Genomic DNA, 230686 nt, shown 5'->3' with positions numbered 1-230686 from the left:
AATTTATCCAGTGTAATAAAAAATTGAGTCATTTCAAAGAGATAATAAAAAAAATCCATTAAGAATCAATAAATTAACAAAGAATCTCTTGCGTCATGCGTTTGAGTCTGATTCATTAGGAAAAACGCTAGATTATTGATTCGCAAGGATAAATCTTGGTATTTTCCGTATATGGTGTCTATGGTTTCTATGTTGTCTATATATAGTGTACCAAGGAGGATAAGTTGTTATGAGAGATAAGCATATAGCTGTATTAATGGGGGGGGTCTCTTCTGAACGGTCTGTAAGTTTATCTTCAGGTACGGTTTGTGCTGATATTCTTGAAGCGCAGGGGTATCGTGTAAGCCGCGTGGATGTTGATAGTCATATTGCTTCTGTTCTTGAACAATTGCAGCCTGATATCGCTTTCAATGCATTGCATGGAGCATTTGGTGAGGACGGTCGTATACAGGGTGTTCTTGAATATTTAAAAATTCCTTATACCCATTCTGGGGTGATGGCATCAGCGCTGGCAATGGATAAGGGGCGTGCAAAAATTGTTGTTGCAAGTGTTGGTGTTTCTGTTGCTCCTTCTTATGTGATGAATCGTTTTGCTGTGGGGCGAAAACATCCTATGGAACCTCCTTATGTGATTAAGCCTGTGCGCGAAGGGTCGAGTTTTGGTGTTATGATTGTAAATGGAGATAAATCTGCACCGCCGCGTAGTGTTGTGGGAGCTGAGTGGGTTTATGCAGATGAGGTTATTGTTGAAAAATATATTCCTGGTCGCGAACTTACTTGTGCTGTTTTTGGAAATGAGGTGCTGGATGTCTGTGAAATTCTTCCCGATCAGCACTTTCAATTCTATGATTATGACTCGAAATATAAAGCTGGTGGCTCTCTTCACATTTGTCCTGCGCAACTTTCATCAAATATTTACCAAAAGGTGCAAAGAATGTCTTTAGCAGCACATCAGGCGATAGGTTGTCGAGGTGTTAGTCGTTCTGATTTTCGTTTTGATGAGGAAACTGGAGAATTGGTTTGGCTTGAAATTAATACACAGCCCGGTATGACATCAACGTCTCTTTTCCCTGATATTGCAAAAGCGAGTGGTCATACTTATGGCGATATCATTCAGTGGATGGTGGAGGACGCGTCGTGTATGCGTTGAATGTTAATAAAGCAAATGTTCCGATGGAGGTGCTGTTAGTGCCAGTTTTACCACGTCTTTATCGTCGCGTTCTTCGGTTTATGTTTGAGTTTATCTTTGTCAGTGTTCATGTTCCGCGCCATTTTGGTTCTTTTGCGGTTTTCTTGTTTTTCTTTATTACGATTCTTTATGGGCTTTTATCAAGTAATCATACGGGAATGATTATGAAGACTGTGGTATCAGATATTGGTTTTGAGGTCACCAATGTCGAAATAAGTGGTAATAAGCGCTTAGTAAAACAGGAGGTTTTGAAAGTTTTAGGGCTTGATGCTGCTCCATCCATATTCACTTTTGATGTTGATAGGGCACGTTCTCTTTTAGAGCAGCAGGCTTGGGTTCAATCGGCTAATATTCAGAAGATTTATCCCAATCTTGTACGTATTTCAGTTGTAGAGCGTAAACCGTATGCAATTTGGCAACATGATGGCATTATGGATATTATTGATGATACAGGGCGCATCATTGTGCCTCTTAAAGGAGGGATTGTTCGGGATTTGCCTCTTGTTGTTGGTCAGGGTGCTCAAACTGCTGCTAAAGTGTTTATTCAAGCGCTTTCGGCGTATCCACAGTTGTGCAGTTATGTTCGTGCTTATGTCCGTGTAGGTAATCGGCGTTGGGATCTTGTCTTGGATAATGGGGTGCGCGTTATGTTACCTGAAAATGACGCGCTTGAAAGACTTTCTTCTCTCATTAAGACAGGTACGGCGCAGGATCTTTTTTCTCGCGATATTTTAAGTGTTGATTTACGTCTTCCTGATCGAATTACAGTTTCCTTGTCAGATGAGGCGTTGGAACGTCGTAATGCTGCTGTAGCGGAAGAAGAACGCATTTTAAAAGCGCGAAAGGCAGGGAACCTATGATGTTATTAGGATCACATCATGTGGGGAGTCGTAAAACACGTTTTTTGACGGTTCTTGATGTCGGCTCAAGTAAGACTGTTTGTCTTATTGCTTGTTTGCGTCCTTTGAAGCATACACACTATTTACATGGTCGTACACATTCTATAGAAATTCTAGGCTTTGGAGTGCAACGCTCGCGCGGTATCAAATCCGGTATTGTGATGGATATGTTCTCAGCAGAGCAATCAATACGGTTGGCTGTTGATGCGGCAGAAAAAATGGCTGGTTTGGTGGTGGATTCGGTGATTGTGAACTTTTCCTCAAGCCGATTACAAAGTGCTCTTATCAATGGCATGGTACGTTTGAATGGTCGTGAAGTAACTAGGCGTGATGTGCGTATGGCATTTGCAGATATTTCGCGCAAAGTTTTTGATACTGAGCGTCATGTTGTGCATTCAGTTCCAGTTTCCTATGTATTGGACGGTGATAAAGGAATTTTTGATCCTGTCGGAATGACAGGGGAGTTATTTGGTGTGGATGTGCATGTTGTAACAGCGGAAATAGCGTCTTTGCGCAATTTAGAAACTTGCATTAATCGTGCGCATTTAAGTGTCGAAGCAATGGTTGTAACCCCCTTTGCTAGTGGTCTTGCTGTTTTGATGAATGATGAGGCGCATTTAGGAGCAGCATGTATTGATTTTGGTGGTGGAACAACGACGTTTTCGGTGTTTTTTGAGGGGAAGTTTGTTCATGCGGATGCACTTGCTGTTGGTGGACATCATGTAACTCTTGATGTTGCGCGTGGATTCTCTATGTCTATTACAGAGGCGGAACGTCTAAAGGTTGTCTATGGTTCAGCACTTCTAACAAGTGCTGATGAGCGGCATATGATTAATGTGGCTGAGATTGGGAGTGAGCATCGTGAAATCCAATATCCTCGTGCTGTTCTTGGTCGTATCATTCGTGCACGTGTTGAAGAAATTTTAGAGATGGTACGTGATTGTTTAAATCGTTCTGGTTTTGGTCACATTATTGGTAAACGTGTTATTTTGACTGGGGGAGCAAGCCAGTTAACAGGATTGCCAGAAATGGCACGTACTATATTGGGAAGAAATGTTCGTATAGGGCGGCCTTTAGGTATTTCGAGGCTTCCTTCTCTTGCAAAAGGGGCGGCGTTTACATCTGCTGTTGGGTTGTTAATTTATCCGCAATTAGTGGGTTTTGAAGAAAAAACAATGCAGACTGCAGTGAATCATTTATCGATGGGCACGCGTGGGTATTTTCAGCGTGTTGGTCAGTGGTTGCGTGAGAGTTTTTAAGTAAGTTTATATAGGAAGTTAAATTTCATCGCTTTGGCTTGCGATGTCTTATGAGAAGGAAAAGGAAATGACGATTAATCTGCATCGGCCAGATATCGCGGAACTGAAGCCACGCATTACCGTTTTTGGTGTTGGCGGTGGTGGTGGGAATGCCGTGAATAATATGATTAATGCTGGTCTTCAGGGAGTTGATTTTGTTGTTGCTAATACGGATGCACAGGCTTTGGCTATGTCAAAGGCTGAACGTGTCATCCAGCTTGGTACAGCAGTTACGGAAGGTTTAGGTGCTGGCGCTTTGCCAGAAGTTGGACAAGCGGCTGCTGATGAATGCATTGATGAAATTATCGATCATCTGGCAGATTCCCATATGGTTTTCATTACTGCCGGTATGGGTGGGGGTACCGGAACTGGAGCAGCGCCCGTTGTGGCTCGTGCAGCACGTGAAAAGGGTATTTTGACCGTTGGTGTTGTGACAAAGCCATTTCAGTTTGAAGGAGCTCGCCGTATGAAGACGGCAGAGGCTGGTATTGAAGAATTACAAAAGTCTGTTGATACATTGATTGTTATCCCCAATCAGAATCTTTTCCGTATTGCAGATGAAAAGACAACGTTTGCTGATGCTTTTGCTATGGCTGATCAAGTGCTTTATTCTGGTGTTGCTTCTATTACGGATTTGATGATTAAAGAGGGGTTGATTAACCTTGATTTTGCTGATGTTCGTTCTGTTATGCACGAAATGGGTCGAGCGATGATGGGAACTGGTGAGGCATCTGGTGATGGTCGTGCCTTGGCCGCTGCCGAAGCCGCGATTGCAAATCCATTGTTGGATGATACTTCTATGCGCGGTGCTCGTGGCTTGCTCATTTCTATTACTGGGGGTCGGGATATGACTTTATTTGAAGTAGACGAAGCTGCTAACCGTATTCGCGAAGAGGTTGATGCTGATGCGAATGTTATCTTTGGAGCCATTGATGATGAGTCTCTAGAAGGTGTCATTCGTGTTTCCGTGGTTGCAACAGGTATTGATCGTGAGGTTAGTGATGTGGTTCAGCCCTCTCATTCTCAACTTCAGAGATCTGCACCTTCAATTCGTAAGAGTGATCCTGGAATGCCGCAAACTTCTTTTCATGTTCAGCCATCTCCCTTGCGTTCTGAGTCGATGGTAGAAGTGATAGAAGCACTTGAAATAGAAAAAGGAAAGTCGGCTGGGGAACAGTTTCGTCCTAAAAGTCAAATCTTTGCACAGCCTGCAGATACAGTTAGTACACGAAGTGCAAATACTGTTCCTTATGGATCAAGTGCTGTACATGGGCAGATGTTAAATGCGCCACGTATGCAGGCTAGCCGTGGTTCTCAGCATTCTATGACTGCGCCAGTGAGCATGGAAGCGACGGCGCATGTTCTTGATGAGATGACAGGGATTATGAAGCAAAAAGAGAAGCAAGTACAACAAAAGCAAGTGCAACAGATGCAAGCGCGTTCACCTATGCGCATGCCTGAGTTAAAGGATTTTCCCTCTGTTGCTCATGCTCAACGTGAGAGGTTACCTATAGCTACAACCAACCAAGGGCCTCGTAATCTTTGGCAGCGTTTGAAACAAAGTTTGACACATCGTGAAGAAGTTCAGCCAGAAGCTCGCTTGGAGCCTGCTGTGAGATCTTCTCAACAGCAAGAAGCTCATGTTTATAATAAAAGTTCTCATGGGCTTTCTCAAGATGCTTCTGTTTATGTTCCGCGTCGTTCTGGTGAGTTACACCCCCATGTACCACAAGATCAGCGTAATTTTATAAGCGAAGAAGATCAGTTGGAAATACCAGCGTTTTTGCGTCGTCAGGCAAATTAATTAGCATAAAACGAGGAAGGAGAAAAATTTTAGCACCTCTTCTATGATAGGTAAACGATTTATACAGTGAAATATATTGTGCTTTTTGGGGAAAGTACTCTGTTTTTTATAAACCCGCTTATTATAAGCGGGTTTATTATTTAGTATTGATGTGATTTTATGGTTTTGTTGATATTTCTAAAATACGTAAAACAATCTATGAAGTGATGTTATGAAATTGATGCCAAAATATCAGTCTACTCTTAAAAAGGCAGTGACGTTTAAGGGCTATGGTGTTCATACTGGTTGTTTGTCTGTGGTAAAGGTTTGTCCAGCTGATGTTGGCTGTGGCATTATTTTTAAGCGTTGTGGATTAGACGGAACAGAGAAAATACTTCAAGCGCATGCATCGCAAACAGGAGCGACTGAATTATCAACAGTGCTTGGACATGGAGAAATGAGGGTTGAAACGATTGAACATTTAATGGCTGCGATCGCCGCCTATAATTTGGATAATCTTGTTATTGAAGTGTCGAGTAATGAGATACCTATTTTGGATGGTTCTTCATGGCAGTATTGTCAAGCTTTTGAAGAAGTTGGCATTGTACAACAGAACGCATTGCGTTCCTATTTCATTATAAAAAAGCCTCTGCGGATTGAAGTAGCCAGCGGCGTTGCGGAGTTTTTGCCGTTTGATGGACGTCGTTTTGATATAACGATATCTTTTCCTTCTTCTGCTATTGGCAAACAACACTTAAGTTTTGACCTTACCACAAAGCGGTTTCAAGATGATTTGTCACGTGCACGCACTTTTGGTTTTGTCAAAGACGTGGAAAAGTTATGGGTTTCTGGAAAGGGGATAGGTGCTTCTTTGGAAAATTCTCTCATTATCGGTTTTGATGACAAAATCATGAATCCGGATGGCCCTTATTGGAAGAATGAATGTGTTCGACACAAAATGCTTGATGCAATTGGTGATACCGCTTTGCTTGGAGCGCCTTTTATTGGATTATTTCGTTCTTATCGTAGTGGGCATAGAATTAATTCGCAATTGGTGAAAGCTGTTTTGGCAGACAAATCATGTTATGAAGAAGCTTATTTATAGATAGAGTGAAAGAAAATTGAAAAGATTTTCTTGTAGTTTGCTTGATTTTAAGGGGATGATTGGTCTAGGCTACTAAATTGGTTGGTGGATTTTAAAGCGATATGATATAAAAATTTTCAATAAATAGTTTTTGCTACAGTATGACATTCTCTGGAGACCGGAAAATATGACAAAATCCCGTGTATGTATTAGAAATATGGTATATAGGAAATCTAACGTTGTATGTAAGGTATTGGGTATGGTGCTTTTGGGGAGCACTTGTATGTTAGCGGGTTGTTTATTTAAAGAGAAAAATACCCTTGATCCATCTGCATATGTTTTAAAAATGGATCCGCCAGATGTTTTATATAATCAGGCACTTGCTAGCCTTAATAGTGGGCGACTCGGAGAAGCATCGAAAAAGTTTTTCGCGCTTGAAAGGCAGTATGCTTATACCGAGTGGGGTCGTAAATCTTTAGTGATGGGTGCTTTTACAAATTATCGACTCGCAAAATATGATGAAGCAATTAGCATGGCTCAGCACTACATTACTCTTTATCCAGAGGCAAATGATGCGGCTTATGCTTATTATATTATTGGTCTTTCTTCTTTCCATCGGATTCCTGATGTTACACGTGATCAACGCGATACGAAACGTGCTATTGCTGCTATGCAGCTTCTCATAGAACGTTATCCAAACTCTAAGTATGTTAAGGATGCTAAAGCTAAAATACATTTTGCGCGAGAGCAGTTAGCTGGTAAAGAAATGCAGGTTGGTCGTTATTATGAAGAAGGTCGGCGGTATCTTGCTGCGAGTAGAAGGTTTCGTACGGTGGTTGAAGAGTACTCTGATACAAATCAAATTGAAGAAGCACTTTTCCGCTTAACAGAGGTTAATCTTGCTCTTGGTTTAACTATGGAAGCGCAGACAGCAGCAGCTGTTTTAGGACTTCATTATCCCAAAAGCGAGTGGTATAAATTTTCTTACAACTTATTGCAAAAGCATGGCATATTGCCCCAAGAGCATAAATCTTCTTGGATTTCACATGCCTTAAGTGGTGGTAAGAATAATGTGCGTTGATTCTATATGCTGATACAGCTTTCGATTCATAATATTGTTCTGATCGAAACGCTCGATATTCATTTTACAGCAGGATTGTCGGTTTTGACTGGTGAAACGGGCGCCGGGAAATCTATTTTACTTGACGCTTTGTCGCTAGCTCTTGGTGGGCGTGGAGATGCTTCGCTTGTACGTCATGGTGCAATGCAAGGACAAGTGATAGCTGTTTTTGATGTGCCTATTTCACATCCTGCACGTCAAATTATCCGTGAAAGTGGCTTTGATGATACAGGCGATATTATTTTACGACGTGTGCAATCAAGCGATGGTCGCAGTCGCGTTTTTATCAACGATCATGCGGCTAGTGTTGCATTGATGCGCAACATTGGTCGTACGTTGGTTGAAATCCACGGACAACATGATGATCGTGCGCTTGTTGATGTTGCTACGCATCGTCAATTATTAGATGCTTTTGGTGAGCTTGAAGGTGAAACGGAAAATTTGCGTCGATGCTATCAGATATGGCGTGCTCTTGAAGAGCGTTTGCGACAACAGCGTATCAAAGCAGAAGATGCAATACGTGAAGCTGATTATCTTCGTGCGTGTGTGGAAGAGCTTGATAAGCATAATTTTCAGGTTGGTGAAGAAGAATCATTATCTCTTCGTCGTGTAGATATGCTGAAGTTAGAAAAGATAGCGACGGATATTAAGGAGGCTGATGGTCTTTTAAATGGTCCCAAATCTCCAATACCTGTTCTTTCCAATCTAGTGAGACGTTTGGAGCGGAAAGTTTCTGAGGCGCAAACACTGATTATGCCTGTGGTAAAATCAATTGATGAGGCATTGCATGCACTTGCCACAGCACAAGATGGTATCGAAGCTGCAATGCAGGCGTTAGATTTTGATACTGGTGAATTGGAGCAGGTAGAAGGGCGTCTTTTTACTCTTCGGGGAATTGCTCGTAAATACAATGTCTCTGCGGATGAATTAGCTCAGCTACGTGATAAAATGGACGCTAAACTTGCTGATTTTGAGGAGGCTCAGGTTACATTAACGCATTTTGAAGAAGAGACGCGGGCAGCCAAAAAAAACTATGATACATTGGCGCAATTGTTGTCAATAAAGCGTCGAGAAACAGCCAATCGTTTGTCTGAAAGCGTTATGGCTGAGCTACCTGCGTTGAAATTAGAAAAGGCAGAGTTTATCGTTGAAATGCAAAGTGATACTGAAAAGCGTACTGCAGAAGGAATAGATCGTATTGAATACTGGGTTCGAACAAATCCTGGAACACGTGCTGGACCAATGCTAAGCGTTGCTTCTGGTGGTGAACTGTCTCGTTTTTTATTGGCATTAAAGGTTGTTTTGTCTGATCGAGGATCAGCTCCTACATTGATCTTTGATGAAATTGATACGGGGGTTGGTGGAGCTGTTGCTGCGGCCATTGGGCAAAGATTGCAGCATTTATCAGAAAGTGTTCAGGTTTTTGCTATTACACATGCGCCACAGGTAGCATCGAAAGCGCACAGTCATTTTCTTATTTCAAAGGTTGAAAGTGATGATAAAGGCCGCTTCGTTACGGGTATTCATAAAATGGAAGAGCATGAGCGTGCAGAAGAAATTGCTCGCATGTTGGCAGGAGAACAGATTACTGAAGAGGCGCGTGCAGCTGCCCAAAAGCTTCTCGCATAAAGATAATTTGTAAGCAATAAAAATACTGGAAAGAATGTGTTCAGCGGATTCTATTCGTGACACAAGAGTTGAGATTTTTATGCTCATAGTCCATAATTTGGAATAGATTTTATGAACAAGGATGGAATTAAAAATTTAACTGCCCTTGAAGCAGAAAGTGAATTAGAGTGGTTGGCAAAAGAAATTGCACGTCATAATGTGCTTTATAATAATAACGATCAGCCTGAAATTTCTGATGCGGAATATGATGCTCTTTGTCGTCGTAATGCAGAGATTGAGGCTTTATTTCCAGAGTTAATTCGTTCAGATTCTCCTTCACATAAAATTGGAGCACCGGTTTCTGAAAAATTTGAAAAAGTTGTTTATGCTCAGCCAATGCTTTCGCTCGATAATGCATTTAGTGCCGAAGATATCAGTGACTTTGTTGAGCGTATTCGTCGTTTTTTACGTCTTTCAGAAACACAAGTTTTAGAAATAACAGCTGAGCCAAAAATCGATGGTTTATCTTTATCTTTACGCTATGAAAAAGGAAAGCTTGTGCGCGCTGCAACGCGTGGTGATGGACATGTGGGTGAAGATGTAACTGCGAATGCACGAACAATTTCTGATATTCCGCAAATTTTGCAAGGTAATTTTCCCAATATTATTGAGGTTCGCGGTGAAGTTTATATGAGGCGGGAAGACTTCCAAGCGCTTAATGTAGGTCAACAGGAGAAGGGGAAATTAGCTTTTGCTAATCCTAGAAATGCGGCAGCTGGTTCTTTACGTCAGCTTGATTCACGTATAACGGCTAACAGAAAGCTTCAGTTTTTTGCTTATGCTTGTGGTGAGGTGAGTGAAACACTTGCAGAAAGTCAAATGGGGATGATGCAAAAGTTTCAAAAATATGGATTCATTATTAATCCATTAACAAAAGTTTTTAAGACAGTAGAAGAGATTATTTCCTATTATCATGATATTGAAGAGCGCCGTCATTCCTTAAGCTATGATATTGATGGGATTGTTTATAAAGTTAATGATTTGATGTTACAAACGCGTTTGGGATCTGCATCTCGCTCGCCGCGTTGGGCAATTGCGCATAAATTTCCAGCAGAAAAAGCGACGACTCTTTTGGAAGATATTGATATTCAAGTTGGTAGAACTGGGGCATTAACTCCTGTTGCGCGTCTTGCACCTGTTACTGTTGGTGGTGTGGTGATTACGAATGCGAGTTTGCATAATGAAGATTATATTAAAGGAATTGGTCATAAAGGTGAGCCAATTCGTGAAGGGCGTGATATCCGTGTAGGAGATACAGTGATTGTGCAGCGCGCTGGCGATGTTATTCCTCAAGTTGTTGATATTATTGCTGAAAAGCGTCCAAAAGACACTACTGCTTTTGTTTTTCCTCATCTTTGTCCTGCTTGTGGAAGCCATGCTGTTCGTGACAAGGGAGAAGCTGTACGTCGGTGCACAGGCGGACTTATTTGTCCAGCACAAGCGATTGAGCGTATTCGTCATTTTGTCTCACGCAATGCTTTTGATATTGAGGGTCTTGGTAAGAAGCAAGTGGAATTCTTCTTTCATGTTCAAGATGAGACGCTTTGTATTCATACACCAGCCGATATCTTCACTTTACAACAACGCCAAGAAAACTCTCTGACACGTTTAGAAAATATGGAAGGTTTTGGTACTGTTTCAGTACGTAAACTTTATGATGCCATTAACGCTTGCCGAAAAATTTCTTTAAGCCGTTTTTTATTTGCACTGGGCATTCGCCATGTTGGAGAAGTTAATGCACGGCGTCTTGCACGTGCTTATCAAAATTATACGGCTTTTGAGACTGCGGCTATGGCAGCCACTATGCCATGCGATAAGATGGGCGAAGAGGGCAATGAGGCCTGGAGAGATCTCACTAATATCGAAGGGATTGGACAACATGTAGGTACAGCAATTGTTGACTTTTATCAAGAAACGCATAACCGTGAGGTTTTATCTGCTTTGCTTGAGGAAGTAACACCTCTTGATGAAGAATCGTTGATGACATTTTCTTCGCCAATAGCAGGAAAAATAATTGTTTTTACAGGAACTTTAGAACACATGTCACGCGATGAAGCAAAAGCATTTGCGGAGCGATTAGGCGCTAAGACATCAGGTTCTATTTCTAAAAAAACGGATCTTCTTGTTGCAGGATTGGGAGCAGGATCAAAATTGGTTAAGGCACAAGAGTTAGGTGTTGAGGTTATGAATGAAAAAATGTGGTTACAATTAATTAAGGGACATTATGTTTAGGCTTTTCTTCTTCAAGAGGGATGAAGGATAGGCTAAAAACTGTTGTTCATACCATATGAAGCTTAGGTATAATTTTTGCCGTGTGTTGTAAATAAAATATCGGTAAACTCTTTTTTAGATTATTATAATCTGACTTTTAAGTTTTTAAATGCAATTTGATTTCTCGATAAGGAATGTCTTTGTATTCTTTGATCGTTCAAATGCACATTTTTCTTTTTAAAGGAGGAGATAGTGTTTTGTAAAAAGATGCTGCACGCTAATTTATTTAAATCGGCATTGTCGCTTCTTTTATCCATTTTTTATCTTCTTCATTTAAATAAGGTGCGTTAACGCGATAAACGTGAGTGTGGTAGTCATTGAGCCATTGCCGTTCTTGCAGTGTCAAAAGCTCTGGTAGGATTAATCGTCGATCAATGGGACAATTTGTGAGTGTTTCAAACGATAGCATTTCTATATCGCCACCGTTAATTTTTTGTGCTGGTTTTACAACCATCAAATTTTCAATACGAATACCAAAAGCACCTTCACGGTAATACCCAGGTTCATTAGAAACAATCATTCCAGGGATTAGTTCTTGGCTTCCACGACTTGAAAGATTTTGCGGTCCTTCATGAACAGAAAGATAAGATCCAACGCCATGACCAGTGCCATGAGCATAATTAAAACCAGCTTTCCACAATGCAATGCGTGCTAGAACATCAATATCTTGTCCGCGTGTGCCTCTTGGAAATCGTGCAGTTGAAAGAGTAATCATGCCTTTGAGAACAAGAGTAAAACAGCGCTTTTCTTCTTCTCTAATGTTTCCAATTGCCACTGTGCGCGTAACATCTGTGGTGCCATCACGATATTGTCCACCTGAATCAACGAGATAAAGTTCACCAGCATTTAGTTGTTTATTTGTTTTGGTTGTTACGCGGTAATGAATAATGGCACCATTTGCACCGGCTCCTGAGATTGTATCAAATGATAGATCTTCAAGTTTTTCACCCATTTCATTTGCTGTCATTATACGAAATTCTTCTAACTTTTTGGCAGAAGAAATTTCATCCTGTGTGCCTGGTGTTTGTTTATCTAGCCACGAAAAGAAACGAGTCAGTGCTACACCATCGCGCAGATGAGCTTTGCGTGCACCGTCTAATTCTGTGGCATTTTTAATGGCACGTGGCAGGGAAGCGGGATCAGAGAGCGAGATGAAAGAGCGGCCTTCTTCTTCAATAACCATGCGTAATTTTTCGCATGTTAGCTGTGGATCTAAGGCAAAAGTTGTTCCTTTTTGAGCATAATCTTTGACTTTTGAAATTAGTTGCTTTGGTTCATGCAACTTTACATAATTTTCCAGATATTGTTTCTGTTCTACACCAAGTTTTTTGCTATCAATGAATAAGGCTGGTGTTTCTTTGACGGGAATGAGAGCAAAACAAAGGGAAAAAGGTGTATTGGAGACGTCATTGCCACGTATATTGAATGTCCATGCAATGGAGGAGGGATCTGTAAAAATAAAAACATCTACGTTGGCTTGTTGTATATTTTTTCGGATTAACGTGAGCTTTTCATCAGCATTGCATCCCGCATATTTGAGAGGATGAATTAATAAGGAAGATTGTGGCAATTGTGGTTGATCATGCCAGATAAGATCAATGAGATTGGATCGAGTTGCGACAAGTTTCCCACCTGCTTCAAATTCTAATGCTTTTTTTAATGCATCTGTGGCAGTAATGGTGTGAAGCCATGGATCAAAGCCAATAGAAAGTTTTTGCTTATTTTGTGCCAACCATTGTGGTAGTGGACAAGATACTAAATCTTCATAATCAAAAATACGAGGATCGGTTTGTTGGCGAACTTGGAGTTTATAGCGTCCATCTGTAAATATGATGGCTTTATTCTTTAAAATGAGTGCGATACCAGATGATCCAGTAAAGCCAGTAAGCCAGCTAAGACGTTGAGCATGTGGAGGAACATATTCTCCTTGATGTTCATCTGCACGTGGGACAAGAAAGCCATCTAACCCAAGACGATCAAGTTCTTTACGAAGAGAGGAAATGCGTTCTGCAGCACAGGCCGGATTTGTTGTCGCTTCAAACGATTGATACATAACAATGCCTTTTTTGTTATTTTAAATGTATAGTAACCCATCCTTGACGATGGTATGTTTCAATATGTTTTAAGCCCTGTTTTACATAAGTTTCTAAAACATGGGTATGCTGTTCTTCAAGAATGCCAGATAATATAAGTGATCCACTTTTTTGAAGTGCCTGTACCATTTCTTGCGCAAGCTCAATTAGAGGATTGGCAAGGATATTTGCAACGATGAGATCAAAGGGCGCACGTGATGCAATTTTATCATGGCTGAAACCCGTTGCTGTGACAGCTGTAATATATTCCTTTACGCCATTGAGTGCAATATTGTGTTGTGCAACTTGAATAGCAACTGGATCAATATCGGACGCGAGTACAGAAACAGGTTTGAGCATTGCGATGCCAATGGCTAATACTCCGGTTCCTGTACCAAGATCAAGGACATTTTGTGGATTTCCATTTTGCATTACTTTGGAAATCATTTCTAAACAACCGGCTGTTGTTCCGTGATGTCCGGTACCAAAAGCTTGATTAGCTTCAATTTCAATAGGAAGAACATTAGGTGGAATATCGTTTCGGTTGTGGCTCCCATGTAAAAAAAAGGGACCAGCACGCACAGGTGTTAGTCCTTCAAGGCTTTGTTTTACCCAATCAATATTGGGTAAAATTTCATGGTTAATTTTTTCAGGATCTATAGAAAGGATGCGTGCAAAACATTTGGAAGCATTCTTTTGGTTTTCTTTATCTACATAAAGTGAAAGCTCATATACGGCATTTTTTTCATCTATCTCTACAAGGGCAAGAGGATACCCTTCTTCATCAAAGGCTGTTTCCATAAGAGTATAAAGCCGTTCTGCTTCGCTTTTGAAAGCAGCGTAATACAGACGAATTTGCTGCGGCATTTTGTTCTTTCTTTTATCGGCTTTTAATTTATTTCGAGACGAGTTTTTTTAGTCGTTTAATGGCGATCTCATCTTTTAATTCACTGTTGCTTTCTGTCGTGTCATAAGGAATAATGCCAGCTAGCTTTCCACCTTTTTTTAGTAAAAAAACTGCTGCTGTGTGGTTATAAGTGTAGTTTTCACCTGTTCCAGGCACTTTTTCAGCAACGATGTTAAAAGAATCTACCATTTTATGAACTTTTTCAGGATCTCCGCTGATACCAATAATTTTATGAGTAAAATTGCTCAGATATTCATGGAGCACTTCTGGTGTATCACGTTCAGGATCAACAGTAACAAACCACACCCCTAATTTATCAGCCTTTGGGCCAAGCGCTGTCAGCCATCGATCAAGATTGATTAATGTAGTAGGGCACGTCTCAGGACACATGGTGAAGCCAAAGAAAAGCACTGAAGGCTTGCTTCGAATATCAGCTTCTGTAATGGTTTCTCCATTGGAATCAGTGAGTGTAAAATCACCCCCTAAAGGCTTATTTATTAACGCATCGTAAATAAAAATGCCCGCAAGAAATATGATTGTTAGTCCTAAGATGCGTATCACATTTTTCATAGTTTAACTCTTTTAAATATACAGAAAAATTATAACACTGGCCGGTTAACTTTGCAATCTCTGTTTCATGATTGATTTTGTTTACCTGTTGGTATGTTTTTTCACGTTATTTATGGAAAAACAATTGGTGAAAGATGAATGGATACTGAAAAAGATCTTAGATTCCATGAGGGTGAACCTCGTATTAATACGACAGCACGGTTGCATGGTTGTAAATTAGGACGCTATGTGGAAATCAATGAGCGGGTGGTTTTGCGTGATGTAACAATTGGGGATTTTTCTTATTTTGAGCGTAACAGTGAAGCTATTTATAGCGATATTGGTCGTTTTTGTTCTATTGCATCTCATGTATGTGTGAATGCACTAGAGCATCCTATGGAACGCATTTCGACGCATAAAATAACTTATCGCCCTAACGAATATTTTCGTTATATGCCGTTAGATAGTTCTTTTCGCGAAAAGCGTTGTGCAAAACGTGTTGTTGTTGGACATGATGTATGGATTGGACATGGTGCTATTATTATGCCTGGGGTGACAATTGGGCATGGTGCTATCATTGGTGCTAATGCTGTTATAACGAAAGATGTTTTACCTTATACGGTTGTTGCTGGTGTTCCTGCAAAGCAGTTGCGGATGCGCTTTTCTGATAATGTAATCCAGATACTTTTGGATATGGCTTGGTGGAATTGGCCGCTTGATAAAATTTATAACGCATTGCCTGATATGCAAAACCTTCCAATTGAGATTTTTATTCACAAATGGAAATAATATTCAAAATAAAATGAAAAAATGACTTCTCGTTTGGAAAGATGATTTCGTTATGCTTATGTTAAGCTTTTCTTACAAAGTTGTCGAGTACACGCTTTTCTCCAGCTTTTTCAAACACAATGGTTAATTTATGGTCGTCTATTGCTGTGATATGGCCATAACCGAACTTTATATGAAAAACTTGATCATTGATTGAAAAGTCTGAGAGTGCTTCAGAGACTGATTTGGCGATAACTTTTCCTTCAATGTTCTTTTGTGTATGCTTCTGTCTTGGTGTTGCATAGTCATTATAAAAGGGATTGTGATGTTGAAAGGGAGATTTTCCATAACCACCATAAGATGTTCCCATTTCTACAAGTTCTATGTGTTCTTCTGGTAATTCATCCAAAAAACGGGAAGGAAGTGCAGTTTGCCAAAGCCCATGAACTTTTCGATTGGATACAAACCATATATGCAAATGCTTTTTTGCTCTTGTTAGCCCTACATAAGCTAGTCTGCGTTCTTCTTCCAATCCTAAATGGCCGCCTTCATCCAATGAGCGCTGATGGGGGAAAAGTCCTTCTTCCCAACCAGGAAGAAAAACTGTTTCAAATTCAAGCCCTTTGGCGGAATGAAGAGTCATAATGTTGACTGCATCAGTATTATCATTGTTTTCAGCATCCATAACCAATGCAACATGCTCTAAAAAGCTGTGCAGACTTTCAAACTGTTCCATAGAGCGGATCATTTCTTTGAGATTTTCTAGCCGTGTTGGTGCTTCTGGTGAGCGATCTTCTAGCCACATAGCTGTATAACCTGATTCATCAAGGATTATTTCGGCAAGTTCTCTATGGGGTGTGCATTGCAGCATATTTTGCCAGCGACGAAAGTTTTCAATAGTATTTCGCAAAGCACTGCGTGCTTTGGGTTTTAGTTCGTCCGTTTCAATTATTGCCGCTGCAGCAGAAAAGAGAGAAATAGAACGTGCACGTGCACTCTCATAAAGGATGCGTAAGCTTACATTCCCCAAGCCGCGTTTAGGTGTATTGATAATGCGTTCAAAGGCTAAGTCATCTGCTGGTTGAACAACAACGCGCAGATAAGCCATGGCATCACGTATTTCCATTCGTTCATAAAAGCGTGGACCACCAATAACACGGTAGTTTAAGCCAAGGGTTACAAAGCGATCTTCAAATTCACGCATCTGAAATGATGCACGCACCAATATAGCCATATGATTTAATGAATGACCAGCTTGTTGTGCGCGTTCAATTTCTTCTCCAATTGCACGAGCCTCTTCTTGCGAATCCCATATTGCATGAACTTTTACTTTTTCTTCTTCGGTATTTATTTGATCAGAAAAAAGTGCTTTTCCAAGTCTTCCTTGGTTATGGGAAATAAGATGAGAAGCGGTTTTGAGAATGTGTGATGTTGAGCGATAATTACGTTCTAAACGAATAATCTTTGCAGGAGGAAAATCTTTTTCAAAACGCAGTATATTATCGACTTTAGCGCCACGCCACCCGTAAATAGATTGGTCATCATCACCAACACAACAAAGATTGACGTGTTGTCCTTTAGATTGTTGTGCCAAAAGGCGAAGCCAAAGATACTGTGCGGTATTTGTATCTTGATATTCATCCACAAGAATATAGCGGAATTTAAAATGATATTCGCAAAGAATATCTGGATTATGTTGAAAGATAGAGATAGGATGAAGCAGAAGATCGCCGAAATCACAAGCATTAAGGCTTTTTAATCTATCCTGATAGTTGCGGTAAAGTTTGCGTCCCCTACCGTTACCAAAGGAATGGGCATCACTTTCTGAAATGTGTTCTGGTGAAAGTCCTTGATTTTTCCAAGAATCAATCATCATCGCAAGATGACGTGCTGACCAACGTTTATCGTCTAATCCTTCAATTTGAATAAGTTGTTTTAAAAGGGTAATAACATCATCGCTATCAAGAATTGTGAAGTTACTTTTTAAATCAACAAGTTCTGCGTGGCGGCGCAAAATCTTCGCTCCGGTGGAATGAAAAGTTCCAAGCCAAGGCATGCCTTCAATAATTGTACCAATGAGCTCACCAATACGCATTTTCATTTCGCGCGCTGCTTTATTGGTAAAAGTTACAGCGAGTATCTGCTTAGGAGAGGCGAGCCCAGAGTGCAAAATATGAGAAATGCGGGTAGTCAGAACGCGCGTTTTTCCAGTACCAGCGCCCGCAAGAACTAAGAGAGGTCCTTCCGTATTCATTACAGCTTGTTGTTGTTCTGGATTGAGATTTTCTAAATAATCGGCATCATTTGAAATCATATCGCATTTTTCTTTTGTTATTATAATGCAGGTGTTTATTGTCACGCTTATGAGAATGGAGCATCTTCTTTGAAGAATATTATGTGATTGGAAAAATTACTCATTGTACCTTTTGGTAGTCTTTTTTTCATTTTAGCGCTAGGTTTAAAAAACTTTTCTTAAAATATCACAAACGCTCAGTTGAACAAAGAGATAGAGATAGTAAAAATAAAAACGATATTAAAGGCGTTTGGTGAGAACGCTCTGAAGTGCATAAACGCGTAATGAAGCCGAAAGATTCACTTGTTGTGGCCTTTTGCTATCAATATCAGTGATAATAAAGGCTAAAGATTGTCCTTTTTTGCGTGCTATGGCTTTAAGAATATCTAGAAATGGTTGTTCTAAAGATACGCTTGTTGCATGTCCATCAATTCGAACGGATATTTTTCGCGGAATTACTTTTGACCAATCGATAAAATTATTTTCGTGCATTTTCTCTACTCTTATTCGTCGTACCATAAACGGTTTTGATCAAGAAATTTTTGCGCTTTTAAAGATTTTTTTTTCTCAAAAAGTTTTTCAGCTTTTGTTCGTCCAAAACGATGGCGATTCTCCATTGCATGAACAGCTTTTTCTGTGCGCTTTTTTTGTTTTCGAAATTGGCGAAGGTTAATCGGTTCAGTCATGAGAAAATTTATTTATTTTTTTCGAAAAGAATCTAATGAGACAACATCAGCACTTTGTTTGCTATCACTGTTTGAAGGTTCCTCATTTCCATGTGTATTGAGATTTTGTTCTTTTGTGAGCCTATTTTCTTCTTTTTGTTTTTCCGATAGAATAATAGGTGTGGATGAAATATTTTCTGAACTTTTACTTTCTCCAGAGGTAAGGTTTGAGGGCAGATCAAATGCCGCTTCAAATGCTGCTACAGGGTCATAAAATACTTGGATAGAAGTGAACGGAATTACTAATTTTTCGGTAATTTCTCTGAAAGAGAGTGTTACTTCAAAGGCGGTTTCTGAGACACTTAAATCTCTGAACTGATGTTGTAGTACGATTGTCATTTGCTCCGGATAACGACTTTTGAGCCGAGGAGATATTTTCACGCCTAGAGCATTTGTCAAAAAAGTGATAAAAAAATGGTGGTTTCCTGGAAGACCTGCTTTAGCAACTTCCGATAAAACTTTACGGATAACCCCACGAAGCGCATCTTGAACGAGAATATCGTAACGGATTTGATCTTGAAGCATTGAAGTTTATTCCTTTTATTTCACGTGGCAGATGAGCATGAGTAATATTGTGCAATGGAATGCATTTTTAAGCTAGCAATATTTTGTCTACTATGCACCTAATAACCGAAAAAGAATATAAAATTTTATGACAAATAATGTCTGAAAGATCAATCAATAACATTTATAAAAGTGAAGGCTTCTGTTGCCAGGTGCCTTCGAACCCCGCTTAAACCTGCGACGGCTTAAGGCTTAATTTGAAACATTCACACTACATTAAGCAGCGAGACGTGCTTCCGCATAGTTGTCATTTGCAACTACTCATTTAGCCCGATAACGGTGGTACAATGCCGAGTAAAAGAGCAATCTTTACACTCTTGTCGATCCTATTTCGCCCCCACCAAAATATAATCTTTTATTATATTTTGGTGGAGGCGCCGGGTACCGCCCCCGGGTCCAATAAGCTTATTTCATTGTCCATTTATTACCATAGCTGGCAAGCCAGCACTTTAAATATAGATGAAGAACAGTCTTTAGAAAAGGGGGGGGTTGTTAATATTTTAAATCCTCTAGTTATTTATGAAACTATATGATGCGATTGTAAAGTACAGTCGCTAATTCTTGGAGAGGAAATGGTGCAAAATGACAAATTATCTAGCAGATATTAAATTATATGACCCAAATCCCGATGAAGCTGCAATAGAGCGGCTTAGCCATCGTTTAGCTTTGGTGATGAAGAAGCAGGATGCATCGCTTGTTGCTACATCTGATCCAGAAGAGTTAGAACGCGTTGAAAAATGGATTCAAGATGTGTTAGGAGCTGATGAGAAGAGTGCTAAAATAGCTGTTTCAAATGTCGCAGATATAATGTCTGGAGATCGCAGAAAAAGTCGTATAACTTTTTATTATTTGGTAGCTAAAGAATTAAATGCACTTCAGAAAATTTAAACGATATTAAAATTAAATTTTTATGCAAGAATGATATAAAAGCCCAATAAATTGGGCTTTTTCGTTTTGTGTAGGAAGTTAATGGATTTCATCGTCTTGGAGATATCCTCCTTTATTCATATTCGGTACAAAGAGGAGCGCAATGAATGCGATAATCGTTACACCAGTTATGTAAAAGTAAAAGATAGATTCATGTCCAATTTTTTTTAATCCAAGTGCTACGTATTCAGCAGAGCCACCAAATAATGCATTGCCGATGGCGTGAGAGAGACCAACTCCCAGTGCCCGTACTGATGCAGGGAACATTGCTGATTTTACGATACCAGAGATGGATGTATACATACTCATAATACAAAGCATTCCAATAATGGTTGATAGGGCAACCCATGCACTTTGTGTGTTTCCAATTATGATAAGCCCAGGCAATGTAAAGATAGAAGAGAGTATACTCCAAATGATGAGTAAAGTTTTTGTCCCAATTTTATCAGCTAGGATACCACATACGGGTTGGAGCAGTATAAAAATAAAAAGTGCAACAGTCATTATCGTTGTAGCAGTGTGTTTATCAAATCCAGTTGTTGTGACCAGATATTTTTGCATATAAGTTGTACAGGTGTAAAATGTGAGAGATCCTCCAGATGCAAAGCAAGCAATCACAAAAAAGGCCTTTATGTGTTTGGTGAGAAGTTCTTTAAGACTACCATTATCCTGTTTAGAACGGCTTTCTTTAGTAGTTGTTTCATGGAGTGAGCGACGGAGATAAATCGTAACCACTGCTCCGAAGCCACCAATTACAAAAGGGATACGCCATCCCCATGACTTTAACTGATCTTCTGTGAGATAAGATGCCAGAATAAATATAATAAAACTGGCTAAAAGTTGACCTGTAATAAGTGTAGCAGATTGGAAAGAAGCAGAGAGCCCACGATAATTTTTAAGGGAAACTTCGCTCATATAAGTTGCTGCTGTACCATATTCACCGCCTGCTGAAAGTCCTTGCATTATTCGAACTAAAAGTAGAAGAAATGCTGCTGTTATGCCCAAAGTTTTATAGGTGGGAAGTATGGCGATGAGAAAAGAGCCACCACACATCATAAAAATAGAAATAAGCATTGAACGTTTACGCCCATAACGGTCAGCAATAAATCCGAAAAGCCATGCTCCAATAGGGCGCATAAGAAAGCCAATAAAAAAGATTCCTGCAGTTTTTAATAGTTGAGTAACAACATCATCATCTTCGGGAAAGAATTGTGATGCAAAATAAATTGACGTAAAGGAGTAGACATAAAAATCATACCATTCTACTAGATTTCCAGATGCACTGTATATGATAGAAAAAATACGTTTTCTTGTATCATTTGGTGCTAAAGTTGTTTTGCTTTTCATTAAGTGCCTCCTTTTACATTTATAGTTTATTTTTTGATTAAAGTTGTTTATAATTTGTGTCATAAAAATTCAATTGTATATGTAAATTTTTATGAACTCTATTAAGACGGTTTAATTTGATTATATATTTGCACCTGTTGAGGCATTTATTCTTGTAGTAAGCTAGAAAATCGTAATATTCATAGGAACGTTATTTTAATTTTCATTGTTGATAATAAGGAAGCTATATTTTTCTTAATTATATTGTGCTTTTGTGTTTTTCTTAAAGAGAGAAAGTTTAGTAGTTAAGAAAACCTTTGCTTTTTGTTATTGCATTATAATTTTAGCTAAACATCAAGATATATAAAATATAATACTTTCCAGTTTATGTAATTTTTTGTTTTGTAAAAAGAAGTAATTTCCAATATAGGTTGTTCATTATTGATAAAACTTCTTTTTTCGACTTTGGTAAAAACTGGATGCTTGTTACAATAAATCAAATGTTTTTTTTGATCTGTAAGTGTGCTGCATTCAGTGGAAGAAGAAAATAACATATTTTTAATGATACGAAGCGATTTACTTTTCATAGCTAATCTTACAGAAGCAAATATTGCTTCTTTACGGTGTTGGGAATAGGGCATGAAAGTTTGTAAATGTTAAATTCCCATATAACAAAAAGTTAATGAATATCATCTCTTTGAAGATATCCTACTTTTTGAACGTTTGGCATCAGGACAATTGCGATGAATGCAATGATCATCATGCCAACTATGTAAAAATGGAATACAGATTCATATCCCATTTTTTTAAATTGAAGGGCTACAGATTCAGCAGAACCACCAAATAATGCATTGGCAATAGCATGAGCTAGTCCAATTGCTGTTGCTCGTATTGAAGCAGGGAAGAGTTCTGCCTTTACGATACCAGAGACGGATGTATAAAAACTCATAACACAAAGCATTCCAATAATGACTGATAGAGCAACCCATGTATTATTGGTGCTGCCAATTACTGTAAGTGCAGGAATTGTACAGATGATGGATAAGGCACTCCAAATAAGCATTGAATTTTTTATTCCAATTTTATCAGCTAGAGAACCAAATATGGGTTGGAATAATACGAAAATAAAAAGAGCAGCAGTCATCATAGTTGTCGCAGTATGTTTATCAAGTCCGGTTGTCGTGATCAGATATTTTTGCATATAAGTGGTATATGTATAAAATGTGAGTGACCCTCCAGCTGTAAAGGCCATAACTAAAAGGAAAATTTTTCTGTGGTTACATAAAAGTTCTTTAAGAATTCCAGTTTTTTGCTTAGAGCGGGCTTCTTGGGTAGTTGTTTCATGAAGTGAGCGACGGAGATAGATTGCAACAATTGCTCCTAGCCCACCAATTGCAAAAGGGATACGCCATCCCCATGCCTTTAATTGGTCTTCTGTCAGATATAATGCTAGGATGAAAATAACAAGACTGGCAAGAAGTTGACCACCAATGATTGTAGCATATTGAAAAGAGCTAAAGAAGCCACGACGATTTTTGAGAGCAACTTCACTCATATAGGTTGCTGTTGTACCATATTCACCACCGACTGAAAGCCCTTGAAGCATACGGAGCAAAAGTAGCAAAACTGCTGCTGTCATTCCAATGGTTTCGTAGGTAGGGAGTATAGCAATTAAGAAGGAACCACTGCACATCATAATAACAGAAATAAGCAGGGAGCGTTTTCGTCCGTAACGATCAGCAATAAATCCAAAGAGCCAACCACCGATTGGACGCATGAGAAAACCGATAAAAAAAACAGCGGAAGATTTTAAAAGCTCTAAAACAACGTCTCCATCTGAAGGGAAGAACTGTGATGAAAAATAGATAGATGTAAAAGCGTATGTGTAAAAATCATACCATTCTATCAGATTACCTGATGCACTTGATATGATAGAGAAAATACGTTTTTTTGTATCATGCGGCGCTAAAGGTGCTGAAGCTGCTTGATTTCCCATGAAAATATTCCTTCCCCTTTTTGTATATTTATTCCCTTGACGCTGTTTACAGTACTTTATTTATGCTAAAGGTTTGACTGTATTATGTGTGTTCTGAGATGTGTTTATAGTATTTTATCTTTCGCGTCAAAAGTCTAATTCTATAATGATAATTTTTGCGCAAGTTGTTTAAAGGAGAGAGTTTTAAATTGTATTTTATAAGTTTCTCAGTTTCACTTTATCTGTAGTCAATCAAGTTAGTTGTAGTGCTTATATGGCGACTAATATTGATTTTTGATCTTATAGTTTAATAATGATGTTGATTGTACAAATTGAGTTGATGTGAGGATACGATCTATTTTGGATATCGGATATGGTTTGAATTATAGCTGTTTTCTTTTCTTACAGTGAAAATATTGCAAATTCTTTGATAAATACTAGAACAGTACATTAAACTGTTAGCATATTTTGTTCATTATTTTTTCAAGCTTGTATTATTATCAAATTTTAAATCAGATACTTTTTTTGATATTAAGTACGCTGAATTTATTAAAATAGAGCGTAATGCTTTATTAAATGAGATGAACAGCTCATTTTTTATAGCTGATATTGCGAGAGAGAATGACGTTATTTTATAATATTAAGAGTTTTGATATAAAATTTTGTAAATACTGTATTTATATAAATAATACAAAAAAGCTCAGTATTTTGAGCTTTTTTGTTAACTAAAAAGTTAATGAATATCGTCTCCTTGAAGATATCCCCCTTTTCGAGCATCTGGCATCAGGAAAATTGCGATGAATGCAATGATCATCATGCCAACTATATAAAAATGGAATACAGATTCATGTCCTATTTTTTTTAATTCGAGTGCTACAGATTCAGCAGAACCACCAAATAATGCATTGGCAATAGCATAAGATAATCCGACTCCCATTGCTCTTATTGAAGCAGGGAACATTTCTGCCTTTACGATACCAGAGACGGATGTATAAAAGCTCATAACACAAAGCATTCCAATAATGACCAATAGTGCAACCCATGTATTGTTAGTGCTGCCAATTACTTTAAGTGCAGGAATTGTGCAGATGATGGATAAGACACTCCAAATAAGCAATGAAGCTTTTGTTCCAATTTTATCAGCTAAAGAACCAAATATAGGTTGGACTAGCATGAAAACAAAGAGTGCAGCGGTCATTACAGTTGTGGCAGTGTGTTTGTCAAATCCAGTTGTCGTGATCAGATATTTTTGCATATAAGTGGTATATGTATAAAATGTGAGTGACCCTCCAGCTGTAAAGCCAATCACCAGAAGAAAAGTTTTTCCGTGATTGCATAAAAGTTCTTTAAGACTTCCAGCTTGTTTTTTAGAACGGCTTTCTTTGGTAGTTGTTTCATGAAGTGAGCGACGGAGATAGATTGCAACAATTGCTCCTAGCCCACCAATTGCAAAAGGGATACGCCATCCCCATGCCTTTAATTGGTCTTCTGTCAGATATAATGCTAACACGAACATAACGAGACTGGCGAGAAGCTGACCACCAATGAGTGTAGCATATTGAAAAGAGCTAAAGAAGCCACGACGATTTTTGAGAGCAACTTCACTCATATAGGTTGCTGTTGTACCGTATTCACCACCGACTGAAAGCCCTTGAAGCATACGGAGCAAAAGTAGCAAAACTGCTGCTGTCATTCCAATAGTTTCGTAGGTAGGGAGTATGGCAATTAAGAAGGAACCACTGCACATCATAACAATAGAAATAAGCAGGGAGCGCTTTCGTCCGTAACGATCAGCAATAAATCCAAAGAGCCAACCACCGATTGGACGCATGAGAAAACCGATAAAAAAAACAGCGGAAGATTTTAAAAGCTCTAAAACAACATCTCCATCTGAAGGGAAGAACTGTGATGCAAAATAGATGGATGTAAAAGCATATGCGTAAAAATCATACCATTCTACCAAATTACCTGATGCACTTGATATGATAGAGAAAACACGTTTTTTTGTATCATGCGGCGCTAAAGGTGCTGAAGCTGCTTCATTCTCCATAAATCTATCCCTTTGATTTTATGTTTGCATTTGTACATTGTTCTTGTATTTATTCCCCCAGAGGTTGTCTACAGTATTTTATCTTTTGCGTCAAAAATTTAACAAGATCATGATAATTTCTTGTGCAGGATGCTTAAGGGGAGAGATTTGAATCGTATTTTTATGAACTTTACAATTTCTATTTTCTATAATCAGTAGAATCGGACATAATGCTTATATGAAAACCTACCTTGATCTTTTGTCTCATGTTTTAAATCAGGGGATTGATCGTGCAGATCGAACCGGTGTTGGAACGCGATCGGTTTTTGGGTATCAGATGCGATTTGATTTACAGGTTGGATTTCCATTGTTAACAACAAAGAAACTGCATTTACGTTCGATTATTTATGAGCTTTTATGGTTCCTTAAAGGTGATACAAATATCGCATGGTTGAAGGAACACGGTGTGTCAATTTGGGATGAGTGGGCTGATGAAAAAGGGAATCTTGGTCCTATTTACGGTTATCAATGGCGTTCTTGGCCAGCTCCTGATGGACGACGTATTGATCAAATTGGTGATCTTTTGACTATGATTAAGAAAACACCTGATTCTCGTCGCTTGATTGTATCAGCGTGGAATCCTGCATTGATAGAGGAAATGGCTCTACCACCTTGTCATTGTCTTTTTCAATTTTACGTTGCTGATGATAAATTATCTTGCCAACTTTATCAACGTTCAGCGGATATTTTTTTAGGTGTTCCGTTTAATATTGCTTCCTATGCGTTATTAACAATGATGATTGCACAAGTGAGCGGTCTTAAAGTAGGTGATTTTATTCACACTCTCGGTGATGCTCATCTTTATTCTAATCATTTTGAACAGGCTAAACATCAGCTGTCTCGTATACCAAATGCTTTGCCGTTTATGCGTATAAATCCAGCGGTAACAGATCTTTTTTCTTTTAAATTTGAGGATTTCGAATTGCTTAATTATGAAGCGCAGCCACATATCAAGGCACCAGTAGCAATATGAGTTTTCCGGTTTATTTAATTGCAGCTGTTGCAAAAAATGGTGTTATCGGTCGTGAAGGTACCATGCCGTGGCATTTGTCGACGGATTTGCAACGCTTTAAGGCTTTGACTTTCGGTAATCCCATTATTATGGGGCGGAAGACTTGGGATTCTCTCGGACGTCCTTTACCAGGGCGCACGAATATTGTCATTACCCGCAATCGTGCTTTCACAGCTGAAGGCGCTGTTATTACTCATTCTTTATCTCAGGCTTGTTCTATTGCAAAAAAGGTGGCTTCTCAAAATGATGCAGAGGCAGTTTTTATTATTGGTGGTGGTGAAATTTTTCAACAAGGATTCAATATTGCTGATAAAATATTCCTTACAGAAGTCTTAGCTTCCATTGAAGGTGACAGTTTTTTCCCTGTTTTTGATAAAGAAAAGTGGACTATTGTGCAAACACAATATATTCCAGAAGGAGATAAAGACAGTCATCCAACATGTTTTGTGGTTTATGAGCGGAAATAATCGTTCGTAATTAAGTAGAAAGAGCCTGTCAGTTACATTGTAATCAGATGAGAGGCGTCCTATAAAGTCAAGTGAATGGTTGGTATTTGATTAATGGTAATCAGTTAAAGAGGTGATAATGCCCTGGACGAATCAAAATGGTGGTGGCCCGTGGAGTGGCGATAAAAATAAACTCGGTGGTGACAAAAAAACACCAGCTAAGAACTTCTTTGGTTCTGGTGGCAATAATGGTGGTGACAATGGTCCAAATCTTGATGATATTTTGCGTAAAGGGCAGGATCAGTTTAAACAATTTGGTAGAGGTGGACTTTTTGTTTTGTTGCTTCTGTTTGCTGTGTTTTTTTGGCTGTATCAGTCTATTTATATTGTTCAGCAAAATGAACAAGCTGTGGAGTTGCGTTTTGGTGTGCCTAAGGCAGGAACTATCGGTGATGGCTTGCATTTTCACTTTTGGCCAATTGAGACCTATATGAAGGTTCCTTTGACGGAAAAAACAATCGCGATTGGTGGTCAGCCCGGACAGAGACAACAAAGTGAAGGTTTGATGCTTTCAAGTGATCAGAATATTGTTAATGTCAATTTTTCTGTTTACTATCGAATTTCATATCCAAGTCAATTTTTATTCAATGTGAATGATCAAGAAGGGACAGTTCGTCAGGTTGCTGAGAGTGCAATGCGTGAAGTTATTGGCTCAAGGCCAGTTGATGATGTTTTACGCGATAAGAAAGAAGAAGTTGCTAATGACGTTAGAAAAATTATCCAGTTGACTGTAGATAAATATCAACTTGGTGTTGGAATAAGCCGTGTGTCTATCAGTGAAGCTGCTCCTCCTACAAAGGTTGCTGCTGCGTTTAATTCTGTTCAGCAGGCAGAGCAGGAACGTGGGCGAATGATTGAAGAGGGGAATCGTGTGCGCTTTACTAAGATTGGTTTAGCGAATGGTGAGGCTTCACGCACACGGGAAATCGCAAAGGGTGAGAAGGCACAAATGGTTGAAGAGGCAAGAGGGCGTGCTGAGCGTTTTCAGGCTATAGCTCGTGAGGCTGCAATTTCACCAGAGGCTACTCGTTACCGTCTTTATATGGAGACGATGGGGTATGTTCTCTCTTCACCAAATAAGTTGGTTCTTGATCAAATAAATTCTCCGGCGGTGCCCTATTTACCTTTGAATGAATTGCTACGCAGCAATTCATTAGAAAACACGAAAAAGACATCGGTACGCTCTACATCGCTATTGGATTCTCGTATTTCTGGAGGGCGCTAATTATGCAGCAGTCTCGTTTCTTGTTTATATTTAGTACTATAGTGCTTATTTTGATGGCTTTGTGGATGTCTATTTTTATTGTCTATCCTCGCCAACAAGTGGCAATTAAGCGTTTTGGGCAAATTGTTAAAGTAGAGTCTAGTCCTGGGATCTATTTGAAAGTACCCTTTATGGATAAAATGATTGTTGTTGATAACCGGTTATTGCGTTACGATGTTCCTACACAGTCTGTACAGGTTCGTGGTGGTGCTTATTATGAAGTGGATGCGTTCTTTATTTATCGTATTACGGATCCTAAGTTGTTTTTGCAGCGCATTGCTTCTGGGCGTCCGCAAGTTGCTGCGCGTGAAAATCTTGCACCGCGTTTTATTGATGCTTTGCGTGCCGTTTATGGTAAGCGAGAATTTAAGGCAGCTTTATCAGATGAACGGGGGGCCATGATGGCTGAAGTACAGCGGCAGTTTTCTGTAGATGCAGGTTCGCTGGGTATTACCATTGTTGATGTGCGTATTCGCAAAACCGATTTAACTGATGCTGTTTCAGAAGATGTATATCGGCAAATGGCAGCTGAGCGTGAGGCAGCCGCGGAAAATATTCGTGCTCGTGGTCAGCAGGAGCGAGATCGTATTGTGGCGGAAGCTAATCGTGAATACGAAGAGATTGTCGCAGTCGCAAAGCGTGATGCTGAAATTACCCGTGGTGAAGGTCAGGCTGAAAGTATTCGCCTTTTATTGAATGCGAGAGAGATTAATCCATCCTTTTACGATTTTTGGTTAGCGATGGAACAGTATAAAAATTTGAAACGTGTTCCGATGGTAATTTCACCAAAAGAGGATTTCTTTTTCTATTTCCGCAATCCATTACAAGAGAAGAGGAAACTTTCGTCAACTTCGTCAACAATGAATCCCAACCTCAGTAAAATTGATCCAAAAGTTGGGAGAGAGTAGATGAAAAAGTGGATTGAGGATACGAGCTTTTGCATGAGAAGTATGGTTCGTGGTCGCTTTCTTTTACAGTGGAGGTGGTAGAATGTTGAGCCATACTGATTTGCATAGATAAATTTAGTGAGGTTACTTTGCAGCATTTTGTTAAAGGCATGTCATGGGTAGAAGTGTCATAAGTAAAAATACGTCTTTGAAGATCTTTGCTACAAGAGTTGTTGTCTGTGTGGTTTTGTTTTTATCAGGATCAATCAGTTTGTCTTGGGGGGAGGGGACAAAAAATACGCTGCTTTCTGTTCCTGATTTAGCTGCTGAACTTTTGGAGACGGTTGTGAATATTTCTACAGCGCAGACTGTCGATGGAACCGAACAGGATGAATATACTTCGGTGCCCGTTATCCCAAAAGATTCATTGTTGCAAGAATATTTTAGTGATTTTTTTACACCCAAAGATGGTCAAAAAGGTAGTCAGTTTCAAAAGGTACGTTCTTTGGGATCTGGTTTTGTCATTGATGCACAAAGAGGGCTTATTGTTACAAATTACCATGTTATCGTTGACGCTGACGATATTGAAGTTAATTTTACCGATGGTACAAAACTAAAAGCAAAGCTACTTGGAAAGGATAGCAAAACTGATTTGGCACTGCTCCAAGTGGATGCAGGAAGTAAAAAATTAAAAGCTGTACGTTTTGGTGATTCAGAAAAAGCACGTATTGGCGATTGGGTCATGGCTATCGGGAATCCTTATGGTTTTGGTGGAAGTGTAACGGTTGGTATTATTTCTGCACGAAATCGTGATCTTAATGCCGGTCCTTATGATAATTTTATTCAGACAGATGCAGCGATTAATCGAGGCAACTCTGGCGGCCCGTTATTTGATAGAAATGGTGAGGTGATTGGGATTAATACAGCAATTATTTCGCCTTCTGGAGGGTCTATTGGTATTGGTTTTGCTATACCGTCGGACATGGCTCTTTCTGTTATTAATCAGTTGCGTGACTTTGGAGAAATAAGGCGCGGTTGGTTGGCTATTCGTATTCAACCAGTGACAGAAGATATTGCAGAAAGTTTGAAACTAGATAACGCTGTAGGGGCATTGGTTGCTGGTAAAATAGAACATGCTGATGTAGATAATAGCCAATTGCAGGATGGAGATGTTATTCTTTTCTTTGGAAATACCAAAATTAAGCATGCGCGCGATTTGCCGCGTTTAGTAGCGGAAAGTTCAGAAGGAAAAGTGGTGGATGTTACTGTTCTGCGGAATGGACAGAAAAAAACAGTAAAAGTTAAACTTGGACGTTTGATTGAGACAGATGCAAATGAAAATACAGAAAAAGAATCCAATGACGAAAAAAGCAGTGCTGTATCAAAAAGCGTGACGATGCAATTTATGGGAATGACATTATCTGAGCTTACAGAGGATTTGCGTCATCGTTATTCAATTACAGATAAACTTCGAGGGCTGGTGGTGACATCTGTTGCACAAAATAGTGCGGCGGATAAAAAACGTATTCGCATTGGTGAAGTAATTGTTGATATAAATCAAAGTTCTGTCACAACAATTGATGAGGCTAAAAAACGTATTCATAAATTGCGTGAAGCTGGACGCAAAAATGCTCTATTCATTGTTGCTCGACCAGATGGAGAGATACGGCTGGTCACAATCCTAATTGATTGATGCTTTTGAATGTGTGTTTAATCATTTATATTTTGTTATCGCTATAAAACTATGCGATAGGTGGCTGTTTGCTCTCTTCAGTTTTCAAAATAGCGATTATATAAAAAGATTAATATCAGAGTTAGTGGTTTTGGGCAGTGCTGTGTCTTTCTTTATGATTGATGAAAAAAATAATTGTAAGAAAATGAGAGCTTGAAGAAAGTAATTTACTGGGCGCTTTATAAAACAGAATATCATCTATTTTATATAAAAAGATAAAGCTGTTTGAATATATGCGTTAAGCTAATTTTTTAAAGGATGAGAATTATCATAAGTACTTTCTCTGTGTTAAGTATAGAGGTTCTGCTTGTGTTTTCGTTTGAAGAGCTTACTCTACGATAATGTAGATGAAATACAGAGTTTTTGGGGTTGGTCATGCGTGTTGCAATAAGTTGTTGATTGATGAACATAGGAGATTGCTATTCATGACACAGAGAACGATTACCTTAATAGCGGGGCCAACTGCAAGTGGAAAGTCAGCGCTTGCCTTACAAATGGCTCAAGAAAGAAATGCTCTCATCATTAACGCTGATTCAATGCAGGTTTATGATGTTTTAAGTATTTTAACGGCACGGCCGACAAAAACGGATACTATAATTGTTCCACACTATCTCTATGGTTATGTGAGTCCTACTCTGAATTATTCAGTAGGGCAATGGTTACGGGATGTTGAGAAGCTGTTGACTACATTTACGTCGAAATCACTTATTTTTGTTGGTGGAACAGGGCTTTATTTTCGTGCTCTTTTAGGGGGGATTTCAAAAATCCCTCATATTCCAGATGCCGTGCGACAGAAATGGAGACTTCGATTTGATAAAGAGGGAGCTGAAATTCTTTATCGTCAGTTGTTGCAGGTTGATGCTGTTCTCGCTGAGAAAATTTCTCCGCAAGATGGCCAGCGTATTATACGTGCTTTAGAAGTTTATGATGCAACTGATAAGAAACTAAGTTGGTGGCAGAAGCAAAAAACACCCTCCTTAATTGCGTCGAATTGTTTAGAAAAAGTTCTTCTCATTCCACCACGTCAATTGCTTTATGAACGTATTCATAAGCGTTTGGACTCTATGATTGAAAGAGGGGCTTTAGAAGAGGTAATTGCCATGAAAAAGCTTATGCTTTCCCCTTTGTTACCAGCGATGAAGGCTATTGGTATACCTGAATTGATAGCTTATTTGGATGGATATAGAAGTTTTGAAAATGCTCTTGAAACGGTGAAAATACAAACGAGAAGGTATGCAAAAAGGCAAATGACATGGTTTCGTAATCAATTTGATGGAGAATGGATGGTTATTTCTTGATACAAGAGCCAAAAGATTTGCAAAGTAATTTAAGAAAGAGAGTTGTGAATGTAAATTTTTAGGGAGTATAATTTTTTATTGACGAATGATGGCAATGGAATTAGAAGCCCTTTTAGGAAATGTTACTCCTGTATATTTCGTGCATTGGAATAAGGGGAATAATCATACAATATATGCTTTTGTGTGTAATGGGCTCCTTCTGGGAGCTTTTTTGTTGTGCTGTCAAGTAGGTGAGTGGGAAAAATGACAAATCATCCAAAAATGCAAGAGAGTACGGACGAAAAAATAATGTTAGGCGCTGAAATAGTGATTCAAGCTCTTATTGACCAAGGGGTTAAACATCTCTTTGGTTATCCTGGTGGGGCTGTTCTTCCTATTTTTGATGCTATTTATCAACAAGATTCAATTCAGCATATTTTAGTGCGGCACGAACAAGCAGCTGGTCATGCTGCTGAAGGCTATGCACGGAGTACAGGAAAGGTAGGCGTTATGCTTGTGACTTCTGGTCCAGGTGCAACTAATGCTGTGACACCTTTGCAAGATGCATTAATGGATTCTATCCCTATTGTTTGTTTTTCCGGTCAGGTACCGACAACAGTGATCGGAAAAAGCGGTTTTCAAGAGGCTGATACGACTGGTATTACAAAACCCTGTACTAAATATAATTGTTTGGTTAAAAATGTAAATGATCTTGCGGCAATTATTCATGAAGCCTTCTATATTGCTCAATCAGGACGTCCAGGGCCAGTTTTGGTTGATATTCCTAAGGATATTCAATTTGCTTCAGGTATTTATAGAGCGCCTCAAGTTCCGACACTTCAGCGTTCTTTTCCGCAGTTAAAAGATAATACTAAGGATATCGAAAGCGCTGTCTCTCTTTTAACAGAAGCAAAACGTCCTATTATTTATTCTGGTGGTGGTGTTATTTCATCGGGTTTTAAAGCTGTACAGCTTTTGCGTGATTTGGTTCAATTGGGAGATTTCCCGATCACTTCAACATTAATGGGACTTGGTGCTTATCCTGCTTCTGGAAAAAATTGGCTTGGAATGCTTGGAATGCATGGAACCTATGAAGCTAATATGGCCATGCATGATTGTGATGTTATGTTAGCTGTTGGTGCACGGTTTGATGATCGTATCACTGGGAGGGTTGATGCATTTGCTCCTTATGCGCGCATTATCCATATTGATATTGATCCTTCTTCTATCAATAAGATCGTAAAAGTGGAGGTTCCACTTATTGGCGATGTGGTTGATGTTTTAGAAAATATAAATCGACGTTTGCATATGCAGAAACCAATGTTTAAGAGCGAAAGTCGTGAGGCGTGGTGGAGACAAATTAATCGCTGGAAAGCTCGTAATTCACTAGCATATGCTGAGAGAAAAGATGTCATTATGCCACAATATGCTCTTGAACAGCTTTATGCTCTTACCAAAGACGCAAATGCTTATATCACAACCGATGTTGGACAGCATCAGATGTGGACTGCACAGTATTATCGCTTTGATGAGCCAAAACATTGGATGACTTCTGGTGGTCTTGGAACTATGGGGTATGGTCTTCCTGCTGCTATCGGTGTTCAAATAGCTCATCCTGGTGCTCTTGTTTTATGTATTTCTGGTGATGCTTCAATTCAGATGAGTATTCAAGAGCTCGCAACAGCAGTTCAGCATAACACACCAGTGAAAGTTTTTATTTTAAATAATCAATATATGGGTATGGTTCGGCAGTGGCAGAAATTGCTGCATGGCAATCGTCTTTCTCATTCTTATACGGAATCAATGCCTGACTTTGTAAAATTGGCACAAGCGTATGGAGCGATTGGTATACGCTGTTCAAAACCAGATGAACTTGATGATAAAATTCAGCAAATGATTGACTGTGATAAGCCAGTTCTCTTTGATTGTCGTGTTAATAATTTAGAAAACTGTTTTCCCATGATCCTATCTGGGTGTGCGCATAATGATATGCTGTTGCCTGATGAGGCTAATGATGAAGTAGTTGCAAATGCTATTTCTTCTGATGGACGGATTTTGGTATAAAATTAATTATGTTAACCAAATAATTAATGGATTTTATGGTTGTTTGATTCTTTGGAGTTTTTTGCTTCTATCCTTAATTTTTTTATGATTTGTGCTCTTTGTATAAAGAGATTGTATATTGCCATCTGTCTAGCTAAAAGGTTTTTTTGGGGTTGTGATACTTTTGTATCTGAATTAGCAGAACGAGTAGCTGCTAATTTTCTTAATTCATGTGATTGATTACTTTAAAATTCCAGCCGTATTATAAGCCCTTCTAACAGATTGCCAGCTTGCCTTGGCTTAGTTTTTTACCTTCTTTAGCATAAGTGAATATTTTATTGCTGATGGCATCAATTTTAAGGGATTCTGTTAGTTCAAGGCAAAGAAAATGGGAAGAAAGATATCTGTTTGTCATTTGCTTTTTCTATCTTAAGAATGAATGGTATTATCTTTTACATCTTTCCAATCAATTCGTACCGCATCACTACGATGCAAGCTTGTATACAGAAGTGCGTCAATTCAGATATGTTTATAAGTAGCGATAAACCATCGTTGATAATATTTTTCTATGCTTTTTTGTCCAATCTGGAAATTCATCTTTATTTTAAGAGATAGTTTTTTAATTCCTAATGCTGGATTATTTTCTAGAAGTTCTTGTTCAATTACTCAATTAAAAAGACTATTGGGTGTTTTTAAAAAATTTTGAGCAGTTGTTGGCGTTTTTTTGTATCGTTCAACTCCCGCTGTGATATGTGATTTTTGTTTCTTTGTATAATGTTATGGTGTAGGAAATTTTTATTGGAATGAGTTTTCTATACCTTTAGCAAAGCTATGCTCATTGGTTCTATTAAAATACTGTTTTAGTAGCCATGCAAATAAATTTTCAATAAGTTTTCTTAGCTTAGATTTTAGTGGGGATGAGCTCTTGTAATTCAGCAAGCGCGCTTCTTTGTAGTTATTAACAAACTTTTACGTTCTGTAGGTTCTATGCGCTCTATGTCGTGGTTTAGACATGGCAACTTCATATCTTAGAGAGTAAAGCTTCGTAATATTCATCCTTTTGTTTTTTGGCTTCATTTAAAATGCGTGCAATATTATTGATTGCGTTATGGTAGGGGGTGATACATTATGTCTTTTTTCCTTAATGTAGAGGCAATCTCCTTGTAGCGTGAATCATCACGCATTTTTGGGAAGATGTTATGAGAGGGTAGATGTGCCTAGGAGGTATAGGTGCCCCATAGTGTTAAGCGGTTTTTATCAAGATCTTTTTTGTTTTTTGTTCTACTTTCTCCACAAAAACTTCGATAGCTTTATTGATGATGTTTAATTTATTCCTCATCATAGTAGATGTATTTTACTTTAATAATTTTTTATCTCTCAACATGACGCAGTAAAAGCGTATATGTGAGTTGTTTTAATTTTACTGTATGTATTTTTGTGCGTTTTTTGCTGTAGAATAAAGAGGATATTTTGCTCAACAAGTATGAAATCTTATCAAGAAGGTTGATACAAATTTTGCATGGATGAAAAATTTAGATTATTGAAATATTTTGTACGAAAATGATTGCTAAAATGGTTGATAATTGCGCTGTGAAAGTGGTTAGATGGCTACATATCAGAAATTCTTAACGACAAAAATTTCGTGATAGTGGTTTTGTTTTCAAAACGCTTGCTCTTTTTATACGAATCTTATTTTGATAAACTATGCAGTTTTCGCCGGAACAGGATAATGCATTGAAGGCTGTTTCCGCGTGGTTGAGGGATGGGCGTTCTCCTATTTTTCGTCTCTTTGGCTATGCAGGAACAGGAAAGACGACGCTTGCGCGTTATTTTGCGGAAACAGTTGATGGCTCTGTCCAATTTGCTGCGTTTACGGGTAAAGCGGCACAAGTTTTGCGTTCTAAAGGTGCGAGTAACGCTTGTACTATTCATTCGCTGATTTATTGTCCACGTGGAGAAGAAGAAGTTTCCGATGAAGTAACGGGAAAAAAATCTATTGCACCGACATTCGCATTGAATCGGAAGAGTTTGGCTGCGCAAGCTAAGCTTATAATTGTTGATGAGTGTTCGATGGTAGATGAACAATTGGCACGTGATTTAATGAGCTTTCGGACGCCAATTCTTGTTCTTGGTGATCCAGGTCAGTTGCCTCCTATATCAGGAGGTGGCTTTTTTTCTAATGGTGCACCGGATTTTCTTCTTTCAGAAATTCATCGGCAAGCGCGTGATAATCCGATTGTTCGTTTAGCTATGGATGTGCGTGAGGGACGAGATATTGCTTATGGTGATTATGGGGCAGCCTGCGTTGTTACACGTAAAGAGGTGGATCAACAATTAGTTTTGGATGCTGATCAAGTTTTGGTAGGGGTTAATCGAACACGCCATCTTTATAATAAACGTTTGCGTGAACTGAAGGGGTTTACAGCAGATTATCCACAAGCGGGAGATAAACTTGTGTGTTTGCGCAACGATCCCGCTAAAGGTTTGTTGAATGGCTCTTTATGGAAAGTGATGACTTCACAGAAGGAAACTGTTAAACCGGGAATTAATCTTCTCGTTAAACCAGAAGAAAGCGAGCGTGGAGTGGCGAAGATTAAGCTTTTAAAAGCAGTGTTTGAGAACCCTCATAATGAGATTTCATGGCAATTAAAAAAAAGATATGATGATTTTGATTATGGATATGCATTAACTGTTCATAAAGCGCAAGGATCTCAATGGAACAATGTAGTTTTATTTGATGAAAGCTTTGCATTTCGTGACATGTATGCGCGTTGGCTTTATACGGGGATTACGCGTGCAGCAGAGCATCTAACAATCGTTAGATAGAGAAAATTTATTCTCTTGGATTATCTTAGTGAATGTACCTTTTTTCTGTCTTTGGAACTATACACGAAAATAGGAGAGTGCATGGCAGTAAAACTTTCGGTGAATCTTAATGCTGTTGCCGTTTTGCGCAATCGGCGTAACCTTCCGTGGCCCAATATTAAGAGTATCGGGCATATAGCGCTTACAGCTGGTGCTGCGGGTTTGACGGTTCATCCGCGACCTGATGAAAGACATATTCGTTTTACTGATTTGCCAGACATACATTCTTTAATCAATAGCACATTTCCTACTGCTGAATTTAATATCGAAGGTTATCCAAGTGGTACATTTTTGGATATAGCAGAAAACTATGCAGATCAGATTACTCTTGTTCCTGATGATCCCGCTCAGTCCACTTCTGATCATGGTTGGAATTTTGCTCACAATGCAGAATTCTTAGCACCTATCATTCAGCGTTTGAAAGAAAAAAAAATTCGTGTATCATTATTCGCTGATCCCACTGTAGACGGTCTTGATATTGCTAAAGCGATTGGAGCTGATCGTGTGGAGTTTTATACTGGACCCTACGGTGGCGCGTTTAAAGATAAGATAAAACAGGATCAAGAATTAAATAAACTTGTTTTAGCAGCAAAAAGAGCTAAAGAGCTGAAGTTAGGTATTAATGCAGGACATGATCTGACAATTACAAATCTTCCTGCTCTTGTCAGTCGTGTTCCTTGGCTTGATGAAGTTTCCATTGGTCATGGGCTTATTGCTGATGCGTTAGAATATGGAATGCATAACACTGTTCAGCGCTTTATCCGCTCTATACAATTGGGAAGATAAACTTTTATAAAGCTTTGTCAGTTTAAAACAATTGATAACAAGTTTCACCATATTAGTCTGCGGAGGGAAAGGGGCTATGGCTAATGCTTTGTAGCTTTTGTGAAACCTACTTTAAAGAAACAGAAAATTAGCGGTCGACTTAATTAGGAATATAAGATTTGTATAAGCTTTCTAGAATATTTAAAAAAACTTTTAGATTTGTGGTTGCAATGATTAATAAGGATAATTATGAAGAAGGTGCAAATTTTTATGGTTTTTAAGAAGCGATTGCTTGGGAGCTTTTTAAAAAGAAGAATGCTTGAAAAACTGCACTATATTGATCTTTATGGATACTTTTCTGTGACTTTTTAAATACAAATTTGTTACAACAAAAATACTAGACCTCACGTATAACGGGATTGCTAGAGTTGAGGGTCATACGAAAATCTTTTTTATCATGTAAGAAGTAAAATTGAATTTTTGTTCTCAAGTATAAAAACTACTACTCTTATTTTATAATTTTTCTTGCTATCTATTTTGATTTGGTTCATGTTGAAAAAATTGCACAGTATATCTTAAATTTAAGAATACGATGGTTTGTTATGCAGAAAAAACAGAATATTAGTAGTTGTGTTTTTTTAGAAGTATTTTTTGTACAATATATCGTTTTGTAGAGCAGAAGCTAAAGTTTACTTGGAAATCTGGATATGTTTTGGGAAGGTTTTGGGGCCATAGCTTTCTGTATGCAATATATAAATTTTAAAAGATTATTTAATTGCTGTGTTATTATGAGAGATATTTTTGTTATTTATGGTGTGTGATGCACTTCAGGTAGCTTTTTACTTTCCATTAAATAAAAATAATCTGAAATTCAGTTTAAATGTAGAGAGAAGGAAGTATTTTTATGCGTGTTTATTATGATCGTGATGCGGATGTTAATTTGATTAAAGGGAAAAAAGTGGCCATTGTTGGTTATGGTTCACAAGGGCGTGCGCATGCTTTAAATTTGAAAGATTTCGGTGTTCAAAATGTGCAAATTGCTTTACGTCCAGGGTCGGAAACAGCTAAAAAGGCTACTGTAGATGGTTTTAAGGTTGTTAGTGTTTCTGAAGCAGCAAAATGGGCAGATCTCATCATGATGGCAACACCAGATGAATTGCAAGCTGACATTTACAAAGAGCATATTCATAATCATTTACGTGATGGGGCAGTAATTGCTTTTGCACATGGTTTGAGTATTCATTTTGGCTTAATTGAACCTAAAAAAACAGTTGATGTCGTGATGATTGCTCCTAAAGGTCCAGGTCATATAGTTCGCAATGAATATCAACGTGGTTGTGGCGTTCCTTGCTTAATTGCGGTTGCACAAGATGCCTCAGGGCATGCCAATGATGTAGCATTATCATATGCTTGTGGTCTTGGTGGTGGACGTGCTGGGGTGATTGAAACAACATTTAAAGAAGAGTGTGAAACTGATCTTTTTGGTGAACAAGCTGTTCTTTGTGGTGGTCTTGTTGAGTTGATTAGAGCAGGTTATGAAACATTAACGCAAGCGGGCTATGCACCGGAAATGGCTTATTTTGAGTGTTTACATGAGGTTAAAATGGTTGTTGATCTCATGTATGAAGGTGGCATTGCAAATATGAATTATTCGATTTCTAATACAGCTGAATGGGGCGAATACACGTCTGGTCCACGTGTGATTACGGATCAAACAAGAGCAGAAATGAAACGCATTTTGAAGGATATTCAGACGGGTAAATTTACATCAGATTGGATTCAAGAATATAAAGCTGGTGCTGCTCATTTTAAAAGTATGCGGCGTTTAAATGATAGCCACCCTATTGAAGAAGTTGGCAAAAAACTCCGTTCTATGATGCCTTGGATAAAATCTAATGCTTTGGTTGATAAAGAGCGTAATTGAAGTTTATATAAGATATGATGTAAATAGTTTTTATGTTTTATATGTAAACATAAAAAAAGGGTAACTAAAGTTACCCTTTTTTATAAGCTTTATTTTTCAGTTTTTTGCTTTTGCAAATTCTTTTTTCCAAAAAGAAAATATACGATTCCTAAAAATACAAACCACGTTGGAGTGTATTCTAAAGCCACTGCAGTATCGGCTTCTAATGACAGTAAATAAATAATGAATGCAAAAAAGATTAGAAGAATCCAACACATAAAAACACCTCCCGGCATTTTGTAAGTAGATACAGCATGTTGAAGAGGATAGTTGCGACGATAGACAATATAGCTGATCAAAATGACAGACCATACAAATATAAACAAAATTGCAGCGATAGTGGTAACGATTGTAAAGGCACCTATGATTGTTGGAGATAACGATAAAACTGCATAACCTAACAAGATACATAAACACGAGAAGAGTAATGCATTGGCCGGAACGCGGTTGCTGGAAAGTTTTCCTAAAAATTTAGGAGCACCTTTTTGCGTTGCGAGTCCGTATATCATACGACTGGTAGAAAAAATGCCACTATTTGCGGAAGATGCGGCAGCTGTGAGAACGACAAAGTTCATCAAACCAGCAGCAGTTGGAATACCAACAAGTGCATACATCGTTACAAATGGGCTTTTTTCTGGAATGATTTGATTCCAAGGGGTGACTGACATAATCACAATAAGAGAGAAAATATAAAAGAATACAATGCGGATTGGTATTGAGTTGACTGCTTTTGGCAAGGCTTGTTGAGGTTCTTTTACCTCAGCAGCAGCTGTTCCAGCGAGTTCGATACCAACAAAGGCAAAAATAACAATTTGAAATCCGGCAAAAAATCCTGTAATTCCCCGTGGAAAAATATTGCCACCGTTCCATACGTTGCTAAGGGAGGCAATCGTGCCATTTGGAGAGCTAAAACCGGTAAAGATCATGTAAAATCCCACAATAATTAATACTAAAATTGCTACGATTTTGATAAGACCAAACCAAAATTCAAGTTCGCCAAATAATTTTACAGCTACAAGATTCAATATTAAAAAGGACGCAAGACTGATTAGAACAGGAATCCACGAATTGAGTTCAGGCCACCAAAAGTGTGTATAACTGACAATAGCAATAACTTCGGCAGTCCCAGTTACAACCCAACATAACCAATATGTCCAGCCGATGAAGAATCCGACACTTGGCCCTAGCAAATCGGTTGAGAAATCAATAAAAGATCGATACTGTGTATTAGAAAGTAATAATTCTCCCATCGCTCGCATTACAAAGTATAGAGCAGAACCGATGATAGCATAAACTAGTAAGATTGAAGGGCCTGCAACGCTAATTGTTTTCCCTGACCCCATGAAGAGGCCTGTTCCAATCGCTCCACCGAGGGCTATAAGTTGTACATGACGGTTATCTAGTCCACGTTGTAATTTCTTCTTAGGACTTTTTTTAAAATTTTGTTCGTTCATTTTTGGGAAGTTCCCCTTAATTATTTAAGATAAAAATTACGCTAAAAAAAGGTAATCCCTTGTATCAGAACATGATATGGATAAGGAGTAAAGAATTTTTTTTATGTCTTCATGTGAACAAAGAAAAAGTATATGAATCAATAAGAGTATACTACTTCTTCGCGCTGAAATAATGTAATAGAGATTTGAGCATGGAGTTTTAAGCCTTGGATGACTGATGAATTGTGTATGGGAAAATACACAGTGATTAGATAATCACTCTTGAGTTTCAAATGGCTGTAAGGATCTGTGGGAGCTGTCTGTAAGTTATGACAAAATGAGACAAAATTGAATTACATTGTTTATTTATATAAATAAGTGAAACAATTGTTTCAGACGTTATAGTAGGGGAGGAATTTTGATTTTTTGTCAGATGGAGTGCAGATATTGTTTTCTTTAAAAAATTCTAATGGCAGAAATTTCGAAATGATTTCTTTACGGATAGCTATCATTACAATAAAAAATTTTTATTTAATTTCCAGAAGGATAGCGTTAATTGGTGTTGAGAATTGGTCTGTAATTAAATTTGTATTACTTTACTGAAGCGTCATTGTGATGAACGCTTCAGTAAAGTAATGTTATAATGTTCAAAATATCTCATTTATGTTTATTTTGTGTAAATGGAAGATAGTTACTTTTTGCATAAAGGAAGTGAGAGACATTGCGTTTTTTATCCCAAAGTTGTGAATAAGAATTCTATTCAGATGCTTACATAATTTGGTAAAATCTTATGAGAGATTTGTATTGAACATAGAAAATATCTTTAAGCTATAGCAGAGTAATGCAGTGTAACTGCAGCACTTTTTTTCTATAGAGATTATAAAAAATTTGTTTCCATTAGTATGGAAAAAATAATAAAGCAATATGATTTAGATCAAGAGATAGAGGCTCTTTTAAGAAGAGAGACGGATGTTTATTGCAAAAGTTTCAAAATAATTTTTTTGAAACTTTTAATTATAACACTATTAGTATATTTGTTAAAAAGTAATATTACCTACAAAGTCATTGTATATGCAAGGGAAAAGCTTTTATTATTGTAGTTTCATAGTGGGTTTTGTGCTCAGTGTGAAAAGGTAAAATTAGATAGAAGTACGTGATAACTCATTGTTTTTACGTATATTTTTTTACATTTAACTGCCTTGTTTGTCAAATTGGACTTTGACAGAAAAAAGCCTAAAAAGAGCATAAAATCCCCAAAAACCAATATTTTATGACAAAAAACACAGCAGATTTTAAAAATTCTTTGAAGATTTTTAAAAAGCTTTGAAATTCCAGAAAGACGCCTTTGAAAGGTCTTAAAAAAATAAACAAAGAATAAAGCTGACCTCTAGCATCAATCTTCTGCAAGAAAAAAGATTTTCCTATCAGTTTTTTATTGTAGATTACTTTTAGGTCATATTTTGCGTGGTTATCATATGTGCTGTTACAGCTTTGGGAAGAGGTTTGGTAAAAACTTTGTCTTTATGACGCTTTAGATAAAATTTAATACCTTTGGTTAATAAAAAGCGTGATTGAAGTTTGCAGGGAACTCTCCATAAAAAGCTGATTCTTTAATATATAAAAGGGGTAAGTTTTCCCCCTTTTATAATATGCTTTTCATGTACAGACTTTATTGATTATCTTTAGTTATTTTTTTCCTGACAAATATAAAATATGTTATTCCTAAGAAAATAAACCATAATATACCACATTTTAAAGCTATTAAAGTATCAGGTTCTAATGTCAACAAAAAGATCATGAAAGCAAAGAAAGCTAAAATAATCCAACACGTGATAACGCCTCCTGGCATTTTATAGGTGGATTCAGCATGTTGCATAGGGCGATTGCGACGATACACAATATAACTAACCGAAATTACAGAGCATACGAATATAAATGAGATTGCTGAAATGCTGCTCACAATTGTAAAAGCACTCATGATGCTTGGAGATAGCGATGTAATTGCGTATCCTAATAAAATACATAAGCAAGAAAAGATTAAGGCATTTGCTGGAACATGGTTGTTAGAAAGTTTTCCTAACAATTTAGGAGCACCTTTTTGCGTTGCAAGCCCATATATCATACGGCTGGTAGAAAAAATACCACTATTTGCCGAAGATGCAGCCGATGTGAGAACAACAAAATTCACCAAACCAGCAGCTATCGGAATGCCAGCAAGCCAAAACATCGCGACAAAAGGACTTTTATCTGGAATCACTTGATTCCAAGGTGTAACTGACATAATCACAACGAGAGAAAAGATATAAAAGAGTACAATACGAATAGGTATTGAGTTAATTGCTTTTGGTAGAACTTTTTTAGGTTCTTTGACTTCAGCAGCAGTCGTTCCAGCAATTTCTATACCAACAAAAGAAAAAATGGCAATTTGAAATCCAGCAAAGAAACCTGTAATTCCCCGAGGGAAAATATTCCCGCCGTTCCATACGTGAGCGAGAGATGCAACAGTCCCATTTGGAGAGGTAAAGCCAGTCATGATCATATAAAATCCAACAACGATTAATGCCAGAATTGCTATGACTTTTATGAGACCAAACCAAAATTCGAGCTCACCGAATAGCTTTACGGCTACGAGGTTCAAGGCTAAAAAGAAGATAATGCAAGAAAAAACAATAGCCCATGGATTAAGTGTTGGCCACCAAAAGTGTATATAAGTAATGATTGCAATGATATCTGCGGCCCCAGTTACAACCCAGCTCAACCAATAGCTCCAGCCGATAAAAAAAGCAATTCCTGGTCCTAGAAGATCGGTGGAAAAATCAACAAGAGATCGGTATTGTGGGTTAGAAAGTAGTAATTCTCCCATAGAGCGCATTACAAGGTATAGAACACAACCGATAATGGCGTAAACTAGTATGATTGAAGGGCCTGCTACGCTGATTGTTTTTCCTGATCCCATGAAGAGTCCTGTTCCAATAGCACCACCAATGGCTATAAGCTGTACATGGCGGTTAGCTAGTCCACGTTGCAGTTTCTGCCGAGGGTTACCTTCTAAATTTTGTTTAAAGTTCATCTTTTTGCGTTTTCCTTTAATTATTTAGGATTAAAATACACTGGAGAAGACAATGCCTCTCTATCGAAGCATGATATGAGTGAGGAGTAAAGAAGGAAAACGTTTTTTATGATTTTATGTGGATAAAGAAAAAGAATATGAAACTGATAAGGATTTAGTATTTCATTTTTAAATTAACGTAACAGATATTTGAATACAGAGTTTAGGTTATCGCTGAGATGACTGATAAATGGCTGATAAAAAGACTTAGTATTATTATAATAATCACTCTTAAGTTGTCTTAAACAGTCAAGAAACTGCTTATAACGGCAAATTCTACCCGTATTAACAAGTACTGTATTTGTTTTAGATGCGATAGTGGAGAGGGATTTTGATTGAATATAGTAAAAAGTAATAACTTTACTTAAGAAAAAATCTCCAATAGCAAAAAAATTAAAGATATTCATAAAAATACTCTGGTTTTGCAAGTTAAAGTGCATACACAAAATGTACTTTACTGTACTTTTTATTAATTAATTTATTATGAAATAACCTATATATGTACAGTTTTCGGTGTTCTTGAAAACATTTCTTCGTCAAATCTTAAGTGGTGTCCTATTTAGAAATTTTCCGCCTATATGGAATACTCCCCTTTAATACATACGATTTTCTCCTAAAATTTTTGTGATAGTACCGTTTTGAAATTGTTCTTGGTGCGGGAATATTCACAAGGGTAATCTGTTGGTATTGTTAGTGACCATGGCATTTATTTCATTCGCTGTGGTTTTTCTCTACTTCGCTTTCGAATGAAAGATCTTGGACTATAGAAAAATCATCAAATGTAAGATGTTACATAACAAATAAATTTTATTTGCTATGCTGTTGAAAAAGCTAGTGGCACGATTTGTGAGGGAGCAGAAGTCACCGTAGAGATGGTTGTTATGAAAGGATGATACGGTAAGAACGGTTCTAAGTGGAAGATAATGCTTGACTAGATAGGTCGTCACTGTACCACAGCATTCTTGGTGCATTTCTATGGGCCACATCTCTTGAATGGAATATATACCAAAGATGAAGTGTTAGATTTTCCAGCTGATAAACATAAAGTTATTATAGTGAAAATGGAGGAAAAAGGAAGCGAAACTAGTCAATAAAAATCAAATGTCCTAAAGATATATAGAGTGCTTTAAAAAAGAAAACTGTCCTCAAAATACGCAGCCTGTCCAAGAAAGTGTTGTAGAGGCGATAGAGGATAGAGTTCGCCCTGTTCAAGAATACATTGCGTCTGAGGTATCTGTTATAGTTTTGAAAGGTATCACTGCAAATCAAAATGATGCTTTATCTGATCTCATTATTGATGACTCTCAGCTCCATAGTGTTGATACTCTTTTTGAAGATCTTGATGTTGATGATAACAAATAACTTGATAACTTGTAGAGGCTCAGCGTTTTGTTAAAAAAGGAGCAAGAGAGAAGAAATAATCGCGCCGTTACTGGTTTTTTGTGGGCTTAACAGTATAGAAATACTGGAACTTTTGTAAGGGAAGAGTGCACATTGAGTGTATTCTATCCGAAAAAACTTCAAGTATAAATAAGTTCATTTGCCGAAGCGTGCAAGTATGGGGCCAAGGTTCGGGCACATTAAGAAGAATTCTAGATCGTATATTTAATCCCCTGAAGGATGATGTTAATTTAATGGAGCAACATTTGTCTAATTCCATAAAAAGTGAAAAGAGCCTTAAATCATTATCAATAAAATTAGCTCCATCAGCACCACTCTTAAATATGAAAGAAATTAAATTTATTGATTATCTTTAAGTTATGAATGCTATTATACAGGTGCGCATCGAGAAGAGAATGATGCTTATGGATGTTTCGTAGATTTCAGGTGTATTGTGGGATGCAGTGCACAATTACAACATAAACGTTGAGAAAAAAATGGGATATCTCGCTGCAGTTGAGGAAACTCTGGGATTAGAAATTTTCTTGTGCAAAAAGCAGGAAGCAAAAAACTTTTTAAGATGACCAATCAATTATTACAAATTGGTACCATCAATAACCTATCTCTGTATTACTGTCTAAATTTGGGATTGTAGTTTGACGTTAGGTTTTGTATTGGGTGGGAAAAGGTTATATTAGCTAGGAGTAAGTGCTAATTCATTGTTTTATAGATATTTTTACTATCAAATGCGCGTGAGTTTTTATGAAAAATTTGTTATTATCGAAAGATAAGTTTATCCAAAGAAAATGAAAAATAAAACATAGTTAAAACTGTTCCTGTCGCTATATTAATACCTCTTTTTGTTCTTTGTTTTTTAAGTAGCGCTAGAAAATGATATAAAAGTGGTCATCAAAGTAAACCACGCAAATATGTTGAAGGAATGTGTTATGACAAATTAAAATCCTTTTTTAACGCTATCGCCAGAAGGCAAAAATTCTGGGAAGGACACTATATAGAATATTGAGACTTTTGAGTTTAGTATTTATGTCATAAAACTATCTATGTAGCTGGTGAAAAGGTTTGCTTCACCCGTGGTAGTATCTTCATTCTTTAATATTGCTTTTTTGAATTTAAGCTTTTCATTCCAGATTTAAGCGATTTAACTCCCATGTATAATAAATAGAAGCCATCCATTAGTTTTACAAAAAAATAACGTTCTGTTGTTGAGAATGATCGCTGATACACCTAATATGGAAAATGCTCCATGCAATATATGTTACTGTGTACAATCCTGTAGCGATAGCAAATGAATTTTTTTCCCAGTCTAGCTACATTATCAATTATAAATGCCATGTTCGGCTCAGGTGATATGACTAAAAAAATGAAACTATGAAAAAGGCTAGTATTTGATGATTCATTTTACTTTTATTTTTGAAATTAAGCTATCTTCGATATATAAGTCTATTTCATCAAACTTAGAAAGTTTACCCACTCCCTGCGGAGTGCCTGTATATATTATGTCACCACTCCTTAGCTGAATGTAGCTACTCAGAAATGATATTATTTTTCCAAAGCTAAATATCATATTTTTAGTATTACCAAGTTGCCGAGTTTTACCATTTAGTTTCATTTCAAAGGTTATTGGGTCGTTTATTTTTTCCTTGCTTATGAAGTCAGAGACGTATGCGGCTCCTTTAAATCCTTTAGACAAAAGCCAAGGAAGCTTTTTTTCTTTCAGTTTCGTTTGCAAATCCCTAGCAGTTAGATCAAGGCCTACCGCTACAGCATCGTAGCAATCTTCAGCTTCTATCTCATTAACCATAAAAGTATCTTTTGAGATTTTAAGCACAATTTCAGTTTCGAAATGTATTTCTTTAGAAAAATCAGGGAGATGAATTTGATTTCCTAAGACTAGTGCACTATTCGGTTTGCTAAATATAATTGGTTCATCTTCAATAGCATTGCCCAGTTCACGAATATGTTCAACGTAATTGCGTCCAACGCAGTAAATATTATTAATCATAAGAAACTACCAAATTTTTCATTTTCTTTTTGTACAAACAAGATATAATTGTAGAAACAACATCTTTTCTCATATCGATATGTGAGTTTTCTAAAAAATACGCATTGTGTGGGTTAATCACCAACCGTGACGACAACCAATCAGCATTGTCTCTCCAAGTTTTAATTAGAGGGTAATCACTTGGTGGCTCCGTAGGTAAAACGTCAATTAGAGCCTGGAATTCAAAATTCTTCCTTAGATGTTTTTCTAAACAATGAAAATCGCTAAGAATTTTTACTTTTGCTGTGTTCACTAAGACACTATTTTTCTTCATTTTTTTTAGAAATTCTGAATTAACCATTCCCATTGTTTTTTGTAAGAGGGCAGTGCAGTGATATTATATCAGATTCTTCTAAAAGATAATTAATATCTTTTAGAAGCTTGAAGTTAGGTGATTTAGCTAGACCTTCATCAATGTGTGGATCATAGACAATTACTGTGAACCCAAAAGGTCTTAATCGCTCTAGCGTTACTTTTCCTATTTTACCTACGCCAATTAATCCAATGGTTTTATGCTTTGGACGGAATGTTTTAAGATTGTTTTCTTGCCATGTTTCATCATATTTTTTGCCTCGTGGATTAAGCGTTGTCCTTCTTGAATTTATCCTGCTTGAGAAGAAAAGTACGGTGAAGCGCTTATGGGATTAAGACATGCACGCCCTTTCATTATGGTAAAAGTAGGGGACAAGCCTGTTCATGAGGTTTTTTACCAACGTCTTTTAACAGCAACCATTATCGATCATGCAGGGAATGAATCCGATAATTTTGAAGCAGAGTTTGATGATAGCGGCAATGATTTAGAGGTTCCGGCTAGCAACAGTGCGCTGCAGGTGACTTTTGGCTATGAGAATAGCATCAGCGCTTTTATGGGGCGTTTTGTTGTCGAATCGGTCATGAGTATCGGCGGTCATGATGGAGAAATCTTGCGTATCTGTGGCAAAAGCGCTTCCATGCGTCAAGAAATCAAAGCACAAAGCAGTGAACATTTTGACAATCAAACGGTTGGGCATATTGTTGAAACATTAGCCAAGCGTCATGGTTATCAAGCAAAAGTTAGCCCAAAGTTTTACCAATAGCCTTTGTCTTATGTTGTTTGCACGGATCAATCGGCACTCGATTTTTTGACACGCCTTGCTGATCGAATGCAGGCACGTTTCTTAATCAAAGATCATAAGTTCTTGTTTTTAAGCGATGACAATTTACCGTTGCTCGAAATCCATAAGCATCACTGTTCTCACTGGGAGTTTAGGGTAGAACCACGGACACAATATGGTGTGGTTGAAGCTAGTTATTTTGATCGAGCCAAAGGGCAACAGTTACAGATCCAACATCAGACAAGTTACAAAGGTCCCACGCGGCGTTTACGCGGTTGTTATAGCTGTAAGGAAGAGGCTCTAGCAGCAGCGGCCTCAGAAGGAGAGAGGCTTTGTCGTGCTGTGGGAAGTGGTTCGTTACTGTTAGAGGGTCAACCAGAAATCATGGCCAATCAACCTCTTTTGCTCCGTGGGTTTCGTGGGGAAATGAACGGACAATGGAAAGCCTCTACGGTGACCCATCGCTATGAAAAAGCCAGCGGCTATACCACAGAAATTATCTTAGAAGCACTAGAAAAGGAAAGGGGAAATAGCAAGCAATAGAGGCTGGGCTGGTTATCCAGCCAACGGGGATAAGTTTAGCGACAAACCCGTCCGATGCCAAAAGACATAACATCGCAGCCACTTCTTATCACTCAAAGCAATGAGAAGGTGACTATTATGGATGGAAGAAGTTAAGAAAGTATGGACACAATTTATTCTGAAACATTAAAATCTGTTGCTCCTGTGACACCAGCAGCTGCTTATATTGGTGGCAAAAGAAGGTTAGCCAAAACTGTTGTCAAAATCATTGAAGAGATTCCGCACAATGTTTATGCCGAACCTTTTATTGGAATGGGTGGGATTTTCTTTAGGAGAAAATTGATACCAGCTGCGAAAATCGTCAATGATCGCTCAGGCGATGTAGTGAATTTTTTCCGCGTGTTGCAACGCCATTATCAGCCCTTTATAGATCTGTTAAAGTTCCAGATCAGCAGCCGTCAGGAGTTTCAACGTCTTTCACGACAAGATCCAAAGGATTTAACCGATTTAGAGCGTTCTGTTCGGTTTTTATATCTACAGAAGTTAGGCTTTAACGGTCAAGTTGTGAATCGCACGTTTTGCGTTGGAAATGACCGCAGCGCACGGTTTAATTATTTTAAGGTTGAAGTGTTATTAGAGCCTCTTTACCGTCGCTTAGCAGATGTGACCATTGAACATTTAGACTGGTCTGATTTTATCAGGCGCTATGATAGGCCAAATACCTTGTTTTATCTTGATCCGCCTTATTTTGGTGTTGAGCACTATTATGGAAAGGATTTGTTTAAGCGGGAGGATTACCAGACGATGTCTGCGCTCCTTGCGCAATTAAAGGGGAAGTTTCTTCTTTCACTTAATGATGTGCCAGAAATACGAAAAACCTTTAGTCAATTTCAGATAAAAGAGGTCACTACATCTTATTCATGTGGCAGTTCAAATAATGCTATTGCCAAAGAACTGATCATCACAAATTGCGATTTTTAACAGAAAAAAAAGACTCTTTGAGGGGCTTTAAAAGTCCCTTTAAAGACCCCTTGAAAACCCTGTGAAAAAAAATCAATTGGTGCAAAACGAGGTGGCAAATAGTGCAAAACGAGGTGGTAAGCTACAGCTAACTTATTGATTTACTGGTGGGTGATGAGGGGATCGAACCCACGACCCGCTGATTAAGAGTCAGCTGCTCTACCGACTGAGCTAATCACCCACGGTTTCTCAGAAAGTAAGAATGAGCGGTTCTATAACGCTCCCGAGGGAGGATGTCCAGATGATTTTGTTGTTTTTTATATGAAAATGGTAAAATCTATAGCTAAATTGACTGTACGATTAAAAATATGATACTACTACTTGATCTTATATAAAAGTAGACCCATTATAGAGAACTTTATAAATAAATGTTTTGATTATTATGCGGAACTATAGTTGGAGGATTGTCGAGCGTAATGCCCGAGAAAAATTCAGAGGAACCTTCTTGTGATTGCAACCGGTGTGGGCTATCGTTCTGTTTTATAAATTTTATCAATAACCATGTGCGTTTATGCAATATCTTTCCGTTGCTTGCTTTGAACGCAATCTATTTGTGTTCAATATTCTTGATCAATTATGAGAATGAAAGCTCATGAATTTGTTTTGTCAATCGCGCGCTTTTAAGTTTTTAAAGGGTGAACTATGATAGAGTGGATCACTGATCCTCATGCGTGGTTTGGCTTGGTCACGTTGATTTTTCTCGAAATTGTTTTAGGAATAGATAACCTTGTCTTTATCGCAATTTTAGCTGAAAAATTGCCGCTGTATTTGCGAGATCGTGCGCGCTTGGTAGGTCTAACTTTAGCATTAGCTATGCGCCTTTTTCTTCTTACGGTTATTGGATGGGTAATGAATCTCGATACGATAATTTTTTCATTCTCATCCTTTGTGTTTAGTTGGCACAGCCTCATCTTGATTGGTGGTGGAGCTTTTTTGCTGGCAAAGGGAACTCTAGAGTTACATGAAAGATTAGAAGGTGCTTCGCATGAAAGAAAAACAGGCGTTGCTTATGTCGTTTTTTGGCAGGTAATTGTTCAAATTGTAGTGCTGGATGCTGTGTTTTCCCTAGATAGTATTATTACTGCAACGGGTATGATTGCAAAAGAGCAGGCAGCGGTTATGTATATAGCCGTCATTGTTGCTATGGGGGTGATGATGTGTGGATCTGGCGCTCTTATGCGTTTTATTAATCGTCATTCCACCATTGTAATCCTTTGTCTTGGCTTTTTAATGATGATTGGCTTTACGCTTATTGTTGAAGGATTTGGCTTTCATATTCCAAAAGGATATTTGTATGCTGCCATTGGTTTTTCTGTCCTCATTGAGGCTTTTAATCAAATTGGACGCCGTAATCGTGAAAAGATGATTACAACAAATGATTTACGTGGTCGAACAGCTGATGCGGTTTTGAGGCTCTTAGGGGGTGGGAACAAAGATGGTAATCTTGGTGAGACTGTAGATGTTATTGCTGAACAAGCAGCAGCTTCTGAGCTTTTTCGTCCGGAAGAAAAAGAAATGATTCGCGGCGTTCTCGATTTGGCTGATCGTCCTGTCCGTTCTATCATGTCGCCGCGTAATGAGATTGAATGGTTGGATTTAAATGGTAACGAGAATGAAATGCGTGAGGAGTTACAACAGGTTAAACATAGCCGTTTAATTCTTGCACGTGAAAAAGTGGATGAATTTGTTGGGGTTGCTTTGACAAAGGATCTTCTTTTAAATTTGGCCGAGGGTAAAAAGATCAATTGGAAAAAAGCCATGCGAGAACCACTCGTCGTTCATGAAAATACAAGTGTTTTACGATTGATGGAGCAATTACGCCATTCTTCGGTTCAGCTTGCAATTATTGTTGATGAGCATGGTTCTTTTGAAGGAATTGCAACACCGACTGATATTCTTGAAGCTATTGCAGGTGATTTTCCTGACGATGATGAAGAACCCATGATGGCAGAACAACTTGAAAATGGAAGCCTTCTTGTTGAGGGATATGCTGATATCCGCCGTTTAAGTGGTTATCTTGGGCGTAACCTTGTTGATGAGGCAGACCGTTATACTACTCTAGCAGGGTTTATGCTTTGGCGGTTTGGCCATTTGCCAAATGAGGGGGAAAGCTTTGAAACCGACGGTTTACGTTTTAAAGTTGTTGAAATGGATCGCAGAAATATTTCTAAAATCCTTATTTCTCCACTTGCGTTACCAGAAAAAAGCTAATTATTTTTTTACAGGTTTTGAAGTGTAAAGTAATATATATGCAAAAGTTGAGCTGTTAATGAATTTTTATGCCCAATATTCAATGTTGAAAGTTGATTGAATCTTATAAAAGAAATTTTTTCTATACAGAATTCACTGGTGGATTTATGAAGTGGCTTTCTGAAGAAAAACTGAAATTCAAATATTCTACGTCTTTTGTACATTGAGAGTGGTGTAGAAAGAGAGGTACTTCAGGGATCAATATAAAAAATAAATAAAATAACGATTGTGTTTACGTACATATGAAGACAAATTCGGCACGGTACATTGTATTTACATGTGCACAAAAAGAGGAGGGTCGTAATTTCCCTTTATTTATTCAGGTGGTATTTTTGGAATACGCTTCCAATATTGTCGAGCTTCAAAAATTGCTACAATAAATAATGAAATGATGAGCGGTATAATCAAATAAAGCATTCTAAATACAATAAGTGCTGCAACAACATCGGTTGGATTTATATTCGGCATGCCTGTTATGAATAAAGCTTCCAGAACACCAAGTCCTCCGGCTGGGGCGTTGGAGAGAAGGGTTATAGTGAAAGATGCTAGAAAAACACCGAGTACAGAAATAAAATGAATATCTGTGTTGTATGGGAGAACAGCGTATATAATTCCTGCTGCTCCTAAAAGTTCCAAGGGACTAATGAGAAGCTGCTGAATAACAATTTTTAGTTGTGGGTAGGAAAGTTGAATTTTTTTTCCTAAGCGTAAAGGTTTCAACTGAAGCCAACTGCCAAAGGTATAGAGTCCTACACAGCTGAGTAGAATTGCACCGATTGTTGTTCCAAGCCATTCAGGAAGATCATTATGAACGAAAGTGATAATTTCTGGTTTCAAAATTAAAACGATCCCCAAAAGTAATATTGTACCTATCACAAAAGTAAAAGAGCAAAAACCTACCAATATCGCGATTTCTGTTCCATTTAATCCTTTCATTTTATAGGCACGGTAGCGCACGACTGCACCAGAAAAAACCGAAGCGCCGATATTGTGTGAGAGGGCATAGGTAGTAAATGAGCATAGCGCAATAAAAACCCAAGAAATCTTATGGCCAAGATGTTGTAAAGCAATTCGGTCATATCCAGCGAGGGCAGCATAAGCTAAGAGAGAGCATAAACATGCTAAAAGCCAGTGATGTGTGCTTAAATTGCTCAGTCGCTCTAGTACATCACCAAAAGAAATAGCGGAGAGCTTGATGTAAAGAATGCGGATAGATATCAGCATTGCTAAGATACCGATAAATGGCCATATAAATTGCTTTATTTTCACGCTTCTTTATCCATTTTTCATGTTTTCTGTAAATTTAATTCGTAATTGTGCATATTCTCTACAGATCTTTGTCCAGTGATATGTTCAATAATACCATTGGAGATCTCTTCATCATCAGTTACTACGACATCTGCACCTAAATCAATGAGATAAGCTGTTTCTACATCGGATAATGCATGCGTGATTATTTGGATATCCTTCTTCATATCACGTATATTCACTATACATTCTCCTACTTCAATAGTGCTTCGCATTGTAATAACAACTTTGTATGCATTGATAATATTTGCAGCATTCATAATATCTTGTTTAATGATATTGCCACAGATTACCTCACAGCCATCTGCAATCGCTTTATCAGTAAGACGCTTTGATTCTTCCACTATAACTACAGATTCACCTTGGTTTATTAAAGATAATGCAACACATTTACCAATACGGCTGTAACCAATAACAACGATATGGTTTTTTTTTGAGGTCATCGGTAAAAATTCTTGGTCAGGATCTTGCTGATCAATTTCAATGATTGTTTGTGTATTTTGTAAATTTGCAGAAAAATCTTCTAAATATTTTCTAATTTTTTTACAGGCAATAAAAACAAGGGGATTGAGAAAAATAGAAAGAATTGCACCTCCAAGAATTAAATCATGTGCGTCGTTATTTAAAAGTCCTAAGCTCAAACTTAAGCCTGTAAGGATAAAAGAAAACTCTCCGATTTGGGCAAGGCTTGCAGCGATGGTTAAAGCTGTTGCATTAGAATAGTGAAAAGCTTTGATGATGAAAAAGGCAACAGCAGATTTTCCTAGTATAATAATTAATAATGTTGCTAAGAGAGGGAAAAAATGAGTCAATAGTTTTCCTGGGTCAAATAGCATGCCTACAGAAACAAAAAAGAGAACAGAAAATGCATCTCGCAGTGGTAAGGATTCTTCCGCTGCATGATGGCTCAATTCTGATTCACTCATAACCATACCTGCAAAAAAGGCACCAAGAGAAAGAGAAACACCAAATAATTGAGCCGCTCCAAAAGCTACTCCCAGTGCAGTAGCAAAGACACTAAGACGAAATAATTCACGTGATCCTGAGTGTGCGCTCACTTTTAGCAACCATGGGATAACGCGTCGCCCAATCACGAGCATGAGGATGATAAATACAAGAACTTTTAAGATGGTGAGACCAAAAATTCCCCAAATGTCTAAATTGAGCCATTGAACAAGAGGATCAATTGCTTCTTTTTTCGTGTTGCCAAGAATGCTTGCCAGTGATGGTATGAGAACAAGTATAAGAACCATCGCTAAATCTTCAATAATCAACCAACCAACGGCAATGCGACCTTTTTCTGTTTCAATAAGATGGCGTTCTTGCAAAGCACGCAGTAGAATAACAGTACTTGCTGTTGATAACGCTAAACCGAAGATTACACTACTACTGACTTCCCATCCCATGAATAATCCGAGACACAAGCCCAGAAAAGTAGTAAATGCTATCTGTACAATGGCAGCAGGGATAGCAATAGCTTTGACAGATAAAAGATCTTTTAACGAAAAATGCAATCCAACACCAAACATTAGCAAAATAACACCAATTTCAGCGAGCTGATTGATAATAACGGAATCTATTTTGAATCCACCTGTATTGGGCCCTACAATAACACCAGCTAATAGGTATCCTACAAGTGGTGAGATACGCAAATGATTCGCAATCATTCCCAAAAGAAAGGCTAAACATAAACCCGCAACAATAGTTGTAATAAGTGGTGTATCGTGCAGCATGGAATTGTTTACGACTCTTTATCAAAAAATAAGTTAGGTGAAGCGACTATAATTTTTTTATGATAAAAAAAGGGTGATACATTATATGAATTAACATGATATTTTCATTTTGGTTTAGTGTTTGTACGGTTACTTCGTCCACGCCACCAATTCCCTAGCAGTAGTAAAATAGGAGCGGCAATAAAGATAGAGGACGATGTTGCAATAATAACTCCAAAGACCATAGGTAATGCAAAATTATGGACAGCACTTCCACCCCATATTGCCATAGGTAACATAGCAAGAACTGTGGTAGTTGACGTAAAGAGACAACGTATAAGAACTTGATTGATTGAGAGGTCAATTACTTCGCGCAACGGCATTTTCTTATAAAGACGTATATTTTCGCGCATTCTATCATAGACAACAACCTTATCGTTTATGGAATAACCAACAATCGTTAAGAGGGCGGCGATGGCTGTTAAATTAAAATCAAATTGAAATAAGGCAAAAAAACCAATCATTTTTGTACTATCGAGGACGAGTGTGACAATTGCTCCAATCGCAAAAAACCATTCAAAGCGCAACCATATATAGAGAGACATGGCAATTGCAGCTAAAATAAGAGCAGTAAAAGCAGCTGTGGCAAGCTCGCCTGAAATTTTTGGGCCAACAACCTCTATTTGATCGAACGTAGCATCTGGATAGATATTTTGTACTGCTATTTTGACCTTATCAAGGGCGATGGTTTGTTGTGCTTCGTTACCACTTTGTTTCTGCATACGAAGTAGCACAGTGTTTTCATTATTAATATTTTGCAGTGTAATTTCACCAACGTTAAGAGTAGAAAGCTTAGAACGCAAGGTTGCCAAGTTTGCCGGTGCTTTTGTGGTAATACTCATTTGGCTGCCACCAACAAAATCAATTCCTAAATTCAAACCAGGCTTAAAAAACAGAAAAACTGAAGTAAGTGACAAAACAATTGAGACACCAATACCAATGAAGCGTGCGTTCATAAAGCGGAAAGTTGTATTTTGTGGGATAATGTTGAAAATAGAGTGAAGATGCAACGTTTTAATTTTCCATTTACGGATAACCCAAATCATGATGATGCGCGCAATGGTAATATTCGTGAACATGGAGATGATAATACCAAGCAACATTGTTACAGCAAAACCGCGAACGGGGCCGGTGCCAAACCAAAACAGCAAAACAGTTGCAATAATTGCAGTAACATTGGCATCAACAATGGTCGCGAAAGCGTGGTTGAATCCACGATCCAAGGCTGCAAAGGCGCTGACACCTTTTCGGCTTTCTTCACGAATACGCTCGTTGATCAAAATATTGGCATCAACGGCGATACCGATGCCTAAAATAATACCAGCAATACCCGGTAGTGTGAGTGTAGCACCGAGGAGACTTAGTGCGGCAAATGTTAAAATAGTGTGTAGTGCTAGTGCTATATTCGCAATGATCCCCCAAATTCTGTATAAAAGGAAAATAAAAACTGTAACGAGAACAAAGCCAATAATACCTGTGTAAAGTCCCATTTGGATAGCGTCAGCACCAAGATTTGGACCTACTGTTCTCTCTTCAATCACGGTTAGTGGTGCAGGTAAGGAACCAGCACGGAGAAGGGCAGCCAGAGTTGATGCTTCTTTGGGGTCAAAGTCTCCTGTAATTTGGCCTTGTCCATTGGGAATAACGCTGTTGATGACAGGAGCGGTCAAAACTTTGTTGTCAAGAACAATTGCAAAAGGACGGTTAATATTTTGTCGTGTTATATCCGCAAATATTTTTGCACCAGCGGAGTTCATGGTGAATGAAATAATAGAGCGCCCTGGTATTTGCGGGTCAAAACCTGCACGAGCATCTTTTAGGACATTTCCATCTAAGGCGACTTGATCATAAATTGCATAGCTTTGTGTTTCATCAGTATATCCAGGAAGGATTGAAACACCTGCAGGTGGGTTATGCATATCCACATTAGGAGGCACTAGATGAAAGCTCATCTTAGCGGTCGTTCCTAAAAGGTTACGCAGCTGCTTTGGATCTTGTAAGCCCGGCAACTGAACCATAATACGATCGGTTCCTACCTTTTGGATGGCCGGCTCAGTAACACCAACTTGATCTATACGGCGACGGATGATTTCTAAGCTTTGTTCAATAGCATTGTTAATACGATTCTTAATACCAGCTTCAGTTAATATTATACGGATAGTATTATTTTGAGCACTTATAGTGATGTCATCTGTGGCGCCAAAGGCACTGTATATGGGAGTTATCAATGTTTTCAAAGTAGAGAGCGCTTTTTCGGTTTGTAATGGATCATAAATAACAGCAACAACACTGTTTCCTATAATACGAACACTCGATGTACGGATTTTCTTTTCACGTAGTGTGTTCCGCACATTTCCTAAAACCATATGTAATTGATCGCGCTTTAACGTTTTGCTATCAAGCTCGAGTAGGAGAGAAGAGCCTCCTTGAAGGTCAAGTCCAAGTGTTACGCGGGTGTTAGGTAAAAATTTTGAGTTTTCAACTTGTTCTTGCGAAAATAAATTGGGCAAGGCAACGTAAATGCTGCTTAAAAGGATAAAACAATAAAGAGTAGTCAACCAACCGGGTGTACGCATGATATATTCCGCTAATAGGCAATCTAATAGTTATTAAAAGTTAAAGGCAGAGGTAAGATAAGATGATAGTTTCATAATTTAAGCAAGAGGGGGAGCGTGTTTGTTCAAAAAATATTGCGTTTGAAGGCTCCCAAATCGTGTGTAAATAATTATGGCAGTCATTAAAAGGAAATTCAATGTTAGGGTGCTTTGAAAAACACTGACAGGTAAAATATGATTTATATAGGTGATTACAAACTTTTTATTTGCGGCTGTTGTAATCTTTAATTGATCAAGCTTGTTTTCTGGATAAAGTGTATTAATTTTTACTGTATTATTGGTATATGGTTGTTGGATCCCATAAGTCCGCGCTCCTAGACTATTAGTCAACAACATGCCAAAGCTAGACACAGACAGAAAAAGCCACGTCGTAAAAGGAAGAAAATTTTCTTTTTTGCAATAGCAATAGAGATGCAAAAAAAACATGCTAGAGCGCTTTCTTTAATTGTATTGAGTTCACAGCTTACTGTTATTCTTATCTCTTATTATCAGTATTATAGGATAAGGGGAAGCTTTTATAAGACCATTCTACAAAGGTTGAAAATATTTGCCTCATGCGATATTTTTAAGAGGGGGTAGAATCCTCTATTATACATCTAAGGCAGATATGTATTTATTTTTTAGAAAAAAATTACGTACACTTTTCATTATTTTTGGGATTATTGTTGTATTTAGCTCTTTTGTGTGGGGGAATCGGGAATCACAAAGTGCAATCATCGAACAATCGATAACTTCTTACTCAGTTGATGAAATTATTCAACAACAACAGCTAATTATTAAGACTCTTGAACAAAATACAGAAACTTTAAAAAAAGACTTTGAAAATAAATCGGAAGATGAACGTGCTTTGGCAGAACTACGGTTGCGTGCACGCGATATCAGTAAACGCGCTATAGAAGCAGCATTTGTTTTGCGTGCTCCTCTTAATGATATTAATGCAGTCCTTGATCAATTAACAGAACTCCATGATGATCTGGAAAACTTGAAAAACCTAGCTAAGGAGCGCTCTATATGGATAGAGAGAAAAGCTAAGATTAATAGTATAGTGCTTCAGTTTGAAGCAATTTTTTTGACAGCAAATAGAATCGCCGAACTTTCTATTTCTCAATCTCAAGAGCTTTTAAAGCACATGCTTACATACAGGGTTGAGTTTTCGATTCCGACGGTTAAACATCTTGTTGAGAAAACCAAAGAAGCTTCATCTGACTTTCTTTTGTTGTTGAGTTCTTGGTGGAATTTCATATTTTATTTCAAGTTGTTACAACTATTTCTTTCTTTTTTAATTCCGCTTTTTATCGTTTTGGGGCTTTCTTATTTTTCTCGTAAAGTTCTTGCACATGTGCACTGCCATTTTACCAAGGGCGATGAAGAAATATCTTATTTACAACGCTTATCGGTCGCTTTTATTTCAGTTTTTCTCCCTTCGCTTGTATGCGCTGTTTGCGTTTATCTTGTATTGTTTTTGTTCCGTAGTTTTAGCTTGGATCTGGGGAAGCTCGTAACAGTATTTGATATGGTAGGATATCAAATTTGCTTAGTCTTTTTTATAAATCGTTTAGCAGTTGTTCTTTTATCATCGAATGTGACTCATGTGCATCTTTTCAATATTGCACCGTCGGTGACATATCAATTGGTAATTTTGTTCACTTCTTTAGGTGGAATTTTAGCATTTGATGCTGTTCTCGATAGTATCTATCAAATAGTTTCAGCTTCTCTTTCTTTGACAATTGCCAAAAGTTTTATTGCTGTTTTTTTGGTAGCGATATTGCTGTTTGTTATTTCATTTGTTCCTTTGCGGTTTAGACGTAGATCTTCTCAAGGTGAAGAGGGAGAACCGCTATTTTGGCCACTTTATATACGCATTCCTCTTATTGTATTGGGATTATTGCTGATTGTGATGGATTTTTTAGGTTATATTGGTCTGGCACGCTTTATTATGCAGCAAATTATCTTTGGTGGAGCGTTTTTATTTTTAATGTATTTGGGTATGAAAAGCGCTCAAGCTATTGGAACTAAAGGCCAATTTATGAAAACAAGTGTTGGCCACGCTTTGATGCAATGGTTGCATTTAGAAGAGAAAACAATGAATCAATTTGGGGGGATTCTGAGCATTGTTCTCAATTTGGTTGTGGTTGTATTTTGTGCAATGCCAATTGCCGTACAATGTGGATTTTCGTATTCTGATTTGCGAGCAGTGTTGTGGCAGTTAATGACCGGTTTTCAAATTGGAAATGTGTTCATTTCTTTTATTTCTATTGTAACTGGGATTGTTGCTTTCTTTATTTTCCGATTTCTTGTCAGCCGATTTATCGGTTGGCTAGATGAAACGGTGTTGGTGCATGGGAAATTTGATTCTGGTGTACGGAATTCTATCAAAACAGTTATAAGTTATGGCGGTATTGTCGTTTCGGCTTTGGTAGGGCTGTCAATGGCAGGTTTGGATCTCAAAAATTTTGCGCTTATTGCTGGTGGACTTTCGCTTGGTATAGGTTTTGGATTGCAAAATATTGTTCAAAATTTTGTATCTGGGCTTATTATTTTAATTGGTAGACCGTTTAAGCTTGGGGATTATGTGGAATCTGGATCAGTAGGTGGTATTGTCAAACGTATCAGTGTGCGTGCAACTGAACTTGAAACATTTCAGCGTAAAACAGTTATTATTCCTAATTCAAGCCTCATCAATAGCAATGTCAGTAATTGGACTCGACGTAGTAAAATGGGGCGGATTGATATCCCTGTTACTGTTTCCTCTAATATTGCTCCAGAGTGTGTTGTTGAAATTTTGCTAGAGATTGCTTGTGCAACAGAGGGAGTTTTAAAACATCCGGCACCACAGGTAAGTTTTACTGCATTTGATAGTAAAAAATTTTCATTTAATTTGGCTATTTATGTACCTAATATTACCTCACCTTCTGAGGTGAGCAATGCTCTTCGCTTCGTGTTATATAAACGTTTTGTTGAAGAAGGAATCCTAGAGTGCTAAAATGTGTTTGCGTTTTTATAGCGGTCGTGCTGTTGGATATTTTTACCATAGCAACTTTTGCAGCAACTGTAAAAAATACTGATTTAAAGGTACAATCTCTCATCATCGTAGAAGGGAGCATACCTTTAAATATCTCGTTGAATACTAATCAAACAGTTATAATTTGTATGAAGGGGTGTTTTATCACTTTTCCTAATAAAGACCGTTTTGCAATAAAGGCAGAAGACAATATAGAAATCAGTAAGGGTAGAGCAGTTTTTAAATAAAGTAGTTTAAGATTTTTGTTATTAGGTAAGTTTTGGAAGGACAATCATATCATTTTTATGCTCTTTAATAATATCATGTTTAAAGAATTAGGAATATATGATTATCTTGTGAAATTTAACTTTTGATAATAAATATATATAATATTTCTAATATATGTTGTATGTGTTTTTAGTATAGTAAATCTTATATACTTCTGTTATACTTTAGTATTTTATATACAAAATAACTAAAATAAAATTTGTTATTTTTTCTGTAAGTTTCATTAAAATATTTTTTTATTAAATATAATATAATTTATTTTTTAATGTGTTCTTAAAATAGATAATTTTAATTACAAAAATTATCATAACTTAATTAATATATTTTCATTTATAATTTTTATAAATCTTTCAATATCAATAATACAACTCTCATTAAGAGTAATAGTGTATGGGTTTTATTAATTTTTCAGCATATATTATTTTATTATTATTTTATATTATAATAAAATTTAATAAATAGTTGTTTTCTAAAAATCACCTGTATTGCTGTAGATAATGATTTATGAAAACAGGCTACTGAATGATCAGTTTTTATGATTTCGATGCAATATTTTTGATAAAAATAGTATCTAAGTTTATTCTTTCAAAAGAAAATATGACAGATAGTTTGGGTGAATTTTTATATTTTTTAGTTATTGCTATTATTAATAATTTAAAAGATGTTAAAATTTATTTGCTAAACTTAATTTTTGGTGTAATTATTAATTTTGATGTAATTATATAAGGAGTATATATGGTTTTATAGCATAAGATTTTATAACGCTTTATTTTTCTAAATGTAACTTTTGATTATATTTGAATAATAGTAATGGGGTATAAATTTATGAACACAAAATTTATAATAACATCCGTTTTTGCTTTTATTTCAGCTTCTGTGGTACAGGCAGCAGATGTGGTAGTTCCTAAACAACCAGCAAATGTTGTTTCATCAGTTATCGTTTCTCCGTCTTTTTCTTGGGCAGGTGTTTATTTGGGAGGTCAAGTTGGTGGTTTTTCGAGTGAAACTTCTGCAATGATACCTGATGCTGATATTCCTCTTTTTCCTGATAGGGGTAATAAGAATAAAAAATGGGTGCCAGTCGAGAAAAAGTATATGCCTAAACTTTCTGGTGCTATAGGTGGTTTTTATGCTGGTGCTAATATTGCACTCGGTAAGAGTTTTATTTTGGGGGTTGATACGGATATACTTTTTCTTGAACGAAAGGATACAAAAACTATCGTGAATACTAACCCTGAAGAATCTGATGAAGCCGGAAGTGTAAGGGTAGTGGAAGTAGGAGGTCGGATATCGGAAAGACAGGTTAGAGGGAAGCCTGTAATCGGTGGAGTTGGTAAGGTTTTACGGCCAGCTATACTAAAGGAAAAAGAGGCGGAAGCAGAAGAAGATAGTATAACTTTTATTCATATGTTAAAACAAAAGTGGACTGGTGCTACACGGATGCGTATTGGTTTTTCTGCTGATCGTATTATGCCTTATATCTCTGGTGGTATCGCTTATGGACAGTTTCAAGATGTTTTGTCAATATCAGTTACGGGAGAAGATGGCTTTAAGGCTACATCAGATGCTAAAGAAACGATGGTCGGGTATACTCTCGGTGGTGGTGTTGACTTTGCAATGACAGATAATATCATTGTGCGTGCGGAATATCGTTACTCAGATTTTGGTAAAAAGAAATTCAAGGACGAAATTGAAATTAACTATAAGACGAATGACTTTCGTGCTGGAATAGCTTACAAATTCTGATTTTTGCGAGACTAAAGTGGCTTAAGAGGCCCTATTTAAATAGGGCCTTTATTTTTTGCATTAAATACTATTTTACAGCGGCGCAGACGTTATTGACTTTAAATGATTGTGGTGAGGCGAGAAATAGTTGTTCAGATTTCTGTTGTTTAGAATGAAGTTCCTTTAGATCATAAAGCGCTGCTAAAGCACTGATCTCAAAAGAAGATATGATTCGTTGTTCACATAGTCACAATTCTATCTGATAACACTGTAATAGTGTCGCAAAAGTGACCTTAAAAGTCGTTTTTCGTTAATAGAAAATAAAAGAAAATTTACATATAATGGTGCGGACGGCGGGACTTGAACCCGCAAGGTCTTAGACCGGCAGATTTTAAGTCTGCTATGTTTACCGTTTTCATCACGTCCGCGATAAGAACTCTCTCATAAGCTATATTTTTTATTGAATCAAGGATTAATGGTAAGAGAGAAGCTTTATCATTCTGCAGTAAAATTTTAACTGACAATGGTTGGTTTTATAGCTAGAAAGAACCTATCAGTATTTACGAGGCATAAAATGGCGGGTGTTATGAGTAAATTTATTCAAGACGTAACTGAGGCTATGACGGATTTGCATAATGTTTTTGCTGAAACACCTCTTCAAAGGAATCACTTTCTTAGTCAAAAATATGATGCAGAAATTTATTTGAAACGCGAAGATTTAACACCGGTACGTTCATATAAAATTCGCGGTGCTTTTAATTTTGTTTCAGAAATGCTTGGTAAGGTATCTCAAGATGCAGTATTCGTTTGTGCATCAGCGGGGAATCACGCGCAAGGGGTTTCTTTTGTTTGTCGCTATTTTAAACGTAAAGGCATGATTTTTATGCCTGTGACAACTCCGCAACAAAAAATTGATAAGACACGCATTTTTGGTGAAGAGTTTATTGATATTCGTTTAATTGGTGATACATTTGACCAATGCTATGCGGCTGCACAATCTTTTGCTGCTGAGAGGGGTGGTGTAATGGCGCCGCCTTTTGATGATGTTCGTATTATTATGGGGCAAGCGACAGTTCTATGCGAGGCCGTGTTACAATGGAAAAAACTCAATGGAGAGGAGAGTGAGCCAGATTTGATGATTGTGCCTGTCGGGGGAGGCGGTTTGGCTAGTGGTGTGAGCAAATTTTTACGCGAGTATGGTTGGAAAACGGAGCTCCGTTTTGTTGAGCCACAAGGAGCTGCAAGTTTGCTTGCCTGTTTGAAGGGTGGAAAACGTGTTAAACTTGAGAATATTGATACATTTGTCGATGGTGCTGCTGTGGCTGAAATCGGTGCGTTAAATTACACAATGCTGAAGCAATTTTCACCAGATTCTGTCATTACGGTTCCTGAGAATCGTGTTTGTTCTACAATGGTTGAAATGCTTAATGTTGAAGGTGTTGTTCTTGAACCAGCTGGTGCTTTATCGATCGATGCTCTTAACAGCATTCCCTCTCAAAAGTTGAAAGGCAAAAAAATTCTTCTCGTTATTTCAGGTGGTAATTTTGATTTTGAGCGTTTGCCAGATATTAAAGAGCGTTCTTTACGGTTTCAGGGGTTAAGGAAATATTTTATTTTTAGTTTTCCACAACGCCCTGGTGCACTGCGTAGTTTTCTTGCTCAATTATCTCCGGATGATGATATCGTGCGCTTTGAATATCTTAAAAAATCAGCTAGAAACTTTGGTTCTGTACTGATTGCAATTGAAACAAAGAAATATGATAATTTTCGTCTCTTAGAAAAAAAATTCCAGGCGTTAGGTTGGTGCTATCGTGATATTACTGACGATCAAGCATTGTTTGATTTTGTCATCTGAGAAGCCGAAATTTTTTCTGAAAAAAGAAGTGTAAAAATGAGATATGTTTTTTATTTTGTGCTGATTCTGTTTTTGTCTGTAAGTATTGGTAAACAGAGTTTAGCATCTGAGTCAGAGCCAATACAAAAAGCTGAGCTTTTAAGGTTAATTGTTGATGTCAATCATGCTGTAAAAAATAAGAACTATGCCCTTATTTCTACTTATATGCCCGAACGGCTTTATAAAGAAATGGCGCGTCGATTGAATATCACAGAGGATAATTTACGTGATAGTTTTATTAAACAGCTACGTGCTCAATTTAAGAATTTACCTCTTGATGCTTATCATTTAGATGAAACAAATATAGATTATCTGCAAACTGATAACGGTATTTTTTATGCTTTGATTCCGACTACGCTTGAGACAAAAGATCGCGTCATCCGATATAAAACTTTAGCGGTTTTTGATAAAACCCAATGGTATTTAATCTATGGTGGTCAGAAAGCCGTACAAAATCCAATTTTTCTGGAAATTTATCCTGATTTTAATAAGATACATTTACCGAAGGAAATAGTAATAAAGAAATAAATAATTAAAATATTGTGTTTCTTATTCATGATAAATACATTTTTCAAAGTGCTTGCTTTTTTTCCATAATCCAACAATAATACAGGTGAAGGTGTTTAAGCTAATTTACTGGCTTTTTGTAAAGTGAAATTTATGCGCCTTTACTTTGTTCTAGAGTCTCATGGGTTGCGCAAATCGCTATTTCAAGCGTTGCTTTACAAATTTTAAATATCAAGATCTCTTTTGCGCAGATTCTTGAGTAATAGAATTCAGCTTATTACTTGTTCAGAGTTGTTGAGCTGAGGAAAGATTTTATTTTGAATATAAATAGAGAAAATGTTTTCACACAGTTGGGGTTGTCTACTCTTCTGGTTAAGAACTTGCTCATTGCTGGTATGAGTAAACCCAAACCTATTCAGGAACAAGCTATTCCAGTAATACTGAAGGGGCATGATGTATTGGGTATTGCGCAGACAGGTTCTGGAAAAACCTTAGCGTTTGGTTTACCTATTTTAAATCAGATTTTGGCTTTTGGCGATAAACGTTTTCCTAAAACTGCGCGCGCTTTGATTTTGGTTCCTACGCGTGAACTCGCTGTACAGATTGATGAAACAATTCGTGCTGCTGCAAAAGGAATGCATCTTTCGACATGTCTTGTTTTTGGCGGGGTATCACGTTTAAAACAAATTAAACGCATGGCATCAGGCGTGGATGTTTTGATAGCAACGCCAGGGCGTTTAAAAGACCTTGTTCGTGAAAAGTGTATTGATCTTTCTCAATCTCGTTTTTTAGTTCTGGATGAGGCAGATCGTATGTTAGATATGGGCTTTATTAATGATGTACGGCAAATCGCAAAGCTTTTGCATAAAGAGCGTCAGACAGCGCTTTTTTCTGCGACGATGCCGAAAGAAATTACGATACTTGCGAAGTATCTTCTCAATGATCCAGTAAAAATAGAGGTTGCTCCTCAAGGGACGACTGCTGCCGAAATTACTCAAAAGTTATATTGTGTCCCCATCAGTGAAAAAAAGAATGTTTTAGGTAAAATTTTGACAAATTCAGCTCTCGTTTCTGTTCTTGTCTTTACCCGAACTAAACACGGTGCTGATGCTGTCACACGTAGTTTAGCAAAGATAGGGTATTCTGTTGCGACGATTCATGGAAATAAATCACAAAGTGCTCGGCAGTATGCATTGAAAGCTTTTCGTGAAAAAGCAGTACGAATTCTTGTTGCGACAGATATTGCGGCACGCGGCATTGATATACCAAAAATAAGCCACGTTATTAATTACGATTTGCCAGATGAAGCTGAGAGTTATGTGCATCGTATTGGTCGTACAGGACGCAATGGCGCATTGGGTGAAGCGATCACACTTTTTGATGAAGGAGTGGAGAACGCACGTTTGCGAGCTGTAGAGCGCTTGATTTGTATGAAATTAATACGTGAATCTGTCCCAGAACAATTTGCTGTATTTCCAGAGAAGCGAATTATAGCAGAAGGTGGAGAAAAAGAAAACGATAAAGAATTTCGTTTTAGAAAATCTAAACGTCAGAAGAAATTTTTGGGTTTTAAAGAGAAAGCTGAGCAGTCGCAGGATAAAGTTTCTTCGCCTCCAAATGAAAGACACAAAAAAGAAAAAGCAGCAGCAAAGCGTGCAAAATCCATTCGTTTTCGCAAGTCTGTGAAGAAGGCAGCTTGAGTAAAATATTTAGAAAAGATCGTGCGCTAGGAATATTTTCTCTTTTCGATTTCTTCTCAGTTTGGACGAAAGCAAGAAAAATACAAAACAGCGCTCTTACCAAAATAAAGAAAGGTTTTGAAAGGTTCTAATTTTTTAGAAGCAAAAACACTTTGGATGTTTTGTATAATTAAAAAATATCTTGCAAAGAAATCATCATTCAGAATACGCTGTAGAAGTGAAAGCGACTTTGAAAACTTTATTTTCTTATATTTATTGATGCATCCTTCGTCTTTAAAAGTATGAATAAAAACAGATATTATTTATAATAAAAGATACGTTTTATTTTCATATGCTGATTTATAATGGGAAAAATCTGATGGTTTATGAGAGTTTTCTCAGTGTTTTTCTTATTTAGCTACATTCATATTTTGAGGAATTTGAAGATAATATCGATGGATTTTTCCCTTTATTGGATATCCATTTAAAAAATAGAACGCAGTGTATGGCTTGTGTATTGAGGATGGTATCGAGCTCAGGAGAAGATTTATGCTTAAAGATTTATTTCATCCCATCATAGTTTTGAACTGCAGGAATTTTTTGTTATGTTTGTCGTATGGAAATAATATCTGAAAATACGGCTTTAATTCTTATCTTTTAATTGATTCGTTTATCCGTAAAATTATTGGCATATTTGTTAGAGCATTGAATAGTCATTTCACAATATGGCTTAGCGGAATTTAAAGTATTAACAGAAAAAAATCTACAAAAAGAGCACACTTTGCAGGGGCACGTTTGAAAACCTTATCCTCTCACTGTAGTTTGATATCAGATTTTGCACTAAGTGGGAAGAGATGGGATTAGCTAGGAATAGGTGGTAATTTTTTATTTTTGTGTATATTTTTTCACCATTAAATGCGTGTTTTATCAAATTGGATTTTGACACCAGAAAATCGACAAAAGTGCGAGAAATTACCAAAATTACAATTTTTCAGTAAAAAGGATAGGAAGCTTTGAAAAGTCTTTGAAAATTCATAAAACCGGTTTTGAAAACCCTTTGAAAAAAATAAGTTGGTGCAAAACTAAAGTGGCAAGCCACATTCCTCGTATTTAAAAAGGCTAATAAAAATAACAAGCTTTGCGCAATAAAACTAACTGGCTCCCCGGGCCGGATTCGAACCAGCGACCAACCGGTTAACAGCCGGTTGCTCTACCACTGAGCTACCGGGGAACAGTGCACAATTATTCAACTGCAAGGGCTATAGCAAAGCAATACTGATTTGCAAAGGGCAAAATTAATTTTTTTTAAAAAAATGTCATAAATTGCAGAAAAAGAGGAAAAAACAACAGAGAAGATTTCTATACCTTGACGGATGCGTTGCCTTCCCTTATTGACATTTTCACGTTTGTTTACGAGGCCTCGTGGCGGAATGGTTACGCAGAGGACTGCAAATCCTTGTATCCCGGTTCGATTCCGGGCGAGGCCTCCAGTTGATTTGAACAAAATGGCCTTTAGGAATGATATGCGTAAGTGAACAGTTTCCTTTCATGGTAGAACGCTTTTGCATGAAAAGCAGTGCTGTTGGAATCTAGGTGTTGACTGTAGTATACTTTTTTGCAACTCTGTTTTGGTTCTTGTTGTATGTAGGAGAAAAGGGTCGTTATGGTTGCAGATTTTGCAGAACTTCGTCGCAAAATGGTTGACAATCAAATTCGTACAGCAGATGTAACGGATTTATCGGTTCTTAAAGCGTTTTTAACGGTGCCGCGTGAAGATTTTGTGCCGGAAGATATGAGAGCTTTAAGTTATCTTGATACCGATATTATTGTATGTCCAGCGCAAGATGGTTCTCCTGCGTGCTATTTGATGAAGCCTGCCTCTTTAGCAAAATTGCTACAGCTTGCGGCTGTAAAATCATCGGATATTGTTTTAGATATTGGTGCAAATAGTGGTTATTGTGCCGCGTTGCTTTCAAAGTTTGCGAGCTCTGTAATTGCGTTAGAAAGTAATAAAGCTCTTTCGGAACGAGCTGCCGAGACTTTAGAACGTAATCAGTGTGACAATGTGCATGTAGTTCATGGGCCTTTGGAGCAGGGGTATGCCGTTGAGGGGCCTTATGATTTGATTTTTATCGAGGGTTCTGTTGATTTTATTCCGGAGGGTATCTTTAATCAAATGAAAGATGGTGGGCGTCTTGTTGTGGTTGAAGGACACGGCAATTCCGGTGTTGCACGAATCTATGTAAAAGAAGATGTGATCATTGCGGTGCGTCGTGCTTTTAATCTTGCTGTGAAATGTCTTCCTGGTTTTTTAAAAACGCCTGATTTTGTATTTTAGTGCTTGCTTTGTTTGTGGATAAAAGATACTTTTACTGATTAATTGGGGGTTTGATTGTGTGTATTGTGTTCAAAATAAACAAAAAAAATCAGGCGTGTTTGTTGCTGGTTTTGAGCATTTTTATATCAAGATCGGTTTGTGCTGAAACATTGATGGATGCTTTTGCTAAAGCTTATGTGCACAACTCTAAATTGAATAGTGAGCGTGCAGCTGTACGTATATCAAGTGATGATGTGGTTGTTGCGCGGTCGGGGTTGTTGCCACAAGTTGAAGGGATTGGAAGCTATGGGCGGAATAAATCCATCGCAGGTCCTTATACCAATGCTGGATCTATAGGGATAAAATTAAGTCAAAGATTATTTGACGGCTTTGCCACGCAAAATATGTTTTCTTCAGCTCAGGTTAAACTGCAGGCGCAACGTGAATATCTTCGCAATGCTGAGCAAAATACGTTTCTCGACACTGTAACAGCGTATGCTGATGTCTATCAAGCACGTCGTATTGCTGATCTTCGTAAAGAAAATTTGGCTGCTCTTGAAGAGCAAGTTCGCTCGAATAAAGCAAAATTTGATGTGGGAGAGAGAGGGCGTATTGATCTTTCTCAAGCGCAAGCTGCTCGTTCCGTGGCTGTTTCAGAACTTAGTCTTGCACGTGCTGATGTAAAAGCAGCAGAGGCACTTTATAGACAGGTTATTGGCTCTGATCCTGAAAAACTAAACCGTCCACCAGCTGCAGAAGGGTTGCCGGTAAATCTTGATGCTGCTTACCAAATTAGCGTTGTTATGCATCCAGCAATTCTTTATGCAAAATATTTGGTTGATGCTGGTTCTTATAATGTAAGGGCGAAAGAAGGGGCTTTGCTCCCTAAAGTTGATTTTTCCGCAGCAGCGTCTTATAATCGAATTTATAGTGGTGCTGGGGAGGATGGAGTTTCTAAATCAATAGGATTGTCAGTTAGTGTTCCAATTTTTGAAGGTGGCCGTACGTCTGCTCAGATTCGCCAATCCAAGGAGCAGCTTGGGCAGGCTCGTCTTCAGCTTGATTTGGCTTATAGCCGTACAAGACAGGCACTTACTTCTGCGTGGTTTCAGTTAGAAGGTGCACGCGCATCTGTAGTTGCTTATCGTGAGAGTGTTCGTGCTGCTAAAATTGCTCTTGAAGGCCGTATTCAAGAAAATCGTGTGGGGCAGGCGACGATATTAGACGTTTTAAATTCTCGAACTCAGTTGATTAATGCTCAAATTGCGCTTGCGGTGGCAGAACGTAATGCTGTTGTTGCGAGTTATAGTGTTCAATCTTCCATTGGTAAATTGACTGCAGATTATTTAGGTTTTAAAGCAATTAAATATACTCGATAATGTATAAAATTAGCTTTTTAAGTTGCAAATAATTTTTATCTTTAAAAGATCAGTAAATCGACAGTTGAGCGTGTTGAAAAATATAGTAGTTAAATGTGTTGTTTTATAAATAAAGAAAGTTGTGTGTAGTGCCCTCTTCGTGACAAAGAGGCATGTTGATCTTATAATTCTTTTGCTTACACTAAGAATGTGATTCTGTTTGTCGTTGCGTCTTTGAAAGGTTTTTAAGTATGGTACAGAGTTCAAGCGTGTTACGTGAACCAAGTATGGATGAGATTTTGATGTCTATTCGTGAGATAATCGAAGAGAATGCGGTTCAATCTGGTCACTTTTTAAATGAAGGTGTTGTAGAGAATGCTTCTGAAGATCGTTCAGCAGTAGCATCGGAAGGTGTTTACGACACAACCTTATCGGTTGATGATGCAATGAAGGCTTTGGCTGATCGTATTGGTCTTCCTTCTGAAGATAAAAGTTTTTCTTTAACGCAAGAAGATGCAGAGGCAGAAAATAATACGGTTGGTGTGGATATGCAGAAAATGAAGCTTTCTTCTGGAGAACAGTGCTCTGTTCATAAAACAAAAGAATATAGTGATGAGACGTGTGTATCGCAGTCAGAAAATACGACTGCTGATCGTGTAGAGTTGTCTGAGTATTGTATTTCTTCTGCGGAGAAGATTGCGAAGGATGTGTTGCGTCCAGCTGTAGCAGAATGGTTACAGTGTAAATTGCCTGTTTTGCTTGAGAATATTTTGCGTGAAGAGATTGTTAAGGCAATTAAGAAGTAATCCTAACTACTTGTTTTTTCATTTTATTTTATGAGAGTTTTGTCTGCAATTTTGTAGGCTCAATGTGAGTAAGTGAGGTTTGCAGATAGTGTGATCGGATTTTAGATCATATATTGCGTTTTTTAGCGGCGTTATGAATGGACAGAATGTTAGAAAAAAACTACGATGCTGCTTCCATAGAGCAACGAGTTGCAAAGAGGTGGGAGGCTCGTGGTGCTTTTGAAGCGGGCGTGGGTTCAAAAGGTGATGCAGAACCTTTTTGCGTTATGCTTCCACCTCCCAATGTTACGGGCTCACTTCATATGGGGCACGCACTCAATACGACAATTCAAGATATTATGGTCAGATTTCAGCGGATGCGTGGCAAGAATGTGTTATGGCAGCCTGGTATGGATCATGCAGGGATTGCCACGCAAATGGTTGTTGAGCGTCAACTTGCAGAGCGCAAAGAGCTAACACGTCAAGAAATGGGTAGAGAAAAATTTGTTGAGCATGTTTGGAATTGGCGTCACGAGACCGGAGGAGTTATTGCAAACCAGCTGCGCCGTCTTGGTGTTTCGTGTGATTGGTCGCGTGAGCGGTTTACAATGGATGAAGGTTTATCCCAAGCTGTTCGTGAAGTTTTTGTCACGCTTTATAAGCAGGGATTGATATATAGAGATAAGCGCCTGGTTAATTGGGATCCTAAATTGTTAACGGCTATTTCGGATCTTGAAGTTGAGCAAAAAGAGGTAAAAGGCCATTTGTGGCACTTTAGATATCCTCTTGAAGGTAAAGTTTTTGACCCGCATGATGCCACAACTTTTATAACAGTGGCGACAACACGGCCAGAAACAATGCTTGGTGATACGGGCATCGCGGTTAATCCTGATGACGATCGTTATAAAAATCTTATAGGTAAAAATGCTATTTTGCCGATTGTGGGTCGTAGATTATTAATTGTTGGTGATGCTTATGCAGATCCAAGCGAGGGCAGTGGTGCTGTAAAAATCACACCGGCGCATGATTTTAATGATTTTGAAGTAGGAAAGCGCAATGATCTACGTTTGATCAATATTTTTACAAAAAAGGCTAAGATTTTTCTACGTGAGAATGAAGCATTTTTTGATGGTTTGATTTTATCGGAGGAATTAAAAGCATTAGTGGAATACTTAGATCAATCTGATCGTTTTCTTGCACGTAATCGGATTGTTTCTTTGATGGAAGAGAGAGGATATTTGGTAACTGTCGATGATCATCCACATACTGTTCCTCATGGGGATCGTAGTGGGGTGCCTATTGAACCATTTTTGACAGATCAATGGTATGTCCATGCTGCAGAATTGGCTAAGCCAGCGATAGAGGCTGTTCGTCAAGGAAAAACACAATTTGTTCCTGATAGTTGGAAGAAGACATATTTTAATTGGATGCAAAATATTCAACCTTGGTGCATTTCACGCCAATTATGGTGGGGTCACCAGATACCGGCTTGGTACGGTCCTGATGGTACGGTTTTTGTTGAAAAAAGTGAAGAAGAAGCTTTAGATTCAGCTCTTTCTCATTATGGTGAAGTGGTTGTGTTAACCCGTGATCAAGATGTTTTAGACACTTGGTTTTCATCAGCTCTTTGGCCTTTTTCAACGCTAGGCTGGCCAAATAAGACGCCTGAATTAACAACCTTTTATCCAACATCTTTATCGGTTACGGGATTTGACATTATTTTTTTCTGGGTTGCGCGTATGATGATGATGGGGCTGCACTTTATGGGTGATGTTCCTTTCCCAACGGTTTATGTGCACGCTCTCGTACGGGATCAGAAGGGGACAAAGATGTCAAAGTCGAAGGGAAATATTATTAATCCATTGGAGCTTATTGATCAATATAGTGCAGATGCGCTCCGTTTTACTTTGGCTATTATGGCGGCACAAGGCCGTGATGTAAAACTTGATCCTTCCCGTATTGCAGGTTATCGCAATTTTGCTACGAAATTATGGAACGCCACCCGATTTGCAAAGATGAACGGTGTTAAGCATGATCCGACTTTTAAGCCAGAAAAAGCAAAACTTGCGCTTAATCGTTGGATTTTAACAGAGTTATCTAAAACTATTTCGGCAGTGACTGCTGGTATTGAAAGTTATAAGTTTAACGAGTCTGCTAGCGCACTTTACCGTTTCATTTGGAATACATTATGTGATTGGTATCTAGAACTTCTCAAGCCTATATTTCAAGGTTCAAATGAGGATGCTAAAAGTGAAGTTCAGGCGTGTACTGCTTGGGTTTTGGATGAGGTTTATAAGCTTCTGCATCCTTTTATGCCTCATATGACGGAAGAGTTGTGGTCTCTTACAGAAACGTCAAGCATGAAGCGTGAGGATATGTTGGCATTGATACAATGGCCGGAGGGAATGTTTACAGATGAAGAGGCTGCTTCTGATATTAATTGGCTTATTGATGTCGTCAGTGGGATTCGGTCTGTGCGTTTTGAAATGAATATTCCGGCGGGTACACTAGCGCCTCTTGTTATTGTAGAGGGAGGAGAAGTAACGCGAGAGCGTGTACACCGTTATGATACTCTTCTTAAAAAGTTAGCGCGTATTGAAACAATTCATTTTTCTGATAAAGTTCCGGATGTATCGGCGCAAATAATTTTGGGAGAGGCGACTTTTTGTTTACCATTGGGGCAATTGATTGATTTGGAAGCTGAACGTGCTCGTTTGATGAAAGATGCCAGTAAAATTGAACAGGATATCGAAAAAATATCGGTTAAATTAAACAATCCTAAATTTATAGAAAATGCAAAATCGGAGATTGTTGAGCTCGAACGCAACAGAATTGTAGAGTTGCGTGCTGCGCAAAAGAAAATATCTGTTGCCTTAGAGCGGTTAGTATAATTAGACTTTCTATTTTTTCCGTGGATAACTCTATGCTATTGCAGTGCTGGTGCATAGGTTTTCTTTAATCTTATCTTTTAGCATTTTAACGATGTTATAATGAAAAGTCGACTGATTTCTACCGTTTTTACATTTAAACAGTTTACTAATTACGTTTTATCCATCCTAAAATTTAGTGTATACGTTTCTTTATTGAGTGGTTTTTACTGTTTCGGAGTAAGAGTGTTAAAATAATGAAGTATTGTGCACTAAGGGATTTGATACAAAATACAGAATGATGAGTTATAATTAAAAATGAATTTTTTGCACATAAAAGTGAAAGCTTCTTTTTTTCTGACATTTAGACGACTGCCATTTATTGACCTTTTTGTTAAAATCTCGATATTTAAAATGTCTTTTTTATCTTACTAAGAAGATTCCGAAGTTGCACAAAGAAATTTATAGAAGGTGTGACGATTAAATGAGGATAAGTGGGGAAGTTTTAGACGGTAGACGGGCTAAAACATAGGGAAAAAGCTGCGACTATTGTCCTTTTAGAATAATTCTTTCTACTTTTTATGCAATAGATGTAAATAGCGCTAATAGAGCTATTGATAATTTTTTTTAATTTTTGCAAATGTGGTATGCTTGCTTATAAAAGTGGGCAGATAAACCGGGCTATTTCAGCATTACGTTGTGCAGCCAATATGGGATACGCTTTGGAGCAAATGGTGAGGGTGTCTCTAAAAATGATTATAAGGCATATAATTTTTGCATATGTCGTTGAAAAAAGGTGCTGATCTTGGTTTAGAGGATGAAAGCTACGTTTCTGATGCATTGGCTAAATTTGCGGATTATATAGAAAAGATATCCTTTAATCGCTTATAAAATCTGATCCTACTTATGCTTTTAATCTTTATATTGCAGGCTGCGGTAAATTATGGAAGCCTTAAAGCTCAGTATTACCTAGGAAAAATATTTTTAAAAGTGAAGGAAGAGAGAAAAATTCTGTGCAGGCTGCACAATGATTTCAGTTTTCAGTAAGAAAAGGAAACTGTAACCCGTGCGATGCTTGGAAATATGCTGCTTCAGGTAGGAAAAACAGTTCGTGGTACAGCGATATTATGTAGCCTATGAAAGCTAATATCAAAGATTGAGATTAGATTTTCCCTATGAAAGAGTACACTTTTACTATTTGTGATGGATTTTGAAAGACGCATATTAATATTTCTTGTTGGTGATATTTAAAAAATAACAGTTTTTGAACATGTTACTTTGTTGTAACATTCCAAGCCTCTTTTACATTAGATCTTGGTCTCTTGTGTTTTAGTTTATAACAGAGATGGCTTTTTGTCATAATATAATGGTTAATGGCTAAGAATTTTAGATAAAAACTCCTGCGCACGTGGTGTTCTAGCTTGTGGATTAGAAAAGAAATCTTTAGATGAGCAGTCTTCGAGAATTTTTCCTTGATCCATGAAAATAACACGTTCAGAAACTTTTTGCGCAAATCCCATTTCATGCGTTACACAAATCATCGTCATACCTTCCTCCGCTAAGCTGATCATGACATCTAGTACTTCACCTACCATTTCAGGATCTAGAGCAGATGTTGGTTCATCAAAAAGCATAACGAGCGGATCCATGGTTAAGGCACGTGCAATAGCAACACGTTGTTGTTGACCTCCAGAAAGTTGACCAGGGTATTTATTTTTATGTTCGATGAGTCCAACACGTTCAAGATACATCAGACCGCGTTCGAGTGCTTCTTTTTTGCTGCGCTTTAGGACTTTTGTTTGTGCAATTGTCAAATTTTCTGTGACAGATAAATGTGGAAAAAGCTCGAAGTGCTGAAATACCATCCCTACCTGACTACGCAATTTAGGTAAATTCGTTTTTTTGGAATGAACGGGTATTCCATTAATCCAAATTTCGCCCTTTTGAAAGGAGACAAGAGCGTTAATGGTTTTAATGAGTGTTGATTTACCTGAACCTGACGGCCCACAAACTACAACAACTTCCCCTTTATTGATATTAGTTGTACAGTTTCTAAGAACGTTAACTTCGCCATACCAGTTGGAAACATTTTTTATTTCGATCATATGAGTAGACATTTTTTTTCCTATTAGCGAATAATGGATATTTTTTTCTGTATATATAAAACTAGCTGCGACAGTGTAAAACAGATAACAAAATAGAAAATAGCTGCCAAGATATAAGCCTCTTGCTTCACACCAAAATTGTTAGCAACAATATCGAAACCGTTTAAAAGGCTATTCCCGCTGATTGCATAAACAAGAGTTGTGTCCTGAAATAGGATAATGATTTGGGTTAAAAAAACTGGCAGCATGTCTCTAAAAGCTTGAGGAAGAATTACAATGTACATATTTTGCCGATATGTCATTCCGAGTGCTTGCCCCGCATGTTTCTGTCCTTGCGAAACGGCATTTATGCCGGCACGTATAATTTCAGCAAAATAAGCGGTTTCAAATGCAGTAAAGGTAATGAGTGCTGATTTATTTGCACCGATTGATGTACCTGTTAAGAAAGGTAAAAGTACAAAAAACCATAAGATAACCATGACAAGCGGTATTGAGCGCATGGCAGTTATATAAATTACTGCAAGTGAAGAGAGCAGTTTCATAGAAGAAAGCCGCATCATTGCTAAGAGCGTGCCGAAAATAAGTCCCAATATTGTCGCGAAAATGGTTAGAAAAACGCTAAAGAGTAGACCTGCCAGAATGTAGGAACAAAATATATCAAAAGTAAAAAATGAAAAATCAAAGTCTGAAAAGTTAAAAGGAGAAGAAAATCCAAACTGGGATTTTATGAAATTTATCATATTCAGTTTCCCTCTGTTTGAAAATTAGGAATTTTGAGCATTTTCTCAATTATTGTCATAATGATGAATACGAACAAAGCAATCAAAATATAAAGAACTGTGACGATTAGGTAGTTTTCATAAACATGACTTACTTCTTCGATAGTTTGGTATTGAAATTGCATCAGTTCATTTATTGAAACTGCGAATGCTATAGATGAATTTTTCACGATGCCCATCGCTTCTGAAGTGAGTGGTGGCATGATTGTGCGTACAGCACGCGGTAATATGATATAGCGATAAATTTGACAGGTAGTAAACCCCATTGCCATAGCTGCGTAGCGTTGCCCAGAAGGAATCGCCTCAATCCCTGAGCGAACCTGTTCTGCGATGCGGGCAGATGTAAAAAATCCCAAGGCACATGTTATTAATAGAATAGGTGAAAAGTTTATCGCTGGTGGATAAACTTTAGGCACAACAAAATACCATAAAAACACTTGTACAAGCAAAGGAATGTTGCGCATAATCTCCACCCAGATACCTCCAATAGCACGCAATAAGCGATGGATTATGGAGGTGTTCGGTAGAGTACGCATTGTTCCTATAATGATACCAAATAATACAGCTAATATCAGTGAAAAGGCAGATAGTATAACTGTATTTTTAAAGCCATCAAGTAGTGTATCTAAATAGGTATGGCTCACGCCAGGGGTTCCAAGGCACCCAGCCACGAGTGTTTGGTTAAGATCATCTGTACAAAGGAAAGAAAAGTCCATTAATTGATATTTCCTAAATTTAGTCATCTGCAAAACAGAATAATAAACTAGCCGTATTTGTATATGCTGAATTTATTAAAAAATGAACTAAAACATAACCACACTCAATTTTCCAAGAGTGTGGTTCTTCTTTTTTAATTCTATAAGTTATTTTCTGTGTAGTCTTCGCGAGGCTTATTGTTTGGATGTTCCCAAGCATATTGTGTTGCTTTAGATAAAGGAAGGTTTATAACAGTATTTGTAGGGGGAGTTGGTTTCATAAACCATTTATTATAAAGATTTTCCAGTGATTCGTCCTTGATTTGGCGCACGATGCTGTCATTGATTGCTTGTTTGAAGTTCTTGTCATTTAACCGGAGCATACAAGCGATAGGTTCGACTGAAAGCACTGTATCAAGGATGACATAATCAGATGGATTTTTCGATCTAGCAATATGTCCAGCAAGAATTGAAGCATCCATAACAAATGCGTCTGCACGGCCAGATTCTAATAATAAGAAGCTATCTCCGTGGTCTTTTCCCTTTACAACATTAAAGCGAATGTTCTTTGCACGTTTATTTTTGCGGATAAGCCGAACAGACGTTGTACCGGTGGTGGTGGAGACTGTTTTTCCATTTAAATCGGCAAGAGATTTGATGCCAGAGTTTTTCTTTACAGCAATTCGAACTTCTTCGACATAAGTGGTGTAAGCAAATGCTGCTTCTTTACTCCGGGCAATATCATTTGTTGTTGAGCCACATTCAAAATCATAAGTGCTATTTTTTAAGAGAGGAATTCTATTTTGTGACGTGATGGGGAGATAATGAATTTCGATTGGCTTACCAATTTTTTTTGAAATATCGTCAATGATATGCTCTGCCATTTCTGTATGGAAACCCACATACTTACCATTACCAAGGGCATAGGCTAGTCCAGATGATTCACGAACACCTAGCGTGATTTTTCCTGTTCTTTTTATTTTTTCAAGTGTATCACTTTCAGCATGTACGACACTTGTCGATCCAACGGCAATTGCTGCAATAAACATTAACAGTAATTTTTTCATTATGTCCTCCATTCATTTATGATTTTCTGTTCTTTTTTATTTTTTAATATGCATTGTTACGCACGGTGTAGCACATTTTTATTCTAGATGGGATATTTTTTGTTATCTCAATAAAATCAGGTATTATACTCTGTTAACTGAAATTAAAGTGAGCCCAAACGGGAGTATGATCCGAGGGTTTTTGGTATCCTCTTACTTCTGTTTGGCTGTAAGCGCAGACAAGTTTATCGATAGCTTCTGGTGATAATAGCAAGTGATCAATGCGAATCCCGTTATTTTTGAGCCATGCACTAGCTTGAAAATCCCAGAAGCTGAATGAGGGGGCATCTGTGACATTACGAATAGCGTCATAAAAACCTAAATGAATAATACGTTGAAATACTTGTCTCGTTTGTGGAAGAAATAAGGCGTCATGACTCCACTCTTGAGGATTCTTTGCATCTAATGGAGTTGGGATGATATTATAATCACCAGCTAGAATAAGCGGCTCTTCATACGTAAGCAATGATTTTGCATGCGCATACAATCTCTCCATCCATTCTATTTTATAAGGATATTTTTCGCTTTTGACAGGATTTCCATTCGGTAGATAGAGAGATGCAACACGGATAACGCCTTTATTTGTTGAATAAACGGCTTCAATGTAACGTGTTTGTTCATCGTTATCATTGCCTGGTAGTCGGCGGATAACTTCATCAGGTGTTTTTTTAGAGAGAATCGCGACGCCATTAAAACTTTTTTGTCCGTGTGTTTCTATATGATAATCTAAGCTTTCAATTGCATCGCGTGGAAAATTTTCATCGGTACTTTTAGTTTCTTGTAGACAGACTATATCGGGCTGATTTTGCTGTAGCCATTGATATAATGTTTCATGCCGTGCTTTTATTCCAGCAATATTCCACGTTGCTATTTTCATGGTACATACCTTAAATATCATCTGCGTAATTTATTAAATTGCTACATCAAAGTGTTTTATAAATGTCCTCAATGTATTGCGACCTTTTTTTGTTTTGTAAGGGATATACTATGGGAATCTGATTTATCAAGGACATCTGTAAAAGCGAAATTAAAGTATTAAGACTCAATTTATTTTCATTTTTAAAAACTTTCTGATGTTTAGTTCTTGACGAATGTATGTGTTCTCGCTATTAGAGGTTACTACGACCGATGTAAAAGTGATTAATGTTTTATGGCCTTTGTCTGAAATAGTCATTTGAATAGGTTTATTGAAAAAATAAAAGCAAATGCCAGTGCAAGAGGCTATTGCCTTCTCTGCGTATGATCGGGTAAGCTGTTTATAGCAGACGTGCCCGATTTTGTGTGTGAGCTTAGCTTTACTCCGATCCTATCGGAATAGATGAAATAGAAAAGCCCAAGTGGGTGAGACGAACGTAGATCGAAAAAAGGAAGGTTGCATGCCTACCGTAAACCAGTTGATTCGCAAGCCGCGTGTGGCGTCAGTTAGGCGCAACAAGGTTCCTGCTCTTCAGTCGAATCCGCAGAAACGCGGGGTTTGTACTCGTGTCTATACAACGACACCGAAGAAACCGAATTCTGCTCTTCGTAAAGTTGCTAAAGTCCGTTTGACAAATGGATTTGAGGTGATTGGTTATATTCCTGGAGAGGGGCATAATCTTCAAGAGCACTCTGTTGTAATGATTCGGGGAGGTCGTGTGAAGGATTTGCCAGGAGTTCGTTATCACATTATTCGTGGGTTGCTTGATACGCAGGGTGTCAAGAATCGTAAACAGCGTCGTTCAAAGTATGGCGCGAAGCGTCCGAAATAATATTGAGAGACAGAGCCGATGTCCCGTCGCCATAGAGCAGAAAAGCGTGAAATTAATCCGGATCCAAAGTTTGGTGATTTGGTTATTACAAAATTTATGAATGCCATTATGTTTGATGGTAAAAAGTCAGTTGCTGAGCGTATTGTTTATGGTGCGCTTGATGTTGTAGAGAGTAAGGTGAAGTTAGATCCTGTGGTTCTGTTTCATCAGGCGTTAGAGAATGTTGCTCCTCATATTGAGGTTCGCTCTCGCCGTGTTGGTGGTGCTACTTATCAAGTTCCGATTGATGTTCGTCCTGACCGTCGTCAAGCTCTTGCTATTCGTTGGTTGATTGCAGCAGCGCGTGGGCGTAATGAAGGTACGATGATTGATCGTCTTTCTGGTGAATTGATGGATGCCGCTAATAATCGTGGTTCTGCAGTAAAGAAACGCGAGGATGTTCATCGTATGGCTGAGGCTAATCGTGCGTTTTCGCACTATCGCTGGTAGGTGTGTTTAAGACTAAGGCAAGTACAATGGCTCGCGAATATAAAATTGAAGATTATCGTAACTTTGGGATTATGGCGCATATTGATGCTGGTAAAACCACCATGACTGAGCGTATTTTGTTTTATACCGGCAAAAATCATAAGATCGGTGAGACCCACGATGGTGCTTCTACGATGGATTGGATGGAACAGGAGCAGGAGCGCGGTATTACGATTACATCTGCTGCGACAACGACTTTTTGGGAGGGTCGGGATGGTCGAAAGCGGCGCTTTAATATTATTGATACACCGGGGCATGTTGATTTTACGATTGAGGTTGAGCGTTCTTTGCGCGTTCTTGATGGTGCGATTGCATTATTGGATGCAAATGCTGGTGTGGAGCCTCAGACAGAGACTGTTTGGCGGCAGGCTGAGAAATATCGTGTGCCACGTATGGTTTTTGTGAATAAAATGGATAAAATAGGTGCTGATTTTTATCGTAGTGTGGAAATGGTTGGTTCGCGCTTGGGTGGTAAAGCACTTGTTTTACAGTTGCCGATTGGTGCTGAGAATGATTTTGAAGGTGTTGTTGACCTCATTGAGATGAAGGCGTTGAAGTGGGATGGATCTATCGGTGCTTCAGCAGTGGTAAGCGAAATTCCATCCGATTTGAGAAAGAAAGCAGAAGAATATCGCGAAAAATTAATTGAGATGGCGGTTGAGGTTGATGAGACTGCGACAGAAGCTTATCTGGAAGGTGTTATGCCAACTAATGAACAGCTTGTTTCTCTCATTCGTAAGGGGACGATAGAAGTTCAATTTCATCCAGTTCTTTGTGGTACGGCTTTTAAAAATAAGGGTGTTCAACCACTTTTGGATGCTGTTGTTTCCTATCTTCCTTCTCCAGTTGATGTTCCTGCAATTGGTGGTATTGATGTGAAGACAGAGGCTGAAACGATACGCGAATCTTCGGATGAAGCTCCTCTTTCTATGCTTGCTTTTAAGATTATGAATGATCCTTTTGTTGGGTCTTTGACTTTTTGTCGTATTTACTCTGGTAAAGTTCAGAAAGGTATTTCTCTTGAGAATACTGTAAAGAGAAAAAGAGAGCGTTTGGGGCGTATGCTTCAAATGCATTCAAATTCTCGTGAAGATATTGAAGAGGCATTTGCGGGTGATATTGTTGCTCTTGCGGGTCTTAAGGAGACGACAACAGGTGATACTCTTTGTGATCCTTTGAAGCCTGTTATTTTAGAGCGTATGGAGTTCCCTGAACCTGTTATTGAAATTGCAATTGAGCCAAAAACAAAAGCGGATCAGGAAAAAATGGGTATTGCACTCAATCGTTTGGCGGCTGAGGATCCTTCGTTTCGCGTTAAATCAGATGAGGAATCAGGGCAGACAATTATAGCAGGGATGGGTGAGCTTCATCTTGATATTATTGTTGATCGAATGCGGCGTGAATTTAAAGTTGAGGCTAATGTTGGGCAGCCTCAGGTTGCTTACCGTGAGTCGATTACAAAAATTGCGGAAATTGATTATACCCATAAAAAACAATCTGGTGGTGCTGGACAGTTTGCTCGCGTAAAAATTGTTTTTGAACCTCATGATGGTGATGATTTTATTTTTGAGTCGAAGATTGTTGGTGGTGCTGTTCCTAAAGAGTATATCCCTGGTGTTCAGAAGGGGATTGAAAGCGTTATGGGATCAGGGCCTCTTGCAGGTTTCCCTATGCTTGGTGTTAAAGCTACTCTAATTGATGGGGGATACCATGATGTTGACTCTTCCGTTTTAGCTTTTGAAATTGCTGCTCGTGCGGCTTTTCGAGATGGTGCAAAAAAAGCTGGTGCACAGCTTCTTGAGCCAATTATGAAGGTAGAGGTTGTGACGCCAGAAGATTATGTGGGTGATGTCATTGGTGATTTGAATTCTCGTCGAGGTCAGATTTCAGGAACTGAGGCACGTGGTATTGCGACCGTTGTGAATGCAATGGTTCCTTTGGCAAATATGTTCGGTTATGTGAATACTCTTCGTTCGATGAGTCAGGGACGTGCGCAGTATACAATGCAGTTTGATCATTATGAGCCTGTTCCTTCGGCTGTTGCTTTAGAGATTCAGAAGAAATATGCGTAATTTGGGGTCGCGTAATTAATTTTTTAACTTAGTCCTTAGTTTGGACAGAAATAATGGAGAGCTCAAATGGCAAAGAGCAAATTTGAACGTACGAAGCCGCATGTTAATATTGGTACGATTGGTCACGTTGATCATGGGAAGACTTCGTTAACAGCGGCGATTACGAAATATTTTGGTGAATTTAAAGCGTATGACCAAATTGATGCGGCACCGGAAGAGCGTGCACGTGGAATTACTATTTCTACAGCGCATGTTGAGTATGAAACAGAAAATCGGCACTATGCGCATGTTGATTGCCCTGGTCACGCGGATTATGTCAAGAACATGATTACGGGTGCGGCGCAGATGGATGGAGCGATTTTGGTTGTTTCTGCTGCTGATGGTCCGATGCCTCAGACACGTGAGCATATTTTGCTGGCGCGTCAGGTGGGTGTTCCAGCGATTGTTGTTTTTCTCAATAAGGTTGATCAGGTTGATGATGCTGAGCTTTTGGAGCTTGTTGAGCTTGAAGTGCGGGAGCTTTTATCAAAATATGATTTTCCTGGAGATGATATACCAATAATTAAGGGTTCTGCGTTGGCGGCGCTTGAGGACAAAGATAAAAGCATTGGTGAAGATGCGGTTCGTCTTTTGATGAGTGAGGTTGATAATTATATACCAACACCTGAGCGTCCTGTTGACCAGCCGTTTTTGATGCCGATTGAGGATGTTTTTTCTATTTCAGGACGTGGAACTGTTGTTACAGGTCGTGTTGAACGTGGTGTCATTAAAGTTGGTGAAGAGATTGAGATTATCGGTATCCGTCCGACTTCTAAGACGACAGTTACAGGGGTTGAAATGTTTCGCAAGCTCTTGGATCAAGGTCAAGCAGGCGATAATATTGGTGCACTGCTTCGTGGGGTTGATCGTGAAGGGATTGAACGTGGTCAAGTATTGGCAAAGCCTGGTTCAGTTACTCCTCATACCCGATTTAAAGCAGAGGCTTATATTTTGACGAAAGATGAAGGTGGTCGTCATACTCCATTTTTCACGAATTACCGTCCTCAATTTTATTTCCGTACTACGGATGTGACGGGTATTGTTACTCTTCCAGAAGGTACCGAGATGGTTATGCCTGGTGATAATGTTGCTATGGATGTTTCTTTGATTGTTCCGATTGCGATGGAAGAGAAACTTCGTTTTGCTATTCGTGAAGGTGGTCGTACTGTTGGTGCAGGTATCGTCTCTAAGATCATTGAGTAAATAATGCTTGTTGAGGAGTGTCTTTATTGTTAAAGGCTTTTTGCATGACAGGGAAATAAAGAGCATGAACAGTCAAAATATCCGCATTCGCTTGAAGGCATTTGATCATCGGATCCTTGATTCGTCGACGCGTGAAATTGTGTCGACTGCTAAGCGTACTGGTGCCGATGTCCGTGGTCCTATTCCGCTTCCAACGCGAATTGAGAAATTTACGGTCAATCGTGGCCCACACATCGATAAGAAGAGCCGTGAGCAGTTTGAGATGCGCACACATAAGCGTCTTCTTGATATTGTTGATCCAACACCGCAAACAGTAGATGCGCTTATGAAGCTGGATCTTTCTGCTGGTGTGGATGTTGAGATTAAACTCTAAGGTTTGAGGACAGAAGGAACAGACCCGATGCGTTCAGGTGTTATCGCACAGAAGCTGGGCATGACCCGTGTTTATAATGATGCTGGTGAGCATGTACCAGTAACAGTGCTTCGTTTGGAAAATTGTCAAGTTATTGCTCAACGTACAGTTGAAAAGAATGGTTATACTGCTGTTCAATTAGGTGTAGGCTTTGCTAAGATTAAAAATACTTCGCAAGCTCTTCGTGGGCATTTTGCTAAGGCTTCTGTTGAGCCGAAAGCTAAAATAGCGGAATTCCGCGTTAGTTCCGATAATCTTCTTGATATTGGTACTGAGATTACAGCGGAGCACTTTGTTCCAGGGCAGAGAGTTGATGTGACGAGTACGAGTATCGGTAAAGGTTTTGCTGGTGTTATGAAGCGGCATAATTTTGGTGGACATCGTGCTTCACATGGTAACTCAATCACGCATCGTGCTCATGGTTCAACAGGACAGAATCAAGATCCAGGCAAGGTGTTTAAAGGTAAAAAAATGGCTGGGCATATGGGGCAGGTTCGTGTAACAACACAGAATATTGAGGTTGTTTTCACAGATATTGAACGTGGTTTGATTTTAGTTCGTGGCGCTGTTTCTGGTCCCAAAGGTGCTTGGATTTTGGTGCGAGATGCCGTTAAAAAACGTCTTCCTGATAATGCGCCAAAGCCTGCAGGTATTCGCCGTCTTGGAAAGGAGAAAACGGAAATGGTTGCTCCGGTGATGGAATCCTTTGAAGCTGAGAGGGTCGAGTAATGGATCTTGTAATTAAAACCCTTGATGGTAATGAAGCTGGTAAGTTAAAGGTTTCTGAGGGTATTTTTTGTCTTGTTCCCCGTGAAGATATTTTGCAACGCGTTGTTCGTTGGCAGCTTGCACGTCGTCAACAGGGAGCACATCAATCTCAGGGACGATCTGATGTGTCTCGAACAGGAGCAAAGATGTTTAAACAAAAAGGAACTGGGCGTGCTCGGCATTCATCTGCTCGCGCACCACAGTTTCGAGGTGGTGGTAAAGCGCATGGTCCGGTGGTTCGTAGTCATGCGCATGATCTTCCGAAAAAAATTCGTGCACTTGGGGTGCGTCTTGCTTTGTCAGCAAAATTAAAGGCAAATGATTTAATTGTTGTTGATGATCTTAATGTTAAGGATGCTAAAACAAAAGTGCTTGTTTCCAGTTTTTCTAAGCTTGGGTTAGATAATGCCCTCTTAATTGGTGGTAAGGAAATTGCTATGAGCTTTTCTCGTGCAGCATCTAATATACCTAATATTGATGTTTTGCCAATTCAAGGGATTAATGTTTATGATATTTTGCGTCACAGCAAACTTGTTTTATCAAAAGCAGCTGTTGAAGCTCTTGAGGAGCGTTTTAAATGACAAACCTTTGCCATTATGATATAATTGTTAGTCCAATTGTTACTGAAAAGTCGACTATGATTTCTGAATATAATCAAGTTGCTTTTAATGTTGCGTCGAAAGCGACGAAGCCTGAGATTAAAGCTGCTGTTGAAACGCTTTTTGGGGTTAAAGTTAAAGCAGTTAACACGGTAATCCGTAAGGGTAAAGTGAAGCGTTTCAAAGGCATTGTTGGTCGGCAGAGTGATGTCAAGAAAGCGATCATAACGCTGGCTAATGGTCAGTCTATCGACGTTTCGACAGGTCTTTAAAGAGGCTCGGAGATAAGAATAATGGCACTTAAGCATTTTAATCCAACTACGTCCGGGCAGCGTCAGCTTGTTATTGTAGATCGTTCTTGTCTTTATAAGGGTAAGTCTGAAAAAAGGTTGACTGAAGGTTTATCATCAAAAGGTGGGCGTAATAACCGTGGTCGAATTACTGCTCGTTTTCAGGGTGGTGGTCATAAACGTAGTTATCGGTTTGTTGATTTTAAGCGTCTTAGACGTGACGTTTCTGCAAAAGTTGAGCGTTTGGAGTATGATCCAAATCGCACTGCTTTTATTGCGCTAATTCGCTATGAGGATGGGGAGTTAGGTTATATTCTTGCACCACAGCGTCTTGCTATTGGTGATTCTGTTATAGCTGGTTCAAATGTTGATGTTAAACCAGGTAACGCTATGCCGGTTGGTAATATGCCGGTAGGCACAATTATTCATAATGTTGAAATGAAGCCGGGAAAAGGTGGTCAGATTGCGCGTTCAGCTGGCACTTATGCACAGTTGGTTGGGCGAGATCAGGGAATGGCTATTCTTCGTCTTAATTCTGGAGAACAGCGTTTGGTGTCTAGTAGCTGTTTTGCGACTGTTGGTGCTGTTTCAAATCCTGATCATGGGAATATTAATGATGGTAAGGCAGGTCGTTCACGTTGGCGTGGTAAGCGTCCGCATGTTCGTGGTGTTGCTATGAATCCAGTTGATCATCCGCACGGTGGTGGTGAAGGTCGTACGTCAGGGGGGCGTCATCCAGTGTCTCCTTGGGGTAAGCCTACAAAAGGTAAGCGTACGCGCTCTAATAAAGCTACTGATAAGTTTATCATGCGTACGCGTCATCAGCATAAGAAATGAGAAAGGTAGTCTGAAGTGGTTCGTTCGGTTTGGAAGGGTCCGTTTGTTGACGGCTATCTTCTTGGAAAAGCAGAAAAGGTACGTGCAAGTGGGCGTAATGAAGTTATAAAAATATGGAGTCGTCGCTCTACTATTTTACCACAGTTTGTTGGTTTAACTTTTGGTGTTTACAACGGCAATACGCATATTCCTGTTTCTGTTTCTGAAGAGATGGTTGGACATAAGTTTGGTGAGTTTGCTCCCACTCGGACTTATTATGGGCATGGTGCAGATAAGAAAGCGAAGAGGAAGTAGGGATGGGAAAAGCTAAGATTCCGCGCCAGCTTAAGGATAATGAGGCGAGAGCTGTCGCCAGGACGATTCGTGTTAGTCCGCAAAAACTTAATTTAGTTGCTGCGATGATTCGTGGTAAAAGAGTTGATGTTGCATTAGCTGATTTGACATTTTCGCGTAAACGTATTGCTGGGACTGTGAAAAAAACTCTTGAATCAGCGATTGCAAATGCGGAGAATAACCACGATCTTGATATTGATTCGCTTATTGTTGCAGAAGCCTATGTTGGTAAGTCTATAGTGATGAAGCGTTTTCATGTTCGTGGTCGTGGACGTACCAGTCGGATCGAGCGTCCGTTTTCGCATCTTACTGTTGTTGTTCGTGAAGTTACCGAAAAAGTGGAGGCTGCATAATGGGTCAGAAGATCAATCCAATAGGGCTTCGTCTTGGAGTTAATCGGACTTGGGATTCCCGTTGGTATGCTGATAGTGGTGAGTATGGGCGTCTTCTTCATGAAGATTTTAAAATTCGTTTATATGTTCTTGAAGAACTGAAGCAGGCAGCTATCTCTAAGGTCGTTATTGAGCGTCCTCATAAAAAGTGTCGTGTAACAATTCATTCAGCACGTCCTGGCTTGATTATTGGTAAAAAAGGTGCTGATATTGAAAAGCTTCGTCGTAAGCTTTCGGAAATGACAAGTGCTGAGACTTCATTGAATATTGTAGAAATTCGTAAACCGGAAATTGATGCTGCGATTATCGCACAATCAATTGCTCAGCAGTTAGAACGTCGTGTTGCTTTTCGGCGTGCTATGAAGCGTGCAGTTCAATCAGCTATGCGTCTTGGAGCAGAAGGAATTCGTATTAACTGTTCTGGTCGTCTTGGTGGTGCCGAAATTGCTCGTATGGAGTGGTATCGTGAAGGTCGTGTTCCACTTCACACCTTGCGTTCTGATGTTGATTACGGTACAGCAGAAGCTAAGACTGCTTATGGTATTTGTGGCGTCAAGGTTTGGGTCTTTAAGGGCGAGATTCTTGAGCATGATCCAATGGCTTCAGAGCGTCGTGCTACAGAAGTTGATCATTCTGGTTCTTCTTCAAGTCGTCGCCGTGAAAATGTTTAGTTTTTGTGATTGAACTAAAATTTGGAGTAGAGAGCAATGTTGCAGCCAAAGCGCACAAAGTTCCGTAAACAGTTCAAGGGCCGTATTCGCGGTGTTTCGAAGGGTGGTACGGGTTTGAATTTCGGTGCTTACGGTTTGAAGGCTGTTGAGCCGGAACGTATTACTGCCCGTCAAATTGAGGCAGCGCGTCGTGCGATTACACGTTACATGAAGCGTTCTGGTCGTGTGTGGATTCGTATTTTTCCGGATCTTCCGGTTACATCTAAGCCGACTGAAGTCCGTATGGGGAAGGGGAAGGGAAGTGTAGACTATTGGGCGACTCGTGTTGCGCCTGGGCGTGTCATGTTTGAACTTGATGGAGTCCCTGAAGATGTGGCGCGTGAAGCACTGAGGTTGGGTGCTGCAAAGTTGCCTATTAAAACGCGTTTCATCCAGCGTATTGCTGAATAAAGGGGTTAAGCGATGAGAGCCATAGAATTACGGGTGCAAACGCTCGATCAAATGAAGGATGAATTGGGCAAGTTGAAGAAAGAGCAGTTTAATTTGCGCTTTCAAAAAGCGACGGGTCAATTGGAAAAGACTGCACGTATTAGGCAAGTTCGTCGTGATATTGCGCGTGTTAAAACTTTTCTTCGTCAGAAGATAAACGAAAGTAAGGTTTAAGGAAATAAGAGATGCCTAAACGCATTTTGCAGGGTGTTGTCGTTAGTGACAAGAGCGATAAGACTGTAGTTGTTAAAGTGGAGCGCCGTTATTCTCATCCACTTCTCAAAAAGACCGTTCGACAGTCTAAGAAATATAAGGCGCATGACGAGAACAATCAATTCAAGATTGGTGATCGAGTTTCTATCCAGGAATCTAGACCAGTTTCGAAGGATAAGCGTTGGGCTGTTGTTCAAGACGGTGTAGTGTAGTTAATTAGGTTTGTTGTTTTAAAATTTAACAGTGTTTTTATTTTCATTGGTAGACTTTAGGGCAATAGTTTTATTGTTATTTGGCAGGCAAGTCCGGGTATGTTAGAGATATATTCGGATGTAAATATTGAGAGAAGGTGGCCAGTCATGATTCAGATGCAAACAAACCTCGACGTTGCTGATAATTCTGGTGCTCGTCGTGTCATGTGCATCAAGGTGTTGGGCGGTTCAAAGCGAAGATATGCTTCGGTCGGCGACATTATTGTTGTTTCGGTTAAGGATGCTATTCCTCGTGGACGTGTTAAAAAAGGTGATGTGATGAAAGCTGTAGTGGTTCGTGCTGCTAAGGATATTCGTCGCGCAGACGGTAGTATTATCCGTTTTGATAGTAATGCTGCTGTTTTGGTGGATAATAAGAAAGAGCCGATCGGTACACGTATCTTTGGACCAGTTCCTCGCGAACTTCGTGCTAGGAATCATATGAAGATCATTTCGCTTGCTCCTGAAGTATTGTAAGGAGTGCTTCGTTATGCAGAAGATTCGAAAAGGTGATAAAGTCGTTGTTTTGTCCGGTAAGGATAAAGGATGTAGTGGTGAAGTAATTAAGGTGAATCCGAAGGAGAATAATGCTTTTGTTCGTGGGGTTAATATGATTAAACGTCATCAACGTCAAACGCAAAAGCAAGAGGCTGGAATTATTTCTAAGGAGGCTCCGATTCATTTGTCTAATTTGGCGATTGCTGATCCTAAAGATGGTAAGCCTACGCGTGTAGGTTTTCGTATGAATGCAGATGGCAATAAGGTTCGTTTTGCCAAGCGTTCGGGAGAGTTGATTAATGGCTGAAGAAAAACAAATGCCGCGTATGAAGACGTATTACTTTGAAGTGGTTCGTAAGGCGCTTCAAGAGAAGTTTAATTATAAAAATGTGATGCAAATTCCGCGTGTTGATAAAATTGTGGTTAACATGGGAATTGGTGAAGCAACTGCTGATTCCAAGAAGCCGTCTGTTGCTGCTGAGGATTTGGGGTTAATAACAGGTCAGAAGGCTGTTGTTACTCGTGCGCGTAATTCCATCGCGACCTTCAAAGTTCGTGAAGGAATACCTCTTGGGGCTAAAGTTACATTGCGCAAAGATCGTATGTTTGAGTTTTTGGATCGTCTTATTACAATTGCGCTTCCACGAGTTCGTGATTTTCGTGGTCTGAATCCGAAAAGCTTTGATGGTCGTGGTAATTTTGCTATGGGTATTAAAGAGCATATTGTGTTTCCAGAAATCAACTATGATAAAGTTGATCAAATTTGGGGTATGGATATTATCGTTTGTACGACAGCAAAAACGGATGATGAAGCACGTGAATTGTTACGTGCTTTTAATTTTCCTTTTCGCTCGTAACGGCAAATGTAGCGAGGTAAGATTATGGCCAAAGTAAGTGCCGTTGAAAAAAATAAGCGTCGTGAGATGATGGTAAAGCGTTATGCTGCGCGTCGGGCACGCTTGAAAGCAATAGTTATGGATCAAAAGATTTCTCTTGAAGAGCGTTTTAAAGCTTCTGTTCAATTGGCAGGATTACCGCGTAATTCTGCAAAAGTTCGTGTCCGTAATCGTTGTGAGGTTTCTGGGCGTCCGCGAGCTTATTATCGTAAATTAAAAATGTCGCGGATTGCATTGCGTGAATTTGGTTCTGTTGGCCATATTCCAGGCATTGTTAAGTCTAGTTGGTGAGAGGAGATTGCTTAATGTCTATGTCAGATCCTCTTGGTGATATGTTAACGCGTATTCGTAATGCACTTGGTCGTAAAAAAAACAAAGTGGTTACGCCTGCTTCGAAGCTTCGTGCGCGTGTTCTTGATGTTCTTCAGTATGAAGGTTATATTCGCGGATATAATCAAGTCAATTTGGGTGATGGAAAATCTGAGATTGAAATCGAGTTGAAATATGTTGAAGGATTAGCCGCTATTCGTGAGATTTCACGTGTTTCAAAGCCTGGTCGTCGTGTATATGTTTCTTCTAAATCACTTCCTCAAGTGGCGAATGGCCTTGGTATTTCGATTTTATCGACTCCTAAAGGAGTGATGGCGGATCATGAGGCACGTGAACAGAATGTTGGTGGAGAGCTTCTTTGTCGTGTTTTCTGAGTGATTGTAAGAAAACAGAAGAAAAATAGGTTAGAACAATGTCTCGTATTGGAAAAAAGCCCATTTTAGTTCCTTCGGGGGTTATTGCGACTGTTGAAGGTCAGCTGGTTAAGGCAAAAGGCCCAAAAGGTGAACTAAGTTACGTTGTTAATGACGAAGTCTTGGTCGAGTTTGAGGAGAATGTTATATCGGTTTCTCCGCGGGATCAATCAAAAGGTGCACGCTCTAAATGGGGCATGTCACGCTCAATGATTGAAAATATTTTTTGTGGTGTGAAGGATGGTTTTGAGAAGAAGCTAGAAATCAATGGAGTTGGTTATCGTGCTGCTTTGCAGGGTAGGGATGTCCAGTTGTCATTAGGTTTTTCGCACGATGTGATTTATAAAGTGCCATCAGGTGTTACTGTAACGGTTCCTAAGCCTACGGAAGTTGTTGTTTCTGGAATTGATAAGCAGCAAGTTGGGCAAGTCGCAGCAGAAATTCGCGAATATCGTAAACCTGAGCCATACAAAGGCAAAGGCGTTAAGCATGCAGATGAGCGTATCTTTCGTAAAGAAGGTAAAAAGAAATAAGGATTTTGCATTATGGTTTCATCTAAGGACATTATCCGGCGTCGTGCACGGCGTGTTCGCCGTAGGATCAGAATGGCTACTAGTGATCGTCCGCGCCTTAGTGTTTATCGTTCAAATCAGAACATTTATGCACAGATTATCGATGATTTGCATGGATGCACACTTGTTTCAGCATCTACTCTTGAAGGTGATTTAAAAAAATCGCTAAAAAGTGGTTCTGATAAAGAAGCGGCTTTTGCTGTTGGTAAATTAATTGCTGAACGTGCAAAGGAAGCTGGTGTTAATAAGGTGGTTTTTGATCGTGGAGCATATGTTTACCATGGTAGAGTAAAGGCTTTGGCTGAAGCTGCTCGTGAAGGTGGCTTGAACTTCTGAGATACTTTGTTCAAAAATTTAAGTGAGAGAATTTTTGGGTATTTCGTGTAAGTTTCTCTGGTTTTATGATGGGACTTTTTTACCGTGCTTCCGGAAAAGAAAAAGGAATGAGGAATGGCACAAAAAGAACGTAGTGAGCGTGATGAGCGTGATAGTGAATTTGTCGATAGGCTTGTTCATATCAATCGTGTTGCTAAAGTTGTAAAGGGTGGTAGGCGTTTTGGTTTTGCTGCTCTTGTTGTTGTTGGAGATCAGAAAGGGCGTGTGGGCTTTGGTCATGGTAAAGCGCGTGAAGTACCAGAGGCAGTTCGTAAGGCTACAGAATCTGCAAAGCGTGGAATGGTTTATGTCCCGCTTCGGTCTGGGCGTACATTGCATCATGATCTTGAAGGTCGTCATGGAGCTGGTCGTGTTTTGTTACGTTCAGCTTCTGCTGGTACCGGTATTATCGCTGGTGGACCGATGCGTGCTATTTTTGAAACTCTTGGTGTGCAGGATGTTGTTGCAAAATCACTAGGGTCATCCAATCCTTATAACATGGTGCGTGCGACATTTGATGCGTTAAAACGTCAGATGCATCCTAGAGATATTGCGGCTCAACGTGGTATTAAATATTCAACTTTGCAGGCGCGTCGTAGGCATTTAGTTGATGCGGAAGGGTAGTTTCTGAGATTATCAGAAAAGGAATTAGGAAATGGTTCAGAAAAAATCTCAGAGTAAGAAAACTGTGACGATAGAACAAATTGGAAGTCCGATTCGGAATTCACAAATTCAGCGTTCGATCTTGAAGGGTCTCGGATTAAATAAAATGCGGCGGCGGCGTGTTTTAGAAGATACGCTTTGTGTACGAGGTATGATTACTAAAGTTCAGCATCTTGTTCGTGTTGTAGATGAAAATTAAATGTTGCGGGAGTATAAAATATGAAACTCAATGAACTGCGTGATCGCGAAGGCGCAACAAGAAATCGTAAACGTGTTGGGCGTGGTATTGGTTCTGGTACTGGTAAAACTGCTGGTCGTGGTGTAAAAGGGCAAAAATCACGTTCTGGTGTTTCGCTTAATGGTTTTGAAGGTGGGCAAATGCCTATCTATCGTCGTTTGCCAAAACGTGGATTTAGAAATTTTTTCGCAAAGACCTATAATGAAGTTTCTTTGGGACGTGTTCAGTTTGCGGTTGATGCGGGCAAGTTGAATATTGAGAAGCCTGTTGATATTATTGCACTGAAAGAGGCCGGTATTATTCGTCGTGTGAAGAGTGGGGTACGTCTTCTTTCTGATGGAGATTTGAAAGAAAAGATTATATTTCATGTTTCTGGTGCTTCTAAGGCCGCTCGTATTAAAATTGAAAAAGCCGGCGGTCAGGTTATGTTTCCTGAGGTTATTCGGTGAGCTTGTTTTGATATGAATGATGTTCTAAGGAGGATTGTATGCTTCGTTTTGGAATGTCTTTTATGGAGAATTGTTTAAGTTGTGCATTTATATATGTATGACGATATGGGTTTTAAAAGTTATACTTCTGTGATTTAAAGAGCTGAAGTGTGGATTGGAGACATTTTATGGCATCAGCGGCAGAGCAATTTGCTTCCAATATAAACTTTGGTACTTTTTCACGTGCAACCGAATTGAAAAAACGTATTTGGTTTACCCTAGCTGCGCTTCTTGTGTATCGCTTTGGCACTTATGTTTCTCTTCCTGGTATTGATATCGATTCTTTACGGCAGACATTTGAACATCATGCATCTGGTGTTTTGGGACTGTTTAATATGTTTGCTGGAGGCGCTGTTGGACGCATGGCAATTTTTGCACTTGGCATTATGCCATATATATCGGCGTCAATTATTGTGCAGTTGCTTACCTCAATTATTCCTTCGTTAGAAACTCTCAAAAAAGAAGGTGAATTAGGGGGGCGTAAGATTATTAATCAGTATACCCGCTACGTAACAGTAGTATTGGCAATTCTGCAAGCGTTTGGCATCGCGATTGCGCTTGAAACTGGTATAGGGACAGGGCTTCAAATTGTTGTGGAACCGGGTATTATGTTCCGTATTTCTTCTGTTATCACACTTGTTGGTGGAACGATGTTTTTAATGTGGCTTGGTGAGCAAATTACGTCACGCGGTGTTGGTAATGGGGTTTCTCTTATTATTTTCACAGGTATTGTGGCTAATCTTCCTTCCACTTTTGCTCAACTTTTGACTGCTCATAGTCAGGCTGATTTATCAACTTTTTTATTAATAGGAATCGTTTTTATTGCAATTTTTGTTATAGGAGTTATTGTTTTTGTCGAGCGTGCGCAACGGCGAATTCTTATTCAATATCCGAAACGTCAGGTTGGTAATCAAATGTTTCAGGGAGATATGTCACATCTTCCTTTAAAGCTGAATACTGCCGGTGTTATTCCTCCGATTTTTGCTTCATCTTTGTTGTTGTTGCCTGCAACTGTTAATAATTTTTCTGACAAAATGCCGCAATGGATTCAGGCTATTTCTTATTCTCTTGATCATGGACAACCACTCTATATGATTGTCTATGCCATTTTGATAGCATTTTTTTGTTTTTTTTATACAGCTATTGTGTTTAATCCAAGCGATACAGCAGAGCAGTTGAAAAAGCATTCTGGTTTTATTCCAGGGATTCGTCCGGGTGAGCGTACAGCTGAATATATTGATTATGTTTTGACACGCATTACTGTTGTTGGGGCGATTTATATTGTTTTGGTTTGTTTGTTACCTGAATTTATGATTTCTGCACTACAGGTTCCTTTTTATCTTGGGGGGACGTCCTTGTTGATTGTTGTTAGTGTTACACTTGATACAGTTGCTCAAATTCAAGGTCATCTTATTGCGCACCAATATGAAGGATTGATTAAAAAGTCAAAACTTCGTGGAGGTAAGAGGAATCGATGAGAGTTATTATTTTAGGGCCTCCTGGAGCTGGAAAAGGTACACAAGCTAAAATGTTGACTGAGGAGTATAGTATCCCTCAGTTATCGACAGGTGATATGTTGCGTGAAGTTATTTCCAGAGAAACGGAAGTTGGGAAAAAAGCTAAAGCTATTATGAGCTCTGGGGCTTTGGTTCCTGATAGTATTGTTAATCAAATTGTGTCGAATCGGATTGATGAGAGTGATTGTGTAAATGGTTTTGTTTTGGATGGATATCCGCGGACTGTGGGACAGGCAGAAGCATTGCAACAGATTCTGCAGTCAAAAAATATGCGGCTTGACGCTGTTATTGAGCTGAGCGTTGATGAAGGCGCGTTGATTGAGCGAATAAAAAGACGTGTTGAGGAAACAATAGCTTCTGGTGTGCAGGCTCGTTCAGATGATAATCCTATTTCTTTTGCAAAGCGATTAGTGGAATATCGTGAGAAAACAGCCCCCCTATCGGAATTTTATTCAGAGAGGGGATTATTGAAGGTAGTTGATGGAATGATTAATATTACTGAAGTCTCACGCATGATTAGAGAGTTTCTTCAATAAGGAATTTTTTTTAGAAATAAATGAAAAGTGTTGACTTTTTTGGTGAGATCTATCAAAAACATCTTTAATTTATTTCGGTAAAATAATGGGATTCGGAATGTTTTTATACCGGATCATTTTTTCTGTAGGGTACATCAAGTATTTTATGGTTAATTATTAACATAACCAAGGAGAGTAGGCGTGGCTCGTATTGCTGGCGTCAATATCCCGACAAATAAGCGTGTCGTTATTGCGCTTCAGTATATCCACGGGATTGGACAAAAATTTGCTCAAGAAATTACTAAAAAGGTTGGCATTCCTGCGGAGCGTCGTGTGCATGAGCTTTCGGACGCAGATGTATTACAGATCCGTGAAGCGATAGATCAGGGTTATCAAGTTGAAGGTGATCTTCGACGCGAGGTGGCTATGAATGTTAAACGTTTAATGGATCTTGGTTGTTATCGTGGGTTGCGTCATCGCCGTTCTTTACCTGTTCGTGGGCAGCGTACACATACAAATGCACGCACACGTAAGGGTCCAGCTAGGGCAATTGCTGGTAAGAAAAAATAACAGTATTTTTTTAAAAAAAAGGATTTTGTTTTTTAATTGTTCTGTTTTTTTTGTTAAAGTTTTTTTAACAAAAAGAAAGAGGGTGGAGCTGCTGGTGTTACGGTAGTGTAGAGATCATTGAAAGGAAGAACATGGCCAAAGAAGCCACACGTGTTCGTCGTCGCGAACGCAAAAATATTTCATCAGGTGTTGTGCATATCAATTCAACATTTAACAATACAATGATTACTATTGCTGATGCTCAGGGAAATACAATTGCGTGGTCGTCTGCTGGTGCTCAGGGGTTTAAGGGTTCGCGTAAATCTACGCCTTTTGCTGCTCAGGTTGCAGCAGAAGATTGCGCTAAGAAAGCGCAGGAGCACGGTATGCGTTCATTAGAAGTTGAGGTTTGTGGTCCCGGGGCGGGTCGTGAATCTGCTCTGCGTGCATTGCAGTCTGTTGGTTTTGTTATTACTTCTATTCGTGATGTAACACCGATTCCTCATAATGGATGTCGTCCGCGGAAAAGGCGGCGTGTTTAAGTTGGGTATTGTTTTTTGTTGTCAGAGGCTTCTCTGATGTTCACATTAGCCGTTACGATTGGATGGTAGCGGAACTAGAGAACGGGAATGAAAATATGATCCAGAAAAACTGGCAGGAACTGATTAAACCCAATAAGGTTGAGTTTTGTACGCATGATAATCCGAATGTTTTGAGCGTGATTGCGGAGCCTCTTGAGCGTGGTTTTGGCTTGACGTTAGGGAATGCGCTTCGTCGCGTATTACTGTCATCGCTTCGTGGTGCTGCAATTACCGCTGTGCAGATTGATGGTGTACTGCATGAGTTTTCATCAATTCCAGGTGTTCGTGAGGATGTTACAGATATTATTCTTAATATCAAAGAAATTGCGCTTCGTATGGAAGAAGAAGGCCCTAAGCGTGTCGTTATTTGTAAAGAGGGTCCTGGTGTTGTGAAAGCTGGAGATATCAATACTGTTGGAGATATGGAAATTTTGAATCCAGAGCACGTTATCTGTACTCTTGATGAAGGTGCTGAGATTCGTATGGAGTTTATTGTCAGTACAGGGAAAGGTTATGTTCCATCTGATCGTAATTGTGTTGATGATGCGCGAATAGGTCAGATTCCAGTTGACAGTCTTTATTCACCAATTCGTAAAGTATCTTATAAAGTAGAAAATACGCGTGAAGGTCAAGTTCTGGATTATGATAAATTAACGCTTACGATTGAAACGAATGGTGCTGTTAATGGAGAAGATGCTGTTGCTTTTGCAGCGCGTATTCTTCAGGATCAATTATCGTTATTTGTTAATTTTGAGGAGCCGCAGAAAGAAGTTGTTGAAGAGTCTGATTCGGAGCTTTCTTTTAATCCTGCGCTTCTCAAAAAGGTGGATGAGCTAGAACTTTCAGTTCGTTCGGCTAATTGTCTGAAGAATGATAATATTGTCTATATTGGTGATCTTATCCAAAAAACAGAATCTGAAATGCTTCGGACACCAAACTTTGGACGGAAGTCGTTAAATGAGATTAAAGAAGTTTTGGCATGTATGGGGTTGCATCTTGGTATGGAGATTTCTGCGTGGCCGCCTGAAAACATTGATGATCTTGCCAAACGTTATGAAGATCAGTATTAGAATTTAGAATTTAAGGAGAAGGCTCATGCGTCATAGTAAGTCAGGCCGCAAGTTGAACCGGACTGCCAGTCACCGTAAAGCAATGTTTGCTAATATGGCGGTTTCGCTGATCGAGCATGAGCAGATTGTGACAACGCTTCCAAAGGCTAAAGAAATTCGTCCTATTGTTGAAAAATTAGTTACGCTCGGTAAGCGTGGAGGTTTGCATGCGCGTCGACAAGCAATTGCGGCTATTCGTGATGTGGGAAAAGTTGCAAAATTATTTGATACGCTTGCACCGCGTTATGCATCGCGCAGTGGTGGGTATTTGCGTATTATAAAAGCGGGATTTCGTACCGGTGATAATGCCCCCATGGCTGTTATAGAGTTTGTTGATCGTGATGTTGATGCGAAGGGTGCTGTAGATCGTGTACGCAGAGAAGGTTTTGCAAATGAAAAAGAAGCTTCTTCATGAAGATAAAGCGTTTTTTTCTATTAGGTTTTAGAGAACCGCCTTTCTAAGGCGGTTTTTTTTGGAGCATTTCGGAGTTGGTTTTGTTCAAAAGATAAACACTGATAGAAGGTTATAAGATATTGAGTTATTTGATTTTTATAATATTTATTATTCAAATGGTTGTTTTTCTTCTTCATTATAAATATTAATGAAAATTCTTAGCTTATGAGGATAAAAGGGTTTCTTATCCTATTAATATAAAGAGTAGATTGGTTTTCTGAGGAGTGAGTGATGAAGCATTTTTTTTGGGTGTGGCTTTTTTTTGCTGTTATGGCACAGATATCCTTTCATTGCGCGTATGCTCAAACTCCGAAAACACAAAAAGAAATTACCCTTTCATTTGCTCCTTTAGTAAAAAAAACTATTCCGTCTGTCGTAAATATTTATGCAGCGCGGCAAATTAGAACGCGTTCGCCTTTTGAAGGCGATCCATTTTTTGAGCAATTTTTTGGTCGTTATCAAAATAATCGCCCCTTGCGTAGACAATCTTCGTTGGGGTCAGGGGTAATTGTTGATGCACGTGGTTTGATCGTTACTAATTATCATGTCATTAAGGATGCAGACGAAATTAAAGTTGCTCTTTCTGATGGACGAGAGTTTGAAAGTAAGGTTATGTTAAGAGATGAAGAAACGGATATTGCCGTTCTTGAAATTGATACAAAGGGAGCGCAGTTTCCTATTCTTCCTTTAGGAGATTCTGATGCAGTTGAAGTTGGTGATCTTGTTTTAGCAATTGGTAATCCTTTTGGTGTTGGACAAACGGTTACAAGTGGTATTGTTTCAGCGCAAGCGCGTACACGTGTTGGTATTTCTGATTTTGATTTTTTTATTCAAACAGATGCTGCCATTAATCCAGGAAATTCTGGTGGAGCTTTGATTGATATGAAAGGACAGTTAATCGGGATTAATACGGCCATTTATTCTCGCTCAGGTGGTTCTGTAGGGATTGGTTTTGCCATTCCAGCAAATCTTGTAAAAGTGATGCTTGATACTGTTAAACGCGGTAGGAAGTATTTTGTACCACCTTATATTGGTGCGTCTTTTCAAAATGTTACGCCCGATATTGCAAGTGGTTTAGGTTTAGAACGCCCTTATGGTGCTCTTGTCATTGAAATTATCAAAGACAGTCCTGCTGCAAAAGCAGGCTTGAAAGTAGGTGATGTTATTTTGAGTGTACAAGGGATGCGCGTTGATAGTCCAGATGTTCTTGGATATCGTTTGATGACAGCTGATATTGGGCATAGCCTTGTTTTAGAATATTTACGAAGTGGTAAAATTTTCAAGACAGAAATAACTGTTGTATCAATACCGGAATCTGCACTTTTAAAATCTGAAAAGATTATTGATGAAAGTCCTTTTTCTGGTGCTGAAGTATTAGATTTAACACCGCAAAACAGTCGACGTTTCCATCTTCCTGTATCTGCAAGAGGTGTTGTGATTACCAGTCTTGATGAAATGAGCAACGCTGCTGGAATTTTTCGTCCCGGAGATATTTTGCGTGTTGTTAATGGTCATAAAATTCAAACAGTCAGTCAGTTAAAAAAGGTTCTTATGCGAGATCGTCCACGTATTTGGCAATTGGAATATGAACGTGACGGTGTGTATATTCGCCAATTTATTCGCTGAGGTTTTTTTTGAATAAAGATTTTTTTACTTCTTCGTTTGATATTCAAGTTAATAAAAATCAACCGCTTGCGGAAAGAATGCGTCCTCGTTCTCTCAATGATGTAACGGGACAAAATCATCTGGTTGGAGAAAAGGGTCTTCTTTCACGTATGGTGACAGCTGATTCGTTTGGTTCGATGATTTTCTGGGGACCTCCAGGGACAGGCAAAACAACGATTGCACGTTTGTTAGCACTTGAAACAAATTTCGCTTTTGAACAAGTCTCTGCTATTTTTACTGGAGTTTCTGAGCTTAAGAAGATTTTTGAAGGTGCGCAGATTCGGTCTATGTCTGGATCTCAAACGCTTTTGTTTGTAGATGAAATTCATCGGTTTAATCGTGCTCAGCAGGACAGCTTTCTTCCCGTTATGGAAGATGGCACTGTGATTCTTATAGGTGCAACAACTGAGAATCCTTCATTTGCACTTAACGCTGCCCTTCTTTCTCGTGCACGTGTTTTGACATTTTTTCCACATGATAATGAAAGTTTAGATATACTTTTGAAACGGGCTGAAGAAGTGGAAGGGAAGCCTCTTCCCTTGGATGATTATGCCAGAGACCTTTTGATAAGAATGTCTGATGGTGACGCACGGGCAGTGTTAACATTAGCAGAGGAAATTTGGTCTGCTGCACAACCGGGGGAGATATTCGATGCTGTCGCTTTGCAGAAAATCACTCAGCGTCGTGCTCCAATTTATGATAAGGGGAGAGATGGTCATTATAATCTTATTTCAGCATTACATAAATCTGTTCGTGGATCTGATCCTGATGCTGCCCTTTACTATTTGGCACGTATGCTTGATGCAGGTGAAGATCCTTTATACATTGGTCGAAGATTAGTGCGTATGGCTGTTGAAGATGTTGGTTTGGCAGATCCACAAGCTCTTGTCATTTGTAATGCTGCGAAGGATGCTTATGATTATTTAGGATCGCCAGAAGGAGAGTTGGCTTTAGCGCAAGCATGCCTTTATGTTGCGACTGCACCAAAATCAAATGCAACATATCTTGCGTATAAAGCAGCTATGCATTGTGCACGTAAAAACGGTTCTTTGTCTCCCCCTAAGCATATCCTTAATGCTCCTACAGAATTTATGAAGGAAGAAGGGTATGGACATGGTTATCGTTATGACCATGATGAACCCGATGCTTTTTCAGGACAGGAATATTTTCCTGAAAAGCTTGGACGTCAGATCTATTATCAACCACAAGAACGTGGTTTTGAACGTGAGATTGCAAAACGTCTTGAGTGGTGGAAGAAATTGCGACAAAGGCGAGGCAATTAATAAAAATGTCATTTTATTTGAGAGAAGATTTGTTATTATTTTTGGACTGATTTTGTTTGTGTTGTATGATGGCAGTTATCATTGATAATTTAGATCATAACTGAAACACTTATTATTCTTATAAAGTAAAAAGTTTTTCTTTTTGACAGCTGGGATGTTCATACAGGTTTTAATGAGTGTTTTGCATCTGTAATTTGTGGATCTGCTCTGTATTTTATAATTTAAGTTGAGTGCAGAGGTATGGATTTTACTTGTAATGAATCTTCTGGGTATCAATAGCTGGGTGAAGACTTAAGTGTGCGTACAAAAGAAATTGGGAGGGGTGGGTACAAAACATTGTGTTGAAATTTGAATTGTTTCTTTTCTGGAGGAAAGCTATAAATGTATCGAGCTTCTTTATCTTTACATTGAGGTATTTTATTGAAGTATATTGTATCGTAAGATAAAGAAGCGGTTTCTAATTTCATGTGCTGTTGTGGACACAATAAGGGGATAGGAATAAAAATAGTCTGTGAAAATCTAAACTCAGGGGTTTAGTTAGATTAGAAGAACAGTGTACACTGAAATTTGGGTTATTATGAATCGGTCAAGGATATAATCGTGGATAAAACAAAAGCTCTTGATGCTGCTCTATCACAAATTGAACGTTCTTTCGGTAAAGGCTCAATTATGCGTCTTGGGCAAAAAGAGCAGGTTGTTGAAATTGAAACAATTCCTACTGGTTCGTTATCTTTGGATATTGCTTTGGGTATAGGTGGATTGCCAAAGGGGCGTATTATTGAGATTTATGGACCAGAAAGTTCTGGAAAAACGACATTGGCTCTTCATGCTATTGCTGAAGCACAGAAAGTTGGTGGGGTTTGCGCTTTTATAGATGCAGAGCACGCTCTTGATCCTATTTATGCACGTAAACTTGGTGTTGACTTAGAAAACTTGTTCATTTCTCAACCAGATACTGGTGAACAGGCATTGGAAATTACTGAGACACTCGTTCGTTCTGGGGCGGTTGATGTGCTCGTTGTTGATTCAGTTGCAGCTTTGACACCGCGCGCAGAAATTGATGGTGAAATGGGTGATGCTTTACCTGGGTTGCAAGCACGGTTAATGAGTAAAGCTTTGCGAAAATTAACAGCATCAATTTTTCGCTCTAACTGTATGGTGATCTTTATTAATCAAATTCGCATGAAAATTGGTGTGATGTTTGGTTCTCCTGAAACGACAACAGGTGGAAATGCCTTGAAGTTTTATGCTTCTGTTCGTTTAGATATTCGTCGCATTGGATCCATTAAAGATCGTGATATGATCGTTGGAAATCAGACACGTGTTAAAGTGGTGAAGAATAAATTGGCTCCTCCATTCAAGCAAGTTGAGTTTGACATTATTTATGGTGAAGGTATTTCCAAATTAGGCGAGTTGATTGACTTGGGAGTCAAAGTTGGCATTGTGGAGAAATCTGGTGCATGGTTTTCTTACAATTCTCAACGTTTAGGGCAGGGACGTGAAAATGCGAAGCAGTTTTTACGCGAGCATGCAGAAGTAGCGGCAGAGATCGAGACAGCTTTGCGCCAAAATGCGGGTTTAATTGCGATTGAATTGTTAGAAAATGTAGGGTCAGGAAATACAGAAAGTGATGAAACAATTTGATGAAAAGTTTGTTTGAGTACTATTTCTTCAGTTAAAAGACTTTCTGTTTTTTTATTTATTAGAGTTTTTAAATATAAGATCGTTTATATTTCAATTTTTTTGAAAAAAGTTTCACTCTTTGATTAAATTGACTTTGCGCGTGGCAAAGAGAATATTTAATGAAGGGGGGGCTTTTATGGTTTTGTGCTGTACTCTGCAGGTGTCAATATGAATAGTGTTAATAGTATACGGTCAACTTTTTTGGATTATTTTCACCTTAATGGGCATAAAGTTCTTTCTTCTAGCCCACTTGTTCCGCGTAATGATCCGACACTCATGTTTACAAATGCAGGAATGGTGCAGTTTAAAAATGTTTTTACTGGACTTGAGCAGCGTCCTTATAAACAGGCAACAACTGCACAAAAATGTGTCCGTGCGGGTGGAAAGCATAATGATCTTGATAATGTTGGCTATACGGCGCGCCATCATACATTTTTTGAAATGCTGGGTAATTTTTCTTTCGGTGATTATTTTAAAGAAGAAGCTATTTTTTTATCATGGAATCTTTTAACGAGGGAATTTTGTTTTCCAAAAGATAAATTGTTGGTGACAGTTTATCACAGTGATGATGTTGCTGCTGGATTGTGGCGTAAAATTTCAGGTCTTCCAGACGAAAAAATTGTCCGTATTGCGACGGCTGATAATTTTTGGGCGATGGGGGATATAGGTCCCTGTGGTCCTTGTTCGGAAATTTTTTATGATCATGGTGATAAAATCCAGGGCGGACCACCAGGAAGTACTGATGAAGATGGTGATCGCTTTGTTGAAATTTGGAATCTTGTCTTTATGCAATATGAGCAAGTGAGCAAGGAAGAGCGTGTTGAGTTGCCTCATCCTTCTATTGATACGGGTATGGGATTAGAGCGTATCGCTGCTGTTTTGCAGGGGGTTCATGATAATTATGATATTGATCTTTTTCGCGCATTAATTAGTGCGTCAGAAGAGATAACGGAGGTTAAGGCAACTGGTGATTTTGTTGCGAGCCACCGTGTGATTGCTGATCATCTTCGCTCATCCGCGTTTTTGATTGCTGATGGTGTTCTTCCTTCCAATGAAGGTCGGGGATATGTTTTACGTCGTATTATGCGTCGTGCTATGCGTCACGCTCATCTTCTTGGTGTTAAAGAACCATTGATGTGGCGTCTTTTGCCTTCTTTAATCCGCGAAATGGGACAAGTCTATCCTGAATTGGTGCGCGCTGAATCTTTGATTTCAGAAATTTTAAAGTTAGAAGAAATGCGTTTTCGTAAAACTCTTGAACGGGGGCTTGGTTTGTTGAACAAAGCGAGTACCAATCTTAAAGAAGGGGATCATTTTAATGGTGAAATCGCTTTCAAACTTTATGATACGTATGGTTTTCCGCTTGATTTAACGCAAGATGTTCTTCGACATCGTGGAATATCTGTTGATGTTAATGCGTTTGATAAAGTGATGGAACGTCAGAAAGAGGAGGCGCGGGCAAATTGGTCTGGATCCGGTGAGATTATAACAGAGACGATTTGGTTTTCTGTTTTTGACAAAGTGGGGGCGACAGAATTTTTAGGTTATGAAACAGAAAAAGCTGAAGGCGTTATTGCGGCTCTTGTATGCGATGGTAAAATTGTTAATCATATTTCTTCAGGGCAGAAAGCTATTCTTGTTGTTAATCAAACACCTTTTTATGGCGAATCTGGCGGGCAGATTGGTGATAGCGGTATCATTTCTGGTGAAAGTTTTATTTTTGATGTGCATGATACTCAGAAAAAGGGTGATGGTATTTTTATCCATATTGGAGAAGTGAAGTCTGGTCAGGCAAAGGTATCTGATTGTGTAGAATTAACCGTTGATATTGTTCGCCGTAAGAAAATTCGTATGAACCATTCTGCTACCCATTTATTACACGAAGCTTTACGTCAAATATTGGGACCCCATGTTACTCAGAAGGGCTCTCTTGTATCATCGGATCGGTTGCGTTTTGACTTTTCTCATCCAAAATCAGTTACTTCAGAAGAGTTGAAAAAAATAGAAGATTTAGCAAATGATATTGTTTTGCAAAATAGTGAAGTAACAACACGGTACATGGCGGTGGATGATGCAATTTCTGAAGGAGCGATGGCATTATTTGGTGAAAAATATGGTGATGAAGTTCGTGTTATTTCTATGGGGGACAAGTTTGAAGAGGGAGGATTGAAAAAGCATTGGTCAATAGAGCTTTGTGGGGGGACTCATGTGCAGAGAACAGGAGATATAGGTCTGATTCATATTGTTTCTGAAAGTTCTGTAGCAGCTGGAGTTCGCCGTATTGAAGCTTTAACAGGTACAGCTGCACGCCTTTATCTCAGTCGTCAAAATGAGAGGATTTGTGAAATTGCTGATCTTTTAAAAACTTCTTCTGCTGACGTAGAAGAACGTGTTCGGATTTTTCTTGATGATCGTCGTAAACTTGAAAAAGAATTGAATGATGTACGCAAGAAAATTATTTTAAGTGATGGAGCTATAAAGAGTGCTCAAGAAGATATCAGCATCATCAATGGTATCTCTTTTATGGGGCGTGTGGTTAGAAATATTTCACCACGGGATCTTAAGACGTTAGTGGATTCTGGAAAGAAGAAGATTGGATCTGGAATAATTGCTTTCATTGGTATTTCAGAGGATAACAAGGGGACTGCTGTGGTTGGTGTTACTGATGATTTAGTTGATCAGTGGAATGCTGTTGATTTAGTGCGTATTCTTTCAGTTGCTCTTGGTGGTCAAGGTGGTGGTGGTCGCCCTGATATGGCACAGGCTGGCGGTCCTGAAGGGGATAAAGCTGATGATGCACTTACGGCGTTGAAAGCCTCTCTTGAAAGATAATGTTTATTATGTAGATTTTAGATCTCTTAAAGAGAGGGGGCTATCATTTAGATACGGTTTTTCTTTAAAGATGAAGAGTTGATTTTATGGATGCCATGGCTTCATGCTAAGGGATTACGTTTTCATCTTCTCTTTCTATTGTTGGTAATTGATTGTCAAACCTTCAGCTTTTAATAGTTTATAGAAGCGGCTGTCTTTATCGATCAATTCTTGAAAGTTTCCTTTTTCAGTTAAGTGACCATATTCTAAAAATAGCACAACATTAGCATTGCATATTGTTAAAAAACGAGGTGCTATAATAAAAATGGTGCGGTTGTGATTTATGTTTTCGAGAGCATCTTTAACCCTCAACATCAAGAATACCTGTTGCTTCTTTTAGAATGAGAATGGGTACATTTTAAAAAACAATGCGCGCGATTGTTAGCCGTTGCCTTTTCTCACATGACAATTGAGAGCCTTGCTCGCCAACCATTGTGTTTGTTATAATAAATATTTTTTTTAGAATAAAATCGTGGGTAGCTACTATCTTTGTTGCTTCATAAAGTTTCTTATTCGTTGTGGTCGCTCTTTCTATCAAGATGTTATCGTGAAATACTTTGGTTGAAAAGGCTAACGTCTTGAAACACTATTGCTATATTTTCCTAAGGGTTTGCGATTAACAGAGCGTGTATTTATTCTGTGAATGGAGATATGTATCTAAATGTAGGACTGTACACACGCTGCAACAAAACAAATTGATTAATGTTGTTTGCTAGCACTTGTTAGTTCTATAATCATAACAGTCTGCTCTGTTTTAACCTCAAATGAAATGTTAAAAAAATCTTGAGAAGAATTTGGGAGTTTATAGGTAATGTGGTGGAATTGTATTGTGTCTGAATATGTTGGATGGAAGTAGATTTTCAGGTTCACTAATATGAAAGGTTGAGTCTTTCATTACAAAGAATTCCTGTAGTCTTGCTTGTGAGTATACGCTTAAGTTAATAAAACTGTTCATTTAATCCAAACGGCTAATTATTAATTGTGCAAATCTGACGAAAGCAATTACTTCACTTACATGTAATTGGTCTTTTTCTACAAAAAGCCCTAAAAAATGATATAACCTATTGAAATAGTTTATGAATTTCGTTTAAATTACTCGCAAGAGCTTACCAATAACAGGGTTTTGCGCTGTAAGAAGATTGTTTATATGCTGATAAAGTGCTGAAGTTTCTTCTTTTATTCGATTATATCTTTGTACGATGAAAACGTTAGAGATTGAATCAGTGCTATGTTTAAGAAGGTTATGATGATAGCGTTCTACAGCAGCTTGTCCGTTTTTTGTTTTTCACATCACCAAATGTGCAGTCAATGCAGATGATGGCGAGCACAACTAATGCTATTGAAAAACGCCAATTCATGTTAAAGGTTAAGGATAAAAATGAATAGGGCGACAAGAGTTAAGAGATGTTGATACATAAAATAAAGCTATATGATTGACATGGAGTCTACGGCGCAAGAGTATAATGAAGAGCTTTAGAAGTTCTCTACTGTTGATGCCAAATTAAAGGCATAGCAATGATACATCCAAAAAATTTAGTTAAAAAAGCTAACCGATATCTATGTGCCAAGCGGTCAGCATCGCGAGCAACAAGGACATAAGCAATAGTATGTGAAATACAAAATATACCAAAACCGTGAGATTCAAGATAATAGCTGATTTTTCTTCAATGAAGTCAATGACTCATTCGAATAAAATAGGTGCTGCGATGGTGATAATAGCTAATATAATATTTAGCAATACAGATTAAAACAGATATTTTTTCTTTGTTATTTTTAGTAAGTGAAGATACGTGCACGGAAGGATACAGGTGATTATTTCCACTAGCGATTATTACAAGCGTAAAGGTTATCAGTTTTTATAATTTCTAGGTTTTTAGCTAATAAAATTTGAACAGTAGGAAAATGCAATTTTGGATACTGATGTAATATGGCGTGATAAAGCCAACTTTATAGGATGTGAGTTTTTGTATTTATAAAGATAGGATGCAAAAATGGATCAATAAAATTATCTGGTAAGGGGATTTTCATGGCAGGCGTAGAAATAAAAGAGGTTGAGGCAGACGAAAATGGAATGCGCTTAGATCGCTGGTTTAAAGTGCATTATTCAGGACTTGGATTTGGATATTTACAAAAACTACTGCGTTCTGGCCAGATACGGGTTGACGGTAGGCGTGTTAAAGCCGCTTCACGTCTTTTTATAGGGCAATCTGTTCGTGTGCCGCCTTTACCTGTTGATAATAATGAAAGCCTTCCTGTAACAAATAAAATACTTCGGGGACAAGATGATGCAACCGTTTTGAAAAAAATGCTGCTCTATGAAGATCCAAAAGTTTTTGTTTTTAATAAACCTGCGGGTTTAGCTGTACAAGGTGGCTCTGGCTTAACGCGCCATATGGACAGTATGCTTGAGGTATGGCGTAATAAAAAAGGTGAAAAACCGCGTTTGGTTCATCGTCTTGATCGTGAAACATCAGGTGTGCTCATTGTTGCGCGATCAAGGGGTGCTGCGCAGAGTTTAACGGCTGCTTTTAGAACACGGGAAACGAAAAAGACTTATTGGGCATTGGTTCGTGGGGTGCCTAAAAAAAAACAGGACAAAATTTCAACATGGATTGTTAAGAAAACTACTGCAGAAGGTGATAAAATGCATGTTTGTGAACATGGGGAGCCAGATTCTAACCATGCAGTTTCCTACTATCGCATTTTAGATACCCGAGGACGTGCTCTTTCGTGGCTTGAAATGGAACCTTATACGGGTAGAACACATCAGCTACGTGTGCACGCCGCTCATATGGATCATCCTATCATCGGAGATTCGAAATATTTTTTTGCTGATAGTAATTGGATATTGCCGGGAGGAATTCAAAACCGACTTCACCTTCATGCACGTCGTATTCGTATACCTCATCCTTCAGGAGGTCTATTGGATATTGTTGCACCTTTACCACCTCATATGGTACAAAGTTTTAATCTTTTGGCTTTTAATGAAAATGATGGTGAGAAAGAATAATAGAAAAAATTTTGTAGTTTGTTCTTTTTGACCTGTGCAAATTTTATATAAGATCTGGTGAGAGATGTATACGCGCATAACTTGTTGTAAAATATCGTCTTTGAGGGTGGTGATATAAGGCACATTTAAAATTTCACGCATTAGGTATTTTTTCTTGTCGGATATATTGACGGGTAATGTTAAATGGTATACCCTTGCAGCTTCTAGAAAAATAGAATGATAACAAAGTTTATTTCTCCATAGTTTTTGGTAAACTCGTTCAAAATCTGATATCATTTCCTTTTTTATACGGAAATTCATATCCGTTATTAAGGTTACGCTGCTTTTTATAATACAAGGGGAATCTCTCGTCATTGCGTTCCTTTTTTAAAATAAAAGAAATAGCTTCAACAAAATGACCAAAAAGATTGCCAATTGTTCACGCGAATTCTAGAAGTTTTCCTCAATAAAGCGGAAATCCTTTATCAATTCCTACTATTGATGTAAGACTTTTCCTAGTTAACGTTTTTGTTCTTTACTAAAGTAATGTTACTGCCTCTCCACTTTTTATTCTAAATCTTATTAAGGTGTACAGAACTTAGAAAAACTATAAATTTATTTAAAATGTAAGAGGTAAAACAATATGCACGAAATTTTGGATTATTTTGATATGCCATTGAATGAAAATAGCTCTGTCCAGAAGACTCAAAATCTTTCATACCAGCCGTTACCAAAAAGATTTTATAGGGAAGTGAAGATTTCCAGTGAGGAGGGGGGATTTTCTGTATTATTGGATGGGTGCCCAGTTAAAACGCCGGCAAAGCGCCATTTTCTTGTGCCAACAGAAGTGTTTGCTGCATTAGTAGCGCAGGAATTTGAGAGCCAAAAAGAGGTTATTGATCCAGCAAAAATGCCGATTATGCGCCTTGTTAACACCGTTATTGACGGCATAGCTGATAATGTGCAGGTTATTTTTGAAGATTTATTGCGTTTTGTGGCATGCGATATGATCTTTTATCGTGCACAAAGACCAAAAGAGTTGGTACAGCGACAATGTGAACTGTGGGATCCTTTATTGGATTGGGCAGAGGAAAAACTTGGCGCACGATTTCATTTAACAGAAGGGCTTATGTATGTTGAACAATCAGGGGAAGCTATTCAAGCGGTAAGCAATTATTTACGTAAAGTTGAATCTCCTTATATGCTTGCTGCACTTCATACAATGACAACCTTAACAGGATCAGCTCTTATCGCCCTCGCTGTTGCTGCAGGGAAATTTGATGCAGATCATGCTTGGGATATTGCTCATTTAGATGAAGATTGGATAATAGAACAATGGGGGGCTGATGAAGAAGCAACGGAACACCGTGCTCGTAAGAAAGCTGAATTTAATGCTGCTGCTATAATCACTACAATTTTTTTGTAAAGCCAAATTTTCTTTTATTCAACGCGCCCTTTTTCCAAATTATGATATTTTTTTGATTTTCTGGGGATTGATTTTTATTTTTTCAAGTCCAGGAAATGCTTCATTGCTTATGTGTAAGATTGCTTCGTCATTACCATGGATAAAATACCATTGGTTATTGTAAAGAAGAGCAATAACCTCAGTTTGAATAGAGCACTTTTCCCCAGTATTGGTTGTGGTTATAAACTCTACAGGCATAACAAAATAAGGGACACCATTATCAAATTTGCCTTCACGTTTTTGTTTTTGGTCTATGTGGATACTCTCAATTTTATAACTTTCCGTCAACCGCTCTATTTGGCTTTTCATGATTTGTTGGAATTGTGATTTACTGAGATTTTTTTTGGCAGTTAAGTTGTTAATAATTTGGGGAGGGATAGCATTTAAGATGGCATTTACATCGGCATTTTTAATCGCTTTGCTGTAGGCAAATGCTGCTTTTTCAAGTGCTATAAGTTTTTGATTTGTAACTGTATGAGCTTGAGCTATTGATATAATAAAGGCAATGCATAAAAGAATGGGGAAGAAGGGATGAATTCGCAGCATTGGAAACCTTGATAATTGATTTGAATGGATTGAAAGAGACTTATACAGGAAAAGTACATTGGCAAAAAGTCATTTGTACTCTTTTGTGGGAAAAATACCTAAAAAAATGGAGGTTTTAACCTCCATTTTTAAATAAAAAAGAATGGCTTATTATTCTTTAAACAGAATAGTACATATCAAATTCTACAGGATGGGGAGTTGTTTCATAGCGTAAAACTTCTTGCATTTTTACTTGAATGAAAGAGTTAATCTGATCATCATCAAAAACATCGCCAGCTTTAAGAAAGCTACGATCTTTATCAAGCGCTTCAAGCGCTTCGCGCAGACTTCCTGAAACTGTGGGGATTTCTTTGAGCTCTTTTAAGGGAAGATCATAAAGGTCTTTATCCATAGCATGTCCAGGGTGAATTTTATTTTTGATGCCATCAAGACCAGCCATTAAGAGTGCTGCAAATGCCAAATAGGGGTTTGCTGTTGGGTCTGGGAAACGCACTTCTACGCGTTTTGAATTTGGCGAAGAACTCATTGGAATACGGCAAGATGCAGAACGATTGCGTGCAGAATAAGCAAGAAGAACAGGAGCTTCATAACCAGGTACTAAACGCTTATAAGAGTTTGTGGATGGATTGGTAAAGGCGTTGATTGCTTTTGCGTGCTTAATGACACCACCAATAAAGAATAAGCAGGTTTCTGATAGTCCAGCATATTCATTTCCCGCAAAAATTGGTTTCCCATCTTTCCAAATGGATATGTGAACATGCATGCCTGAGCCATTATCACCAAAAATCGGTTTTGGCATAAAAGTTGCTGTTTTTCCATAGCTGTTTGCTATTTGATGTACGACATATTTAAAAATTTGCATTTTATCAGCTTCGCGAACGAGAGTATCAAAGCGAATACCCAATTCATGCTGGCTTGCAGCCACTTCGTGGTGATGCTTCTCAACTTGGACGCCCATATCTTTAAGTGCTGTGAGCATTTCAGAGCGCATATCTTGGCAGGAATCAATAGGAGGAACAGGAAGGTATCCTCCCTTCATTCGTGGGCGATGACCGAGATTACCCATCTCATATTCTGTATCATCATTGGATGGAAGTTCACTTGAATCGAGTTTGAATCCTGTGTTGTAAGGATCAGTTTTATAGCGTACATCATCAAAGATAAAAAATTCCGCTTCTGGACCTACATTGATTGTATCTCCGATTCCTAAAGATTTCATATAAACTTCAGCTCTCTTGGCGATAGAACGAGGATCTCTACGATAAAACTCTCCAGAAACAGGGTCGAGTACATCACAAAATATGACCAAAGTAGATTGAGCAAAAAAAGGATCGATATGTGCTGTTTCTGGATCTGGCATTAAAACCATGTCAGATTCATTAATTGTTTTCCATCCAGAAATTGAAGAACCATCAAACATCACACCATCACTAAATATATTTTCGCTGATTTCTGCGATATCCATTGTGATGTGATGCAACTTTCCTCGCGGATCGGTAAAACGTAAATCGACAAAACGGATTTCGTTATCTGCAATCTGTTTGATAATATCTGATGCGGTTGTCATATTCAATTTCCTTATTGGGACTGAGATAGATAAAAGGTGAAAAGTTTTGTCATTATCTGTTAAAGAGCATCGCTTCCGGATTCGCCAGTGCCGATATGAATGGCATCATCAATGGAAAAAACAAATATTTTCCCATCTCCAATATGTTTTGTGTGAGCTGCTTTACGTATTGCGTCAACGGTTTGTTTCAGCTTTTCATCAGCAACAACAATTTCAATCTTTACTTTAGGTAGAAAATCAACAACATATTTAGCGCCTCGATAAAGTTCTGTATGTTCTTTTTGACGACCAAAACCTTTCGCTTCTGTTACTGTAATAGCATGTAAACCAATTTTTTGAAGCGCTTCTTTCACTTCATCAAGTTTGAAAGGTTTTATAATGGCTTCAATCTTTTTCATGCTGAGATTATCTCCAACGTTATTTTGTCTTTTTAGACTGCATCACGTTATATTGACAACTGTGAGATGTCCAACAGGCAGTTTGTGCACAAAAAATCAAAAATTATGTAACTAGATATTATTTTTAGAAAGTTTATCTTGTCGTATAAAGTGAGGTGCTGTTGTTCTTTGAGAAAAGTCTAAAAGGCTTATAAAGAATAAAAATGATATAATAAGAGATATTTGAGTCTCTTTTTCCCTATTGTATCACATTGTATTTTATAATAAAAGCTGCTTTAAAAATTGGAATTATACAAAAGTTAACGCAGCAGAATTTCTTTAAGAAATTTTCCCGTATAGGAAGTGGAAACATTAATAATATCTTCAGGACGCCCAACTGCAACGACCTCACCGCCACGTTCTCCACCTTCAGGCCCTAAGTCAATAATCCAGTCAGCTGTTTTTATCACTTCAAGATTATGCTCAATAACTGCGACTGTATTACCTTGCTCGACAAGTTCATGCAGCACTTCAAGGAGTTTAGAAATATCATGGAAATGCAGACCTGTTGTTGGTTCGTCCAAAATGTAGAGTGTACGACCCGTTGTTTTGCGTGAAAGTTCTTTAGCAAGTTTCACACGCTGGGCTTCACCACCAGAAAGCGTTGTGGCTTGCTGTCCTACTTTAATATAGCCGAGACCAACTTTAATGAGGGTTTTCATTTTGTTATGAATAGTGGGAACAGCTTGAAAAAAATCCTCAGCTTTTTCAATTGTCATATCTAAAATATCGGCGATGGACTTGTCTTTGAATTTTACTTCTAAGGTTTCACGATTATAGCGCTTTCCTTGGCAGATATCGCAAGTAACATAAACATCAGGTAAAAAGTGCATTTCAATTTTGATAACCCCATCGCCTTGACATGCTTCGCAGCGTCCTCCTTTTACATTAAATGAAAAACGTCCTGCTTGATAACCACGAGCCCTTGACTCTGGGAGTTCGGCAAACCACTCACGGATTGGGGTAAACGCGCCTGTATAGGTTGCTGGATTAGAGCGTGGAGTGCGTCCAATAGGTGATTGATTGATATCAATAACCTTATCGAGAAGTTCTAATCCTTCAATTTTGTCGTAGAGTGCGGGACTGTGATGACTCCCCATGATATGATGTGATGCAGCTTTGAAAAGAGTTTCAATAAGAAATGTTGATTTTCCTCCACCTGAAACGCCAGTTATGCACGTGAAAGTTCCAAGAGGAATATTAGCACTGATATTTTTAAGGTTATTTCCACGAGCTCCAATGACTTTAAGTATTTTCGATTTTGATATTTTGCGTCGTTGAGTAGGCACTCTAACAGCCATTTTTCCTGAAAGGTATTGGCCTGTGAGAGAGGATGGATTTTCCATAATTTCCTGCGGTGTGCCTTGCGCTATTATTTTTCCACCATGAACGCCTGCGGCAGGACCCATATCAACCACATGGTCTGCAGTAAGAATGGCATCTTCATCATGTTCAACAACAATAACTGTATTGCCAAGATCACGCAGATGGCGCAGCATTTCAAGAAGACGTTCATTATCGCGTTGGTGTAAACCGATGGATGGTTCATCTAAAATATAAAGGACACCTGTAAGGCCAGAACCAATCTGGGATGCTAATCGAATGCGTTGACTTTCTCCACCTGAAAGAGTGCCTGAGCTTCGCGATAAGGTAAGATATTCGAGCCCTACATGATTTAAAAAAGCTAAGCGGTCACGAATTTCTTTTAAAATACGTACTGCAATATTACGTTGTTTTTCAGTGAGGTATTTATGAATATTAGCAAACCACTCATCTGCTTTTAGGATAGAAAGTTCTGATATTTGTCCAATATGCATTCCGTGGATTTTAACCGCAAGTGCTTCTGGTTTTAAACGATAACCGTGACAAGCTGGACAGGGGAAAGAAGACATATAACGCTCGATTTCTTCACGTGACCATGTAGAATCTGTCTCTTTCCATCGTCGTTCCATATTGGGGATGATTCCTTCAAAGTGTTGAGTCGTTTTATGCAAACTTGAATCATTTTTATAAATAAAAGAGATTTCTTTTCTTTTTGTACCATAAAGAATAGCATGTTGTGCTTCATCTGAGAGTGCACACCATTTATCCGTAAGTTTAAATCCGTAAGTTTTGCCTAATGCTTCTAAGGTTTGGCTATAGTAGGATGAAGATGATCTAGACCAAGGCTCAATTGCTCCATCCTCTAAGGTCAGATTTTTATTTGGCACAATTTTCATCGGATCCATTGTCTTTTTGATGCCAAGCCCGTCACAAAGAGGACAGGCGCCAAAAGGATTATTGAATGAAAATAGCCGTGGCTCAATTTCAGGAATAGAAAATCCAGATATGGGGCAAGAAAACTTTTCTGAAAAGATAAGCTGTTTGTGCGTTTCATTTTTTGATTTATTGATGAATTTCCCTGTGGTTTCTTTTTGTGCCAAAGGTTGCTCTGCTATTTCAGCAACTGCAATTCCATTTGCTAGCTGTAAACAGGTTTCTATACTGTCCGCTAAGCGAGAGGCAATGTCATTCCGTATAACAATGCGATCCACCACTACATCTATGTCATGTTTATATTTTTTATCAAGAGGAGGGATATCAGGGATTTCATAGAATTTGCCATCAACTTTAGCGCGCTGAAATCCTTTTTTTAAAAGCTCTGTTAGCTCTTTTTTATATTCTCCCTTTCGGCCTCGTACCAAGGGAGCCATAATAAAAATTCGCGTACCTTCTGGTAAGGCCATAATTTGATCAACCATTTGGCTTACCGTCTGACTTTCAATAGGAAGTCCTGTCACAGGGGAATGAGGAACACCAATACGCGCAAAGAGAAGGCGCATATAGTCGTGGATTTCTGTGATAGTGCCTACCGTTGAGCGAGGGTTACGGCTTGTTGTTTTTTGTTCAATGGAGATGGCTGGAGAAAGACCATCTATGCGGTCGACGTTTGGTTTCTGCATCACTTCCAGAAATTGGCGTGCATAGGCAGAAAGACTTTCAACATAGCGGCGTTGGCCTTCGGCATAAATTGTATCAAAAGCTAGGGATGATTTACCTGATCCAGAAAGACCCGTGATAACGATCAGTTTGTCACGAGGGAGATTGAGATCAATATTTTTAAGGTTATGCTCACGTGCACCGCGAATGGAGATGTATTTTTGATGAGTCATATTTTATCCTTAGCCATATGTGACAAAAATTGAGCATCTAAAATAGAGTAAAATGGTTTTTTAGAATTACAACGTATTTAATTGCTTTAACGGGGTAAAAAAATGTAAGTTCTGTGGAAAAAAATATAGAGAGCAGCTTTTTATTCTGTGAGCATGGAATAAACTATGCGTTGTTATCATCTTTTGTTATAATTACACAATACGATATTTTAGAAAGGATAGAAAAATCTACATTGAAGGGCAATTGTAGATGTGAAAGTAGTAATGGCCGCTATACAACAAGGATTGTTTCACAAATTAAGATTTTGGAGTTTATGTGATGGCTGGTAGCCTTAATAAAGTTATTTTGATTGGTAATCTTGGTGCGGATCCTGAAATCCGCCGTTTGAATTCTGGTGATCAAGTAGCAAATCTGCGTATTGCTACTTCAGAAAGTTGGCGTGATCGTAATACAAATGAGCGGAAAGAGCGCACGGAGTGGCATAATATCGTTATTTTTAACGAAAACCTTGTCAAAATTGTAGAGCAGTATTTAAAAAAAGGCAGCAAAATCTACATTGAAGGTCAGTTACAGACGCGAAAATGGCAAGATCAAAATGGTAATGACCGTTATACAACAGAGGTTGTTTTGCAAAAATACCGTGGTGAATTACAAATGCTTGATGGACGTGGAGTAGCTGGCGGGGAACAAATGCAAGGAGTAAATCAGGCGGGCGGCGGATATGTCAGCAGTGGTTTTGGTGATAGCTCAAATAAGAGAAATGCTTTTGGTCAAAATAACAGCCAATCGGAAGAAAGCTTTTCACACAAATTAGATGATGATGTACCTTTTTAACAGTTTTCAAGGTGCAGTATTATTATTACTTTTAGGGTTATTTGTTTCAGTTTTTTTAAAGTTTAGCAAAGTGGATCCTGTTCATTTTATATGTGATTTCTAATGTAAATAAATAACATGTTGAAAATTATTGTTAAATTTCTTTTCTGTCGTGGGAGAGAAGTTGGCATTTTTTTGTATTTTTCGATATAACAAAATGAAGTGATTCTTTTTTGAAAGTCTTGAAGCTGTGACCGATCTTACTCCACTACCAGAACGTGATGTGCTGACCGGTATTGAACCAATCAGTATTATTGATGAAATGCAACGTTCATATCTCGATTATGCGATGAGCGTGATTGTTTCGCGTGCACTTCCAGATGTACGTGATGGTCTTAAACCGGTTCATCGGCGTATTCTTCATGCTATGAATGAAATGGGACTTTCTTTTAATAAGTCTTATCGTAAATCTGCAGGCGTTGTTGGTGAGGTTATGGGAAAATTCCATCCCCATGGTGATGCTTCAATTTACGATGCGTTGGTGCGTATGGCGCAGGATTTTTCTTTGAGAAATCCGTTGATTGATGGTCAAGGAAATTTTGGTTCTGTTGATGGTGATCCGCCTGCGGCAATGCGCTATACAGAATGTCGTTTAGAAAAAGTTTCGGAAGAGCTTTTAGCCGATATTGATAAAGATACTGTTGATTTTCAGGATAATTATGATGGGCGTGAGCGTGAGCCGGTAGTTTTACCAGCACGTTTTCCTAATCTTTTGGTCAACGGGTCAGGTGGTATTGCTGTGGGAATGGCAACTAATATTCCTCCTCATAATCTTGGTGAAGTTGTTGATGGTTGTATCGCTTTGATTGATAATCCCGATATAACGCTTGATAAGATAATTGAAATCATTCCTGGCCCTGATTTCCCCACCGGTGGTATTATTCTTGGCCATTCCGGTGTTCGTTCGGCTTATGAAACAGGGCGTGGTTCAATTACTATGCGTGCTAAGGTTGATATTGAAGAAATTCGCAGTGGTCGACAGGCAATCATTGTGAGTGAAATACCTTATCAAGTTAATAAAGCAACGATGATTGAGAAAATGGCCGAATTGGTACGCGATAAACGTATCGAAGGAATATCTGATTTGCGTGACGAATCTGATCGTGATGGATATCGCGTCGTTATTGAGCTTAAGAAAGATGTTGTCGCGGAAGTCGTTCTGAATCAATTGTATCGTTATACGCCGCTGCAAACTTCCTTTGGTTGTAATATGGTTGCTTTGACCGGGGGAAAACCTGAACAGATGACGTTGCTTGATATGCTGCGTGCATTTATTTCTTTTCGAGAAGAGGTTGTAAGTCGGCGAACAAAATATCTTTTGCGTAAAGCGCGTGAGCGTGCACACGTTTTAGTTGGTCTTGCTATTGCTGTTGCCAATATTGATGAAATTATAGCGCTCATTCGCAAAGCTCCTGATCCACAGACAGCACGTGCACAATTAATGGGACGGTGTTGGCCGGCTGCTGATGTGGCACCTTTGATTAAACTTATTGATGATCCCCGTCATATTATTCATGAGGATAGTACTTATAATTTATCTGAAGAACAGGCGCGCGCTATTTTGGAATTGCGTTTACAAAGGTTGACGGCGCTTGGGCGTGATGAAATTGCTGATGAATTGAATAAAATTGGGGTGGATATTACCGATTATCTTCGTATTTTGGCATCGCGTTCACGTATCATGGGTATCGTTAAGGATGAGTTAAAAGCCCTTCGTGAGGAGTTTTCGAGCCCCCGACGTACCGTATTTGGTTTTGGTAGCGCTGATATGGAGAGCGAAGATCTGATTGCGCCGGAAGATATGGTGGTAACGGTTAGTCATAGCGGCTATATTAAACGCGTACCTCTCAAGACATACCGTGCGCAGCGCCGCGGTGGTAAGGGGCGTTCTGGTATGTCCACGAAGGATGAGGATTTCGTAACTCGATTATTTGTGGTTAATACGCACACGCCGGTTCTTTTCTTTTCGTCGCGTGGGATTGTTTACAAGGAAAAAGTTTGGCGTTTGCCTATCGGTACGCCGCAATCGCGAGGGCGAGCTTTGATCAATATGCTGCCCTTGCAGCAAGGTGAGCGTATAACAACTATTATGCCCTTACCAGGGGATGAAGCGAGTTGGAGTGCATTGGATCTTATGTTCGTGACGACTCGCGGAACTGTACGTCGTAATAAATTATCAGATTTTGTTCAGGTTAATCGTAGCGGCAAGATTGCAATGAAACTTGATGAAGAAGGAGATGAAATTCTTTCTGTTGAAACTTGCACAGAGCATGATGATGTTGTTCTAACAACAGCTAATGGGCAATGTATTCGGTTTCCAGTTGTTGAAGTTCGTGTTTTTGCAGGGCGTAATTCGGTGGGGGTACGTGGTATCAATTTGGCTAACGGTGATAAGGTCATTTCGATGACTATCTTAGAGCATGTGGAAGCTACGTCAGTTGAACGTTCTGCTTACGTCAAACGTATGATTAATGAACGGCGTACAGTTGGTTCAGATACTGAAGATATTGTAACTCTTGATGAAGAAGATGGGGGAGCTGAAACAGAGTTAACAGATGAGCGCTATGCAGAACTTAATGCTCGCGAACAAATGCTTTTAACAGTTAGTGAGTTTGGTTATGGAAAACGATCTTCCTCATATGAATTCCGGATTTCGGGACGTGGTGGGAAAGGGATTCGCGCAACAGATCCGTCTAAGACAACTGAAATTGGTAAATTAGTGGCAGCTTTTCCGGTGAAGGCACAAGATCAGATTATGTTGGTGTCAGATGGAGGGCAGCTTATTCGCGTTCCTGTTGATGGTATTCGTATAGCCGGTCGTTCGACTAAGGGGGTGACAATTTTCAATACAGCTGAAGGTGAAAAAGTCGTATCGGTTGAGCGTATTTCTGAATCTGAAGATGATGATGGCCAAAACGATGAAGGTGAAGAACATTCTGATACGGTTGATTTTAGTGAAGAGAAGTAATTCTAGTGGTAGCGCGATAAAATGGTAAAAGTTGCTCTTTATGCGGGTTCTTTTGATCCTCTTACAAACGGTCATCTTGATGTTTTAAAGGGTAGTTTAATGTTGGCCGACAAACTGGTTGTGGCTATAGGTATACACGCTGGAAAAAAAACACTCTTTAGTTTTGAAGAGCGTGTTAATTTAATTACAAACGTGGGAAAAAATTTGTTAAGCATAGGCTCTGATCGATTGCAGGTTATTTCATTTGATACCCTTTTGATTGATAAGGCTCGTGAAATTGGTGCTTCATTTCTTATTCGTGGATTACGTGACGGTACAGATCTGGATTATGAGATGCAGATGGCAGGGATGAATAGAATTATGGCACCTGAATTGCAAACTGTCTTTTTGCCAGCGAGCGTTTCTGGGCGTGCAATAACTTCCACATTGGTGCGTCAGATTGCTTCTATGGGAGGTGATGTTGCACCCTTCGTGCCTCCGAATGTTGCTCGAGCTTTGCGCTTGAAATTTCAGTCTTCAGGAGAGAACGGTTGTGTGTCTTAGAATTTTTTCCCTTTTGCTATGTGTGTTTTTCTTTTTTTCATTTAGCGCTTTAGCAAGTGATTCTAACATTCTTGTTTTATCTCTAAAAAATGGTGATGTGATTATTCGTTTACGTCCTGATTTAGCTCCCAAACATGTTGCTCAAATTAAAAAATTAGCAGAGGAAGGTGCTTATAAAAATGTTGTATTTCACCGCGTTATTCCTGGCTTTATGGCACAGACTGGTGATGTAAAGTTTGGAAGAAAGGGGAGTGTAGATTTTGATCTTAAACGCGTTGGTACAGGTGGTTCTCATTATCCCAATATACCTGCGGAATTTTCAAAGCAGCCATTTAAGCGTGGCACTGTTGGGATGGCACGTTCACAAGATCCAAATTCCGCTAATTCTCAATTTTTTATTTGTTTTGATGATGCTGCTTTTTTAAACGGCCAGTATACTGTTGTCGGAGAGGTCATAAAGGGAATGGATATTGTTGATAAAATTAAAAAAGGCACTGCAAGTAACAATGGATCTGTAACGGATCCTGATATTATTAATGCTGTCACTTTACAAGATAATAGATGAGATAAAGGAGTTAGCAATATGGCTGAGATTAAAGATTTAGAGAATACATTAATTCTTGAGACATCAAAGGGCAGAGTTGTTATTAAGCTTCTTGCTGATTTAGCCCCTAGTCATGTTGCGCGTGTTAAAGAGCTTGTGCGTGAAGGCGCTTATGATAATGTTGTTTTTCATCGTGTTATTGATGGCTTTATGGCTCAAACTGGTGATGTTCAATTTGGAAAAAAGGATGGCGAAAAATTCAATTTATCACGTGCTGGCATGGGAGGGTCAAATAAACCTGATTTGACAGCAGAATTTTCGAATCTTTCTCATAAACGTGGTACAGTTTCTATGGCACGCAGTCAGAACCCAAATTCCGCTAATTCGCAGTTTTTTATCTGTTTTGCAGATGCTCCTTGGCTTAACCGTCAATATTCCATATGGGGGCAGGTCATTGAAGGTATGGAAAACGTTGATCAAATTAAGCGCGGTGAGCCTGTTTTAGATCCTGATGTAATTACTAAGGCTACAATTGCTGCAGATATAAAATAGTATAAAACATTAAAGGGTAATTGCTTGTTACAGCTGTTTTAAGTTTTATTAAAGCTGGTCTGGATTTTATATTTTGTGCAAATAAAATTTTTGTATTTTAGTTATTAAGTGCATAGATCAGATTAAGGCCAGCTTGTTTAAATAAAAATGTCATAAGATTTTTTCGTCATATTCCATTTTAAAAGTTTGGCGATCAAGACCACGTGTTAATTTGAAAACTATAGAGATTATTTGGGTATCGTAATCAGGCCTTTCATTGGTGTTAGTTTTTTCTATTATGTGCGATTTTGTATATATTTTGCCGCATATTTTTCCGATGTGTGATCAAAGTTTAAAATAAAAATTACAAAGCTCTTTTTGCTTGTGAAAAAATGTAACAAAGACGTCAGATTAGCAATCTTTATTTGATTAAGAAATTATTAGACAACTTTTAAAACTGTATACTTTATGTACAAATGTAAAAGTCTTCTATCTGTAAAATGAAGTATGTCTGTGACTGTAATATATTCAGGAATTTCTTTTATCAATATCACATTTGCTTAGGTACTTTTTATAATAAAAGCATGCGAAAATAAAATCATTGTTGTTGAAATACCAGCCCTTACAGTTATCTAACACTGTGGTAAATGGGCGCGGGTATTTTAAGGTATTGTGTTGTCAGATACCGCTGATATTTTTATGAACTTAGAATATTGGTTTTATTGTAATAATTGCTTGATAATAAACATTCATTTACCTCATTTCATTTTTATTGGTCATACAGTGTTTAGCAAAGCGAGGGTCAAATTCATAAAGCTTATGATGATGCTATAAAGAAAGGTGTAGTACCTATTCTCTTTATGGCAATATGAATTTATGAAACCAAAAAGATGAGAGTGATGATAAAAACATTTCACTATAGAAAAATTTCTCAAGATGGATATGCGCGGCGGGGCGAAATTATAACGGGACGTGGGTGCATTCGCACACCTGCATTTATGCCAGTTGGGACGGCAGGTACCGTTAAAGCTATGTATATGGATCAGCTACGCGCTCTTGGGACAGATATCATTTTGGGGAATACTTATCATTTAATGTTGCGACCAGGAGCTGAGCGTGTTGCGCGCCTAGGAGGCTTACATAAATTTGTACGTTGGTCCGGTCCTATTTTAACGGATTCTGGTGGATTTCAAGTTATGTCTCTTGCGAGGATTCGTAAAATTACGGAGCAAGGCGTGCTTTTTCGCTCCTACATTAATGGAGCGTACTATGAAATGAGTCCAGAGCGTTCTATCGAAATTCAAGGGCTTCTTAATGCGGATATCCAGATGCAGTTGGATCAATGTATTGCATTACCTGCAAGTGAAAAAGAAATAGAAGCTGCTATGGAACTTTCATTGCGGTGGGCGCAGCGTTGTAAAGAAACTTTTGGTGATCAGCCAGACAAAGCACTGTTTGGTATTGTTCAAGGCGGTGATAATATGAAACTGCGTGAACGTTCTGCTCAAGCATTAAAAGAGATGGACTTGAAAGGCTATGCTATTGGAGGTCTTGCTGTTGGTGAACCACAGAGTGTTATGGAAGCTGTATTGGATGCTACTTGTCTGATTTTGCCAGAGGATAAGCCACGCTATCTCATGGGGGTGGGAACACCTGATGATATTTTACAAAGTGTTTCTCGTGGTATTGATATGTTTGACTGTGTTATGCCGACACGTGCGGGACGTCATGGTTTAGCTTTCACACGCTTTGGTAAAATTAATTTGCGCAATGCGCGTTATGCAGAGGATCCATATCCTCTTGATTCGCAGTCTCTTTGTCCTGCTGCATATGATTATAGTTGTGCATATTTGCATCATTTGATTAAATCCGGTGAAACTCTTGGTGCTATGTTGTTGACTTGGAATAATCTTTTTTATTATCAGAATCTTATGCAAGAAATTCGTGATGCGATTGAAGAAGGACGTTATGCTGATTTTTGTGCTGAAACACGTGCTTTATGGATGAAAGGACGCTAAGTGTGGATCGTAATTATGGCACCTGCCTTTTTCATGCTGCTCAATTTATTTTACATCAAGAGTTTTTTCTAAAAATGAAGTTAGAAGTGCTTTTCAAATCTAAAAGCTGAATGCACAGTTTTATCAGTATATATTTTTTCTTCTATTAATAGCAGACAGAAACTATTACTCCGGTACGCACTACCTGATCCGGAGAAAAACAGTTTGTTTCTGTTTCTGATGACTGTTTAGATCAACAATATTAATGAGGAGTTAGCGAACCCTTAAAGAAGTATGAAAATTGCATTTTTATAAAGTGCTTTATATTTTTTACCGTTAAATAATGCAGTCTTAACAAAAGATGTCTCATTTAGGAGTAGATGTGAAGGTGACTTTGTCTGAATTGAAGATTTGAAAAATGCAAATGGTTAATATTTTGAAGAGCTGAATTTATTTTCGTTGGCAACAATATCTTGATAACTGAAGTTCCATTTGAGTAACACAATACCATAGCTGCAATGCAGTTTAAAAAAACAAATTCTATTGATATATTGAACATTCTATTATGTCACTGCAAAAGCAGAGTAAATGTATTGTTTTTTCGTTGTTGAGAATGTTTTTAATGTTTTACTGGGAAGTATTAAGCATAGATATAAACGGATTCTGAGTTCATTTATGCCATATTGCAGATATTTATGATTAAAGTGTCACTATATAGAAATGATGATAATAAGGAATTCTCATAAAAAAAATGTTTTTGCATCAAAAGTTGATTTTAGAACACGACGTTTGGCAATTTTAGCTCTTGCAGTGGGAAGTTTTTCTATTGGTACGGCAGAGTTTGTTGCAATGGGTTTACAACCGGAGATGGCACGAAGCTCATATGTTGATATTCCTAAAGCTGGTCAATATATTTCTGCTTATGCGTTAGGCGTTGTGATTGGAGCACCTCTTTTAGCTGTTGCAACAGCTAAGTTTTCACGTAAAACTGTCCTGATAGGATTGATGTTTTTTTATGCAGTGGCAAATATTGCTAGTGCCCTTTTTTCTGATTTTAGTATATTAGTAGCGTTGCGGTTTATCAGTGGTTTTCCACATGGCATCTATTTCGGACTTGCCACTATAGTTGCAGCTTCAATGGTGGAGATGAATGAACGTTCCAAGGCTGTTGGATATGTTATGCTTGGTTTAACAATTGCAACTGTTTTGGGAGCACCAAGTGCAACCTGGGTTGGTCAGCTTGTTGGTTGGCAGATTGCTTTTATTCTTGTAGGTGCTATTGCTTTATTGTGTTGTTTTCTTATTTGGAAGTTTTTTCCTTCTGGATTAAATACTCCCAAAACAAGTCCTCTACGCGAACTGAGTGCATTAAAGCAAAAGAAGGTGTGGTTTCTCTTGGCGATGGTTTCTGTTGGGGCGTCAGGATTATTTTCTGTTTTCACTTATATTAAGTCAACATTAATGCATATTTCTGGTGTTTCGCTTGATTGGGTGCCATTTATTATGCCATTAGTTGGATTGGGGATGGTAGCAGGTAATCTTTTGGGTCCTAAATTTGCAGTTAAAGTTGGTAGTTCGCCAATGATATTTTTCTCTATGCTTTGGAGTACATTTGTTTTTTTTCTTTTTTTCTTTTTATCCCATGCTCCGTTAACAGCGGCATTGGGGTGCTTTTTTGTTGGTACTTCTTTTGCAGCTATGCCTTCTATACAAACAAAAATCATGGATGTGGTTCTACATGGACAGATTTTGGCGGGAGCGTTAATGCAATCTGCTTTTAATATCGCCAACGCTCTTGGAGCAGAATCTGGAGCGTGGGTTTTGAACTTGGGCTATAGTTATGAATATACTGCTATTCTTGGGGGTGTTTTAACTTTGTGTGGATTACTGCTTTTTTGCTTCTTATGGTATGCGGAAAAGCATGATTAACATCTCTTTTCACTATTGAGAGAAAAAATATTTTTTCGTTTATTTAGTATTTGATTGTCCTGTTGGGTTTTTAAATATGCTGTAGGAAACGCGTAGAGCAAATGGAATACCAAGAAAAAACAACAGACTGATGAGTGCTGCAAGAAGAGTTTTGGCTGCTAAAATTATTCCTGCTGTTCCTCCAGGATTAAAGAGGCCAGCAAAATTGGTGATTATTCCTGCAAGTGTTGCGCTTAACGCGGCTGAAAATAGCTGTACAGAGGTAAGAGATTCGCTAGCACGTAGAGCATCTTCATTGTTTGCACATTGTAAGATTCGTGTTAACAAATGCGGCCATGCTATGCCAGCACTAACCCCGATAGAAAATAATGCGAAGCAAATGATAAAAATGTGTCCAGATGTGGAAACTTCTGTTGGAATAAACCGTAAAAGGATGCCTATGCCTAACAGATTTAATATGGGAGAATACACGATGATACTGCGAATTTTTTTTGTGGGTACACCGGCACTTGATAGGGCACCACATGTCCAACCGAGGCTCATGAGCGCCGCCATATAGCCAGCAATAAGTGGGGCTTGTCCATGAATCTCTTGAAGGAAAAGTGGAAAATAAAGCTCTATACTATACACTACTATAGTCATAATGAGTATCAATGCGTAAATAGGAAAAAGCTCAGAAGAGAAGGAAAAGGAGTTGCGCGGTAACATAGGATGGGGTGTAGACGATTCAATCTTTGCTAGAACAAGGAAAAGGCTTAATCCGATAAATAATCCGCAGATTTTTGCAACAGTAGTATCCATAGCTCCCCCAGCAGAAATGATAAAAATCAATAAGATGAGTGTGAGGAGTTGTGTGAGGGGGAGTGGGGATGTTGGAATATAATTTTCATTTTCTTTTGGTAAAACTTTAAGGGCTGTAAGTAAAAAGATTATTGCTAATGTACCAATTACCCAAAAGGATGCTCTCCATACGCCATATTGCACAGAGATACCGCCGATAGCTGGCCCCAACAGGGTTGATATTCCCCACATTCCAGAGATAATACTTAATGCACGTGACCATAAAGGTGGACTGAAAATAATACGTACCATAGAATAGGATAGGGATAGCAAAGAACCACTTCCAAATCCTTGAATAAAGCGTCCTGTTAAAAATAACGGCATAGTTGAAGCAATGCTGCACATAAAGGTTCCAACGGTAAAGATGAATCCAGAAACAACATAAGCTTTTCGAGGACCGATTCTTCCTAATATTTTTGTTGCAAGTGACGTGCCAAGGAGTGATGCTATAATGAAAATAGTAGCTACCCAAGAGTAATATAGTTCACTGCCAATATCATTTATAAGAGAGGGCAAAATAGTAACAACAATATAAACGTTGGTGGCGTGTAACATAACACCGCCTGTAAACGTTAAAAAACGAATACCATTTTTACCCAATAAAAGCGCAGAAAAGCTTTGTTTTTCCACTGTTTTGCTATTTAGAAAGAGTTGATCCCTTTTATTTATAAGGCAGTTATTTGAATTTGCCAAGAGAAGATTCAAAGCTCTCCTTTCGCAGAGCTTTGGAATTTAATTAAGTTATGGCTTAATTCCCCATTGCTTTTTTGAGATTTTCATCAATTTTATCGAGAAAACCTGTTGTAGAAAGCCATCTTTGTTTAGGTCCAATCAAAAGAGCGAGGTCTTTGGTCATAAAACCTTCTTCAACGGTTTTAATACAAACCTCTTCTAACGTTGTGGCAAAGTTTTTTAATTTTTCATTTTTATCCAGTTTGGCACGATGTGCAAGTCCACGTGTCCATGCGAAGATAGATGCAATAGAATTTGTTGATGTTTCTTCATTTCTTTGATGTTGACGGTAATGGCGCGTTACTGTACCATGCGCAGCTTCTGCCTCAACAATTTTACCGTCTGGTGTCATGAGAACAGAAGTCATGAGACCAAGGGAACCAAAGCCTTGAGCAACGATATCAGATTGAACATCACCATCATAGTTTTTACAGGCCCACACGTAACCACCTGACCATTTAAGTGCAGAAGCAACCATATCATCGATTAAGCGATGTTCGTAATATAATTTGCGGTTTTCAAATTCAGCTTTAAATTCTGCGTCAAATATTTCTTGAAAGATGTCTTTAAAACGGCCATCGTAAACTTTTAGAATGGTATTTTTTGTTGAAAGATAGACTGGAACATTTCGTTGTAGTCCATAATTAAAAGATGCTCGGGCGAAATCACGAATTGATTCATCAAGGTTATACATAGCCATGGCAACCCCTGCGCTTGGGGCATCAAAAACATCATGTTCGATAACTTGATTATCATCGCCAACAAATTTAATACTTAATTTGCCTTTGCTAGGAAATGTAAAGTCAGTAGCCTTATATTGGTCACCAAAAGCATGGCGTCCGATAATAATTGGCTTTGTCCAATTAGGAACGAGACGTGGAACATTTTTGCAGATAATAGGTTCACGAAAAATGACGCCCCCTAAAATATTGCGGATTGTACCATTAGGTGATTTCCACATTTTTTTGAGATTAAATTCTTTAACGCGTGCTTCATCAGGCGTGATAGTTGCACATTTTATACCAACCCCATATTCTTTGATAGCATTGGCAGAATCAATTGTTACCTGATCATTAGTTGCATCTCGATTTTCGATGGAAAGATCGTAATATTTGAGATCAATATCGAGGTAGGGATGGATTAATTTATCTTTGATATATTTCCAGATGATGCGAGTCATTTCATCCCCATCGATTTCAACAACGGGGTTTTCCACTTTGATCTTTATCATTAGAAGTCCTTTTTTATTTAAGTGATGTTATTTTTTATAACACTTTCAGGCTTATGATGGAAAGTAAAAACAGGAATGATAGAGGAGCATTCAAATAGGATATCGAAAAGATATATCGTTATTAAGGTACAAGAATCTATTGAAAAACTAATATGCTTGTCAATGATGATTATTGTATAGTTGATGAAAAGCTTATGCAATGGGAAGGTAAGTGAAATTTATCGAGGGTTTAGAGGTATTCATTTTTTGTAAGATATTTCATTTAACTATTTGATAAATTTATATTATTATAATGTAAGTTACGTTTTTTGAGATGTTGTATTCAGGGAATAAATTGGCAAATAAGGCTATAAATTTTTGTATTGCCATTTCAGCTTTAAGGTCGTGACCTGTTTTTAGACAAAAATCGAATGTTATAAACAAGGAGCTAGAATCGGGAAGGAAGCATATAAGCCGAATTTGGGATTAGCTCTTCAGGGTATCTTGGAAAGACTTAAAGTTATTTTTTGCTAGAAGAAATTCACAAAGGGTCAAGTTCAGTTTGACTAAAAAACTAATAGTATACGCGCTAGTATAATCTACAAATTCTAACTTATTACAAAATAACACTGCCGAAAAATTTTATATTTGATTAATTTTCACTTTATTCTCAGCGTGTATTGTAAAGCATTCTGTTTAGAAAAAGAAAATCGATAATTAACGACTTTGTATGCAGAGATGCTTTCGAAAGTCTTATTCCCTGATCTTTATTTATTATCTCATACCTTAAAAAAGAATAAGAAAATCAATGTATTACCTGTAATAAAAAATAACATGGTACGCCCAAGGGGAATCGAACCCCTGTTTCCGCCGTGAAAGGGCGGCGTCCTAACCGCTAGACGATGGGCGCAAACCATTGATGAGGCTTATAGAGAGGATCTTTTTACTTCGCAAGCCCTATACGTAATTTTTTTTAAAGAAAACGTGTTTTATTGAGCTATTTTTAAATATATTGCTCTCATTTGGATTATTTTCTTTGTGGGAGGTATGCGGGATGAAAGTTTTGCTGTATTTGCTCAAAGATCTTTTACGGAGAAGAATCTAGGCTTTTCAATAAAATCAAAAGCCTCTACAGGGAAGTTTACTGAAATAGAATAACAATAGCCACTCATAAGCTAAAAAATGATGCGAAGTGTGAAAAGCCTTCTCTAAGGTAGAAGTCAAACGTTACTTTAATTCAAATTAAGAAGGATGCGTATCGTGAAGCTAAGAAAACGTTGAAGCAGGCTGAGTAGATTAGAAATCAATAATTACTTTTGTACGTTTATATCTAAAAAAATGCTGGCAAAATTTTAAAAGCTTTCTGTTTGTTATTTCATACATTGAACGTCGTCCTCATCTGCGGACTTCTGGGAGTAGAGGCTTCGACGTTATTGATTTAGGTGCGTATATTATAATTCGCCGACATCTCAGATCGCTGTCGATAAGTTATGTAAAGTGTTCAGGAATTATGAATGTTATCGTTCATTTGGATTTCGAAATGTTCTGTGATTTGTTGTACATAAATTGAATATTCAGATTTCTGCTGTGATGTAATAATGAATTCAGATATAATAACCTATTGAGACTTTTCGATTTTTAAAAGGCATTTATGATATGGTTTAAACTATAAAATGGTAGCGCGAGATGTGATGTTATACTCTGGTTCAGTTTATTCTCTCTATTTTCTTCATGTATAATATGAAGGATTGCTGTTGTTTCAATGTTTGTTAAGTTGGCAAGGTATTTTTTACATATGCTTAGCTAAGTCGTGAATGCTCTATAATCAGTTGTTTGCTGTTCTTCAGAAGGAGCTGCACTTTAATGTTTTATTATTTTTAATAAGAACAATCCTTTTAATGATAATTTGTATCTGTAAGCTTTAAAAGTTTCTATTGAGAGCGCTTGTAATAATTTAGTTTATGGGTAAATCAATGTTAGGATAGCAGGTGGGTTTTCTATGTCTTCGTTTATTATTTTAGCATCTGAAGAAATTATATTTATATAGGCTTTTAAACTTTGAAAAAGATGAATACTTGTGTTCTTTAGAAATTTTTATTGAATAAGCGGTTGCTGTTATACTAGGAAAAATTGGGTTGAATAGAGCGGGGAACTTTTTTAGATTGCATTAGCTATAAGCATCATTTGCGTTGATTTGCGCATCATTTAAATATTTTTCAATAAAGGTAAGGATAAGCAGTTAGATAATGGCAGAAGCTTTAAAAGTTGGCATTGCGGGTCTCGGTACGGTTGGTACTGCAGTTATTCGAACTCTACGCGAAAAAGCCAATAGTTTGGCTTGCCAATGTGGACGATCAATCAAAATTGTTGCTGTTAGTGCACGTGATAAAGATTGTAATCGTGGGATTGATCTGAGTGATGTAAAATGGTTCGATTCGCCTGTGGAGATGGCTGCTTCTGATGAGATTGACGTGTTTGTTGAGTTAATTGGTGGCGAATTAGGTGTTGTACATGCTGCCGTTAAAAAGGCGCTTGAGGTGGGCCATCATGTTGTTACTGCTAATAAAGCGCTTCTCGCTCGACATGGGGTGACACTTGCTATAATTGCAGAAGAAAAAGGTGTTTTTCTTAATTTTGAAGCTGCCGTTGCGGGAGGAATTCCTGTCATCAAAGCGATGAGAGAATCACTTTCCGGTAATCGTATAACGCGAATTTATGGCATTCTAAATGGAACCTGCAATTATATATTAACACGCATGTTTACTGAAGGTCTTTCATTTAAAGATTGTTTGGCAGATGCACAGAAACTTGGTTATGCTGAAGCTGATCCAACTTTTGATATTGGGGGGAATGATACTGCTCATAAATTAGCCTTATTGACAAGTTTGGCATTTGGGACGACGATTTCGTTGGATGATATTTACGTTGAGGGAATTAGCAATATTTCGCAGATTGATATCCGTGCCGCTGATGAATTAGGTTATCAGATTAAGCTTTTAGGGGTTGCATCAAAAACTGATTCTGGAATCGAGCAACGTGTTCATCCAACGATGGTACCCACATCATCAATGATTGCACAGATTCACGGTGTGACGAATGCTCTTTCTATTCAAAGTGATTTATTAGATGAATTACTGTTTTCTGGTCCTGGTGCTGGAGGAGAGGCAACAGCATCAGCGGTCATTGGTGATTTGGCTGATATAGCAAAAGCGCGTTCCGGTTTTCAGTATGCACCTGTTTTAGGAAGTCCAGCATTGAAGCTTGTGCCTCACAAAAAAGCACGTATTTCTCATCATGCAGGTGACTATTTTATTCGTTTGAACGTTCATGATCGCGCTGGTGTTTTTGCAGCGGTTGCGAGGCATATGGCTGATAATTGTATTTCATTAGAGTCGATTGTTCAAAGGCCTTGTGCAGAAGGTCAGGTTGTAAAAACAATTATTTTAATCACGCATGAAACAACAGAAGTGAATGTACGAAAAGCACTTGTAGCAATTGAAAAAGATGGTCATCTTGTTGCAAAATCTCAATTCATTCGTATCGAACATATGAAATAGAATTGATAATTTGTTTTATAATGGTAAAGAGAGAATCTTGGGTATTTTTTCTCTTGTGGAAAGTTTTCATCTTTGCCAAAAGCTTTCTTCTTAATGCTTAGCAATAAATGCTAGTATTTTTAATACTCATTCAGTAGGATTTTTCATATGCCCATAACTCAGAAGATTTTAAACGGACTTGATCGTATTCTAACGCTTGAATTGGTACGTGTAACTGAGCGTGCTGCTGTTGCAGCTGCGCGCTGGCGTGGACGTGGTAATGAAAAAGCTGCTGATCAAGCTGCTGTAGATGCAATGCGTCAGGAACTTAATCGATTGCCTGTTGATGGTACAGTGGTGATTGGTGAAGGTGAACGCGATGAAGCTCCTATGCTTTATATTGGAGAGAAAGTAGGTCTTCAAAATGGACTGGCAATTGATATTGCACTTGACCCACTTGAGGGAACGACAATTTGTGCTAAAAATCTTGCTAATTCCTTAGCTGTAATTGCAATTGCTGAAAAGGGTAACTTGCTTTATGCTCCTGATGTTTATATGAAAAAAATTGCTATTGGTCCTGGTTATCCCAAGGGGATTGTTGATATAGATGCTTCTCCTGCTGAGAATATTCACGCTCTTGCAAAAGCTAAAGGAGTTGTTGTTAATCAGGTTACTGTTTGTATTATGGATCGACCTCGCCATGAAAAACTGATTGATGAAGTGCGAGCAACGGGTGCATCAATTCGTTTAATTGGTGATGGGGACGTTGCGGCCGTTATTGATACAACTAATCCAGATGAAACGGGTATTGATATCTACATGGGGATTGGTGGAGCACCAGAGGGCGTATTAGCGGCTGCAGCTTTACGCTGTATTGGTGGGCAGATGCAAGGGCGTTTGCAGCTTGATACAGAAGAAAAAATCGCACGCGCGGCTAGAATGGGGATCGATAATCCCAATAAAGCTTATACAATGGAAGAAATGGCAAAGGGTGATGTTTTGTTTTCTGCAACAGGTGTAACGGATGGAAATATGCTTTCTGGTGTTAAATTTACCCCTAGTTATATTCAGACGGAAACTCTTGTGATGCGTTCATATACCGGTACAATCCGTAATATTAAAGCACAGCATAAGGATTATTCAAAATTCGATTAATGCCTTCTTTTTTCGCCATAGCTATTGAAGAATAAAAAAACACTGTTTTGGAGAGTACATTTCCGTAAAAGCTCTAAGAGACGCATTCATGGAAGCATTGAAAAATAGCTGAAAGGTATTTTTCAATGCTATGAGAGTTGGACAGAATGCACCCAACCATTCTTATCTTCTATATTTCCTTTTTGTAGGTCAACCAGTTGTGTGCGCAGTTTTTTTGTGACCTCACCAATCATTTCATTTCCAATAGCAAATTCTCCACCTTTGTATTTGAAACAACCGATTGGTGTTATAACAGCTGCCGTACCGCAAGCAAAGACCTCTTTGAGTTGACCATTTTGTGCATCTTCCTTGAGAAATTCAAAAGAATAAGGACGCTCTTCTATCGTTAAGCCCATTTGTTGAGCCAATTTTAAAATTGAATGACGTGTTATTCCTGGAAGGATAGTGCCATTAAGTGCAGGCGTTATAAGTGTATTATTTTCCATAATAAAGCAAACATTCATACCACCGAGTTCTTCGATCCACTTATGTTCAATCATATCAAGAAAGAGCACTTGGCTACAATTATTTTGTATAGCATTTTTTTGTGCCAGTAAGCCTGCTGCATAGTTTCCACCACATTTGGCAGCGCCTGTTCCACCTGGACCGGCGCGGCTATAATCTGTTTCGATCCACACACTAACAGATTTCTCTTCCCCTTTAAAATATGATTCAACTGGAGATGCTATGATACAAAAAAGATATTCTTGAGAAGGGCGAACTTTTAAGAAGTTCTCATTGCCAAACATGAATGGGCGTATGTAGAGGCTAGCATTTGGAAGATTAGAAACCCACTTTTGATCAATTTTTACCAATTGATTGATTGCATCTAAAAAGATATCCTTTGGCAATTCTGGCATAGCTAATCGTTGTGCAGATTCTATAAAACGTTGTGCATTGGCATCAGGGCGGAATAACAAAACGCGGCCATCTTTTGCGCGATATGCTTTTAAACCTTCAAAAATCTCTTGCGCATAATGCAAAACGGTACTTGCTGGGTTAATCTCTAAAGATTTGTATTGAGAAATAACGGCGTTATGCCAACCTTTGGCTTCTGTCCATTGAATGGTACACATGTGATCTGTAAAAAATTGACCAAAACCAGGACTTTTCAGAATTTCTTCACGTTTCTCGTCTGATAAAGGTGATGGGTGTTTTTCTATTCTAAACAGAAGCGATGATGTTGGAGACTTCATAAGAAAAACCTTTTGGGATATGTTTTATTACTATGTATTTTTATTATAACTTTATTATCAGCAAATTCTTTGTGTCAATGCTTTATGCTAAAACTCAAAGAAAAGACTGTTGATAGATATTTTTTGGTTTTGTTTATACAATCTTTTTTCTGGAATTTATCGAATAATCTGGAACTTTTGCACATATTGGTCGTTTTTTCTGAAATAGGTATTTGAATAATTTCATGTATGCGCATCTTTTAGATAACTTAAAGGTAGGGGAATTAAGAAAAGGAACTTACTATGATTGATAAAAATTACCAAACGTACGAGGAACTTATAATCCCAGAAAAGAAGGATCGTAAACAGCATAATTCGATTGGTAAAAGTATCTTTGCTATTCTTCTTGCGCTTTTTATTGTTTGGTTTATTTTCGGCTTCTTAGGATCTTTTTTTGAGAAATCCCCTCGACGTATATCTCATTATAACACCAAAGAATCAACTCAAACCGTAACAGATCCGAAAAAAATTTAAATCCAACATTTCAGGTACCTTATACCTACAAAAGAACGATTTCAGCTTTATTCCATTGAGCATAATCCTTCAGATAAAAAATCTAATTAGGCGAAGATTAAGAAGTAAAATCATTTCATATATATAAGCCAAAAAACTGATACAATTTTAGCTTCTGAAAATAATTGATAAGTTAATGAATTTGCATCAAAATGAATAACGCAGCTGTTGTTAAAGCCGTCGCATCATTTATTTAGCGTGCGATGAAGCAACTCCCTCCGAAACTTTTGATGTTTTCACAAAGGGTTATGGCTTCATTCCGGTTTTGCATTTGAATACGAACACGATAATAGGTTCCTTTTCCTGGTATAAAAGCAGACTGAATATTTAAAGGACGAGAACCTATAAGGAATCCAAATCTGGATTTCATGTTTTTCAAAGAATCCCTAGCCAGCGCATGGGTTGGTTGGGATGCAATTTGTACGTAATAACTTTCTGAATTTTTTGCGGTTACTTGGCTTGGTTCTGTTGGGCGAGAAGCAGCATGTGTTTGTACCTCTGAATTTCTCTCTGCATGCGAAGGAATAGGTATAGCTTTTCCTTCAATACCAGAATTAGAAGTGTTTTTAGCTATTATTTCATCAATATCATTCGCGAAATTATTTTCTGTTTCTTTGTTATTCGTATCGGAATCATGCAAAAAAACAGGGTGAGAATCTTCAAGTTCATCGACAGCAGTTTGATCAATCGTTTCTTCTGGGTTATCAGCAGTTTTTTTATCTTTGTGATGCATTGGCAGCAGTGAAACTGTACCGTCTTGGTTTACAATAACAGTCTGTACTTCTCGTGTTGGAATGGTATGATTGGTGGCTTCTGTTACTGCATCTTCAACATCAGATTCATCAAGAGAAGAGGATGAAAAATTTGTAGATTCTTGTTGATTTAATTCTGGTAAGTCTTCAGGCTGTTCAGAATTATCAATAAGAAATTTTTGTGTATTTTCTTGTTTTCCATTTTGTCCAGTTGTTTGTTTATAAACATCTAAATTATGTGCAATATCATTCTTCATTTCAGTTGTTTCTTGTCTGAATTTAAAAGGCGTATTGTCAGCGTGGATAATGGGTGCAGTTTCATTTTTTTGTGACGGCATAAAAAAATGAGAATAACCGACAAAACAAATTGCCATTAAGACAAGAAGAACAATACTTTTGGGAAGAGTTTTACCAACAATAAAACTTTTAAAGGTAGGAGTAGCTGATGCATCATGCGTGGGGATTTTATCTGCACCTTTGTATAATGAGTTTTCGGTAAAAGAAGAGGAATTATACCCCATATTGTCAGTGGGGAAATGGTTCGTATTTTGATTTTGGGGATTTTTATATGCGTCTTCTCTTGGGTTTTGCACGGTTTGATGAAAGATTTCATTGAAAACTTCATTTTGCTGTTGTTGCAGCGAAAAACCTTCTGCTGGAACATTTCCTACATTGAGTACATCAGCAAACTCTTCTTTCAAACTATCAGTCTGTACATCATATTCTGGAGCTTCATACGGGACTTCAGGAACCATAATCGGTCCAGTTTTTTCTACGATTTCTTCTGCAAATTTATAAGTATCGACATTGGGAGGTGGGGTATTCCTGTGCGTATAGTTATGAGAAAAAAAACTATCCGTTTGTCTCATATTAAGAGTTTCTGATGAGAGGTGGGGGTCATTTAAATTACTTTGACCATATGGAAGTTTTTTTTCATTATTTGTGTCAGAGTTGTTTTCAGCATTATTGGTGTATTGTCCTTGAGCATTATGATATTTGGAAGTTTTTTCAGTATAAGTTTCTTGATCCGAAGATTTTTTTTCATAGAATTCGGGATAATCGCTAGTATGGTCTTCTTGTAGAAAGTTTTTTAAATCAGACTGTTTGTTGATTTGTGCTGAATCCAAAGCTGATGGGAAATCACTTGTTGTTTCATTTTTTGCAGTGTACTTTTTCTCTGAAATAAGACCAGAAGATGAGAACAACATATTATCTTCCGTAGAGGATGGTGAGACATCACTATAATATTCTTTAACAAAATTTTCTTGATCAGCTGAAACTTTATATGAATGGTTTACCGGAGTACCATAGAAGTTTTGATTGTCATCATAATTTTGTTGTATGTTCGGGGTATCTGTTTGCTGCGAGGTTGTTTGTGAAAAACGATTAGCTTGTTCAGTGTTTTCTGTAGTGACTCTGTTATTATCGTGTTTGTCAATTTCATTAAAAAAGAAATTTTCTGAGTGTGCACTAAATTCACTTTTTTCAAAAAAAGGATCAGTATTGACTTCTGCAGTTCTATTTTGGAATGATTGACTCTTTTGAATAGGTAATGGAGAAAGCGCGTCTAAAATTTCCTCTTCATCATGATGCATAGGCGAAGAGTGTGCCTCTTTGGACAAAGAATTATTCTGTTCTGAAGGGGTAAAAGAAGCCGCTGGCGCAATATTTTGGGTTGGCTCATTGCTGATTGTGTCTAAGTTCCATTGCTTCTTTTGATCGTCAAATGCTAAGTCATCTGTAAAATCGTTTTTAAGTTCCTCTTCTAGAAAGGACAAATCAAAATCATCATCATCATGGGATGAAGTTTCAGGGGCGTGTGGTATTGACCGACTAGTCTGTAGAGAAGATTGATCATTTTGACTTCCGCTTTGTCTGTTCGGATTAAAAATTCGCGTAAGTCTCTCTAAAGGATCATGGTGTTCATGATCTTGTTTCATTTCGTGCGGATTTTTGCGATCGTTATCGCTCATAGCTTTTCTCACATGATGGTCTGCATCTGCGTGCAATAAATGGTTAATTTTGATTTGTTATATTTTAAAATTATAAATTCTCCCCCTTCCATGAAGGGATACATGAAAAAGTTTATCAATGAAGTACTTATTTTATGTATTTATAGAACTTTTTCAACGCATTTCTATTGGTGCTTCGACTCCCACAATTGTAAGCCCTGATGATAAAATATTCATGATAGCTTGTATCAATCCCAATCTGGCTAATGATAGTTCTTTATCATTCGGCTGAATAAAGCGTAAATCGAAATTATCACTCCCTTTATTCCAATGGGCATGGAAGCTGGAAGCAAGGTCATAGAGATAAAATGCTAATCGATGTGGTTCTTTATGAACCACAGCCTGTTCAATGATACGTGGATATTCAGAAAGTTTGCGTATTAAGGATATTTCACTATCGTTTGTTAATCGGTTAAGGTGTGCAATCATTGTGTCATTTGAAAGATTTTCAATATGAAGGATTTCTTGTGCCTGACGAAAGACTGAGTGACAACGTGCACTTGCATATTGTACATAAAAGATGGGGTTATCTTTTGATTGTTCTGTCACTTTTGCAAAATCAAAATCAAGAGGTGCTTCACACTTACGGTACAGCATCATAAAACGCACTGGATCACGACCAACTTCTTCTACAACATCACGCAAAGTGACAAATGATCCTGCTCTTTTGGACATGCGTACAGGTTGACCGTTGCGAAAGAGCTTTACTAATTGACATAAGAAAACACTCAGTTTGGCTTTATCACCAGAAATCGCTTTTGCCATTGCTTCTAAACGCTTTACATAACCAGCGTGATCTGCACCAAGAATATAAATCATTTCATCAAAATGGCGATTGAATTTATCGCGAAAGTAAGCAACATCAGCTGCAAAATAAGTGTAAGAACCGTCAGATTTAACTAAAACACGGTCTTGGTCATCTCCAATATCAGTCGAGCGGAACAAAGTTTGCTCTCTTGGTTCCCAGTCTTCTGTATCTTGTCCTTTTGGTGGTGGGAGCTTACCTTTGTAGATATAACCATTTAAAGTGAGCTCATTAATCGTACTACGGATAGCAAGCGCATTATCTGCATAAAGCATCCGTTCAGAGAAAAAGATATCATGATAAATATTAAGGGCAGCCAAATCTTTGCGAATCATTGACATCATTGCATGAATTGCACGTTCCTTCACGATAGATAAAGCTTCATCTTTATCCATAGTGAGTAATTGGTCGCCAAACTCTTGAGCAAGTGCTTGACCCAAGGGTATCAAATATTCACCAGGATAGAGTCCTTCTGGAATTTCACTAATTTTTTGTCCAAGAGCTTCGCGATAACGCAACAGTACAGAGTAAGCGAGTACTTTGATTTGGTTACCAGCATCATTGATATAATATTCTTTTGTAATGTTATAGCCAACGAACTGTAGCAAATTGGAAAGCACATCTCCAACAACGGCACCTCGGCAATGCCCCACATGCATTGGCCCTGTGGGATTTGCTGATACATACTCAACATTGATGCGTTTCCCTTGTCCCATTGGAATCCGACCATATGAGATGCCCAATTCAAGCATAGATTTTATTGTGTTTTGCCAAAATGATTTTGTGAACTTGATATTGATAAAACCAGGACCGGCAATGTCAATACTCTCTATAAAGGGGTCATTTTTGAGAAGTTCTATGATTTTCTCTGCAAGTGTATGTGGATTCAGCTCAATAGATTTTGCAAGCACCATGGCAGCATTAGTTGATAAATGACCATGTGAAGAATCTCGTGGGGAATCAACAGTGATTTTAGATAAATCTAAATCTTCTCCATTTTTCCCTTTTATATCAGATAATTCTAGTAATTTTTTAATTTTTATCTCGAAGTTTTTAAAGACATTCATATTTAACTTCCATCACGGTATTCAAAAGCAATTAAACAAAATTATCTGTGTGGTCAAATAAACGGTGATATTCACGTAGAGCATAGTGATCAGTCATACCTGACAAAAAGTCAGCAATGAGACGTGCTAACTCTTGATTTGTTAAGTGAGCTGTTTTTTTATACCAACTTTCAGGCATTGTATCCGGACTTTTATAATAACAGTCGAATAATTTTTGTACAATGCATTTCGCTGCATTGCGACGACTGAGGATTTGATCATGGTAATAAAGATTTTTTAAAAGAAAGTCTTTCAGTTCTTTTTCGTAAACGGTTATTCTAGGCGAAAAGGTAACAATAGTTTGCTCTGCATGATGAATATCATTGATGCTTGTTGGTTTGATACGTGCCAAATTTTCTTGTGATTGTTGGATAACATCTTTAACCATGGTTGTTATTTGTCTACGCACCAGTTCGTAGCCAAGCCGAGTTTGATCAAGTTGTGGGTGCTCTTTTTTTATATCGTTTAATAATTCTGCGGTCAGCGAAATATGTTCGAACTGATCAAGTGTTAAAAATTGTGAACGTAAACCATCATCAATATCATGCGCATTATAAGCAATATCATCAGCAATAGCAGCACATTGTGCTTCTAGCCCAGCAAAGCAATCGAGCTCAAGGTCCTGCTTTGCATTGTATTGTAGAATATCGATAGGAACATCTTTTCTATTCGCATAAGGACCTAAAAGGGGCCCATTATGTTTGACAAGTCCCTCAAGTGTTTCCCATGTAAGGTTCAGTCCATCAAAATTTGCATAACGCTTTTCCAACTTTGTAACAATGCGTAACGTTTGTGCATTATGATCAAAGCCGCCATAATGTGCCATTGCTTCATTAAGGGCATCTTCTCCTGCATGACCGAAAGGTGTATGACCAAAATCGTGAACAAGAGCAATGGCTTCAGCGAGGTCTTCATCAAGACAGAGCGCACGAGCTAATGTTCGTGCAATTTGAGAAACCTCTATCGAATGTGTTAGTCGAGTACGGTAATGATCGCTTTCATCAGCAATGAACACTTGAGTCTTATGTTTAAGACGTCGAAATGCATTAGAATGAATAATACGATCTCTATCTCGTTGAAAAGGTGATCGTATGGTACTATTCATGGTTTCATGAAATAATCTGCCACGGCTTGTTCGCGGATTAGCACTATAGACCGCTCGAAATTGGTAATTGATATTGCTTATATCCATTGCAAGTTGTCCATTCTCATCTTAAACTGAGATTGGTTTATTATGAATAAACCTCTCTTTAAGTTTAGGGTACTCTTTCTTGATAGTTTAATGCAAGGATATATAGAATGAGTGTGAATATTTCAGATGTTGCTGCCAAGCAGATTGCACAGATACTTTTGAGTGAACCTGATAAGATAGGATTACGTATTTCTGTTGAAGGTGGTGGGTGTTCGGGTTTTTCTTATAAATATAATTTGGTTTCTGAAATGAGCGAGGATGATCTCGTTCTTAAAAAGGGTGGAGCGATTGTATTTATTGATTCTCTATCGCTTCCTTTCATGGAAGGGGCTGAAATTGATTTTGTTGACGATCTTATGGGACAGTCTTTTCAAATTAATAATCCCAATGCTGTTTCATCGTGTGGTTGTGGTGTGAGCTTTTCAATTTAGAATGATGATTTATATTATATTGTTTATTGAAAAAAATATCACTTTAGTCAACAATACAAAAATGAGTATTCTTACAAAAACACTGTGCCTATGGTTGTGCTTATGCATGACGTTTGTCTTATTGATTTGGAGTAACTGTGTCTTCTCTGAAGAAAGGAGAGAGCAGGATCATCAACAAAAACAATCGACAGGCTTTATTTTAAAATCTCAGGATAATGAAAAAGAAAATTTAGTGTCTCAGACTCAACTCATATTGCATGCTCGATTAAAAAACGGCAATGAAGATATTATGAAAGGGCTTGTGTGGCGGATTTATGCACCCATCTTAGGAATTGATAATAAATTACCGTTGATTGCAACTTATGAAGGTGGTAGTGCGCGTTTTGACTTAGAACCAGGGAGTTATCTTGTTCATGTCTCATTTGGTCACGCGAGCGCGGCGCATCGTGTAAGTTTAAAAAGTGGGCAGAATCTTGTTAAAAATTTTAATCTTGATGCTGGTGGTGTTATTTTAAATGCTACATTACTAAATGGTGCGATCAATGAAAAGGAATTGCGTTTCACTATATATGAGGATGAAAAAGAAAATGATGATAGTGGTGTGATTTTATCAAATATTAAACCTCAGTCAATTGTGCGTTTGAAAGCTGGCCACTATCATGTTGCTTCCTACTATGGTTCTATTAATGCTATTGTTCATTCCGATATCCAAGTGGACGCGGGTAAAATTACAGAAGTAACCCTTGAACATCAGGCTGCTCAAATCATATTAAAGTTGGTACGGCAAGAAGGAGGGGAAGCGCTTGCAGATACAAGTTGGTCTATTACCAATGATTCTGGTGATATCGTTTATGAAACTGTTGGCGCTTATGTTTCGCTTGTGTTAGCTGAGGGTGAATATATTGCAATTGCTAAAAATAAAGATCAAATTTACCAAAAGGTTTTTTCAGTTGTCTCTGGCCATGATAAAGATGTAAGTGTGGTGGCAAATATACAAGATATTGATGAAACAACAAATTAATGATCTTTTTGTGAGCATAATTTTACATTGAAAGTAGGTATAAAGTTTTGGTTATGGAACTTTCAACAGTAAGTGTGTTTTTTGCTGGTGCATTATCTTTTTTATCACCATGTGTTTTGCCATTAGTTCCTCCTTATTTGTGCTATATGGCGGGGATTGGGATTGATGATTTTCGTTCAGAAGAGCATGAGGAAAGACTGTCTATACGTTTAGCTCTTTTATCTTCTGTTCTTGCTTTTGTTCTTGGTTTTACAACTGTTTTTGTTGCTTTAGGTGCCAGTGCAAGTACAGTTGGCAAATTTATCAGCTATTATCGTGATTGGTTTGCTATTGCTGCTGGAGTTATTATTATTATTTTTGGTTTAAATTTTTTGGGTCTTTTCAAGATTGCTTTTTTATTTCGTGATGTACGGTTTCAAACGCACAAAACGCCTTCTGGACCTCTAGGGGCATATATTATTGGCTTAGCTTTTGCGTTTGGCTGGACGCCGTGTATTGGTCCAATTTTGGGGCCTGTTATAACACTTGCAGGAACAAAAGAAACTGTGGGTGAAGGTGCTTTTCTTTTAGGAATTTACGCGTTAGGTCTTGGCGTGCCTTTTATTTTGGCAGCTTTATTTTCGAGCAGCTTTATGAAATTTTTCGGGGCTTTTCGAAAACATTTAGGAAAAGTTGAGAAAGCTATTGGTATTCTTTTGGTTATTACAGGGATTTTATTTTTAACAGGCTCTATGCAAAATTTTTCATTTTGGCTTTTGGAAAATTATCCCTCATTGAGTAATGTTGAAGCTATTAGTTGGCATGATATCGTGAGTTTTTTTGGATTTTCTCGTTAAATTTATGTGTTTTTATGGCTAGAACTTGTCTTTCTATTATTCTTGCAGCAGGTGAGGGAACGCGTATGAAGTCGTCTCTCCCTAAGGTGCTTCATAAAATTGCTGGCTTACCACTTGTCTGCCACGTCATAAAACAAATAGAATTGATGGATTCTTCGCAATTGGCAGTAGTTGTTGGATTTGGTGCGAAAGATGTCATTGAAGTTGTTCAATCATTTGTAAAAAATGCGATGATTTTTGAACAAAAAGAGCGTTTAGGAACTGCTCATGCTGTTTTATCTGCTCATACAGCGTTGCAAAAAGGGGTGGATGATGTTCTCGTTGTTTTTGGCGACACTCCTTTGATTGAGCGAGATTCATTGTTACAAATGCGTGCCCAACTTGCTGCTGGAGCAGATATTGTGGTTGCTGGTTTTCATGCAGAAAATCCAATAGGATATGGGCGTCTTGTCGAGAAAAATGGTAAACTGATCGCAATTGTAGAAGAAAAAGATGCAAGCGATGAAGAAAAGAAAATCTCTTTTTGTAATGGTGGGATACTCGCTATTAACGGAAAACATGCAATTTCTCTTTTAAACAAGATTGATAATAGTAATTTAAAGCAGGAATATTACTTAACAAACATTATTTCTATTGCATCACATGAAGGATTAGATATTCGAATCGTTGAAGTACCCTTTGACAATATTGTAGGAATTAATAATTGTTTGGAACTTTTTGAGGCTGATTCCTTATGGCAAAAGCGCAAAGCACGCGATTTGATGTTATCTGGTGTTACAATACTTAAACCAGAAAGTGTTTATTTTTCTTATGATACAGAAATTGAACCGGGGGTGGTGATCGAGCCAAATGTTTATTTTGGGCTGGGTGTAAAAGTACAATCTGGTGCAGTTATTCATGCCTTTAGTTATTTGGAAGGTGCTGTGATTGGTCAAGATACTCAGATTGGTCCTTATGCACGTCTACGACCTGGAACAGAGTTGGCACGATCGGTAAAGATTGGAAATTTTTGTGAAGTCAAAAAAGCCAAAGTAGGAGAGTTCTCCAAGATTAATCATTTGAGCTATATTGGCGATGCCACAATTGGAGCACGTACCAATATTGGAGCTGGTACGATTACTTGCAATTATGATGGATTTCATAAATACAATACTGTAATTGGTGATGATGCTTTTATAGGATCTCATTCAGCACTTGTTTCTCCAGTGATTGTAGGAAACGGTTCTTACATTGCTTCTGGCAGTATTATCACTAAAGATGTTCCCGCGAATAGTTTGGCTTTGGGACGTGCACGACAAGTGATAAAAGAGGATTATGCAATAAAATTGCGTGTACGTTTATCAAAGGATAAACGGTGAAAGTGATCATTTCTAAGTTTCTTTTCTTTATGGTTAGTAATTATGTAAGAGGCTTATTTTAAAATATTGCCGTACTATAACATATTTGATTTATATGATTACTCAAAGTTTTGGATAAAGGCAGTTAGATTATCTTTATGGAATTATATAAATCTGAGATGTGGGTTGGAGCTTTTTAATGTGCGGAATTATTGGAATTCTTGGAAATAGATGTGTGGCATCCTCTTTGGTTGATGGTTTAAGGCGTCTTGAATATAGGGGATATGATTCATCTGGTATTGCGACTATGCACAATGGGCGTCTTCATCGCATGCGAGCTGAAGGAAAACTTGTTAATTTAGAAGAAAAATTAAAAAAAATGCCTTTAAAGGGGAATTTAGGGATTGGTCATACGCGCTGGGCTACCCACGGAGCTGCTATAGAGCGGAATGCTCATCCTCATGTGACAGAACGGCTTGCTATTGTTCATAATGGCATTATTGAAAATTTTGCAGAATTGCAAAAAGAGCTCATTGAAGATGGTTATAGCTTTGAAACAGAAACTGATACAGAGGTTATTGCCCATTTAATTACGCGTGCATTAAAAAGTGGTCTTTCTCCACAAGAAGCACTATGCACAAGTTGGAAAAGATTGCAGGGGGCTTTCGCTATTGCCCTTATTTTTGAAGGTGAAGATAATCTTATGATTGCTGCTTGTTCTGGTCCGCCACTAGCAGTTGGTTACGGGCAGGATGAGTTTTTTGTCGGATCGGATGCAATAGCTTTAGCGTCATTTGTAGATCGCATCAGTTATATGGAAGATGGAGATTGGGCGGTTTTTACACGAGAAGGGGTAACAATTTACGATGCAAAAAATCAACCCGTAAAACGTCCTATTGTAACATTATTTGAAGGGAATTTACTGGTTTCTAAGGGAAATCATCGTCATTTTATGCATAAGGAGATGTTTGAGCAACCCGAAGTTATTTCTCATAATTTGGCGCGTTATCTTGATCTTGGAAATTATACGGTTCGCCCACTTAAAAATTTCATCGATTGGAAAAAAATTAACCGAATACTTTTTGCGAGTTGTGGAACTGCTTATTATTCAACCTTGGTTGCGCGTTATTGGTTCGAGCGTTTTGCTGCTTTAAGCGTCGATAATGATATCGCTTCGGAGTTTCGTTATCGTGAACCACCTATAACTTCCGATATGTTGTCGATGTTTGTTTCTCAATCTGGTGAAACAGCTGATACATTGGCATCTTTACGTTATTGTCGTAAACGTGGCGTGCAAACAGCGACAATTGTCAATGTTGAGCAATCAACAATGGCAAGGGAGGCTGATTTTGTTTTACCAACATTAGCTGGCCCAGAAATTGGTGTTGCTTCAACAAAAGCTTTTACCTGCCAGTTGGCAACACTCGCCGCAATGGCGCTTGGTGCTGCTAAGCAACGTGGATATCTTTCAGAGCAGGAAGAACATCTATTTGTTCAACAACTGGCAGAAATTCCAAGAATTTTGAGTAAAGTTTTAAAGTTGGATAACAAAATTGAACAAATTTGTCGTAATTTAGTAAACGTAAAAGGCGTCCTTTATCTTGGGCGCGGAATCTCTTATCCGATTGCTCTAGAGGGGGCGCTTAAATTGAAAGAGCTTTCTTATATTCATGCTGAAGGTTATGCGGCGGGTGAGTTAAAACATGGGCCGATTGCGCTAGTGGATGAGACAATACCGGTTATTGTTGTAGCACCTTATGATAGGTGGTTTGAAAAGACTCTTTCTAATATGCAAGAAGTCGCAGCGCGCAATGGCCGGATTATTTTTATAACTGATAAAAAAGGGGCAGAAGCCGTTTCTCTTGACACCTTATCAACTATTATTTTGCCAGACATTCCGGAATTTATTGCACCTATTATTTATGCTGTACCCATTCAGTTAATTGCTTACCATACCGCTGTTTTATTGGGAACGGATGTTGATCAACCTCGTAATTTGGCAAAATCAGTTACTGTTGAATAAAAGTAATTTTGTATCTTTGAGGCTGTGGGATGACAAAATAGTTGTTAACTATGACAGTAAAGTCATTAAATTAACAAAATGGTTATTAGCTCATAAAATCTGGTTATGCCGTATAAAAGCGTATCAAATTTTTATGGATAGATCTAAGAAATTACTGTCAGAGACGGATGTCTTAAGAAAAATCAAAAACGGATATGGTTAGAGAAGAGAAAGAAGTTATCAGCCATGGATAAAGGTTTGTGAAGTGCATTCTTGATGACATCCATATTGTATTTGGTCTTTTAAGATACAGAAAATCAATTCTACTTTCTAATATCGGACTTGGCTGTGTTTATGATGTTTGAATGGTAATTCGTACATTGTGGATATTCGAGAAGCAGTTAAGGAGATTACTGTACGTAGGTCTTGATACACCAAACAGCAGATCACTTCCGTCCTGAAGTCTGTGGAAGTTGATCGCGCAGTCAAGGATATTTGCTGTGAGGTTTAAGATTTTTGAAGAAGTATCGTACTACAACAATTGGAAAGTAAAATACTGTGAAATGGAAGTTCCTGATACTCAAAAATAAAAGATCTTGAAGATGGGAAGCATCAGCTTAAACGGATGCTTACTGACCTTAGTCTTGAAAACAGAGCGCTGAAAAACGTTATTGAAAAAAGCTTAAAAACTGATGATAAAGTGTGCATTAGTTAGTTATCTGAACGAGACTTTTTTGATAAGCACACATCGGGTATGAAGGACATTATCGCTGAGCAGGGTGGTTTATCTTTATAGGTGGAGATGCTCGTTGTGATGAATCGATAATCATAGTACTGACTGATACAGAGGAATATTATCCGTAATACGTTTTAGGAAACTATTTTAGCTGCTGTGCAGGTAAGGGTAATGCCTAGAATTATAAATGTGTTCATTATATTTACTGTCTGCTTAAACTAAATTTCTCTGTAAGAGAAAAAAGTGTCTTGCTAGCATGAAATTTTGCCCTATTGAAGATAACCAAAGGTGTTGATCGGAGCAGTCCAATTGATTTTAGTACGATGCATTGATGTGTGATAAACATTTTAGAACTAGATGATTTAAATCGCGAAGTGGTGTTGGAGGAATATCGATTGATAGATGAAAAAATAGAAATCTCAACAATTGTCTAAAACTAGAATGGGTGTATTTACAATAGCGGAAGTCAGTCTTACTGCGCTCCATTGTTGTGTTAGGTGATTGTTGTTAATCAAATCCAGCTTATTAGTGCTCAGGGGAGCAATTAGCGTGATTGTTTGAATGGCATAGTTCTGGCTCTTGCAAGATCTCCTTTCTCAGACGCGCTCGAGTGCGAATTTCATTAGGCACGTTTCATTAAATTCTTGAGTAAAGGGAAAAATGGCTCTAATCACCCCTGATTTAGTCTGTTTTTTATCTATTATGTCAGGAAATGGTAGAGTCATTATTTTGGGGGCCATTAATCTAAAATCTTTAGGGACAGCTAAACAGTGAAAGCGGAAGCAAAAATTAATATTAGAGAATAATGTTAGTGATAGTTCTAGTTTGTTTTAACCATTAATGTTGATATTGCCATTCTTGCAGGTATTGGAAGTATGCAAATAGCTAGGAAAATAGCTTCAAAAGAACTTTTTAAGTTAGAGGGTGGTGCTGAACAACATGTTTTATTTGTATTTATGTTGTAAATAACTACTCCAATTCTTGAAAGGCGCAAGTCAGTATATACTAAATATACGTTGTTAATGATAAATATCAGTAAAAATCTGATGTTACGGTAACTATACTTAAAATAATTGTGATTTTAATGCCTAGTATGTTGTTGAATTTTTATAAAAAAATTATGTTACCTAAAAGTATGCTCATACCAAATATCGCTTCTGATATTTTTGTCTTTAATGCGGCATAGTCATATTTTTCTACAATTAATATTGGAGTGGTATACATCAAAGTTTGTCTTGAGAATACAGTTTGATATGGTAGAAACTATAACCATAATCCTTTCGACTTTATTTTTACTAGAGCATTGATAACGGAAAAGCCAGTTCGATCAGAAGCTTTTATAGAGCTTTCTTTAACTATTATAAAAGATAAAAATAAAATTTCTATCAAAACAGTTAGTATTAAAAATGGCTTGTTTTGCAGAGAACACCTTATGACAAGCTCTGATATGGAGGTTGTTCCCTAAAATTGTGTTGATTGAGTTTACAAAACATTAATTCTAAATGCGCGTTCAGTATCGTGGTTTGGAACAATGCTAGAGGTATAGATTGGATTACTATGCTAAGTAGGGATGTCGCTATATAAATACTGCCTAGTTGGAATGGTTCTATGTGGTCAATGAGTTCAATTATTATGAAGTATCAAAACTTACGACAGTATAAAATACTAGTATTGTTTTTTTCTAAAATGATCTGAATAAAGTTCTATTAATACAAGGGTTAGTACTTGTAGCAGCCAATATGTTGATATAAATTAATCGAGTTTAACTTTTAGTTGGTAGTACTGTATCATAATCCAATTAAGTAGCATACGTGTAGCTTAATAAGATGAAGTAAAAATGATGCCAGCAAATTGATACAAATAAAAGTTATTATGCCTCACGGTTATTCTCACTTTAAAATTTTTCTAAATATCATCAAAAATTACAGCTGTGCTCATTGCTTTAATAAAGTCAGAGAAGATAGATTTTGCATAAAAATTTCTTCGCTTAAGAGTTATTTAAAAAGAAATTGGAATTTTTTGGTTTGTATGTATGTTATAATTATATCAAAGTGGCGTGGATAACATCATCTCTACAACATCTTTCATGATGAGTTTCAGTGTGTAATATTAATGATATAGAGCAAAGATGTTTTAATTTTTCATCTTGTACATTATATAAAATTAAAATTGTGATAAACAGATATATTTTAATATGAAGTATCTATTTATGATTCATGGTAATTTTATGTGCTGAATAATCCCATTATTAAAGTTATTGTTATAATTGAGAATAATGTAGTCCATGTGATTATGGATGCCATAACTTCATGATCTCCCCCCATTTGTCGAGAAAGTATATATGCATTACCTGCACAAGGCACTGAAGAATAGAGGATGGCAATACAGGCAGCGACTCCAGAAGTTTCTGTTGCTTTAAGAATTACAATCGTAATTATTGGCATAATAAGTAATTTTAAAATGGTTGCCCATAAAATAGAAATCATTTTATGAACTTGCATAGATATAATCAATCCTGCTCCTACTGACATAAGGCTTAACGGCGTAGCAGCACCTGATAGATAAGATAATAGCTGTTTTATTGGTTCAGTAATATGAATATGAAATATATTCACCATGACTCCAGTTATTGCTCCTATTATCAGTGGATTTTTAGTGAGTGCTATCAATGCTCCTCTTACGCTTTTCTTGTTTCCTGTTCCGTAGTAATTCATGACCAAAACACTCATTATATTCGTTATAATAATCATATACGCAACAAAAAAACCAGATAAAGCTACTCCCTTATTCCCAAATAGAGATTGAGATAAAGCAATAAAAACATATGAGTTATAGCGAACTCCACCTTGAAATATTGAAGTAAATAAGTCTGGTGATTTACCTATTAAACCCTTCATTAAAAAAATTATTGCGGATACTAATAATGTTGAAACTATAGTCGAAATTATTGGGTAGATGTTATTATCACCGCTAAAATTAGCCTCGCTGATATCAAGTATTAGTAATGCTGGAAAAAAAACATAATACACAAATTTATCTGATTTTGACCAAAAGATAGATATGTCTTTTATGTAAATTTTAGAGAGATAACCTATTACGATTAATAAAAAAATTGGTAGTATGGCAAGGAAGGTATTGATCATAGATGTGTCTCTTTTATACAGAAAAAATTCGGCTTTTAACTCTTTTAAGATTCCTGTATTTCCATAGGCTTTCAGAGATAAATATTCGTTGCACCCACCGTAGAGGCGTGTTTTTTTTATCAAATATTGGTTGAAATTTGTCTCTTGAGTGTAATGAAAATCTGTTATCTATATAAACTAGATCTCCAGGACTAATATCTATGGCTATGGAATTTTTTTGAATTAATTTGTAAAAATTTTTTAGTGCTTTTTCTACTTTAATTGATGATGATTTTATCATTCCAGGATAAAAAACAGCACTAATATCGGGGTATTCGTGATCTTTAGATATCATAGAAACCAAGGGGGTTTCTTCATATTCTGGACTGTTTGAAATCCTCCATCTGTAAGGAAGTTTTATATTATAAAATTTGCTTGATAATGTGTTAATATCTTTTTGAGAGAGCTCTTTGATAGATATTCTGGCGTCTGATATTTTCGTTAGTGGACCTTTTGGGTCTTGTCTTATGCCAAATAACAACAATCCCATAGGAGATACATTTATTTTTGAAAAATGCTTTAGTGCAGTATTTTCAATGTGGAAATCAAGTTCTACATCGAAGCCTATACCTGTGTATTGTCTTTTCGATTTTAGCTTAGGTATTAAGTTATTAACTAATTCCTTCCTCTCAAATTGAATAGAAGACGGTTCTCCGATTAAAGATGCTATTCCTGTTAAAAAGTTTTCACTTACATTATCTGATTTTGCAGATGGTGTGTAAATATCGGGATCAGGAGAAAAAAATACTTTTTCGTTTGTTGGTGAATTTTTTATTATAATGTAGGGCTTAGGTTTTATAGATGTTTTTTGTTTATTTAATTCCAACATTATTCTTTTTGGTAAATGGTTTATCATTTCTATTTTTAAGTTGTGTATATACTCATCACTACCTTCTGGATCATACTCGATTTTATTTAATGATTTGAATAGTAGTAGTTTTTCTTCATTAGTCAAATAAAAAGTATTTTGACAAATCAAGAATTTATTCCTTCTTGTTTATTAATTAAACATAGTTTATTGTAGTAATAAATTATTATAATAATTTATTTATTAAATTTTAATCGTATCATAATTTAATTAATTATAAATTATTAGTTTTATTTTTAGGTATTATTGTATTTATATTTTATCTATTCAATTTATTAATTACTATACATCTGTTTTACTAAGAGCAAATATTGATAAATTACGCAAATTGGAAAATTAAATTACGGTTGAGTAAAAATGATTTTGTGTTTTTGAAGCTGCGGGAAGTAATTAAAGAACTACGTGATAAAAAGTATTAGCATTAAATATGCAAAATATTTATCAAAAATGCTTTTTTACATTATCCTGAACGTAATAGCCGTGTGGCCTCATCGCGTCCGAAAAGATTAAGCAGCAAGTGTAAAGCTTTCCCTCGTTTTGAAGAAAAGTTGGGATCACGTTGCAGAAATAAGCGAGCATCTTTTCTTGCCATTAACAAAAGATCATCATGCACTGCGAGGTTTGCTATACGAAACTCAGGCATACCAGATTGTCGGGTTCCTAAAAGCTCTCCTTCTCCTCGTAAACGCCAATCTTCCTCAGCAATTTTAAAACCATCTTCTGTATTGCGTATAATATTAAGGCGCATTGCGGCCGTTTTTGTTAGCGGATCTTTGTATAGCAGAACACAGGAAGATTTTCTTTCTCCTCGTCCGACACGTCCGCGTAATTGATGCAGTTGTGAAAGGCCAAAATGTTCTGCATGTTCGATAATAATGATCGAAGCATCTGGGATGTCTACTCCCACTTCAATGACTGTGGTTGCAACTAAAATACTTGTATCTCCACATTTAAAAGATTTCATAGCTGCTTCTTTTTCATCCGTAGACATTTTTCCATGTATCATACCAATACGTGCTCCAAATCGCTCATGAAGAAATGCAAAGCGGATTTCAATTGAAGTAAGTTCAAGAGCTGCAGATTCTTCCACTAAAGGACAGATCCAGTAAAGTTTTTCTCCTTTACTTAATGCAACTGCAATTCGTTCTATAAGTTCATTAATGCGTTTTAAAGGGAGTGTTGCTGTAGTAATTGGTTGTCGTCCAATTGGTTTTTCTGTAATTTTAGAAACATCCATATCACCAAAAGTTGTCAAAACCAGTGTGCGTGGAATAGGGGTGGCAGTCATTACCAGCATATCAGCTTTATGACCCTTTGCTGTAAGGGCAAGACGTTGATGTACACCAAAACGATGTTGTTCATCGATAATAGCTAAAGCAAGATTGTTATAAGTGACGTTATTTTGTATGAGAGCATGAGTTCCGATGATAATAGAAGCTTGGCCTGATAAGATATTATTTAAGATATTTGTGCGTAATTTGCCTTTTTCTCGTCCCGTTAAAAGAACTGTTTGTAATCCGATCTTTTCGGCAAGAGGAGCGATCGTAGTAAAATGTTGCCGAGCAAGAACTTCTGTTGGTGCCATTAAAGCTGATTGTGCTGAATTTTCAGCAATTTGTGCTATCGCCATTAATGCAACTATGGTTTTTCCTGCTCCTACATCACCTTGCAGAAGCCTTAACATGGGTTCTGGTGAAGCGAGATCATGTGCAATATCTTCTATCGCTTTTATTTGCCCATTTGTAAGTTGGAAGGGGAGGGCTTTTAGCAATTTTTGAGTGTAAGTTCCTGTTTGTGGGCGGGAAGTTCCAGAAAGAGATTTTGTTTTTAAACGCACTACCCCAAGAGCCAATTGACAAGCGAGTAATTCATCATAGGCTAGACGTTTGCGTGCTGCGCTTTCTAAATCTAAATCATCAGGATCTATAGGAGCGTGGATGCGGTGTAGTGCAACAGAAAAAGAAGAAAAATTATGTTGCTTTCTAAAGCTTTCCTCTATCCATTCTGGTAAAAGGGGAATATATTCAATGGCGTTTTTTATTACACGCCTTAGTATTTTTGTGGATAGTCCAGCAGTAGAGGGATAAATGGGCTCAATTAGTGGCATCTGATTAGATTGCTCGCTTAGTGCAATATGGTCGGGATGCACCATAGAAAGTTGTCCATTAAATCGTTCAACTTTACCTGATACAACAACTTTTTTTCCTTCTGGAAGTTGTTTTTCTAGCCAAGAACGTTGTGCATGAAAAAATACTAAATTTATTTTTCCTGTTGGATCATGCGCAACGACTCGATAAGGTAGTCGGCTATAACCAGTTGGTGGCGGTTGATGCTGATCTATAACAATTTCAAGGGTAATGGTGGTTCCTTCTGGTGCACAAGCAATGCTGGGACGCATTCTGCGGTCTATAACAGAATGGGGCATTAATTGAAGAAGATCAATAAGGGTAGGTTCACGTTGCGTAGGATTAATGTTTAAGACTTTGGCCAGTAAGCTATATACTTTAGGTGTAACCCCAGAAAGGGTACGGATAGAATTAAAAAGAGGAGTAATAAGGCTTGGAGGCATAAGGAAATTTAGCGTGCTCTTTTTGTTTTTTCCAGTGCTTTAAAAGAGCTTTTTGGGGATAAGTTATATAAAAGAAAGCTGCTTGATTTACACTTTGCGTTTTGAGCAGAAAAAAACATTAAAAAAATGGATAAAATAAAAATAGTGCAAGAGAATGTTGTACGCCTCTTCCCTAAAAGAGTGTCAATATTAGCAATATTCTATACGATTTTCTCCTTTTTGGTGTGTTTATTTGCTGTGAGTAGAGTTATTTCTTGATGGAAATCTCCTATAAATATAAATAGAACTGGAATGTCTTGCTAATATGTGTGGGGTGATAAGTTAGAGTATTCTCTATTATAATACAGATAAAGATTGCGATTTGACATTTATTTTGTAGTGGGAAATTATGAGAGTGGTAGAAGATAAAAGTAAAATACGAGATAAAAAAAACTCTTCCCTTCGCTTTATTCATTTGAGGGTGCACTCTGCCTACTCATTGCTCGAAGGAGCTTTAAAAATCCCACAAATCATTCAACATGCGATTTCAGATCATACACCAGCAGTTGCTATTACGGATACGAATAATTTATTTGGTGCTCTGGAATTTTCGCAATATTGTTTTTCGCATGGGATCCAACCTATCATTGGCTGTCAGCTCAGAGTTGATTTTTGTGATGAAAATGATAACCAGCGTTTTTCTAAATGGCACCATCCTTCTGATTTCTGCTCTCTTGTTTTGTTAGCTGCTAGCGATATTGGTTATGCTCATTTGGTTCGTCTTGTTAGTCGTGCTTATCTCGATAAGTGCGATACTGATCTTCCTCATATCAAAGTTGATTGGTTGTTGTCACACAGTGAAGGGATAATTGCTTTAACTGGTGGCAAGGGAGGGCCTATTAATTTTTCTTTGGCAGAAGGCAGAAAAGAGCGTGCTGTTGAACGTTTGACTTATTTGAAAAAAATTTTTGGTGATCGTCTTTATGTGGAATTACAGCGGCATGGCTCTTACGATCGAAAAGTAGAATTTGCACTTATTGAGTTGGCGTATGCACATGAAATTCCTCTTGTTGCAACCAATGAGGCTTTTTTTCTGAACAGAGAATGGTATGAAGCGCATGATGCGCTGATGGCAGTTGCAGAAGGACAAATTGTCTCTAATCCAGATCGTAAACGCGTGACGCCGGATCATTATTTAAAGTCACAAGATGAGATGGTTGCACTGTTTTCTGATCTTCCAGAAGCTCTCGAAAACAGCGTTGAAATTGCGTTGCGCTGTCATACTGCTACACCAATTCGAAAACCAATTTTGCCTCGCTTTATAGAGCAATCTGTTGATTCAAATCTTACTTTAAAACTAGAAGATACCGAATTATTAAATCAAGCTAAAGCTGGTTTAAAAATGCGACTTGAGACAATTGGATTGGCAGAAGGATATACAGTTGCAGATTATGAGAAGCGGCTTGATTATGAAATTTCAGTTATTACACGCATGCAATTTTCTGGCTACTTTCTTATCGTTTCAGATTTCATAAAATGGGCGAAGGTTCATGATATTCCTGTTGGGCCAGGGCGTGGTTCTGGTGCTGGTTCACTTGTTGCTTATGCATTGACTATTACTGATGTTGATCCATTGCGTTTTTCTCTTCTCTTTGAACGTTTTCTTAATCCAGATCGTGTTTCTATGCCAGATTTTGATATCGACTTTTGTCAGGAACGGCGCGAAGAAGTTATTCATTATGTTCAAAAAAAATATGGTCGCGATCAAGTTGCTCAAATTATTACGTTTGGTAAGTTACAGGCACGTGCGGTGTTGCGTGATGTTGGGCGTGTTTTAGAAGTCCCGTATCGTTTGGTGGACTATCTTACGAAATTAGTTCCTGCCACGCCTGGGAGCCAAGTTGAATTGGCTGATGCTATCAAGGATGAACCTAAATTTGAGGAAGAAAAGAAAAAAGATCCTGTCATTGGACGCACATTAGATATAGCACTTCAGCTGGAGGGGCTTTATCGTCATGCATCAACCCATGCTGCAGGGATTGTTATCGGTGATCGGCCACTTTCAGAGCTTGTGCCGATGTATCGCGATACTCGTTCCGATATGCCTGTTACACAATTTAATATGAAATATGTTGAACAGGCTGGACTGGTAAAATTTGATTTTCTTGGATTAAAAACGCTTACTGTTTTGAAAATGGCGGTAGATTTTGTCGCACGAAAGGGTATCAAAATAGATTTATCGAATATTCCTCTGAATGATGAAATGACCTACGCTATGATGGCACGTGGTGAAACGGTTGGCGTGTTTCAAGTTGAAAGTTCTGGTATGCGTAAGGCACTGATTGGGATGAAGCCAGATCGTATTGAGGATATTATTGCTCTTGTCGCGCTTTACCGTCCTGGCCCGATGGAGAATATTGCGACGTATAATGCACGCAAGCATGGGGAAGAGGAAATTGCTTCTATTCATCCTAAAATAGATTATCTTGTTAAAGAAACACAAGGTGTTATTGTTTATCAGGAGCAGGTGATGCAGATTGCTCAGGTGCTTTCTGGTTATTCACTCGGTGAAGCGGACTTATTACGTCGCGCTATGGGTAAAAAGATTCACAAAGAAATGCAAAAACAACGTACACGCTTTGTGAATGGAGCTGTTGCTGGCGGTGTTGACAAGGATCAGGCTGATATTATTTTTGATCTTTTAGCAAAATTTGCAGATTACGGTTTTAATAAGTCGCATGCTGCTGCTTACGCGATTGTTTCTTACCAAACAGCTTATATGAAAGCACATCATCCAGTTGAGTTTTTGGCTGCTTCAATGACGTATGATATGACGAATACAGATAAGTTAAATGATTTTCGGCGTGAAGCATTAAGGTTGGGTATTAAAGTTATTGCACCTTGTGTGCAAATATCACATCGTGTTTTTGAGGTCGGTGATAACTGTATTTATTATTCTCTTGCTGCTATTAAAGGTGTGGGGGAAGCGGTTGTTGACCATATTGTAGCTTGCCGTGGAAATAAACTTTTTAAGGATTTGGAAGATTTTTGTGAGCGTATTGATCCCCATATTGTTAATAAGCGTGCGATGGAAAGTTTGGTTTGTGCTGGTGCTTTTGATTGCTTTAATATTTCACGTGAGATTTTATTGGCGAATCTTGAAACTTTTCACGCCCGTGCACTTCGTCATTTCGATAACAATTCTAGCGGACAGATTGATATATTTGGGATGACGGGTGGATTAAAAGAACCTTTGATTTTATCGCAAACATCTCCTTGGTTACCGGATGAAAAACTTTATCGGGAATTTCAAGCAATAGGTTTTTACTTTTCTGCTCATCCTCTGGATGAGTATCAAGCTATTCTTGCTAAAAAACGCGTACAGACTTGGGTTAATTTTGCCAATTCCGTTAAAGGAGGAGCAACTGCTGCTAGGCTTGCTGGAACTGTCGTGGCAAAAAAAGTACGCAAAACAAAATCTGGAAAAAAAATGGGGATTATTCATTTTTCTGATACAAGCGGGCAGTATGAAACAGTTCTATTTTCTGAGGTACTTTCGGATTATGAAGAGATGTTAGAACCCGGAAAATCTTTTATCATCACAGTGAGTGCAGAAAATCGCTCTGAGGGCATTAGTTTACGACTTGAGACGCTTCAATCTTTGGAAAAGGAAGCGTTACAGCATCATAAAATGATGCGCCTCTTTATAAAAACAGTTGATATGCTTCCACAAATTGAGCAGAATTTAAATCCTAGAGGGAATGGAGAAGTAGGGCTTATTCTTATTCAAGAAGATGGGTTACGGGAGGTCGAAATTACACTTCCAAAGAGATACAAGGTTAATTCACGTGTGGCGAGTACTATGAAATCGATTCATGGTGTTGTTGATGTGGAATTGACTTAAATCAAGAGTTATGAGACCGCTGCTTGCTTTAAGGCAGACTGTAGATTCTGAAAGTTTCGCTTTTGTTTGTGAAAAATTGTGAAGGACTTTTAGTATAATAAAATCAAGAAAATGCCACTTTCTATCTATATAATTAAAAGGTATTGGGGAATTTTATAAGTTTTTACTATGCGTATTTGTTAAGTTTATAGCATCATATGTATAAAGCCAATTAAGGCGAGACATGATACTTTCTGGTGTACGAGTTTTCATGATAAAATTGCGTGCAAGTGCTATAGGACCAGTTGCATGATAGGCTATTCTATTAAAATCTCCACGTTTTTTTACTGCTGTAATTCGGGGTGTGCGTATTTTTTCGTAAAGCGAAAGAGCTTTAGTTAATGAAAGATTTTTAAGAGAGAGCGTTTCTGCTAATGTAGCGGCGTCTTCTATTGCCATAGCAGCACCTTGCGCTGCAAAGGGTAAGGTTGCGTGTGCACAGTCACCAACAAACACTTGTCTCTCTAAGCCTAGAAAACGGTTCTGTTTCATTTGAAAGACTGGCCAATAGCTCCATTCATCAATATGGTCAAAGATTTGCAAAATTTGCAAATTCCAATCCTTGAAAAGAGATTTTAAATTTTCTTTATGTATTTGCCCTTCTTTTGAATTTTTTTCATGAGTAATGGCTACAAAGTTAAAAACTTTTGCTGATGATTGAATGGGATAGACAACAAGGTGATTTTTGGGTCCCATCCAAGCAGTAATTGTCTTCGTATTTTGCAATAAAGAACAAAAGCCTTTAGGAAGATTTTCAAATGCTGTTGTTGCACGCCAAGCAATAAAGCCACTGAAATCTGCCTTTTCATGAAAAGGAGGCAATTGCCGTAATGTAGACCAAACTCCATCGCATCCAATAAGAAGCGGTGTTGTATAGGACTGTTGTTGTGCTGTAGTTGATTCATCTGTTTTTATTGTTTTTATATGAATGCTGTTAGTTTCCGTTTGTGTAAACAATACAACAGATTCGCCTGTTTTGTATTTGATAAAAGGATTTTCAATAACCGCGTTGTATAAAATTTTTTGTAAGGCGGCGCGATGAATCGTAATATAAGGAGTTTTCCAGTTTTTTTCTGATAAATTGATAAGATCAGCGCGCAGGCGCGTTTTTAAAGATACTCCATCTCTTAATTCAAGAAAGCGTGGCGTTATACTCACTTCAGTAAGTTTGTTAAGAATTCCCCAACGAGCAAGGATACAAGTCGCATTTGGGGTGAGCTGAATACCAGCCCCCACAGCATCAAATTTTTTATACTTTTCTATAACAGTACTTGCAATTCCTTTATGAGCGAGTGCTAAAGCAGTACTTAAACCTGCAATACCCCCTCCAACGATGATTGGCGATTGATCCATAGGTTATTTCATAGAAAAAGCTGAGAACGCATTATAATGAATCGTTTGGATGATATAAACATCCTTGTGGGTTTGTTTGATTGTGCGATAGCGAGGAGACATAGCGATAAAGTGTTGAACAATAAGGGCAAACTTTTTCATCAGCTGATCCCATATCGATAAAAATATGGGGATGATCGAATGGTTGTGTAGCACCCACACACATAAATTCTTTGACACCAATTTCGATTGTTTTATATCCAAGGTCATTTTGGAAATGGGGAATGTTGTGATCAGCCATGGTGTGCAGACTCCGGATAAATTGTCTAATAAGGTGTGATTTTGATCTTCTATTTTTACGCATTAGTTTGTAATAAAGCTTATAATAATGCAAGGTGCTTTTTAAGGCCAACTAACTATTTTTTATATTATAGGGATTAGTTACTATATTTTTAGCACTTTGCGCATAGGAATAGTTTCAATTGTTTTGAGATATTAATATAAATAACATGAAAAAAATTGTGCATTGATATGTTATTGTTACGGTAATATATTCGTAAAGCGTTCTGTGAGATATTTACCTATAAAGATCTTAGAAAGTGTAGAGGAAGATTAGCTAGAGTATATGAAACAGAGGGTAGCAGATCAGGTTTCTATATCGGATATAACAATGAAAAATCCGATACGCTTTGTTAATAGAGAATTTTCATGGCTACAATTTAATACTCGTGTATTGATGGAAGCTGCTAATCCGAAGAATCCTTTATTAGAACGGCTACAGTTTCTTTCAATTTCAGCAGCAAATCTTGATGAGTTTTTTATGGTTCGTGTTGCTGGCCTAGCTGCTCAAATTCGTTCTGGGGTTACAGCGTGCAGTGCAGATGGGCGTACACCGCAGGAGCAACTTGATTTTGTGTTAGCTGAGATTTCACATTTACAGGCTAATCAACTACGAGAATTGAGTATTTTACGTCATGAATTAAAACAGAATGATATTGAAATTATTTCTCCTGATGAGCTTTCAAAAATTGAAAAATCATGGATCGAAAAGTATTTTCTTGATAAAATTCTTCCCATTTTAAAACCTTTACCTCTTGATTCTTCTCACTCTTTTCCATTTATTCCTAATTTAGGATTTTCTATAGCCTTTCAATTATCTCGGTGTGCTGATCAACACTCTATCACAGTGTTATTGCCTGTTCCAACGGCCTTAAGGCGTTTTATTCTTCTTCCTAAGGAAGGTAATAATTTTCGTTTTATTGCGTCTGAAGATGTTATTTGCTTTTTTATGAGTTATGTATTCCCTGGTTTTGAAATTGATGGAATTGGTACATTTAGGGTGATTCGCGACAGTGATATTGAAGTAGAAGAAAAGGCTGAAGATCTTGTTCATTTTTTTGAAACTGCTTTGAAAAGGCGCCGTCGTGGGCAGGTCATTCGAATTGAGTTTGACGCGAAAATGCCAGAAAATTTACGCAAATTTATAACGAATGGTCTTTCTGTTCCTGATAATTGTATCAGTATTCTCGATGGTTTTTTGGCGCTTAATATGGTGTCAGAGATTGTTTATGTGCCACGGGATGATTTAAAATTTATTCCTTATAATCCTCGTTTTCCTGAATGTATTCGTAGGCATAATGGTGATTGCTTTGCAGCTATTCGTGAAAATGATATTGTGGTTCATCACCCTTATGAATCATTTGATGTTGTTGTGCAGTTTTTACGTCAAGCTGCTAGTGATCCCGATGTTTTAGAAATCAAACAAACTCTTTATCGTACATCGAATGATAGTCCAATTGTTAGCGCTTTAATTCATGCTGCTGAACAGGGTAAGTCGGTAACTGCTTTGGTGGAACTTAAAGCACGTTTTGATGAGGAGGCTAATATTCGTTGGGCGCGTGATCTCGAGCGTGCAGGCGTTCAAGTTGTTTTTGGTTTTATTGCATTAAAAACACACGCCAAAATGTCACTCATCGTGAGGCGTGAAGGAAAGCGCCTTTGCTCTTACGTTCATCTTGGAACTGGAAATTACCATCCAGTTAATGCTAAGATTTATACCGATCTTTCTTTTTTTACTACTGATGATGATATTGGTCATGATGTTGCACTATTGTTCAATTATATTACTCAAGATGAACGCCCAAACGAAGAAATGAAGATTGCTTTTTCACCCTTAACACTGCGCAGTCGTATTCTGAAACATATTGAAGGAGAAATCACCAATGCGCAACGAGGACAGTTTGCTGCTATTTGGATGAAAGTTAACGCATTGGTTGATCCTGAAATTATTGATGCTTTATACCGTGCCAGTCAAGTAGGGGTGCAGATTGATTTGGTTGTGCGTGGTATATGTTGTTTGCGCCCTGGTATTCCGGGGATTTCAGATAATATTCGTGCAAAATCAATTGTAGGGCGTTTTCTCGAACATAGCCGCATTTTTTGTTTTGGTAATGGTGGAGATTTACCAAGTGAGAACGCACTTGTTTATTTAGGGTCAGCTGATATGATGCCTCGTAATCTGGATTATCGTGTTGAAATATTGGCTCCAGTTTTTAATAAAACGGTTCGCAAGCAGATTCTTTTACAAATTATGCTGGCTAATATTATTGATAATAAACAAAGCTTTGATATACTAAACGACGGAAGGTCAAAACGTGTAACACCGAAAAAAGATGAGCTTCCGTTTAATGTGCAGGAGTATTTTATGGCCAATGCAGGTCTTTCGGGATGGGAAAAATCTTTTGAGTCTTCTGCTTTGCATTTGGTTGCGTTGCATCGGCAGCAAGCCGAAATGTATAAAGATTGAAATTCAATGACATATATAGATGCTCAGGGTCGGCTGAAAGGATGTAAGCCTGTCGCTGTTATTGATATTGGCTCAAATTCTGTTCGGCTTGTTATTTATGAAGCTCTTGTTCGTTCACCAACAGTTTTATTTAATGAAAAAGTTCTCTGTGGTCTTGGTCAAGGTGTTGCAAAAACTGGATTTTTAGAAGAAAAATCGATGAAAATGGCGTTGCAAACACTTAAACGGTTTCGTGCGCTGTGTCGACAGATTGGAGCAGATGAAGTCTATACTCTAGCAACAGCAGCAGCGCGAGAAGCAAAAAACGGGTTAGCATTTATTCAAAATGCTGAAAATATTTTGCAAAATAAAATATATCTTCTTTCAGGAAACGAAGAGGCTGTTTATTCAGCATATGGAGTTATTTCTACTTTTTACCAACCAAAGGGTATTTCTGGGGATCTTGGTGGTGGAAGTCTCGAGCTTATTGATATTGATAATTTCGATGTAGGTAAGGGGGTAACTCTACCGTTAGGCGGTTTACGGCTACAATATATGTCAAATAATAATATTGCTGAGGCTGCAAAAATTGTAAATGAGCAGTTTCGTAAGTCTGCTGCTGCTCGTAAAGGCGTGGCACGTTATTTTTATGCAGTAGGAGGGACATGGCGTAATTTAGCAAAACTTCATATGGCAACTAAACACTATCAGTTACCTGTGATGCATGGCTATGAAGTTGATGCATTTGAGATGGAAGGTTTCTTGCGTCTTGTAGCGAGTGGCAATGTTGATAACATGAAAGGAATCTCAGCTGTTTCACGGAATCGTCGTCAACTTTTGTCTTATGGAGCGATTGTTCTTATTGAACTTATTCAGTGTATGGGATTTGAAAAAATAATATTTTCTGGAGCTGGAGTTCGTGAAGGCTTTCTTTATTCACGACTGCTGCAAGAGATTCGTACTTCAGATCCTTTAATAGCAGCATGTATGGAAATGGCTATTCTACGGGCACGCTCACCAAAGCAGGCAGAAGAACTTATTGATTTCACGAGTAATGCCTTTGAAGTTTTTGGAATTTCAGAAACTGAAAATGAATGCCGTTACCGTAAAGCTGCATGTCTTCTTGCGGATATTGGTTGGCGCATACATCCGGATTATCGAGGCAATGAGGCTGCTAATCAGATAGCGTTAGGATCTTATCCAGGAATTTCTCATCAGGGGCGTATTTATGCTGCACTTGCTGTTTTTTTTCGTAACACGAGTTTGCAGATTGATGAAGAACCTTTGCCCATTTTTCAATTAGCCACCAAAGATATAATTAAAAAAGCACGTATTCTTGGTGAAGTTATGCGTATTGCTAATCTTTTTAGCGCTTCTACTGCAAGAATTTTACCCCATTTATCGTGGCATAAAAAAACAGATCATGTTGTATTGTATATTCCGAGGCGTTACGCTGATTTATTAGGAGAACGCCCCCTCTGGCGGTTGAAAAAATTATCAAAAATAATAAAATTGCCTCTCTCTTTTGAAACGTTCTGATTCTTTTTCTATTAAGTTATAGGAAGTTCATTCATATATTATGATATGCTTATATTGCTGCGTATTTTTTTGCTATGCAGATTTACCTTTTGGTTGTTGAATTTCAATTTTGATTAAGATCTTTATCTTTTATGATATGAGGATGGGAGATCACCGTCCATTCATGCTTTGCGTTCACGCTAAGCTGCTATTTGTAATAAGGAAAGCTATTGTTATAGAGAGGTTTTATTTTAGAATTGAAAGCTTCCTGTTTTTACGATTTCTCTTATATACAAGTTTGGTATCTAATTGGTTTTTTCTAAGATTTATTTGCCATTTTGAGAAAGCATTGCTCAAATTTAAGTTTTGAAATTGTAACATGTCTTTCTTTGCATATTTGTGTTGGCTATGAGCCATATTCCAGTTAGTTCAGAACATAGACAGTATAATGGATTTTCCCGGGATGAGAGCGCTTAAAATTTGTCCAAAACTCTTCTACATTTTTTTAAAAATAAAATTGCTTTACTAAGATAAGGTGGCGAAATTTTTATTTTTCGATTTTTTACTAACCTTTAAGCTAAGTAAGGAAAACAACCTCCTTTAGAAGATTTTTGTTGCAACAATTCCAGAATGCAAATGGTTAAACTTTCTCGTAAATTAAAACTGTTTTGTGGTTATTTTTCCGTTATTAAAATAAAACCCTATCTGACCCTTGAGCATTTGTTCAGCTTTTTGACCAAATATTTTATAGCGCCAACCATTCATAGCAGGGATATTTTTCTTTATACACCCATTTGCGATTTTTTCTAAGTCACTGGAAGTTGCAATAATTTTAGGTGCAATGCCGTTTTCGTTTGCAACGAGTTTTAATAGCACTTTGAGAAGATCGATAACAGCAGTCGATTTGTCATTAAGTGGATTATGTTTAGGAAGGGCGGGTAAAGTAGCAAGGTCCACCTCTAAGCCCTCGTGGACAGCTTGGATTAATGTTTGAGTGATTGAGAGTTTATCCCAGTTTTTGTTCAGGCTACGCAAACGTTTTAATGCAGATTCATCTTTTGGTTGTTGAATTGCTATTGCGATAAGACACTCATCTTTCATGATATGACGGCGTGGGATATCATACTTTCGTGCTTTCCGTTCACGCCAAGCTGCTACTTTTTGTAATACGGCAAGTTCACGCGGTTTTTTTACTTTTCCTTTCACTTTTTTCCATGCTTCATCTTCTGGTATATCATAGGTTTTAGGTGCTAAAAGGATTTCTATTTCATCATCCATCCAGTGGATACGTTTGTTTTCTTCTAGTTGTTTTTTTAATAAGAGATAAACATCTCTTAGATAAGTTACATCGGCAATTGCATAGAGCAGTTGTTTTTCGGAAAGAGGCCTATAGCTCCAATCTGTAAAACGAGATGATTTATCAAGTTGATGACCCGTGCAACGTTGTACAATTTGGTCGTAGGATACAGAATCACCAAATCCACAGATTGATCCCGCTATTTGTGTGTCGAAGAGAGGGTAAGGAATGATACCTCCAAGATGGTAAATTATTTCAATATCTTGGCGTGCAGCGTGAAAAACTTTAACAATTTTTTTATCTACCATGAGATCAAAAAATGGTTGTAAATTAATATCTGGTGCCATTGGGTCAATCAGAATTGTAATATCTGGCGATGCAAGCTGGATTAAACACAGTTGCGGCCAGAAAGTTGTTTCACGGATAAACTCAGTATCGACTGTTACAAAATCTGAGGTACGTAGAGCAGTAAGTGCAATTTCAAGATCTGTTGTTTGTGTAATAAGTTTCATCATTCTATTATAGCCAGTTAAATTAAATTTGTCTTTTATTGATTTTTTTTTGAGTCTTTGTAGTCATATCTTGACAAATGGTTGTTAAAAAGCGTTTGTAACGCATGTGAAATATTATAATTAAAGGCAAAAACTATGCACCGTTATCGCAGTCATAATTGCGCTGTTCTTCGTAAATGTGATGTAGGAAAACAGGTTCGTCTTTCGGGATGGGTTCATCGTGTTCGTGATCATGGAGGAATCCTTTTTGTAGATTTACGTGATCATTTTGGAATCACACAAATTGTTGCCGACCCTGCTTCACCAGCTTTTAAAATTATCGAAAAAGTGCGTTCTGAATGGGTCATTCGTGTAGATGGAGAAGTGTTTGCACGTTCTGATGAAGTTATTAATACATCTCTTCCAACAGGTGAAATTGAAATTGTTGCAAAAGAGGTGGAAATTCTTTCAAAGTCTGATGAGCTTCCCTTACCTATTTTTGGCGAACCTGATTATCCAGAAGATATTCGGTTGAAGTATCGTTTTCTTGATTTACGTCGTGAAACTATGCACAAAAATATAATGCGTCGTACTGAAATTATTGCTGCTATTAGACAATCTATGCAAGATAATGCTTTTACAGAATTTACTACGCCACTTTTGACAGCTTCATCACCAGAAGGAGCGCGTGACTTTTTAGTTCCAAGTCGTATTCATCAGGGAAAATTTTACGCGTTGCCACAAGCACCTCAGCAGTACAAACAGTTGTTGATGATGTCAGGTTTTGATCGCTATTTTCAAATTGCTCCATGTTTTAGAGATGAAGATCCACGAGCTGATCGTCTTCCAGGAGAATTTTATCAATTAGATGTTGAAATGAGTTTTGTTGAACAGGAAGATGTTCTTGTAACAATGGAACCCATTATGCGTTCTCTTTTTGAAGAGTTTGCAAATGGAAAACTTGTAACACAAAACTTTCCTCGTATTTCCTATGATGAAGCAATGCGAAAATATGGCTCAGATAAGCCTGATTTACGTAATCCGATCATTATGGAAGATGTTTCTCAGCATTTTTATGGTTCTGGTTTTAAAGTTTTTTCTCAAATTTTAGCGAATGATGAAAATGCACAGGTGTGGGCTATTCCGGCGAAAACGGGTGGAAGTCGTGCTTTTTGTGATCGTATGAATGTATGGGCACAAAGTGAGGGGCAACCAGGACTCGGTTATATTTTCTGGCGTGAAGAAGAAGGAAAGTTTGAAGGAGCAGGCCCTATTGCTAAAAATATTGGCGAGCAGAGAACTGAAGCTATCCGTATGCAGCTTGGTCTTGAAAGTGGTGATGCCTGTTTTTTCGTGGCAGGAGACCCAAAGAAATTTTTATCTTTTGTGGGAGCAGCGCGTACACGGGTGGGGGAAGAATTAAACCTTATCGACCGGGAGTGTTTCTCTTTAGCTTGGATTGTTGATTTTCCATTTTTTGAATGGAATGAAGATGAAAAAAAGCTTGATTTTGCACATAATCCTTTTTCCTTACCTCAGGGTGGGGAAAATGCTCTTAACTGTCAAGATCCTCTTACTCTTAAAGCTTTTCAGTATGATCTTGTTTGCAATGGTTATGAGATTGCATCGGGTGGAATCCGCAATCACTCTCCAGAAATGATGCTTAAGGTTTTTGATCTTGCGGGTCTTTCTAAAGAAGTAGTAGAAGACCGTTTTGGTGCTCTTTATCGTGCATTTCATTATGGAGCACCACCGCATGGCGGTATGGCGGCTGGTATTGACCGTATTATTATGCTTTTGCAAGGTGTTAAAAATTTGCGTGAGGTTTCTTTATTTCCTATGAATCAGCAAGCGCTTGATCTTTTGATGAGTGCTCCGTCTGATGTTTCTCCTACACAATTACGTGATTTAGGGATACGAGTTGCTCCTGCTATCAAAAATAGTTAATAAAGTTGATTGTAGGGTATTGCAATTTTTTACCTACAGTGAAGTTTTGATGTCTTTAAATAAATTACATCGGTATATACGTTGTTTATAAAAAGCTTAGATATATGCTTCATTTGAGTTCTTTAGGGGTGCAGAAAAGATTATGTATATTTAGTGTGTATAAGAATAATGCAGTGTTCCTAAACATTGCATTATTCTGGAAAGTTTGAATTTTATAAGCTGTAAACACTTCACAAAGTCCATTATCCAGAAACTGGATGTAGTTATTATGCAATATGGTCTCTCATTAAAGAAGCTATAAGGCGAGAGGGCTTTTGTCTCGCTAGAACTTCAGAAAAAGATTTTATATCAATAGTTTTTTTTGAAATATTCGTACTCAAAATACCGGTAGCAGCAAATTGTTATTATTGAAAATACTGTAAAAATTCATTTTAAAAATATTTTTTATCTTGGAGTACCAATTGCTAGATTTAGTGATAGATGTGCTTTCTATTTTTTTGGTTTATTTATTCCTCATATTATTTTCTCAAGGCGACATTGGTTATTTTTAAAAAAATTTTGAATTAACGTATTAAGTATTTTTGTATATTGCTTAAATGAAGTGTAAAATACACGTGTAAATTTTTCAAATTGATATAGTTTTCTGTTCATGTTTTAATTACAACGTTGATTTTATATAGTCGATTTTTAATAAAAATATTTGACTAATAAAAGATTGCACTGAAGAAATCTTATGAAATAATCGCTCATTATCTTTGGAATTGTTGTTCTAATGCTATGTCTGATAAAATGAATTTACCTTTTGATAAAGAACATATTGAGCCAATAGAATTACGTTCCGCTTTACAAGAGCGTTATTTAGCTTATGCGCTTTCGACTATTACTCACCGTGCGTTACCTGATGTGCGTGATGGTTTGAAACCTGTACATCGGCGTATTGTTCATGCGATGCGTTTACTCAAACTCAATCCAGGGCAGTCTTATGCGAAATGCGCGCGGATTGTTGGCGATGTAATGGGAAAGTTTCATCCGCATGGTGATGCATCTATTTATGATGCATTGGTGCGCTTGGCTCAGAGTTTTGCTGTTCGTTATCCATTAGTTGATGGACAAGGCAATTTTGGTAATATTGATGGTGATAATGCTGCTGCTATGCGTTATACGGAAGCACGCATGACTGAAGTGGCTGCGTTGCTGCTTGAGGGGATTAATGAAAATGCTATTGATTTTCGTTTAACCTATAATGAGGAAGATGAAGAGCCTGTTGTTTTACCAGGGGCTTTTCCTAATCTTTTAGCAAATGGTTCATCAGGTATTGCTGTTGGTATGGCAACGTCTATTCCGCCCCATAATGTTGCTGAGCTTTGTGATGCGGCGCTGCATTTGATTGCTTATCCTGATGCGCATGATAAAGAATTAAATCAATTTGTACTTGGCCCTGATTTTCCAACAGGTGGCATTTTAGTTGAGCCTAAAAAGAGTATTGAGGAGTCTTATCGTATAGGGCGCGGGTTCTTTCGGTTGCGTTCGCGTTGGAATCAGGAAACTGGTAGCCGTGGTTCTTATGTGATTGTTGTTACTGAAATTCCCTATCAAGTTCAAAAGTCACGTCTTATTGAAAAAACAGCAGAATTACTGCTTGCACGGCGATTACCAATGCTTGAAGACATTCGTGATGAATCGGCAGAAGATATCCGTATTGTGCTTATCCCTAAAAATCGTACAATTGATCCCGAGCTCCTTATGGAGTCTCTTTTTAAATTGACTGATTTTGAAGTAAGATTTCCTCTGAATCTCAATGTTTTGTCTTTTGGAAAGAGACCAAATGTTCTTTCTTTGCGCGAAAGTTTGCAGCAATGGCTCGAACATCGTCAAGAAGTGCTTGTTCGCCGCTCTAATTATCGACTTGATCAAATTGATTGCCGATTAGAAATTCTCCATGGATATCTTATTACATATTTGAATCTTGATGAGGTGATCCAGATCATTCGTGAAGAGGATGAACCAAAAAAGGAACTCATCGACCGTTTTAAATTAACGGCAAATCAAGCTGAAGCTATTCTCAATATGCGCTTGCGTTCTTTACGTAAGCTTGAGGAATTTGAAATTCGTAAAGAATTTGAAATACTGAAGGGTGAAAAAGAAAAACTGCAGAATTTGTTAGCCTCTAGTATGAAGCAATGGAAAACAATTTCAGAGGAAATCATAAAAGTTCGTAAAATTTTTGCTCCTGATACTCTTTTAGGGAAGAGGCGTACAACATTTGAAGAAGCACCGAGGCGTGATCTTGAAGATATTCATCAGGCAATGATCGAAAAAGAACCAGTTACTATTGTTATTTCTGAAAAGGGTTGGATGCGTGCTTTGAAGGGACATTTGAGTGATTATAATACGCTTTCTTTTAAAGAAGGAGATTGTTTGAAATTAGCATTTCCAGCATTCACTACAGACAAAATTGTATTGATAACTACTGGTGGAAAGTTTTTTGCTATTGGTGCAAATACTTTGCCTGGAGGGCGAGGGCACGGTGAACCAGTTCGTATTTTGGTTGATATGGATGATGAGCATGATATCTTGACAGCTTTTGTGCATAATGCACAAGAAAAACTTCTTTTGGTTTCATTATATGGAAAGGGTTTTATTGTGCCGGCAGCTGAAGTGGTTGCTAATACACGAAAAGGAAAACAAGTTATGAATGTGACTTTTCCTGATAAATTAAAGCTTTGTATTCCAGTAAAAGGTGATCATGTTGCAGTGGTTGGTGAAAACCGTAAAATGCTTGTTTTTGCCATTGAACAAATACCAGAAATGAGTCGCGGGAAAGGGGTTCGTTTACAACGTTACAAAGAGGGTGGTGTTGTTGATGCTAAAACCTTTAATTTATCAGAAGGTTTAAGTTGGAGAGATACAGCTGAACGCTGTTTTAACCGTCAAGCTGATGATCTTATTGAGTGGATGGGAATGCGTGCTGGAAGTGGGCATTTAGTTCCAAAAGGTTTTTCAAAATCAGGAAAATTTACCAATTAAATCATATGATATATTTTTCTTTGTAAATTACAAAAACATAGAAGAGGATTCTATGTGGTTCTGTTCCCATTTAGGATTATCTCTATAGTAGCTTTTATTCATTAGGGTTATGGTGATGTTGTTTAAAAAGATTCCCACGTTCGGCCCATAAAATGAAAAATATAGCAATGAGGCTAAGAAAGAAAAATCCCGCTGAATTTGGAATAGTTGTTTCATTAAATTGTTGTGCAATAAAAAAACCAATCCCTGTTCCGATAGATGTTTGAAGAAATCCAGATACAGAAGATGCTGTCCCAGCGATTTCTCCCACGGATTCTAGAGCGAGTGTATTGAAATTTGCCAGCATGCCGCCGCAGGCAAACATAAGTATACAGAACAACAGCATGTAGAAAGGCAAAGGGATTACGCCATCAGTTAGGATAGATCCAATAAACCAGATGCATGAAGTGGCACAAAATAACAAAAGCATAGTATGCGCTATGCGCCGCATTCCAAGGCGTCCAACAAGTTTAGAATTAAAGAATGACGATAAAGTTTGAAAAGCAGCACCAATAGCAAATGCAACTGGAAACCAGAGTCCTAGGTCATAAATCCCTTCATATATTTGTTGTGATGTATTAATGGCGGTAAAAATACAACCTAAAATAATTGATGCTGCCAGTGTATAGCAAAGTGTTGTGCGATTGGTTATAACAGTCCATAAGTTATGTTTGATTGAAGAAAAAGAAAGAGAGCGTGGTTTATAAAGAGTTTCAGGTAAGCGTAGTTGAATCCAAACTATCATTCCAAAACTAATAAGTGCCATAAATATGAAAATAAACTTCCAGTTTCCGAATAGCAAAATGATCTGTCCTGTTGCTGGTCCAATCATTGGTGCAATAAGAAAAACCATCATGATGATAGACATAACTTCTGCCATTTTTCGACCACTATAGAGATCACGTACAATGGAAACTGTGAGTACGCGCATAGCGGCTCCTCCCATACCTTGGAAGATCCGTAAAATAAGCAATACAGAAAAATTGGATACAAAGATACAACCAATCGCTGTAAGCGAATAACAAGCAAGACCAAAAAGAACAATTTTACGTCGTCCATAGCGATCGCTTATTGGACCAAAGAGTATTTGTGTGATGCCATAGCTAATAAGATAACCAGAAATAATATAATGTTGATCATTTTCATTGATAACATGTAAGCTGTTTAAAATGTCTGGCATGGCCGGCAGCATAATGTCAACAGCTATAGAGTTAAGAGCCATGAGTGCTCCAATGAGAATAACAAATTCTTTATAGCCAATTTTTTTTCTAATTGCATCTAGATGTGTTTGTTCATCGACTGAATATGACATATGGTATCCTTGAAATAAAGATTTTAACTGAACAGAGTTCTATAGAAGTCTGAATAAAATGAAGGATACTTATGATTTACTACAGGGAATGTTTTTTTCCTTTAGAAGTTCTTGCAGTTCATTATTTTGGAACATTTCTTTAACGATATCACATCCACCAACAAATTCACCTTTTATATAAAGCTGCGGAATTGTTGGCCAATTTGAGTAGTCTTTGATTCCTTGACGTAATTCGTTAGAAGTTAAGATATTAATCCCCTTATAATTTAACCCTAAGTAGTCAAGAATTTGGACAACCTGTCCTGAAAATCCGCATTGTGGAGCATCAGGTGTTCCTTTCATGAATAAAACGACGTCATTTTTTTTAATTTCGTTGTCAATAAAATCATGAACAGTGGTCATCTCTATTCCTCGATATTGCAGATTTTTTAAAGTGTGTATTTATACTCGCATCATTTTCTAATCGTATTGATAGAATGAATGCAAGAAAAAACTTTAGATTACTTTGGAATATTTGTTTGCAACATTAAAGCATGAAGTACACTTCCCATATTACCTTTAAGAGCATCATAGACCATTTTATGTTGCTGAACACGGCTTTTACCACGAAAACTTTCGGAAATAACTTCTGCAGCGTAGTGCTCTCCATCGCCAGCGAGATCACGAATTGTCACAGTTGCATCGGGAATGCCTTCGCGAATAAGTCTTTCAATCGTATGGGCACTCATTGCCATGATTATCCTCCTCTATTTGTTTACTTTTTGTAAGAGTAGCACATATTTGAGAGAGACGAATAATTATTTATTCCTTGTCCATAAATCGTGGAAACCAGCTTTCATAGGCGTGTGTAAGTTTGTTCACTGAAAGTGTTAAGATTCCGTCTATATTGAGAGAATTACCTTCAACTGTACCAAGCTCCGTTACGGAAACTGCTTCTACTTGTGCAAGTTTTTTAAGGCTTTTAAGGGCATGAGGTTTGACCGCCAAAAGATAACGAGCTTGATCTTCTCCAAAGAGTTCTGCATAATGTGGCTGTTTATTACTTAATTTAACTCTAATTCCTTTACCTGCTTTAATAACCATTTCTGCAAGTGCAATGGCTAATCCTCCATCAGAAATATCATGAGCAGCATGAACAAAACTACGATGAATGACATTTCGAACAAATTGTCCGTGTTTTTTTTCAAGCTGTAAATCTACATGAGGTGGTGCACCTGCATCAATATTCAAAATTTTACGTGCGTAGATTGATTGCCCTAAATGAGAGCCGCAAGCTCCAATTAAAACGATAGTATCTCCATCTTGTATACCACCGATTGTTACCATTTTGGACCAGTCAGCAAGAAGGCCAACACCAGCGATGGTTGGCGTGGGAAGAATTGCTTCTCCATTGGTTTCATTATAAAGAGAGACATTGCCTGAAACTATAGGGAAGTCGAGTTCTCTACAAGCTTCGCCTATGCCTTTAATGGCGAACACAAGTTGTCCCATAATTTCAGGTTTTTCAGGGTTACCAAAATTGAGATTATCTGTAGCTGCTAGTGGTATTGCACCTGTAGTACTGATATTTCTCCAGCATTCTGCGACGGCCTGTTTTCCTCCTTCATAAGGATCAGCCTCACAATAGCGTGGCGTTACATCAGAAGAAAAGGCAAGGGCACGTTTGTCGTTATTACTTACACGGATTACTCCTGCATCACCTCCTGGGCGAACAAGAGTATTTCCTTGAATAATTGTATCATATTGTTCATAAATCCATCGCCGTGAACTTTGATCAGCAGAACTCAGTAATGTAAGAAGTGCATCACCAAGGTTTTCTACCTCTTCGACTTCTTCTATTTTAAGAGTTGTTTTTTTTACAGGTTCTATCCAAGGGCGATCATAAATAGGCGCTTCATTCCCAAGTTCTTTAATTGGAAGATTGACGACTTCTTCTCCTTTATGCAATACACGGAAACGTAAATCATCTGTTGTTTTTCCAATAATGGAAAAGTGCAGACCCCACTTATAAAAAATTGCTGCTGCTTGTTTTTCTAGTTCTGGTTTTAGCACCATGAGCATACGCTCTTGACTTTCAGAAAGCATCATTTCATAAGCTGTCATGTTTTCTTCACGAACGGGCACTTTATCAAGATTAAGCTTTATTCCTAAATCTCCTTTTGCTCCCATTTCAACTGCAGAGGATGTTAGCCCTGCTGCGCCCATATCTTGAATAGCAACAACAGCTCCTAATTCCATGAGTTCTAAACAAGCTTCAAGAAGGCACTTTTCCGTAAAAGGATCACCCACTTGAACGGTTGGGCGTTTTTCTCCGATTGAATCATCAAATTCAGCTGAAGCCATTGTTGCGCCACCGACACCATCACGTCCTGTTTTGGCTCCAAGATAAACGATAGGAAGTCCTACTCCTTGAGCTTTAGAATAAAAAAGAGAGTCTGTTTTTGCAATACCAGCAACAAAAGCGTTAACAAGGATATTGGTATTATAACGCTCGTCAAAATTTACTTCTCCACCAACGGTTGGAACACCAAAAGCATTACTATAGCCGCCGATTCCAGAAACGACTCCCGCAACAAGATGGCGGGTTCGTGGATGATCAGGAGATCCAAATCGTAATGCATTCATAGCTGCAACAGGACGGGCACCCATTGTAAAAACATCACGCAAAATACCACCAACACCTGTTGCCGCACCTTGATAAGGTTCAATATAAGAGGGATGATTATGGCTTTCCATTTTGAAAACTACGCATTGACCCTCACCAATATCAACAACACCAGCATTTTCACCAGGTCCTTGAATGACACACTTTCCTTCGGTTGGAAGAGTTTTAAGCCACTTTTTAGATGATTTATAGGAACAATGCTCATTCCACATTGCAGAAAAAATCCCTAACTCAGTAAATGTCGGCTCTCTCCCAATTAAGGTTAAGATATGTTGATATTCATTATTTTTTAGGCCGTGTTGTGCAATTAATTCTGGTGTAATAGCGATGTTATTGCAAGGCTTCATAAGTATTTTATCCGTTAAGTTAGTCGAAATTTAGCATTTTTATTGTTTTAAATCTCGCAGCTTAGATCATACGTGATTGCATTGTTTAATAAGGCACTATTTCATAAATCATCAACTGAGATTCTGTTTATGTGCTTAGTAGATTCAAAGACCAGCAATGGCTTTTGAATAAACTTTTGTGTGTTTAGAGAAATACTATTCATTATGTCCGTAAAGCGTTTGATTCATAAGTTTACTGCATAAAAGATGATATAGATTTTTGACTTTAAAATAGTTAGGTCATCATCCATTTGCCAATTCTAAAGCACTTTGGAAAAGTAAACGGCCATCAGTACCACCATGTGCGGGTTCAATAAAATTTTCAGGATGAGGCATCATACCAAGAATATTCCCAGCTTTATTGACGATACCAGCAATATTATTAACTGAACCGTTAGGGTTTGTATTTTCTGCATATCGAAAAACAATTTGCTCATCGTCTTCCATTTGTTTTAATGTTTCACTGTCAATAAAGTAATTTCCATCGTGATGTGCAACAGGACAACGAATAATTTGTCCTTTAGAATAATACCGGGAAAATTTCGTGTCGGCGTTTGCTACTTCAAGTTTTATTTCACGACACACAAATTTTAATGAAGCATTACGCATTAAAGTTCCGGGCAACAAACCAGCTTCTAACAAAATTTGAAATCCATTACATATGCCGATTACTGTAGTGCCTTTTTGCGCTTTTTCACGAACAGCTTGCAAAACTGGTGTTCGTGCACCAATAGCACCACATCTTAAATAGTCTCCATAAGAAAAACCACCAGGAATAACAATAACATCTACATTTGGAATTGTAGTATCCGTTTGCCAAATTTTAAATGGCTCAACTCCTGTTAGGTGATGCAATGCTGTAACCATATCTCGATCGCGATTTAGTCCAGGTAATTGAATGATAGCAGTTTTCATGAAGAAATCCACTTAAAGAAGTTCTATAGTGTAATTTTCAATGACAGTATTCGCCAGTAGCTCTTCACACATCTGTTTAAGTTTTTGCTTTGCGGTTTCAGAAGGCTGATCATCGAGCACAATATCAAAAACTTTTCCTTGGCGAATAGAGTGAATGCCTTTGAAAGCTAAACTTTTAAAAGCACCAACAATTGCTTCTCCTTGTGGATCAAGAACGCTGTTTTTTAAAGTAACTGTGACGCGTGCTTTCATTTTTCATTTCCTGTTGCTAGAATCTCTCTCATTGAAGAGGTGTATTTACCAATATAAACGAAGGTGACATAATGCCACTTTGTTGTTTATTTTACTAAGACTGGACCACTTGGTCGTGGAGGTTCATTTTCATTGATAATACCAAGACGTTTTGCAACCTCTTGATAAGCGTTAATAAGTCCTCCCATATCACGCCGGAAACGATCTTTATCCATTCTCTCTTGTGTTTGCATGTCCCATAGTCGAGAAGAATCAGGTGAAATTTCATCAGCAAGAACAATGTGCATCGTTTCATCTTCCCACAAGCGACCAAATTCCATTTTAAAATCAACTAATTGAATATTAACGCCTGCAAAAAGTCCAGAAAGAAAATCATTAATACGAATTGAAAGTTGCATAATGTCTTCTATTTCTTGTGGAACAGCCCATCCAAAGGCAGTGATATGTTCTTCAGTTACCATTGGATCATCAAGAGAATCATTTTTGTAATAAAATTCGATGATGGATTGTGAGAGAGCGGTTCCTTCTTCTAATCCCAAACGTTTAGAAAGAGAGCCAGCAGCAACGTTACGAACAACAACCTCCAATGGAATAATCTCAACGGCTTTAATGAGTTGTTCGCGCATATTTATACGCTTGATAAAATGTGTTGGGATCCCCAAACGGCTAAGATGGCTAAAAATATGTTCCGAAATACGGTTATTTAAAACCCCTTTTCCATCGATGACTTCATGCTTTTTTGCATTAAAGGCAGTTGCGTCATCTTTAAAAAATTGAATATAGGTCCCTGGTTCAGGTCCTTCATATAAAATTTTGGCCTTGCCTTCATAAATACGGTGGCGACGATTCATTGTGCTTCTCTATTGATTTGAGAGGTTTTAAATAGTAGTGACAAGTAATACTATCCTAATTGGTAGAAATTCTCAATGATCGCTATAATACTTCTTACAATTTTTGTCATTGGGGGGGCTATTAAAGAGGAATGGGACTGTATAGACAGGGTGAAGGTGACTCTCTTTATTGAATTAGATTTTTGCAAGAAAATGGGAGAAAACCATGAGCCCTTCAGGCCAAGGTCCGTGCCCAGATTCTGAATTAATATGGCCAGATTGCCCTGCATCAACAAAGAGTGCTCCCCAATCGTTGGCGAGATTTTCTGCCACTGAGAATTGACAAAATTCGTCGTTTCGGCTGGCTATAACTACAGAGGGAAAAGGTAACTTTTTGTGATGATAGGGACCAAACGTCATTAAATGCTTGGGGCGTATTTTTTCATTGGTTACATCTGGAGGTGCAACAAAAAACGCGCCACAAACTTTCTCTACGTTTTCTACAGTTGCATGAATAGCTGTAGGGACCCCTAATGAATGGGCAATAATCACAACGGGCTTTTGAGCTTGTGCAATGGCGACTTTAACTTCATTAACCCATTCTTCACAAACAGGTTTTGACCAATGGGCTTGTTTAACGCGGCGAGCTGTAGACAATTTTTTTTCCCATCGTGTTTGCCAATGGTCGGAACAAGATCCTTTGTAGCCAGGAACAATAAGAATATCAAGTTGATTTGCTTTCATGAATTGTTTCTTTCATTACAACAGGTTTGGTATCATAGGTGGAAAAAATTGTATCTGTTCCTTATATGCAATTTTTGCTACTCCCCAAAAACGCGCTTAAAAATTGTATTAATATGTTTAGTGTGGTATGAAAGGTCAAATTTTTCGCGAAGTGCTGCTTCACTTAAAGCTTTTGTAACATCTTTGTCGTTAAGCAATTCTTCTAAAAAATCTTTTCCTTGTTCCCAAACCTTCATTGCATTTCGTTGTACAATCCGATAGGAGTCTTCACGACTAATCCCAGCTTGCGTGAGTGCTAAGAGCACACGTTGTGAATGAACAAGTCCTCGGAATTTATTGAGATTTTTTTGCATATTTTCTGGGTAAACAATTAAATTTTCAATGACGGATGTGAGTCGAGCAAGAGCAAAATCAAGTGTAATGGTAGCATCAGGGCCAATATAACGCTCAACAGATGAATGAGAAATGTCGCGTTCATGCCAAAGTGCTACATTTTCCATAGCAGGTATTGCAAATGCACGCACCATACGCGCTAACCCCGTTAAATTTTCTGTTAAAACTGGATTACGTTTATGGGGCATAGCGGATGAGCCTTTTTGCCCAGGTGAGAAATGTTCTTCTGCTTCAAGTACTTCTGTTCGTTGTAGATGGCGTATTTCTATAGCTAATCTTTCAATCGATGAAGCAATAACACCAAGCGTTGCAAAGAACATGGCGTGACGATCGCGTGGTATAATTTGGGTGGAAATGGGTTCAGCACGCATACCTAATGCTTTTGCTACATGTTCTTCAACGCGTGGGTCAATATTAGCGAAAGTTCCTACGGCTCCTGAAATAGCGCAAGTAGAAATTTCTTCACGTGCTGCAAGAAGGCGTTTGTGACAACGTGAAAATTCAGCGTATGCAAGAGCAAGTTTGACTCCAAATACTGTTGGTTCAGCATGAATACCATGACTCCGTCCAATGGTGACCGTTTCTTTATGTTCAAAAGCACGTTTTTTTAGTGCTTCAAGAAGTTTATCTATGTCTTTTAGTAAAATATCACTAGCACGCATTAGTTGAATATTAAGCGTGGTATCTAGAACATCTGATGATGTCATGCCTTGGTGTATAAAACGCGCTTCTGGTCCAATAAATTCAGCTAAATGGGTTAGAAATGCTATAACATCATGCTTGGTGATGGCTTCAATTTCATTAATGCGATTTACATCAAATTCAGCTTTTGTTCCTTTTTCCCAAATGATCTTTGCTGCTTCTTTTGGAATAACTCCTAGTTTAGCTAGGGCATCACAGGCGTGTGCTTCAATTTCAAACCAAATACGATATTTCGTTTTTGGTGACCAAACTGTTACCATTTCAGAGCGGGAATAACGTGTTATCATGACTTTTTCCTTATTATGAGAGAATTGCTGCTTGGCGCAATGCATTAATACGTGTTTTGTAAAGCTCTTTGTTACCATTTTTATAAATTGCAGAGCCTGCGACAAATACATTTGCACCAGCTTTTGCAGCTATCCCGATTGTATCAACTGTGATACCACCATCAACTTCAAGATCAATAGGCCTGTTAGCAATCATGCTTTTAACGCGTTTTATTTTATTTTGCATTTCTGGAATGAAACTTTGTCCACCAAAGCCAGGGTTGACTGTCATGATGAGTATAAGATCTAATTGATCAAGCAAATACTCAAGTATGTGCTCTGGTGTGCCTGGGTTGATTGCAATTCCTGCTTTTTTTCCTGTTGCTTTGATTATTTGTAGTGAACGGTGAAGGTGGGGACTTGCTTCAGCATGAATAGTTATAATATCTGAACCAGCTTTCGCAAAAGCTTCAAGATAAAGATCTACTGGTGCGATCATCAAATGAACATCAAATACTGCTTTGGTTAATGGGCGTAATGTTTTGATAATATCAGGGCCAAAAGTGATGTTAGGGACAAAGTGGCCATCCATAATATCAAGGTGGAGCCAATCTGCGCCGGCATCAACAACATCCAATACTTCTTGGCCAAGTTTGGAAAAATCAGAAGCCAAGAGTGAAGGTGAAATGAGGTGAGGATGGGACATTAAGATCTCCTTGATTGGCTGTTTTTATCATGTAGTTCTGTGTGCTAAAATATTTTTTGTGTTATGACATAAGAAAGAAGAGTACATTTAATGGATCTTTTATGGAAATATTACCTGAAATTTTAAAGCTGTATAAGTGCAAGATATGTCAAAACATACAACACATTTAATCCCTGAATTTCAACATAATATTACTGTTTTTATAAGAATAGCGAGATGCTATGGGGCATTTTGTAGGAGCTGTACATATTGTGACAACAAATGGCATTAGGAGAAGGCGCGGGGTGACAGTTTCGGCGTGTTGTTCTTTATCTGACGCTTCTCCAACGTTTTTGTTTTTCTCATGCATCAGAATTCTAAAAATCAGGTGTTTATAGAGAATGGGAATTTTTGTGTTAATACTTGGATAAGAAAAGACCGTTCATTAGCGGATATTTTTAGGTATTACAATTACTCACACAATGAATCTTTTATATATTGTAATGGGGGAATGTAGACTGCTGTACCTGTTCTTTCAAGCGCGTTAACGTTTTTTAATTGTTGTTTTATTTGTTGGCACGAGTATGCAGCTCATTGCATTTTTATTGGTGAAGTTATTACAAGCAATCCGTAATCAAGAAAAAGACGCTTTAATGTATTTGAATCGTGGATATTACACTCTTTGTAAAGATTTTTATTTTTTGCGTATTGAGATAGTTTTTTGTTGGCACGTTTGAGTTTTAGTCCAATAACTGGGTGAGCTTGTTTCGTATAGCTCTGAATGTCTACGTTCCCCGCTTTTGTAGGCCTGTAGATATGACTATAAAGGAGATTTATGGATGATTTTTGATCCAGTAATTATACCAAGGAATACATGCCATGCAAAGAGTATCTGAAGATCTAAACAGTGTCTTTAAACACATTTGTAGGTAGTTATAAAAAAACATTTTACACTTGTGTTGATTTGTGTTGCACAATATATAGGCCTCACATACCATATATGGAGGTTTTTTATGGCATGAGCGAAGAGATTGATAGTCAATATCGCCCTAGCGAAGATGAGCCTTTTATGAATGAGCGGCAAAAGGCATATTTTCGTGCTAAATTAGTTTCTTGGAAAAATGATATATTAAGGGAAGCTCGTGAGACTTTGGAGAATTTGCAAGAAGAGAATGTTGGTCAACCCGATTTGTCTGATAGAGCGTCTTGTGAAACCGATCGTACAATTGAATTACGTGCTCGTGATCGTCAGAGAAAACTCATTTCAAAAATAGATGCTGCTTTAGAGCGCATTGATAACGGAACTTATGGTTTTTGCGAGGAAACTGGCGAGCCTATTAGTATAAAACGCCTTGAGGCTCGACCAATTGCAGTTTTATCGTTGGAAGCGCAGGAACGTCATGAACGACGAGAAAGAGTTTACCGTGATGATTAAAGTCGATTGGAATGATGAATAAATGGAATATACGGCGCTAAGAGTACGTATTTTATTTTTTGGAAGCGGGGGGGATAAATAAAGATGGCTCTTGCCGTCCTTCGATTTCAGCAGTGATTGCTGAGTCTTCTACGTATTGATTCATAAAAGAGGTGGAATTTTTGTCTTGCGTATGTTCCCTTTCATTTACGGAAAAAGATCTTTTTTCTGTAAAGTTATGACATGAAGGTGTTTTTGTTGTTTTTAGTGTTGGCTGTGTCTCTCTCTTTTGTATGATGGATGTACTGGTAACACTGGATTCTACAACAACATCTGTTAGTCCGCCAACAAGAAGCAAATGCTCTTTATCATCACAACGCACTAAAACAAGACGACGTGTTTGATCTATAACAATTGTATCGCATAAAGTTAATCGCGATGGATACTTTTTTCTGTTGATGCTGAAGCTTCCTGTATTTGAACGGCGTAAAAACAGGACAATTGCAGTAATAGCTACGGTTGCTATTATAAAAATTACAAAGCTTGTGGTTATGTTAGCTGCGAATGCACCTATTTGGCTTGATAACCATGCATACATAAAGTTTCTCCTATATTAGAATGGAAGTATTATGTTTTATTGAGATAAGTTTTTAAACATACCCTTAAACATACCCTTAAAAGATTCGCTTATAATAAAGGATCTTTTTAATATTGAGTGTTTTTTTTGGGAAAATGTTATCATGGTATATACTTCATAACAATGATTATGGAGAAAATTTGTGGTATGGGGAACAGCCATAATCAAGGCAAAGAAAGATGGATAAAGGTTTTGAATATAGTGAGAGATCATCGTCTTCTTCTGTATATCGAGGAGGCGTTATTCTTGGTGTTGTTTTTGTAATCGCTTTTCTATTCATTATAGGGATTCTAGATTTTTTTTATCCGCAGAGCTATTTGCAAAAGGCCGGGCTGGTATCTTTTTTGGCTTTAGCAGTTGTCGGGGTTGTTGCACTTGTTCTGATAGGAATGGGGGTTTTGAAATATAATGCAGCACAGTTGCATGAAGATTTTCATCTCAGTATCTTTAATAATACCGATGATGCAATTATAGTCTCTGATTTATCAGGTTTTGTTTATTATTCTAATCCAAGTTATCGAAAAATTCTTACCTATAAGCCTGAGTCCTCTTGCTATATGGTTATCGCTGACTTTCCAGGAGCTGGTGCACTTTCGTATCGCTTAAAGGTTGCAGCGTATAATAATCTTGCTGCGCAAGAAGAATTAAGAATGGACCAATCGATTTTTGAGCATTCTACACCCAAAAAAAACTTTTGGTATAATATTTCTGTTCAACCAATTACAAAGCGGAAAAAAAAGTTTTTATTTTGGCGAATTTCCGATATTTCGCACTTGAAGGAATATCGTGAAGTTTTTTTTTCGAATCTTCAAGAAGCTATCAATCACTTAGATCAAGCACCTGTTGGTTTTTTATCCGTTAATGCGCAAGGGACACTTCTTTATGTAAATGCGATTTTTGCCGAATGGTTGTCAATTGATTTGGCAAATTTTACTGTTGGTCAATACAGTTTTGACCAATTATTTGATAGCGTTGAAGCCAATAGCACATGGAGTGATATTTGTTTGCAAAACGGCAAACATCAAAGTTCAGGTTACTCTTTTCCTTATACGTTTTCGTTATATTTAAATTCAGAGACCGGCAGTAATAAAGTATTGAATTGTTTTATGTGCGCTTCTTCTTTTTCAGAGGATGAAGTTGTTTATCGTGTTGTGATAGTTCCACAGCAAATACAAAAGGGAGAGAACGATGATCAATTAAAATTATCCAGTGCATTAGTAGAGTATTTTGATGCGAGTCCATTTGCAATAGCAGTGATGAATCAGAAAGGGCAATTGATTCACGTGAATAACGCCTTTTCATCACTTATGGGATGCAAGGGCAACGCTATTAATCTTTATGATGTTATATGTCGTCGCGATCGTTTGCAGTTAGAGCGTGCATTTCAGAAAATTGCAACAAATAAAAATTACTCAGTTTCGATAGAAACCGTTTTAGAAAATAATGGAGAGCGCCATTTGCTTCTCCATGTTATGCCTATAAAATCGCATTATGATGATGTCTTACGAGATTTCGTCATTATCTCTGCCATAGAAACAACAGAACAAAAAACGCTTGAAGATAAAATGGTGCAAAGTCAAAAAATGCAAGCTGTTGGGCAACTGGCTGGCGGTATTGCTCATGATTTTAATAATGTTTTAACAGCAATTTTGATGTCGTGTGATCTTCTTTTAAATACGCATCGTAGTTCTGATCCCGCGCACGCTGATCTTATCAATATCAAAAATAATGCTAATCGTGCAGCTGCACTTGTGCAGCAATTATTAGCTTTTTCTAGAAAGCAAACACTTCGACCTGAAGAAGTCGATTTTACGGAATTTCTATCAGATATTCGCAATCTTATTTTACCTCTTTTAGGCAATAATATTCAGTTAAAAATTATCCATGGAAGAGATTTGTGGGGTGTTGAAGTCGATCAAGCATCTTTTCAGCGTGTTATTATGAACTTGGTTATTAATGCGCGTGATGCCATGCCAGACGGAGGTGTTATTACGATTGCTACAAACAATATTACAAAACAACAAAGTGCTGAATTCGATAATGTTGGCTTTGGAATTGGTGAGTATGTGCAATTGACTATTTCAGATACAGGAACTGGTATATCAGCTGCTATACAAGAAAAAATGTTTGAACCATTTTTTACAACAAAAGAAGTCGGAAAAGGAACCGGTCTTGGTTTATCGATGGTTTATGGAATTATAAAACAGACAGGTGGTTATATTTACTGTGACAGTAGGGAAGGAGAAGGCGCAACATTTCATATTTTCCTTCCTCGTTATATTTCTGATACTAACAGTGAAGTTTCTCGGCAGATTGAAAAAGGTGAAGAGCAAGACAAAAATACAGATTTAACAGGATCTGCGACTGTTTTATTGGTTGAAGATGAAGATTCTGTCAGAATGGGTGGGGTAAGAGCTCTTCAAATGAGAGGGTATACTGTTTTAGAGGCCGCAAGTGGGGTGGAAGCACTCACCATCCTTGAGGAAAATAAGGGGGCTGTTGATATTATTGTTTCCGATGTGGTGATGCCAGAAATGGATGGGCCAACTTTGCTCAAAAAAGTACGTAAAGACTATCCTGATATAAAGTTTATTTTTGTTTCTGGGTATGCGAAAGATGCTTTTACTAAAAATCTTCCACAGGATGCTGTTTTTAGCTTTTTATCTAAGCCATTTACACTCAAACAGTTAGCTCTAACAGTTAAAGAAACACTTACACAATGAATTAGAAAAATTGTATATTTTAAGATTTTTTAATAAGTTAATAATAATGTAGAAAATCAATGAACTGAATAGGTAAGCTTAACTTAGAAGTTTATAATGCATAAGTTAAACTAGAATGTTGCACATTCCATAAAAAAACATTCATGAAGATGATGAACTTATCATGTTCATGTCAAAATTTTACAATGGAGGCGGTGAAGGAAAATTCTAGGCGCAATATTGGAAAGCGCTGATTGACATACTCAAAATGATAGAATTTGTTGTTGAGTATCTATCATTTCGTTGTTCCCTTCAATGAATGCTTTTAAAGCCTTCGGATAGAGTTTATGTTCAGCTTTAAGAACTCTCTGTGCTAAACTGTCCGCGGTATCATTAGGACAGACTGGAACAGCCGCTTGAGCAAGAATCTTTCCTGCATCCATCTCTTCTGTAACAAGATGAACAGTGCAACCAGTGATTTTAACGCCTGCTTGTAAAACTCTTTCATGCGTGTTTAAACCTTTAAATGAAGGTAAAAGGGAAGGATGAATGTTTAAAATTCGTCCTTCATAAAGTTTTATAAAACGTGGTGAGATAAGACGCATATAGCCCGCAAAGCAGATAAAGTCTGGCTGATATTGAGCTAAAACCGTAAAGATAGATTCTTCGTGTGCTTGTCTAGTTGGATAATTTTTTCGATCAATAACATGAATGGATAGGTTACTTTTATGTGCCTTTTCAATACCGTTAGCATGAGGGTTATCGCAAATAACTGCGACAATTTCAGCCGGATATTTTTTCTGTTCGCTTGCTTTGGCAAGGGCAACCATATTAGATCCGTTGCCAGAAATAAAAACAATAATTTGTTTTTTCATAAGTGAAGTACACCTTTACAGAGAATTTTTTTATCTTGGCGTTTTGTTAAAATGCCGAGCGATGTAACTGTTTCCCCTTGCATTTCAAGTGCTTGAGTAATTGTTTCAACTGCGTGTTGCGCTACGATAACAATCATGCCAATACCGCAATTAAATGTACGTAGCATTTCTGTTTCTTCTATTTTACCTTGTTTAGCAATCCATGAAAAGACTGGTGGAACATGAATGGTAGAAAGATTAATTTCAGCGCAGAGAGAAGATGGAAGTACCCGTGGGATATTTTCAGGAAAGCCTCCACCTGTGATATGGGCAAGGGCTTTGATTCCTTCGTAATTTCGTATGATGGGTAGAAGCGATTTTACATAAATACGTGTCGGCGTGAGCAATGCTGTGCCAAGGTTAATTGGGGGGGTAAAGGGGGCAGGATCGTGCCATTTTAGATTACTTTGTTGGATGATTTGTCTTACGAGGGAAAAGCCGTTGGAATGAACTCCAGATGCGTTAAGGCCTAAAATAATATCGCCTTCTGTAAGATCTTTTGAAGGTAACAATGCACTGCGTTCGGTGGCACCTACAGCAAAACCTGCTAAATCATAATCTCCCTCTGCATACATACCTGGCATTTCTGCAGTTTCTCCTCCAATAAGGGCTGCACCTGCTTGTTTACATCCCTCTGCAATACCAGAAACGATTGCAGCGCCCTGTTCAGGATCAAGCATACTGGTTGCAAAATAATCGAGAAAAAAGAGGGGTTCGGCACCTTGTACGAGTAAATCATTGACACACATGGCTACGAGATCAATACCCACAGTGTCATGGATACCTGCTTCAATGGCAATTTTTAATTTTGTTCCTACACCATCATTGGCCGCTACGAGAATGGGATCTGTGAAGCCCGCTGCCTTTAGATCGAAGAGGCCACCAAAACCGCCAATTTCTGCATCTGCTCCTGCTCGTTTTGTTGAGCGTATAAAGGGTTTAATTTTTTCTACCATGGCATTACCTACATCGATGTTTACACCAGCTTTTGCGTAGGTGAGACCACACTTGAATTTATCATTTATGATATCTTGATTGCTCATTGGAGCCTTCCTTATGGAAAATCGGGTTTTGATGTTATGCAATGCCATGATAGAGTTATCTCTGCAAGAGATATTGATATTTGGCATTTAAGAAATAAGCAACTCTGCTTGACCCATGTAAAAGAAATTTATAATCTTTGTAAAAAGTTTTTTTAGGATATTTCATGAGTAAGATATCAGATAATCACGATCATTCTGCTTGGCAGCTTATGAAAAAAAAAGTTAGTGAAAATGGATTTCGTGGTCGTTATAAGACTTATGTACCAGCTTATGCTCAAGTTCCGTTACCAAACAATATGAAAAAGCAAATTTTTTTCTGGCTTGGTACATTGTTTTTTTTCATTCTCTTTATGTTTGTTTTTGGATCAGTTTTGCTTCCTTTCGTGGCGGGGATTGTGTTAGCTTACTTTCTTAATCCTATTGTTCAATTACTTGAAAAGTTTGGTATTCGTCGTGTTTTTGGCACTGTTCTCATTACATTGTTTATTATTATTGTTTTTGTTGCTGCTTTAGTCATTCTGATTCCTATTATTAGTTGGCAAATACAGAAATTTGTGAGTGATGGCTTGCCCGTCTATATTAGCCGTATTCAAACTTTTTTTGTTGAGCATGATTTTAATTGGGTTAGGCGCTATTTTGATAGTGACCCAAATGAATTACAGAGTAATATTAAAGGACTTTTGGGAAAAAGTTCTGATTTTATTACATCCCTCTTGAATTCACTTTTGAAGTCAGGAAAATCTATCGTTAATATCGTCAGTCTATTTGTTGTGGCACCTGTAGTGGCATTTTATATGTTATTAGATTGGCCGCGTATGGTTGCATCAGTTGATTCGTTGATACCGCGGGATCACCTTGAAACCGTTCGCAGTATTTTTCATGAAATGGACAGAGCTGTTGCTGGATTTGTTCGTGGACAAGGAACAGTTTGTTTAATATTGGCAGGGTATTACGCTATTGGTCTAACAATCACGGGGCTTAATTTTGGTCTTTTGATTGGTATATTTATTGGCCTTATCAGCTTTGTTCCTTATATTGGCACAATGAGTGGTTTTGTGCTCTCTGTTGGTGTTGCGTGGGTCCAGTTTTACCCAAACAATTGGGGTTGGATTGTCGTTATCATGGTTATCTTTTTAATTGGTCAATTTGTTGAAGGCTACATTCTTCAACCAAAACTTGTGGGTTCGTCAGTGGGGCTACATCCGGTGTGGTTGATGTTTGCACTTTTTGCTTTTTCTTCATTATTTGGTTTTACTGGTATGCTTGTTGCTGTTCCTGCTGCTGCGGCTGTTGGTGTTTTGGTTCGTTTTGCTCTTCATACTTATCTTCGTTCTCAGATGTATTCGCGAAGTGGAAATTCGGAGCCACTAGAATGAATGGGCGTGAAACGCAATTATCCTTAAATTTTTCTTATAACTCGATTTTCCAATTTGATGATTTGTTGGTGACGGAAAGCAATCGTATGGCTTTTCAGCTTATTGAGCATTGGCCGAACTGGGTTTTACCTATTGCCGTTTTGGTTGGAAAAGAAGGATCTGGAAAAACACATTTTTCTAGCGTATGGGCGCAGAAAGCTGAAGCTTTAAGTATTCATCGTAATGAAATTGATCAGGCTATTGCTGTGGCTTCTTTGGGAAAATCATTTTTAATTGAGGATATTGATGCGGGTGAAGTCAGTGAGACAGGACTTTTTCACTTAATTAATAGTGTTAAGCAAGCAAATCTTGATGCACGTCAAGCTACTTTATTGATAACTGCACGTACAGTGCCTTCAACGTGGAATTTAAAGTTAAATGATCTAAAAAGTCGCCTTAATTCGGTTATGTTAGTTGCTATTAATCAGCCTGATGACGCATTGTTAACAGCTGTCGCTTTTAAACTTTTTTCTGATAGACAGATTATCGTTCATCCGGATACTGTTTACTATCTTGTAAGTCGTTGTGAGCGTTCTTTATTTTCGTTGAAACGTGTTATTGATTCTGTTGATCGGTTAGCATTACAAAGAAAAAGCAAAATAACACGTGCTGTTATTAGTGAAGTCCTTAACATGCAAACACAGTAAACGCTTTTTTAGCGTGGTTCAGACTGTTTAGTAAAAAGTGTTTGAGTTCTATTGTTACTGTAGTATGCAGATAGAAGTGTGATGATTTTAATTTTATCCTTTTTCGCATAATAGCATTTTTTCTTTTATAATCTGCTTAATACATTGTTCGAATGGCCTTGAGATTTTTAATTTATGACGTTGTGTTCTTTCCATGCCTTTGTATAAGCGCATTTGAGCGTTTGAAAATGATTTCAAGGAAAAGGGGGTCTCTCCTTTTTCTATTGAGAAAAGTATTTGTTTTTCTAGTTTATCCATTGTTATTGTTGGAGAGCTTAGAGTTTTTAAAAATAAGAGTGGCTGGAAGAATAAGGGAACAGAGAGATAGATCTATTTTCCTCATATGCGTGTTTGATTCTATATGAGCAAAGTAAGGGTGTTTGAGTTTTATACTATTAGGTAAATTTTTGTGATGCTTAGGTGATTGTTATTGCTAAAAGTATATCTACTGATTTGGATTAGATTTTTTTGTAGGTATCATTTTTTATTTTTGTCAACGAATGTGTCAGTTAGCAGAAAAAAGTTTAAAAAAGTCCTTTTTTGTAAAGAAAAACAATAAAATTAAGAAAAAATGCGTTTTTCCCTTGCACTTCTGTTGTGAAAATTTTAGGAAATGTACATCAGTTAATGTAAATGGCGGAGCGTAGCGCAGCCTGGTAGCGCACCTGATTTGGGATCAGGGGGTCGTAGGTTCGAATCCTATCGCTCCGACCATTCTTGGTTCTGTGTGAGAAAATAGCCCAATTGGGTGCGTGTGGTAAGAAATTGTCATTCAAGCGTTGTGTAGTCTGAAGGAAAGTAGCCATGATCGCGCGTATTTATAGTCCTGCAAAGACAGCGATGCAGTCAGGTAGAAAAAATACTGGTTTTTGGATTTTGCAATATGAGCCGTTACAGGCAAAAATGCTTGAACCTCTTATGGGATATACGGCGACATCTGACATGAATAGTCAGATAAAAATCCAGTTTAATAGGGAAGAAGAGGCAGTTGCTTTTGCACGCAAGAATGCTATCCCTTATCGTGTAGAAAAAACACATGGACCGATTCGGCGTGCTGTTTCTTATTCTGATAATTTTCGCAGTGATAGGCAGCAGCCTTGGACGCATTGATTAAGGGTGCTATTTGAAATTTAGAAAATAATCAGTTGGTCCCGTAGCTCAGCTGGATAGAGCAACGGCCTTCTAAGCCGTGGGTCACAGGTTCGAATCCTGTCGGGATCACCATATTTAAATAGAATAAAGAGATTCTATAAAAGTTCCAACATTTTTGTTCTTTTGATTCTGTTGCGAGTTATTTTCTATCAGCTATACTATGCTGTCTTTTATCCAGCCAAAAAGTGCTTCGAATTGTGATATTATCGCTTCTGTATTAGCTGCACGTGTTTCTGCTAATGTCCTAATCCATGTGCTGATTTTGAATCCCAGCTGCATAAACGCCTCATGAAACAAGGCGCCAGAACTTTCTTTAATGAGTTTATTTCCGCTTTTACTACAAAAATGTTTTATCTCCAATAGAAGTCATTTTAAGAGCTTCTACTAGTTCAGGCAAAATTGGAAGAAAATATCTGTTTTAAATTAACTTCTTTCTGTTTTTAGTCAGATTTATTCAGATAAGAAAGAGATTGTAGCTTTGGAAATTTTTCGGAAGAGAGTTTTGTAAAAATGAGGAAAATCCTCAAAGATATCCAAGGAAAGTTTGTGTTAAGTTTGAATGATTGCGATGAGATAAGAGAAATCTTCAAAGGGGTTTATTTTTTAAAAGTGGAAATATTGTTTATATCTGGTGATTTACAAAAATATCTTAAAGGAAAGTCATAATTTGTAATTGTAGAAAAAATCTAAAAATTTTTATTAGAATCAGAACGAATATTTGTTCTGATTCAAAAGAATTCTGTTTATGTGCTTACATTATTTGATAAAATCTTACGTAAACTGCGCCTTGATCACTCTAAACGACTGTTAGATATGGCAAAAAAATTAAGCGTGTCGTCAACATTTTTATCTTCTATAGATATCTGCAAAAAGTCTGCACTAATTGCGATGGTAGAACTAATTGCGATGACAGAAAAAATCATTGAATTATTACGCTTTAGATCTAGAAACAGCGACCTTCTTAAGAAAAGAAGCTAATGCTCGTTGAAAGTTTTTACAATAAAGCTTTCTGATTTATTTAGTGGTAAAACTGTTGATATATTTGCGAGATTTTGAATAATTTTTCACAACAGAATTTAGCAGCTGCAGAAAATAATAAGGATGTGTTTTAGCAGCATATTCAAAAGTTCTATTTTCTAGCTCTATGATATTTTCCCTAACTTCAAAAAGAGAATAGAAAAATAAAATGCTATTTGTAATAAAATAACAAAATGGTGGGCGTGACAGGGATTGAACCTGTGACCCCTACGATGTCAACGTAGTGCTCTCCCGCTGAGCTACACGCCCACTCAATGACGTTGCATACACCACATAGAATTACAAACGTCAACGCCTAATTTAATTTTCTATTTCATCAAAGACAAATAACTTGGAAAAACATCCTGTTAAGCAGCTATAAGTATTTTTTCAACTTCATTAACCAGTTCACGTAAGTGAAATGGTTTAGAAAGCACTTTTGCATCAGGAGGGGCATCGTTATTTGAATTGAGTGCAACTGCTGCAAAGCCTGTAATAAACATTACTCGTAAATCAGGATCAATTTCAGTAGCGCGTCGTGCCAGTTCGATTCCATCCATTTCTGGCATCACAATGTCAGTAAGTAGAAGGGAAAATGGTTCTTCTTGTAGACGTTTATATGCGCTAGCACCATTATCGAAATCGGCGACTTCATAGCCTGCACGTTCTAGGGCTTTTGCTAGAAAGCGACGCATATCGTTATCATCTTCTGCGAGCAGGATTCGTTTCATGATTATGTTCCAATGGCTCCATTTGTCAGAGTTTTTGCCACATCAATTATACAATATAGAGTATTTATAAAAAAGATGATAAAATGCTCATAATTGGAGTGAATGGCAAAATGGTTAATTCTTACATTCTTGTCAATAATAGTACAGCATATTAGTTGTGAGTTTGTTAAATTCGAAATGTATGTGGCACTAAAAGAAGGAGGCAGTGTTTGAATACTTTAAGCGCGATTAATCACCACTTCTGCTTCTTTTAAATTTTTTCTGGTCGGAGCTTCATTGAAGGATTTATGTGAATGTTCACTTTAGAAACTGCCTATATTTGGAGAATCGTAAGGGTATTATGTTGAGATGCTGTTTTTGAGAAGTTATACGACAAGGCGGATTTTTTATAGCTGTTTTTTCATATACTTTTATGAATATATACATTGTAAATGCAATGATTTTATTTCCAAAATACTTTCTTTAAATGGGATAAAATACTATTTTCTACTGTATAAACTAAGAACAAATTTTTTTAAATATACAAATTTATATTTATGTTTTAATTTCTATTTTACACCATATTGTATTAATATTTGATCTGCTAATAGTTTTTATACTTGAATAATTAATATTCATTCTATAGAATTATTAAATTTTAGTTACTATAAAATTATAACTTTTATTTTTAGGATTAAAAAACTTTTATGTTTGAGTTTTTTACAATAAAATTTCCTGTATTTTCTTTTAAAATTGGTGTTCTTATCTTTATAATGTTAAATTATGCTTTTTAAGAAATATTATCTTATAGATATATCACCGAGAATAAATGCATCAAATGCAGCCCAAAATTGTTTTTTGTAACTTTCTTCATGCATGATTGTGTCAAGTTCAGCGCCTATAATGGTGATACTGTCCATTAAACGTATTTGTTGGCATAATTGTCGTACTTCAATGTTGTTCGCAATATTGTTTTGATTGGCGAGTATAAACAGTGTTGGGATTTGTAAATGGACATGAAGTATATTTTTTTTCATAGAATCAATTGCATTAAGTACTGATGCCATCCATCGAGATGTTGGAGGCTTGATAGAGGGAAAAGGTGTTTTATTGGCACGCCAAAATTGTGTATTTTTTTGTTTAAGTTTTTTTCCACCGTTAGCTGATAAAAATCCAAGACCTATATCAGAAAGAAGTTGTGTTAATTTATGTTGAAAGCTATTCGTTTTATTGCCAAACGGAGCAAAAAGGGGAGAAACGCAGAGCATTCTATTAAACTTATGGTTAATAAGATCCAGGCTACTGAGCGCTATTAATCCACCCATGCCATAGGCCAGAATATAGTAAGGTGGTGGACAATCAGAATAAACAATATTTTTAAGAAATTCATGTAAGTTATTAATGTCATTGTTAATATCAAAATAATGGAGTCGATTCTGTTTTTTTGTATTGAATTGTGATTTTTCTCGGACAAACCAGTCAAATATCGTTGTATGAAAACCGCGTTTAGAAATTTCATTCATTAGTAAAAAATATTCTTCTAAAGCATTTGTATGGCTTTTGAGAATAACAATTGTTCCCTTGGATTTTTTTATTTCAGGATATGTTATCGCAAAACGAATTTCGCGATCAGTGGTTATTTTAAGGTAGCTATTACGGATATTGGGAGGAGTGGGATAAAGAGGTGTTTCCAATTGATATCCTTTACAGTGTATTTTGGCAACTTAGTGCAAAGTGAGATAAAGAGAAGACTGGTATTCATGTAATGATTGATGAAGAAGAGTTAAAAAACAGTTATATTTCGTTCGTGTGTTGTTACGAATTCAAGTACAAAAGAGTTGAAATAGGGTAGAGCAATTACCAGATAAATAGTGCGGTCGCCATGATGGGACTGCTGGTTCACGGGCAGGTTTGCCATTTGGGAACTTTGTGAGTCAATTATAGTCGCTCTAAGGAGGGCAATATTATGCGTCAAATAGATTTTTCACCATTTCATCGTTCAACAGTAGGTTTTGATCATCTTTTTAATTGGTTTGATTCCAGAACACAACCTGATGATGTCTCTTCTTATCCGCCATATAACATTGAGCGTTTAACTGAAGATTCTTATAGAATTTCTATGGCTGTTGCTGGTTTTTCTCAAGATGAAATCGATATAGAAGTGCATTGTAATCAGCTTATGGTTAAGGGTAAGAAGAACCCGGAAAATGATGATGAAGAACGAGAATTCCTTTATCGAGGTATTGCTTCGCGTGCTTTTGAGCGGCGTTTTCATTTAGCCGATCATGTTAAGGTTGTTGGAGCAGAACTTTGCGATGGTCTTCTTCATATTCAGCTTAAAAGAGAGATGCCGGCTGAACTAAAACCAAAGAAAATAACTGTGCAAACATCATCATCTGCCGTGAAAAATGATAACAGTCATAATACTGTGTAAAGCGAATTTAGAAACTGAGAAAACCGAATGATTATTCATTCTTTAAGATAGTAAAGTGGCGCGAGACAAAAGTCTCGCGTTTTTTTATAACTTTCCATTGCACTATTGCAAGGAAGGTTATTCGAAGAAAAACTGTCTATCTATTTCAAATTTATTGTAATTCTTCGATCGTACATCGTTGTACATTGAGAAAATGAGATAAAATTTCAAAACTTCATACATCATGATAGAATAATAATTTAATTCACAAAAATAGGGATATTCTGTATTTACTGGGTATATTTTTGAAAAAATGGTCGGAGCGGCGGGATTTGAACCCACGACCCCTTGACCCCCAGTCAAGTGCGCTACCAAGCTGCGCTACGCTCCGAACTATGTAAAACGACTAAACGACTGTTTCTTTAAAGGCAAGAGAAAAAATAAATAGAATAAAATCTAAAATACTTTTGCTATTTAAAAGAGAGCTTGCGGGAGTGAAAATGAGACTTTGTACTCAATCTTTCTTTGATGATTGATATGAAAAATTAAACAGTTTTAAGTTCCAAGTTTCGTTGATTTTATAGCTGTTATATCATATATTTTATTTAATGATCTTGCGGATTATGAAAACAGGAGATAAGGCCTTTGTGCTTCTCAAAAAGTTCATTTTTCTAGCACTTAATAGGTGCGAAAGAAGGGTGGTATCTAATGTTTTTGTTTATCCATCAGGAATCTTTCAAAAAGGTGAAATTTTTACAAGCTGTAGTAGTAGATGTATAGCATTGAAGAACTTTTTCTCCGTTTTTAATTTTTTGTAAAAAGGGTATTTTGCAACAGGTTACAAGGACAATAAGGTAGGGATCTCGGATAGCATAATCATAAGTCAAAATTTTTGGTATGAGGTTTTTTTCTGGTAAAAAAGATCAGAATATTTTGATTTTATCTTGTTATTTTGTTTTTGATATACCAAAAATAAAATATTGTAGATGAAATGCTTTCAAAGTATTTTTTTAGCAACAAAAGAGTGAGCGATGGGTCGTTTTTCGGTAATAAATTTGACGGAAGCTGCAGTAAATCAGGTTAAAGTGATTATGGATTCCAAAGATGCATATGGTATTCTTATTGGTATCAAGAAGGGTGGCTGTGCGGGGATGGAATATACAATTACCCTTGTAAAGGAAGAGGGTTTGGATGCAGATGTTGTTGAAGTTAACGGCGCTCGTGTTTTTATAGCACATGATGCAGTATTGTTTTTATTAGGAACACAGGTGGATTATGAAGTGACAACACTTCGTTCCGGTTTTGTATTTAAAAATCCTAATCAAATTTCAGCATGTGGGTGCGGTGAATCGGTAGAACTTCGTTCTGCCTCGCAAAATCAACTAAATGAAGCGTATAAAACCAATAGAGCTTAGTAAGATTGTATTTCAGTGAGTTGGGGATTTTCTTATTTTTTAGGCTGGTAAAATTTAATATTTTTTACCTTTCATTTTTAGCCTTATTCAGAGATCTTCCATTTTATTTGAGGTTTCTTCAGCCAGTGTTTTTAGATTGAGTGGATTGACTTTCTTCAATATAGGAAAACGATTTCGAAATTTTATAATTTGTTTCTTAATGCTTTTTATGAATCAATATTCAAGTGGTGCGCGCGAGATTAAGCAAGGTAAAGTGGAGATCACCAAATTCTGTTTCTATATCTGATGTTTTATCATCTTTGATTGCTTCTTTGAGTTCATTGAGCTCTTCTTCTATTGTTGCAAATACTTTATGACTCTCATGCCAATCAAAACCTACTTTAGAAGCTGCTTTTGTAAAGCGAATGCTTTTTATGTATTGGGCTAGATCTTTTTTACTTTTGCAAGAATGCTTATTGTGGAATTGTTTGATGAGTTTTATTTTTCGTAGAGTTTTTTTGTTCAGCCTGTTCTATTTTCTTAATATTATTCCCATTTATTTTCTACAAAACTACGTTTTTTGCTCTGCATTTCCAAAAACGTGAAGATGGCAATGAATCATCTTTGCAGTAATTGTGTGAACAATATCTTCAAAAATAAAGCTGCCTTCTTCTTGTGCAACTGCAGCATGATAGACTATTTGTAGAAAAAGATCACTGAGCTCTTTGCAAAGTCCGCTCGGTATTTCCTTTTAATGGCATCTATAACTTCATAAACTTCTTCGAGAATTAGGGTATGAGAGATCCAAATTTTTTATACTCCAGATACATCCGCTATTATGATTTCGTAATGCTGTAACAATTGCGATAAGATCATTGACACCTTGTGACGCAAATACTTGTATCTCTCTTATATATAAGCGCTATGGATATTAGATATCCCAACGTCTGTGTAACCACATCCATTGTCCAGGATATTCACGTACCCAACTTTCAACAATATCATTTAATTTTTGCGTGGAAGCAGCTACATCGATCTCATCTTTTTCATCAAGTGGAAGTTTTACACGTTCATATAATTCTAAACGATGGCGTCCTCCAGGAAGACGGATACAACGTGCTGGATAAATATCACAATCATACTGTCGCGCAAGTTTTATAATTAAAGGATTAGTTTTAAGTGATCTATTAAAAAATGTTCCTAAAATACCTTGGCGAAACTTTTGGTCAATGAGCATGCCAACATTTTCATTTTTTGCTAACTTGGCCGCTAATGCCCAAGCTGCACCGGCCTTAGATGGGACGAGATGTCCCATGGAAGTTTTCCGGGCTTTAAGAACTCTCTTTGCAATATAAGGATTATTTGGTGGTCTAAATAACACTGTAACATTCAGACCAAAACTTTGTGCGCATATAGGAAGAAGTTCAAAATTTCCTGTATGAGCTGTGAAAAAAATATGCGGTTTTTTTTCACTTTTTAATCGCTCAAATATTTCAGCACCTTTTACCTCAATAAGCCCTGGCTGATCCGCATCAGGATCAAAATCAAAAATTTTATCAAGAAAAATATATTCAGCTAGGAACAGTCCTATATTCTCCCACATTTCTATTGCAATGGCTTTGAGCTCTTCTTCTGTTTTTTCTGGATACGCTGCTTTAAGGTTCGCAAGTGCGATTTTATGACGACGTCCAAGAGGACCGAATGTTTTTGCCAACCAGGAAAAAAAAGAAAATCCAATATTGGTAGGAAAGTATTTTAAAATAAATAAAGAACTTATGAGCGGATATCCCCAAAGAAAGTAAAATAATTTTTTTACTATAATTTTAATACGATACACTAAATTTTTAATATAAAACTTCATCATAATCTAATCAATTTTAAGAACAATTTTACCAAAAATATCACGGCTTTCCATTCGTTTTAAAGCTGTATCAATTTCATCAAACCCAATAATTGTATCAATGACAGGGTGTACAACGCCTTGTGCCATTTTCTGCATGGCGTTTTGCATATTTTCTATACGACAACCAAATGAACCGAATATCTTAAGTTGCTGCTGAAATAACTGCATTAAATTTAGTGGTGCTGTAACTCCAGAGGTAGAACCGCAAGTTACCAAACGTGCTCCTCGTTTCATACACAACAGAGATCCACTCCATGTATTAGTTCCGACATGCTCAAAAACAACGTCAACACCCTTTTTGTCGGTTAATTTACGGACGACACCTTCAAAACGGTCTTTACGGTAATTAATAACGTGATCCGCTCCAAGATATTGTGCTTTTGCAATTTTTTCATCTGAACCTACAGTCGTGATAACTGTACATCCTATGTGTTTTGCGAGTTGAATAGCTGCTGAGCCAATACCAGAACCACCGGCTTGTATCAGAATTGTTTCTCCTGCTTGTAGTTTTGCGTTATCGAAAAGCATATGTTCTACAGTACCAAAAGTAACTGGAGCGACAGCGGCTTGCAATTCATTACATTCCGGAGGAGCTGTAACCAATAAACGCGCTGGCAAATTGACAAATTCACAGGCAAACCCATCAAGATGAAAACCGTAGACACCTTTTACATGAGTACAAAGATTATCCCGCCCTTCACAACAAGCTTGGCACACTCCGCAAGTCTGTGCGCCATAAATTGAGACAATCTGTTCAAGTTTTAAATTTTTAACATTACTACCCAGTTGGACAACTTCACCGGAAGCTTCTGCACCAATCACGAGTGGCATTTTTCTTTTAGCAAAGGCCATACCACGCCAGCCCCATACATCAATATGATTAAGAGCAACGGCTTTTATACGCACTGTTACTTCATCGGGGGTAGGTGGTGGTGGTGGAGAGATATTAGTGACTTCAAGTCGGCGCTCATTGAAGAGTTGTAGTGCACGCATCATTATCCCCTTATATACTGACAGGTTTAAGTGTTACGATGAAAAGGATGATTCTTTATATGCTGTAATAACAAGACTCGTATTTTGACCGCCAAACCCAAATGAATTGGACAGAACTGTATTGACACTGGCCTTCCGGCTGTGGTTAGGAACAACGTCTAGAGGGATGTTAGGATCAGGGATATCGTAATTGATTGTCGGAGGAAGTACCCCTGATTGAATAGTTAAAAGTGAAAAAACAGCTTCTATGGCGCCGGCAGCAGTTAATGTATGACCAATCATTGATTTATTAGAAGAGACTGGAATATGCTTTAAAATATCACCGAAGACTGCTGATAATGCGAGATACTCCATCTTTTCATTTTCAGGTGTTGAGGTTCCATGTGCGTTAATATAGTCAATTTTACTGATGCTTATTTTTGCATCATCTAAGGCTTTGCGAACTGACTCAATTGCTGGTGATGCATCAGGTTTTGAACGCGTACGATGAAAATCATCTGCCGTTTCTCCGCATCCAGCCAAAATGCCTAAAATTGTCGCGTTACGCTCTAATGCACTTTTGAGAGATTCTAGAACAAGAGCACCTGATCCTTCTGCCATAACAAAACCATCTCGATCACGACTAAAGGGTTTTGCTGCTTTTTCTGCAGGATCATTATGGGTTGAAAGAGCAGATAACAAAGAAAAGCGAATAAGGGATTCTGTTGAAACTGAACCATCTGTAGCAATTGTGAGTGCACGATTTGTCTCTCCCCGTCGAATGGATTCAATACCTAACTGAATTGCTGTTGCACCAGATGCGCAAGCCGTTGAAAGCGTAACAGGAAGCCCCTTTGTTCCAAATTTTTCTTGAAGCTTTTCTGCAATTGCACCAAATTGTGTGGTTTCAAATAGCTCTTCATGAAGTTTATGGCTACAGACTTCAAGAAGGTGTGCATAAGAAGGCTTATTATTGACTGTTCCTTCTTGATCAAGAGTAAAGCGCGCTTTCCACTCAAGCTCAACGGGAGGAGCGGCTAAAAATAATGGTCCATTAAAATTTGTTTTATCAAGAGCTGCTTGTTCTATAGCTTCTTCTGCTGCAAGATCCGCGAGTTTTTCAGAAAGAGCTGAAGCGCCAAACGTGCTTTCTTTAAGGAAATCAATTGTTCCAGCAATACGTGTATTTAATCCATCAACGGGAAAGCGTGTTATTTTGTGGATTCCACTAACACCATTCGTTAACTTCTGCCAATTTTCATGTTTTCCTTGTCCCAGTGATGTTACAACGCCTGCTCCAGTTACTGCTACAAGTGGACGTCCAAGATGATCGTTATATTCCATTATAGAAATTTCCCTTACGCAGTAGTTAGACGTGCTAGACCTTCAGCTCTTTTGATACCAATGGTTGTAACTAATGCTTCACGCACTTCTTTAGAAAAAGGCTTTTCGTGAGCACTTAATATTGGAAAACTGCGCTTTTTTCTAACAGCAATAGCAGCAAGGGCAAGTGCTAAAGGAAATTGCGCCTCTCGCATATAACCAAATAATGTTGTAATACCACGGTAAGATATTTCAGCATCATCAAAAGCGCTTTTTTCTGCTTCTGTCACTTCATGAAAACCTGAGGCAGCGGAAATGGCTAAAGCAGATTGGGCTTTCATTGTTTTCAACATTTTTGCAATTGATTTCTTAAGCGGAATTTTTTTTCTGTTTGTTTGATCTGTGATAATCTGGCTTATTTCAGCATAAATACGTGCATTACGTTTTCTCGCGTGTTCTCCACTTTCAAGGATTAGGAAGACCCCACCAGAACCAGTTATAACACCACCGCCAAGGCAATTTTTACGATCCCACACTGGTGTCCATTCACTGCGTGTTAAAAGACCCCCAAGCTCATGTGCCAACAACATATCATAGCCTTGTGCATTATAGGAGCTTCCTACGAGTGCATGGGTACTTTGTCCTTTTCGAATACGAGCTACAGCAACTTGAATAGCAGAAAGCCCACTGCCTTCTTCTCCCATGAAAGTACGAGAGGAACCAGTTACTTTATGAACAATCGAGATATTTCCAGCCAAAAGATTTGAAAGCTGTGCTAAAAACAAAGTTGGTCGAAGTTCAGCCGAAAGAGCGGAATTTAACATGGAAGCGTAATTAACTTCTGTGCGTGCTTTAGAAAGAATTTCTGTATCAACAAGAATATCACGCTCACCTCCACCGGCTGCAACGATCATATCCATTGTTGATATTAATTGTTCATTATTTTTCATGCCAGCATCATCAAGAGCAAGACCAGCTGCATAGGTACCAAGGCGTTGCCATGTTCCCATTTGCCGTTGATCGCTTCTTTTTGGAATTTGTAAACTCCAGTCTATGTCAGGCAATTTATGAACAGTATAGGGCGAAAAAGTTGTACAATCTAGGTTGGGTCTAACGGTAGGATCATTCAGGAGATTCCAATGATGTTCAACCCCTTCACCCAAAGAGCTTATGAGGCCTATACCAGTGATGAATACAGCTTGATCATGCATGGTGAAAAAACTAACCAGCCTGTTTTAGGGTAACGAGTTCATCGATTTTTGCGCAAAGATTTTTAAGAACAAAATACTCTTCTGTTGTAACTGAACCGTCATTGACTTCTTGTGTCCACTGCTCTAGTGGAACTTTAATTCCAAAGGCTTTATCGATAGCGAAAACAATATCAAGAAAATCAAGACTGTCGATTCCTAAATCGTCGATTGTATGGCTTTCAGGTGTGATTGTGCTGCGATCAATTTCACTGATTTCTGCGATAATATCAGCAACTTTATCAAACGTAGAGGGCAATGCATGGTTCCTTATTATAGAGTTGATAAATTTAGAATACAGTTTAACGTTAACCTTCTAGCTTTTTTTGTCTTAAAAAAAAAGACTTAATCCAGAATAACTGTATTTTTTGTAAGGACAGAAAATTTGCAGTACATAAAAGCATGGTATTTTAAGGTTTGAAAAAATTTTCAAATTTATTTTGAGTTCATTTTTTTCATTTGTTTTATCGGTAAATTTTTTCTATTAGCAGCAAGAACCGCAAGAGCTGTCATATTAACAACTCCTCGTGAAGTTACTGAAGGCGTTAGTATATGTACGGGACGTGAAGCTCCGATCAAGATTGGGCCGACATGAAGCGCATTTGTTAGGTTTTTTACGATATTGAGGGTAATGTTAGCGGCATCAAGTGTGGGGAAGACAAGTAAATTAGCTTCACTTTTTAGGCGCGAATCGGGAAAAACACGATCACGAAAAACTTTAGAAAGTGCAGCATCGCCTTGCATTTCACCATCAGCTTCCAAATTTGGGTATAATTCGGTAAGAATTTCTGTTGCGCGGCGCATTTTACGCGCACTTTCTGTATTTTTTGAACCAAAGTTTGAGTGTGACAATAATGCTGCTTTGGGGGTTATTCCAAATGCTTCAATTTCTTGCGCTGCTAGTATCGTCATTTCTGCTATTTCTTCTGCAGAAGGGTCTTCATTAACATAAGTATCTGTTAGAAAAAGAGTACGACGTGGAGAGATAAGTAAGCTAACCGCAGAAAAATGACAAACATTTGGATCAAGCCCAATAATTTGCTCAATCAGTTCAAGATGACGCTCAAAACGCCCTTCTAAACCGCAAATCATTGCATCAGCTTCTTCACGCATTACAGCGAGGGCAGCAATGGCTGTTGTTGATGTTCTGACAATTGTTTTTGCTACTTCGGGGGATACTCCACGTCTTCCTGCATAACGAAAAAATAAATTAACGTAATCATGAAAACGTGGATCGTTTTCTGGATTTGTAAGTTCAAAATCCACGCCGGGACGAATTTTTAACCCAAAGCGTTTTAATCTCGCCTCCACGACATGTGGACGACCAATAAGGAGAGGAATTGCAGTTTGTTCTTCAAGAACAATTTGTGCCGCTCGAAGCACGCGTTCATCTTCACCGTTAGCATAAATTACGCGTTTACGTTTTGCTGTTTTGGCTGCTGCAAAAACGGGTTTCATTGTTAAACCAGAGCGGAATACGAATCTATTGAGAGTGTCGTGATAAGTCTCCATATCTTCAATCGGTCGAATCGCTACACCAGTTTCCATTGCGGCTTTAGCAACGGCAGGAGCAATACGTAGTATTAAGCGTGGATCAAAGGGAGAGGGAATCAGATAATTTGGTCCGAAATTGGACGGTTCCTTTGAGTACGCACGTGCTACAACATCTGATGTTTCTTCACGAGCAAGAGCAGCAATGGCATGAACTGCAGCCATTTTCATTTCTTCATTGATTGCAGTAGCACCAACGTCTAGTGCACCACGGAAGATATAGGGGAAACAAAGTACATTATTGACCTGATTGGGATAATCAGAGCGCCCAGTACAGATCATTGCATCTGGTCGTACAGAATGCGCTTCTTCTGGCATAATTTCTGGTGTTGGATTAGCGAGCGCTAACACTAATGGGTTTGGAGCCATTTTTTTTAGATATTCAGGTTTTAAAACACCACCCGCTGAGACACCTAGAAAAATATCTGCATTATCAATGATCTCGGATAAAGTTCGTGCATCGGTTTTTTGTGCATAATTGACTTTCCAACGATCCATGAGTGTCTTGCGACCTTCATAAACAACTCCCTCTAAGTCGCTAAGCCAAATATTTTTAACTTTTGCTCCAAGATGAACCAAAAGGTTAATACAAGCTAAAGCTGCAGCACCCGCGCCCGAGGAAACAATTTTTGCATCTTCAATTTTTTTACCTGAAAGATTTAATGCATTTAGTACGGCTGCAGAAACAATAATGGCAGTTCCATGTTGATCATCATGGAAAACTGGAATATTCATCTTAGCGCGTAGTTTTTCTTCTATTTCAAAACATTCAGGAGCCTTAATATCTTCAAGATTAATGCCACCAAATGTAGGTTCTAAAGCAGATACTGTTTGCACCATTTTTTCAATATTGGATGCATCAATTTCAATATCAAAAACATCAATATTCGCAAACTTTTTGAATAAAACAGCTTTTCCTTCCATAACTGGTTTTGAAGCGAGCGGCCCAATGTTTCCCAATCCAAGAACAGCAGTTCCATTTGATATAACAGCAACTAAATTAGAACGGGATGTGTATTTAGCAGCAAGATTTGGATCTTTATGAATTGCAAGACATGGTGCTGCAACACCTGGAGAATAAGCAAGAGCTAGATCACGCTGATTGTCGAGAGGCTTTGTCGCTTGTATTTCTAATTTTCCAGATTTTGGATATTGGTGATAAAAAAGTGCGGCATTATCAAGTTCAGCTTTTTGTGAACTAAAGTTACTCTTTTGTTTTGTAGACATTTTAATGATATCCAAGTTAATATAGGTTTATATAGGGAGGCTCTATCTACGCTCAGGTCTTCTCCACTGATGAATCTCATTTTTCTGAATACAAAAACGCACGGGCATGAGCAAATTATTTTGGATCATTAAATCAGTTTGATGATTCTTGTCATTTGTGCTCATTAATAATTTCATTGATATCAGCACGATCATTTTCTCCTTATCAGAAATTTGTCGGTTAAAAACAAACAAAATATTACTGATGATTACATTACCAAGCAGTTATTTTTTGCAGTATTCATGGAAAAACAGAAAAAAGTTGCTTATTAATTAAATCTAACTTTCATAAACGTATGCTTTATTTAAACTTCTATAAATGTGTAGAGAAAACTCTAAACCAATATTTGCACATCTTAAACTATTCGTATCCTTTCAAAAGGAGGTTGGCAAGCGGAATAATGGAAGTTGTGTTGTTTATTGCTGAATAGAGGTAAAGTCAATTCTTATGGTTGGAGCAGTGTTTGATTCTGTAAATATGCTAACAAGATAGAACTTGCTCTGATGAAATAAGCTGTGTAGGCATATCGGCAAAGATGTGTATTTTAATGAACGAAGGTTTAGCTGAAAATCTACATGAACATTTTATATATGAATTAGTTTTTTAGCTCGTATACGAGAAATGAAGCTGTAAAGAAGTTAACCAAAGGAAGTAGGGGAAGTCGTTCATCTTCTTAGAATGGCATATACTATTTTATGATTAATCATACTATTTAAAGTATGATTAATCCTTAGAATATCAATGCCAATCATCCATTCTCATCTACCCAATCTTAATGGATAACGCTTCACTCATAACCAGCGCGTTATATGATAAGAAGCGATCAATACAACTGGAAAGAAAAAAGTGGAAGAATATTCTTTTCCACTTCTATTGTTGTCTATTGGATGCGACCACTTGCATGAGCAAGCATAGTGTATACTTTTCCAGTATCTGATGTCAGATATTTCCGAACTGAATTATTCGAATCAGAATTGCGGGATACATCACGTAAAAGTTTTTCAAAATCTGTAATATATTGATTAACGAAATGTTTAAAGTTAACATCGCTCATATATTTTTTCTTAACAATTTCAAATATCGCTTTCCCATTCAAAGTATAAAGGCGTTCTGTCGTGATATTTTTTTGTCCATGTTTGTAATGGTTCCATAAATCAACAACAGCATTGTGGTTAATGGCCCGCACTATACCAGCTGCTAATGAATTAAGAGACTCATTCGCAGGGTGAGAATTTGTTTGTACTGATGTAAAAGCAATATTATCAGACTTTTCATCACATAAAGTGTCTTCACGAGAAGCTCTTTCTAGGAGACTTGATACCCATTTATTTTGTCTTTTTTTGCTTTGATCTTGTTGCAAAATAGGCTTGGGTGGTACTATCTTCTTGACGACTTCAGAGGAAATAGGATCATTCCTCTTAGTTGATGATGTGGAAATTGTTGATATTGGCTGTTCGTTTGCATTCTTTTGATTACTTTTTTGTATAACGCTTACCAAATCCTTTAATGCTGTAATTTGTTCATTCAGAGCAGTGCGAATTGTTTGTGTTGTTTCTTTTGTCTTTTCTGGCAGCTTTTGGACATTTTCATTAATATCATTGTTAATCTTTGAAAGTTCTAAACGGACTTCATCAGCTGAGCGACGTATATTTTCTGCTGCTCCTGAAAAACGGGTTGAAGCTTCACTAATAAGTTGATTAAGTGATTGTTGGAGTGAATGTGTAGAGTTCCGTGCATTTGTGTCAGTGCGTTCAAGGGCTAAGCTGAAAATATTTTCATAACGTTCAATCAGTTGATTGATTTCATTAGACTTTGAAACAAGAGCACTGCTTAATGCAGAGAGTGTATTGCGTTTTTCTTCAAGTGTTGCACTGAGTGAATTTTCAGACTGTTCGAGAACACGAATAGTTTCAGAAAGCGTTTTAGCATGTTCACCAAAACTACTTGTTATATGACTAATTTGCTCAAATGCATTTTGTGAGAGTCCTTGCAGAACTTCCACATTGTTATTGAGTGCTTGGTTTGAGGCTGATAAACGCTCTGCTACTTGGTTAGTATTGTGGAAAAAATTATTTGCAGTTTCGCTAAACTGACCATCAATATTTTGAACTGCTGATAATAAAACATTATTATTTTCGTGGAAGTTATAAATTGATTGATTTAATTGCTTAAGGATGGATGAGACATTCTTGACAAGATCTTCTTTCATAACAGTTACTGCTTGAATAGTCTCAGAGTTGGCTTGTGCCAAGCTATTTACTAAAGATTCATTGTGTGCACAAATTCTTTGTTCAGCATCTTGTGTTGAAAGGGACAGTTGTTCACCAATATGTTGTGTTAAATAACCAATTGACTCCGTTGTATTTTGCGCAGCTTGATTCAAATGGCTTGTCAGCTCTGTGATTTTCCCAACATGTTCTGAAATTTGAGTAGCTGTTTGATTGTTTGCTTCTTCTAAGCGGCTGCTTACATCAGAAAGTTGGTGTCCTAAATTATTTTTAAGATTCTGCATGGAGTGATGAAGAACATCGCAGCGCTCGTTAAGGACTTGTTCAATTGCTGTTGTTGAAGTGTGAATTGTTTCATTTAACAACGCTTGTGCATTATGACTGGCTGTTGTGAAGGCTTTGATAGTATGAGCCGTTTTTTCAGATAGAACAGACAAAACTTGTTCACTGGTATTATAAACTGTTTTTTTAACGTTTGATACAATGCGATTTCCAGATTCCGAGAGAATATTTTCTGCTTTTACAGTGACATCTGTAACAGATGAAAGTATCTGTTCACCCGTAGAAGAAAGGATATCAGAGGCTTTTATAATCTTATTATGTAAGTTGTCTGTGACTGTATTAACAGAGTCCTCTAATGTAATGCGCATATTATCAACGCTTGTTTCCAGTGCTTTTTGAATTACCTGGCTTTGTTCATTATTAAGCATGATAGATGTTTTTAATGTGTCAGAACGTTCTTCAAAAGTAGATGTTTGCATCTCGATAGTTTCACATACTTGGGCAAGCTTTTCGGACAGCGTTTCCTCTAGCGTGGTTGCGCGTTCAAAAATATTGTGTGCACGAACCTCCAGATTTGTATCGAACGTTTCCATGCGTGTTTCAAGGGTTTCAAAAAATGTACCACTAGATTGAGAGAGAGTATTCTTTAGAGTTTCGACATGGCTTTCGAGATTTTTTATATGAGCTTGGACAGTTTCAGTAATGTTCTTGTTGTTGGCAACAATTGCACTCTCAACTAAGTCTACCTGTTGCTTTAACGCAACATCAACGTGTATATCACTTTTGGCGATGAGATTATGGATTGTCTCCATCCGTTGCTCGAGTGTACGTGTTTGATCTGCAAGAACTTCGTTAAGAGAAAAACTATTAATAGCTAAAGAGTCACGTAGAGCATCGGCACGTATATCAATATTTCTAGCTTGTGCTTCTAAAGCATCTTTCGTTGTATCACAGCTTTGTATAATGACTTCCTGTAATTTATCTGTGTACTGAATTATATTTGCAACATGATTTTCAGAAAGATTATCAACAACTTGAGCATTATCAATAAAAATCTTTTCAATTTTACTCTTTTCGTTATCGAGCATGTCTGCCATTAGAGCTCTTTGATCAGAAAGTTGTAATTTGAAGTCTTGTGAACGTTCTTGTATTATATCAACAATTGCATTATCAACATGTTGAATTTCCTCTCTCAGTCTTTCTTTGCTTTTGTCGATTGCAGAAAGAATGATCTCATGCCCGTTTGCAAACGCCTCGGTAATATTAGCTGTCCTTTCTTGGAGATTTTCATCGATTTGCGAGACATGGGTCTCCAAAAAGCTGCCAAGCTTTTTAGCATTATCTTCTAGGGTTTGGCTGCGAGTTATGAAAGATTCAATTATGGAGTTGCCATGTTCTTGAAGAGAAAGATCAACAGTTGCTAAACGATTTTCAAAAGCTTCGATTGCTTCTGAAGTTACGTTATCGAACTTAGAAGAGAGCTTGTACGCTTGCTCGTTAAGCTGCATAACTTTTTCATCAAAACTCTGTAGAGATTGATTACTACGGTCAATAATTGTTTTATCCAGTGTTTTAAATTTTTCATCAACACTGTGCAGAGTTTGGTCTGTTGTTTCTTGTATATGCGTTGCAATTTTAGCAATATACGTCTCAGCTTTAGCAGCTGTTTGATTAAAGGTTTTTTCTATTCGTTTTTCATTGTTATCAAAACGTTCTGAAAAGTCATCAAAGTTTTTTCCCAATTCGTGGAAAAACTCTGTATTTTTTTGCTGAATTTGTGTTGTGGTTTCATTAAATTTTTCAACGAGCTGATTTGTTACGCCATCACCTGCATAAGAAAGTTTTTCAACAAGATCTTCTCCCTGTTTTTGTAAAGTCTGGGAAAGAGTTTGCGCAAGCTTTTCAACATTGCTTACAATTTTGGAGGTAACTGAGCCAAATTCATCACTCAGTTGTTCCTGTGTCCCTTTAATTGTTGATTGTACGCGGTCAGCATGATTCAAAATGGCTATGCGTTCATTGCTCAATTCTTTGATTAATGTATGAATACGCGATTCATTCTCAGCATAGGCTTGTTCTAGATTATGAACTTCTCCCTGTATGATTGCTTCAAGTTCAACAGCACGTCCAAGGGTGCGTTCAATTCCCTCATTCATGGCCGCTACTTCTTCGCGAATGGTCTGTCCTATGGCGATAGCTTGCTTTTCAGATATATGTTGTGGTTCACTGAGGCGCTGTGCAGCATTTGTCATAAGAAGAGCAATGTTATGCAATTCGTTTGAACGTTTTGTTAATTGAGCAAATCCCCAAGATATAAGGATAGGAACTGCTGTTCCGGCCGCTACAGCTAGTCCTGTTGGGGATGTAAAAAAGGTAGTGATGCTCGATAAGGAGCTGAGTCCAGCAGGAGCTAACTTATGAGCAATAAAAGCGCCTCCTGCTGCCCATAAAGCACTGAGCGCTGTCGTGCACAAATAGATTCGAAAGGTAGAGCGTTGCTTTAATAATTCAAAATTTAAAGGTGCTGTTGTATCATCATTGGCAGGAAGGGGTTGTGCGGATAACAATGTATTATGAACAGTTCCACCTGACGGTTTAGATGCGGGTTTCGGAGAAAAAAGCTGTTCAACAACAGATTCATCAATAGCAGCGTTATCACAAATCTCTGAGACAAGAGGTGAAGTATTCTTTTCAGCAAAAACTTCTTCTTCTGCCATTGCAATCTTTTGAATCAAATCATTTACATTAACGACATTTTCAGAATTGTTGGATGATATCGTTTCAATTTCCGCATCGTTAAAATCAAAGTTTATAGCTTTTGTGAGAGCTTCTTCAGCTTCAACTTCAAATGTTTGTAATTTGGTTCTGCGTGCCATACTCGCCTCGTACTCTTACAGATGGAAAAGGGATACGTCCTCCTCCAGATATTCCAATATATTAGCCGTTAATTATTTAGAAAGGAATATGTTCAGGGCAAAATTTTGAAAACTTATCAAGATAAAGTTAACGCGGTTCCTTTATTGTATTCAGAAAAAGTATAAAATACAATAAAAACAATGCAGTATTTTAGTATAAAAAAATAAAAAATACTGTTTAAAACTCTCACTTATAGATAGAATTATGGGTCTGTTGTATTTAAGTAGAGGCAATTTGATGGCAATTATGCACAGTATTTAAAAAAATCCACGGCGTGCGGATGTCTTAATGTATATGCAGCCTATCATTTCTTTTATCGATGATAAATTAATGAGTCATGTTGCTGTTATGCTAATTTCTACTGATTCTAAATGAGAGAAATTAATTATTGCAGTTCTTTAAAAAATATGTGGCATGAAATATGGTATGTACCACGTCTTAGGATGCAAAATAAAGGATCATCTTCTAATTGTAATTCATAAAAAATAAACGTGGAAAGTTTTCGTTTTTGATGACAGATTTTCACAGGTGATGATGTTTAAGACTTTAAAGAGTATTTTTTTTTGATATTAAGTCGTCTTTTGCTAATTTTTGAAGCTTCTACGTTGACAATTGGATATTTTTCAGTCGATATGCGTGCACAAATATTTTATGCAATTCGAGAGGAAGGTGTAAGAATAATGGCAGAACGATCACAACACCTGCAAGATGTATTTTTAAATACGGTGCGCAAACAAAAAATCTCTCTTACAATTTTTCTTGTAAATGGCGTTAAACTAACGGGTATTGTAACCTCGTTTGATAATTTTTGTGTCCTTTTGCGTCGTGATGGACATGCACAATTGGTCTATAAGCATGCTATTTCTACAATTATGCCCGGACAACCTGTTCAGATGTTTGAAGGTGAAAGTTCTGAATAAAAAAGTTACTTTACTCTAGGCCTCTTATCCCATTTTATAAAGTGCTTAGATTGCCATGATAAATAAAAATGAGAGATTTGGGGAATGTTCTTCACAGGTTGCAAAACAGGTGCGCGCTATTGTTTTGGTGCCAGTTTTCCAAGAAAATAAAAATGAAACTGTTTCAAGCGGATGTTCAGCATCTTCTCGAGTTAAAGAGGCATTGGGGCTAGCACAGGCTATAAGGTTGAAAGTTGTTCATTATGAAACAGTTAATATTGTTACATTGCGTCCTGCAACTTTGTTTGGAAAGGGTAAAGTAGGTGCGCTTGCCCATTATATAGCTGAATATTATATCGAACTTGCGATTGTAGATTATTTCTTAACACCAGTACAACAGCGTAATTTAGAAAAATTATGGAATTGCAAAGTTATCGATAGAACAGCTTTGATTCTTGAAATTTTTGGGGATCGGGCGCGAACAAAAGAAGGGGTTTTGCAAGTTGAATTGGCGCATTTATCTTATCAAAAAAGTAGGCTTGTGCGTAGCTGGACGCACTTGGAAAGGCAACGTGGTGGGCGTGGTTTTTTAGGTGGACCTGGTGAAACTCAGATTGAAGAGGACAAGCGTCTTTTACAAAAGAAAATTGTTCGTATCCGCCGCGAATTGGAAACAGTTATTAAAACACGTGCTCTTCATAGAGCTAAAAGAAAAAAAACATTCCATCCAGTTGTTGCTTTAGTGGGATATACCAATACGGGAAAGTCAACTCTTTTTAATCGTTTAAGTGGTGCAGATGTGTTGGCAAAGGATGTGTTGTTTGCAACGCTTGATCCAACTTTGCGCAAAGTTATTCTCCCCCATGGGCAAACTATTCTTTTATCTGATACTGTAGGTTTTATCTCTAACTTACCAACGCATTTGATTGCAGCTTTTAGAGCAACCCTTGAAGAAGTAGTTGAAGCTGATCTCATTCTTCATGTGAGAGATATGTCAGATTCTGATCATCGTGCTCACGCCAAAAATGTTTTAGACGTGCTTTCAAGTCTTGGTATTGATATTGATAATATGAAGCATATCATGGAAGTTTGGAATAAAATCGATATATTGGATGAGCACGCATTAAATGTTTTGCAAGCAAGTGCAAAAACACGGTTAAATCCTGCGGTAATGCTATCGGCGCTCATGGGAGATGGACTAGATCAATTGTTAATAGCAATTGAAAAACGAATTTTTGGAGAAATGCAAAACGTTGAATGTCTTTTAAGACCTCATGAAATGTCGCTTATTGATTGGTTTTATGAAAACTCTGGTGAAATAATGCAGGAAGGACATGATGATGGTTCTGTTACCATTAGAGCAGTGCTTACCTCTGAAGCAAAAAAACGACTAGATCACATCAAACAAAATATGAATTAAAGTTTTTTGAGGTACTTTTGTACATTTTTTTAATTTTTATGTTTTTCTTATCTCAAAATAATATGACTTCAAGTTAAGAGGATAGTTACTACTTTCTCTTAATAAAAAAATGTGAAGTATTTTATTGGTTGAAATAAAGATGAGTCTTAAGTGTAATAAAAGACTGTTTATAGGCACAATACCGCGAAATGTTTTGGTCGTTTTGCTGTTAGCGATGCTATGTGTATTTTCGATTTGGTTGTATTATTTTGCTCAGCCACGACTATATCGGGCAACACTAACATTTTCGTTATCTGATTCTGTGGGAAAGCCATTACCAACTAATAAACAAAATAATGCTCTCGCGTTCTTATTTTCACAGCTCATTACTTTAAATGATTCAAGCTTGCAGGATTTTTCTCAGAAGAAAGATTTTCGTGAAAATATTCGTTTATCTCGCAATGCTGATCTTATTGATCTTACTTTTGAAGCTGAAACTGTTGAAGCTGCTCAACATGGGTTGGAAACTTGGTTTTCCGCATTTTCGCAAGCAATCATAAAACAGAGAAAAAAGTTATTGTTAACGGAGCAGCAGGTTGGTCAACAATATGATAAGACTGCGCTACTCAATATAGTGCAGAGATTTCGCTCATCTGTTGATTCTTTTATTTACCACAATGTAAAACAAACAGAGCTCAATGATCTATCTGTGCAATTAACTGAAGCAACTTTAAAGCGTATTCATTTAATGAGTTTGAATTCAACTATTAATATGATGCGTAAAAATGGGCAGTCTTTACTGTTTTTGTCGTTTATTGCAAAAAATTCAATGGTCGCTGCGCTGGAATCTAGACGTGATCTTTTGGAGACACAAAGAGCGCATATGGTTACACAATTAGGTTGGACACATCCTCAAATTAAAGCAATGACTGCAGAATTAGAGGCGATTTCTCATCAGTTAGAAAATAAAGTTTTACAGATCGTTCATCAGGTTCATTCAGATGAGGTTATTGCAACGGAATTTGAAAAACTTCTCCGAAGAAAGATTACCTTTTTTGTAAAAGATCAATCCCAATCTTTGAATCAAATGTTTGATGAGTTTGAAAATAAAATAAGAGCAGTCGTAGATGCACAAAACAAAGAGATGAGCAAAGATTCTGCTATCTTGCAAAATATAAAAATTCACGTGGTTGTACCAACAACGTTAGCACCAGTTTCTTTTATGGCTCTTTATGGAAAAAATATTATTATCAGTGTATTTGCGAGCTTAGCCACTCTTTTTGGAGGAGTGCTGTTATTTTATAAATTCTTTGGAATAAAAAAAGACCACTTGGAAGAAGATGTTTTAAAAAATGAGGAGAGTGGTTTAGTACCTAAGGGAAGAAAAAGTCTTGAGTCTTTTATTACAATAGAGGGATTATCCGATTTTTTGAAATGTCGTACTGTAACAGTTGTTTCAATAATTGGGCCAGAGGCTGCACGAACGGCAGCAAAGTTATCTCTTCATCTCATAAAAGAGCAAAAAACAATTCTATTGGTGGATATTTCTGGTCAACAAATAGAGAAAGTAATAGGCCCTCATCGGGGGCTGAGCGATATTTTAACAGGGAATGCTCAGTTGCAGGATGTTATTTATCGTGATTATGATACGGGAGTTGATATTCTTCCTCAGGGCTTAACAAGCGCTGTTTATGCACAAAATTTTTTAAACAATATTCCTAATGTATTACAAGAACTTAAAAAAGAATATGATTTTATCATTTTGGAAATGGCGAGCAAACCCAAATACGGATTTGAGCAATTTGGAGAGTTAACAGACTATTACATTTGTAGTATTTCTCTTAACGAACAGGATTGGATGATGCAAATGGTGAGCAAGTTTCCGAAAAGTGTTTATCGTGTGATTGTATAATAAATGCCGTAGAATGTTAATCACATGTTATAGTATACGCTTGTTTTGTGCTAAGATTGTAGTAACATGTTAAAATTAGGTTTGATGTTTAAATTTTGAAATGAGCTGTGTTTGGGGAAAGAGGTGGGGAAACAGAGATGGCAGTAAAGAAATTGAATGACAGCATTTTGACACCATTGCAGAAGAAAAATCGAAAACAAATTCAAGTGTGGCTTTATTCTATTCTATTGCTTTGTTTAGCAATTGTTTTAGTGGGAGGAGCTACTCGCTTGACGGGGTCAGGGTTATCGATAACCGAATGGAAGCCAATTCATGGCGTAATTCCACCGATTGGTATAAGCCAATGGCAAGAAGAGTTTTTTAAATACCAACAGATAGCACAATATAAGCTGCTTAATCGCGATATGACGTTAAGTGCATTTAAGGTAATTTTTTGGTGGGAATGGGCTCATCGTATTCTTGGGCGTATTGTTGGTCTTGTGGCTTTATTCGGCTTAATTTGGTTTTGGGCGACCAAACGTATTGAAAAAAATATTTTGCTCCAACTTACCATTGTACCAATTCTTATCGCATTTCAAGGGGTTATTGGTTGGTGGATGGTGGCTTCAGGTATTGGTCAAAGTAATCTGACGAGCGTAAGCCAATACCGTTTAGCATTTCATCTTATAACAGCATGTTTTGTTATTATTTTTGTTACTTATTTATCTCGAGGACTTACAGAATATTCAGAAAAACCAGCAAATCAAAGGGTTCAATATTTTGCGGGTTGGCTTGTTATTCTCATTTTGCTTGAGATTTATTTTGGTGCTTTAGTTGCAGGGATCCATGCTGGGAAAGTCTATAATACATGGCCACTTATGGATGGTCAGATCATACCTGATGGATTGTTGCAGCATAATCCTGTTTGGCTCAATTTATTTGAAAATCCTTTGACGGTTCAATTTGTCCATCGTTTTTTTGCTTATTTTCTGTTTGTTGCAGCGGTTATTCATGCTTTATATGTGCAAAAGAATATTCCACACTCAACCCATTCTCATCGCGCGTTTTTTATATGTATTATTATAATTATTCAAGCGCTTCTGGGTGTTTTTACATTATTACATGAGGTTCCCATAAGTTTGGGACTCCTTCACCAAAGTGTTGCGTTAGTAATACTGTGTTTTTCGGTTGCGCACTGGCGAGCAACAAAGGGAGCGTATCCGTGCTGTTGAATAAAAGTTTGCACTCAGAAAAGTTTAACTCCCTGAAAGCATTAAGTCGAGATTTTGAACAGCAGTTGCGGATGCACCTTTCCCTAAATTATCTAATATGGCACATAGATTGAAAATTCCTTCGCGCTCATTTCCAAACACGAACAATTTCATTTCATCTTTATGTGCTAAGCATTCTGGATTGAGTTTAGTGAGAGTTTCAGTCTCTTCTTGTGATGCAACTGATATGATGTTTTGTCCATTGTAATGGTTCTTAAGAATTTCACGCAGATCAGAGCAGTTAGCTGACTTTGTAAATAAACGGCGATGTAGTGGAATACTTACAATCATTCCTTGGGAAAAACGGCCAACACTTGGCACAAAAATGGGTGTTTGGTTGATTTGTCCATGGACTTTAATTTCTGGCACATGTTTATGTTCAAGGTTAAGACCATACATAAAATAATTTTCTAAAACGCCATTTTGTTGAGATTGATTTTCCATTTGTGCAATCAATCGTTTTCCACCACCAGTATAGCCGGATATTGCATTAATTGATATTGGGTAATAAGCATCTAGCAGACCTACTTCACGAAGTGGTCGAATCAAGCTAATTGCACCGGTAGGGTAACATCCGGGGTTGGATACGTAGCGTGCCGCTTGGATACGTTTTTTTTGTCCTGTAGTCATTTCAGGAAAACCGTAGATCCAGTCCGGTGCAATACGGTGGGCTGTTGAGCTATCAATAATTCTAATTTTTTTATTATTTTTAAGCCCATTGACTGTTTCGCGTGCAGCATCATCTGGAAGACACAAAATAACAATGTCAGTTTGATTAAGACATTCTTGTCGTATATCAATATTATGCCGATCTGTATGAGAAAGAGAGAGTAATTTAAAATCTGAACGCTTTGCTAGTCGTTTTTGTATCTGTAATCCGGTTGTTCCATGTTCACCATCAATAAAAACTTTCGTTGCCATCCTATTTGCCTTGAATTATTTTTTTCGCTTCCATGTTCAGCTTATCACATTATAAATTATTGCTAACTTAAATGATAGTCATTAAATTATTGAATTTTTTGAGATTATAGATGTTTTTGTAAGAAGCGAGACAAGTAAGAGCGGGAAGGGAGAAGTATAATACCTATTTTTCACCATTTCCTGGGGAAAGAGTTTTTTTGTTTATATGGCAAAGAATAACATAAATATTCGCTATATTTTTGAATAAAATTGATTTTAAATGTTTTGTTTGCAGGGGGGTGCTGTGTTATCGTCCATTAGTTTATTTTTTTATGTTAGGAACGTGTTTTATGACTCAGCAAGCAAATGACGCACAAAAGCGCTTTTTTAGTGATAATTTACAAACCGTTGATGTTGCAATCTTTGATGCAATTAGAGGTGAATTTGAGCGTCAACAACATGAAATTGAGCTGATTGCGTCAGAGAATATTGTTTCAAGAGCGGTTCTTGAAGCACAAGGGTCGATTTTAACTAATAAATATGCAGAAGGTTATCCAAGAAAGCGCTACTACGGAGGATGTCAATTTGTTGATGTCGTTGAAGATTTAGCAATTGAAAGAGCAAAACAGCTTTTTGGTGCAGCTTTTGCAAATGTCCAGCCTAACTCTGGTAGTCAAATGAATCAAGCTGTATTTTTAGCTTTACTCCAGCCTGGTGATACATTTATGGGACTGGATTTAAACTCTGGTGGCCATCTTACGCACGGTTCGTCTGTCAATATGTCAGGAAAATGGTTTGATGTGGTTTCTTATGGTGTACGTCAAGAGGATCAGATTCTTGATATGGAGGAAGTTGAACGGCTTGCAAAGGAACGTAATCCCAAACTTATTATAGCGGGTGGATCAGCTTATCCTCGTCTATGGGATTGGAAACGGTTCCGTGAAATTGCAGATGAGGTCGGTGCTTATTTACTCGTTGATATGTCTCATATTGCTGGTTTAGTTGCTGGTGGTGTTCATCCTTCACCTGTTCCACATGCACATATTGTAACGACTACAACGCATAAATCGCTGCGAGGTCCTCGTGGTGGTTTAATATTGACAAATGATGAAACTTTAGCAAAAAAAATCAATTCAGCGGTTTTCCCTGGTCTTCAAGGTGGTCCTTTAATGCATGTGATTGCGGCTAAAGCTGTTGCATTTGAGGAAGCTTTGCGTCCTTCTTTCAAAGATTATAGCGCCAATGTTGTTTCTAATGCAAAAACTTTGGCAAAGACATTACAGAGCAATGGTTTTGATCTTGTTTCTGGAGGTACAGACAATCATTTATTGCTGGTGGATTTGCGTTCTAAAAATGTGACAGGAAAACGAGCTGAATTGGCTTTGGGACGGGCGTGTATTACCTGTAATAAAAATGGTATTCCTTTTGATCCTGAATCACCATCTATAACATCAGGAATTCGTTTGGGGTCACCTGCTGCGACGACGCGTGGTTTTGCGGAAAAAGAGTTCATTCAAGTTGGTGATCTGATTTCGGAAGTTCTTGATAGTCTTCGGATAGCAAAAAACGATGAGGACAATAGTGCCGTTGAAATGGCTGTTAAGAAAAAGGTGGAAGATATAACAAATAAATTTCCTCTTTACTCTTATATAAGCAACTGTTAGGAGGTGCTAAAAAGATGCGTTGTCCTTACTGTCAATGCGAGGATACACAGGTTAAAGACTCGCGTCCTGCGGAAGAGGGAGCGGTCATTCGTCGTCGGCGTGTGTGTTCCGTTTGCGGTGGTCGTTTTACGACTTTTGAACGTGTTCAGCTGCGTGAGCTCTTGGTCTCTAAAAAAAGTGGCCGATGTGAACCATTTGATCGTGATAAATTAATGCGATCAGTTGATGTAGCTATACGTAAACGCAATATTGATCCTGACTATATTGAGCGAGCGATTTCCGGCATTGTGCGTCAGCTCGAGAGTTTGGGAGAACCAGAGATTGCTTCGGAAAAAATTGGACAGCTTGTGATGGAAGCATTGAAAAGTATTGATGATATTGCCTATATTCGTTTTGCTTCCGTCTATCGAGACTTTCGTAATGCAAGTGATTTTCACGATGTGATAGACGAGCTGTCAAAGGGTATAACAAATACAGAACCTTGTTTTGATGAATAAAAAAGCGCAAGATGAGCGGTTTATGGCTGCTGCTATCCGTTTGGCAGAGCGTCATGTCGGTCTTACTGGGGAAAATCCTTCGGTCGGCACATTAATCGTGCGAAATGATGATAATGTAGGAACGTTTATTGTTGGCTATGGTGTAACGGCTATCCACGGGAGGCCTCATGCTGAAGTGCAAGCTCTGCACATGGCTGGTACTTTAGCCAACGGTGCCACTGCTTATGTGACTTTAGAGCCTTGTTCGCATTATGGCAAAACTTCACCGTGTGTGAATGCACTCATTGATTCAGGTATTTCACGGGTTGTTATTGCCCTGACTGATTTAGACAAGCGGGTTAACGGTCGTGGTATTGCTCGTTTGCGTGCGGCTGGTATTGAAGTAGTTGAAGGTGTTCTGGCTGGGGAAGCTTTTGAAGCGTTGTGTGCACATTGGTGTATAAAAAAGTTGCAACGGTGTGCAGTCACTTTAAAAATGGCAATTTCTGCTGATAATGCTGTGGGAAAAAAGGGGCAGGGTGGAATAAAAATTAGTGGAATAATTTCTCACACTCATACCCATATTTTACGTGCTCAAAATGATGCTATTCTTGTTGGTATTGGTACTATATTAGCGGATGATCCACAATTAAATTGCCGTCTGCAAGGGATGGAGATGCGCTCGCCTATACGTGTTATTTTGGATGCAGATTTGTGCATTCCACTTGATGCAAAAGTTGTTCAAACAGCAACAAAAATTCCTACATGGATTATTTGTGATGTGAATCTTTCAAAGAAAAGCAAAAAAATATTTCTGGAAGAGTGTGGTGTGTCTGTATATTCGGTAGAAATGGAAAATGGTTGCATGCAGCCCCTTGCTGTTTTACAGCTGCTTCATCAACGTGGAATCAATAGCATTTTACTTGAGGGAGGCGTAAAAACAGGGGAAGAGTTTTTGAATGCTGGTTGTGTAGATCATTTGATATGCTTTTATGCACCCGTTATTTTAGGTGGGAACCGTATTGAAGCCCCTCGTTTTGGAAATTACCTTTCGCAATTTCATGAAGTTGAGACAAGAATGTTTGGAAATGACCGTTTTTATAAATGGAGACGCAGGACATTATGTTTACAGGGATTATAACGGATATCGGTTGTGTTGAAGATGTTAAACCTTTAAAGCAGGGGGTGCATTTAAATATTTCTACACGCTATGCAATGGAGAGTTTAGAAATTGGTGCATCAATTGCATGTTCAGGAATTTGTCTGACAGTAGTTGAGCGAGGGTTAAAACAAGCAAATACCAATTGGTTTGCTGTGGAAGCGTGGGAAGAAGCATTGCATTTGACTAATCTTGCACAATGGATAAAAGGGACTTTTGTTAATTTAGAACGCTCACTACGATTGGGTGATGAAGTGGGTGGACATTTGGTTTCTGGTCATATTGATGGTTTGGCTGAGATTATTGATCAGAAAAATGAAGGGGATGCAGTTCGTTTTTATCTAAAAGTCCCAACGCAATTTACGCCCTTTATTGTAAATAAGGGTTCTGTAGCACTTAATGGGACATCTTTGACTGTTAATTGTGTTGAGGATTGTATTTTTGATGTTCTTATTATTCGTCATACACTTGAAGTGACGACTTGGGGGCAAGCTAAAATTGGAGATCGAGTCAATTTAGAAATCGATCAATTTGCGCGTTATGCTGCAAAATTTTCTGGCTTTAAAATGAAAGATAAATAGATTGAAAGTTTATATAGTTTTAGAGTTTTGTGCTCTATAATCCTAAATTCTTTGGTTAATTTTTCTTGTAGGATTTTGTTATGATAAAAGAGATACATAAAAAGCCGCATGTATTGATTGTTGAAGCGCGTTTCTATGATGGAGTTTCTGATGCACTTCTTGCAGGTGCAGTGAATGTTTTACAAAAAGCAGAAGTAAGTTATGATATTGTGACAGTTCCGGGAGCATTAGAAATACCAAGTGCAATAACTTTTGCCGAAAATAATAATAAAGTATCCTACGATGGTTACGTAGCGCTTGGTTGTGTTATTCGAGGTGAAACATATCATTTTGAAATTGTTGCAAATAACTCTTGTCGGGCATTGATGGATTTAACTGTCCATAAGCAGTTGGCTATTGGAAATGGTATTTTAACTGTTGAAGATGAAAAACTAGCATGGGCGCGCGCAAAGCAAGACGAAAAAAATAAAGGTGGTTTTGCTGCTGAAGCTGCTTTATGTATGATCGCTCTGAAAAAGAGATTTGGAGATAATCATTAAATATGGCTGATATAAAAGGCACATATTTTCCGCGTTCAGCCAATAAACGTGGAGCAGCAAGACTCGCTGCAGTTCAAGCGCTCTATCAAATGGATATAATAGGTTCTGGTGTGATGGAAACGGCAGCTGAGTATGAGGCTTATCATTTAGGAAAAAATATTGATGGAGACCAGTATCTTGATGCTGATTTTCAATGGTTTTTGGCTATTATAACGGGTGTTGCAAAAGATCAAAAACAGCTTGATCCTATGCTTCATCAACAACTTTCTGCAGAGTGGTCACTTTCACGTCTTGATTCTATACTGCGGGCAATTTTGCGTGCAGGTTTATGGGAATTAATCAACCGACAAGATGTACCTGTCGCAGTTGTTGTGAATGAATATATTGATATAGCAAAAGCCTTTTTTGAAGGTGATGAGCCAAAGCTTGTTAATGCAGTTCTTGATAGTATGGCAAAAAAAATTCGTCTTTTAAAATAGGTTACAATCCTAATGCTATTAGGATTGTACGCAGGTTGTTATTATTTAATTATGATTTGGTAAACTCGCGGAACCTTTTATAATTTGAATCAAAAAAGGCTGTTCTTTTGTAGCGGTTGGTGTTGTTTGCGTAATGAAATCAAATACCTGCCCGTCTTGTAGACCATAGTTGGCTACCTTAATAACATGATTGTTTTTATTGAAGTAAATGGCTAAAACTTTGCGATCAATAATTTTTGTCTTCATAAATTGCATCCCACGGTACCGAGTTTGTGAGATATAATAAAAGACCTCATTATCATATTTTGTTTTTAGTGAGGGGGTTCCTAAAGTTAAAATAACTTGCTCCTGACTGGATCCAACAGCGATAGAGTTAAGAGCATTTTTGTCAAGAACGTAACCTTCTTGATATATCTGGCTTGTACCTGAGGAATCAATGATACCACAACCGGAAATTACTGTCATATTTACTGTTAATAGGCCAATCAATAATTTTTGTTTGATTAAGTTCGCTCTGTAGGGCAACTGAAACAATGATATCTCCATTTTATACTTAGATGTATAACAAGAAGGCAACCTCAAGTTTTTTTTAAATTTAGCTTATCTTCCATAGATTACATTGGGTTTGCCTGTTATAAACTAAATTATGCCATATAGAATTTCTTTAGAAAAGAAAAAAATGAATGCAATGTATTTTGGCTCAATAAAAGTGCAGTATATTACATCCATTATTATATCTGGGAGGTGCTAATGAATGTTCAAGATGTTTTTCAAATGACATTTGCTTTGACATATCCAGTGTCAGTGCGTTCGTTATCTTCTAAAGGTATAAGGGTTCATATTTGTGCAAACCAGCGAGAATGTGCACATTTAGCCAAGAATCATGATTTAGTTGAAGTAAAATTTTGTGATGGGAAATTCCATATTTTTCCGTGGAAAAAGCGAGGGATACGTATAAAAGGCCTATTGCAGGCGCGTGTAATACAGTTATGTGTTGTTACGTTAGAACCACTAGAAAATATTCTCTATGAAGATATTGAGGTTTTTTTTGTCCCTGAAAACTCAGATTTGATGAAGCACAAAATATCAGAGAATACAGGAGAATTGTTTTTAGATGTGGAGGGACAAGATACGCCAGAAGTGTTTTATGGCGATAAAATTGATATCGGTGCAGTCATGGAAGAATTTTTTGAATTATCCATTAATCATTATCCACGCAAAGAAGGGGTAAAGATGCGTGCAATTAAAAATTTAGAAGAATCTGAGCAAAAATTATCACCGTTTTCTGTTTTGAAAAATTGGAAGCAATTGTAAAAACATAAAAAAATTGTCTATTGTATACTGTTATAAAAACGGTATTTTCTGCGGAGCTATTTTCGCACGGTGTGCTTTGTGGTTGTTCAATAGCAAAAAATCGTAATATGTGTTTAAAAGCGTAAATAAAAAATGTGGGATATGCAAACGTGATTAGAATTTCTGTGGATGTAATGGGCGGTGATTATGGTCCGGAAGCAACTATTGCAGGAGCTGCAATAGTACAAAAATATTTGTCAAATGTTTATTTTTTGTTTTATGGACTCGAGGAAGTTGTTAAGCCAGTTTTAAAAAAGCACCCTTGTTTGGCTTCTGTTTCGCGCTTCTTTCCCACAGAGACTTATACGCGTATGGATGAGAAGCCAAGCCAAGCACTTCGCAATGGACGCGGTAAATCATCAATGTGGTATGCAATTGAAGCGGTAAAAAATGGCGAAGCTGATGCTTGCATTTCTGCTGGCAATACTGGTGCACTCATGGCAATGTCTTATTTTTGTTTAAAAATGATGGCAGAAGCTGAACGTCCTGGAATTGCAGGTATTTGGCCAACGCTTCGCAGTGAGAGTATTGTTTTGGATATCGGAGCAACGATTGGTGCGTCTGCTAGCCAGTTGGTAGATTTGGCGGTTATGGGGGCAGGTATGTTTCGCGCCTTATATCATACTGAAAAACCAAGTGTTGGGCTTTTAAATGTGGGTGTTGAAGAGGTTAAAGGCCTTTATGCAATAAAAAAGGCGGGAATGATATTGCGTAAACTGCAATTAGAAGGTTTAGAATATAAAGGATTTGTTGAAGGCAATGATATTGGAAATGGGACAGTAGATGTTGTTGTAACGGAGGGGTTTTCTGGTAATATTGCTTTGAAAACAGCAGAAGGGACTGCGCGGCAGATAGGGAAAATCTTAAACTCCGCTATGCGCAGTTCTTTTTTAACATCTCTTGGTTATTTTTTGTCGCGGAGTGCTTTTCGTACACTAAAGTACAAAATGGATCCAGATAGGGTGAATGGTGGAGTACTTTTAGGTTTGAACGGTGTTGTCATAAAAAGTCATGGTAGCGCTAATGCTAATGGTTTTGCTTCTGCTATCCGCGTTGGTTATGAGATGGTTAATAATGGGCTTTTGGAAAAAATAACTGCTGATTTACGGCGGTTTCATGAGGATAAAGAAACACTTTTTGATCAAGATGATGAAGCAACAATGAATGGGGAGAGTATATGGTAAGCTTTTGTAATATAAGTAAAAAAAATAAAGAAAAGGTTAGAACCGAATGATTCGATCAGTTGTTCGTGGTGTAGGAAGTGCCTTGCCCCAAAAAAGCTTATCGAATGATGAGATTGCGAAGTTTGTTGAAACATCAGATTCATGGATTGTTCAGCGTACAGGAATATGTCAGCGTTACATTGCCAATGACAATGAAACAACTGTTTCTTTAGGAGTAGACGCTGCACAAGCTGCGCTTATAAATGCTGGTTTAACAGTAAAAGATATTGATTGTATTATTTTAGCAACTTCGACGCCAAACCACACTTTTCCTGCTTCTGCTGTTGAAATTCAACATGCTTTGGGAATGAGCCATGGATTTGCTTTTGATATTCAAGCTGTTTGTTCTGGCTTTATTTTTGCTTTAGCAACAGGGGATGCCTATTTACGCTGTGGAGTAGCAAAGAGGATTTTAGTTGTTGGATCTGATACATTCTCTCGGATTTTAGATTGGAAAGATCGCGCGACATGTGTTTTATTTGGTGATGGTGCGGGTGCCGCTGTTTTGGAAGCATATGAGAATGGGGATGGTATTGCTTCTGATTGTGGTATATTATCTACAAAATTACGTTCTAATGGTGCGTATAGAGATAAGCTGTATGTTGATGGTGGCCCTTCAACAACGCAAACAACGGGCTATTTACGCATGGAGGGGCGAGAGGTTTTTAAATATGCAGTTGGCATGATAACGGATGTGGTTGATGACTGTTTTGCGGCTGCTAATATAGATTCCTCACAATTGGATTGGTTTGTGCCTCATCAGGCTAATAAACGTATTATTGAAGCATCAGCTAAAAAGTTGGGAATTTCCATAGATAAAGTTGTGATTACTGTTAATCAACATGGGAACACATCTGCAGCATCGGTGCCGTTGGCTTTAACAACGGCTGTTCATGATGGAAGAATTAAAAAAGGAGATCTCGTCATGTTAGAAGCTATGGGAGGTGGGTTTACATGGGGAGCAATTCTTATTCGTTGGTAGATTATAGTCACTTGACCATATTTGAATAAAACGTATAAGTCACTTTGTAATTTTTAATATTTGAATATAGGTGATTATAATGACAAGTAAGACAGTAACGCGTGCAGACTTAGCGAGCGTAGTTTGCAGAAGAGTGGGCTTGTCACACACTGAATCAGCAGCTTTGGTTGAATCGGTTTTGGGTGAAATTTGCAATTCACTTGTGAGAGGTGAAGCAGTTAAATTATCTTCTTTTGCGACTTTTCAAGTACGCAATAAAAATGAACGCGTTGGACGCAATCCAAAAACCGGTGTTGAAGCGCCTATCCCACCGCGACGCGTGGTGACATTTAAGGCTGCGAATATACTTAAACAAAGAATTTTAGATTCACATCGTGCAAGACAAAAAAATAATATTACATAAACAAACGCTGTTACAATGTTTGGTATTTGTTAAAAAAATTGTATAAGGTGGAACTCTATATTTTTTAAAGTAAAAGGGCTTTTTGGTTAAAATGTAGCGATTATGGTCTTATTTTTGACCAATCTTGCTGAAAAATTGAAACTTGATAAGTCCGTTTTGAAATTATTCGTGGTGTTTTAGATAAGGTGTTGTAAAATGAATAAGAGCTCCGATGCTTTTCGCACAATTAGCGAAGTAGCCGAGTTATTGGAGCTTCCACAGCATGTATTAAGATTCTGGGAAACACGTTTTAGGCAGATTAAGCCAATGAAACGTGGGGGAGGAAGGCGTTATTATCGCCCGAGTGATGTTGATTTGCTCAATGGTATTAAGCAGTTACTGTACGATCAGGGTTATACGATAAAAGGTGTGCAACGTCTTTTGAAAGAGAATGGTGTTGCTTTTGTTACTGCATTTGGTAGTGGTGATCTTAACGCCATGAATATTGTAATAGAAAAGAAACATGCAGGACAAACTTTTGAAACTGTCAGCAGTAAACCTAAAAAGTCTTCTTTTGGATTTTTGAATTTCATGAGAAATGAGGGGGAAGCATCTGTCGGTTCTGTTAATGTTTACAAAGACAAAACTGATAAAGCATTGTTGCAAGAAACACTTTTTGAATTAATTGAATGTAAACGTATACTTGATAGAGCACGGTAACAGTAATTTACTGTGCTTTAATTTTTTATCTTTAGGCATTTATTAAACGGCGCAAATCTGGTGCTGTTGCTTCATCTGTTAGTTGTTTAATTGCTTCTTCTAGAGATAAGAAAACTTGATCCGTGCTGCCTAAGCGGCGTATGTTTACGCTATTTGTTTCAGCTTCACGTTTTCCACATACCAAAATTACAGGAATTTTTTGTAAGGAGTGCTCACGTATTTTATAGTTAATTTTTTCATTACGAAGATCTGATGTTGCGGAAAGCCCAGCAGCTTTAAGTCTTGCTGTTATTTTTTTTGCATATTCATTTGCTTCGGATGTAACTGTTGCTACAATAACTTGTTCTGGCGCGAGCCAAAACGGTATATGTCCAGCAAAGTGTTCGATTAATATACCAAGAAAGCGCTCCATTGATCCAAAAATGGCGCGATGAATCATGACTGGTTGATGTTTCTCTGAATTTTTATCAATATAGAATGCACCAAAACGTTCAGGGAGATTAAAGTCTATTTGTGTTGTTCCACATTGCCATTCACGACCGATGGCATCCTTCAAGATATATTCAAATTTTGGGCCATAAAATGCACCTTCTCCTGGAAGGATACTTGTTTTGATTTGTCCTGCAAGTTTTGTCTCAATAGTTTTAAGGACGGACTTCATGATACTTTCCGCATGATCCCATAATGCGTCAGATCCGACTCTTTTTTCTGGACGTGTTGAAAGCTTAAGACTGACTTCTTTAAAACCGAAATCAGCATAAGTTGATAAGATTAAATCATTAATACTGAGGCATTCATCGGCTAATTGCTCATCTGTACAAAAAATATGCGCATCGTCTTGTGTAAAGCTACGTACACGCATAAGGCCGTGTAGAGAGCCAGAAGGTTCATAACGATGGACAAGACCAAATTCAGCAAGTCTAATAGGCAAATCTCGGTAAGATTTTAAACCGTGTTTAAAAATCTGCACATGACCAGGACAATTCATTGGTTTGAGAGCATAAACATTTTCATTATCCCAATCCTCAGCTGCTGGAGTTGCTTTAAACATATTCTCCTTATACCATCCCCAATGGCCAGATATTTCCCAAAGTGATTTATCAAGAACTTGCGGTGCATTAACTTCAGCATATTGATGATCATCAAGACGTCTACGCATGTAATTGATCAAATTTTGGAACATTTTCCAGCCTTTTTTGTGCCAAAAAATCATTCCTGGTCCTTCTTCTTGAAAATGGAATAGATCCATTTCACGTCCTAGGCGGCGATGATCACGTTTTTCAGCTTCTTCTAACATGTGTAGGTAGGTTTTTAAGTCATTTTCGTTCGCAAATGCCGTGCCATAAATTCTCGTTAGCATTGGGTTATTGGCATCGCCACGCCAGTAAGCTCCTGCAACTTTCATCAGTTTGAAAGCATTTCCAATTTGTCCGGTAGATTGCATGTGCGGTCCGCGGCAAAGATCAAACCAATCACCTTGATAATAGACTTTTAAGTCTTGATTTATGGGGATACTATCGATAAGCTCAACCTTATAAAGTTCGCCTTTTTCAGAAAAAATCTTTCTAGCTTTTTCACGAGACCAAATCTCTTTTTTGAAAGGTTTATTGCGTTGAATAATTTCACGCATTTTCTTTTCAATAACGGTGAGATCATCTAATGTAAAAGGTTGTTGACGTGCAAAATCATAATAAAAACCATTTTCAATAACAGGGCCTATTGTTACTTGAGTTTCAGGAAAGAGCTCCTGTACTGCTTCAGCTAGGACATGTGCACAATCGTGACGTATGAGCTCAAGAGCACGGGGATCTTCTCGGGTAATGATTTCTATTTGACCAGATTGCTCTAATGAATCCGATAAATCTCGAATGCTTCCATTGAGATTATAGGCAACAGCTTTTTTTGCAAGTGATTTAGAAATGGATGCTGCCAATTCCAAGCCAGTCATTTTTGCGGGGTAATCACGTTTTGAACCATCAGGAAAGGAAAGAGAAACAGAGCAAGACATAAAACACCCCTTTAATCCAATTCCGCAAACGATCACGGATGGTTTTATAAAAACTTAATAATAATTAGTTAAGGTCAATAGGCATATTTTTTATCAACACGCGCGAAAAAAGGAAAGGACTATTTGTTGTGCTTTACAGAAATTTTCCAGTAACGCCAAGGTTTATAAAAACAACAAGAGTTTCCAAGAGAGGTAGGAACTGGATCAAGTCCATATGTTCCAAATGGTCCACAACGCATAATACGAAAAAGTCCTATCCACGCTCCAGCCCACAATCCATGACGTGCGATTGCTTCATAAGTATATTCTGAACAGGTTGGTGCGTGGCGACACTGATTTCCTATAAAACTAGAAAGCGTTATTTGATAAAAACGTATCAGTAGAATTCCAAGTAGTCGTCCAGGCGTTTTTTGCCAAGGACCCGTATAATTTCGAGTTTGTCTCTTTTTTTGTTGAGGCTGTGGTTCAAGCATTTATTTTTCTTCAATTTGTTCGATACAGTCTATAGTCGCATCAAAGGGAAGCATTGTTGATGCATGACGCGCTTTGTATCCTTTAATGGGTTGCAAGCAGGAAAACGCTTCAAATGGGGCTTGAGGAGGTGGGCCATCTTTCGTTAACATACGGTAGATAATATCACGTAAAATTTTAAGATTTTGTGTTGTTTGTCCTATGATATGAGAGGCTAAAAGCGAAGCAGAAGCTTGTCCGAGTACACATGCATGCACTTCATGGGCGAAATCTGTAACGATGCAATTTTCTACTTTTAGATCTACAGTGACTGTTGAACCGCAAAGACGTGCATGTTTTTTTGACGTTGCATCTGGATCATTAAGACGCCCAATTTTGCTTATATGTGCGGCATATTTCAGTATTTTATCACTATAGATATTGTCAATCATGAGCTATTGCTTGAAATTTTGAGAGTTGTGATTGTTTAAGCTTTTAATTTACTTATATAGAGATTATACACAATAAAATAGGTATGTAGCAAATGCTTTGTATAAGGTAAGCTTGGAGTTTTTAAATGCATAATGTTGTTAAAGGAGCTACGATAGACTCATTTTTATCTGAGAAAAAGTGCCCTAGCTTTGAAGAGGTGGAAGCAGCAATTCGTACATTGCTATTATGGGTTGGGGAAAATCCAAATCGAGAAGGCCTTTTAGAAACTCCGGGGCGTGTTGCTAAAGCATATCGCGAACTTTTTGCTGGTTATAGCAAATCAGTTGAACAGATCTTAGGCACGGTTTTTGAAGAAGTTTCAGGATACAATGAATCAATAATAGTAAAAAATATCCCTTTTTACTCACATTGTGAACATCATATGATTCCAATTGTTGGTAAAGTTCATATTGGGTATCTCCCTGAGACAAAGATTGTTGGCCTTTCAAAAATTGCGCGTGTTGTAGATGTTTTTGCTCGTCGTTTACAGACACAAGAGGCTATGACAGCTCAAGTGGCGAATGCTTTAGAAGTGCATCTGAAGCCGCGTGGTGTTGCGGTATTGGTCGAGGCTGAGCACATGTGTATGGCTATGAGAGGGATCCAAAAGCAAGGTGCTACAACGATTACGACAAGTTTTCATGGTTGTTATGAAAAAGATCAAGGTATACGAGCTAATTTTATGATGATGGCTCAAAGATCATAGTAAAGCTTATATTTTAATGGTTTATATTGGGTGATAAGTCGTTCAGGTAAAAATAAATTATGGGAAAAGGAAAATAAGCTTGTGCCTTGCTTTATGATTTGTTAAAGCCAGAAAATCAGCATGTTCTGCTTCACCATGTGCGGTCGTGGCGGAATTGGTAGACGCGCAGCGTTGAGGTCGCTGTGGGGTGACCCGTGGAAGTTCGAGTCTTCTCGACCGCACCATTTAAATTTTCTATAGTGGGGGTGAGTTGTATTATATTTAAAGGGATGCTGTTTTGTGCATTGTAGCTGGTTTTTTCTTTGTGTATTATTTGTTAATGTGTTCCTAGTAATGGTCTCATTTCAGTTCTTTGGACATTTTGTTCTTTTATCTGTGGATTTGAAATGTTGAATATTTTCAATGGGGGCTGAGTGGTGTTGTAGTGAGAAGTACAGTATTTTTAAAGTATTTAACATTCTTTATTTGTGTTTCTTTATTAACAGCATGCAGCAGATCGCGTGCTGTACTTTGGCATGGGGTACATGCAACACCATCTATGATTTCAGTGCAAAGGGAAGTTGAAGGTAGGCCGATTCTTCCGAAAGCTACTGTTCCAGTATATGTTGCAACAAGTCGTATGATGCAAAACAGCTATTCTCAGCCTTATGGGGCAGAGCGATCAAATAAAGTGCATTATAATCGCGTTGACGTGGGAATCCCTCAACAACATGTGAAAGGTATTGTTGAAATAAACGCGTATAGACCCACTCACGATAAGTACTTTGCAGCAGTGGCGTTGCAAAAGTACAATAACAAAGAACAGTTTAAGCAGGAATTAAATGCTGCTTTAGAAAAAAAAACAAAAGGAAAAAGAGAAATTTTCCTTTTTATTCATGGCTATAATAACAATTTTGCAGATGGCACATTTCGTACAGCTCAGTTTACATACGATTATTCTTTAAATGTTGTCGCCGTACATTATTCGTGGCCTTCTGCTGGCTCAATACCTCTTTACATTTACGATCGTGATAGTGCCAATTTTGCGCGTGATGGATTAATAGAACTCTTGACGCTCATAAGTGAAACCAATGCTGATCAAATTTCGGTTATTGCGCATTCTATGGGTAATTTTGTCATAATGGAAGCATTTAGAACCTTAGCATTACAGGGAAAATATAAACCTATTCACCGTATTACAAGTTTCTTAATGGCAGCGCCGGATATTGATATTGATGTGTTTGAACGTCAACTTAATGATATTAAGAAACTGCCTCAACCAACAGCCATTTTGGTATCTCGTGCGGATAAAGCTCTCGCTGTTTCTGGGCGTCTTACGGGTGGACATCACCGGGTAGGGGATGGTTCAGATATTGAAATGTTGCGTAAAAATGGAATAAGTGTCCTTGATTTTTCTCATGTGGATGGTGGAACACACAATGTCTTTGCATCTTCACCAACCTTGATGGCTCTTTCTCGAGAAGGTTCTTTAGCTTCAACAATTATGCAGGGGACAGAATTATCACCCAGCCAAGCGCTTCTTGCTGATAGCAGTAGTGTGTTGGAGAAAACAACACATCTTATTCTTTATACACCTGTCCGTCTTTTAACCCCACTAGCTTCACATTAAGTGTGAAAGGGGTGGAGATTTTCCATCAAATATAAATTAATGGCGAACAACGTTTTTTTAGCACTTTCTTTAGAATGACTTTGTAAAGTAAAAATAAATAGCGGGATGAATGTAAAAACCA

General features: G+C 37.7%; 179 protein-coding genes, 10 tRNA genes, 1 other RNA gene and 5 pseudogenes (1 of these 195 running past the window's edge). 120 read left to right on the top strand and 75 right to left on the bottom strand.

The window, feature by feature from the left end:
* From murB to ligA, 9 genes are all read left to right on the top strand, one after another.
* Positions 1 to 2, top strand: partial view of a UDP-N-acetylmuramate dehydrogenase gene (gene murB / locus V3564_RS04305; protein ID WP_455480371.1) — a 2-nt sliver only. It extends 976 nt beyond the left edge of the window; a 2-nt sliver of its 978-nt coding sequence is all that appears in the window; its start codon lies beyond the left edge, outside the window; only part of the stop codon is in view: it crosses the left edge, with 2 bases visible at positions 1 to 2.
* A 227-nt stretch (positions 3 to 229) separates the two neighbouring features.
* The gene (locus tag V3564_RS04300; RefSeq protein ID WP_455480370.1) at positions 230 to 1150 is read left to right on the top strand and encodes a D-alanine--D-alanine ligase; all 921 of its coding nucleotides are present in this window, start codon (positions 230 to 232) and stop codon (positions 1148 to 1150) included.
* Positions 1138 to 2049, top strand: a complete 912-nt coding sequence (locus V3564_RS04295) for a cell division protein FtsQ/DivIB (protein WP_455481455.1) — start codon at positions 1138 to 1140, stop codon at positions 2047 to 2049. Before V3564_RS04300 ends, V3564_RS04295 begins: the two co-directional genes overlap by 13 nt.
* Positions 2046 to 3347 carry a cell division protein FtsA gene (gene ftsA, locus V3564_RS04290; RefSeq protein ID WP_455480369.1) on the top strand — a complete coding sequence of 434 codons (1302 nt, stop codon included), beginning with the start codon at positions 2046 to 2048 and terminating at the stop codon, positions 3345 to 3347. The genes V3564_RS04295 and ftsA overlap by 4 nt, the downstream gene beginning before the upstream one ends.
* Before the next feature lie 67 nt (positions 3348 to 3414).
* Positions 3415 to 5190: a cell division protein FtsZ gene (gene ftsZ, locus V3564_RS04285; RefSeq protein ID WP_455480368.1), complete on the top strand. Its 1776-nt coding sequence runs from the start codon at positions 3415 to 3417 to the stop codon at positions 5188 to 5190.
* Between the two features lie 211 nt (positions 5191 to 5401).
* The gene (gene lpxC, locus V3564_RS04280) at positions 5402 to 6274 is read left to right on the top strand and encodes a UDP-3-O-acyl-N-acetylglucosamine deacetylase (protein WP_455480367.1); all 873 of its coding nucleotides are present in this window, start codon (positions 5402 to 5404) and stop codon (positions 6272 to 6274) included.
* A gap of 166 nt (positions 6275 to 6440) precedes the next feature.
* Positions 6441 to 7334 (top strand): outer membrane protein assembly factor BamD, encoded by an 894-nt coding sequence (locus V3564_RS04275; protein ID WP_455480366.1) that lies wholly within the window; start codon positions 6441 to 6443, stop codon positions 7332 to 7334.
* Between the two features lie 6 nt (positions 7335 to 7340).
* The gene (gene recN / locus V3564_RS04270) at positions 7341 to 9002 is read left to right on the top strand and encodes a DNA repair protein RecN (protein ID WP_455480365.1); all 1662 of its coding nucleotides are present in this window, start codon (positions 7341 to 7343) and stop codon (positions 9000 to 9002) included.
* Positions 9003 to 9113: 111 nt separating this feature from the next.
* Positions 9114 to 11273, top strand: a complete 2160-nt coding sequence (gene ligA, locus V3564_RS04265; RefSeq protein WP_455480364.1) for an NAD-dependent DNA ligase LigA — start codon at positions 9114 to 9116, stop codon at positions 11271 to 11273.
* A 265-nt stretch (positions 11274 to 11538) separates the two neighbouring features.
* Here the strand turns inward: ligA and V3564_RS04260 are convergent, their stop codons facing one another.
* From V3564_RS04260 to V3564_RS04250, 3 genes are read right to left on the bottom strand one after another with little or no spacing between them, the layout of a single operon-like run.
* Positions 11539 to 13365 carry an aminopeptidase P family protein gene (locus V3564_RS04260; RefSeq protein WP_455480363.1) on the bottom strand — a complete coding sequence of 609 codons (1827 nt, stop codon included), beginning with the start codon at positions 13363 to 13365 and terminating at the stop codon, positions 11539 to 11541.
* A 16-nt stretch (positions 13366 to 13381) separates the two neighbouring features.
* Complete coding sequence (locus tag V3564_RS04255) at positions 13382 to 14251, bottom strand: 50S ribosomal protein L11 methyltransferase (RefSeq protein ID WP_455480362.1); 870 nt, start codon at positions 14249 to 14251, stop codon at positions 13382 to 13384.
* Positions 14252 to 14279: 28 nt separating this feature from the next.
* Positions 14280 to 14861, bottom strand: coding sequence for an SCO family protein (locus V3564_RS04250; protein ID WP_455480361.1), 582 nt, complete (start codon positions 14859 to 14861; stop codon positions 14280 to 14282).
* A gap of 138 nt (positions 14862 to 14999) precedes the next feature.
* Between V3564_RS04250 and V3564_RS04245 the strand changes: the two genes are divergently transcribed.
* Positions 15000 to 15629 (top strand): DapH/DapD/GlmU-related protein, encoded by a 630-nt coding sequence (locus V3564_RS04245; RefSeq protein ID WP_455480360.1) that lies wholly within the window; start codon positions 15000 to 15002, stop codon positions 15627 to 15629.
* 61 nt (positions 15630 to 15690) lie between these two features.
* On the opposite strand, the gene V3564_RS04240 is transcribed toward V3564_RS04245, so the two are convergent.
* From V3564_RS04240 to ssrA, 5 genes are all read right to left on the bottom strand, one after another.
* On the bottom strand, positions 15691 to 17922 hold the full coding sequence (locus V3564_RS04240; RefSeq protein WP_455480359.1) for an ATP-dependent helicase: 2232 nt from the start codon (positions 17920 to 17922) through the stop codon (positions 15691 to 15693).
* A 219-nt stretch (positions 17923 to 18141) separates the two neighbouring features.
* Positions 18142 to 18393, bottom strand: a complete 252-nt coding sequence (locus V3564_RS04235) for a ribbon-helix-helix domain-containing protein (protein ID WP_455480358.1) — start codon at positions 18391 to 18393, stop codon at positions 18142 to 18144.
* A gap of 11 nt (positions 18394 to 18404) precedes the next feature.
* The gene (locus V3564_RS04230) at positions 18405 to 18587 is read right to left on the bottom strand and encodes a DUF4169 family protein (RefSeq protein ID WP_455480357.1); all 183 of its coding nucleotides are present in this window, start codon (positions 18585 to 18587) and stop codon (positions 18405 to 18407) included.
* A gap of 12 nt (positions 18588 to 18599) precedes the next feature.
* On the bottom strand, positions 18600 to 19151 hold the full coding sequence (locus tag V3564_RS04225; RefSeq protein WP_455480356.1) for an SspB family protein: 552 nt from the start codon (positions 19149 to 19151) through the stop codon (positions 18600 to 18602).
* A 170-nt stretch (positions 19152 to 19321) separates the two neighbouring features.
* Positions 19322 to 19675, bottom strand: a transfer-messenger RNA (tmRNA) gene (gene ssrA / locus V3564_RS04220).
* Positions 19676 to 19772: 97 nt separating this feature from the next.
* Between ssrA and V3564_RS04215 the strand changes: the two genes are divergently transcribed.
* The gene (locus tag V3564_RS04215) at positions 19773 to 20078 is read left to right on the top strand and encodes a DUF2853 family protein (protein ID WP_455480355.1); all 306 of its coding nucleotides are present in this window, start codon (positions 19773 to 19775) and stop codon (positions 20076 to 20078) included.
* A 78-nt stretch (positions 20079 to 20156) separates the two neighbouring features.
* Here V3564_RS04215 and V3564_RS04210 read toward each other — a convergent pair whose 3' ends face one another.
* The 3 genes from V3564_RS04210 to V3564_RS04200 form a co-directional block, all read right to left on the bottom strand.
* A complete protein-coding gene (locus tag V3564_RS04210; protein WP_455480354.1) occupies positions 20157 to 21464 on the bottom strand; it encodes an MFS family transporter in 1308 nt (435 codons plus the stop codon).
* Between the two features lie 658 nt (positions 21465 to 22122).
* Positions 22123 to 23439 (bottom strand): MFS family transporter, encoded by a 1317-nt coding sequence (locus V3564_RS04205; RefSeq protein WP_455480353.1) that lies wholly within the window; start codon positions 23437 to 23439, stop codon positions 22123 to 22125.
* A 712-nt stretch (positions 23440 to 24151) separates the two neighbouring features.
* The gene (locus V3564_RS04200; RefSeq protein WP_455480352.1) at positions 24152 to 25468 is read right to left on the bottom strand and encodes an MFS family transporter; all 1317 of its coding nucleotides are present in this window, start codon (positions 25466 to 25468) and stop codon (positions 24152 to 24154) included.
* Positions 25469 to 25685: 217 nt separating this feature from the next.
* Between V3564_RS04200 and V3564_RS04195 the strand changes: the two genes are divergently transcribed.
* The 10 genes from V3564_RS04195 (at position 25686) to ilvC (ending at position 39782) form a co-directional block, all read left to right on the top strand.
* Complete coding sequence (locus V3564_RS04195) at positions 25686 to 26480, top strand: thymidylate synthase (RefSeq protein ID WP_455480351.1); 795 nt, start codon at positions 25686 to 25688, stop codon at positions 26478 to 26480.
* Positions 26477 to 26986, top strand: coding sequence for a dihydrofolate reductase (locus tag V3564_RS04190; protein ID WP_455480350.1), 510 nt, complete (start codon positions 26477 to 26479; stop codon positions 26984 to 26986). Before V3564_RS04195 ends, V3564_RS04190 begins: the two co-directional genes overlap by 4 nt.
* Positions 26987 to 27104: 118 nt before the next feature.
* Positions 27105 to 28250, top strand: coding sequence for an FtsH protease activity modulator HflK (hflK, locus tag V3564_RS04185; RefSeq protein ID WP_455480349.1), 1146 nt, complete (start codon positions 27105 to 27107; stop codon positions 28248 to 28250).
* Between the two features lie 2 nt (positions 28251 to 28252).
* Positions 28253 to 29197 (top strand): protease modulator HflC, encoded by a 945-nt coding sequence (gene hflC, locus V3564_RS04180; RefSeq protein ID WP_455480348.1) that lies wholly within the window; start codon positions 28253 to 28255, stop codon positions 29195 to 29197.
* A 154-nt stretch (positions 29198 to 29351) separates the two neighbouring features.
* The gene (locus V3564_RS04175; RefSeq protein WP_455480347.1) at positions 29352 to 30869 is read left to right on the top strand and encodes a Do family serine endopeptidase; all 1518 of its coding nucleotides are present in this window, start codon (positions 29352 to 29354) and stop codon (positions 30867 to 30869) included.
* A 464-nt stretch (positions 30870 to 31333) separates the two neighbouring features.
* Positions 31334 to 32206, top strand: a complete 873-nt coding sequence (miaA, locus tag V3564_RS04170; protein WP_455480346.1) for a tRNA (adenosine(37)-N6)-dimethylallyltransferase MiaA — start codon at positions 31334 to 31336, stop codon at positions 32204 to 32206.
* A 243-nt stretch (positions 32207 to 32449) separates the two neighbouring features.
* Positions 32450 to 34249, top strand: a complete 1800-nt coding sequence (locus V3564_RS04165) for an acetolactate synthase 3 large subunit (RefSeq protein WP_455480345.1) — start codon at positions 32450 to 32452, stop codon at positions 34247 to 34249.
* Between the two features lie 1683 nt (positions 34250 to 35932).
* Positions 35933 to 37054: an ATP-dependent DNA helicase gene (locus V3564_RS04160; RefSeq protein ID WP_455480344.1), complete on the top strand. Its 1122-nt coding sequence runs from the start codon at positions 35933 to 35935 to the stop codon at positions 37052 to 37054.
* Between the two features lie 81 nt (positions 37055 to 37135).
* Positions 37136 to 37879 carry a pyridoxine 5'-phosphate synthase gene (locus tag V3564_RS04155; protein ID WP_455480343.1) on the top strand — a complete coding sequence of 248 codons (744 nt, stop codon included), beginning with the start codon at positions 37136 to 37138 and terminating at the stop codon, positions 37877 to 37879.
* Between the two features lie 883 nt (positions 37880 to 38762).
* On the top strand, positions 38763 to 39782 hold the full coding sequence (gene ilvC / locus V3564_RS04150) for a ketol-acid reductoisomerase (protein WP_455480342.1): 1020 nt from the start codon (positions 38763 to 38765) through the stop codon (positions 39780 to 39782).
* 89 nt (positions 39783 to 39871) lie between these two features.
* Here ilvC and V3564_RS04145 read toward each other — a convergent pair whose 3' ends face one another.
* From V3564_RS04145 to V3564_RS04130, 4 genes and pseudogenes are all read right to left on the bottom strand, one after another.
* Positions 39872 to 41275 (bottom strand): amino acid permease, encoded by a 1404-nt coding sequence (locus V3564_RS04145; protein ID WP_455480341.1) that lies wholly within the window; start codon positions 41273 to 41275, stop codon positions 39872 to 39874.
* 1648 nt (positions 41276 to 42923) lie between these two features.
* On the bottom strand, positions 42924 to 44324 hold the full coding sequence (locus V3564_RS04140; RefSeq protein WP_455480340.1) for an amino acid permease: 1401 nt from the start codon (positions 44322 to 44324) through the stop codon (positions 42924 to 42926).
* 2833 nt (positions 44325 to 47157) lie between these two features.
* Positions 47158 to 47766, bottom strand: coding sequence for a fumarylacetoacetate hydrolase family protein (locus tag V3564_RS04135; RefSeq protein ID WP_455480339.1), 609 nt, complete (start codon positions 47764 to 47766; stop codon positions 47158 to 47160).
* Positions 47759 to 48410, bottom strand: a pseudogene (locus V3564_RS04130) (NAD(P)-dependent oxidoreductase). The gene V3564_RS04135 and the pseudogene V3564_RS04130 overlap by 8 nt, the downstream one beginning before the upstream one ends.
* A gap of 33 nt (positions 48411 to 48443) precedes the next feature.
* On the opposite strand from V3564_RS04130, the pseudogene V3564_RS04125 reads away from it, so the two are divergent.
* Both V3564_RS04125 and V3564_RS04120 read left to right on the top strand, forming a co-directional pair.
* Positions 48444 to 49442: pseudogene (locus V3564_RS04125) on the top strand (phage late control D family protein).
* Between the two features lie 141 nt (positions 49443 to 49583).
* Positions 49584 to 50402 (top strand): DNA adenine methylase, encoded by an 819-nt coding sequence (locus tag V3564_RS04120; protein WP_455480338.1) that lies wholly within the window; start codon positions 49584 to 49586, stop codon positions 50400 to 50402.
* A gap of 144 nt (positions 50403 to 50546) precedes the next feature.
* On the opposite strand, the gene V3564_RS04115 is transcribed toward V3564_RS04120, so the two are convergent.
* Positions 50547 to 50622, bottom strand: a tRNA-Lys gene (locus V3564_RS04115).
* 461 nt (positions 50623 to 51083) lie between these two features.
* Here V3564_RS04115 and V3564_RS04110 point away from each other — a divergent pair.
* On the top strand, positions 51084 to 52652 hold the full coding sequence (locus tag V3564_RS04110) for a TerC family protein (protein ID WP_455480337.1): 1569 nt from the start codon (positions 51084 to 51086) through the stop codon (positions 52650 to 52652).
* A gap of 354 nt (positions 52653 to 53006) precedes the next feature.
* Here the strand turns inward: V3564_RS04110 and V3564_RS04105 are convergent, their stop codons facing one another.
* The 3 genes from V3564_RS04105 to secD all read right to left on the bottom strand — a co-directional run bounded on the left by V3564_RS04105 (position 53007) and on the right by secD (position 58347).
* The gene (locus V3564_RS04105; protein ID WP_455480336.1) at positions 53007 to 53960 is read right to left on the bottom strand and encodes a lysylphosphatidylglycerol synthase transmembrane domain-containing protein; all 954 of its coding nucleotides are present in this window, start codon (positions 53958 to 53960) and stop codon (positions 53007 to 53009) included.
* Positions 53961 to 53977: 17 nt separating this feature from the next.
* Positions 53978 to 55732 carry a YbaL family putative K(+) efflux transporter gene (gene ybaL / locus V3564_RS04100; RefSeq protein ID WP_455480335.1) on the bottom strand — a complete coding sequence of 585 codons (1755 nt, stop codon included), beginning with the start codon at positions 55730 to 55732 and terminating at the stop codon, positions 53978 to 53980.
* 104 nt (positions 55733 to 55836) lie between these two features.
* Positions 55837 to 58347: a protein translocase subunit SecD gene (secD, locus tag V3564_RS04095; RefSeq protein ID WP_455480334.1), complete on the bottom strand. Its 2511-nt coding sequence runs from the start codon at positions 58345 to 58347 to the stop codon at positions 55837 to 55839.
* 646 nt (positions 58348 to 58993) lie between these two features.
* Here secD and V3564_RS04090 point away from each other — a divergent pair.
* The 3 genes from V3564_RS04090 (at position 58994) to V3564_RS04080 (ending at position 63421) form a co-directional block, all read left to right on the top strand.
* Positions 58994 to 61369, top strand: coding sequence for a mechanosensitive ion channel domain-containing protein (locus V3564_RS04090; RefSeq protein WP_455480333.1), 2376 nt, complete (start codon positions 58994 to 58996; stop codon positions 61367 to 61369).
* The gene (locus tag V3564_RS04085) at positions 61363 to 61635 is read left to right on the top strand and encodes a hypothetical protein (protein ID WP_455480332.1); all 273 of its coding nucleotides are present in this window, start codon (positions 61363 to 61365) and stop codon (positions 61633 to 61635) included. Before V3564_RS04090 ends, V3564_RS04085 begins: the two co-directional genes overlap by 7 nt.
* A gap of 865 nt (positions 61636 to 62500) precedes the next feature.
* Positions 62501 to 63421, top strand: a complete 921-nt coding sequence (locus V3564_RS04080) for an outer membrane protein (RefSeq protein ID WP_455480331.1) — start codon at positions 62501 to 62503, stop codon at positions 63419 to 63421.
* A gap of 321 nt (positions 63422 to 63742) precedes the next feature.
* Here the strand turns inward: V3564_RS04080 and V3564_RS04075 are convergent.
* A tRNA-Leu gene (locus V3564_RS04075) sits at positions 63743 to 63828 on the bottom strand.
* Positions 63829 to 63974: 146 nt separating this feature from the next.
* Between V3564_RS04075 and ilvA the strand changes: the two genes are divergently transcribed.
* From ilvA to V3564_RS04060, 3 genes are all read left to right on the top strand, one after another.
* Positions 63975 to 65255 (top strand): threonine ammonia-lyase IlvA, encoded by a 1281-nt coding sequence (gene ilvA / locus V3564_RS04070; RefSeq protein WP_455480330.1) that lies wholly within the window; start codon positions 63975 to 63977, stop codon positions 65253 to 65255.
* A 36-nt stretch (positions 65256 to 65291) separates the two neighbouring features.
* Positions 65292 to 65822 carry a hypothetical protein gene (locus V3564_RS04065; protein WP_455480329.1) on the top strand — a complete coding sequence of 177 codons (531 nt, stop codon included), beginning with the start codon at positions 65292 to 65294 and terminating at the stop codon, positions 65820 to 65822.
* A gap of 296 nt (positions 65823 to 66118) precedes the next feature.
* Positions 66119 to 67501, top strand: coding sequence for a DEAD/DEAH box helicase (locus tag V3564_RS04060; protein WP_455480328.1), 1383 nt, complete (start codon positions 66119 to 66121; stop codon positions 67499 to 67501).
* Between the two features lie 1135 nt (positions 67502 to 68636).
* Here V3564_RS04060 and V3564_RS04055 read toward each other — a convergent pair.
* A tRNA-Asn gene (locus V3564_RS04055) sits at positions 68637 to 68711 on the bottom strand.
* 185 nt (positions 68712 to 68896) lie between these two features.
* Between V3564_RS04055 and V3564_RS04050 the strand changes: the two genes are divergently transcribed.
* The 5 genes from V3564_RS04050 to V3564_RS04030 all read left to right on the top strand — a co-directional run bounded on the left by V3564_RS04050 (position 68897) and on the right by V3564_RS04030 (position 74831).
* Positions 68897 to 68970: transfer RNA gene (locus tag V3564_RS04050), tRNA-Cys, on the top strand.
* 173 nt (positions 68971 to 69143) lie between these two features.
* Positions 69144 to 69818 carry a protein-L-isoaspartate O-methyltransferase family protein gene (locus tag V3564_RS04045; RefSeq protein ID WP_455480327.1) on the top strand — a complete coding sequence of 225 codons (675 nt, stop codon included), beginning with the start codon at positions 69144 to 69146 and terminating at the stop codon, positions 69816 to 69818.
* A gap of 56 nt (positions 69819 to 69874) precedes the next feature.
* Positions 69875 to 71176, top strand: a complete 1302-nt coding sequence (locus V3564_RS04040) for a TolC family outer membrane protein (RefSeq protein ID WP_455480326.1) — start codon at positions 69875 to 69877, stop codon at positions 71174 to 71176.
* A 230-nt stretch (positions 71177 to 71406) separates the two neighbouring features.
* Positions 71407 to 71961 carry a DUF2497 domain-containing protein gene (locus V3564_RS04035; RefSeq protein ID WP_455480325.1) on the top strand — a complete coding sequence of 185 codons (555 nt, stop codon included), beginning with the start codon at positions 71407 to 71409 and terminating at the stop codon, positions 71959 to 71961.
* Positions 71962 to 72107: 146 nt separating this feature from the next.
* On the top strand, positions 72108 to 74831 hold the full coding sequence (locus tag V3564_RS04030; protein ID WP_455481454.1) for a valine--tRNA ligase: 2724 nt from the start codon (positions 72108 to 72110) through the stop codon (positions 74829 to 74831).
* A gap of 1346 nt (positions 74832 to 76177) precedes the next feature.
* On the opposite strand, the gene V3564_RS04025 is transcribed toward V3564_RS04030, so the two are convergent.
* The 5 genes from V3564_RS04025 to xth all read right to left on the bottom strand — a co-directional run bounded on the left by V3564_RS04025 (position 76178) and on the right by xth (position 80369).
* Positions 76178 to 76924 (bottom strand): amino acid ABC transporter ATP-binding protein, encoded by a 747-nt coding sequence (locus V3564_RS04025; protein ID WP_455480324.1) that lies wholly within the window; start codon positions 76922 to 76924, stop codon positions 76178 to 76180.
* An 11-nt stretch (positions 76925 to 76935) separates the two neighbouring features.
* Complete coding sequence (locus V3564_RS04020; protein WP_455480323.1) at positions 76936 to 77652, bottom strand: amino acid ABC transporter permease; 717 nt, start codon at positions 77650 to 77652, stop codon at positions 76936 to 76938.
* A 2-nt stretch (positions 77653 to 77654) separates the two neighbouring features.
* On the bottom strand, positions 77655 to 78407 hold the full coding sequence (locus tag V3564_RS04015; protein WP_455480322.1) for an amino acid ABC transporter permease: 753 nt from the start codon (positions 78405 to 78407) through the stop codon (positions 77655 to 77657).
* A gap of 140 nt (positions 78408 to 78547) precedes the next feature.
* Positions 78548 to 79453: a transporter substrate-binding domain-containing protein gene (locus V3564_RS04010; RefSeq protein ID WP_455480321.1), complete on the bottom strand. Its 906-nt coding sequence runs from the start codon at positions 79451 to 79453 to the stop codon at positions 78548 to 78550.
* A gap of 133 nt (positions 79454 to 79586) precedes the next feature.
* Positions 79587 to 80369: an exodeoxyribonuclease III gene (xth, locus tag V3564_RS04005; protein WP_455480320.1), complete on the bottom strand. Its 783-nt coding sequence runs from the start codon at positions 80367 to 80369 to the stop codon at positions 79587 to 79589.
* Positions 80370 to 80868: 499 nt separating this feature from the next.
* Here xth and rpsL point away from each other — a divergent pair, with 499 nt between their 5' ends.
* From rpsL to alaS, 35 genes are all read left to right on the top strand, one after another.
* Positions 80869 to 81240 carry a 30S ribosomal protein S12 gene (gene rpsL / locus V3564_RS04000; protein ID WP_336294841.1) on the top strand — a complete coding sequence of 124 codons (372 nt, stop codon included), beginning with the start codon at positions 80869 to 80871 and terminating at the stop codon, positions 81238 to 81240.
* 18 nt (positions 81241 to 81258) lie between these two features.
* Positions 81259 to 81729 (top strand): 30S ribosomal protein S7, encoded by a 471-nt coding sequence (rpsG, locus tag V3564_RS03995; RefSeq protein ID WP_455480319.1) that lies wholly within the window; start codon positions 81259 to 81261, stop codon positions 81727 to 81729.
* Between the two features lie 26 nt (positions 81730 to 81755).
* On the top strand, positions 81756 to 83840 hold the full coding sequence (fusA, locus tag V3564_RS03990; RefSeq protein WP_455480318.1) for an elongation factor G: 2085 nt from the start codon (positions 81756 to 81758) through the stop codon (positions 83838 to 83840).
* 66 nt (positions 83841 to 83906) lie between these two features.
* Complete coding sequence (tuf, locus tag V3564_RS03985) at positions 83907 to 85082, top strand: elongation factor Tu (protein WP_336294861.1); 1176 nt, start codon at positions 83907 to 83909, stop codon at positions 85080 to 85082.
* 64 nt (positions 85083 to 85146) lie between these two features.
* Entirely contained in the window at positions 85147 to 85455 is a 309-nt protein-coding gene (gene rpsJ / locus V3564_RS03980; protein ID WP_455480317.1) for a 30S ribosomal protein S10, read from the top strand.
* A gap of 27 nt (positions 85456 to 85482) precedes the next feature.
* On the top strand, positions 85483 to 86223 hold the full coding sequence (gene rplC / locus V3564_RS03975; RefSeq protein WP_455480316.1) for a 50S ribosomal protein L3: 741 nt from the start codon (positions 85483 to 85485) through the stop codon (positions 86221 to 86223).
* On the top strand, positions 86223 to 86843 hold the full coding sequence (rplD, locus tag V3564_RS03970) for a 50S ribosomal protein L4 (RefSeq protein WP_455480315.1): 621 nt from the start codon (positions 86223 to 86225) through the stop codon (positions 86841 to 86843). The genes rplC and rplD overlap by 1 nt, the downstream gene beginning before the upstream one ends.
* A complete protein-coding gene (locus V3564_RS03965) occupies positions 86840 to 87133 on the top strand; it encodes a 50S ribosomal protein L23 (protein WP_455480314.1) in 294 nt (97 codons plus the stop codon). Before rplD ends, V3564_RS03965 begins: the two co-directional genes overlap by 4 nt.
* 21 nt (positions 87134 to 87154) lie before the next feature.
* On the top strand, positions 87155 to 87988 hold the full coding sequence (rplB, locus tag V3564_RS03960; protein WP_455480313.1) for a 50S ribosomal protein L2: 834 nt from the start codon (positions 87155 to 87157) through the stop codon (positions 87986 to 87988).
* A gap of 15 nt (positions 87989 to 88003) precedes the next feature.
* Positions 88004 to 88282 carry a 30S ribosomal protein S19 gene (rpsS, locus tag V3564_RS03955; RefSeq protein ID WP_455480312.1) on the top strand — a complete coding sequence of 93 codons (279 nt, stop codon included), beginning with the start codon at positions 88004 to 88006 and terminating at the stop codon, positions 88280 to 88282.
* A 2-nt stretch (positions 88283 to 88284) separates the two neighbouring features.
* Positions 88285 to 88674, top strand: coding sequence for a 50S ribosomal protein L22 (gene rplV, locus V3564_RS03950; RefSeq protein ID WP_455480311.1), 390 nt, complete (start codon positions 88285 to 88287; stop codon positions 88672 to 88674).
* Positions 88674 to 89384: a 30S ribosomal protein S3 gene (gene rpsC / locus V3564_RS03945; RefSeq protein WP_455480310.1), complete on the top strand. Its 711-nt coding sequence runs from the start codon at positions 88674 to 88676 to the stop codon at positions 89382 to 89384. Before rplV ends, rpsC begins: the two co-directional genes overlap by 1 nt.
* 36 nt (positions 89385 to 89420) lie before the next feature.
* Complete coding sequence (gene rplP / locus V3564_RS03940) at positions 89421 to 89834, top strand: 50S ribosomal protein L16 (RefSeq protein ID WP_455480309.1); 414 nt, start codon at positions 89421 to 89423, stop codon at positions 89832 to 89834.
* 12 nt (positions 89835 to 89846) lie between these two features.
* A complete protein-coding gene (rpmC, locus tag V3564_RS03935) occupies positions 89847 to 90047 on the top strand; it encodes a 50S ribosomal protein L29 (RefSeq protein ID WP_455480308.1) in 201 nt (66 codons plus the stop codon).
* Positions 90048 to 90058: 11 nt separating this feature from the next.
* The gene (gene rpsQ / locus V3564_RS03930; RefSeq protein WP_455480307.1) at positions 90059 to 90298 is read left to right on the top strand and encodes a 30S ribosomal protein S17; all 240 of its coding nucleotides are present in this window, start codon (positions 90059 to 90061) and stop codon (positions 90296 to 90298) included.
* A gap of 147 nt (positions 90299 to 90445) precedes the next feature.
* On the top strand, positions 90446 to 90814 hold the full coding sequence (gene rplN / locus V3564_RS03925) for a 50S ribosomal protein L14 (protein ID WP_455480306.1): 369 nt from the start codon (positions 90446 to 90448) through the stop codon (positions 90812 to 90814).
* Positions 90815 to 90827: 13 nt separating this feature from the next.
* On the top strand, positions 90828 to 91142 hold the full coding sequence (rplX, locus tag V3564_RS03920) for a 50S ribosomal protein L24 (protein WP_455480305.1): 315 nt from the start codon (positions 90828 to 90830) through the stop codon (positions 91140 to 91142).
* On the top strand, positions 91135 to 91692 hold the full coding sequence (gene rplE / locus V3564_RS03915) for a 50S ribosomal protein L5 (RefSeq protein WP_455480304.1): 558 nt from the start codon (positions 91135 to 91137) through the stop codon (positions 91690 to 91692). Before rplX ends, rplE begins: the two co-directional genes overlap by 8 nt.
* 24 nt (positions 91693 to 91716) lie before the next feature.
* Entirely contained in the window at positions 91717 to 92022 is a 306-nt protein-coding gene (gene rpsN, locus V3564_RS03910) for a 30S ribosomal protein S14 (protein ID WP_455480303.1), read from the top strand.
* A gap of 14 nt (positions 92023 to 92036) precedes the next feature.
* The gene (gene rpsH / locus V3564_RS03905; RefSeq protein ID WP_455480302.1) at positions 92037 to 92435 is read left to right on the top strand and encodes a 30S ribosomal protein S8; all 399 of its coding nucleotides are present in this window, start codon (positions 92037 to 92039) and stop codon (positions 92433 to 92435) included.
* A 38-nt stretch (positions 92436 to 92473) separates the two neighbouring features.
* Entirely contained in the window at positions 92474 to 93007 is a 534-nt protein-coding gene (rplF, locus tag V3564_RS03900) for a 50S ribosomal protein L6 (RefSeq protein WP_455480301.1), read from the top strand.
* A gap of 12 nt (positions 93008 to 93019) precedes the next feature.
* Entirely contained in the window at positions 93020 to 93382 is a 363-nt protein-coding gene (gene rplR, locus V3564_RS03895; protein WP_455480300.1) for a 50S ribosomal protein L18, read from the top strand.
* Positions 93383 to 93496: 114 nt separating this feature from the next.
* Positions 93497 to 94045, top strand: a complete 549-nt coding sequence (gene rpsE / locus V3564_RS03890) for a 30S ribosomal protein S5 (RefSeq protein ID WP_455480299.1) — start codon at positions 93497 to 93499, stop codon at positions 94043 to 94045.
* Between the two features lie 31 nt (positions 94046 to 94076).
* Positions 94077 to 94283 (top strand): 50S ribosomal protein L30, encoded by a 207-nt coding sequence (gene rpmD, locus V3564_RS03885; protein WP_455480298.1) that lies wholly within the window; start codon positions 94077 to 94079, stop codon positions 94281 to 94283.
* A 20-nt stretch (positions 94284 to 94303) separates the two neighbouring features.
* On the top strand, positions 94304 to 94771 hold the full coding sequence (gene rplO / locus V3564_RS03880; RefSeq protein WP_455480297.1) for a 50S ribosomal protein L15: 468 nt from the start codon (positions 94304 to 94306) through the stop codon (positions 94769 to 94771).
* Between the two features lie 167 nt (positions 94772 to 94938).
* Positions 94939 to 96288, top strand: coding sequence for a preprotein translocase subunit SecY (secY, locus tag V3564_RS03875; RefSeq protein WP_455481453.1), 1350 nt, complete (start codon positions 94939 to 94941; stop codon positions 96286 to 96288).
* Positions 96285 to 96863, top strand: coding sequence for an adenylate kinase (locus V3564_RS03870; RefSeq protein ID WP_455480296.1), 579 nt, complete (start codon positions 96285 to 96287; stop codon positions 96861 to 96863). The genes secY and V3564_RS03870 overlap by 4 nt, the downstream gene beginning before the upstream one ends.
* 180 nt (positions 96864 to 97043) lie before the next feature.
* On the top strand, positions 97044 to 97412 hold the full coding sequence (gene rpsM, locus V3564_RS03865) for a 30S ribosomal protein S13 (RefSeq protein WP_336294634.1): 369 nt from the start codon (positions 97044 to 97046) through the stop codon (positions 97410 to 97412).
* Between the two features lie 131 nt (positions 97413 to 97543).
* Positions 97544 to 97933, top strand: a complete 390-nt coding sequence (gene rpsK, locus V3564_RS03860; RefSeq protein WP_455480295.1) for a 30S ribosomal protein S11 — start codon at positions 97544 to 97546, stop codon at positions 97931 to 97933.
* A 95-nt stretch (positions 97934 to 98028) separates the two neighbouring features.
* The gene (locus tag V3564_RS03855; RefSeq protein ID WP_455480294.1) at positions 98029 to 99042 is read left to right on the top strand and encodes a DNA-directed RNA polymerase subunit alpha; all 1014 of its coding nucleotides are present in this window, start codon (positions 98029 to 98031) and stop codon (positions 99040 to 99042) included.
* A gap of 25 nt (positions 99043 to 99067) precedes the next feature.
* A complete protein-coding gene (gene rplQ / locus V3564_RS03850; protein ID WP_455480293.1) occupies positions 99068 to 99496 on the top strand; it encodes a 50S ribosomal protein L17 in 429 nt (142 codons plus the stop codon).
* Between the two features lie 270 nt (positions 99497 to 99766).
* The gene (locus V3564_RS03845; RefSeq protein WP_455480292.1) at positions 99767 to 101161 is read left to right on the top strand and encodes a DegQ family serine endoprotease; all 1395 of its coding nucleotides are present in this window, start codon (positions 99767 to 99769) and stop codon (positions 101159 to 101161) included.
* Between the two features lie 8 nt (positions 101162 to 101169).
* The gene (locus V3564_RS03840) at positions 101170 to 102483 is read left to right on the top strand and encodes a replication-associated recombination protein A (protein WP_455480291.1); all 1314 of its coding nucleotides are present in this window, start codon (positions 101170 to 101172) and stop codon (positions 102481 to 102483) included.
* A 600-nt stretch (positions 102484 to 103083) separates the two neighbouring features.
* Complete coding sequence (gene recA / locus V3564_RS03835) at positions 103084 to 104127, top strand: recombinase RecA (RefSeq protein WP_455480290.1); 1044 nt, start codon at positions 103084 to 103086, stop codon at positions 104125 to 104127.
* Positions 104128 to 104334: 207 nt separating this feature from the next.
* A complete protein-coding gene (gene alaS / locus V3564_RS03830; RefSeq protein WP_455480289.1) occupies positions 104335 to 106998 on the top strand; it encodes an alanine--tRNA ligase in 2664 nt (887 codons plus the stop codon).
* Between the two features lie 106 nt (positions 106999 to 107104).
* On the opposite strand, the pseudogene V3564_RS03825 reads toward alaS, so the two are convergent.
* Positions 107105 to 108845: pseudogene (locus V3564_RS03825) on the bottom strand (glucan export ABC transporter ATP-binding protein).
* Between the two features lie 218 nt (positions 108846 to 109063).
* On the opposite strand from V3564_RS03825, the gene V3564_RS03820 reads away from it, so the two are divergent.
* Complete coding sequence (locus V3564_RS03820; RefSeq protein ID WP_455480288.1) at positions 109064 to 110047, top strand: RluA family pseudouridine synthase; 984 nt, start codon at positions 109064 to 109066, stop codon at positions 110045 to 110047.
* A gap of 622 nt (positions 110048 to 110669) precedes the next feature.
* Positions 110670 to 111452 carry an ATP12 family chaperone protein gene (locus tag V3564_RS03815; protein WP_455480287.1) on the top strand — a complete coding sequence of 261 codons (783 nt, stop codon included), beginning with the start codon at positions 110670 to 110672 and terminating at the stop codon, positions 111450 to 111452.
* 39 nt (positions 111453 to 111491) lie between these two features.
* Here V3564_RS03815 and V3564_RS03810 read toward each other — a convergent pair whose 3' ends face one another.
* From V3564_RS03810 to uvrA, 4 genes are all read right to left on the bottom strand, one after another.
* Complete coding sequence (locus tag V3564_RS03810) at positions 111492 to 112037, bottom strand: hypothetical protein (protein ID WP_455480286.1); 546 nt, start codon at positions 112035 to 112037, stop codon at positions 111492 to 111494.
* Positions 112038 to 112194: 157 nt separating this feature from the next.
* On the bottom strand, positions 112195 to 113604 hold the full coding sequence (gene glnA, locus V3564_RS03805; RefSeq protein WP_455480285.1) for a type I glutamate--ammonia ligase: 1410 nt from the start codon (positions 113602 to 113604) through the stop codon (positions 112195 to 112197).
* 59 nt (positions 113605 to 113663) lie between these two features.
* Entirely contained in the window at positions 113664 to 114002 is a 339-nt protein-coding gene (locus tag V3564_RS03800; RefSeq protein ID WP_455480284.1) for a P-II family nitrogen regulator, read from the bottom strand.
* A 299-nt stretch (positions 114003 to 114301) separates the two neighbouring features.
* Positions 114302 to 117193 carry an excinuclease ABC subunit UvrA gene (gene uvrA / locus V3564_RS03795; protein WP_455480283.1) on the bottom strand — a complete coding sequence of 964 codons (2892 nt, stop codon included), beginning with the start codon at positions 117191 to 117193 and terminating at the stop codon, positions 114302 to 114304.
* A gap of 319 nt (positions 117194 to 117512) precedes the next feature.
* On the opposite strand from uvrA, the gene ssb reads away from it, so the two are divergent.
* From ssb to V3564_RS03760, 7 genes are all read left to right on the top strand, one after another.
* Complete coding sequence (gene ssb / locus V3564_RS03790; protein WP_455480282.1) at positions 117513 to 118028, top strand: single-stranded DNA-binding protein; 516 nt, start codon at positions 117513 to 117515, stop codon at positions 118026 to 118028.
* A 229-nt stretch (positions 118029 to 118257) separates the two neighbouring features.
* Positions 118258 to 121035: a DNA gyrase subunit A gene (gene gyrA / locus V3564_RS03785; protein WP_455480281.1), complete on the top strand. Its 2778-nt coding sequence runs from the start codon at positions 118258 to 118260 to the stop codon at positions 121033 to 121035.
* Between the two features lie 21 nt (positions 121036 to 121056).
* The gene (coaD, locus tag V3564_RS03780; protein ID WP_455480280.1) at positions 121057 to 121578 is read left to right on the top strand and encodes a pantetheine-phosphate adenylyltransferase; all 522 of its coding nucleotides are present in this window, start codon (positions 121057 to 121059) and stop codon (positions 121576 to 121578) included.
* Complete coding sequence (locus tag V3564_RS03775) at positions 121568 to 122143, top strand: peptidylprolyl isomerase (protein ID WP_455480279.1); 576 nt, start codon at positions 121568 to 121570, stop codon at positions 122141 to 122143. The genes coaD and V3564_RS03775 overlap by 11 nt, the downstream gene beginning before the upstream one ends.
* Before the next feature lie 18 nt (positions 122144 to 122161).
* Positions 122162 to 122674: a peptidylprolyl isomerase gene (locus V3564_RS03770; RefSeq protein WP_455480278.1), complete on the top strand. Its 513-nt coding sequence runs from the start codon at positions 122162 to 122164 to the stop codon at positions 122672 to 122674.
* 878 nt (positions 122675 to 123552) lie between these two features.
* Positions 123553 to 124671: a tRNA guanosine(34) transglycosylase Tgt gene (gene tgt, locus V3564_RS03765; protein ID WP_455480277.1), complete on the top strand. Its 1119-nt coding sequence runs from the start codon at positions 123553 to 123555 to the stop codon at positions 124669 to 124671.
* Positions 124672 to 125370: 699 nt separating this feature from the next.
* Positions 125371 to 126579, top strand: coding sequence for an MFS transporter (locus V3564_RS03760; RefSeq protein WP_455480276.1), 1209 nt, complete (start codon positions 125371 to 125373; stop codon positions 126577 to 126579).
* Between the two features lie 39 nt (positions 126580 to 126618).
* Here V3564_RS03760 and V3564_RS03755 read toward each other — a convergent pair whose 3' ends face one another.
* The 3 genes from V3564_RS03755 to V3564_RS03745 all read right to left on the bottom strand — a co-directional run bounded on the left by V3564_RS03755 (position 126619) and on the right by V3564_RS03745 (position 130271).
* On the bottom strand, positions 126619 to 128049 hold the full coding sequence (locus V3564_RS03755) for an MFS transporter (RefSeq protein ID WP_455480275.1): 1431 nt from the start codon (positions 128047 to 128049) through the stop codon (positions 126619 to 126621).
* 118 nt (positions 128050 to 128167) lie between these two features.
* Entirely contained in the window at positions 128168 to 129382 is a 1215-nt protein-coding gene (locus tag V3564_RS03750; RefSeq protein ID WP_455480274.1) for an NADP-dependent isocitrate dehydrogenase, read from the bottom strand.
* A gap of 814 nt (positions 129383 to 130196) precedes the next feature.
* Positions 130197 to 130271, bottom strand: a tRNA-Glu gene (locus V3564_RS03745).
* 1336 nt (positions 130272 to 131607) lie between these two features.
* On the opposite strand from V3564_RS03745, the gene V3564_RS03740 reads away from it, so the two are divergent.
* Both V3564_RS03740 and glpX read left to right on the top strand, forming a co-directional pair.
* On the top strand, positions 131608 to 132918 hold the full coding sequence (locus V3564_RS03740) for a homoserine dehydrogenase (RefSeq protein ID WP_455480273.1): 1311 nt from the start codon (positions 131608 to 131610) through the stop codon (positions 132916 to 132918).
* 147 nt (positions 132919 to 133065) lie between these two features.
* A complete protein-coding gene (gene glpX / locus V3564_RS03735) occupies positions 133066 to 134052 on the top strand; it encodes a class II fructose-bisphosphatase (protein WP_455480272.1) in 987 nt (328 codons plus the stop codon).
* A gap of 128 nt (positions 134053 to 134180) precedes the next feature.
* Here the strand turns inward: glpX and V3564_RS03730 are convergent, their stop codons facing one another.
* A complete protein-coding gene (locus tag V3564_RS03730) occupies positions 134181 to 135287 on the bottom strand; it encodes a branched-chain amino acid aminotransferase (protein ID WP_455480271.1) in 1107 nt (368 codons plus the stop codon).
* Between the two features lie 282 nt (positions 135288 to 135569).
* On the opposite strand from V3564_RS03730, the gene V3564_RS03725 reads away from it, so the two are divergent.
* Positions 135570 to 135800 (top strand): hypothetical protein, encoded by a 231-nt coding sequence (locus V3564_RS03725; RefSeq protein WP_455480270.1) that lies wholly within the window; start codon positions 135570 to 135572, stop codon positions 135798 to 135800.
* 232 nt (positions 135801 to 136032) lie between these two features.
* On the opposite strand, the gene V3564_RS03720 is transcribed toward V3564_RS03725, so the two are convergent.
* The 3 genes from V3564_RS03720 to V3564_RS03710 all read right to left on the bottom strand — a co-directional run bounded on the left by V3564_RS03720 (position 136033) and on the right by V3564_RS03710 (position 141706).
* The gene (locus V3564_RS03720; protein WP_455480269.1) at positions 136033 to 138564 is read right to left on the bottom strand and encodes an SPOR domain-containing protein; all 2532 of its coding nucleotides are present in this window, start codon (positions 138562 to 138564) and stop codon (positions 136033 to 136035) included.
* Positions 138565 to 138717: 153 nt separating this feature from the next.
* The gene (gene argS, locus V3564_RS03715) at positions 138718 to 140475 is read right to left on the bottom strand and encodes an arginine--tRNA ligase (protein ID WP_455480268.1); all 1758 of its coding nucleotides are present in this window, start codon (positions 140473 to 140475) and stop codon (positions 138718 to 138720) included.
* 31 nt (positions 140476 to 140506) lie between these two features.
* The gene (locus V3564_RS03710; RefSeq protein ID WP_455480267.1) at positions 140507 to 141706 is read right to left on the bottom strand and encodes a deoxyguanosinetriphosphate triphosphohydrolase; all 1200 of its coding nucleotides are present in this window, start codon (positions 141704 to 141706) and stop codon (positions 140507 to 140509) included.
* Between the two features lie 107 nt (positions 141707 to 141813).
* Here V3564_RS03710 and V3564_RS03705 point away from each other — a divergent pair, with 107 nt between their 5' ends.
* From V3564_RS03705 to glmS, 5 genes are all read left to right on the top strand, one after another.
* Positions 141814 to 142137, top strand: a complete 324-nt coding sequence (locus V3564_RS03705) for a HesB/IscA family protein (RefSeq protein WP_455480266.1) — start codon at positions 141814 to 141816, stop codon at positions 142135 to 142137.
* 1 nt (position 142138) lies between these two features.
* A complete protein-coding gene (locus V3564_RS03700) occupies positions 142139 to 143158 on the top strand; it encodes a carboxypeptidase regulatory-like domain-containing protein (protein WP_455480265.1) in 1020 nt (339 codons plus the stop codon).
* Positions 143159 to 143205: 47 nt separating this feature from the next.
* Entirely contained in the window at positions 143206 to 143994 is a 789-nt protein-coding gene (locus V3564_RS03695) for a cytochrome c biogenesis CcdA family protein (RefSeq protein WP_455480264.1), read from the top strand.
* A gap of 14 nt (positions 143995 to 144008) precedes the next feature.
* Positions 144009 to 145352 carry a bifunctional UDP-N-acetylglucosamine diphosphorylase/glucosamine-1-phosphate N-acetyltransferase GlmU gene (glmU, locus tag V3564_RS03690; protein WP_455480263.1) on the top strand — a complete coding sequence of 448 codons (1344 nt, stop codon included), beginning with the start codon at positions 144009 to 144011 and terminating at the stop codon, positions 145350 to 145352.
* Positions 145353 to 145530: 178 nt separating this feature from the next.
* Positions 145531 to 147354, top strand: a complete 1824-nt coding sequence (gene glmS / locus V3564_RS03685) for a glutamine--fructose-6-phosphate transaminase (isomerizing) (RefSeq protein ID WP_455480262.1) — start codon at positions 145531 to 145533, stop codon at positions 147352 to 147354.
* 2940 nt (positions 147355 to 150294) lie between these two features.
* On the opposite strand, the gene V3564_RS03680 is transcribed toward glmS, so the two are convergent.
* The 3 genes from V3564_RS03680 to recG all read right to left on the bottom strand — a co-directional run bounded on the left by V3564_RS03680 (position 150295) and on the right by recG (position 154688).
* Positions 150295 to 151212, bottom strand: coding sequence for an AEC family transporter (locus tag V3564_RS03680; RefSeq protein ID WP_455480261.1), 918 nt, complete (start codon positions 151210 to 151212; stop codon positions 150295 to 150297).
* Positions 151213 to 151225: 13 nt separating this feature from the next.
* Positions 151226 to 152230: a TauD/TfdA family dioxygenase gene (locus V3564_RS03675; RefSeq protein WP_455480260.1), complete on the bottom strand. Its 1005-nt coding sequence runs from the start codon at positions 152228 to 152230 to the stop codon at positions 151226 to 151228.
* A 349-nt stretch (positions 152231 to 152579) separates the two neighbouring features.
* Entirely contained in the window at positions 152580 to 154688 is a 2109-nt protein-coding gene (gene recG / locus V3564_RS03670; RefSeq protein ID WP_455480259.1) for an ATP-dependent DNA helicase RecG, read from the bottom strand.
* 394 nt (positions 154689 to 155082) lie between these two features.
* Between recG and dnaE the strand changes: the two genes are divergently transcribed.
* Positions 155083 to 158571 (top strand): DNA polymerase III subunit alpha, encoded by a 3489-nt coding sequence (dnaE, locus tag V3564_RS03665; protein WP_455480258.1) that lies wholly within the window; start codon positions 155083 to 155085, stop codon positions 158569 to 158571.
* A 153-nt stretch (positions 158572 to 158724) separates the two neighbouring features.
* On the opposite strand, the gene V3564_RS03660 is transcribed toward dnaE, so the two are convergent.
* Positions 158725 to 159963: an FAD-binding protein gene (locus V3564_RS03660; RefSeq protein ID WP_455480257.1), complete on the bottom strand. Its 1239-nt coding sequence runs from the start codon at positions 159961 to 159963 to the stop codon at positions 158725 to 158727.
* A gap of 31 nt (positions 159964 to 159994) precedes the next feature.
* The gene (locus V3564_RS03655; protein ID WP_455480256.1) at positions 159995 to 160243 is read right to left on the bottom strand and encodes a zinc-finger domain-containing protein; all 249 of its coding nucleotides are present in this window, start codon (positions 160241 to 160243) and stop codon (positions 159995 to 159997) included.
* 324 nt (positions 160244 to 160567) lie between these two features.
* Here V3564_RS03655 and V3564_RS03650 point away from each other — a divergent pair, with 324 nt between their 5' ends.
* Positions 160568 to 162748, top strand: a complete 2181-nt coding sequence (locus V3564_RS03650; RefSeq protein WP_455480255.1) for an RNA degradosome polyphosphate kinase — start codon at positions 160568 to 160570, stop codon at positions 162746 to 162748.
* Between the two features lie 6 nt (positions 162749 to 162754).
* Entirely contained in the window at positions 162755 to 164266 is a 1512-nt protein-coding gene (ppx, locus tag V3564_RS03645) for an exopolyphosphatase (RefSeq protein ID WP_455480254.1), read from the top strand.
* Between the two features lie 636 nt (positions 164267 to 164902).
* Here the strand turns inward: ppx and rnd are convergent.
* Positions 164903 to 166057, bottom strand: coding sequence for a ribonuclease D (rnd, locus tag V3564_RS03640; protein WP_455480253.1), 1155 nt, complete (start codon positions 166055 to 166057; stop codon positions 164903 to 164905).
* A 132-nt stretch (positions 166058 to 166189) separates the two neighbouring features.
* On the opposite strand from rnd, the gene aspS reads away from it, so the two are divergent.
* Both aspS and parC read left to right on the top strand, forming a co-directional pair.
* Positions 166190 to 167980 carry an aspartate--tRNA ligase gene (gene aspS / locus V3564_RS03635; RefSeq protein WP_455480252.1) on the top strand — a complete coding sequence of 597 codons (1791 nt, stop codon included), beginning with the start codon at positions 166190 to 166192 and terminating at the stop codon, positions 167978 to 167980.
* Between the two features lie 777 nt (positions 167981 to 168757).
* The gene (gene parC / locus V3564_RS03630; RefSeq protein ID WP_455480251.1) at positions 168758 to 171007 is read left to right on the top strand and encodes a DNA topoisomerase IV subunit A; all 2250 of its coding nucleotides are present in this window, start codon (positions 168758 to 168760) and stop codon (positions 171005 to 171007) included.
* Between the two features lie 94 nt (positions 171008 to 171101).
* Here the strand turns inward: parC and V3564_RS03625 are convergent, their stop codons facing one another.
* The 10 genes from V3564_RS03625 to rpe all read right to left on the bottom strand — a co-directional run bounded on the left by V3564_RS03625 (position 171102) and on the right by rpe (position 180217).
* Positions 171102 to 172358, bottom strand: a complete 1257-nt coding sequence (locus tag V3564_RS03625; protein WP_455480250.1) for a multidrug effflux MFS transporter — start codon at positions 172356 to 172358, stop codon at positions 171102 to 171104.
* A gap of 69 nt (positions 172359 to 172427) precedes the next feature.
* Positions 172428 to 172760 carry a Grx4 family monothiol glutaredoxin gene (grxD, locus tag V3564_RS03620; RefSeq protein ID WP_455480249.1) on the bottom strand — a complete coding sequence of 111 codons (333 nt, stop codon included), beginning with the start codon at positions 172758 to 172760 and terminating at the stop codon, positions 172428 to 172430.
* A 98-nt stretch (positions 172761 to 172858) separates the two neighbouring features.
* On the bottom strand, positions 172859 to 173092 hold the full coding sequence (locus V3564_RS03615) for a BolA/IbaG family iron-sulfur metabolism protein (RefSeq protein WP_455480248.1): 234 nt from the start codon (positions 173090 to 173092) through the stop codon (positions 172859 to 172861).
* A gap of 67 nt (positions 173093 to 173159) precedes the next feature.
* Entirely contained in the window at positions 173160 to 175370 is a 2211-nt protein-coding gene (gene purL, locus V3564_RS03610; protein WP_455480247.1) for a phosphoribosylformylglycinamidine synthase subunit PurL, read from the bottom strand.
* Positions 175371 to 175652: 282 nt separating this feature from the next.
* Positions 175653 to 176324 carry a phosphoribosylformylglycinamidine synthase subunit PurQ gene (purQ, locus tag V3564_RS03605; RefSeq protein ID WP_455480246.1) on the bottom strand — a complete coding sequence of 224 codons (672 nt, stop codon included), beginning with the start codon at positions 176322 to 176324 and terminating at the stop codon, positions 175653 to 175655.
* A 12-nt stretch (positions 176325 to 176336) separates the two neighbouring features.
* Complete coding sequence (gene purS / locus V3564_RS03600) at positions 176337 to 176576, bottom strand: phosphoribosylformylglycinamidine synthase subunit PurS (RefSeq protein WP_455480245.1); 240 nt, start codon at positions 176574 to 176576, stop codon at positions 176337 to 176339.
* A gap of 86 nt (positions 176577 to 176662) precedes the next feature.
* A complete protein-coding gene (purC, locus tag V3564_RS03595; RefSeq protein ID WP_455480244.1) occupies positions 176663 to 177427 on the bottom strand; it encodes a phosphoribosylaminoimidazolesuccinocarboxamide synthase in 765 nt (254 codons plus the stop codon).
* A 174-nt stretch (positions 177428 to 177601) separates the two neighbouring features.
* The gene (locus V3564_RS03590) at positions 177602 to 178150 is read right to left on the bottom strand and encodes an RBBP9/YdeN family alpha/beta hydrolase (RefSeq protein WP_455480243.1); all 549 of its coding nucleotides are present in this window, start codon (positions 178148 to 178150) and stop codon (positions 177602 to 177604) included.
* Between the two features lie 77 nt (positions 178151 to 178227).
* Entirely contained in the window at positions 178228 to 179532 is a 1305-nt protein-coding gene (gene purB, locus V3564_RS03585; protein WP_455480242.1) for an adenylosuccinate lyase, read from the bottom strand.
* 13 nt (positions 179533 to 179545) lie between these two features.
* A complete protein-coding gene (rpe, locus tag V3564_RS03580; RefSeq protein ID WP_455480241.1) occupies positions 179546 to 180217 on the bottom strand; it encodes a ribulose-phosphate 3-epimerase in 672 nt (223 codons plus the stop codon).
* Between the two features lie 145 nt (positions 180218 to 180362).
* On the opposite strand from rpe, the pseudogene V3564_RS03575 reads away from it, so the two are divergent.
* Both V3564_RS03575 and dksA read left to right on the top strand, forming a co-directional pair.
* A pseudogene (locus tag V3564_RS03575) lies at positions 180363 to 180933 on the top strand (flavin reductase family protein).
* A 281-nt stretch (positions 180934 to 181214) separates the two neighbouring features.
* Positions 181215 to 181631: an RNA polymerase-binding protein DksA gene (gene dksA, locus V3564_RS03570; protein ID WP_455480240.1), complete on the top strand. Its 417-nt coding sequence runs from the start codon at positions 181215 to 181217 to the stop codon at positions 181629 to 181631.
* 52 nt (positions 181632 to 181683) lie between these two features.
* Here the strand turns inward: dksA and V3564_RS03565 are convergent, their stop codons facing one another.
* Positions 181684 to 182208 carry a flagellar biosynthetic protein FliO gene (locus tag V3564_RS03565; RefSeq protein WP_455480239.1) on the bottom strand — a complete coding sequence of 175 codons (525 nt, stop codon included), beginning with the start codon at positions 182206 to 182208 and terminating at the stop codon, positions 181684 to 181686.
* A 218-nt stretch (positions 182209 to 182426) separates the two neighbouring features.
* Between V3564_RS03565 and V3564_RS03560 the strand changes: the two genes are divergently transcribed.
* Positions 182427 to 184970 (top strand): response regulator, encoded by a 2544-nt coding sequence (locus tag V3564_RS03560; RefSeq protein WP_455480238.1) that lies wholly within the window; start codon positions 182427 to 182429, stop codon positions 184968 to 184970.
* Positions 184971 to 185212: 242 nt separating this feature from the next.
* Here V3564_RS03560 and purN read toward each other — a convergent pair whose 3' ends face one another.
* Positions 185213 to 185824, bottom strand: a complete 612-nt coding sequence (purN, locus tag V3564_RS03555; protein ID WP_455480237.1) for a phosphoribosylglycinamide formyltransferase — start codon at positions 185822 to 185824, stop codon at positions 185213 to 185215.
* Positions 185821 to 186906, bottom strand: coding sequence for a phosphoribosylformylglycinamidine cyclo-ligase (purM, locus tag V3564_RS03550; RefSeq protein WP_455480236.1), 1086 nt, complete (start codon positions 186904 to 186906; stop codon positions 185821 to 185823). Before purM ends, purN begins: the two co-directional genes overlap by 4 nt.
* A 164-nt stretch (positions 186907 to 187070) precedes the next feature.
* Here purM and V3564_RS03545 point away from each other — a divergent pair, with 164 nt between their 5' ends.
* The 5 genes from V3564_RS03545 (at position 187071) to V3564_RS03525 (ending at position 190231) form a co-directional block, all read left to right on the top strand.
* Positions 187071 to 188282, top strand: a complete 1212-nt coding sequence (locus V3564_RS03545) for an AI-2E family transporter (RefSeq protein WP_455480235.1) — start codon at positions 187071 to 187073, stop codon at positions 188280 to 188282.
* On the top strand, positions 188279 to 188968 hold the full coding sequence (gene hdaA, locus V3564_RS03540) for a DnaA regulatory inactivator HdaA (protein WP_455480234.1): 690 nt from the start codon (positions 188279 to 188281) through the stop codon (positions 188966 to 188968). Before V3564_RS03545 ends, hdaA begins: the two co-directional genes overlap by 4 nt.
* A 676-nt stretch (positions 188969 to 189644) precedes the next feature.
* Positions 189645 to 189721 (top strand) — tRNA-Pro (locus tag V3564_RS03535).
* Positions 189722 to 189811: 90 nt separating this feature from the next.
* On the top strand, positions 189812 to 190117 hold the full coding sequence (locus V3564_RS03530) for an ETC complex I subunit (RefSeq protein ID WP_455480233.1): 306 nt from the start codon (positions 189812 to 189814) through the stop codon (positions 190115 to 190117).
* A gap of 37 nt (positions 190118 to 190154) precedes the next feature.
* Positions 190155 to 190231, top strand: a tRNA-Arg gene (locus tag V3564_RS03525).
* 1140 nt (positions 190232 to 191371) lie between these two features.
* Here the strand turns inward: V3564_RS03525 and V3564_RS03520 are convergent.
* The 3 genes from V3564_RS03520 to V3564_RS03510 all read right to left on the bottom strand — a co-directional run bounded on the left by V3564_RS03520 (position 191372) and on the right by V3564_RS03510 (position 193580).
* Positions 191372 to 191446 (bottom strand) — tRNA-Val (locus V3564_RS03520).
* Positions 191447 to 191544: 98 nt separating this feature from the next.
* Positions 191545 to 191907 (bottom strand): cell cycle two-component system response regulator CpdR, encoded by a 363-nt coding sequence (cpdR, locus tag V3564_RS03515; protein WP_455480232.1) that lies wholly within the window; start codon positions 191905 to 191907, stop codon positions 191545 to 191547.
* Positions 191908 to 192686: 779 nt separating this feature from the next.
* Positions 192687 to 193580, bottom strand: coding sequence for a serine aminopeptidase domain-containing protein (locus V3564_RS03510; protein WP_455481422.1), 894 nt, complete (start codon positions 193578 to 193580; stop codon positions 192687 to 192689).
* Positions 193581 to 193852: 272 nt separating this feature from the next.
* Here V3564_RS03510 and V3564_RS03505 point away from each other — a divergent pair.
* Positions 193853 to 194351, top strand: a pseudogene (locus V3564_RS03505) (Hsp20 family protein).
* 262 nt (positions 194352 to 194613) lie between these two features.
* Here the strand turns inward: V3564_RS03505 and V3564_RS03500 are convergent.
* Positions 194614 to 194690: transfer RNA gene (locus V3564_RS03500), tRNA-Pro, on the bottom strand.
* 640 nt (positions 194691 to 195330) lie between these two features.
* Between V3564_RS03500 and V3564_RS03495 the strand changes: the two genes are divergently transcribed.
* Complete coding sequence (locus tag V3564_RS03495) at positions 195331 to 195714, top strand: iron-sulfur cluster assembly accessory protein (RefSeq protein WP_455481421.1); 384 nt, start codon at positions 195331 to 195333, stop codon at positions 195712 to 195714.
* A 220-nt stretch (positions 195715 to 195934) separates the two neighbouring features.
* Here the strand turns inward: V3564_RS03495 and V3564_RS03490 are convergent, their stop codons facing one another.
* The 9 genes from V3564_RS03490 to V3564_RS03450 all read right to left on the bottom strand — a co-directional run bounded on the left by V3564_RS03490 (position 195935) and on the right by V3564_RS03450 (position 209342).
* Positions 195935 to 196018, bottom strand: a complete 84-nt coding sequence (locus V3564_RS03490) for a hypothetical protein (protein WP_455481452.1) — start codon at positions 196016 to 196018, stop codon at positions 195935 to 195937.
* A gap of 246 nt (positions 196019 to 196264) precedes the next feature.
* Entirely contained in the window at positions 196265 to 196393 is a 129-nt protein-coding gene (locus V3564_RS03485) for a MazG nucleotide pyrophosphohydrolase domain-containing protein (protein ID WP_455481451.1), read from the bottom strand.
* A gap of 231 nt (positions 196394 to 196624) precedes the next feature.
* Complete coding sequence (locus tag V3564_RS03480) at positions 196625 to 197554, bottom strand: lipid A biosynthesis lauroyl acyltransferase (protein ID WP_455481450.1); 930 nt, start codon at positions 197552 to 197554, stop codon at positions 196625 to 196627.
* A 6-nt stretch (positions 197555 to 197560) separates the two neighbouring features.
* Positions 197561 to 198589 carry a zinc-binding dehydrogenase gene (locus V3564_RS03475; RefSeq protein WP_455481449.1) on the bottom strand — a complete coding sequence of 343 codons (1029 nt, stop codon included), beginning with the start codon at positions 198587 to 198589 and terminating at the stop codon, positions 197561 to 197563.
* Positions 198590 to 198622: 33 nt separating this feature from the next.
* Positions 198623 to 199912, bottom strand: a complete 1290-nt coding sequence (locus V3564_RS03470) for a beta-ketoacyl-ACP synthase (RefSeq protein WP_455481420.1) — start codon at positions 199910 to 199912, stop codon at positions 198623 to 198625.
* A gap of 14 nt (positions 199913 to 199926) precedes the next feature.
* The gene (locus V3564_RS03465) at positions 199927 to 201102 is read right to left on the bottom strand and encodes a beta-ketoacyl-ACP synthase (protein ID WP_455481419.1); all 1176 of its coding nucleotides are present in this window, start codon (positions 201100 to 201102) and stop codon (positions 199927 to 199929) included.
* A gap of 10 nt (positions 201103 to 201112) precedes the next feature.
* Positions 201113 to 201397, bottom strand: a complete 285-nt coding sequence (locus V3564_RS03460; RefSeq protein WP_455481418.1) for an acyl carrier protein — start codon at positions 201395 to 201397, stop codon at positions 201113 to 201115.
* Between the two features lie 176 nt (positions 201398 to 201573).
* The gene (locus tag V3564_RS03455) at positions 201574 to 203916 is read right to left on the bottom strand and encodes an NADP-dependent malic enzyme (RefSeq protein WP_455481417.1); all 2343 of its coding nucleotides are present in this window, start codon (positions 203914 to 203916) and stop codon (positions 201574 to 201576) included.
* Between the two features lie 920 nt (positions 203917 to 204836).
* Positions 204837 to 209342 carry a hypothetical protein gene (locus tag V3564_RS03450; protein ID WP_455481416.1) on the bottom strand — a complete coding sequence of 1502 codons (4506 nt, stop codon included), beginning with the start codon at positions 209340 to 209342 and terminating at the stop codon, positions 204837 to 204839.
* 720 nt (positions 209343 to 210062) lie between these two features.
* Between V3564_RS03450 and hfq the strand changes: the two genes are divergently transcribed.
* From hfq to V3564_RS03430, 4 genes are all read left to right on the top strand, one after another.
* Positions 210063 to 210302 carry an RNA chaperone Hfq gene (gene hfq, locus V3564_RS03445; RefSeq protein ID WP_011179303.1) on the top strand — a complete coding sequence of 80 codons (240 nt, stop codon included), beginning with the start codon at positions 210063 to 210065 and terminating at the stop codon, positions 210300 to 210302.
* 55 nt (positions 210303 to 210357) lie between these two features.
* A complete protein-coding gene (gene hflX, locus V3564_RS03440) occupies positions 210358 to 211701 on the top strand; it encodes a GTPase HflX (RefSeq protein WP_455481415.1) in 1344 nt (447 codons plus the stop codon).
* A 139-nt stretch (positions 211702 to 211840) separates the two neighbouring features.
* Positions 211841 to 213592 (top strand): hypothetical protein, encoded by a 1752-nt coding sequence (locus tag V3564_RS03435; RefSeq protein WP_455481414.1) that lies wholly within the window; start codon positions 211841 to 211843, stop codon positions 213590 to 213592.
* Positions 213593 to 213729: 137 nt separating this feature from the next.
* The gene (locus V3564_RS03430) at positions 213730 to 214803 is read left to right on the top strand and encodes a COX15/CtaA family protein (protein WP_455481413.1); all 1074 of its coding nucleotides are present in this window, start codon (positions 213730 to 213732) and stop codon (positions 214801 to 214803) included.
* Between the two features lie 24 nt (positions 214804 to 214827).
* Here the strand turns inward: V3564_RS03430 and argC are convergent, their stop codons facing one another.
* On the bottom strand, positions 214828 to 215763 hold the full coding sequence (argC, locus tag V3564_RS03425) for an N-acetyl-gamma-glutamyl-phosphate reductase (RefSeq protein ID WP_455481412.1): 936 nt from the start codon (positions 215761 to 215763) through the stop codon (positions 214828 to 214830).
* 329 nt (positions 215764 to 216092) lie between these two features.
* Here argC and glyA point away from each other — a divergent pair, with 329 nt between their 5' ends.
* From glyA to nusB, 6 genes are all read left to right on the top strand, one after another.
* The gene (glyA, locus tag V3564_RS03420) at positions 216093 to 217406 is read left to right on the top strand and encodes a serine hydroxymethyltransferase (RefSeq protein ID WP_455481411.1); all 1314 of its coding nucleotides are present in this window, start codon (positions 216093 to 216095) and stop codon (positions 217404 to 217406) included.
* Between the two features lie 14 nt (positions 217407 to 217420).
* The gene (nrdR, locus tag V3564_RS03415; protein WP_455481410.1) at positions 217421 to 217903 is read left to right on the top strand and encodes a transcriptional regulator NrdR; all 483 of its coding nucleotides are present in this window, start codon (positions 217421 to 217423) and stop codon (positions 217901 to 217903) included.
* Positions 217896 to 219023: a bifunctional diaminohydroxyphosphoribosylaminopyrimidine deaminase/5-amino-6-(5-phosphoribosylamino)uracil reductase RibD gene (ribD, locus tag V3564_RS03410; protein ID WP_455481409.1), complete on the top strand. Its 1128-nt coding sequence runs from the start codon at positions 217896 to 217898 to the stop codon at positions 219021 to 219023. Before nrdR ends, ribD begins: the two co-directional genes overlap by 8 nt.
* Positions 219005 to 219622 carry a riboflavin synthase gene (locus V3564_RS03405; protein WP_455481408.1) on the top strand — a complete coding sequence of 206 codons (618 nt, stop codon included), beginning with the start codon at positions 219005 to 219007 and terminating at the stop codon, positions 219620 to 219622. Before ribD ends, V3564_RS03405 begins: the two co-directional genes overlap by 19 nt.
* An 80-nt stretch (positions 219623 to 219702) precedes the next feature.
* On the top strand, positions 219703 to 220161 hold the full coding sequence (locus V3564_RS03400) for a 6,7-dimethyl-8-ribityllumazine synthase (RefSeq protein ID WP_455481407.1): 459 nt from the start codon (positions 219703 to 219705) through the stop codon (positions 220159 to 220161).
* 2 nt (positions 220162 to 220163) lie between these two features.
* The gene (nusB, locus tag V3564_RS03395; RefSeq protein ID WP_455481406.1) at positions 220164 to 220640 is read left to right on the top strand and encodes a transcription antitermination factor NusB; all 477 of its coding nucleotides are present in this window, start codon (positions 220164 to 220166) and stop codon (positions 220638 to 220640) included.
* Positions 220641 to 220685: 45 nt separating this feature from the next.
* Here nusB and V3564_RS03390 read toward each other — a convergent pair whose 3' ends face one another.
* Positions 220686 to 221186, bottom strand: a complete 501-nt coding sequence (locus V3564_RS03390; RefSeq protein WP_455481405.1) for an outer membrane protein assembly factor BamE — start codon at positions 221184 to 221186, stop codon at positions 220686 to 220688.
* A gap of 204 nt (positions 221187 to 221390) precedes the next feature.
* On the opposite strand from V3564_RS03390, the gene V3564_RS03385 reads away from it, so the two are divergent.
* The 5 genes from V3564_RS03385 to V3564_RS03365 all read left to right on the top strand — a co-directional run bounded on the left by V3564_RS03385 (position 221391) and on the right by V3564_RS03365 (position 225300).
* Complete coding sequence (locus V3564_RS03385) at positions 221391 to 221954, top strand: YceD family protein (RefSeq protein WP_455481404.1); 564 nt, start codon at positions 221391 to 221393, stop codon at positions 221952 to 221954.
* Between the two features lie 149 nt (positions 221955 to 222103).
* Positions 222104 to 223177, top strand: a complete 1074-nt coding sequence (gene plsX, locus V3564_RS03380; RefSeq protein WP_455481403.1) for a phosphate acyltransferase PlsX — start codon at positions 222104 to 222106, stop codon at positions 223175 to 223177.
* Positions 223178 to 223223: 46 nt separating this feature from the next.
* Positions 223224 to 224198, top strand: coding sequence for a beta-ketoacyl-ACP synthase III (locus tag V3564_RS03375; protein ID WP_455481402.1), 975 nt, complete (start codon positions 223224 to 223226; stop codon positions 224196 to 224198).
* A 79-nt stretch (positions 224199 to 224277) separates the two neighbouring features.
* Complete coding sequence (locus V3564_RS03370) at positions 224278 to 224601, top strand: integration host factor subunit alpha (RefSeq protein ID WP_455481401.1); 324 nt, start codon at positions 224278 to 224280, stop codon at positions 224599 to 224601.
* Positions 224602 to 224796: 195 nt separating this feature from the next.
* Positions 224797 to 225300 carry a MerR family transcriptional regulator gene (locus V3564_RS03365; RefSeq protein WP_455481400.1) on the top strand — a complete coding sequence of 168 codons (504 nt, stop codon included), beginning with the start codon at positions 224797 to 224799 and terminating at the stop codon, positions 225298 to 225300.
* 31 nt (positions 225301 to 225331) lie between these two features.
* Here the strand turns inward: V3564_RS03365 and thrS are convergent, their stop codons facing one another.
* The 3 genes from thrS to V3564_RS03350 all read right to left on the bottom strand — a co-directional run bounded on the left by thrS (position 225332) and on the right by V3564_RS03350 (position 228210).
* Positions 225332 to 227308: a threonine--tRNA ligase gene (gene thrS, locus V3564_RS03360; protein WP_455481399.1), complete on the bottom strand. Its 1977-nt coding sequence runs from the start codon at positions 227306 to 227308 to the stop codon at positions 225332 to 225334.
* Between the two features lie 119 nt (positions 227309 to 227427).
* The gene (yidD, locus tag V3564_RS03355; protein WP_455481398.1) at positions 227428 to 227781 is read right to left on the bottom strand and encodes a membrane protein insertion efficiency factor YidD; all 354 of its coding nucleotides are present in this window, start codon (positions 227779 to 227781) and stop codon (positions 227428 to 227430) included.
* The gene (locus V3564_RS03350) at positions 227782 to 228210 is read right to left on the bottom strand and encodes an iron-sulfur cluster assembly scaffold protein (protein WP_455481397.1); all 429 of its coding nucleotides are present in this window, start codon (positions 228208 to 228210) and stop codon (positions 227782 to 227784) included. It abuts the gene before it with no gap.
* A 125-nt stretch (positions 228211 to 228335) separates the two neighbouring features.
* Here V3564_RS03350 and folE point away from each other — a divergent pair, with 125 nt between their 5' ends.
* The 3 genes from folE (at position 228336) to V3564_RS03335 (ending at position 230565) form a co-directional block, all read left to right on the top strand.
* Positions 228336 to 228956, top strand: a complete 621-nt coding sequence (gene folE / locus V3564_RS03345; RefSeq protein WP_455481396.1) for a GTP cyclohydrolase I FolE — start codon at positions 228336 to 228338, stop codon at positions 228954 to 228956.
* 139 nt (positions 228957 to 229095) lie between these two features.
* Positions 229096 to 229180 (top strand) — tRNA-Leu (locus V3564_RS03340).
* A gap of 200 nt (positions 229181 to 229380) precedes the next feature.
* Positions 229381 to 230565 (top strand): alpha/beta hydrolase, encoded by a 1185-nt coding sequence (locus tag V3564_RS03335; RefSeq protein WP_455481395.1) that lies wholly within the window; start codon positions 229381 to 229383, stop codon positions 230563 to 230565.
* Positions 230566 to 230686: the final 121 nt, after the last annotated feature.

Source organism: Bartonella sp. B12(2025) (assembly GCF_053795135.1).
This window is presented reverse-complemented; position numbering and strand designations above follow the sequence as displayed.

Coding starts and splice junctions, on each gene's coding strand:
- V3564_RS04300 (WP_455480370.1), top strand. CDS start 230: ATGAGAGATAAGCATATAGCTGTATTAATGGGGGGGGTCTCTTCTGAA.
- ftsA (WP_455480369.1), top strand. CDS start 2,046: ATGATGTTATTAGGATCACATCATGTGGGGAGTCGTAAAACACGTTTT.
- ftsZ (WP_455480368.1), top strand. CDS start 3,415: ATGACGATTAATCTGCATCGGCCAGATATCGCGGAACTGAAGCCACGC.
- lpxC (WP_455480367.1), top strand. CDS start 5,402: ATGAAATTGATGCCAAAATATCAGTCTACTCTTAAAAAGGCAGTGACG.
- V3564_RS04275 (WP_455480366.1), top strand. CDS start 6,441: ATGACAAAATCCCGTGTATGTATTAGAAATATGGTATATAGGAAATCT.
- recN (WP_455480365.1), top strand. CDS start 7,341: ATGCTGATACAGCTTTCGATTCATAATATTGTTCTGATCGAAACGCTC.
- ligA (WP_455480364.1), top strand. CDS start 9,114: ATGAACAAGGATGGAATTAAAAATTTAACTGCCCTTGAAGCAGAAAGT.
- V3564_RS04260 (WP_455480363.1), bottom strand. CDS start 13,365: ATGTATCAATCGTTTGAAGCGACAACAAATCCGGCCTGTGCTGCAGAA.
- V3564_RS04255 (WP_455480362.1), bottom strand. CDS start 14,251: ATGCCGCAGCAAATTCGTCTGTATTACGCTGCTTTCAAAAGCGAAGCA.
- V3564_RS04250 (WP_455480361.1), bottom strand. CDS start 14,861: ATGAAAAATGTGATACGCATCTTAGGACTAACAATCATATTTCTTGCG.
- V3564_RS04245 (WP_455480360.1), top strand. CDS start 15,000: ATGGATACTGAAAAAGATCTTAGATTCCATGAGGGTGAACCTCGTATT.
- V3564_RS04240 (WP_455480359.1), bottom strand. CDS start 17,922: ATGATTTCAAATGATGCCGATTATTTAGAAAATCTCAATCCAGAACAA.
- V3564_RS04235 (WP_455480358.1), bottom strand. CDS start 18,393: ATGCACGAAAATAATTTTATCGATTGGTCAAAAGTAATTCCGCGAAAA.
- V3564_RS04230 (WP_455480357.1), bottom strand. CDS start 18,587: ATGACTGAACCGATTAACCTTCGCCAATTTCGAAAACAAAAAAAGCGC.
- V3564_RS04225 (WP_455480356.1), bottom strand. CDS start 19,151: ATGCTTCAAGATCAAATCCGTTACGATATTCTCGTTCAAGATGCGCTT.
- V3564_RS04215 (WP_455480355.1), top strand. CDS start 19,773: ATGACAAATTATCTAGCAGATATTAAATTATATGACCCAAATCCCGAT.
- V3564_RS04210 (WP_455480354.1), bottom strand. CDS start 21,464: ATGAAAAGCAAAACAACTTTAGCACCAAATGATACAAGAAAACGTATT.
- V3564_RS04205 (WP_455480353.1), bottom strand. CDS start 23,439: ATGGGAAATCAAGCAGCTTCAGCACCTTTAGCGCCGCATGATACAAAA.
- V3564_RS04200 (WP_455480352.1), bottom strand. CDS start 25,468: ATGGAGAATGAAGCAGCTTCAGCACCTTTAGCGCCGCATGATACAAAA.
- V3564_RS04195 (WP_455480351.1), top strand. CDS start 25,686: ATGAAAACCTACCTTGATCTTTTGTCTCATGTTTTAAATCAGGGGATT.
- V3564_RS04190 (WP_455480350.1), top strand. CDS start 26,477: ATGAGTTTTCCGGTTTATTTAATTGCAGCTGTTGCAAAAAATGGTGTT.
- hflK (WP_455480349.1), top strand. CDS start 27,105: ATGCCCTGGACGAATCAAAATGGTGGTGGCCCGTGGAGTGGCGATAAA.
- hflC (WP_455480348.1), top strand. CDS start 28,253: ATGCAGCAGTCTCGTTTCTTGTTTATATTTAGTACTATAGTGCTTATT.
- V3564_RS04175 (WP_455480347.1), top strand. CDS start 29,352: ATGGGTAGAAGTGTCATAAGTAAAAATACGTCTTTGAAGATCTTTGCT.
- miaA (WP_455480346.1), top strand. CDS start 31,334: ATGACACAGAGAACGATTACCTTAATAGCGGGGCCAACTGCAAGTGGA.
- V3564_RS04165 (WP_455480345.1), top strand. CDS start 32,450: ATGACAAATCATCCAAAAATGCAAGAGAGTACGGACGAAAAAATAATG.
- V3564_RS04160 (WP_455480344.1), top strand. CDS start 35,933: ATGCAGTTTTCGCCGGAACAGGATAATGCATTGAAGGCTGTTTCCGCG.
- V3564_RS04155 (WP_455480343.1), top strand. CDS start 37,136: ATGGCAGTAAAACTTTCGGTGAATCTTAATGCTGTTGCCGTTTTGCGC.
- ilvC (WP_455480342.1), top strand. CDS start 38,763: ATGCGTGTTTATTATGATCGTGATGCGGATGTTAATTTGATTAAAGGG.
- V3564_RS04145 (WP_455480341.1), bottom strand. CDS start 41,275: ATGAACGAACAAAATTTTAAAAAAAGTCCTAAGAAGAAATTACAACGT.
- V3564_RS04140 (WP_455480340.1), bottom strand. CDS start 44,324: ATGAACTTTAAACAAAATTTAGAAGGTAACCCTCGGCAGAAACTGCAA.
- V3564_RS04135 (WP_455480339.1), bottom strand. CDS start 47,766: ATGATTAATAATATTTACTGCGTTGGACGCAATTACGTTGAACATATT.
- V3564_RS04120 (WP_455480338.1), top strand. CDS start 49,584: ATGGACACAATTTATTCTGAAACATTAAAATCTGTTGCTCCTGTGACA.
- V3564_RS04110 (WP_455480337.1), top strand. CDS start 51,084: ATGATAGAGTGGATCACTGATCCTCATGCGTGGTTTGGCTTGGTCACG.
- ybaL (WP_455480335.1), bottom strand. CDS start 55,732: ATGCTGCACGATACACCACTTATTACAACTATTGTTGCGGGTTTATGT.
- secD (WP_455480334.1), bottom strand. CDS start 58,347: ATGCGTACACCCGGTTGGTTGACTACTCTTTATTGTTTTATCCTTTTA.
- V3564_RS04090 (WP_455480333.1), top strand. CDS start 58,994: ATGTATTTATTTTTTAGAAAAAAATTACGTACACTTTTCATTATTTTT.
- V3564_RS04080 (WP_455480331.1), top strand. CDS start 62,501: ATGAACACAAAATTTATAATAACATCCGTTTTTGCTTTTATTTCAGCT.
- ilvA (WP_455480330.1), top strand. CDS start 63,975: ATGGCGGGTGTTATGAGTAAATTTATTCAAGACGTAACTGAGGCTATG.
- V3564_RS04065 (WP_455480329.1), top strand. CDS start 65,292: ATGAGATATGTTTTTTATTTTGTGCTGATTCTGTTTTTGTCTGTAAGT.
- V3564_RS04045 (WP_455480327.1), top strand. CDS start 69,144: ATGGTTGCAGATTTTGCAGAACTTCGTCGCAAAATGGTTGACAATCAA.
- V3564_RS04035 (WP_455480325.1), top strand. CDS start 71,407: ATGGTACAGAGTTCAAGCGTGTTACGTGAACCAAGTATGGATGAGATT.
- V3564_RS04030 (WP_455481454.1), top strand. CDS start 72,108: ATGTTAGAAAAAAACTACGATGCTGCTTCCATAGAGCAACGAGTTGCA.
- V3564_RS04025 (WP_455480324.1), bottom strand. CDS start 76,924: ATGTCTACTCATATGATCGAAATAAAAAATGTTTCCAACTGGTATGGC.
- V3564_RS04020 (WP_455480323.1), bottom strand. CDS start 77,652: ATGATAAATTTCATAAAATCCCAGTTTGGATTTTCTTCTCCTTTTAAC.
- V3564_RS04015 (WP_455480322.1), bottom strand. CDS start 78,407: ATGGACTTTTCTTTCCTTTGTACAGATGATCTTAACCAAACACTCGTG.
- V3564_RS04010 (WP_455480321.1), bottom strand. CDS start 79,453: ATGAAAAAATTACTGTTAATGTTTATTGCAGCAATTGCCGTTGGATCG.
- xth (WP_455480320.1), bottom strand. CDS start 80,369: ATGAAAATAGCAACGTGGAATATTGCTGGAATAAAAGCACGGCATGAA.
- rpsL (WP_336294841.1), top strand. CDS start 80,869: ATGCCTACCGTAAACCAGTTGATTCGCAAGCCGCGTGTGGCGTCAGTT.
- rpsG (WP_455480319.1), top strand. CDS start 81,259: ATGTCCCGTCGCCATAGAGCAGAAAAGCGTGAAATTAATCCGGATCCA.
- fusA (WP_455480318.1), top strand. CDS start 81,756: ATGGCTCGCGAATATAAAATTGAAGATTATCGTAACTTTGGGATTATG.
- tuf (WP_336294861.1), top strand. CDS start 83,907: ATGGCAAAGAGCAAATTTGAACGTACGAAGCCGCATGTTAATATTGGT.
- rpsJ (WP_455480317.1), top strand. CDS start 85,147: ATGAACAGTCAAAATATCCGCATTCGCTTGAAGGCATTTGATCATCGG.
- rplC (WP_455480316.1), top strand. CDS start 85,483: ATGCGTTCAGGTGTTATCGCACAGAAGCTGGGCATGACCCGTGTTTAT.
- rplD (WP_455480315.1), top strand. CDS start 86,223: ATGGATCTTGTAATTAAAACCCTTGATGGTAATGAAGCTGGTAAGTTA.
- V3564_RS03965 (WP_455480314.1), top strand. CDS start 86,840: ATGACAAACCTTTGCCATTATGATATAATTGTTAGTCCAATTGTTACT.
- rplB (WP_455480313.1), top strand. CDS start 87,155: ATGGCACTTAAGCATTTTAATCCAACTACGTCCGGGCAGCGTCAGCTT.
- rplV (WP_455480311.1), top strand. CDS start 88,285: ATGGGAAAAGCTAAGATTCCGCGCCAGCTTAAGGATAATGAGGCGAGA.
- rpsC (WP_455480310.1), top strand. CDS start 88,674: ATGGGTCAGAAGATCAATCCAATAGGGCTTCGTCTTGGAGTTAATCGG.
- rplP (WP_455480309.1), top strand. CDS start 89,421: ATGTTGCAGCCAAAGCGCACAAAGTTCCGTAAACAGTTCAAGGGCCGT.
- rpmC (WP_455480308.1), top strand. CDS start 89,847: ATGAGAGCCATAGAATTACGGGTGCAAACGCTCGATCAAATGAAGGAT.
- rpsQ (WP_455480307.1), top strand. CDS start 90,059: ATGCCTAAACGCATTTTGCAGGGTGTTGTCGTTAGTGACAAGAGCGAT.
- rplN (WP_455480306.1), top strand. CDS start 90,446: ATGATTCAGATGCAAACAAACCTCGACGTTGCTGATAATTCTGGTGCT.
- rplX (WP_455480305.1), top strand. CDS start 90,828: ATGCAGAAGATTCGAAAAGGTGATAAAGTCGTTGTTTTGTCCGGTAAG.
- rplE (WP_455480304.1), top strand. CDS start 91,135: ATGGCTGAAGAAAAACAAATGCCGCGTATGAAGACGTATTACTTTGAA.
- rpsN (WP_455480303.1), top strand. CDS start 91,717: ATGGCCAAAGTAAGTGCCGTTGAAAAAAATAAGCGTCGTGAGATGATG.
- rpsH (WP_455480302.1), top strand. CDS start 92,037: ATGTCTATGTCAGATCCTCTTGGTGATATGTTAACGCGTATTCGTAAT.
- rplF (WP_455480301.1), top strand. CDS start 92,474: ATGTCTCGTATTGGAAAAAAGCCCATTTTAGTTCCTTCGGGGGTTATT.
- rplR (WP_455480300.1), top strand. CDS start 93,020: ATGGTTTCATCTAAGGACATTATCCGGCGTCGTGCACGGCGTGTTCGC.
- rpsE (WP_455480299.1), top strand. CDS start 93,497: ATGGCACAAAAAGAACGTAGTGAGCGTGATGAGCGTGATAGTGAATTT.
- rpmD (WP_455480298.1), top strand. CDS start 94,077: ATGGTTCAGAAAAAATCTCAGAGTAAGAAAACTGTGACGATAGAACAA.
- rplO (WP_455480297.1), top strand. CDS start 94,304: ATGAAACTCAATGAACTGCGTGATCGCGAAGGCGCAACAAGAAATCGT.
- secY (WP_455481453.1), top strand. CDS start 94,939: ATGGCATCAGCGGCAGAGCAATTTGCTTCCAATATAAACTTTGGTACT.
- V3564_RS03870 (WP_455480296.1), top strand. CDS start 96,285: ATGAGAGTTATTATTTTAGGGCCTCCTGGAGCTGGAAAAGGTACACAA.
- rpsK (WP_455480295.1), top strand. CDS start 97,544: ATGGCCAAAGAAGCCACACGTGTTCGTCGTCGCGAACGCAAAAATATT.
- V3564_RS03855 (WP_455480294.1), top strand. CDS start 98,029: ATGATCCAGAAAAACTGGCAGGAACTGATTAAACCCAATAAGGTTGAG.
- rplQ (WP_455480293.1), top strand. CDS start 99,068: ATGCGTCATAGTAAGTCAGGCCGCAAGTTGAACCGGACTGCCAGTCAC.
- V3564_RS03845 (WP_455480292.1), top strand. CDS start 99,767: ATGAAGCATTTTTTTTGGGTGTGGCTTTTTTTTGCTGTTATGGCACAG.
- alaS (WP_455480289.1), top strand. CDS start 104,335: ATGAATAGTGTTAATAGTATACGGTCAACTTTTTTGGATTATTTTCAC.
- V3564_RS03820 (WP_455480288.1), top strand. CDS start 109,064: ATGGCAGGCGTAGAAATAAAAGAGGTTGAGGCAGACGAAAATGGAATG.
- V3564_RS03815 (WP_455480287.1), top strand. CDS start 110,670: ATGCACGAAATTTTGGATTATTTTGATATGCCATTGAATGAAAATAGC.
- V3564_RS03810 (WP_455480286.1), bottom strand. CDS start 112,037: ATGCTGCGAATTCATCCCTTCTTCCCCATTCTTTTATGCATTGCCTTT.
- glnA (WP_455480285.1), bottom strand. CDS start 113,604: ATGACAACCGCATCAGATATTATCAAACAGATTGCAGATAACGAAATC.
- V3564_RS03800 (WP_455480284.1), bottom strand. CDS start 114,002: ATGAAAAAGATTGAAGCCATTATAAAACCTTTCAAACTTGATGAAGTG.
- uvrA (WP_455480283.1), bottom strand. CDS start 117,193: ATGACTCATCAAAAATACATCTCCATTCGCGGTGCACGTGAGCATAAC.
- ssb (WP_455480282.1), top strand. CDS start 117,513: ATGGCTGGTAGCCTTAATAAAGTTATTTTGATTGGTAATCTTGGTGCG.
- coaD (WP_455480280.1), top strand. CDS start 121,057: ATGGTAAAAGTTGCTCTTTATGCGGGTTCTTTTGATCCTCTTACAAAC.
- V3564_RS03770 (WP_455480278.1), top strand. CDS start 122,162: ATGGCTGAGATTAAAGATTTAGAGAATACATTAATTCTTGAGACATCA.
- tgt (WP_455480277.1), top strand. CDS start 123,553: ATGATAAAAACATTTCACTATAGAAAAATTTCTCAAGATGGATATGCG.
- V3564_RS03760 (WP_455480276.1), top strand. CDS start 125,371: ATGATGATAATAAGGAATTCTCATAAAAAAAATGTTTTTGCATCAAAA.
- V3564_RS03750 (WP_455480274.1), bottom strand. CDS start 129,382: ATGATAAAGATCAAAGTGGAAAACCCCGTTGTTGAAATCGATGGGGAT.
- V3564_RS03740 (WP_455480273.1), top strand. CDS start 131,608: ATGGCAGAAGCTTTAAAAGTTGGCATTGCGGGTCTCGGTACGGTTGGT.
- glpX (WP_455480272.1), top strand. CDS start 133,066: ATGCCCATAACTCAGAAGATTTTAAACGGACTTGATCGTATTCTAACG.
- V3564_RS03730 (WP_455480271.1), bottom strand. CDS start 135,287: ATGAAGTCTCCAACATCATCGCTTCTGTTTAGAATAGAAAAACACCCA.
- V3564_RS03725 (WP_455480270.1), top strand. CDS start 135,570: ATGATTGATAAAAATTACCAAACGTACGAGGAACTTATAATCCCAGAA.
- V3564_RS03720 (WP_455480269.1), bottom strand. CDS start 138,564: ATGAGCGATAACGATCGCAAAAATCCGCACGAAATGAAACAAGATCAT.
- argS (WP_455480268.1), bottom strand. CDS start 140,475: ATGAATGTCTTTAAAAACTTCGAGATAAAAATTAAAAAATTACTAGAA.
- V3564_RS03710 (WP_455480267.1), bottom strand. CDS start 141,706: ATGGATATAAGCAATATCAATTACCAATTTCGAGCGGTCTATAGTGCT.
- V3564_RS03705 (WP_455480266.1), top strand. CDS start 141,814: ATGAGTGTGAATATTTCAGATGTTGCTGCCAAGCAGATTGCACAGATA.
- V3564_RS03700 (WP_455480265.1), top strand. CDS start 142,139: ATGATGATTTATATTATATTGTTTATTGAAAAAAATATCACTTTAGTC.
- glmU (WP_455480263.1), top strand. CDS start 144,009: ATGGCTAGAACTTGTCTTTCTATTATTCTTGCAGCAGGTGAGGGAACG.
- glmS (WP_455480262.1), top strand. CDS start 145,531: ATGTGCGGAATTATTGGAATTCTTGGAAATAGATGTGTGGCATCCTCT.
- V3564_RS03680 (WP_455480261.1), bottom strand. CDS start 151,212: ATGATCAATACCTTCCTTGCCATACTACCAATTTTTTTATTAATCGTA.
- recG (WP_455480259.1), bottom strand. CDS start 154,688: ATGCCTCCAAGCCTTATTACTCCTCTTTTTAATTCTATCCGTACCCTT.
- V3564_RS03660 (WP_455480257.1), bottom strand. CDS start 159,963: ATGGATCAATCGCCAATCATCGTTGGAGGGGGTATTGCAGGTTTAAGT.
- V3564_RS03655 (WP_455480256.1), bottom strand. CDS start 160,243: ATGGCTGATCACAACATTCCCCATTTCCAAAATGACCTTGGATATAAA.
- V3564_RS03650 (WP_455480255.1), top strand. CDS start 160,568: ATGAAACAGAGGGTAGCAGATCAGGTTTCTATATCGGATATAACAATG.
- ppx (WP_455480254.1), top strand. CDS start 162,755: ATGACATATATAGATGCTCAGGGTCGGCTGAAAGGATGTAAGCCTGTC.
- rnd (WP_455480253.1), bottom strand. CDS start 166,057: ATGATGAAACTTATTACACAAACAACAGATCTTGAAATTGCACTTACT.
- aspS (WP_455480252.1), top strand. CDS start 166,190: ATGCACCGTTATCGCAGTCATAATTGCGCTGTTCTTCGTAAATGTGAT.
- parC (WP_455480251.1), top strand. CDS start 168,758: ATGTCTGATAAAATGAATTTACCTTTTGATAAAGAACATATTGAGCCA.
- V3564_RS03625 (WP_455480250.1), bottom strand. CDS start 172,358: ATGTCATATTCAGTCGATGAACAAACACATCTAGATGCAATTAGAAAA.
- grxD (WP_455480249.1), bottom strand. CDS start 172,760: ATGACCACTGTTCATGATTTTATTGACAACGAAATTAAAAAAAATGAC.
- V3564_RS03615 (WP_455480248.1), bottom strand. CDS start 173,092: ATGGCAATGAGTGCCCATACGATTGAAAGACTTATTCGCGAAGGCATT.
- purL (WP_455480247.1), bottom strand. CDS start 175,370: ATGAAGCCTTGCAATAACATCGCTATTACACCAGAATTAATTGCACAA.
- purQ (WP_455480246.1), bottom strand. CDS start 176,324: ATGAAAACTGCTATCATTCAATTACCTGGACTAAATCGCGATCGAGAT.
- purS (WP_455480245.1), bottom strand. CDS start 176,576: ATGAAAGCACGCGTCACAGTTACTTTAAAAAACAGCGTTCTTGATCCA.
- purC (WP_455480244.1), bottom strand. CDS start 177,427: ATGAATCGTCGCCACCGTATTTATGAAGGCAAGGCCAAAATTTTATAT.
- V3564_RS03590 (WP_455480243.1), bottom strand. CDS start 178,150: ATGAAAGCAAATCAACTTGATATTCTTATTGTTCCTGGCTACAAAGGA.
- purB (WP_455480242.1), bottom strand. CDS start 179,532: ATGATAACACGTTATTCCCGCTCTGAAATGGTAACAGTTTGGTCACCA.
- rpe (WP_455480241.1), bottom strand. CDS start 180,217: ATGTCCCATCCTCACCTCATTTCACCTTCACTCTTGGCTTCTGATTTT.
- dksA (WP_455480240.1), top strand. CDS start 181,215: ATGAGCGAAGAGATTGATAGTCAATATCGCCCTAGCGAAGATGAGCCT.
- V3564_RS03565 (WP_455480239.1), bottom strand. CDS start 182,208: ATGTATGCATGGTTATCAAGCCAAATAGGTGCATTCGCAGCTAACATA.
- V3564_RS03560 (WP_455480238.1), top strand. CDS start 182,427: ATGGATAAAGGTTTTGAATATAGTGAGAGATCATCGTCTTCTTCTGTA.
- purN (WP_455480237.1), bottom strand. CDS start 185,824: ATGAAAAAACAAATTATTGTTTTTATTTCTGGCAACGGATCTAATATG.
- purM (WP_455480236.1), bottom strand. CDS start 186,906: ATGAGCAATCAAGATATCATAAATGATAAATTCAAGTGTGGTCTCACC.
- V3564_RS03545 (WP_455480235.1), top strand. CDS start 187,071: ATGAGTAAGATATCAGATAATCACGATCATTCTGCTTGGCAGCTTATG.
- hdaA (WP_455480234.1), top strand. CDS start 188,279: ATGAATGGGCGTGAAACGCAATTATCCTTAAATTTTTCTTATAACTCG.
- V3564_RS03530 (WP_455480233.1), top strand. CDS start 189,812: ATGATCGCGCGTATTTATAGTCCTGCAAAGACAGCGATGCAGTCAGGT.
- cpdR (WP_455480232.1), bottom strand. CDS start 191,907: ATGAAACGAATCCTGCTCGCAGAAGATGATAACGATATGCGTCGCTTT.
- V3564_RS03495 (WP_455481421.1), top strand. CDS start 195,331: ATGGGTCGTTTTTCGGTAATAAATTTGACGGAAGCTGCAGTAAATCAG.
- V3564_RS03480 (WP_455481450.1), bottom strand. CDS start 197,554: ATGAAGTTTTATATTAAAAATTTAGTGTATCGTATTAAAATTATAGTA.
- V3564_RS03475 (WP_455481449.1), bottom strand. CDS start 198,589: ATGCGTGCACTACAACTCTTCAATGAGCGCCGACTTGAAGTCACTAAT.
- V3564_RS03470 (WP_455481420.1), bottom strand. CDS start 199,912: ATGGAATATAACGATCATCTTGGACGTCCACTTGTAGCAGTAACTGGA.
- V3564_RS03465 (WP_455481419.1), bottom strand. CDS start 201,102: ATGCATGATCAAGCTGTATTCATCACTGGTATAGGCCTCATAAGCTCT.
- V3564_RS03455 (WP_455481417.1), bottom strand. CDS start 203,916: ATGTCTACAAAACAAAAGAGTAACTTTAGTTCACAAAAAGCTGAACTT.
- V3564_RS03450 (WP_455481416.1), bottom strand. CDS start 209,342: ATGGCACGCAGAACCAAATTACAAACATTTGAAGTTGAAGCTGAAGAA.
- hfq (WP_011179303.1), top strand. CDS start 210,063: ATGGCAGAACGATCACAACACCTGCAAGATGTATTTTTAAATACGGTG.
- hflX (WP_455481415.1), top strand. CDS start 210,358: ATGATAAATAAAAATGAGAGATTTGGGGAATGTTCTTCACAGGTTGCA.
- V3564_RS03435 (WP_455481414.1), top strand. CDS start 211,841: ATGAGTCTTAAGTGTAATAAAAGACTGTTTATAGGCACAATACCGCGA.
- V3564_RS03430 (WP_455481413.1), top strand. CDS start 213,730: ATGGCAGTAAAGAAATTGAATGACAGCATTTTGACACCATTGCAGAAG.
- argC (WP_455481412.1), bottom strand. CDS start 215,763: ATGGCAACGAAAGTTTTTATTGATGGTGAACATGGAACAACCGGATTA.
- glyA (WP_455481411.1), top strand. CDS start 216,093: ATGACTCAGCAAGCAAATGACGCACAAAAGCGCTTTTTTAGTGATAAT.
- nrdR (WP_455481410.1), top strand. CDS start 217,421: ATGCGTTGTCCTTACTGTCAATGCGAGGATACACAGGTTAAAGACTCG.
- ribD (WP_455481409.1), top strand. CDS start 217,896: ATGAATAAAAAAGCGCAAGATGAGCGGTTTATGGCTGCTGCTATCCGT.
- V3564_RS03405 (WP_455481408.1), top strand. CDS start 219,005: ATGTTTACAGGGATTATAACGGATATCGGTTGTGTTGAAGATGTTAAA.
- V3564_RS03400 (WP_455481407.1), top strand. CDS start 219,703: ATGATAAAAGAGATACATAAAAAGCCGCATGTATTGATTGTTGAAGCG.
- nusB (WP_455481406.1), top strand. CDS start 220,164: ATGGCTGATATAAAAGGCACATATTTTCCGCGTTCAGCCAATAAACGT.
- V3564_RS03390 (WP_455481405.1), bottom strand. CDS start 221,186: ATGGAGATATCATTGTTTCAGTTGCCCTACAGAGCGAACTTAATCAAA.
- V3564_RS03385 (WP_455481404.1), top strand. CDS start 221,391: ATGAATGTTCAAGATGTTTTTCAAATGACATTTGCTTTGACATATCCA.
- V3564_RS03375 (WP_455481402.1), top strand. CDS start 223,224: ATGATTCGATCAGTTGTTCGTGGTGTAGGAAGTGCCTTGCCCCAAAAA.
- V3564_RS03370 (WP_455481401.1), top strand. CDS start 224,278: ATGACAAGTAAGACAGTAACGCGTGCAGACTTAGCGAGCGTAGTTTGC.
- V3564_RS03365 (WP_455481400.1), top strand. CDS start 224,797: ATGAATAAGAGCTCCGATGCTTTTCGCACAATTAGCGAAGTAGCCGAG.
- thrS (WP_455481399.1), bottom strand. CDS start 227,308: ATGTCTTGCTCTGTTTCTCTTTCCTTTCCTGATGGTTCAAAACGTGAT.
- yidD (WP_455481398.1), bottom strand. CDS start 227,781: ATGCTTGAACCACAGCCTCAACAAAAAAAGAGACAAACTCGAAATTAT.
- V3564_RS03350 (WP_455481397.1), bottom strand. CDS start 228,210: ATGATTGACAATATCTATAGTGATAAAATACTGAAATATGCCGCACAT.
- folE (WP_455481396.1), top strand. CDS start 228,336: ATGCATAATGTTGTTAAAGGAGCTACGATAGACTCATTTTTATCTGAG.